The 202,157-nt window shown below is 59.9% G+C and carries 194 protein-coding genes, 1 tRNA gene and 1 other RNA gene; 124 read left to right on the top strand and 72 right to left on the bottom strand.

Translation table 11 applies throughout. The annotated features are described in order from the left end of the window. Positions 1 to 337: 337 nt before the first annotated feature. The gene (gene ugpQ / locus M3P88_RS09245; protein ID WP_249615756.1) at positions 338 to 1,114 is read left to right on the top strand and encodes a glycerophosphodiester phosphodiesterase; all 777 of its coding nucleotides are present in this window, start codon (positions 338 to 340) and stop codon (positions 1,112 to 1,114) included. A 17-nt stretch (positions 1,115 to 1,131) separates the two neighbouring features. Here ugpQ and mnmE read toward each other — a convergent pair whose 3' ends face one another. From mnmE to rpmH, 5 genes are all read right to left on the bottom strand, one after another. Then, entirely contained in the window at positions 1,132 to 2,478 is a 1,347-nt protein-coding gene (mnmE, locus tag M3P88_RS09240; protein WP_502798953.1) for a tRNA uridine-5-carboxymethylaminomethyl(34) synthesis GTPase MnmE, read from the bottom strand. Positions 2,479 to 2,644: 166 nt separating this feature from the next. Next, complete coding sequence (gene yidC, locus M3P88_RS09235; protein ID WP_249615754.1) at positions 2,645 to 4,288, bottom strand: membrane protein insertase YidC; 1,644 nt, start codon at positions 4,286 to 4,288, stop codon at positions 2,645 to 2,647. Positions 4,289 to 4,308: 20 nt separating this feature from the next. Continuing rightward, positions 4,309 to 4,518: a membrane protein insertion efficiency factor YidD gene (yidD, locus tag M3P88_RS09230; protein WP_249615753.1), complete on the bottom strand. Its 210-nt coding sequence runs from the start codon at positions 4,516 to 4,518 to the stop codon at positions 4,309 to 4,311. Continuing rightward, complete coding sequence (rnpA, locus tag M3P88_RS09225) at positions 4,494 to 4,856, bottom strand: ribonuclease P protein component (RefSeq protein WP_249615752.1); 363 nt, start codon at positions 4,854 to 4,856, stop codon at positions 4,494 to 4,496. The genes yidD and rnpA overlap by 25 nt, the downstream gene beginning before the upstream one ends. A gap of 4 nt (positions 4,857 to 4,860) precedes the next feature. Beyond that, complete coding sequence (gene rpmH, locus M3P88_RS09220) at positions 4,861 to 4,995, bottom strand: 50S ribosomal protein L34 (protein WP_124735580.1); 135 nt, start codon at positions 4,993 to 4,995, stop codon at positions 4,861 to 4,863. 307 nt (positions 4,996 to 5,302) lie between these two features. On the opposite strand from rpmH, the gene dnaA reads away from it, so the two are divergent. The 3 genes from dnaA (at position 5,303) to gyrB (ending at position 10,371) form a co-directional block, all read left to right on the top strand. Further along, positions 5,303 to 6,694, top strand: a complete 1,392-nt coding sequence (gene dnaA, locus M3P88_RS09215) for a chromosomal replication initiator protein DnaA (RefSeq protein WP_124735579.1) — start codon at positions 5,303 to 5,305, stop codon at positions 6,692 to 6,694. A 43-nt stretch (positions 6,695 to 6,737) separates the two neighbouring features. Continuing rightward, a complete protein-coding gene (gene dnaN / locus M3P88_RS09210; protein ID WP_249615751.1) occupies positions 6,738 to 7,844 on the top strand; it encodes a DNA polymerase III subunit beta in 1,107 nt (368 codons plus the stop codon). Between the two features lie 136 nt (positions 7,845 to 7,980). Beyond that, complete coding sequence (gyrB, locus tag M3P88_RS09205; protein WP_249615750.1) at positions 7,981 to 10,371, top strand: DNA topoisomerase (ATP-hydrolyzing) subunit B; 2,391 nt, start codon at positions 7,981 to 7,983, stop codon at positions 10,369 to 10,371. 115 nt (positions 10,372 to 10,486) lie between these two features. Here gyrB and M3P88_RS09200 read toward each other — a convergent pair whose 3' ends face one another. Together M3P88_RS09200 and M3P88_RS09195 are read right to left on the bottom strand one after the other, a co-directional pair. Continuing rightward, entirely contained in the window at positions 10,487 to 10,663 is a 177-nt protein-coding gene (locus tag M3P88_RS09200) for a hypothetical protein (protein ID WP_249615749.1), read from the bottom strand. A gap of 456 nt (positions 10,664 to 11,119) precedes the next feature. Then, complete coding sequence (locus M3P88_RS09195) at positions 11,120 to 14,281, bottom strand: DEAD/DEAH box helicase (protein ID WP_249615748.1); 3,162 nt, start codon at positions 14,279 to 14,281, stop codon at positions 11,120 to 11,122. Positions 14,282 to 14,443: 162 nt separating this feature from the next. Here M3P88_RS09195 and M3P88_RS09190 point away from each other — a divergent pair, with 162 nt between their 5' ends. Together M3P88_RS09190 and M3P88_RS09185 are read left to right on the top strand one after the other, a co-directional pair. Next, positions 14,444 to 15,010 (top strand): putative antibiotic biosynthesis monooxygenase, encoded by a 567-nt coding sequence (locus M3P88_RS09190; RefSeq protein ID WP_249615747.1) that lies wholly within the window; start codon positions 14,444 to 14,446, stop codon positions 15,008 to 15,010. Positions 15,011 to 15,241: 231 nt separating this feature from the next. Further along, positions 15,242 to 15,637, top strand: coding sequence for a DUF2721 domain-containing protein (locus tag M3P88_RS09185; RefSeq protein WP_249615746.1), 396 nt, complete (start codon positions 15,242 to 15,244; stop codon positions 15,635 to 15,637). An 8-nt stretch (positions 15,638 to 15,645) separates the two neighbouring features. Here M3P88_RS09185 and M3P88_RS09180 read toward each other — a convergent pair whose 3' ends face one another. Further along, positions 15,646 to 16,410, bottom strand: a complete 765-nt coding sequence (locus tag M3P88_RS09180; protein ID WP_249615745.1) for a TSUP family transporter — start codon at positions 16,408 to 16,410, stop codon at positions 15,646 to 15,648. A gap of 186 nt (positions 16,411 to 16,596) precedes the next feature. On the opposite strand from M3P88_RS09180, the gene M3P88_RS09175 reads away from it, so the two are divergent. The 9 genes from M3P88_RS09175 to M3P88_RS09135 all read left to right on the top strand — a co-directional run bounded on the left by M3P88_RS09175 (position 16,597) and on the right by M3P88_RS09135 (position 27,160). Beyond that, positions 16,597 to 17,295 (top strand): oligogalacturonate-specific porin KdgM family protein, encoded by a 699-nt coding sequence (locus M3P88_RS09175; RefSeq protein ID WP_249615744.1) that lies wholly within the window; start codon positions 16,597 to 16,599, stop codon positions 17,293 to 17,295. 218 nt (positions 17,296 to 17,513) lie between these two features. Continuing rightward, positions 17,514 to 19,250: an L-arabinonate dehydratase gene (gene araD, locus M3P88_RS09170; protein ID WP_249615743.1), complete on the top strand. Its 1,737-nt coding sequence runs from the start codon at positions 17,514 to 17,516 to the stop codon at positions 19,248 to 19,250. Between the two features lie 14 nt (positions 19,251 to 19,264). After that, positions 19,265 to 20,086 (top strand): HpcH/HpaI aldolase family protein, encoded by an 822-nt coding sequence (locus M3P88_RS09165; protein ID WP_249615742.1) that lies wholly within the window; start codon positions 19,265 to 19,267, stop codon positions 20,084 to 20,086. 4 nt (positions 20,087 to 20,090) lie between these two features. Continuing rightward, positions 20,091 to 20,993: an aldose 1-epimerase gene (locus tag M3P88_RS09160; RefSeq protein ID WP_249615741.1), complete on the top strand. Its 903-nt coding sequence runs from the start codon at positions 20,091 to 20,093 to the stop codon at positions 20,991 to 20,993. Then, positions 20,990 to 21,868, top strand: coding sequence for an SMP-30/gluconolactonase/LRE family protein (locus tag M3P88_RS09155; RefSeq protein WP_249615740.1), 879 nt, complete (start codon positions 20,990 to 20,992; stop codon positions 21,866 to 21,868). The genes M3P88_RS09160 and M3P88_RS09155 overlap by 4 nt, the downstream gene beginning before the upstream one ends. Positions 21,869 to 21,926: 58 nt before the next feature. After that, positions 21,927 to 22,790, top strand: coding sequence for an NAD(P)-dependent oxidoreductase (locus M3P88_RS09150; RefSeq protein ID WP_249615739.1), 864 nt, complete (start codon positions 21,927 to 21,929; stop codon positions 22,788 to 22,790). 46 nt (positions 22,791 to 22,836) lie between these two features. Then, entirely contained in the window at positions 22,837 to 24,852 is a 2,016-nt protein-coding gene (locus M3P88_RS09145; protein WP_249615738.1) for an alpha-glucosidase, read from the top strand. Between the two features lie 308 nt (positions 24,853 to 25,160). Then, the gene (locus tag M3P88_RS09140; protein ID WP_249615737.1) at positions 25,161 to 25,946 is read left to right on the top strand and encodes an SDR family NAD(P)-dependent oxidoreductase; all 786 of its coding nucleotides are present in this window, start codon (positions 25,161 to 25,163) and stop codon (positions 25,944 to 25,946) included. Positions 25,947 to 26,155: 209 nt separating this feature from the next. Further along, positions 26,156 to 27,160, top strand: a complete 1,005-nt coding sequence (locus tag M3P88_RS09135) for a LacI family DNA-binding transcriptional regulator (RefSeq protein ID WP_249615736.1) — start codon at positions 26,156 to 26,158, stop codon at positions 27,158 to 27,160. Positions 27,161 to 27,191: 31 nt separating this feature from the next. Here M3P88_RS09135 and M3P88_RS09130 read toward each other — a convergent pair whose 3' ends face one another. Continuing rightward, positions 27,192 to 27,743 carry a GNAT family N-acetyltransferase gene (locus tag M3P88_RS09130; protein ID WP_249615735.1) on the bottom strand — a complete coding sequence of 184 codons (552 nt, stop codon included), beginning with the start codon at positions 27,741 to 27,743 and terminating at the stop codon, positions 27,192 to 27,194. A 110-nt stretch (positions 27,744 to 27,853) separates the two neighbouring features. Beyond that, positions 27,854 to 29,275 (bottom strand): glycoside-pentoside-hexuronide (GPH):cation symporter, encoded by a 1,422-nt coding sequence (locus M3P88_RS09125; RefSeq protein WP_249615734.1) that lies wholly within the window; start codon positions 29,273 to 29,275, stop codon positions 27,854 to 27,856. Between the two features lie 463 nt (positions 29,276 to 29,738). Between M3P88_RS09125 and M3P88_RS09120 the strand changes: the two genes are divergently transcribed. Together M3P88_RS09120 and M3P88_RS09115 are read left to right on the top strand one after the other, a co-directional pair. Further along, a complete protein-coding gene (locus M3P88_RS09120) occupies positions 29,739 to 31,478 on the top strand; it encodes a solute:sodium symporter family transporter (RefSeq protein ID WP_249615733.1) in 1,740 nt (579 codons plus the stop codon). Between the two features lie 29 nt (positions 31,479 to 31,507). Continuing rightward, positions 31,508 to 32,320 carry an MIP/aquaporin family protein gene (locus tag M3P88_RS09115; protein WP_249615732.1) on the top strand — a complete coding sequence of 271 codons (813 nt, stop codon included), beginning with the start codon at positions 31,508 to 31,510 and terminating at the stop codon, positions 32,318 to 32,320. A 43-nt stretch (positions 32,321 to 32,363) separates the two neighbouring features. Here the strand turns inward: M3P88_RS09115 and M3P88_RS09110 are convergent, their stop codons facing one another. Continuing rightward, entirely contained in the window at positions 32,364 to 32,948 is a 585-nt protein-coding gene (locus M3P88_RS09110; protein WP_249615731.1) for a phosphatase PAP2 family protein, read from the bottom strand. A gap of 121 nt (positions 32,949 to 33,069) precedes the next feature. Here M3P88_RS09110 and M3P88_RS09105 point away from each other — a divergent pair, with 121 nt between their 5' ends. From M3P88_RS09105 to M3P88_RS09090, 4 genes are all read left to right on the top strand, one after another. Further along, a complete protein-coding gene (locus M3P88_RS09105; protein ID WP_249615730.1) occupies positions 33,070 to 33,489 on the top strand; it encodes a hypothetical protein in 420 nt (139 codons plus the stop codon). An 85-nt stretch (positions 33,490 to 33,574) separates the two neighbouring features. Next, on the top strand, positions 33,575 to 34,687 hold the full coding sequence (locus M3P88_RS09100; RefSeq protein ID WP_249615729.1) for an NADH:flavin oxidoreductase/NADH oxidase: 1,113 nt from the start codon (positions 33,575 to 33,577) through the stop codon (positions 34,685 to 34,687). 18 nt (positions 34,688 to 34,705) lie between these two features. After that, complete coding sequence (locus M3P88_RS09095) at positions 34,706 to 35,335, top strand: YbhB/YbcL family Raf kinase inhibitor-like protein (RefSeq protein WP_249615728.1); 630 nt, start codon at positions 34,706 to 34,708, stop codon at positions 35,333 to 35,335. Positions 35,336 to 35,353: 18 nt separating this feature from the next. Further along, positions 35,354 to 36,253: an NAD(P)-dependent oxidoreductase gene (locus M3P88_RS09090; RefSeq protein ID WP_249615727.1), complete on the top strand. Its 900-nt coding sequence runs from the start codon at positions 35,354 to 35,356 to the stop codon at positions 36,251 to 36,253. Here the strand turns inward: M3P88_RS09090 and M3P88_RS09085 are convergent. Beyond that, complete coding sequence (locus M3P88_RS09085) at positions 36,231 to 36,698, bottom strand: GNAT family N-acetyltransferase (protein WP_249615726.1); 468 nt, start codon at positions 36,696 to 36,698, stop codon at positions 36,231 to 36,233. The genes M3P88_RS09090 and M3P88_RS09085 overlap by 23 nt on opposite strands. A gap of 123 nt (positions 36,699 to 36,821) precedes the next feature. Further along, positions 36,822 to 38,210 (bottom strand): aminopeptidase P family protein, encoded by a 1,389-nt coding sequence (locus M3P88_RS09080; protein WP_249615725.1) that lies wholly within the window; start codon positions 38,208 to 38,210, stop codon positions 36,822 to 36,824. 267 nt (positions 38,211 to 38,477) lie between these two features. Here M3P88_RS09080 and M3P88_RS09075 point away from each other — a divergent pair, with 267 nt between their 5' ends. Continuing rightward, a complete protein-coding gene (locus M3P88_RS09075; RefSeq protein ID WP_249615724.1) occupies positions 38,478 to 39,023 on the top strand; it encodes a DUF2059 domain-containing protein in 546 nt (181 codons plus the stop codon). A 60-nt stretch (positions 39,024 to 39,083) separates the two neighbouring features. On the opposite strand, the gene hutC is transcribed toward M3P88_RS09075, so the two are convergent. Then, positions 39,084 to 39,812 carry a histidine utilization transcriptional repressor HutC gene (gene hutC, locus M3P88_RS09070; RefSeq protein ID WP_249615723.1) on the bottom strand — a complete coding sequence of 243 codons (729 nt, stop codon included), beginning with the start codon at positions 39,810 to 39,812 and terminating at the stop codon, positions 39,084 to 39,086. Positions 39,813 to 39,946: 134 nt separating this feature from the next. Between hutC and M3P88_RS09065 the strand changes: the two genes are divergently transcribed. Both M3P88_RS09065 and M3P88_RS09060 read left to right on the top strand, forming a co-directional pair. Beyond that, the gene (locus M3P88_RS09065) at positions 39,947 to 40,384 is read left to right on the top strand and encodes an Mpo1 family 2-hydroxy fatty acid dioxygenase (protein WP_249615722.1); all 438 of its coding nucleotides are present in this window, start codon (positions 39,947 to 39,949) and stop codon (positions 40,382 to 40,384) included. A gap of 90 nt (positions 40,385 to 40,474) precedes the next feature. Beyond that, the gene (locus tag M3P88_RS09060; protein ID WP_249615721.1) at positions 40,475 to 41,017 is read left to right on the top strand and encodes a hypothetical protein; all 543 of its coding nucleotides are present in this window, start codon (positions 40,475 to 40,477) and stop codon (positions 41,015 to 41,017) included. A gap of 3 nt (positions 41,018 to 41,020) precedes the next feature. Here the strand turns inward: M3P88_RS09060 and M3P88_RS09055 are convergent, their stop codons facing one another. After that, positions 41,021 to 41,746, bottom strand: a complete 726-nt coding sequence (locus M3P88_RS09055; protein ID WP_249615720.1) for a 16S rRNA (uracil(1498)-N(3))-methyltransferase — start codon at positions 41,744 to 41,746, stop codon at positions 41,021 to 41,023. A 121-nt stretch (positions 41,747 to 41,867) separates the two neighbouring features. Here M3P88_RS09055 and M3P88_RS09050 point away from each other — a divergent pair, with 121 nt between their 5' ends. Next, positions 41,868 to 42,659, top strand: coding sequence for an inositol monophosphatase family protein (locus tag M3P88_RS09050; protein ID WP_249615719.1), 792 nt, complete (start codon positions 41,868 to 41,870; stop codon positions 42,657 to 42,659). Between the two features lies 1 nt (position 42,660). Here M3P88_RS09050 and rarD read toward each other — a convergent pair whose 3' ends face one another. Next, positions 42,661 to 43,563: an EamA family transporter RarD gene (gene rarD, locus M3P88_RS09045; protein WP_249615718.1), complete on the bottom strand. Its 903-nt coding sequence runs from the start codon at positions 43,561 to 43,563 to the stop codon at positions 42,661 to 42,663. Between the two features lie 254 nt (positions 43,564 to 43,817). Here rarD and M3P88_RS09040 point away from each other — a divergent pair, with 254 nt between their 5' ends. Continuing rightward, positions 43,818 to 47,303, top strand: coding sequence for an indolepyruvate ferredoxin oxidoreductase family protein (locus tag M3P88_RS09040; RefSeq protein ID WP_249615717.1), 3,486 nt, complete (start codon positions 43,818 to 43,820; stop codon positions 47,301 to 47,303). Between the two features lie 114 nt (positions 47,304 to 47,417). Here the strand turns inward: M3P88_RS09040 and pyrI are convergent, their stop codons facing one another. The 3 genes from pyrI to M3P88_RS09025 all read right to left on the bottom strand — a co-directional run bounded on the left by pyrI (position 47,418) and on the right by M3P88_RS09025 (position 51,284). Further along, complete coding sequence (gene pyrI / locus M3P88_RS09035; RefSeq protein ID WP_124735546.1) at positions 47,418 to 47,876, bottom strand: aspartate carbamoyltransferase regulatory subunit; 459 nt, start codon at positions 47,874 to 47,876, stop codon at positions 47,418 to 47,420. A gap of 28 nt (positions 47,877 to 47,904) precedes the next feature. Continuing rightward, on the bottom strand, positions 47,905 to 48,825 hold the full coding sequence (gene pyrB / locus M3P88_RS09030; protein ID WP_249615716.1) for an aspartate carbamoyltransferase: 921 nt from the start codon (positions 48,823 to 48,825) through the stop codon (positions 47,905 to 47,907). A gap of 635 nt (positions 48,826 to 49,460) precedes the next feature. Continuing rightward, the gene (locus M3P88_RS09025; RefSeq protein ID WP_249615715.1) at positions 49,461 to 51,284 is read right to left on the bottom strand and encodes a phosphoenolpyruvate carboxykinase (GTP); all 1,824 of its coding nucleotides are present in this window, start codon (positions 51,282 to 51,284) and stop codon (positions 49,461 to 49,463) included. Between the two features lie 463 nt (positions 51,285 to 51,747). Here M3P88_RS09025 and M3P88_RS09020 point away from each other — a divergent pair, with 463 nt between their 5' ends. Next, a complete protein-coding gene (locus M3P88_RS09020; RefSeq protein WP_249615714.1) occupies positions 51,748 to 52,149 on the top strand; it encodes a helix-turn-helix domain-containing protein in 402 nt (133 codons plus the stop codon). Between the two features lie 48 nt (positions 52,150 to 52,197). Continuing rightward, positions 52,198 to 52,704, top strand: coding sequence for an FUSC family protein (locus tag M3P88_RS09015; RefSeq protein ID WP_249615713.1), 507 nt, complete (start codon positions 52,198 to 52,200; stop codon positions 52,702 to 52,704). A 6-nt stretch (positions 52,705 to 52,710) separates the two neighbouring features. Here the strand turns inward: M3P88_RS09015 and M3P88_RS09010 are convergent, their stop codons facing one another. Next, positions 52,711 to 52,902 (bottom strand): Lar family restriction alleviation protein, encoded by a 192-nt coding sequence (locus M3P88_RS09010; protein WP_249615712.1) that lies wholly within the window; start codon positions 52,900 to 52,902, stop codon positions 52,711 to 52,713. Positions 52,903 to 52,964: 62 nt separating this feature from the next. Further along, positions 52,965 to 53,609, bottom strand: coding sequence for a LysE/ArgO family amino acid transporter (locus M3P88_RS09005; protein ID WP_249615711.1), 645 nt, complete (start codon positions 53,607 to 53,609; stop codon positions 52,965 to 52,967). A 138-nt stretch (positions 53,610 to 53,747) separates the two neighbouring features. On the opposite strand from M3P88_RS09005, the gene M3P88_RS09000 reads away from it, so the two are divergent. The 3 genes from M3P88_RS09000 (at position 53,748) to M3P88_RS08990 (ending at position 59,756) form a co-directional block, all read left to right on the top strand. Then, a complete protein-coding gene (locus M3P88_RS09000; protein WP_249615710.1) occupies positions 53,748 to 57,917 on the top strand; it encodes a DEAD/DEAH box helicase in 4,170 nt (1,389 codons plus the stop codon). Positions 57,918 to 58,006: 89 nt separating this feature from the next. Continuing rightward, the gene (locus tag M3P88_RS08995; protein WP_249615709.1) at positions 58,007 to 58,459 is read left to right on the top strand and encodes a YaiI/YqxD family protein; all 453 of its coding nucleotides are present in this window, start codon (positions 58,007 to 58,009) and stop codon (positions 58,457 to 58,459) included. Between the two features lie 82 nt (positions 58,460 to 58,541). Next, positions 58,542 to 59,756: an HD-GYP domain-containing protein gene (locus M3P88_RS08990; protein WP_249615708.1), complete on the top strand. Its 1,215-nt coding sequence runs from the start codon at positions 58,542 to 58,544 to the stop codon at positions 59,754 to 59,756. A 4-nt stretch (positions 59,757 to 59,760) separates the two neighbouring features. Here the strand turns inward: M3P88_RS08990 and M3P88_RS08985 are convergent, their stop codons facing one another. From M3P88_RS08985 to M3P88_RS08965, 5 genes are all read right to left on the bottom strand, one after another. Continuing rightward, the gene (locus M3P88_RS08985) at positions 59,761 to 60,099 is read right to left on the bottom strand and encodes a nucleotide pyrophosphohydrolase (RefSeq protein ID WP_249615707.1); all 339 of its coding nucleotides are present in this window, start codon (positions 60,097 to 60,099) and stop codon (positions 59,761 to 59,763) included. A 12-nt stretch (positions 60,100 to 60,111) separates the two neighbouring features. After that, positions 60,112 to 60,438: a VF530 family protein gene (locus tag M3P88_RS08980; RefSeq protein WP_249615706.1), complete on the bottom strand. Its 327-nt coding sequence runs from the start codon at positions 60,436 to 60,438 to the stop codon at positions 60,112 to 60,114. A 99-nt stretch (positions 60,439 to 60,537) separates the two neighbouring features. Further along, a tRNA-Leu gene (locus M3P88_RS08975) sits at positions 60,538 to 60,622 on the bottom strand. A 95-nt stretch (positions 60,623 to 60,717) separates the two neighbouring features. Continuing rightward, a complete protein-coding gene (locus M3P88_RS08970; protein ID WP_249615705.1) occupies positions 60,718 to 61,107 on the bottom strand; it encodes a YkgJ family cysteine cluster protein in 390 nt (129 codons plus the stop codon). 44 nt (positions 61,108 to 61,151) lie between these two features. Next, positions 61,152 to 63,125 (bottom strand): peptidase U32 family protein, encoded by a 1,974-nt coding sequence (locus M3P88_RS08965; protein ID WP_249615704.1) that lies wholly within the window; start codon positions 63,123 to 63,125, stop codon positions 61,152 to 61,154. 210 nt (positions 63,126 to 63,335) lie between these two features. On the opposite strand from M3P88_RS08965, the gene M3P88_RS08960 reads away from it, so the two are divergent. The 5 genes from M3P88_RS08960 (at position 63,336) to waaA (ending at position 68,544) form a co-directional block, all read left to right on the top strand. Further along, entirely contained in the window at positions 63,336 to 63,995 is a 660-nt protein-coding gene (locus tag M3P88_RS08960; protein ID WP_249615703.1) for a protein-L-isoaspartate O-methyltransferase family protein, read from the top strand. Then, a complete protein-coding gene (locus tag M3P88_RS08955; protein WP_249615702.1) occupies positions 63,995 to 64,321 on the top strand; it encodes a rhodanese-like domain-containing protein in 327 nt (108 codons plus the stop codon). The genes M3P88_RS08960 and M3P88_RS08955 overlap by 1 nt, the downstream gene beginning before the upstream one ends. 71 nt (positions 64,322 to 64,392) lie before the next feature. Continuing rightward, the gene (gene ung, locus M3P88_RS08950; protein ID WP_349629051.1) at positions 64,393 to 65,091 is read left to right on the top strand and encodes a uracil-DNA glycosylase; all 699 of its coding nucleotides are present in this window, start codon (positions 64,393 to 64,395) and stop codon (positions 65,089 to 65,091) included. 1,234 nt (positions 65,092 to 66,325) lie between these two features. Beyond that, on the top strand, positions 66,326 to 67,285 hold the full coding sequence (waaC, locus tag M3P88_RS08945; RefSeq protein ID WP_249615700.1) for a lipopolysaccharide heptosyltransferase I: 960 nt from the start codon (positions 66,326 to 66,328) through the stop codon (positions 67,283 to 67,285). Beyond that, positions 67,282 to 68,544 carry a lipid IV(A) 3-deoxy-D-manno-octulosonic acid transferase gene (gene waaA, locus M3P88_RS08940; protein WP_249615699.1) on the top strand — a complete coding sequence of 421 codons (1,263 nt, stop codon included), beginning with the start codon at positions 67,282 to 67,284 and terminating at the stop codon, positions 68,542 to 68,544. Before waaC ends, waaA begins: the two co-directional genes overlap by 4 nt. Here waaA and thiD read toward each other — a convergent pair. Beyond that, a complete protein-coding gene (gene thiD / locus M3P88_RS08935) occupies positions 68,541 to 69,383 on the bottom strand; it encodes a bifunctional hydroxymethylpyrimidine kinase/phosphomethylpyrimidine kinase (RefSeq protein WP_249615698.1) in 843 nt (280 codons plus the stop codon). The two genes, waaA and thiD, sit on opposite strands and share 4 nt — an antisense overlap. Before the next feature lie 68 nt (positions 69,384 to 69,451). On the opposite strand from thiD, the gene M3P88_RS08930 reads away from it, so the two are divergent. The 10 genes from M3P88_RS08930 (at position 69,452) to M3P88_RS08885 (ending at position 77,628) form a co-directional block, all read left to right on the top strand. Beyond that, positions 69,452 to 69,616, top strand: a complete 165-nt coding sequence (locus M3P88_RS08930) for a rubredoxin (protein WP_124735525.1) — start codon at positions 69,452 to 69,454, stop codon at positions 69,614 to 69,616. 30 nt (positions 69,617 to 69,646) lie between these two features. After that, the gene (locus M3P88_RS08925; RefSeq protein ID WP_249615697.1) at positions 69,647 to 70,468 is read left to right on the top strand and encodes a M48 family metallopeptidase; all 822 of its coding nucleotides are present in this window, start codon (positions 69,647 to 69,649) and stop codon (positions 70,466 to 70,468) included. 18 nt (positions 70,469 to 70,486) lie between these two features. After that, positions 70,487 to 70,939 carry a CopD family protein gene (locus M3P88_RS08920; RefSeq protein WP_502798952.1) on the top strand — a complete coding sequence of 151 codons (453 nt, stop codon included), beginning with the start codon at positions 70,487 to 70,489 and terminating at the stop codon, positions 70,937 to 70,939. Position 70,940: 1 nt separating this feature from the next. Continuing rightward, positions 70,941 to 71,411: a CYTH domain-containing protein gene (locus M3P88_RS08915; RefSeq protein WP_249615695.1), complete on the top strand. Its 471-nt coding sequence runs from the start codon at positions 70,941 to 70,943 to the stop codon at positions 71,409 to 71,411. A 47-nt stretch (positions 71,412 to 71,458) separates the two neighbouring features. Then, entirely contained in the window at positions 71,459 to 72,736 is a 1,278-nt protein-coding gene (hemL, locus tag M3P88_RS08910) for a glutamate-1-semialdehyde 2,1-aminomutase (protein ID WP_249615694.1), read from the top strand. Between the two features lie 115 nt (positions 72,737 to 72,851). Beyond that, positions 72,852 to 73,532, top strand: a complete 681-nt coding sequence (locus M3P88_RS08905; RefSeq protein ID WP_249615693.1) for an energy transducer TonB — start codon at positions 72,852 to 72,854, stop codon at positions 73,530 to 73,532. Next, positions 73,529 to 74,206, top strand: a complete 678-nt coding sequence (locus M3P88_RS08900) for a MotA/TolQ/ExbB proton channel family protein (protein ID WP_249615692.1) — start codon at positions 73,529 to 73,531, stop codon at positions 74,204 to 74,206. Before M3P88_RS08905 ends, M3P88_RS08900 begins: the two co-directional genes overlap by 4 nt. Then, positions 74,193 to 74,603, top strand: a complete 411-nt coding sequence (locus M3P88_RS08895) for an ExbD/TolR family protein (RefSeq protein WP_249615691.1) — start codon at positions 74,193 to 74,195, stop codon at positions 74,601 to 74,603. The genes M3P88_RS08900 and M3P88_RS08895 overlap by 14 nt, the downstream gene beginning before the upstream one ends. A 96-nt stretch (positions 74,604 to 74,699) precedes the next feature. After that, a complete protein-coding gene (locus tag M3P88_RS08890; protein WP_249615690.1) occupies positions 74,700 to 76,877 on the top strand; it encodes a TonB-dependent receptor in 2,178 nt (725 codons plus the stop codon). A 70-nt stretch (positions 76,878 to 76,947) separates the two neighbouring features. Further along, the gene (locus M3P88_RS08885; RefSeq protein WP_249615689.1) at positions 76,948 to 77,628 is read left to right on the top strand and encodes a Fe2+-dependent dioxygenase; all 681 of its coding nucleotides are present in this window, start codon (positions 76,948 to 76,950) and stop codon (positions 77,626 to 77,628) included. Between the two features lie 63 nt (positions 77,629 to 77,691). Here M3P88_RS08885 and M3P88_RS08880 read toward each other — a convergent pair whose 3' ends face one another. Genes M3P88_RS08880 through lptM form a run of 3 tightly spaced genes read right to left on the bottom strand, consistent with a single transcriptional unit; the run spans position 77,692 to position 79,525 of the window. Beyond that, complete coding sequence (locus tag M3P88_RS08880; protein WP_249615688.1) at positions 77,692 to 78,168, bottom strand: GNAT family N-acetyltransferase; 477 nt, start codon at positions 78,166 to 78,168, stop codon at positions 77,692 to 77,694. Further along, positions 78,165 to 79,415 carry a diaminopimelate decarboxylase gene (gene lysA / locus M3P88_RS08875; protein WP_502798951.1) on the bottom strand — a complete coding sequence of 417 codons (1,251 nt, stop codon included), beginning with the start codon at positions 79,413 to 79,415 and terminating at the stop codon, positions 78,165 to 78,167. The genes M3P88_RS08880 and lysA overlap by 4 nt, the downstream gene beginning before the upstream one ends. Then, on the bottom strand, positions 79,412 to 79,525 hold the full coding sequence (gene lptM / locus M3P88_RS08870) for an LPS translocon maturation chaperone LptM (protein WP_249615687.1): 114 nt from the start codon (positions 79,523 to 79,525) through the stop codon (positions 79,412 to 79,414). The genes lysA and lptM overlap by 4 nt, the downstream gene beginning before the upstream one ends. A 99-nt stretch (positions 79,526 to 79,624) precedes the next feature. On the opposite strand from lptM, the gene cyaY reads away from it, so the two are divergent. The 9 genes from cyaY to M3P88_RS08825 all read left to right on the top strand — a co-directional run bounded on the left by cyaY (position 79,625) and on the right by M3P88_RS08825 (position 86,637). Beyond that, on the top strand, positions 79,625 to 79,945 hold the full coding sequence (cyaY, locus tag M3P88_RS08865) for an iron donor protein CyaY (protein ID WP_249615686.1): 321 nt from the start codon (positions 79,625 to 79,627) through the stop codon (positions 79,943 to 79,945). After that, positions 79,945 to 80,355, top strand: coding sequence for a YqaA family protein (locus tag M3P88_RS08860; protein WP_349629049.1), 411 nt, complete (start codon positions 79,945 to 79,947; stop codon positions 80,353 to 80,355). The genes cyaY and M3P88_RS08860 overlap by 1 nt, the downstream gene beginning before the upstream one ends. A gap of 150 nt (positions 80,356 to 80,505) precedes the next feature. Continuing rightward, a complete protein-coding gene (gene rsmA / locus M3P88_RS08855; protein WP_249615685.1) occupies positions 80,506 to 81,276 on the top strand; it encodes a 16S rRNA (adenine(1518)-N(6)/adenine(1519)-N(6))-dimethyltransferase RsmA in 771 nt (256 codons plus the stop codon). Positions 81,277 to 81,528: 252 nt separating this feature from the next. After that, positions 81,529 to 82,257, top strand: coding sequence for an amino acid ABC transporter ATP-binding protein (locus M3P88_RS08850; RefSeq protein WP_124735509.1), 729 nt, complete (start codon positions 81,529 to 81,531; stop codon positions 82,255 to 82,257). A gap of 82 nt (positions 82,258 to 82,339) precedes the next feature. Further along, entirely contained in the window at positions 82,340 to 83,245 is a 906-nt protein-coding gene (locus M3P88_RS08845) for a glutamate/aspartate ABC transporter substrate-binding protein (protein ID WP_249615684.1), read from the top strand. A gap of 275 nt (positions 83,246 to 83,520) precedes the next feature. Further along, positions 83,521 to 84,423 carry a glutamate/aspartate ABC transporter substrate-binding protein gene (locus M3P88_RS08840; protein WP_249615683.1) on the top strand — a complete coding sequence of 301 codons (903 nt, stop codon included), beginning with the start codon at positions 83,521 to 83,523 and terminating at the stop codon, positions 84,421 to 84,423. Between the two features lie 68 nt (positions 84,424 to 84,491). Next, positions 84,492 to 85,238: an amino acid ABC transporter permease gene (locus M3P88_RS08835; protein ID WP_249615682.1), complete on the top strand. Its 747-nt coding sequence runs from the start codon at positions 84,492 to 84,494 to the stop codon at positions 85,236 to 85,238. Then, positions 85,238 to 85,903 carry an amino acid ABC transporter permease gene (locus M3P88_RS08830; protein ID WP_124735505.1) on the top strand — a complete coding sequence of 222 codons (666 nt, stop codon included), beginning with the start codon at positions 85,238 to 85,240 and terminating at the stop codon, positions 85,901 to 85,903. Before M3P88_RS08835 ends, M3P88_RS08830 begins: the two co-directional genes overlap by 1 nt. A 5-nt stretch (positions 85,904 to 85,908) precedes the next feature. Continuing rightward, positions 85,909 to 86,637, top strand: coding sequence for an amino acid ABC transporter ATP-binding protein (locus M3P88_RS08825; protein WP_249615763.1), 729 nt, complete (start codon positions 85,909 to 85,911; stop codon positions 86,635 to 86,637). A gap of 339 nt (positions 86,638 to 86,976) precedes the next feature. Here the strand turns inward: M3P88_RS08825 and M3P88_RS08820 are convergent, their stop codons facing one another. Continuing rightward, positions 86,977 to 87,579, bottom strand: a complete 603-nt coding sequence (locus tag M3P88_RS08820) for a LysE family translocator (RefSeq protein WP_249615681.1) — start codon at positions 87,577 to 87,579, stop codon at positions 86,977 to 86,979. A 159-nt stretch (positions 87,580 to 87,738) separates the two neighbouring features. Here M3P88_RS08820 and M3P88_RS08815 point away from each other — a divergent pair, with 159 nt between their 5' ends. Next, positions 87,739 to 89,229, top strand: a complete 1,491-nt coding sequence (locus M3P88_RS08815; protein ID WP_249615680.1) for an aminotransferase-like domain-containing protein — start codon at positions 87,739 to 87,741, stop codon at positions 89,227 to 89,229. Here the strand turns inward: M3P88_RS08815 and thpR are convergent. From thpR to M3P88_RS08800, 3 genes are read right to left on the bottom strand one after another with little or no spacing between them, the layout of a single operon-like run. Next, complete coding sequence (gene thpR, locus M3P88_RS08810) at positions 89,167 to 89,727, bottom strand: RNA 2',3'-cyclic phosphodiesterase (protein ID WP_249615679.1); 561 nt, start codon at positions 89,725 to 89,727, stop codon at positions 89,167 to 89,169. The two genes, M3P88_RS08815 and thpR, sit on opposite strands and share 63 nt — an antisense overlap. An 8-nt stretch (positions 89,728 to 89,735) precedes the next feature. Next, entirely contained in the window at positions 89,736 to 90,872 is a 1,137-nt protein-coding gene (locus M3P88_RS08805; RefSeq protein WP_249615678.1) for a PilT/PilU family type 4a pilus ATPase, read from the bottom strand. 17 nt (positions 90,873 to 90,889) lie between these two features. Continuing rightward, complete coding sequence (locus tag M3P88_RS08800) at positions 90,890 to 91,927, bottom strand: type IV pilus twitching motility protein PilT (protein WP_249615677.1); 1,038 nt, start codon at positions 91,925 to 91,927, stop codon at positions 90,890 to 90,892. A gap of 152 nt (positions 91,928 to 92,079) precedes the next feature. On the opposite strand from M3P88_RS08800, the gene M3P88_RS08795 reads away from it, so the two are divergent. The 6 genes from M3P88_RS08795 (at position 92,080) to aroG (ending at position 96,483) form a co-directional block, all read left to right on the top strand. Next, a complete protein-coding gene (locus M3P88_RS08795) occupies positions 92,080 to 92,808 on the top strand; it encodes a YggS family pyridoxal phosphate-dependent enzyme (protein ID WP_249615676.1) in 729 nt (242 codons plus the stop codon). Beyond that, complete coding sequence (gene proC / locus M3P88_RS08790; RefSeq protein ID WP_249615675.1) at positions 92,805 to 93,611, top strand: pyrroline-5-carboxylate reductase; 807 nt, start codon at positions 92,805 to 92,807, stop codon at positions 93,609 to 93,611. The genes M3P88_RS08795 and proC overlap by 4 nt, the downstream gene beginning before the upstream one ends. A gap of 1 nt (position 93,612) precedes the next feature. After that, positions 93,613 to 94,194, top strand: coding sequence for a YggT family protein (locus M3P88_RS08785; RefSeq protein ID WP_249615674.1), 582 nt, complete (start codon positions 93,613 to 93,615; stop codon positions 94,192 to 94,194). A gap of 58 nt (positions 94,195 to 94,252) precedes the next feature. Beyond that, positions 94,253 to 94,558 (top strand): c-type cytochrome, encoded by a 306-nt coding sequence (locus tag M3P88_RS08780; protein ID WP_249615673.1) that lies wholly within the window; start codon positions 94,253 to 94,255, stop codon positions 94,556 to 94,558. 184 nt (positions 94,559 to 94,742) lie between these two features. Further along, positions 94,743 to 95,153: an RNA polymerase-binding protein DksA gene (gene dksA / locus M3P88_RS08775; RefSeq protein ID WP_124735495.1), complete on the top strand. Its 411-nt coding sequence runs from the start codon at positions 94,743 to 94,745 to the stop codon at positions 95,151 to 95,153. 253 nt (positions 95,154 to 95,406) lie between these two features. Beyond that, complete coding sequence (aroG, locus tag M3P88_RS08770) at positions 95,407 to 96,483, top strand: 3-deoxy-7-phosphoheptulonate synthase AroG (RefSeq protein WP_249615672.1); 1,077 nt, start codon at positions 95,407 to 95,409, stop codon at positions 96,481 to 96,483. Between the two features lie 68 nt (positions 96,484 to 96,551). Here the strand turns inward: aroG and M3P88_RS08765 are convergent, their stop codons facing one another. The 4 genes from M3P88_RS08765 to M3P88_RS08755 all read right to left on the bottom strand — a co-directional run bounded on the left by M3P88_RS08765 (position 96,552) and on the right by M3P88_RS08755 (position 99,545). Then, the gene (locus M3P88_RS08765) at positions 96,552 to 97,343 is read right to left on the bottom strand and encodes a TIGR00266 family protein (RefSeq protein WP_249615671.1); all 792 of its coding nucleotides are present in this window, start codon (positions 97,341 to 97,343) and stop codon (positions 96,552 to 96,554) included. After that, positions 97,340 to 97,471: a hypothetical protein gene (locus M3P88_RS15930; protein ID WP_283773155.1), complete on the bottom strand. Its 132-nt coding sequence runs from the start codon at positions 97,469 to 97,471 to the stop codon at positions 97,340 to 97,342. The genes M3P88_RS08765 and M3P88_RS15930 overlap by 4 nt, the downstream gene beginning before the upstream one ends. Before the next feature lie 67 nt (positions 97,472 to 97,538). Then, on the bottom strand, positions 97,539 to 97,919 hold the full coding sequence (locus tag M3P88_RS08760) for a DoxX family protein (protein ID WP_249615670.1): 381 nt from the start codon (positions 97,917 to 97,919) through the stop codon (positions 97,539 to 97,541). Between the two features lie 57 nt (positions 97,920 to 97,976). Beyond that, entirely contained in the window at positions 97,977 to 99,545 is a 1,569-nt protein-coding gene (locus M3P88_RS08755) for a 2Fe-2S iron-sulfur cluster-binding protein (RefSeq protein ID WP_249615669.1), read from the bottom strand. Between the two features lie 144 nt (positions 99,546 to 99,689). On the opposite strand from M3P88_RS08755, the gene M3P88_RS08750 reads away from it, so the two are divergent. Together M3P88_RS08750 and M3P88_RS08745 are read left to right on the top strand one after the other, a co-directional pair. Next, positions 99,690 to 100,094, top strand: coding sequence for a DUF1924 domain-containing protein (locus M3P88_RS08750; protein WP_249615668.1), 405 nt, complete (start codon positions 99,690 to 99,692; stop codon positions 100,092 to 100,094). Between the two features lie 10 nt (positions 100,095 to 100,104). Further along, the gene (locus M3P88_RS08745) at positions 100,105 to 100,614 is read left to right on the top strand and encodes a diheme cytochrome c (protein WP_249615667.1); all 510 of its coding nucleotides are present in this window, start codon (positions 100,105 to 100,107) and stop codon (positions 100,612 to 100,614) included. 72 nt (positions 100,615 to 100,686) lie between these two features. On the opposite strand, the gene fba is transcribed toward M3P88_RS08745, so the two are convergent. From fba to tkt, 6 genes are all read right to left on the bottom strand, one after another. After that, positions 100,687 to 101,751 carry a class II fructose-bisphosphate aldolase gene (gene fba / locus M3P88_RS08740; protein WP_249615666.1) on the bottom strand — a complete coding sequence of 355 codons (1,065 nt, stop codon included), beginning with the start codon at positions 101,749 to 101,751 and terminating at the stop codon, positions 100,687 to 100,689. A gap of 89 nt (positions 101,752 to 101,840) precedes the next feature. Then, positions 101,841 to 102,464 carry a LysE family translocator gene (locus M3P88_RS08735; protein ID WP_249615665.1) on the bottom strand — a complete coding sequence of 208 codons (624 nt, stop codon included), beginning with the start codon at positions 102,462 to 102,464 and terminating at the stop codon, positions 101,841 to 101,843. A 409-nt stretch (positions 102,465 to 102,873) separates the two neighbouring features. Continuing rightward, positions 102,874 to 104,046, bottom strand: coding sequence for a phosphoglycerate kinase (locus M3P88_RS08730; protein ID WP_249615664.1), 1,173 nt, complete (start codon positions 104,044 to 104,046; stop codon positions 102,874 to 102,876). A gap of 165 nt (positions 104,047 to 104,211) precedes the next feature. Further along, positions 104,212 to 104,613, bottom strand: a complete 402-nt coding sequence (locus M3P88_RS08725; RefSeq protein WP_502798950.1) for a GFA family protein — start codon at positions 104,611 to 104,613, stop codon at positions 104,212 to 104,214. 234 nt (positions 104,614 to 104,847) lie between these two features. Continuing rightward, positions 104,848 to 105,858: a type I glyceraldehyde-3-phosphate dehydrogenase gene (gap, locus tag M3P88_RS08720; RefSeq protein WP_249615663.1), complete on the bottom strand. Its 1,011-nt coding sequence runs from the start codon at positions 105,856 to 105,858 to the stop codon at positions 104,848 to 104,850. A gap of 73 nt (positions 105,859 to 105,931) precedes the next feature. Further along, positions 105,932 to 107,920, bottom strand: a complete 1,989-nt coding sequence (gene tkt, locus M3P88_RS08715) for a transketolase (RefSeq protein ID WP_249615662.1) — start codon at positions 107,918 to 107,920, stop codon at positions 105,932 to 105,934. A 185-nt stretch (positions 107,921 to 108,105) separates the two neighbouring features. Between tkt and M3P88_RS08710 the strand changes: the two genes are divergently transcribed. After that, positions 108,106 to 108,846: a BPSS1780 family membrane protein gene (locus M3P88_RS08710; RefSeq protein ID WP_249615661.1), complete on the top strand. Its 741-nt coding sequence runs from the start codon at positions 108,106 to 108,108 to the stop codon at positions 108,844 to 108,846. A gap of 89 nt (positions 108,847 to 108,935) precedes the next feature. Then, positions 108,936 to 109,400: an REP-associated tyrosine transposase gene (locus M3P88_RS08705; protein WP_249615660.1), complete on the top strand. Its 465-nt coding sequence runs from the start codon at positions 108,936 to 108,938 to the stop codon at positions 109,398 to 109,400. A 74-nt stretch (positions 109,401 to 109,474) separates the two neighbouring features. Here the strand turns inward: M3P88_RS08705 and M3P88_RS08700 are convergent, their stop codons facing one another. After that, the gene (locus tag M3P88_RS08700; RefSeq protein ID WP_249615659.1) at positions 109,475 to 109,933 is read right to left on the bottom strand and encodes a GNAT family N-acetyltransferase; all 459 of its coding nucleotides are present in this window, start codon (positions 109,931 to 109,933) and stop codon (positions 109,475 to 109,477) included. Between the two features lie 71 nt (positions 109,934 to 110,004). Between M3P88_RS08700 and parC the strand changes: the two genes are divergently transcribed. Beyond that, the gene (parC, locus tag M3P88_RS08695; RefSeq protein ID WP_249615658.1) at positions 110,005 to 112,356 is read left to right on the top strand and encodes a DNA topoisomerase IV subunit A; all 2,352 of its coding nucleotides are present in this window, start codon (positions 110,005 to 110,007) and stop codon (positions 112,354 to 112,356) included. 186 nt (positions 112,357 to 112,542) lie between these two features. Here the strand turns inward: parC and M3P88_RS08690 are convergent, their stop codons facing one another. After that, on the bottom strand, positions 112,543 to 113,484 hold the full coding sequence (locus tag M3P88_RS08690; protein WP_249615657.1) for a LysR substrate-binding domain-containing protein: 942 nt from the start codon (positions 113,482 to 113,484) through the stop codon (positions 112,543 to 112,545). Between the two features lie 124 nt (positions 113,485 to 113,608). Between M3P88_RS08690 and M3P88_RS08685 the strand changes: the two genes are divergently transcribed. The 5 genes from M3P88_RS08685 to M3P88_RS08665 are packed head-to-tail and all read left to right on the top strand — an operon-like array spanning position 113,609 to position 117,875. After that, entirely contained in the window at positions 113,609 to 114,376 is a 768-nt protein-coding gene (locus M3P88_RS08685; protein ID WP_249615656.1) for an ABC transporter permease, read from the top strand. Continuing rightward, positions 114,373 to 115,401, top strand: coding sequence for an ABC transporter ATP-binding protein (locus M3P88_RS08680; protein WP_249615655.1), 1,029 nt, complete (start codon positions 114,373 to 114,375; stop codon positions 115,399 to 115,401). The genes M3P88_RS08685 and M3P88_RS08680 overlap by 4 nt, the downstream gene beginning before the upstream one ends. A 29-nt stretch (positions 115,402 to 115,430) precedes the next feature. Then, positions 115,431 to 116,507, top strand: coding sequence for an extracellular solute-binding protein (locus tag M3P88_RS08675; RefSeq protein ID WP_249615654.1), 1,077 nt, complete (start codon positions 115,431 to 115,433; stop codon positions 116,505 to 116,507). 11 nt (positions 116,508 to 116,518) lie between these two features. Beyond that, positions 116,519 to 117,334, top strand: coding sequence for an ABC transporter permease (locus tag M3P88_RS08670; RefSeq protein WP_249615653.1), 816 nt, complete (start codon positions 116,519 to 116,521; stop codon positions 117,332 to 117,334). Further along, complete coding sequence (locus M3P88_RS08665; RefSeq protein WP_249615652.1) at positions 117,318 to 117,875, top strand: TIGR00725 family protein; 558 nt, start codon at positions 117,318 to 117,320, stop codon at positions 117,873 to 117,875. The genes M3P88_RS08670 and M3P88_RS08665 overlap by 17 nt, the downstream gene beginning before the upstream one ends. Positions 117,876 to 117,953: 78 nt before the next feature. Here M3P88_RS08665 and M3P88_RS08660 read toward each other — a convergent pair whose 3' ends face one another. From M3P88_RS08660 to pdxH, 3 genes are all read right to left on the bottom strand, one after another. Then, positions 117,954 to 118,268 (bottom strand): YkgJ family cysteine cluster protein, encoded by a 315-nt coding sequence (locus M3P88_RS08660; RefSeq protein ID WP_249615651.1) that lies wholly within the window; start codon positions 118,266 to 118,268, stop codon positions 117,954 to 117,956. Between the two features lie 2 nt (positions 118,269 to 118,270). Beyond that, positions 118,271 to 118,756, bottom strand: coding sequence for a YehS family protein (locus tag M3P88_RS08655; RefSeq protein WP_249615650.1), 486 nt, complete (start codon positions 118,754 to 118,756; stop codon positions 118,271 to 118,273). A gap of 129 nt (positions 118,757 to 118,885) precedes the next feature. Further along, positions 118,886 to 119,527, bottom strand: coding sequence for a pyridoxamine 5'-phosphate oxidase (pdxH, locus tag M3P88_RS08650; RefSeq protein WP_249615649.1), 642 nt, complete (start codon positions 119,525 to 119,527; stop codon positions 118,886 to 118,888). Between the two features lie 163 nt (positions 119,528 to 119,690). Between pdxH and hemA the strand changes: the two genes are divergently transcribed. From hemA to M3P88_RS08635, 3 genes are all read left to right on the top strand, one after another. Then, positions 119,691 to 120,950: a glutamyl-tRNA reductase gene (gene hemA / locus M3P88_RS08645; RefSeq protein ID WP_249615648.1), complete on the top strand. Its 1,260-nt coding sequence runs from the start codon at positions 119,691 to 119,693 to the stop codon at positions 120,948 to 120,950. Next, positions 120,950 to 122,026 (top strand): peptide chain release factor 1, encoded by a 1,077-nt coding sequence (gene prfA, locus M3P88_RS08640; protein WP_124734985.1) that lies wholly within the window; start codon positions 120,950 to 120,952, stop codon positions 122,024 to 122,026. Before hemA ends, prfA begins: the two co-directional genes overlap by 1 nt. 137 nt (positions 122,027 to 122,163) lie before the next feature. Then, positions 122,164 to 122,355 carry a YgaP family membrane protein gene (locus M3P88_RS08635; RefSeq protein WP_249615647.1) on the top strand — a complete coding sequence of 64 codons (192 nt, stop codon included), beginning with the start codon at positions 122,164 to 122,166 and terminating at the stop codon, positions 122,353 to 122,355. A gap of 41 nt (positions 122,356 to 122,396) precedes the next feature. Here the strand turns inward: M3P88_RS08635 and M3P88_RS08630 are convergent, their stop codons facing one another. Together M3P88_RS08630 and M3P88_RS08625 are read right to left on the bottom strand one after the other, a co-directional pair. Continuing rightward, positions 122,397 to 123,710, bottom strand: a complete 1,314-nt coding sequence (locus M3P88_RS08630; RefSeq protein WP_249615646.1) for an ATP-binding protein — start codon at positions 123,708 to 123,710, stop codon at positions 122,397 to 122,399. Next, positions 123,707 to 124,432, bottom strand: a complete 726-nt coding sequence (locus M3P88_RS08625) for a response regulator (protein ID WP_249615645.1) — start codon at positions 124,430 to 124,432, stop codon at positions 123,707 to 123,709. Before M3P88_RS08625 ends, M3P88_RS08630 begins: the two co-directional genes overlap by 4 nt. Positions 124,433 to 124,599: 167 nt before the next feature. On the opposite strand from M3P88_RS08625, the gene M3P88_RS08620 reads away from it, so the two are divergent. Genes M3P88_RS08620 through M3P88_RS08610 form a run of 3 tightly spaced genes read left to right on the top strand, consistent with a single transcriptional unit; the run spans position 124,600 to position 126,019 of the window. Further along, positions 124,600 to 125,169, top strand: coding sequence for a hypothetical protein (locus M3P88_RS08620; protein WP_249615644.1), 570 nt, complete (start codon positions 124,600 to 124,602; stop codon positions 125,167 to 125,169). A gap of 52 nt (positions 125,170 to 125,221) precedes the next feature. After that, entirely contained in the window at positions 125,222 to 125,557 is a 336-nt protein-coding gene (locus M3P88_RS08615) for a hypothetical protein (RefSeq protein WP_249615643.1), read from the top strand. 36 nt (positions 125,558 to 125,593) lie between these two features. Next, positions 125,594 to 126,019 carry a hypothetical protein gene (locus M3P88_RS08610; RefSeq protein WP_249615642.1) on the top strand — a complete coding sequence of 142 codons (426 nt, stop codon included), beginning with the start codon at positions 125,594 to 125,596 and terminating at the stop codon, positions 126,017 to 126,019. Positions 126,020 to 126,034: 15 nt separating this feature from the next. Here the strand turns inward: M3P88_RS08610 and M3P88_RS08605 are convergent, their stop codons facing one another. Then, on the bottom strand, positions 126,035 to 127,468 hold the full coding sequence (locus M3P88_RS08605; RefSeq protein WP_249615641.1) for a DUF2252 domain-containing protein: 1,434 nt from the start codon (positions 127,466 to 127,468) through the stop codon (positions 126,035 to 126,037). Positions 127,469 to 128,119: 651 nt separating this feature from the next. Here M3P88_RS08605 and M3P88_RS08600 point away from each other — a divergent pair. From M3P88_RS08600 to M3P88_RS08585, 4 genes are all read left to right on the top strand, one after another. Then, positions 128,120 to 128,425 (top strand): GIY-YIG nuclease family protein, encoded by a 306-nt coding sequence (locus M3P88_RS08600; protein ID WP_249615640.1) that lies wholly within the window; start codon positions 128,120 to 128,122, stop codon positions 128,423 to 128,425. A gap of 15 nt (positions 128,426 to 128,440) precedes the next feature. Beyond that, positions 128,441 to 129,091, top strand: coding sequence for an MBL fold metallo-hydrolase (locus M3P88_RS08595; protein ID WP_283773154.1), 651 nt, complete (start codon positions 128,441 to 128,443; stop codon positions 129,089 to 129,091). Then, positions 129,091 to 129,408, top strand: coding sequence for an MGMT family protein (locus tag M3P88_RS08590; RefSeq protein WP_249615639.1), 318 nt, complete (start codon positions 129,091 to 129,093; stop codon positions 129,406 to 129,408). Before M3P88_RS08595 ends, M3P88_RS08590 begins: the two co-directional genes overlap by 1 nt. 115 nt (positions 129,409 to 129,523) lie before the next feature. After that, the gene (locus tag M3P88_RS08585; RefSeq protein ID WP_249615638.1) at positions 129,524 to 130,318 is read left to right on the top strand and encodes an outer membrane protein OmpK; all 795 of its coding nucleotides are present in this window, start codon (positions 129,524 to 129,526) and stop codon (positions 130,316 to 130,318) included. An 86-nt stretch (positions 130,319 to 130,404) separates the two neighbouring features. Here the strand turns inward: M3P88_RS08585 and yihA are convergent, their stop codons facing one another. After that, positions 130,405 to 131,034, bottom strand: a complete 630-nt coding sequence (gene yihA, locus M3P88_RS08580; RefSeq protein WP_249615637.1) for a ribosome biogenesis GTP-binding protein YihA/YsxC — start codon at positions 131,032 to 131,034, stop codon at positions 130,405 to 130,407. A 90-nt stretch (positions 131,035 to 131,124) separates the two neighbouring features. On the opposite strand from yihA, the gene M3P88_RS08575 reads away from it, so the two are divergent. The 3 genes from M3P88_RS08575 (at position 131,125) to ccsB (ending at position 134,980) form a co-directional block, all read left to right on the top strand. Beyond that, the gene (locus M3P88_RS08575) at positions 131,125 to 131,739 is read left to right on the top strand and encodes a c-type cytochrome (RefSeq protein WP_249615636.1); all 615 of its coding nucleotides are present in this window, start codon (positions 131,125 to 131,127) and stop codon (positions 131,737 to 131,739) included. A 134-nt stretch (positions 131,740 to 131,873) separates the two neighbouring features. Next, positions 131,874 to 133,838, top strand: a complete 1,965-nt coding sequence (locus M3P88_RS08570; protein ID WP_249615635.1) for a cytochrome c biogenesis protein ResB — start codon at positions 131,874 to 131,876, stop codon at positions 133,836 to 133,838. Continuing rightward, the gene (gene ccsB, locus M3P88_RS08565) at positions 133,835 to 134,980 is read left to right on the top strand and encodes a c-type cytochrome biogenesis protein CcsB (RefSeq protein WP_249615634.1); all 1,146 of its coding nucleotides are present in this window, start codon (positions 133,835 to 133,837) and stop codon (positions 134,978 to 134,980) included. The genes M3P88_RS08570 and ccsB overlap by 4 nt, the downstream gene beginning before the upstream one ends. A 169-nt stretch (positions 134,981 to 135,149) precedes the next feature. Here ccsB and M3P88_RS08560 read toward each other — a convergent pair whose 3' ends face one another. Both M3P88_RS08560 and M3P88_RS08555 read right to left on the bottom strand, forming a co-directional pair. Continuing rightward, positions 135,150 to 135,500 (bottom strand): hypothetical protein, encoded by a 351-nt coding sequence (locus tag M3P88_RS08560; RefSeq protein ID WP_249615633.1) that lies wholly within the window; start codon positions 135,498 to 135,500, stop codon positions 135,150 to 135,152. Between the two features lie 87 nt (positions 135,501 to 135,587). Continuing rightward, positions 135,588 to 136,961 carry a glutamine synthetase family protein gene (locus tag M3P88_RS08555; protein ID WP_249615632.1) on the bottom strand — a complete coding sequence of 458 codons (1,374 nt, stop codon included), beginning with the start codon at positions 136,959 to 136,961 and terminating at the stop codon, positions 135,588 to 135,590. A gap of 149 nt (positions 136,962 to 137,110) precedes the next feature. Between M3P88_RS08555 and M3P88_RS08550 the strand changes: the two genes are divergently transcribed. Both M3P88_RS08550 and M3P88_RS08545 read left to right on the top strand, forming a co-directional pair. Beyond that, positions 137,111 to 137,434, top strand: coding sequence for a rhodanese-like domain-containing protein (locus M3P88_RS08550; protein ID WP_249615631.1), 324 nt, complete (start codon positions 137,111 to 137,113; stop codon positions 137,432 to 137,434). Positions 137,435 to 137,669: 235 nt separating this feature from the next. Further along, complete coding sequence (locus M3P88_RS08545) at positions 137,670 to 140,009, top strand: putative bifunctional diguanylate cyclase/phosphodiesterase (protein WP_249615630.1); 2,340 nt, start codon at positions 137,670 to 137,672, stop codon at positions 140,007 to 140,009. A 22-nt stretch (positions 140,010 to 140,031) separates the two neighbouring features. Here M3P88_RS08545 and M3P88_RS08540 read toward each other — a convergent pair whose 3' ends face one another. The 3 genes from M3P88_RS08540 to M3P88_RS08530 form a co-directional block, all read right to left on the bottom strand. Further along, entirely contained in the window at positions 140,032 to 141,294 is a 1,263-nt protein-coding gene (locus M3P88_RS08540) for a glutamate-5-semialdehyde dehydrogenase (protein WP_249615629.1), read from the bottom strand. A gap of 65 nt (positions 141,295 to 141,359) precedes the next feature. Further along, complete coding sequence (locus tag M3P88_RS08535; RefSeq protein ID WP_249615628.1) at positions 141,360 to 142,988, bottom strand: mechanosensitive ion channel family protein; 1,629 nt, start codon at positions 142,986 to 142,988, stop codon at positions 141,360 to 141,362. A gap of 55 nt (positions 142,989 to 143,043) precedes the next feature. After that, positions 143,044 to 144,354, bottom strand: a complete 1,311-nt coding sequence (locus M3P88_RS08530; RefSeq protein WP_249615627.1) for a DUF3422 family protein — start codon at positions 144,352 to 144,354, stop codon at positions 143,044 to 143,046. A gap of 223 nt (positions 144,355 to 144,577) precedes the next feature. On the opposite strand from M3P88_RS08530, the gene M3P88_RS08525 reads away from it, so the two are divergent. From M3P88_RS08525 to M3P88_RS08510, 4 genes are all read left to right on the top strand, one after another. Then, positions 144,578 to 145,582 (top strand): sulfate ABC transporter substrate-binding protein, encoded by a 1,005-nt coding sequence (locus M3P88_RS08525; RefSeq protein ID WP_249615626.1) that lies wholly within the window; start codon positions 144,578 to 144,580, stop codon positions 145,580 to 145,582. A 112-nt stretch (positions 145,583 to 145,694) separates the two neighbouring features. Continuing rightward, positions 145,695 to 146,531 carry a sulfate ABC transporter permease subunit CysT gene (gene cysT / locus M3P88_RS08520; protein WP_249615625.1) on the top strand — a complete coding sequence of 279 codons (837 nt, stop codon included), beginning with the start codon at positions 145,695 to 145,697 and terminating at the stop codon, positions 146,529 to 146,531. 8 nt (positions 146,532 to 146,539) lie between these two features. Then, positions 146,540 to 147,415: a sulfate ABC transporter permease subunit CysW gene (gene cysW, locus M3P88_RS08515; RefSeq protein WP_502798949.1), complete on the top strand. Its 876-nt coding sequence runs from the start codon at positions 146,540 to 146,542 to the stop codon at positions 147,413 to 147,415. An 86-nt stretch (positions 147,416 to 147,501) separates the two neighbouring features. Then, positions 147,502 to 148,569 (top strand): sulfate/molybdate ABC transporter ATP-binding protein, encoded by a 1,068-nt coding sequence (locus tag M3P88_RS08510; protein WP_249615624.1) that lies wholly within the window; start codon positions 147,502 to 147,504, stop codon positions 148,567 to 148,569. 79 nt (positions 148,570 to 148,648) lie between these two features. Here the strand turns inward: M3P88_RS08510 and M3P88_RS08505 are convergent, their stop codons facing one another. Further along, positions 148,649 to 150,292, bottom strand: coding sequence for a methyl-accepting chemotaxis protein (locus M3P88_RS08505; RefSeq protein ID WP_249615623.1), 1,644 nt, complete (start codon positions 150,290 to 150,292; stop codon positions 148,649 to 148,651). A gap of 138 nt (positions 150,293 to 150,430) precedes the next feature. Beyond that, positions 150,431 to 150,868: a DciA family protein gene (locus tag M3P88_RS08500; protein ID WP_249615622.1), complete on the bottom strand. Its 438-nt coding sequence runs from the start codon at positions 150,866 to 150,868 to the stop codon at positions 150,431 to 150,433. Between the two features lie 232 nt (positions 150,869 to 151,100). Here M3P88_RS08500 and secA point away from each other — a divergent pair, with 232 nt between their 5' ends. The 8 genes from secA (at position 151,101) to M3P88_RS08455 (ending at position 161,256) form a co-directional block, all read left to right on the top strand. After that, positions 151,101 to 153,815, top strand: coding sequence for a preprotein translocase subunit SecA (gene secA / locus M3P88_RS08495; RefSeq protein WP_249615621.1), 2,715 nt, complete (start codon positions 151,101 to 151,103; stop codon positions 153,813 to 153,815). A gap of 118 nt (positions 153,816 to 153,933) precedes the next feature. After that, positions 153,934 to 155,286 (top strand): bacteriohemerythrin, encoded by a 1,353-nt coding sequence (locus M3P88_RS08490; RefSeq protein WP_249615620.1) that lies wholly within the window; start codon positions 153,934 to 153,936, stop codon positions 155,284 to 155,286. Between the two features lie 91 nt (positions 155,287 to 155,377). Continuing rightward, positions 155,378 to 155,974 carry a Maf family protein gene (locus M3P88_RS08485; protein ID WP_249615619.1) on the top strand — a complete coding sequence of 199 codons (597 nt, stop codon included), beginning with the start codon at positions 155,378 to 155,380 and terminating at the stop codon, positions 155,972 to 155,974. An 11-nt stretch (positions 155,975 to 155,985) separates the two neighbouring features. After that, positions 155,986 to 157,482, top strand: coding sequence for a ribonuclease G (gene rng / locus M3P88_RS08480; RefSeq protein WP_249615618.1), 1,497 nt, complete (start codon positions 155,986 to 155,988; stop codon positions 157,480 to 157,482). A 38-nt stretch (positions 157,483 to 157,520) separates the two neighbouring features. After that, complete coding sequence (gene cysE / locus M3P88_RS08475; protein ID WP_249615617.1) at positions 157,521 to 158,303, top strand: serine O-acetyltransferase; 783 nt, start codon at positions 157,521 to 157,523, stop codon at positions 158,301 to 158,303. A gap of 2 nt (positions 158,304 to 158,305) precedes the next feature. Then, on the top strand, positions 158,306 to 159,088 hold the full coding sequence (locus tag M3P88_RS08470) for a DUF3658 domain-containing protein (RefSeq protein WP_249615759.1): 783 nt from the start codon (positions 158,306 to 158,308) through the stop codon (positions 159,086 to 159,088). Positions 159,089 to 159,164: 76 nt separating this feature from the next. Then, complete coding sequence (locus M3P88_RS16080) at positions 159,165 to 159,572, top strand: DUF2061 domain-containing protein (RefSeq protein ID WP_502798948.1); 408 nt, start codon at positions 159,165 to 159,167, stop codon at positions 159,570 to 159,572. Positions 159,573 to 160,020: 448 nt separating this feature from the next. Further along, positions 160,021 to 161,256: an L-lactate MFS transporter gene (locus M3P88_RS08455; RefSeq protein ID WP_249615616.1), complete on the top strand. Its 1,236-nt coding sequence runs from the start codon at positions 160,021 to 160,023 to the stop codon at positions 161,254 to 161,256. Between the two features lie 74 nt (positions 161,257 to 161,330). Here the strand turns inward: M3P88_RS08455 and M3P88_RS08450 are convergent, their stop codons facing one another. After that, positions 161,331 to 161,882, bottom strand: coding sequence for a YaeQ family protein (locus M3P88_RS08450; RefSeq protein WP_249615615.1), 552 nt, complete (start codon positions 161,880 to 161,882; stop codon positions 161,331 to 161,333). An 89-nt stretch (positions 161,883 to 161,971) separates the two neighbouring features. Continuing rightward, positions 161,972 to 164,680: a phosphoenolpyruvate carboxylase gene (ppc, locus tag M3P88_RS08445; RefSeq protein ID WP_249615614.1), complete on the bottom strand. Its 2,709-nt coding sequence runs from the start codon at positions 164,678 to 164,680 to the stop codon at positions 161,972 to 161,974. Positions 164,681 to 164,927: 247 nt separating this feature from the next. Here ppc and hemC point away from each other — a divergent pair, with 247 nt between their 5' ends. Next, on the top strand, positions 164,928 to 165,854 hold the full coding sequence (gene hemC, locus M3P88_RS08440; RefSeq protein ID WP_249615613.1) for a hydroxymethylbilane synthase: 927 nt from the start codon (positions 164,928 to 164,930) through the stop codon (positions 165,852 to 165,854). Between the two features lie 2 nt (positions 165,855 to 165,856). Continuing rightward, on the top strand, positions 165,857 to 166,579 hold the full coding sequence (locus tag M3P88_RS08435) for a uroporphyrinogen-III synthase (protein WP_249615612.1): 723 nt from the start codon (positions 165,857 to 165,859) through the stop codon (positions 166,577 to 166,579). Here the strand turns inward: M3P88_RS08435 and M3P88_RS08430 are convergent. Beyond that, positions 166,576 to 167,376 (bottom strand): LysR family transcriptional regulator, encoded by an 801-nt coding sequence (locus tag M3P88_RS08430; RefSeq protein WP_249615611.1) that lies wholly within the window; start codon positions 167,374 to 167,376, stop codon positions 166,576 to 166,578. The two genes, M3P88_RS08435 and M3P88_RS08430, sit on opposite strands and share 4 nt — an antisense overlap. A gap of 113 nt (positions 167,377 to 167,489) precedes the next feature. Between M3P88_RS08430 and M3P88_RS08425 the strand changes: the two genes are divergently transcribed. Both M3P88_RS08425 and M3P88_RS08420 read left to right on the top strand, forming a co-directional pair. Beyond that, positions 167,490 to 168,212, top strand: coding sequence for an SDR family oxidoreductase (locus M3P88_RS08425; protein WP_249615610.1), 723 nt, complete (start codon positions 167,490 to 167,492; stop codon positions 168,210 to 168,212). A 195-nt stretch (positions 168,213 to 168,407) separates the two neighbouring features. Continuing rightward, positions 168,408 to 168,794 (top strand): VOC family protein, encoded by a 387-nt coding sequence (locus M3P88_RS08420; RefSeq protein WP_249615609.1) that lies wholly within the window; start codon positions 168,408 to 168,410, stop codon positions 168,792 to 168,794. Between the two features lie 109 nt (positions 168,795 to 168,903). On the opposite strand, the gene M3P88_RS08415 is transcribed toward M3P88_RS08420, so the two are convergent. From M3P88_RS08415 to M3P88_RS08385, 7 genes are all read right to left on the bottom strand, one after another. Next, positions 168,904 to 169,677 (bottom strand): lytic transglycosylase domain-containing protein, encoded by a 774-nt coding sequence (locus M3P88_RS08415; protein ID WP_249615608.1) that lies wholly within the window; start codon positions 169,675 to 169,677, stop codon positions 168,904 to 168,906. Positions 169,678 to 169,769: 92 nt separating this feature from the next. Continuing rightward, a complete protein-coding gene (rlmH, locus tag M3P88_RS08410; protein ID WP_249615607.1) occupies positions 169,770 to 170,240 on the bottom strand; it encodes a 23S rRNA (pseudouridine(1915)-N(3))-methyltransferase RlmH in 471 nt (156 codons plus the stop codon). 69 nt (positions 170,241 to 170,309) lie between these two features. Then, positions 170,310 to 170,681: a ribosome silencing factor gene (gene rsfS, locus M3P88_RS08405; protein ID WP_249615606.1), complete on the bottom strand. Its 372-nt coding sequence runs from the start codon at positions 170,679 to 170,681 to the stop codon at positions 170,310 to 170,312. Between the two features lie 98 nt (positions 170,682 to 170,779). Then, positions 170,780 to 171,421, bottom strand: a complete 642-nt coding sequence (nadD, locus tag M3P88_RS08400; RefSeq protein WP_249615605.1) for a nicotinate-nucleotide adenylyltransferase — start codon at positions 171,419 to 171,421, stop codon at positions 170,780 to 170,782. Next, positions 171,418 to 171,996, bottom strand: a complete 579-nt coding sequence (locus M3P88_RS08395) for a beta-class carbonic anhydrase (protein WP_249615604.1) — start codon at positions 171,994 to 171,996, stop codon at positions 171,418 to 171,420. Before M3P88_RS08395 ends, nadD begins: the two co-directional genes overlap by 4 nt. Before the next feature lie 92 nt (positions 171,997 to 172,088). After that, positions 172,089 to 173,081, bottom strand: a complete 993-nt coding sequence (locus tag M3P88_RS08390) for a DUF2804 domain-containing protein (RefSeq protein ID WP_249615603.1) — start codon at positions 173,079 to 173,081, stop codon at positions 172,089 to 172,091. Positions 173,082 to 173,135: 54 nt separating this feature from the next. Continuing rightward, entirely contained in the window at positions 173,136 to 173,996 is an 861-nt protein-coding gene (locus M3P88_RS08385) for an MBL fold metallo-hydrolase (RefSeq protein WP_249615602.1), read from the bottom strand. A 97-nt stretch (positions 173,997 to 174,093) separates the two neighbouring features. Here M3P88_RS08385 and M3P88_RS08380 point away from each other — a divergent pair, with 97 nt between their 5' ends. From M3P88_RS08380 to M3P88_RS08285, 20 genes are all read left to right on the top strand, one after another. Next, a complete protein-coding gene (locus M3P88_RS08380) occupies positions 174,094 to 174,414 on the top strand; it encodes an ArsR/SmtB family transcription factor (protein ID WP_249615601.1) in 321 nt (106 codons plus the stop codon). 48 nt (positions 174,415 to 174,462) lie between these two features. After that, positions 174,463 to 174,894 carry a YeeE/YedE family protein gene (locus M3P88_RS08375; protein ID WP_249615600.1) on the top strand — a complete coding sequence of 144 codons (432 nt, stop codon included), beginning with the start codon at positions 174,463 to 174,465 and terminating at the stop codon, positions 174,892 to 174,894. Positions 174,895 to 174,901: 7 nt separating this feature from the next. Continuing rightward, complete coding sequence (locus M3P88_RS08370) at positions 174,902 to 175,327, top strand: DUF6691 family protein (RefSeq protein ID WP_249615599.1); 426 nt, start codon at positions 174,902 to 174,904, stop codon at positions 175,325 to 175,327. A 25-nt stretch (positions 175,328 to 175,352) separates the two neighbouring features. Next, positions 175,353 to 177,044, top strand: coding sequence for a SulP family inorganic anion transporter (locus M3P88_RS08365; RefSeq protein ID WP_249615598.1), 1,692 nt, complete (start codon positions 175,353 to 175,355; stop codon positions 177,042 to 177,044). Between the two features lie 100 nt (positions 177,045 to 177,144). Beyond that, on the top strand, positions 177,145 to 178,542 hold the full coding sequence (locus tag M3P88_RS08360; protein ID WP_249615597.1) for a M48 family metalloprotease: 1,398 nt from the start codon (positions 177,145 to 177,147) through the stop codon (positions 178,540 to 178,542). Between the two features lie 277 nt (positions 178,543 to 178,819). Then, entirely contained in the window at positions 178,820 to 181,483 is a 2,664-nt protein-coding gene (gene aceE / locus M3P88_RS08355) for a pyruvate dehydrogenase (acetyl-transferring), homodimeric type (RefSeq protein ID WP_249615596.1), read from the top strand. Between the two features lie 132 nt (positions 181,484 to 181,615). Next, positions 181,616 to 183,268: a dihydrolipoyllysine-residue acetyltransferase gene (gene aceF, locus M3P88_RS08350; protein ID WP_249615595.1), complete on the top strand. Its 1,653-nt coding sequence runs from the start codon at positions 181,616 to 181,618 to the stop codon at positions 183,266 to 183,268. Between the two features lie 8 nt (positions 183,269 to 183,276). Beyond that, positions 183,277 to 185,031, top strand: coding sequence for a dihydrolipoyl dehydrogenase (gene lpdA, locus M3P88_RS08345; RefSeq protein ID WP_249615594.1), 1,755 nt, complete (start codon positions 183,277 to 183,279; stop codon positions 185,029 to 185,031). 87 nt (positions 185,032 to 185,118) lie between these two features. Further along, positions 185,119 to 186,849, top strand: a complete 1,731-nt coding sequence (locus M3P88_RS08340) for an autotransporter assembly complex protein TamA (protein WP_249615593.1) — start codon at positions 185,119 to 185,121, stop codon at positions 186,847 to 186,849. A 49-nt stretch (positions 186,850 to 186,898) separates the two neighbouring features. Further along, positions 186,899 to 190,669 (top strand): translocation/assembly module TamB domain-containing protein, encoded by a 3,771-nt coding sequence (locus tag M3P88_RS16000; RefSeq protein ID WP_249615592.1) that lies wholly within the window; start codon positions 186,899 to 186,901, stop codon positions 190,667 to 190,669. Positions 190,670 to 190,782: 113 nt separating this feature from the next. Continuing rightward, positions 190,783 to 191,234: RNase P RNA component class A (rnpB, locus tag M3P88_RS08330), an RNA gene on the top strand. A 169-nt stretch (positions 191,235 to 191,403) separates the two neighbouring features. After that, positions 191,404 to 192,432 (top strand): tRNA dihydrouridine synthase DusB, encoded by a 1,029-nt coding sequence (gene dusB, locus M3P88_RS08325; RefSeq protein WP_249615757.1) that lies wholly within the window; start codon positions 191,404 to 191,406, stop codon positions 192,430 to 192,432. 18 nt (positions 192,433 to 192,450) lie between these two features. Beyond that, positions 192,451 to 192,687, top strand: coding sequence for a helix-turn-helix domain-containing protein (locus M3P88_RS08320; RefSeq protein WP_124735051.1), 237 nt, complete (start codon positions 192,451 to 192,453; stop codon positions 192,685 to 192,687). A 76-nt stretch (positions 192,688 to 192,763) separates the two neighbouring features. Then, complete coding sequence (gene purH / locus M3P88_RS08315) at positions 192,764 to 194,341, top strand: bifunctional phosphoribosylaminoimidazolecarboxamide formyltransferase/IMP cyclohydrolase (protein ID WP_249615591.1); 1,578 nt, start codon at positions 192,764 to 192,766, stop codon at positions 194,339 to 194,341. A gap of 111 nt (positions 194,342 to 194,452) precedes the next feature. Continuing rightward, the gene (gene pagP, locus M3P88_RS08310) at positions 194,453 to 195,001 is read left to right on the top strand and encodes a lipid IV(A) palmitoyltransferase PagP (protein ID WP_249615590.1); all 549 of its coding nucleotides are present in this window, start codon (positions 194,453 to 194,455) and stop codon (positions 194,999 to 195,001) included. 88 nt (positions 195,002 to 195,089) lie between these two features. Beyond that, positions 195,090 to 196,361 (top strand): phosphoribosylamine--glycine ligase, encoded by a 1,272-nt coding sequence (gene purD, locus M3P88_RS08305; protein ID WP_249615589.1) that lies wholly within the window; start codon positions 195,090 to 195,092, stop codon positions 196,359 to 196,361. Between the two features lie 143 nt (positions 196,362 to 196,504). After that, entirely contained in the window at positions 196,505 to 197,068 is a 564-nt protein-coding gene (gene tsaC, locus M3P88_RS08300; RefSeq protein WP_249615588.1) for an L-threonylcarbamoyladenylate synthase type 1 TsaC, read from the top strand. A gap of 16 nt (positions 197,069 to 197,084) precedes the next feature. Beyond that, positions 197,085 to 197,753, top strand: coding sequence for a protein TolQ (gene tolQ, locus M3P88_RS08295; protein ID WP_249615587.1), 669 nt, complete (start codon positions 197,085 to 197,087; stop codon positions 197,751 to 197,753). Positions 197,754 to 197,985: 232 nt separating this feature from the next. Then, positions 197,986 to 198,849 carry a drug/metabolite exporter YedA gene (gene yedA, locus M3P88_RS08290; RefSeq protein ID WP_249615586.1) on the top strand — a complete coding sequence of 288 codons (864 nt, stop codon included), beginning with the start codon at positions 197,986 to 197,988 and terminating at the stop codon, positions 198,847 to 198,849. Between the two features lie 129 nt (positions 198,850 to 198,978). Next, positions 198,979 to 199,632 carry an MOSC domain-containing protein gene (locus M3P88_RS08285; protein ID WP_249615585.1) on the top strand — a complete coding sequence of 218 codons (654 nt, stop codon included), beginning with the start codon at positions 198,979 to 198,981 and terminating at the stop codon, positions 199,630 to 199,632. On the opposite strand, the gene ampD is transcribed toward M3P88_RS08285, so the two are convergent. Continuing rightward, positions 199,629 to 200,201 carry a 1,6-anhydro-N-acetylmuramyl-L-alanine amidase AmpD gene (gene ampD, locus M3P88_RS08280; RefSeq protein ID WP_249615584.1) on the bottom strand — a complete coding sequence of 191 codons (573 nt, stop codon included), beginning with the start codon at positions 200,199 to 200,201 and terminating at the stop codon, positions 199,629 to 199,631. The genes M3P88_RS08285 and ampD overlap by 4 nt on opposite strands. 157 nt (positions 200,202 to 200,358) lie before the next feature. On the opposite strand from ampD, the gene M3P88_RS08275 reads away from it, so the two are divergent. Beyond that, entirely contained in the window at positions 200,359 to 200,880 is a 522-nt protein-coding gene (locus tag M3P88_RS08275; protein WP_249615583.1) for a hemerythrin domain-containing protein, read from the top strand. Between the two features lie 141 nt (positions 200,881 to 201,021). On the opposite strand, the gene tal is transcribed toward M3P88_RS08275, so the two are convergent. Continuing rightward, positions 201,022 to 202,083, bottom strand: coding sequence for a transaldolase (tal, locus tag M3P88_RS08270; RefSeq protein ID WP_249615582.1), 1,062 nt, complete (start codon positions 202,081 to 202,083; stop codon positions 201,022 to 201,024). Positions 202,084 to 202,157 lie beyond the last annotated feature (74 nt).

The following is a 202,157-nucleotide window of genomic DNA, read 5'->3' as shown; positions in this document are numbered from 1 at the left end:
TTTCCCTGATGGTTTAAAAATAATCGAATCTTTGCATCCGGCCGAGGCACATTCGAACGGACGTTTGAAATTTATTTAATACACGTATGTTGCCATTGCGCAATACTTTTATATTATTGCGACAAATTTACCCTCAAAGGGCGATCCCGCCTATCAGGATGCCAAAGAGTAGAGAAGCCTATCCTGACAGGCTGTGATCAAGATCAGCTAAGCTGATCCTTGGCATGCGGTTTTTTATGCCTGATTGTGGATATTGCGTTGCACAAATAACACAGTTTGACCAGCCACAGGCTTTCAAGACAGTAGGGCTGACCCTGCTACCCGCTGGAGGTGCTTCATGCATTTGTTCGAACACGCCCCCATTCAGGCATGGCCCAGACTGTTCGCCCACCGCCTGGGCGGCGCCTTGGCACCGGAAAACACGCTGGCCGGGCTGGAAATAAGCCGCCAATTGGGCATCACCGCCGTCGAGTGCGACGTCAAACTGTCGGCAGACGGCATCCCCCTGCTATTTCACGACGAGCATCTCGAGCGCACGAGTAATGGCCAAGGCTTGTTTGCACAACAAGACCATGTGGCACTGGCGCAACTGGATGCCGGCGCATGGTTTCACCCCGCCTTTGCCCACGAGCGCATACCCACGCTGGCGGCGCTGGCAGAACAGGCACGGCACCACGGCATACGGGTCAATCTAGAAATCAAGCCCTGCCCCGGACGGGAGCAGGAGACGGGGCGTATTGTCGCACAGCAGGCTAGCCTGCTGTGGCAAGGCGAGCACCTACTACCGATGCTGTCTTCATTTTCACTCGCGGCGCTGCTGGCAGCAAAAGCGGCAGCCCCCGATCTGCCGCGTGCCTTGCTGATAGAAAACTGGCCGGATGACTGGCCACAGCAGGTGCAGGCCTGTGCGGCCTGCGCGCTCAATGCCAATGAGCGGGATCTGAGCCAGGAGCGCGTACTCGCGGTTCGGCATGCCGGGCTGGCGTTGATGGCCTGGACCGTCAACCAGCCAGCGCGTGCCGCCGAACTCTATGGCTGGGGCACCGATATGCTGTGCAGCGACCGACCGGAGCGTTTGCAGGCGATCGCGGCGGCGACCCCTGCCCTACGCTAAGCCACCACGACGCCGGCTTATTTACCGATGCAAAAGCGGCTAAAGATCACGCCCAAGAGGTCGTCCGGGGTGAATTCGCCGGTAATCTCGGACAGCGCGTTCTGCGCCAGGCGCAGTTCTTCGGCGAAGATCTCCACCTGCTGCCACTCGCTGGTCGCCACCGCCAGATGCTCGCCGGCACGGCGGATCGCATCCAGATGGCGCGCCCGCGCCAGATAGACACTCTCGCCCTCGCCCTTGTAGCCGATCAGCTCCAATAGCTTGCCCTTAAGCAGATCGACCCCGTCATGGGTCGCGGCCGACAGGTAGACCAGCGGATGGCCGTCTTCCTCGTCGACGCGCGCGTCTTCGCCGGCCAGATCGATCTTGTTGAACACGAACACCCGCGGCAAGCGCGCCGGCAGGCGCGCAAGTATGGCCTCTACATTCGGGGTAATGCCCTCGCGCCCGTCCACCAGCACCAGCGCCACATCGGCACGCTCGACCGCCGCCCAGGTGCGCTCGATGCCGATTTTTTCTACCACATCATCGGTGTCGCGCAGACCGGCGGTATCGATCACATGCACCGGCACGTCGTCGATGATGATCTCCTCGCGCACGGTGTCGCGTGTGGTGCCGGCAATATCGGTCACGATGGCGACATCGTCGCCGGCCAAGGCATTCATCAGGCTGGACTTGCCGACGTTCGGCTCGCCCACCAGCACCACATGCATGCCTTCACGCAGGATGGCGCCCTGGCGCGCGGTGGCCTGCACGCGGGATAGCTGGCTGCGGATGGACGCCAGCTTGCCGGTCGCGTCGGCGGCCTTGAGAAAATCGATGTCTTCTTCGGGGAAATCCAGCGTTGCTTCGACCAGCATGCGCAGGGTAATCAGGTCTTCGACCATGGCGTGAATCTCGCCGGAGAACGCCCCCTTGAGCGATTTGAGCGCACCGCGCGCGGCCGTTTCCGAGGCGGCATCGATCAGGTCGACCACGCTCTCGGCCTGCGCCAGATCCATCTTGTCGTTGAGGAAGGCGCGGCGGGTGAATTCGCCCGGCTCGGCCAGACGCGCCCCCAGCGCCACACAGCGCGACAGCAGCATCTTCAGCACCACCGGCCCGCCATGGCCCTGCAACTCAATCACATCTTCGCCGGTAAAGCTGTGCGGCCCCGGAAAGTACAGCAGCAAGCCATTGTCGATGGCGCTGCCATCGGCGGCGAAAAAGTCGGTATAGGTGGCGGTGCGGGGCTTGGGCGTTTTACCGCCGGAAATCGCCAGTGCAAACGGCAGCAGTTCGCGACCGGAAATACGGATCACGCCGATGCCGCCGCGACCGGGGGCAGTGGCAATGGCAGCGATGGTGGTGGGGGCGTAGCTCAAGTTCATAGTGTGCAATCCGGTTTGCCGGCAGCACTGCCGGCCTGAAACATATCGGGACTTAAGGCGTTTTATCAGGCAAAGCCGCGTAACGCTACACGGCCTTGCCTGATAAAAACCAAAAAGCCCGGCCTTGCGGCCGGGCTCTTACCTTCAAGGCGCTGCCGTCTTAGGACTGCAGCGAAGCCTTGCGGGCGTTTTCAATCTGGCGGTTGATATAGTACTGCTGCGACATCGACAGTACGTTGTTCACCACCCAGTACAGCACCAGACCTGCCGGGAAGAAGAAGAACATCACCGAGAAAGCAACCGGCATGATCTTCATCATCTTCGCCTGTACCGGATCGGTCGGCGGCGGGTTCAGGAAAGTCTGCACAAACATGGTGATCGCCATGATGGCCGGCAGAACATAGTAAGGGTCCGGCTTGGCCAGGTCATGAATCCACAGAATCCACGGTGCCTGACGCAGCTCAACCGAAGCCAGCAGCGCCCAATACAGACCGATGAACACAGGAATCTGGATCAGGATGGGCAGACAGCCGCCCAGCGGGTTGATCTTTTCCTTCTTGTACATCTCCATCACCGCCTGCTGGAACTTCATGCGGTCATCGCCATACTGCGCCTTCATGGTTTCCAGACGCGGCGCCAGCGCCTTCATCTTGGCCATCGAGCGGTAGGACGCGGCAGTCAGCGGGTAGAACACGGCCTTGACCAGTACGGTCAAGAGCACGATCGCCCAGCCCCAGTTGCCGACAAAGCCATGGATCTTGGCCAGCAGCCAGAACAGCGGCGAAGCGAAGATATACACCCAGCCGTAGTCCTTGACGTAGTTCATGCCGTCAGCCAGCTTGGTGATGGTCGCGTAGTCTTCCGGACCAACATACAGCGGTACGGTAACCGACTCGGTCGCGCCATTGGCCAGCACCGGCAGGTTCACCATCACACCGGCCGAATACAGGCCGTTGCCCAGCTTCTTGATGTCGTAGCTGCAGTCTTCAGCCTTGGCGCAGACACTGTTGCCGTCCAGCGGCTTGGTGATCCAGGCGGAGAAGAAGTAGTGCTGCACCATCGACACCCAGCCGTCGGCGGTGTTCTTGACGTGTTCGCCCTTGCCCTTGTCCAGATCGTCGAAGGTGACTTTCTGGAACTTGCCTTCGCTGGAGTACATCGCAGGACCGGTAAAGGTATGCGCGAAGTAGCTCTCGCCTTCCGGTGCCTTGTTGTCACGCAGCAGACGGTAGTAGGCCGACAGAGGCAGCGGCTTGCCGCTGGCGTTGGTCACGTCGTAACGCACGCCGATTTCGTAAGAGCCCTTGCTGAAGGTGTAAACCTTGACCACCTTCACGCCGTTCACTTCCGGCGCGGTCAGCTTGACTTCAACCTTGTCGCCGTCAAGGCTGTACGCGGTCTTTTCAGCCGTGAACAGGGTCTTGTGCGTAGGCAGCTGAGGGTCTGCTGCAGACAAGAGGCCGGTCTGCGCGACATATACGCGGCCGCCCTTGTCGGTCAGCAGGTCGAAATCCTTGCTCGGGTCGGAAGTCTGACCGTGCTGGGTCAGATCCAGCGCGCGCAAGTCGCCGCCCATGGTGTCGATTTCGGCACGCATCACGTCGGTATTGACCACGATGCGCTGGCCGCTCTCGAGCTTGGCCGAGTCGGCCGGCTGCGGGGCAGAAGGGGTATCGGACCCGGTCCGGGTTGCCGTCACAGTCGAAGCTGCTTTGGGCACCGGCTTGGGCGCAAAGAATTCCTGCCAGCCCAGCAAGATTGCCAGCGACAGGGTAATGAAAATGATCAGTCTCTTGGAGTCCATCTCTCTTTTATCCGGAAAGTTCAGGGAACCGGGTCATAGCCGCTACCGCCCCATGGGTGACAACGCGCAATCCGCCTTGCCGCTAGCCAACCACCTTTGCGCGCGCCATGTTTCTGCACCGCCTCGATTGCGTAACACGAACAGGTCGGCAGATACCGGCACCGCGGAGCAATCCACGGACTGATAACGACCTGATAGAAGCGGATCAGGAGGACGAGGGCGCGCGACATCGCTGCAGTTTAACAAAGAGTGAGGCCAAAGCCTCGACTGCTTCATGACGATTGTTACGGACGAAGGCTAAACGCGCACGCACCACGTAGTCATTGCTGCCGAGTTCGTGCTGGTGCAGGCGGAACCATTCGCGTACCGAACGTTTGATGTAGTTGCGACGATTGGCGCGTTTGGCGGTCTTTTTGCCGACGACGAGACCGACTCGTGCGTGGCCAAGATCATTGGGACGGACGTAGACCTGGAAGAAGGGATTGCTGCGCACCTGGCGCAAACTAAAAACGGATGAAAAATCATCCGTTTTTAACAGCCGGTGCACTCGGCGAAAGCGGAAGCTCAAGGCCTTATACAGACAGACGCTTGCGGCCCTTGGCGCGACGTGCGGCCAGAACGGCACGACCACCACGGGTCTTGTTGCGTACGAGGAAGCCGTGGGTACGCTTGCGGCGGGTATTGGATGGCTGGTAAGTGCGTTTCATGATGGGGTTTCCTGTTTCGAAACGGAAATAAACGCGTGATTAAACCGAGAAACACTGCAACAGTCAACCACTTATTTTTGACCTTCCTGTGGATAACTTTTACAAAAACCATTAGAATGTACAAACTTAAGGCACTGAACCTGCTGCTCAAGTTTTGGACTTGACCCAAAGACAAGCGGGTCAGCATGCAGAGCAGTGCCATCACCCGAATGCCTGTGCCCGCCTTTTCATGGCGAGCGTTTCTTACGCAACCTGCTGCCGTCCCCGTTTTAACGCGATGGCCGCAGGTTTTGCTTGTTAGTGAGTAATGACCGAACTGGATCAAATTTGGCCGGCGTGCCTGGCGCGCCTCGAGGCCGAACTGTCTTCACAGCAGTTCAACACCTGGATCAAGCCCCTCTCTGCCGAAACCGGCGAAGAGAGCTTGGTGCTGCTCGCCCCCAACCGTTTCATCCTGCAATTCATCAAGGACAGGTTTCTTGGTCGCATCGAGGAACTGGTGGGCGAGCTGTCGGGGCTCACCAACGTGGAACTGCGCGTAGGCGGCAATATGCGCCCGGTGGCGCCGCCCTCCATGGTCAGCAATACCCCGCGCCCGGCACCGGCAGCCCCCAGCACGCCGACCGTGGCCGAGCAGGCCAAGCAGGCGGCGGTCAAGGCCATCGGCAGCCACGAAAGCACACGCCTGAATCCCGGCTTTACCTTCGACAGCCTGGTAACCGGTAAGGGCAACCAGCTGGCGCGCGCGGCAGCCTTGCAGATTGCCGAAAATCCGGGCGACCCGGCCTACAACCCGCTGTTCGTCTATGGCGGTGTCGGTCTGGGTAAGACCCACTTGATTCAGGCCATCGGCAACCATGTGTTCCAGAAAAACCCGCAGGCACGCGTGCGCTACATCCACGCCGAACGCTATGTGGCGGACATTATGCGCGCCTACCAGCACAAGGCCTTCGACGAGTTCAAGCGCTACTACCACTCGCTCGACCTGCTGCTGATCGACGATATCCAGTTTTTCGCCGGCAAGAACCGCACCCAGGAAGAATTCTTCTACGCCTTCAACGCGCTGATCGAGGGCGGCAAGCAGGTGATCATGACCTGCGACTCCTACCCCAAGCAGATCGAAGGCATGGAAGAGCGCCTGATCTCGCGCTTCTCCTGGGGGCTGACGGTTGAAATCCAGCCGCCGGAGCTGGAAATGCGCGTCGCCATCCTGATGAAGAAGGCCGAAGTCGACAATATCAAGCTCGACAACAACGTCGCCTTCTTTATCGCGCAGAACGTGCGCTCCAATGTGCGCGAACTCGAAGGCGCGCTCAAGCGCGTGGTGGCCTACGCCCGCTTCACCAACCAGAGCATCTCGATGGAGCTGGTGAAAGAGGCGCTGAAAGACATTCTGGCCGCCGGCAACCGCCAGGTGACGGTGGACGCGATCCAGAAGACCGTGGCCGAGTACTACAAGATCAAGCTGTCGGATATGCACAGCAAGAAGCGCTCGCGCGATATTGCCCGTCCGCGCCAGGTGGCGATGACGCTGGCCAAAGAGCTGACCCAGCTCTCGCTGCCCAATATCGGCGATGCCTTTGGCGGACGCGACCACACCACGGTGCTGCACGCCTGCAAGACCATTAATGAAATGCGCACCTCAGACCCGGACATCGCCCACGATTACGATGCCCTGCTATCGATGTTGCGCAATTGAACCCTAATCCAACCCCACCTGTTTTGAATCGGGAGCCCTGAGCATGCTGATTTTGCAAGCCGAACGCGATGCCCTGCTGAAGCCGCTTCTGGCCGTGACCGGGATTGTCGAGCGTCGTCATACCCTGCCCATCCTGTCCAATGTGCTGATCGAGAAAAAGGCCGGCGTCGTGAGCTTTCTCGCGACCGACCTGGAAATCCAGATCACCACCGCCAGCCCGGACAGCTTACCCGGCGAAGACTTCCGCCTGACGACCTCGGCCAAAAAGCTGCAGGACATCCTGCGGGCCATCCCCGACTCCACCGTCACGCTGGACTCGCAGGACGGCGGCCGTCTGGTGCTCAAGGCAGGCAAAAGCCGCTTCAACCTGCAGACCCTGCCGGCCGACGATTTTCCGTTTGTCGCCCCCAACGGCGCGGCCGAATCGACCTTCAGCCTGCCGCAGCGCGACCTTAAGCGCCTGCTGTCGCAAGTCCAGTTCGCCATGGCGGTGCAGGACATCCGTTACTACCTGAACGGCCTGTTGCTGCAGACCGAGGGCGACCAGGTGCGCCTGGTGTCCACCGACGGCCACCGCCTGGCTTTTGCCGCGGCGAGCCACGACGGCGACCTGCCCAAGACCGAAGTCATCCTGCCGCGCAAGACCATACTCGAGCTGTACAAGCTGCTGCAGGACAGCGACGAGCTGATCCAGATCGAGCTGCTGAACAATCAGGTGCGCTTCAGCTTCGGCAGCACCGTAATCATCAGCAAAGTGGTCGACGGCAAGTTCCCCGATTACAACCGGGTGATTCCGCTGGATAACGACCGCCTGTTCCTGATCGAACGCCTGACCTTCCTGCATGCGCTGCAGCGTGCCGCCATTCTCGCCAACGAGAAATTCCGCGGCGTGCGTCTGGTGCTCAAGAATGGCGCCATGTCCATTCTGTGTACCAATAGCGAGCAGGAAGAAGCCGAAGAAGAACTGGAAATCGCCTACGACGGCGGTGAGCTGGAAATCGGCTTCAACATCAACTATCTGCTGGATGTGCTGACCAACCTGCCGGCCGATACGCTGCAACTGGCCTTCGGTGACGCCGGCCGCTCGGCGCTGTTTACCATTCCAGGCAACAGCAACTTCAAATACATCGTGATGCCGATGCGGATCTGATCGCAGCAGGGTCCGGGATCGGTGATCCGGGATCCGCTGCCAGAGCTGGCGGCCAAGGTGCCGCCCCCGGTGGCACATAGCGGGCACCCGACCCCGGGGCCCGACTCCCGAACAGATAGAATCGAGTAACAAACAGATGAGCGAACAGGAATACGGCGCAGACAGTATCAAGGTCCTGAAAGGGCTGGACGCGGTGCGCAAGCGCCCCGGCATGTATATCGGCGACACCCAGGACGGCTCCGGCCTGCACCATATGGTGTTCGAAGTTCTGGATAACGCCATCGACGAAGCACTGGCCGGCCACGCCGACACCGTGCGCGTCATCATCCACCCCGACAACTCGATCTCGGTGGAAGACAACGGCCGCGGCATCCCGACCGACATCCACCCGGAAGAAGGCCGCTCCGCCGCAGAAGTCATCATGACCATCCTGCACGCCGGCGGCAAATTCGACAGCAACAGCTACAAGATCTCCGGCGGCCTGCACGGCGTGGGCGTATCGGTGGTCAATGCCCTGTCCGACTGGCTCAAGCTCAAGATCTGGCGCGACGGTAAAGTCCACGAAATGGAATTTCGCCATGGCGACGCCGTCGAGCCGTTGACCGTCACCGGCCACAGCAACCACCGTGGTACCGAAGTGCACTTCATGGCTTCGCCGGAAATCTTCGGCAAGATCGAATTCCACTTCGACATTCTGGCCAAGCGCATCCGCGAACTGTCCTTCCTGAACGACGGCGTCGCGATCACCCTGATCGACAAGCGCAGCGGCAAGGAAGAAAACTTCGCCTTCTCCGGCGGCGTGGCCGGCTTCGTGCAGTATATGAACCGCAACAAGGCGGCCATGCATGCCAAGCCCTTCTTCGCCACCGGCGAAAAGGACGGCATGAGCGTGGATGTGGCGATGCAGTGGAACGACTCCTATCAGGAATCGGTACAGTGCTTCACCAACAACATCCCGCAGCGCGACGGTGGCTCCCACCTCACCGCCCTGCGCCAGATGATGACGCGTACGCTGAACCAGTACATCGAAGAACACGAAGTCGCCAAAAAGGCCAAGGTCGATACCACCGGCGACGATATGCGCGAAGGCCTGACCTGCGTGCTGTCGTGCAAGCTGCCCGACCCGAAATTCTCCAGCCAGACCAAAGACAAGCTGGTCTCCAGCGAAATCGGCCCGGTGATCAATGAAGTGGTCGGCGAAGCGCTGCGCAACTTCCTGCAGGAAAACCCGGCCGACGCCAAGATCATCTGCGGCAAGATCGTCGACGCCGCCCGTGCCCGTGACGCCGCGCGCAAGGCGCGTGAAATCACCCGCCGCAAAGGCGTGCTGGACGGCCTCGGTCTGCCGGGCAAACTGGCCGACTGTCAGGAAAAGAACCCGGCCCTGTCCGAACTGTACCTGGTCGAGGGTGACTCCGCCGGCGGCTCCGCCAAGCAAGGCCGCGACCGCAAATTCCAGGCCATCCTGCCGCTCAAGGGCAAGATCCTCAACGTCGAGCGCGCGCGCTTCGACAAGATGCTGGCCAGTCAGGAAGTCGCCACGCTAATCACCGCGCTGGGTTGCGGCATCGGCAAGGACGAGTACAACCCGGACAAGCTGCGCTACCACCGCATCATCATCATGACCGACGCCGACGTCGATGGTGCGCACATCCGTACCCTGCTGCTGACCTTCTTCTATCGCCAGACGCCTGAGTTGGTGGAGCGCGGCCATATCTACATCGCCCAGCCGCCACTGTTCAAGGCCAAGCACGGCAAGCAGGAGCGCTACCTCAAGGACGAATACGAACTTGACCAGTACCTGCTGCAACTGGCGCTGGACAAGGCCGAGCTGATCCCGAGCGCCGGCGCCGAGCCGCTGACGGCCGAAGCCATGGGCATCGTCGCCCGCCAGTTCCTGCTGGCCCGCGCCGTGATCGAGCGCGAAAGCCGCGTCATCGACCATCTGGTGCTGGAAGCCATGCTCAAGACCGGCCCGCTGGGGCTGGAAAACGAGCACGAAGCCCTCGCCTCGCTGGCCGCACTGCAGGCCCTGCTGCCGGTCGAAGAGATCGAGCTCGAGCTGCTGCGCGACGAAAAGAACGACGGCTACCTGATCAAGGTGATCCGCAAGCTGCACGGCAATGTGATGGTGACCGTACTCGACCAGAACTTCCTCGAGTCGGCCGACTACGCCGAGCTGAAGAAGACGGCCGAAATGCTGGGCGGCCTGATCGGCGAAGGCGCCGCCATGCGCCGCGGCGAAACCCTGCGTCCGGTCCTAAGCTACGGAGAAGCACTGGACTGGCTGCTGGGCGAAGCGCGCAAGGGCATGGCGATCCAGCGCTATAAGGGGCTGGGCGAAATGAACCCGGGCCAGCTGTGGGAAACCACCATGGACCCAAGCGTGCGCCGTCTGCTCAAAGTCCGCATCGAAGACGCCATGGGCGCCGACGATGTGTTCACCACGCTGATGGGCGACAACGTCGAACCACGCCGCGCCTTCATCGAAAGCAATGCACTGATCGCGCGCAATATCGATATCTGATCGTGTAGGGTGGGTTAGGCCAGAGGCCGTAACCCACCACCGAGCACCTGTCAGACAGACCAAGGCCAGCCGGCAACGGCTGGCTTTTTTGCATCTACACCCTGTCGGACGGGTTTCAGTGATCCGTATTTTGCGGAGTCCGCTGCGCGGAGGTATTGGGATGCTGCTTCCGCGCGGCGGGCAGGGCCATTTCTTTTGTCTCGCCAAAAGAAATGGCCGAAAGAACAGGCGACCCGAAGCCGCTTTGAAACCCCGCACCAAAGCCGCCCGCCAAGGCGCCGCCAAACTCCATGCGTGCGAATCTTTGATTCGCCCAGCGGGGTATTCGCTACCGTCGAACCGCTCAAACAAAGGGCGGCTTAAAACCTTGACGGCCGCCTTCGTCGCGGCTCGCGGCTACGGGCTCGGGTCAACTTCCCATTTAGCCAGCCAACCTGTGGCGTTTTGTGCACGCTATTTATGCGTCAGCCACCCCTCCCCATTAGGCTCGCGCCGGTGTAAAAGGCACTGGCGAGGTCTTAAGCTGGCCCTTGTTTGAGCGATTCGACGGTAGCGAATCGCGAGTTGGCCAGCGCCTCGCCAGTGCCTTTTGCGCCGGGGTTTCGCGAGACTTCGGGGGCGCCGGGGATGCAAGGGGCCGGGCGCGTCCGGCCCCTGCCCGCATGCCGCGCGGAAGCGGCAAATGAAAAGCATCCGCGCAGCGGACACAAAACCCGAAGCCCATCTGTGCCAACTCGCAACGGGGGCATTACACATCACGGCTTTCGTTAAAAGCACGGAACAGGGCTGCCGGCAATGGTGTTTGCAAGCGCCATGTGATGTTCATCGGCTTGCTACCCGACCATTCTTCCAGCGTCACCGCGCCGCAAGCACGATACGGGCTTTGCTTGTTTTCCCGCACAAAGAGCTGGAAAGCCCAACCATTCGTCGCCTCGCCAATACTTTCCAGATAGCGCCGGCCTCCCGGCGTATCGGGGCCGGCACTGTTCTGCGTCTGCCAGTGAAAGCGTTGCGGACTGATTGCATAGTCGTGGTAAGCAATGGCGTCGTGATAGCCCGCACTCTTGTCCAGCGTTACAAACAAGAGCTCTTTCTTGATCGTCTTCAGACGCAACACCCCTTCGGCAAAAAATGGCCGCCTTACTTCATCCCAATGCCCGCAGGCTGTCAGAATTTCACGACTGCCATAGCTGGCATGCAGGCATAGTGGCGTGTCCTCCAGCCCGGGTACCGGCTGAAACAGCAGATTGCTTCTGGCTTGCAGTAATGCCGCCAGTTCACTCAGCTCCTGCCTCGCCGCGCCATCCAGCCGTTCAAGAAAATCCTTACCCGAGCCGACTCTTGAACCTTGGCCGTCGACTTGATAGGCCAGCATCTGCAAGCGCAAACGCTGCTCAGCGGAAGCGGCATCTTCAATGCTCACCAAATTCGCCATCAATTCAAGCTGACGTGGATCGTCTACATGCAGCAGGTCGGCAAAACGCCTACCAAAGTAGTCTTCCTCGCTGCCAGCTGGCTCAGACAACAGGCTGGCGGCGCGCTTGAGGCAAGTCCAGCCACTGCGCCCTTTGGCATCACGATACACATCGTCCAGTTCCAACACTTGATCGTGCAGGAAGGCCGCTAACGTCAGCATTTGCCCACGATTGAGCGCGGCATAAGCCGCCAACTCCCGGCTCAGTTGTGGCCAGCGCTGGTTGATCAACGTTTTGAGGTTGCGTAGCACCTGCTCACGCGTTTTTTTCTGCAACTGGATATGGCAGCCGGACGGTAGGCGGTCAAAACCCTGCTCTGTCCCAGCCTGCAATTCGCGCCGGTTCAGCCCGGTGAGGCTGCCCAGCAGTCGGTCGAAGCGAAATTCAGCGCGATGCTGGCCGACAAAGTCGAGGATCAGACAGCTTTCCTTACCCTCAAACAAGCGCAGTCCACGGCCTATCTGCTGCTGAAACAGTACCGGGCTTTGTGTCGGGCGTAACAGCAACAAGGTGTCGACCATCGGTAGATCGACGCCTTCGTTGTACAGATCGACAGTGACGATGGCGACAATTTTTCCGGCCGCCAACTGGCGTGGTGCCGCCTGACGATCCTCTTTACTGCTCTCCGAACTAACGCACACGGCTGGCAGCCCAGCCCGATTCAGCATCTCGGTCATAAAGCGGGCGTGAGCAATAGATACGCAGAACACCAGCGCCTTGCTCTGCGCCGGATCAGCACATAGTCGCCGCCACTCGCGCAACACCAGATGCGCACGTGCGCTATTGGCATCCAGCAGTTGGCTTAACTGCTCGCGCTCACCCGCCTTGCCCCAGCTGATCTGGCTCAGATCAGTATCGTCGTCGCAGGCGTAATACTCGAACGGGGATAGCAGCTGTAAATCCAGCGCATGCCACAACCTGAGTTCGGCAGCCGGACTACCATCGGGCCGCTGATCGAAGTAGCCGTCAATTGGTGAGCCATCGCTACGCTCCGGTGTCGCAGTCAGCCCCAGCAGGACGGCAGGCTTGACTGCAGTGGCAAAGCGATCGAACTGTGCCGCAGCCAGATGATGGCACTCATCGATGATGACCATATGCCAGTAATCGGCACCGAAACGGGCAAGTAAATCGCGACGATCCAATGTCTGGATGCTGGCAAACAGATGATCGTAACTGCCCGGCTGCGCATCCGCGTTCAAGACCTCGCCAAAGCCGTTATCGCCCAAGACGGCCCTAAAGCTGTGCATGGCCTGCTGCAGAATCTCGATACGGTGCGCAACAAACAGCAGGCGAGGTCGGCCACCGAGTTCACGGCATAGGCGGCGATAGTCGAAGGCGGCAATCATGGTCTTACCGGTGCCTGTCGCCGCCACCAACAAATTGCGTATCCGGCCATGTGAACGCTCGCTGGCCAACGCCTCCAGCATTTCCTGTTGATAACTCTTGGGCTGCAGATCAAAAAACGGCAGCACATTGCTGTCGCTCGCACTCGGCAAGCCCTTCTGCTCGCGCAAAGCGCGATCAAGTGCCGCCCGCTGCCCCTCCTCATCCGGGTGGTAACGCTGAAATTCAGTGTCTTCCCACAGGGTCTCAAAGTGAGCCCGAGCGCGGCCAAACAGGGCGCGCTGACCGCGCTCAGTAAACTTGACCGTCCACTCCAAGCCCCCCATCAGCGCAGCACCCGACAGATTGGCACTCCCCACATAGGCCGAACCAAAACCCGTTTTACGCTCGAAAATCCATGCCTTGGCATGCAGACGAGTGCGCCGGCCATCTAGCGACACCCTAACCTCGCAACCGGGCAGGCGCGCCAATTGGTCTAGCGCCGCGGCATCGGTCGCACCGATATAAGTGGTGGTCAACACCCGGATACGGGTACGCGCCACACCATCTGCCCCCAGCGCGGTGATGTGCTCCAACACGTCGGCCAGCTTGCGCACACCCGAAACAGTGATGAAACTCACCAAAATATCCACTCGGTCACACGAAGCCAGTTCACGCCTAAGTTCGGTCAGTAGCGACGGACTCGCCTTGCCGGCGGTAAACAGCCACGGCATCGCCAAGCCCGTCTGTGGCAACTCAGGCTCATGTGGCCGATGAAACAAACCGCGCAGCACTTGCGGCGGCGAAGCCAAAGCCTCTACTTGGCTGGCAGCCTTGCTGTCTATGGCATGCAAGCGGGTGCGCAAATCGTGTAGCAAGCCATTGATCAAAGCCAGTTGGGCAGGAGGGCGGCCTGCGTGCTCTTGCTCCGGCTTTAACGTCTGCAGAATGCCGGCCAGCTCCCGCCCCAGCATTTCGGCCAAACGCTCATGGCTATCGACCTCCTCCAAGCCGACCAGCAAAGGATGAACGGCTCCCCCATCCTCCAGACTGCGCGCCTGCGATTCGGTCAATAGTGTGTCGTACAGGCCTTCCGGCATATGGCGGGGCATAGCAACTCCAGCAAGTCAGGTAGATGCCAGGATACCAGGCCAAAGCCGCCACGATCTTGCGCATGGCATCTTTCTTGCTCGTAATTCATTGCCCCCACACCCGGGGGTAGCTTCGTCGGCCACCATCCCGGCCGCACGGATGTGATACGCAAGGAGATCCCCATGCATAGCGAACCCCTGACCTTTCTGGTATCGCGCCGCATCGCCCCCGCCCACCAGCAGGACTTCACCCGCTGGATGCTGGCCGGTGAAGCGCTGGCGGGCGGCTTTGACGGCTTTCTCGGCGCCGGCCTGTTTGCCCCGCCACCGGGCGAAGAGACCTGGCAGATCGTATTCCGCTTTGCCGATGCTCCCAGTCTGGATAACTGGATGCATGCACCGGAACGTAATGCCTGGCTGGCGGCCGGCACCCATCTGGTGCAGCAAAGCGATGCGCGCTGTGCCAGCGGGCTGGATGGCTGGTTCGTTTCGCCGCCACCGCGCTGGAAGCAGGCGGTGGCGGTATGGCTGGCGTTTTTTCCGGTGTCGCTGCTGGTGAATGCCGTGCTGGGCGACTGGCTGGCCAGTCTGGTGCTGCCGCTGCGGGTGCTGCTGTCTACCCTGCTGCTGACCCCGCTGATGGTGTGTGTGGTCATTCCGTGGGTGACCCGGCTACTGGCGGGCTGGCTGCAACCCGCCTCTCCCGCACACTCGGGGCGATGCGCGGGCCTGTCGCAAAAGGCGGGGTAGCTACGGTATATAGGGGGAGGGAACCGGGTTTACCTGCCGGCAGGGGCACTGCCAAAGCGATCAAGTGCAGGCAAACGCAGGGGATGAGGCAGAGCCATCAAAAGTACCACGGCATATGGCTCGGCGGCCCGCCCCCTTTCCCCTGACTGATCGTAGCGCTACAATTCCATTCTTTCCCATGCTGTCTGCGCTACATTCTGGCTGCCGGCAAACCTCAAGCCCCCCAAAATAATGATGGAATTAGCCACACCGGGCCTCCTGTTCCCGGCCTTGTGCATGCTGCTGATTGCCTATACCAACCGCTTTCTGGCACTGGCCGGCATCATTCGTAACCTGTGCAAAGAATATCAGAGCGCCCGGGACCGCAAGATCATCCTGCAGATCAGCAGCCTGCGCCGCCGGCTGCGCCTGACGCAATACATGCAGCTTTGCTGCATGGCCGCCCTGCTGGGCTGCGTACTGGCCCTGTTCAGCATCCTGATGCGGAGGCCGCACTATGCCTACTACAGCTTCAGCACCAGCATCAGCCTGATGCTGGCCTCGCTTTTGCTGTCGCTCTACGAGCTGAAGCTTTCCTCCGATGCGCTGAATATCCTGCTGGCCGATTTACTGGAGCGAAAAGCCTGATTGCAGGCTTACGCCAGCATGGCCAGCCCGCTCCCCAGCAAGAGCAAGGCCACCAGCCGCCGCAGCCCCGGCCCTTTGCTGGCCGCACCCCGATGCAGGCCAAGCCGGCTTGCCCCCCAATAAACCGGCAACAGAAACAGGGTCGGCAGCAGCAAGCCGGGGTTAAAAACGCCACTTGGCACCGAAACCAGCAACCGTAGCAGGCCGCAACAGGCAAAGACCAACATCAGCGTGTCGCGCACGCGCACCGCAGGCAAGCCCAGTTGATAGAACAGCAGCACCAGCGGCGGGCCGGCCGCCGCAAACAGCCCGCCCATCAAGCCGGATAACGCGCCGCAAGCCAGCTTGACCCCGCGCTTGCCGGCCCATGCCGCCAGTGGCGGCGGCCACAATATGGTCAGGCTGGATAACACCACCACCAGCCCCAGCAATTTGCCCAGCCAGTAGATGGCATCGCCGGACAATTCGCCCAGCAGCCACAAGCCCAGCGGCACCATGGGCAAAGCCGGCAGCACGCCCCATGCAAATAAGCGCCAGTCCGGCGCCAGCCGGCCACGCCCAAGCAGCAGCAGCGCGCCGGCCAACGTGAGGCTATTCACCAGTTGCGCGGCATCGGCAATGCCCAATAGCCCCAACTGGGTCGACAAGGCGAGCAGCACCAGACCGAATGCAAAACCCGTCAATGACTGCAAATAGGCTGCTAGGGCAACAATGGCAGCCAGCAAGGCGCCCTGCATCACGCTTGCCCATGGCCAGACCAGTAAACCGCTCATTCTTCCCGCCCTCCGTTGTTCAAATAAAGATCCAATCCGCTACCGTTTTTTGATCCAGATCAGCAAACCTGCCGTTTACACCGGCAATGTGGCATGCAGCATTTGCAGCGCTACTATAAAACTTCAATAATAGCGCTATTATTTTTTAAGCCACCCATCCTGACATACCGACAAAAGGACTGCAGCATGAATAAGACCCTCATCGCCACCTTACTGGCCATCGCTTGTGGTAGCGCCGGCGCCGCCGAACTCGACCTGCGCACCGGCTACGATACCGGGATGGACAAGTGGTTTTCGCGCGCGCTGATCGGTCATCAGTGGGACTCCGGCATCGGCGGCTGGATGGAGCTGACGGCAAACCAGAGCTCCGGCTCTGACGAAGGCTACGACAGCTTCACCGCCGGCGACAACGAAGCAGCGGTTTATTACAACTACAAGCTGAACGACCAGCTGTCGCTGGTGCCCGGCGTGGCGCATGTCTGGAACAAAGAAGGTTCGGAAACCCGTCCTTATGTGGAACTGCGCTGGAAGCTGAGCGAAACGCTATCGATCAACCCGCGCTACCGCTACCAGCAAGGCCACATCGACACCAATAGCGCGAACGAAAAGGTCAAGGCGCATAACTACTCGATCTGGGCAACCTGGAAGGCCAACGACCACGTCCACTTCTCGCTCAACCCGGAATACACCAAGCGCGTGTCCGGCCCCGACTTCAACCAGTTTGCCGGCGACGACATGTTCGAGCTGGGTCTGCAGACCCGTTTCGTTAGCGTCAGCAAAGACTTCACCCCGTATTTCGATATCCGCTACGTCGACAAGGGCGACAAGAATGGCCAGGAAGTGAACCGTACCTGGGTACGTGTCGGCGTGAAGATTCCGCTGTAAGCCATGGCTAAAGCCTGAAGCACTGAAAGTGCATGACAGGGGTAGCAGGTGACCTGCTGCCCCTTGTTATGCCCGCCGGCAAGCGCGGCCGGCCGCAGCTGGCAGTGCGGTTTAGCACAGACGGTAACACTTGCGTCGCCATATTCGTAGCGCTATTATCGAGCCATCCAAAAAATATATCGCAACGCTGCGAAAGCAGATACCGAGGAATCCATAGCATGTCGGAAAAGAAAGCCCTGAGCGAACTGCGCAGCCAACGCTGGTATGCGCCCAACAGCATTCGTGCCTTTGCCCACCGCCAGCGTACCCAGCAAATGGGCATGCGCCGCGACGAGTTCATGAACAAGCCGGTCATCGGCATCATCAACACCTGGAGCGATATGTCTCCTTGCCACTCGCACCTGCGCGAGCGGGCCGAAGCGGTGAAGCGCGCGGTATGGGCGGCAGGCGGCTATCCGGTCGAACTGCCGGCGCTGTCGGTAGGCGAGGTGCTGGTCAAGCCGACCACCATGCTGTATCGCAACTTCCTGGCGATGGAAACCGAAGAATTGCTGCGTTCGCATCCGATTGATGGTGCCGTACTGCTGGGCGGTTGCGACAAGTCGACCCCCGCGATGCTGATGGGCGCCATCAGCATGGACATTCCGATGCTGTTCTGCCCGGCCGGCCCGATGTCGAACGGCAAATGGCGTGGTACCACCACCGGTGCCGGTACGCATACCAAGAAGTACTGGGACGAGCTGCGTCTGGGCAATATCACCCAACACGACTGGGTCGATCTCGAAGGCGCGATGACACGCTCGATCGGCACCTGCAACACCATGGGCACCGCCTCGACCATGACTTCGATCGCCGATGCGATCGGTTTCATGCTGCCGGGCGCATCCAGTATTCCGGCTGCCGATAGCCGTCACCCGCAAATGGCTTCCGCCTGCGGTACCCGCATCGTCGAAATGGTGTGGGAAGACCTCAAGCCGTCCAAGTGGCTGACCCGTGAACACTTCCTGAACGGCGTCGCGGTCTATATGGCACTGGGCGGTTCGACCAATGCCGCCATCCACCTGATTGCCATGGCGCGCCGCGCCGGTGTAGCACTGACGCTGGACGATATGGCCGAAATGGCGACCAAGGTGCCGGTGCTGGCCAACCTGTTCCCGTCCGGCGACAAGCTGATGGAAGACTTCTTCTTCGCCGGCGGCCTGCTGGCGCAGATGAAGAAAATCGAACAGTTTTTGCATACCGACTGTGCCGGCGTTTCCGGCAAGCCGCTCAAGGCATTGCTGGCAGACGCTAGCTGCTACGACGACGAGACCATCCGCGGCCTCGACAATCCGGTTGTAGCACTGGAAAAAGGCGCCACGCTGGCGGTACTGCGCGGCAACCTCGCGCCGCGTGGTGCTGTGATGAAGTCTTCGGCAGCCAACCCGAAGTTCCGCAAGCACACAGGCCCGGCGCTAGTCTTTGATAGCCATCAGGAGCTGTCCAACCGCATCGACGACCCGAATCTGGATGTCACCGAGGACACCGTGGTGATCCTGCGCAATGCAGGCCCGGTCGGCGCACCAGGCATGCCGGAATGGGGCAACCTGCCTATTCCGAAGAAGCTGCTGGAAAAAGGCGTACGCGACATGGTGCGCATGACCGATGCCCGCATGAGCGGCACCCACTACGGCAGCTGCATCCTGCACGTGACCCCGGAAGCCGCCATCGGCGGCCCGCTGGCCCTGGTGCGCACCGGTGACCTGATCGAACTGGATATCGCTGCAGGCAAGCTGAACATGATCGTCGACGACGAAGAGCTGGAACGCCGCCGCAACGAATTCAAGCCGGTTCACCACCAGTACGCCCGCTCCTTTGCCGCGCTGTACCAGCAACATGTGACCCAAGCCGACGAAGGCTGCGACTTCGATTTCCTGCAGTCGCCATCCGCCGTGCGCGAACCCGACATTTTCTAATTCTGGAGCTTACGATGAACTTTCCGCACAACGCATTTAAAGAATGGATGCAGGCACGCCGCAAGCCGGTTCCGCTGGGCACCTGGATGATGACCCACAGCGCACAGGTATCCGAAGCCATGGGCTTTGCCGGCTTCGACTTCCTGGTACTCGACATGGAACACGTACCGGTCGATTCGGCCGATGCCGTCACCATCATGCGCGCCCTGGAAGGCACGCCAACCAAGGGTGGCCAGATCGTGGTACGCCTGCCATGGAATGACCCGATCATCGTCAAGCGCCTGCTCGACGGCGGTGCAACCACGCTGATGTTCCCGTTCATCCAGAACGCGGAAGAAGCCAAGAGCGCCATCGCCTCGACCCGCTACCCGCAAAACGGCAATGGCGGCACCCGTGGCTGCGCCGCCGTACACCGTGCCAGCCGCTACGGTGCCATCAGCGATTACCTGCTGCGCGCCAACGACAGCGTGTGCAGCATCGTGCAGATCGAAACGCCGGAAGCCATGGCCAACATTCCTTCCATCGCAGCGGTTGAGGGCGTGGATGCCGTCTTTATCGGCCCGGGCGACCTGTCGGCCAATATGGGCTATCTGGGCAATATCGCCAACGACGATGTACGTCATGCGCTCAAGGCCGGTGTAGACGCAGTACACGCCGCAGGCAAGCCATGCGGCATCGTGCTGGGCAATCCGGAAATGGTGCGTTGGGCGATCGAACTGGGCTACGACTTTGTTGCCATCGGTTCCGACATGAGCATGTTGCTGGCCCGAGCCAAAGAGCAGATCGCTGCCGTACGCGGCGAAAAGCAGCAACAAGCTGCCGGCGGCGTGTACTAATCCCATGACAGCCGCGCTGACCTACCTCAAAAATGGCGACCTTGAAGTCTGCTTGTGCCCGTCGCTTGGCGGCGGACTGGCGGGTTTCAGCGCGGCCGGCATCCCGCTGCTGCGTGAATGGAATGGCGAGGCCAGCGTACGCCGCATGGCCAGCTATCCACTGGTGCCCTACTCCAACCGTATCGCCAACGGCCGTTTCGACTTTGACGGCCAGACCCGGTCGCTGCGCCTGAATTTCGGCGACCACCCCCATCCACTGCATGGCTTGGGCTGGCAGCGCGAATGGAAGCTGGAACAGACCTCGGAAGCGTCCGCCGTCATGACGCTGGCGCACCGTCCCGAACAGGATGGCGCCGCAGACTGGCCTTGGGCGTTTGATGCGACACAGACTTTTGTCCTGACCGGCACGAGCCTGACCGTGACGCTGGCCTACCACAACCTTGCCGACAGCGTGGTACCGGTCGGGCTGGGCTGGCATCCCTACTTTCCGCGCACGCTGAACGGGCAGGATGCCACGCTGGAATTCTGTGCCGATAGTGTATGGATGATGGACGAAACGGCCCTGCCTTCGGCGATGGAATCCATCCCGGAAAAATGGAACTACCGGCAAGCCCGTCCTCTGGGACGGCCTGCTCTGGATAACTGCTTCGCCATGTGGCACGGCGAAGCCCGCATTGCCTGGTCCGGCAGCGGCATGGCTATCCGCATGAGCGCCAGCGAAGAGCTGGGACATCTGGTGGTGTTCACCCCGGCCGCACCGGCAGACTTTTTCGCGGTTGAGCCGGTCAGCCATGCCAACAATGCCATCAATCTGAGCACGCCCACCATCCATGGCATGAAGGAAGTCGCCGCAGGCGCGACGCTCGAAGTCACCATGCGTTTGGCTATAGAAAGAAATACAGCATGAATTATCAGGTTGAATCCGTACTCCATGCACAAGCCCATCTGGGCGAGTGCGCCATCTGGTCCGAGCGCGAACAGGCGTTCTACTGGGTGGACATCCTCGCACCGGCACTTAACCGCTTCGATCCGGCCACCGGCGAGAACCGGGTTTATCCGATGCCGGCGCATATCGGTTGCTTCGGCCTGCGCGAAAACGGCGGTTTTATCGTGGCGCTGCGCAACGGCATTTTCCTGACCGATGCCGAGGGCCATATCGAAAAGCAGGTGGGCGACAACCCGACCGACCATGACAAGAGCCGCTTTAACGACGGTCACGTCGACCTGCATGGCAACTTCTGGGCCGGCACCATCTGGGAGCCGCGCGACCACAAGGGCGGCAAGCTGGTACGCGTGAAACCGAGCGGCGAATGCGAAGTGATGGCCGGCGATGTACTGGTCTCCAATGGTCTGGGCTTCAGCCCGGACGGCAAGTGGATGTTCCACACCGATACGCCTAACCATGTGCTGTACCGCTACCCGGTCGATGCCGACGGCAATATCGGCGAGCGCGAAGTCTTGCGCGAATTCGAGCGCGGCAACGGCGGCCGTCCCGATGGCGCGGCTTTCGACAGCGAAGGCTACTACTGGACTGCGATGTTCGACGGCGGCCGCGTACTGCGCATCCACCCGGAAACCGGCGAGACGGTAGACGAAATCAAGCTGCCGGTGCGCTGGCCAACCATGGTTGCTTTCGGCGGCCCCGATCTCAAGACGCTTTACATCACCTCCAGCCGTGAAAACCGCAGCGCGGAAGAACTGGCCGAATACCCGCTGTCCGGCAATGTCTTTGCCGTGCGCGTGAATGTTGCCGGCCGGCCCGAGCCGCTGTACCGCGGCTGATGGATTTAGGTGGCGCCAAGGTGCCACCGCAGAGAATTTAATTTAGAGGAGCAAACAAATGAAAATAGGTTTTATTGGTCTGGGACTGATGGGCGAGGCGATGAGCCTTAATCTGGTGAAAAAATCCGGCCACCCGGTGTCCGTATTCGACCTTGATCCGGCCAAAGTAGCCGTCCTGACCGCTGCCGGCGCGACCGCTGCAGCCTCCATCCGCGAAGTGGGCGAAAGCTGCGACGTGGTGATCTCGATGGTGCCTAAATCGGAACACGTGCAGGCGGTCTACCGCGAACTGCTGCCGGTTGCCCGCGCAGGCCAGATCCTGATCGACATGTCGACTATCGATGTAGCGGTGTCGGTCGAGCTTTCCGAGCAGGCGGCCAAAACCGGCGCCATCATGCTGGACGCACCGGTGGTCAAGAGCGTACCGGCGGCCAAGGATGGCACGCTGGGCATCTATGTAGGTGGTGATAAAGCCGCTTTCGAGCAGGTTCAGGCCATCCTCGCCTGCATGGGCTGCAACATCATCCATCTGGGCACCAACGGCCGTGGTCTGGTGATGAAGCTGGCACACAATGTACTGGTTGCCGAGATCCAGAACGGCGTCAATGAAATGCTGACCGTTGCCCACGAGTTCGACATTTCCACCGCCGACTTCGCCACCGCCGTGTCCTACGGCGGCGCCAGCAACTTCTACCTGACCAGCAAGCTGAACGCGCTCAAGGCCGAGGATTACACCACCGCCTTCTCGCTGGAAAACATGGGCAAGGACATCGACTGCATGGTGCGCATGGCCGAGCCTAAAGGCCTCAAGCTGCCGGGCGTGCTCAACTGCCAGAGCGTCTACAACTTCGCCATTGAAAACAGCATGGGTCGCGAAGATTTCTGCGCATCCATCAAGGCAGTCAAGCTGCGCGCACACTGATTCCCATTCGGGCTGCCTGGCGGCCCTTTTCATTTAAGGTTTGAAAATGCAACTGATCACCATTGATGGCGGCTTTGAAATCCGCCACAACGACGCGCTGCTGTTTAGCCACACTGCAGCGGCTCCGGCCTTCTTTGTTGGCGCAGGCCAGGAAAAGATGGAAATCTACCGCGGCAACTTCGAGATCGAAGATTACCTCGAGTCGCGTATCGCCCTGACCTTTGCCCGTATCGAAGGCCAGCAGATCCATCTGTCCGCCGCCGAAGGCCAGCCGGTCCTGCTGACCGCGACCCTGCATATCGATGGCGATGATTTCAAATTCGTCTTCGAAGCGCACGATGCTGAACTGAACCGCTGCTGGATCCGCCTGCCAGCCGAGAAGAAGGAAAACATCTGGGGCTGCGGCGAACAGATGTCCTACTTCGACCTGCGCGGCCGCCACTTCCCGCTGTGGACCTCCGAGCCGGGTGTTGGCCGTGACAAGAGCACCGAAATCACCTTCAAAGCCGATGTAATGGGCAAGGCTGGTGGCGACTACTATCACACCAACTACCCGCAGCCGACTTTTGTATCGTCGCGCAAGTACTCGGCACACATCGAAACCACGGCCTATGCCGATTTCGATTTCCGCCATGACGCCTTCCATGAGCTGCAGGTTTGGGCCATCCCGGCCGAGCTGCAAATCAAGACCGGCGCACGCTACCTTGATCTGATTGAAAAGCTGTCCGCCCAGTTCGGCCGCCAGCCTAAGCTGCCTGAGTGGGTTTACAACGGTGCCATCCTCGGCCTTAAAGGTGGCGAAGTGAACACCTTCAGCCGCATGGAAAATGCACTGAACCACGGCATCAAGGTATCCGGCGTATGGAGCGAAGACTGGTGCGGTCTGCGCGTCACCTCGTTCGGCGCCCGCCTGTTCTGGGACTGGGACTGGAAGCATCATCAGGACCGTTACCCTAACCTGCCGGCCAAGATCAAGGAGCTGAACGATCGCGGTATCGAATTCCTCGGCTATGTGAACCCTTACCTGTGCAACGACGGCCAGCTGTTCCCGGTTGCCAAGGAAAAAGGCTATCTGGCTCTGGACAAAGACGGCAACGTCGCCCTGGTTGACTTCGGCGAATTCGACTGCGGTATCGTCGACTTCACCAACCCGGATGCTTCCAAGTGGTTCCAGGATGTCGTGCTGCGTGAAAACATGCTCGATATGGGCATCAAGGGCTGGATGGCCGACTTCGGCGAATACCTGCCGACCGAGAACGTCTACCTGTCGAATGGTGTCGATGCCAAGCTGATGCATAACGCCTGGCCAACCCTGTGGGCCAAGTGTAACGCCGAAGCCGTTGAAGCCAACGGCCAGACCGGTGATGCGCTGTTCTTCATGCGCGCCGGCTACACCGGTGTCCAGCGTTACTGCCCGCTGTTGTGGGCCGGTGACCAGAGCGTGGACTGGAGCCGTCATGATGGTCTGGTGACCGTTATCTCCGGCGCTCTGTCCTCCGGCATGCTGGGTAACGCCTACCACCATAGCGATATCGGCGGTTACACCTCGCTGTTCGACAACCGTCGCAGCAAGGAACTGTTTGACCGCTGGGTAGAAATGGCGGCATTCACGCCAGTGATGCGTACCCACGAAGGCAACCGTCCGGGCGAGAACTTCCAGTTCGACCAGGATGGCGCGACGCTGGCACACTTTGCCCGCATGACCCGCATCTATACCCACTTGGCTCCCTACCTGAAGTCGCTGGTGGAAGAAGCTTCGAGCAAGGGTTATCCGGTTCAGCGCGCCATGATGCTGCACTTCGAGCACGACCCGGAAACCTACACCAACCAGGAACAGTACCTGTACGGTGCGGATCTGCTGGTGGCTCCAGTACACAAGCAAGGCGCGACCGAGTGGACGACCTACCTGCCGGCAGGTACCGACTGGGTGCACGTCTGGAGCGGTCAGAAGATCACCGGTGGCCAGAAAATCACGCTGCCGGCTCCGGTTGGCCAGCCGCCTGTGTTCTACCGTGCCGATAGCACCTGGCAAGAACTGTTTGCCGGGATTGCACAGCAGTAAGCGGTCCGCCACCAATATCGGGAGCATCCTGCCGGGTGCTTCCGATACACTTCCCCCCCCTCCGTACTGGGGGGTTATTTTTTGCTGCAGGCCATTTCCAGCGCTTGCAACTTGCCGCTGCCGGCTGCGCTTTACTATCACATACCGTGCGTTTAACCGCCGTGATCACCCGTCACAATAGCGCTGCGAAAATATTTCTGACTATTATCACTATTAACGGCATAAATGTTGATAAGCTTCATTCGTAGCGCTATTATGATTGCGATCAATCACATGTTGCGGAAGGATGCTTCCGCCGGGAGACTTACATGAAAACCTACGAAACGGCCCTGTACTCTTCGCTCAAGGACAAAGTAATCTTTATCTCGGGTGCAGCTTCCGGCATTGGTGCTGCCTACGTCGAGGCGTTCCTGCAGCAAGGTGCTAAAGTCGCCTTCATCGACTTCGACCGCGAGACGGCCGAACAGCTGGTGGCCTCGCTCAATACCGAAAATGTTTACTTCCAGTTCTGCGATGTACGCGATATCGAACTGCTGCGCACCTGCATCAAGAATGTAGAGGCCAAATGGGGGCGCATCGATGCACTGTTCAATAATGCCGCGCGTGATGACCGCCACGACATGATGGACGTCACCCCGGAATACTGGGACGAACGCTTCAATACCAACCTGCGTCACCAGTTCTTCGCTGCGCAGGCCGTGGTACCGATCATGGAAAAGAATGGCGGCGGCGTCATCATCAATATGGGCTCCATCTCCTGGATGCGCGGCCGTCCGGGCATGGTGTGCTACACCACCCCTAAAGCTGCCATCAACGGCATGACCCGTACCATGGCGCGCGAGCTGGGCGTGAAGGGCATCCGCGTGAACTCGCTGGTACCGGGCGCCATCCGCACCGCACGTCAGGATGCGATGTGGGCCGGCAATCCAGAAGGCTTCGAACAGGCCAACCAGCTGTTCATCGACCAGCAGATGCTGAAGTTCCGTCTTGATGCGTCCGACTGCGCGCGCATGGCGCTGTTCCTCGCCTCCGACGAGAGCCGTGGCTGCACCGGCCAGAATTTCGTAGTCGATGCCGGCCTGATGCATCAATAAGACCGCATCCGGTACCTGACCGGTACTGCTCACCCCATGCAATGGCGCGCTAGTCGCGCCATTGCCCTGTCTGCGGCTAGCGGCGCATGCACACGAAAGCTTAAGCGGTATAATGCGGCACTATTATCAGTAATACATAAATGAAGACTGTGGATAACGCTCAAGATAAGCCACGCCAACGCAACCGGCGTGGCACCCAACGTACGACCATGCTGGATGTGGCCAAACAGGCTAATGTCTCTCCTAGTACCGTGTCTCTCTATCTGCGCAAGCCCGATGCGGTATCGGAAAAGCTGCGGGAGAAGGTCAGGCAGGTCATCGAAGGGCTGCACTACGTCCCCAACCGTATGGCGGGCAGCCTGGCTGCGGCCAAGAGCCGTACCATCGCGGTCATCATTCCGACGATTTCCAACAGCTTTTTCGCACGCTCGGTCGAGGCCATGCAGGAAGTGGCGGAAAAGGCCGGCTACAACCTGCTGCTCGGCAATTCCGACTTCAACCCCGAACGCGAGGAAGAGCTGGTCAGGGCCTTCCTCGAATGGTCCCCGGCCGCGGTGGTGCTGACCGGTTGCCACCAGAACGAACGCACCATCGGCATGCTCAAGGCCGCCGGCATCCCGGTCGGGCAGATGTGGGAACTGGGCACGCCGCATCTGGGGCTGCAAGTCGGTTTCGACCACACGGCCCTTGGCCAGAGCGCCCTCGAACATCTGTACGAGGGTGGCTGCAAGCATGTCATCTACCTGGGGGTGCGCCTGGACTGCGACCACCGTGCCCGCGTGCGCGCGGACGCTTATGTCGAAGCGGTCAAGGCCACCGGCCTGCACGCGCCCCTGGTCATCAATATTCCGCCGACCACCGAGCACCTGGTGCAGGGCGCAGGTACGGCGATCGCCAGCGCCTTGGCGGCCAACAAGTCGATCGACGGCGTGATCTGCTCCAACGACTGGCTGGCGCTGGGCGTCCTGTTCGAGGCGCAACGCCGCGGCATCCGCGTGCCGGAGCGCCTGTCGGTCATCGGCTACGGCGACCTAGACTTCGCGGAATGCAGCAACCCGCCGCTGACCACCATCCGCCCGCACCGCTGGCAGATCGGCAGCCAGCTGATGCAGGGACTGATCGAGCGCTGCGAGGCGACTCAGGACGAGTGGCCGGACCACGCCGTCGACGTCGGCTTCGACCTGATCCCGCGCGGCACCAGCCGTCTGTTCTGATCATCCGCCGCCCATGGGTGGCGGATAGGTTTCAGGCTGCAGCGCGTGCCAAATCCGCACGTAACACAGGCAGATCGCGCCACTCCACCCGTAGCAAAGTCAATACACTGCCATCTCCATAGCGGTGTACGCCTTCAGCTTTTTCATGCCCGCCTTTTGCCCGGTAGAACCCCCGTGCCGGCTGATTGTCCTCCACCACAGTCAAGGCCAGCGTCCGGGCACCGGTCTTGCCGTGCAGGGCATCCAGCAGGCGTACCAGCAGGGCCTGTCCCAGACCCTGCCCTTGCCAACCCGGCAGCACATGCAGGTTGTCGAGAAAGGCCTCGCCATCAGCATCCGGGACGCGGTCTGCCTCGCTCAGTGCGATCGGCCGGTCGCCACACATGGCAAGCTCGATCCGTTTCTTACCCGTCCGCAATGCATGCTCCCAGTACTGGATTCTTTCCGTCTGCGCGGCCGGGCTATCCAGCCACTGCTTGCAAAGCAAATGGCCATAACAATGGCGCCAGCTGGCCAAGTGCATTTCGGCCAATGTCCGGGCGTCAGCCAGTACCGCCTCTCTGAATTTGATATTGTCCATCATGCGTCTCCATAAAAAAGCCCTGCCAGATCTGAATGGCAGGGCCGGGGTTACTTAGCTATCCCGCAGGATAGTCAAGGTTGGCGCATCGGACACGCCAGCCTGTCAGATCATCAGGCCTTTGCCGCGCGGCGCGATGCCAGATCGGCAATGATCTTCTTGTAGAAGGTCTCGTTCAGGGTGAAGAAGAAACCAATCACCAGCGCAGTAATAATTGCCAATGCTGCCGGATATACAAAGATCAGGCCGGTAATACCCGCCTTGGCCTCGGCACTTTGCTCGACGTTAGGCATGTAACCCACCATGGCCAGCGCGAAACCCGGAATAAAGCCGGCAATCGCCTGCGAGCACTTACGGAAGAAGGTCATGCCGCAGTACACCAGGCCTTCGGTACGTACATTGGTTTTCCACTCGCCGTATTCAACGCAATCAGATACAAACGCCCAGTTCAGGCTGTTCACGAACGCAGAGCCGAAGAAGGCCAGCGAAGTGAACACCACATAGCTCATCACGCTACCGCCAAAGAACAGGTTAAAGATGTCACCGGCAGCCCACAGAGCCAGACCAGTCAGGTAAACCGCCTTCTTGCCGAAGCGGCGAACCATTGCCGGCACCATCAGTACACCGATGTAGATACAGCCCATGGAGACGAAGGACATGTAGGACACCATGGAGACATCGCCCAGCACGTACTGTGCATAGAACACCTGTACCGACAGCTTGACGTTGAATGCAGACAGCGTCAGCAGGTTGGCGATGGCCAGCACCAGCAGCGGCTTGTTCTGCATGACGGCACGAATGCCTTCCCGGGTATGGCTCTTGCCCGCAACCGGCTTAGGTGGCTCGACCAGATGGTTTTCTTTGACATTGGCGTAGCAGTAGATCGCAGCCAGACAGCCGATACCGGTATAAATCATCGCGGCCACGATATAGCCGGTCGCCTGGGTATCAAACATCAGCACGATGGGCATAAAGCCGACAGTGCACAGCAGCAGACCGGTGTTGGCTCCACCCTGACGCCAGGCGGCCAGTTCGGCACGGTCCTGCGAGTTGGTCGTCATCGCCGGCACCATGGCACCGTAAGTGGCATTACCCAGACTGAAGAACAGGCCAAATCCCATAAAGCAGGCAATGAACAGTACCGTCTTGGCCGTGACGCCCAGTGCCTCGAAGTTCCAGAACAACAGACAGTTCAGGACAAAGAGCGGAATAGTCGTCCACAACAGGAACGGGCGGAACTTGCCGCGTGGCCCAAACTTATGGCGTGCATCAAGCAGCATGCCGGTACCCAGATCGGTAAAGCCGGTAAAGACTTTGGCGACCAGGAAAATTACGCCGGCCCATGCTGCCGGTACGCCGGCGACATCGGTCAGGAACTTAAGCAGATAAAGCGTGGTGATATCCAGAATAAAGTTGTATCCGAAGTCACCAACACCGTAGGCAAATTTTTCTTTGCCCGGCAGGCGCTGTTCGCCTGTTGCCTGCGCTGCAGGGGCTGTCACGCTGTTATCCAGCGTTGCTGCATGGGTGGTCATGCTGTTCTCCATAAGGTGGCTCGGCATAAGTATTTGCCTCGCACGCCTGATTGGTATTGTTGAGAGTATCTATGCGGTTTGATTACAGCGTGGTCACCTTTATTGCCGGCCACGCTTTTGACGAGCAAATCGTAGCGTTACGATTAATGGCAGACAAGTAGCAATAGGTATTTTATTGATCAAGATCAGGAAAATCCGTAAAGTCAGACTTGCTTATAAACACATGTAAGACATCACGCAAATAGATAAATAATGCTAATTATCAGTGCCTTATATGCATAAACAACAAAAACAAGTAACCCATTCATGGTAAAAGCCGGGAATTTTTTCACTAACTTCGGAATTACTTGATAAAAAACAAGCGAACGCGCGTTTTTTTTATATTCGATCGACAGCCTAAAGACCCATCTATATCATTGCGCTACGAATTCTACTGGATAGATTGATTTTTACGGGGATCCGTATGACAGAATCCATATTTGCCTTGGCAACCTTTCTACTGTTTACGCTTGGCGTGGCCTGGATATCCTCGCGCCTGACGTCCCGCGCCCACGATAGCGGAGCAGCCGGCTACTTTATGGCAGGCCGCGGCTTGACCGGCTGGTTTATCTGCGGCTCGATGCTGCTGACCAACCTGTCGGCCGAACAACTGGTCGGCCTGAACGGCCAGTCCTATGCTGACAACCTCAGTTCGATGGCGTGGGAAAGTACGGCTGCGCTCGCCACCATCATGCTGGCCATGTTCTTTCTTCCCCGTTACCTGAAGGGCGGCTTCACCACCCTGCCCGAGTATCTGGAAACCCGCTACGACGTCACCACCCGGCGCATCGTCAGTGCGATGTTCATCATCGGCTACACGCTGGTGGCCAACCCGGTTGCCCTGTATCTGGGCGCGCTGTCACTGGATGAAGTGTTCGGTATCCATACCGCGCTTGGCCTTGGCCACGAAGCCATGATCTGGATTTTGGTATGGGTCATGGGTGGTGTAGGTGCGGCTTATGCCGTGCTGGGCGGACTGCGCGCAGTAGCGATTTCAGACACCATCAATGGCGTCGTACTGCTGCTGGCCAGCCTGTCAGTGCCGGTTCTTGGCCTGATCGCGCTGGGGGACGGCTCTCTGGCCGCCGGTATCGATCATCTGGTCATCAACCAGCCGGAAAAGCTCAATGCCGTCGGTGATGAAAACAGCCGTATTCCGTTTGGCACCCTGTTCACCGGCATGATCTTTGCCAACCTGTTTTACTGGTGTACCAACCAGGCAACGATCCAGCGTACGCTGGCCGCAAAAAACCTTGCCGAGGGCCAGAAGGGTGTATTGCTGACCGGCTTCGTCAAGATTCTGGTACCGCTGGTCATGCTGGTGCCCGGCGTGATCGCCTTCCACCTGATTGGCGACCAACTGGATAAACCCGATCTTGCTTATCCGGCACTGATCAAGCTGGTGATGCCGTGGTGGCTGCTCGGCTTCTTTGTCGCAGCTTTCTTCGGTACGGTGATCAGCCACTTCAACTCCATCGTCAACAGTACCGCGACGCTGTTCGCCATGGACTGGCACCGCGCCTTCCGCCCGCAAGCGAGCGACGCCGAACTGGTTCGTGTCGGCAAATGGGTCGGCACCGGCTTTGCGCTGATCTCGATGGTGATTGCCCCCTTGATGCTGTATGCACCGGATGGCATTTACCTGCTGATCCGCCGCGTCACCGGCTTCTACAACATCCCGATTATCGCTATCGTGCTGGCCGGTTTCTTCCTGCCGCGCGTTCCAGGATGGAGTGCCCGTCTGGTGCTGGTACTGCATGTCCTGCTGTACGGCATCCTGGTCATCGGCTTCGATATCGACAAGCGTATCGGCATCAACTTCGTCCACATCATGGGCATGATGTTCGCCCTGCACGCAGTCATTCTCGCTTGCTGTGGCTGGTTCTGGCCGCGCAATGGCCGCGCAGGCACCATCGACTTCCGTCTGGCCGATGGCGAGCAACTGCCGCTACACCTGCGACCATGGCGCTATGCCCGCCTAACTAGCGTGCTGCTGGTCTGCCTGCTGATCTCGATGTACCTGACGTTCTCGCCACTGGGCTTTGCCACTGTCGGCGGGCCCGGCCTGCCATACGGCATGCTGATGGCTACGCTCTGGCTGCTGTTCCTAGCCTATGCCGTACGGCATCTGCGCCGCTTGGCACCGACAATAGAGACGGCTTGATCGTGCAGCAACATTCGATGAAAGAAACGATGCCAACAGCAGATAGCCTACCGCGACCCGCAGCAGGGCCCAGCCTGGCGGGTGCCTGCCTGGCCGAATTCATCGGCACGGCACTGCTGATTCTGTTTGGTGTGGGCGCCGTTGCCGGTATGCAGCTATCGGGGGCCAATTTCGGCCAGTGGGAAATCTCGCTCACCTGGGGACTGGGGGTCGCGCTGGCGGTCTATGTCGTTGCCGGCGTATCGGGTGCGCACCTAAATCCGGCGGTCACGCTGGCGCTCGCCGCGTGGGCCGGCTTCGAACGCCGGCGGGCCCTGCCCTATATCGTCGCGCAGTGTGCGGGAGCCTTCTGCGCAGCCGCCCTTGTAATGGCACTCTATGCGCCATTACTGGCCGACTGGGAAAGTACGCACGGGATTATCCGCGGCACACCGCAAAGCGTGGCCAGTGCCGCCATCTTCACCACCTTTGCCCATGCCAGCCTAGGCAATGTGCAAGCCCTGCTGGTTGAGGCCGTCATTACCGCGATCCTGATGACGGGCATTCTGGCACTCACCGACCCGCGTAACGGTCCATCGCGCGGCTTCGCCGGCGCCTTGCTGATTGGTCTGCTGGTTGCGGTCATTGGTGCCTCGTTCGGCCCGCTGACCGGCTTTGCGATGAATCCGGCACGCGACTTGGGTCCGCGGCTATTCATTGCGCTCTCGGGCTGGGATGCCGTCGCTTTTAATGGTGGACGTGCCAGCGATTACTGGTGGGTGCCGGTACTTGGCCCGCTACTGGGCGCACAGATCGGTGCCCTGCTCTACCTGAAGCTGATCTCGCCACACCTGCCACGCTAATCCTGCATTACACCCTATTTGGTCGTGAGCCCAAAGGCCGGTGCTACCAGCTTGCAGGCGCACGACCGGACAGATACAGCGCCAGCTGGGTGATGAAGTCCTGCGAGGGCGCGCGCAGGCCGAGCAGTGCTCCGGCGGCCACCAGCAGGCAGGCGGCGATAATCAGGCCCATCTGCTGTGGCCGGCCGGCCTTACCCTGCATGCGCAAAAACAGGATGGCGACCCACAAGCCCAGCGCACAGCCGCTGATTACCTCCGACGGGGAATGCGCCCCGACCACGACGCGCGAAACGGCTACCGCCAGCGCCGCACCCATCCCAAGCAGCACGCCGGCGCGGCCAAGGCCGGATCGACAGCCCTCCAGCAGCAGATAACCCAGCACCGGCAAAATGGAAGCCGACATAAAGGCGTGGCCACTCAAACCGGTAAAACGGATGGCCGCAATGCCGATGCCCCAGCCGATAAAAGCCAGCTTGCTGGACAACACCAGCAGGCTGCCGGCACCCAGCAATAGCCACCAGGCGAGGAACTGGCTCCATGCCCGGCGCAGAGCCAGCCACAGGCCGATGGCGAGGGCGGCGGGAATCATTACGGCAGAGTCGCCGAAGTTGGTCAGGATATGCCACATGCGCTCATGGTGGGACAGTCTGCGGCAATAGGCAAACCCCCGAGTGCGGGCGGGGTTTCCTGAGCAGGGCCGCCATCGACTACAATCGCGCCCTATCATCTTATTCAGTGAGGGCCATACCATGGCCGGCAAAAAGAAAAGCGCCACCCAACCCGATGCAGCCATGCAGGCCGCGACACTCAAGCGCTTCGAGCGCGCACAAGCCGCCTGCCATGCCGTGATCTCGGCCTTTGACGGCTTCGAGACCGCCGGCGGCTTCGAGGCGGAGGCACGCGAACCCGCCTACAAATATGCCCAGATGTGTCGTGTTTACGCCAAGAAGCTACGCAACAGCAAAGTGCTGAGCAGCGCCGATTTCGATATTGCCGTCGGCCTGTGTACCGCGGCGCGGCGCGCGCTGCACCTGCTTGACGCCGAGCTGGCGTTTGCCGGCCTGCCACAGGCCGAGGCGCTGCAAGCCATGGCGCCGCTGGCCTATGGCGTACTGGACGACAACTTCAAGCTGGGCGGCCCCAATAGCAAACGGCCACGCCCGTTCTGACACGATCGCGCCAGTGAAGTCTGGCGTCAGCGTCTAGACTGGTACTCATTGCCCGCAAAGTGGGCCCGCTGCAAACGGAGCCGGAATGAGTACCCTGTTTACGCCCATGCTGCTGGATGCGCTGACGCTGGCCAACCGCATCATTGTCGCGCCGATGTGCCAATACTCGGCCGAGGCGGGCGAGGCCAATGACTGGCATTTGATGCATCTGGGCCAGCTGGCCATGTCGGGCGCCGGCCTGCTGTTAAGCGAAGCGGTCGCCGTCACCCCCGAGGGGCGCATTTCACCGCATGATCTGGGCCTGTATTCGGACAAGACCGAGCAGGCGCTGGGGCGCGTTATCCGCGCCATCCGCCTTTATTCCGCCATGCCCTTAGGCCTTCAGCTGGCACACGCCGGGCGCAAGGCCTCGACCGCGCGGCCATGGGATGGCGGCCACCACTTGCCACCGGAGCATGGCGGCTGGACCATATTGGCGCCTTCACCCGTGCCCTATCAGGACAGTGATCCCTGCCCGCAGGCACTGGACAGCGCCGGCCTGCAGCGCCTGCTGCAGGCTTTTGCCGATGCCGCCGCCCGCGCCGCCCGCCTTGGCGTGGATATGCTGGAATTACACGCCGCCCATGGTTATCTGCTGCACCAGTTTCTCTCTCCGCTAGCCAATTTTCGTACTGATGCCTATGGCGGCTCGCTGGAAAACCGCATGCGTTTTCCCTTGCAGGTCTTCGAGGCGGTCCGCGCGACCTTCCCGCCGGGCAAGCCGGTCGGCGTGCGCATCTCGGCGACCGACTGGGTAGAAGGCGGCTGGGATGTGGCACAAAGCACCGTTTTCAGCCAAGAACTCAAACGCCTTGGCTGCGCCTATATCCACGCATCGTCTGCCGGGCTGTCGCCACGTCAGCAGATTCCGGTCACGCCCGGCTATCAGGTCGGCTTTGCCGCACAGATCCGCGCAGCCTGCCACTTGCCCACCATTGCCGTCGGGCTGATTACCGAGGCGGAACAGGCCGAAACCATTGTCGCCAGCGGTCAGGCCGATATGGTGGCTCTGGCGCGCGCCATGCTGTACGACCCGCGCTGGCCATGGCATGCCGCCGCCGCACTGGGCGCGCATGTCGACGCGCCACCGCAATACTGGCGCTCGCAACCGCACGCCTACAAAACCCTGTTCAACGAACCACCGGTGCCGCAAGGCTGAATTCTCAAGGAGACCTTTATGCAACTCTTTAGCGACAGTTTTCAGGATGGTGCCCGTATTCCCGGCCGCTACGCCTTTGCCGTACCGGCAAACAGTGGCCATATCGCCCTGTCCGACAACCTCAACCCCCATCTGCACTGGCAGGGCGAGCCGGTCGGCACGCGCTCGTTTGCGCTAGTGTGCCATGACCCGGATGTACCCAGTGTCGGCACCGACGTCAATGTAGAGGGGCGCACCATCACAGCCGATCTGCCGCGTACCGATTTTTTCCACTGGCTGCTGCTGGATATCCCGGCCACCACCCACGACATTGCCGAAGGCAGCCATAGCAGCGGCGTGACCGTGGGCGGCAAGGCGGGGCCGGATGCGCCGGGCGGCATGCGTCACGGCATCAACGACTATACCGGCTGGAATGCCGGCGACCCGGACATGGCCGGCGACTACTACGGCTACGATGGCCCGTGCCCGCCGTGGAACGATGCCCGGCTGCACCACTATGTGTTTACCCTGCATGCGCTCGACACCCCGAGCCTGGGTTTGGGCGAGCGTGCAGATGGCGCGGCGGTGCGGGCGGCCATCGCCCGCCACACGCTGGCCAGCGCCAGCCTGACCGGCAGTTACAGCCTGAACCCGGCACTGGCCGGCTGAAAACAAGGGAACGGGATCATGAGCAGAATCGCATTTCTCGGTCTGGGCGGCATGGGCTCGCGCATGGCCGGACGGCTGGCGATGGCGGGTTACCCGCTGACGGTATGGGACCGGTCAGATGAACAGCGCCGCCTGCTGGCCCACCATGGCGCCCATATGGCCGAAACGCCGCGCGCAGCGGTCAAGGATGCCGATGTGGTGATGACCATGCTCAGCGACGACACGGCCTCGCGTGCCGTGTGGCTGGATGCCCAAACCGGCGCACTGGCGGCCCTGGGCGACGATGTACTGGCGATAGAGTCCGGCACGCTGTCATCCGCGTGGATACACGAATTGTCACAGGCGCTGGGCAGTAGCAACTTTCTGGACGCCCCCGTTTCCGGCTCGCGCAGCCAGGCCGAGACCGGTCAGCTGGTATATCTGGTCGGCGGTCAGGAAAGCGCCTTTCGCCGCGCCCGTCCCATTCTCAAAACCATGGGCAGCGTGGTGCATCATGTCGGCGGTAACGGTCAGGGCGCACAGTTGAAACTGGCGCTCAATGCGCTGCTGGGTACGCAAATGACCGCCATGGCCGAGATTCTCGGCTTTCTGGCCAAGGCCGGCGTCGACCCGGACCGGGCGCTGGACATCATCAGCTCCACCCCCATCGCCAGCCCGGCAGTCTGCGCCAGCGCCCGGCTGATGCTGGCACGCAACTTCGCGCCACAGCTATCGCTGGACTTGCTCGAAAAGGATTTCCGCTATCTGCTGGAGGCAGCCGGCGCACTGGAGGCCGAGCTGCCCACCAGTCAGGCCGTCCATCAGGTACTGGCCATTGCTCAGGCCCGTGGCTTCGGCCGCGACAATATCAGCGCGCTGGTGCGCCTGTTCGATTGGCCGCAGGCAAATTCGTCGCTCAATCCGTCCGGGACAGCTTGAGCGCATAGCGCCCGAATACCTGGTCGCGCACATAGCCCAGCTTGCCATACAGCGCCTGTGCCGCCAGATTGTCGTGCGCGGTTTCCAGCAGCATGCTGTCGGCGCCCTGCTCGGCAGCCAGAACATGCGCGGCCTGCATCAAGGCTTGCGCAATGCCGTGGCCGCGCGCCTCCGGCTCGACAAACAGATCGGATAATAGCCAGCTTGGCGCCAGCGCCAGCGAGTCAAACCCCGGATACATCAACACCAGCCCCAGCCCTTCGCCCTCTTCGTCCTCGGCCAGCAAGACCCTGGCCGAGCCATCCGCTAGCCGCGCCGCCAGATAGGCCCAGCTGTCTGCCGTGCGCGGCTCCAGGCCGTAAAACACCCGGTAGGCGGTAAACAGCGGCAGGATGGCATCGATATCCTGCGATTCGGCCAGACGGATTCTGACATCCCGACTCATGATAACGCCCTCGGTGTGCGGATGCTGACAAGCTAGAAGCAAGCCGCGCCAAGTGCAAGCGGGCCGGGCGGCCGGCGCAAAAAAACCGCCCGCAGGCGGCTTTCATGCAACAGTGCGTCCGGCTTAAGCGGCCATCACCGCTTCGACTTCGGCCACGGTCTTGGGGATATGCTCGCCCAGAATGCGGCTGCCATCGGCCGTAATCAACACATTGTCTTCCAGACGGATGCCGCCGAAATCGCGGTATTCCAGGAAGCGGGCGTAGTTGATCAGGCCGGCGTGGCGGCCTTCGGCCTGCCAGGCTTCGATCAGTGCCGGGATAAAGTAGATGCCGGGCTCGACGGTCAGCACCATGCCGGCCTTAAGCGATTTGGCCAGACGCAGATAACCCAGGCCAAACAGCGGGCTACGCGCCAGCCCTTCGCCGTAGCCGACCAGGTCTTCGCCCAGTGCTTCCATATCGTGCACATCCAGCCCGATCTGGTGACCCAGACCATGCGGGAAGGCAATGGCGTAAGCCCCCGACTCGACGATTTCCGCCGCGTCGCCATGGAAAAAGCCCAGTGCCGTCATTTTTTCGACCATCACGCGTGCCGCCAGCTTGTGCATATCGAGGTAGCGCACGCCCGGACGCAGGGCAGCGATCGCGCTTTCCTGCATTTCCAGCACGATTTCGTAAATGGCACGCTGGCTGTCGCTAAAGCGCCCGCCCACCGGAATGGTGCGGGTAATATCGCTGGCGTAGCCGCCGGCCGAGGTGCAACCGGTATCATTCAATGCCAGATCGCCGGCTTGCAGCTGACCCTTGTAGTGCTCGTTATGCAGCACTTCGCCGCGACGCGAGAAAATGGACGGATAGGCCAGACGCAGATCCTGGCTGCGCATAATGCCTTCCATGGCGCCGACCGCTTGGTACTCGAAGGCGCCGGGGCGCGCCGCGCGCATGGCCGCGATATGCATCTCGCGCGTTACCGCCAGCGCCGCTTCCATTTCGGCGATTTCGACATCCTGCTTGATTTCACGCAGGGCAACGACGGCATGGGTCAGCGCCACGGAAAAGCCGGGCTTGATGGCATCGCTGCTGCAGTTGAGCAGGCGTGCCAGCTCCAGCACCGTTTCGCCACGGTAAGGCTGCAAATAGTGCACCGGACGGCCGGCGGCCTGCGCCGCCTGTATCGCCGTTGCCAGCTGGGCATAAGGTCGGGTCAGGCCGACGCCGACATCGGCCGCACGCGCGCTCAGCGCCGGCAAGGGGCCGGTCCACACAATGTCCGCCACTTCGGGCTCGTCGCCATACAATGCGACCTCCCCCTGATCCAGATCAAGCACGCCGGCCAGGCCCTGCATATCCAGGCCGAAGAAATAGCGGAAGCTGCCGTCCTGCACAAAGTGGTAGGGGTTATGCGCGTAATTCATCGGCGCATCGACATTGCCCAGCAATACCACCAGACCGGACAGACCGGCATCCGCCAGCCGGGCACGACGGGCGCTATAGATTTCTGCTGCAAACATAGTGTGTGTCCTTGCGTGTAAGTGCAGCCTTGAGCTGTGGTGTTTTGTATACAATCGACTAACTTAACATAGCGTAGCCGGCCTGTACCAGACGGGGTGGCGACTAATTGCTCCCAAGTTTTAGCAGTGCCGCCTATTGAATACAGGCAATACACCACAATAGCTGCTTCAATAGAAAAGTAAGCATTTGCACAGCCTTTGACCAAAAGCACAGCAAATGCCAAACTGCTTTCCCTGTGCACCTGGCTTAATTGAAAAGGAAACCTCATGTTCGCTCAACGCCGCATCGCCGGTCTGCTGTCCGCCCTGCTTCTGGCTGTACCCATGATGGTTCAGGCCGCGCCTGCAGCCGATACGGCCGCGGTCAAGGAACTGATCAGCGCAACCCGCATCAACGGCATGCTGCCTATGCTGGCGCAGCGCGCTGCCACCAGCGCCGGCCCGCTGCTGCAAAAATATCTGGTCGACAACAAGATCGAGCTGACCGCCGAACAGCAGAAAAAAGCACAAGATGGCCTGAAAGCCTATGGCGATAGCCAGATGAAACTGGTGAAGGACTACTTCGACTCCAGTGCCACCAAGCAGCAATTCGAACAGGCACTGGTAAACAGCTACGGCTCGGCCTTTACCACCGCCGAGATCAAGCAGATTACCGCCTTCGTCAAGACGCCTGCCGGCCAGAAATGGCTGCAGTCCAATGGTGCAGTCATTGACCGTGCCGCTGCCGATGTCATGCAGTCCGCACAAAAAGCGCTGCTACCGAAAATGGAAGCCGCAGCAGCTAGCTACGGCAAGAGCATCAGCGGCAAGTAAGCCGCCGACTGCATGAAAAAAGGCCACACCGCTTGCGGATGTGGCCTTTTTTTGTAGCGTCTAGCTATCCAGCAATACACGCGAGTGCAGGCTGTAACGGTGCCCGGGATGCCACAGCCGGGTAAAGCTCACCAGATTTTTGTGCGAGTGGCTGTGACGCTGCACCAGTAAGCAGGGCTCGTTGGCATTAAGCGCCAACAAGCTCTGCTCCCGCACACCCGGCATCACGGCAGAAATGGCATGCTCGATTTCGGTCAGGCTCGCGCTACGCCGCAAATAACTGTTCGGCGTCTCGCGGGTGAAATCCTGCGCCAGATAATCCGGCACCCAGTGCGGATGTACAAAACGCTCCTCCAGCTGCACCGCCAATCCGTCCTCGCGATGCACGATCAGCGAATAGTACAGATCCATTCCGGGCTCGACTTCGAGGTATTGCGCCGTCTCCTGATCCGCGGCCAGCGCACACAGACTGACCACATCCGCCACATAATGATGACCGCGGGTATGAATTTCCTGCCGGATATTGTTGACGTCCAGTAACGGTGCGGCCACCTTGTTTTCCGCTACATAAGTCCCGTCGCCGGCAAAACGCAATAACACGCCTTCATCGCTCAGTTCGCGCAAAGCCTTGTTCACCGTCATGCGCGACACAGCAAAATCCCTTGCCAGATCAAGCTCGGACGGGATTTTGCAGCCAGGCAGATACAGCTGGCGATGGATGCCATCCAGGATATGCTCCTTGATGCACTGGAAACGGGGCTTGGCGGTCTGGTTCACTGCAGTGTCCATAGTAGGGTTTTCTTATTCTAACGATGGACGATGCAATGCCCTATTGCCAATAGCTGCAGGTTTGTTCCATATCAAACGCCTTGCCTGCCTTGGGCGGCAAACGCTATTGTATTTGAATAAAAAGGAGATATGGCATGACTTTGACCCAATGGCTGGACGACTATGGCGCTAGCCACCGCCATCCGACCAATATCGCCATCCACAAGCTATGCGTACCCGCCATCGTGTTTGCCGTGTTCGGGCTGGCCTCATCCATTCCCGCAGCGATCAATCCGGCCTATATCTTGCTGGCACTGGGTCTGCTGTTTTATCTGCGGCTATCCTGGCGCATGGCACTGGCGATGGGGCTGATGTGCGGTAGCATGCTGGGGCTACTGGCCTGGCTGCCCAGACTGGGCATTCCGGTCTTGCCGCTGTCGCTGCTGGTATTTGTACTGGCCTGGATAGGCCAGTTTATCGGCCACAAGATAGAAGGCAAAAAACCTTCCTTTTTCAAGGATGTGCAATTTTTACTGATAGGCCCGGCCTGGACGCTGGCGCATCTGTTCCGGGCCCTGCAGCTGAAGTTTTAAGCCGTCTTGCCATATAGCACACGCCAGACGCAATCACCTTGCGGGCTGACGTATAATGGCGGCGCTACTTATCACAGGCAACGTCATCGCATGTCCGGACCTATCGCACGCTATTTACCTATCCGCTTCAACAATGGCAACTCGATCAGCCGTTTTGCCAAGCATTGTCCGCAGTGCCAGCAACTGGTTGCGGCAGACAATATGGCAGGTGAGGCTGTCATGGTTCAAGACCGCCTGTTTATCGTCGCACTGGCGCGCTGCCCTGGCTGCCATACCGAGTTCAAGGTGAGTTGTGTCGTCACCGACGACAAGCGCGTGCATAAGGCCTTGCTGCCGCAATGGCTGCTGCTGCTCTGGCTGCGTCAGGCGGCACCGGCCAAACTGCCGGAAAAAGATGCCCAGGACTGGGAGCTGGAACTACCGGCAACACAAGGCGTATCGCTGCCGGCAGGCATAGAGCCGATACCATCGGCAGAAATCGTCGGCCGCTACGAAGACGCGCCCATCCCGGCCACCTTGCAATGCGGCACACGCCGCTTCGTATTCGACCGCATCCAGCCCGGCGCCAGCCATGCCCAGCTTAGCGACAAGGAACTGCTGTTTTCGGGCAATCTGGTTTACCGCGAAGTCTGAACCTCAGCAGTAATCTCCCCAGCGTGTCTGCACGGCGGCGACCGCCGCCAGTGCCGCGGTTTCCGTACGCAGCACGCGCGGCCCCAGACGCAAAGGCGTCCAGCCGGATGCCAATGCCGCCTGTTCTTCCTGCCCGGAAAACCCGCCCTCGGGCCCGGCCATCAGCCATAATTTTTGCGGTGCCTGCGCGAGGTCAGCCAGCTTGCGCTCGCCTAGCGGCGACAGAATCAGGCGGGCATCGGCTTCGGGTGGGTGCGCCAGCCATTCTTTCAGTGTCAGGATGGGACGGACTTCAGGGATAGTATTGCGGCCGCACTGCTCGCACGCCGACACGACAATTTCCTGCCAGCGTTCAATACGCTTTTGCGCACGTTCCCCCGACAGGCGGACGATGGAGCGTTCGGTGGATAGCGGCTGGAATACGCTAACCCCCATTTCCACCCCCTTTTGCAGGGTAAACTCCATTTTGTCGCCGGCCGATATGGCTTGCGCCAAGCCCAGCCATACCGGGCTTTCACAGGCAGTGGGCAGATGGGCACCGATGATGCAGCGCGCCTCGCGTTTGCCCAGCGTCAGCAATATTGCCGGATATTCGCCACCCTGGCCGTTGAACAAGGTAAGGCTGTCTCCTGCCTGCAGCCGCAAAACCTGGATATGGCGCACCACTTCCTCCGGCAATGAAAATTCCTGATCGGATAAAAGTGGCGTGTCTACGTAAAACCTTGGCATTATTTGGGTCGTCCCGAGATAAGCAGGCGAAACGGATATTTTATCCGCACCGCAATATAATGAGTTCGCTATTATAGCGTTCGGCCGGTGTTTGACCGGCATCCAGCAAAAGGCCGCCAGTATGCATGTTGTCGATCAGGTGATCAGTGCCGTGCGCGAAGTCGCACAAACCGAAGTCATGCCGCGCTTCCTGTATGTGGGAGCCAGCCGCAAGGATGACGGCACGCTGTTTACCGAGGCCGACCTTGCCTGCCAGCAGGCGCTGTCCCGCCTGCTGCCACAGATCCTGCCCTACCCGGTACTGGGCGAAGAAATGAGTCCGGCGGAACAGGATGCCTTGTGGCAGGACAACCAGGAAGGCTTGTGGGTGGTCGACCCGATAGACGGCACCACCAACTTCGTCAACGGCCTGCCGTATTTTGCCGTGTCGGTGGCGCTGATGCGCCATGGTAAAAGCGAAATCGGCGTGATCTACAACCCGGTGGCTGACGAGATGTTCTATGCGCGCCACAAACTGGGCGCCTATCTTAACGGCAGCCGCCTGCCGCTGAAACAGACCAGCAAACCCATCAGTGACGCCATCGCCAGCATAGACATCAAATATCTGCGTTCAGTGCGTCTGGCCTCGCGCATACACAGCGTGGCGCCCTGCGCCAGCCAGCGCAATATGGGCTCCAGCACGCTGGACTGGTGCTATCTGGCCAGCGGCCGTTACGACATCTATCTGCATGGCGGCCAGCGGCTATGGGACTACGCGGCCGGCGCCCTCATTCTGCAGGAGGCCGGTGGCTGCATCGCCACACTGGACGATGACGACTACTGGCAGGGCCCGCTCTGGACACGCTCGGCCATCGCCGCCATCAACCCGGCCCTGTTTACCCAGTGGCTGGGCTGGGTGCGCAGCAACCGCTGATTCAAGTGCGGCGCGTACGCAGTGCGCCGAACAGGCTGACGCCGGAATACAGCAGCAAAGCGCTCCAGATCAGGCCGTAACCAATCAGACGCGTACCGGAGAAAGGCTCGTGATACAGCCAGACTCCCAGCAAAAACTGTATGGTCGGCGACAGGTATTGCAGCAAGCCCAGCATGGTCATCGGCAAGCGCCGCGCGCCGGCGCCAAACAAGAGCAGCGGGATGGTGGTGACGATACCGGCCCCAATCAGCAAGAGATTGATCCCACTTGCGGCGTGGCCGAATACCCCTTCTCCTTGCGCTTCAAACCACAGTAAAGCGCCCAAGGCCAATGGAAACAGCAGCCAGGTTTCCAGCGCCAATCCTTCCAGCGACGGCAGGTGAGCGGTCTTGCGCAACAAGCCATAAATACCAAAAGACACCGCCAGTACCAGCGCGATCCATGGCAGCGTGCCCACACTAAACGTCAGCCAGGCGACGCCCAGCGCCGACAACGCGACCGCAATACTCTGCAGCCGCGTCAGCCTTTCCCCCAGCACCAGCCATCCAAGCAGCACATTGACCAGCGGATTGATGAAGTATCCGAGGCTGGCCTCGATCACCCGGTTATGCGTCACCGCCCAGATATACACCAGCCAGTTGCACGACAACATGGTGGCCGAAACCGCCAGCAAAGCCATACGCCGCTTGTCGCGCAGCGATTCGGCCAGCCAGCCCCATTGCCCGCGCACCGCCAGAATCAGGGTCAGCAACAAGGCCGACCAGACGATGCGATGCGCCAGAATTTGCAAGGCCGGCACTTCGTGCAGCGGTTTCCAGTACAGGGGAAACAAGCCCCAGCACAGATAGGCGCCGGTAGCAAAAACCAGTCCCTGACGGGTACTGGCAGAAGAAGGGGTGGTCATGGCAGACAGTCGGGTTTCAGCAGGAGTCAACACATTAACACATATGGGTATCGGCTAAATCGGTGGCGGCCAATTTTGCTGCACTGGCGTACAGGCCACAAAGCCCGGCGATAAACGTCAAGCCTTTTGCCCTTTATTCACGGCTTATCTATCTTGCTGATGGATGGCAATGCAGACGCTACAACTAAAGCACGACCCACAAGGTCAGCTGCGCCGCCCACTGCGCCACAAGCGCCCATCGTCAAGGAGCATCCATGTCCATCCGCCAGACTTCACTGGAAGACAAATACACCATCCTCAATGGCCAGGTGCTGATGAACGGCATTCAGGCGCTGGTGCGCCTGCCTATGATGCAGCAGCTGCACGACCGTCAGGCCGGCCTGAATACCGCCGGCTATGTCACCGGTTACCGCGGCTCGCCGCTGGGCAATGTCGATCTTGCCATGCAGGCGGCGGCCAGCCATTTGCAGGCACATCAGGTGGTGTTTCACGCCGGCTTGAACGAAGACCTGGCCGCAACAGCAGTATGGGGCACCCAGCAGCTGGGGCTGTTCGAGGGCGCCAAAGTCGATGGTGTCTACGCGCTGTGGTATGGCAAGGGGCCCGGCGTTGACCGCTCCGGCGATGTGCTCAAACATGGCAATGTGGCCGGCAGCAGCGCACAGGGCGGTGTACTGCTGGTGTGTGGGGATGACCACGCCGCCAAATCGTCCACCTTTCCGCACCAGTCCGATCATATTCTCGCGGCCAGCATGATTCCGGTACTCAGCCCCTCCGGCGTGCAGGAAGTGCTCGATTTCGGCCTGCATGGCTGGGCCATGAGCCGTTATTGCGGTTGCTGGGTGGCACTCAAGGCCATCACCGACACCATAGAGAGCAGCGCCATCGTCGATGTCTCCCCCGAGCGTTTTCAAGCGGTCATTCCCGACGACTTCCCGCTGCCCGAGGGTGGCCTCAATATCCGCTGGCCCGACCCGCCACTGCTACAGGAAAAGCGCGTGCTGCATGAGCGCCTGTATGCGGCACTGGCTTATGCGCGCGCCAACCACCTGAACCACATCACGCTGGACTCGCCCAATGCACGGCTGGGCATCATCACCACCGGCAAGAGCTATCTCGATGTGATGCAGGCGCTGGACGATCTGGGCATAGACGAGAGCCTCGCCGCCGCGATCGGCCTGCGCATTTTCAAGGTCGGCATGGTGTGGCCGCTGGAGCCGGAAGGGGTACGCCACTTTGCCGAAGGGCTGGACGAGATTCTGGTGGTTGAAGAGAAGCGCCAGATTATCGAATACCAGCTGAAAGAGCAGCTATATAACTGGCGCGAGGATGTACGCCCGCGCGTGGTGGGCAAGTTTGCAGAGAAAGGCGAATGGGCCCTGCCCCATGGCGACTGGCTGCTGCCTGCCGCCGGCGAGCTGACACCCGCCATGATTGCACGCGCCATCGCCAGCCGCCTCGCCAATATCGTGGATAGCCCGCTGATCCACCAGCGCCTGCAGTTTTACCGCGAAAAAGAAGCCCAGCTGGTCAGGCCGCGCGCGAGCCTGGCACGCGTGCCGCACTATTGCTCGGGCTGCCCGCACAATACCAGCACCAAGGTGCCGGATGGCAGCCGTGCACTGGGCGGCATCGGCTGCCACTATATGGCGACCTGGATAGAGCCGCATACCAAGACCTTCAGCCAGATGGGCGGCGAAGGCGTGGCCTGGCTGGGGCAAGCCCCCTTTACCAGCACTGCGCATGTCTTTGCCAATATGGGCGACGGCACTTATTTTCACAGCGGGCTGATGGCGATACGCGCGGCCGTCGCCGGCAGCGTCAATATCACCTACAAGATTCTGTATAACGATGCCGTAGCCATGACGGGTGGCCAGCATGTGGACGGCAAACTGGATGTACCCCTGATAACGCGCCAACTGGCGGCCGAAGGCGTGGCGCGCATCGTAATCACCAGCGATGAGCCGGAAAAGTATCATGCGGCGCATGGCCTGATCGATACGCTGGCGCCCGGCGTAGAGGTCTTCCACCGCAGCGAGATCGAACGCCTGCAGCTTGAACTGCGCGCCACAAGCGGCGTCACCATCCTGATCCATGACCAGACCTGTGCCGCGGAAAAACGCCGGCGCCGCAAGCGCGGCCTCTACCCCGATCCGGCACGGCGTGTGTTTATCAACCAGCAGGTATGCGAGGGCTGCGGCGACTGTGGCGAAAAATCCGGCTGCCTGTCGGTCATGCCCATCGAAACCCCGCTGGGACGAAAACGGATTATCGACCAGTCCAGCTGCAATAAGGACTACAGCTGTCTGGAAGGCTTCTGTCCCAGCTTTGTCACCATCGAAGGCGGCCGCCTGAAAAAGCCTGAAGCCAAACAATTCGATATCAGCCGTTTACCGGCACTGCCCGAGCCCGTACTGCCGGCGCTGGACACCCCCTACGGTATCGTGATTACCGGCATAGGCGGCACCGGTGTCGTCACCATCGGTCAGGTTCTGGGCATGGCCGCTTATCTGGATGGTAAGGGCATTACCGTGCTGGATATGGCCGGGCTGGCACAAAAAGGCGGCTCGGTCTGGTCGCATGTGCGCATCGCCCGCTCGCAAGCGGCATTGCACGCCGTACGCATCGCCGCCGGCGATGCCAATCTGGTATTGGGTTGCGATCTGGTCGTCAGTGCCGCAGAAGAAACCCTGGCCAAAATGCGTGCCGGTTTCAGCTACGCCGTCATCAATAGCAACGAGACACAAACCAGTGCCTTTCTGACCCACCCCGATCAGTCCTTCCCGGCTCGGGCCATGAAAGATGCCATCGTCGAATCCGTCGGCACCGGCCGCTATTTCGAGATCAATGCCACCGGCCACGCCACCCGGCTCTTGGGCGATGCCATCGCCAGCAATATGTTCATGCTGGGTTATGCCTGGCAACAGGGTCTGGTGCCCTTGAGTGCAGCAGCCATTCTGGAAGCCATCCGTATGAATGGAGCAGCCATCGAATTCAACCAGCAGGCTTTCCAGTGGGGGCGCCATGCCGCCCATCAGCCGGCCGTACTGGACAAGATGCTGAACCCGGGCAGTGTGGTAGCCTTTGTTTCACGTGAAACCGTGGCACATGTCGTGCAGCAACGCAGCGCCTTGCTCACCGCCTACCAGAATGCGGCACTGGCCACACGCTACCGCGCGCTGACCGAGCAGGTGCAACAGGCTGAAACGCGTGCCAATCCGGCCAGTACGCGCCTGGCGCTGGCCGTTGCCCACAGCTACGCCAGACTATTGGCCTACAAGGACGAATACGAGGTGGCACGACTGTATAGCGATGGCGCTTTTATGGCACAGCTTGCCGCCAGCTTCGAAGGCGACTACCGGCTGGTCTTTCAGCTGGCGCCATCCTGGCTAAGCGGAAAGAATCATAACAAGCGTGCCTTCGGCCCCTGGATGCTGACGGCGATGAAATGGTTGGCCAAGCTGAAATTTTTGCGCCATACCGCTTTTGACCCGTTTGGCTGGCAAGCAGACCGGAAACTCGAGCGCCTGCTGATTGCACGCTTCGAGCAGCAGATCAAGATCCTGCTGCCTTTATTGAATGCCAACAATCTGGAACAAGCCTGCGAACTGGTACGCAGTTTCGATGCCATTCGCGGCTTCGGTCATATCAAGCAACGCAACTATCAGATCGCCGACGCCAAAATCACGGCGCTACAGGCGGATCTGCTGGCACAAAAACGCCCGCGCCAGGCCGCCTGACTCAAGCGGCGAAAACATAAAGACGCCACGGTAAACCGTGGCGTCTTCTGTATTTTGACGCACCGTCAAACGCGGTGCTTTATGTCATGCTTCCCTCTATGCCCTTCGTACGACTTAGCGCACTTCGGCAACAATATCCTTACTGAACACCTTTTCGCAATACTTGCAGCGCATCTTTGTGTCATTTTTATGTTCTTTGACATAAAAAAAGCTACTCACCGGCTCATTATGAGAAATGCAATTCGAGTTCGGGCAGGCAAAAATACCTTCAATCGTTTCCGGCAATACCAGCTTGTGCTTTCTGACCACATCGAAGTTTTCGATCACATTGACCGTTGCCTGTGGTGCAAACAAAGCCAGCTCGTTGGCCTGCTCTGCGGTCAGCGCCACATTCTCGACCTTGATGATGTCCTTGTTGCCCATGTGACGGCTGATCAGGTTCAGGCCAACGGTGACCCGCTCGCCGGTATCGGCCAGGCGGAACAGACGCAGGATTTTCAGGCCCTGTCCGGCAGGCAGGTGGTCGATTACGGTGCCTTCTTTCAGGGCTTCTACGGTGCGCGTGTATTGCATGGTGAATTCTTCCTTGTATCCGGTTTTATCAGACAGTTTCGTTCAGCACGAGGGACAGCAGCGCCTGGCGCGCATACACCCCGTTCTTGGCCTGCTGGAAGTAATAGGCATGGGGCGTGGCATCTACATCGACTGCAATCTCGTCTACGCGCGGCAGCGGATGCAGGATTTTCATATTGTCACGCGCATGCTTCAGCATCTCGGCCTTGAGAATGAACTGGCCCTGGATCTTCTTGAACTCGGCCTCGTCAAAACGCTCGCGCTGCACACGGGTCATATAAAGCACATCGATTTCCGGAATAACCTCTTCCAGGCTGCTGACCAGGGTGTACTTGATGCCCTTTTCGTCCAGCTCTTCGCAAATGTAGTCCGGCATGGCCAGAGCTTCCGGTGCCACAAAATAGAAGCTGGCATTGAACAGCGATAGTGCCTGGGTCAGCGAGTGCACGGTACGGCCATACTTGAGGTCACCAACAAAAGCGACAGTCAGGTTTTCCAGCGTGCCTTGGGTTTCATAGATGGAGAACAGGTCAAGCAGGGTCTGGGTCGGATGCTGGTTGGAACCATCGCCACCATTGATGATGGGCACCGGGGAAAATTCGCTGGCCAGACGGGCTGCGCCTTCCTTCGGGTGGCGCATCACGACTGCATCGCTATAGTCGCCAATAATCTTCAGCGAGTCGGCCAGGGTTTCACCCTTCTTGGCCGAGGTATTGCCACCATCGGCAAAGCCGATAATGTTGCCGCCCAGACGCTGGACTGCCGTTTCAAACGACAAGCGGGTACGGGTGGAGGGCTCGAAAAAGCAGCTGGCAATCAGTTTGCCTTGCAAGAGATCATTACGCGGCTCGCGCTTAAGCCGGCCTGCGGTTTCCACGACAAGCTCCAGCTCCTGACGGGTAAAGTCTGGAATAGAGATAATGTGTTTGCGGTAGAGCGTATTTGTCATGGTATGGCTCCTATTCCTGTCGTTTTAATGTTATTAGATGAAAAAAAAGCCCCTGAATAATCAGGAGCTTTTCTTTAAAAACCAATATGTCTGCTCGGGCAACAGTGGCGCGACAAAGAAAACAGCAACAGCGCGGTTGACCGCGTTGATTTGCTGAATAATTGCCTGCTGATATTCCACTTTTTCATGCCTCCGAACAAACCGCGCAATTCTAATCGTAGTTGTCGAAATGAAGAAGCCCCATGTCGCACTAACGACACAACAAGGCTCAAAAACAACAAATCAATATGATTTTTGGCACAAAAATGCAAATAGATTGATCAGTCAAAGTTCTTGATTGGGAAAATCGCCGCAAACCGCAACTTTCACCCAAACGCCACAGATAGCCTTGCCAGAAAAATGCAAGAGAAAACCAAAGGCACAAAAGTTTGTGTGCCGGGAAGCAAACAGACCTCTCGCAAGCCAGCACCAAAAGCCGTTTAATCGATCCAGACCTGATGCCAACATGGAAAAGTACCGCATCATCATCGGCGACTACAGATACAACAGCCGAATGCCCAATAAAACAGCCCGGCAAGTCTAGCCTGCCGGGCTACTGGATTCAGACGAAGATCACATCCAACCCCGATAGTCAGTCAGCCCTCGAGAATGGCGCTCAAACGGACACGCTGCTCGGCCAGACTGGCTGGCAAGCGGTCAGCCAGCTTGGCCAGCCAGTCGCCATGCGCCAAAACTTCCTTGCGCCAGGCCTCGGTATCCAGCTTCATCAGATCGGTAAACTGCTCGCGACTGACTTCATCCAGCCCGCTCCAATCCAGATCGTCATAGCTTGGCATCCAGCCCAGTACGCTTTTCTCGGCCTTGGCGACGCCTTGCACCCGACCAACAATCCACTCTAGCACCCGCATGTTTTCACCGAAGCCCGGCCACAGGAAGCGGCCGTTTTCATCCACGCGGAACCAGTTCACGCAGAAAATAGCCGGTGCCTGCTCCAGTTTGCTCCCCACCGTCAGCCAATGGTTGAAGTAATCCCCCATGTGATAACCGCAGAAAGGCAGCATGGCAAAAGGATCGCGCCGGGTCTGCCCTTGTGCTCCCATGGCGGCAGCGGTGGTTTCCGAGCCCATGGTTGCCGCCATATACACCCCCTCGTTCCAGCCGGCCGCTTCAAACACCAGCGGAACGGTAGACGAGCGGCGGCCACCGAAGATAAAGGCCGAGATAGGCACACCTGCGGCATCATTCCATGCCGGATCCAGCGAAGGACACTGGGTGGCGGAAACGGTAAAACGCGAATTAGGGTGAGCCGCCTTGCGTCCGGTCGCCTTGGCGATTTCCGGCGTCCAATCCTGACCCTGCCAATCGGTCAGATGCGCCGGCACATCCTTACTCATACCTTCCCACCATACATCCCCATCATCGGTCAGCGCGACGTTGGTGAAAATCACATTCTGCTGCAGCATGGCCATGGCGTTAGGGTTGGATTTGACCGAGGTGCCCGGCGCCACGCCAAAGTAACCATTTTCCGGATTGATGGCATATAGCTTGCCGTCGCTGCCCGGCTTGATCCATGCGATATCGTCCCCTACCGTGGTGACTTTCCAACCCTGATAAGCCGCCGGTGGAATCAGCATGGCAAAGTTGGTTTTACCGCAGGCGCTAGGGAATGCAGCGGCCACATAAGACTTTTCACCCTTGGGGCTTTCCACCCCCAGGATCAGCATATGCTCGGCCAGCCAGCCCTGATCGCGGCCCATGGTGGAGGCAATGCGCAGCGCAAAGCACTTCTTGCCCAAAAGGGCATTGCCGCCATAACCCGAGCCATAGGACCAGATCTCGCGCGTCTCGGGGAAATGGACAATGTATTTGGTATCAGGATTGCAAGGCCAAGGCTTGTCGGCCTCTCCTGCGGCCAGAGGTGCGCCGACGGTATGAATGCAGGGCACATAGTCGCCGTTTTCACCGAGCACGTCGTACACCGCACGTCCCATGCGCGTCATGATGCGCATCGAGGCGACGACATAAGGCGAATCGGTCAGCTCGATGCCGACATGTGCAATCGGCGAGCCCAGCGGCCCCATGCTGAATGGAATCACATACAAGGTGCGGCCACGCATACAACCGGCAAACAGGCCTTGCAGTGTGCCGCGCATTTCATCCGGATCCATCCAGTTATTATTCGGACCTGCATCTGCCTTATTTTCAGCACAGACATAGGTACGATCCTCCACGCGCGCTACGTCAGACGGGTCAGAAAAAGCGGCATAGCTATTAGGCCGCTTTTCCGGGTTGAGGCGCGTCAGCGTACCAGCCGCGACCATCTGCTCCAGCAGCAAGACATTTTCCTGTTCGGAACCATCTACCCAGTGGATGGCATCCGGCTGGGTCAGCTCGGCCACTTTAGCAACCCAGGCCAGCAGACCGGTATGTTTGATGTAGTCGGGAGCGATAGATTGCATGCTGCGCCTCGTTTTTATATAAAATGAGTATGAAATTTGAGTTGCTGATTTTCACAGATTTACAGGGCAGCGTCTCGACAATCTCTGCTTTCAAGACATTTTCAAGCCAAACGATTGTTTTTTTGCCGACACTCTTCGCCGCTAGCCAGTCTGTTACCCGACTTGCTGGCAGCAAACCGGTGATGGCTAGCCTTGCAATAGTGATGTATTTATTTAGCCGTGTATGAATAAAAAATCAATCACACACAACAATACAAAAGGCAATCATGTGTGATTTTTGGTCGCCCGTAAATCATACATAAATCAATACAGCCACACCTAATTGTTTTAATACACAATATGGCAGCATGTGTTTTATGGGCTGTATTTATAAATTCACACATAAAAACACACACAGATATGCGTTGTAGTACTGTATGAAAAAGTGTATGATTTTATTTCAATGCAAAAGAATGGAGCTCAGATGACTGTTTTGCCTGCTTTTGAAAGCCCGGACTTTCCGCTCGCACTCAAGACCCTGCGCAAAGCACTTCATCTGTCGCGTACGGCTCTGGCAGACAAGATAGGTATGTCTACGGCAGCCATCCAGCGCTATGAGGCCACCGATAGCAGTCATATCAAACCCAGCGCGCAAGCCTATGAAAAGCTGTGTCAGGAGCTGGCCAAGCTGCAAAGTGCAGCCAAACCTGTCCCGGTTGCGCGAACATCGCCCTCGGCACCGCCTGCCCCCCCCCCGCCCCCTGCGGTTATTTCGCCGACTGCCCAGCCCGCCTTGCCCGATATTCTGCTGACCGAAGCCAGCCTGGAGCAATTGATTGCCCGCGCCAAAATGCTGGGGGCTAAAAAAGTCACCATCGAATTCTGAGGCGACCGTCTACACTCTTAAGCATATTGATGATGTTTAGGAATAGCTGTGAGCATCAAATTTGGCAAATTGGATTTTATTGCCGCCATACGCATCATGCTGTTGCTTATACTGACCGGCGCTTGCGGCTATGTGCTGGGCGGAAAGATACCCGGTGCTTCAGCCGAGATAGGCCGTTTATGGGCAGTCATTTCCGGCATTGTGGTCTTGCAGGCAAGCAGTGACGAGACCATCAAGGCCGCCAGCAAGCGGGTATTGGGTACGCTGATTGGTGCGACCGTAGGCTGGCTTTATCTGACTCTGCTGCCCAATAACTGGGCAGCCGGTTTTATCTGCGTATTTCTGACAATATTGCTCAGTCAGCTGCTGGGCGTACCGGACAATGGCCGTCTGGGCTGCGTCACCGTCTTGGTGGTTCTGGTCGTTTCAGCCCTTCATCCCGGACTGCCCCCGCTGGTCAATGCCAGCCTGCGCTTTTTCGAAGCGGCGATAGGTTCCGGCATCGCCTTATTGCTAGCTTGGCTATGGCCACATCCGGATATGGTCAAACCCTGATAGCCTTCAGCGCTTGTTGTTCCAGTTATGAATCGCTTCTTTCTTATTGTCTGCCTGCGCGCCGATGCCGGTGCAGTTGCCTTGCCCGATATACTCCATACACTGCACCCAGAAACGGTGCGAACCGGCCTTGACCAGTTCGGCGCGCGAACCGCATTTACTGCAGGGCTTGATAACTGTACTGTTGGCTTCTGTCATGGCGATCTCTTTTCGGTTATGTAGATCAGGATCATAGCGTATGGATCATGCCTGATCCGCTGTCATTTCAAGCCGAAGTTAAGCAATAGGGAAATGGCTGTTGCAAACATCACCAGTGCGATCACCCCATCCAAAATGCGCCAGCTGGCTGGCTTGGCAAAATAAGGCGCCAGGCGTCCGGCCAGAAATCCTACCGTAGAGAACCACAAGATGGAGGCGAGCAATGCACCGCCGATAAAGGACAGTCGTCCGGCCTCGCCATAAGCGGCAGACAAGCCGCCAATCAACACCACGGTATCCAGCCACACATAGGGGTTGAGCAGTGTCAGCAATAAAACGCTGCGAATAGCACCGCGCCGCTCATGCACGATATCGCCCTCCAGCGTGGAAGCCTGTGGCGATAAAGACGAGCGCAAAGCGCGCAACCCAAGCCAGGCAATAAACCCGGCACCCAGCCAGCTAACAAGGGTGATAAATCCCGGAATAGCGGCCAGCAAGGTGCCAATGCCCAACACACCCAGGCTGATCAGCAGCACATCGCAGACAATGCAAATCGCGACGATAGGCAGGATATGACGACGGGCAATACCCTGACGGATTACATAGGCGTTTTGCGGGCCAATGCCGACAATTTGCCCGGCAGCCAAGGCAAATGCAGACAGGAAGACATTGATGTTAAACATAAACAGCCATACAAAATAAACCATAAGCATACATCGTAATCATACAAATAAAGCAATATTCGCCTCGCTCTCCATCTGCCATCTCCTGATTGAAGCGCATCTTTGCAGCATGCTCTGCGCTAGAATCTCTGCTTCCGCCACGATCCAACCCACTACCAAACTATGCCGACTCCGTCCGAAGCGCTTGCCTTGCTACCGCAGAACGCCCGTACTGTTTTGCGCGCGCTGGCCCTGTATTGGCAGCCCTGTACCCGCACTACTTTGAACAAGCTTCTGGCCAGTCTTGATTGGAATGATGACGAGAGCCGGCGTTTCAAGATGAATACGCTGCAGGAAATGCTCGCGCTATTGCGGGAGCAAGGCTGGGTAGAGGAGCTGCCGAATCGCGCGGGTTACTGGCAAATGACTGTCGAGGCCATCAATGCAGCTTACCTCGACATGCTGGACAGCGCGCCAAGCCGCAATTTGCAACAGGCACTGCTGGATGTACACGAGCTAGGACAACACAGCTTGCGGATGTGGCGGCCTTATTTCTCCAGCCCGGAAATGGCCGTCAGCGTGCTGCGACTGGAACTCTATAGCGGCCACAGCCCGCAACGCATGCTCAGCTTCGAATCCTGGTGCCGCACCATCGACGATTGGGAGGCGCTGCTGCAATCGGCGGGGCTGGATGACTTCGATCCCGTTCTGTTTAAGCGCCTGCACCCGCAGATGCAGGCGCATCTGGCCACGGTCGCGCTATTGCGCCTGCAGCTGGGATGGGATGAGCGCTATGGCGAAATGCCACAGCTGGCACAGGCGTTACTGGATCAGGGCCATCATGCCGGCCCGCTACCCCAGGCACTGATCGAATACGCCATTTTGTCCGGCCAGCCACAGCAGGTAGAGGCCATCATCAAGCAAGTCGACCTGGTACAAAGCGCCAGCCAGAACACATGGCCGGGCTACATCGCCTGCGCCCGTGCGGCCGTGGCCGCCACGCGCGGGCAATGGGCCAGCGCCCAACAGGGCTTCGAGCAGGGTCTGGCTCTGTTGCGAAAAGCCAGCGGCCGGCGCAAACAGCTGATACACGACACCATCGCCTGGCTCTATCCGCTATCCCTGATGGCACAGCAAACACCAGCCCAGCTGGAACTGGCACGCAAGTTCTGTGCTGCCGAAGCCGGCAGCAAAAATCCGGGAAACGACAGCCACTGGGGGGTACTGTGCAACGCCATCCGCATCCGTTTGGGCGAGTTGCCGCCTGCAGCCGTCTCCTTCAGCCTGCACAGCTCGCAATATTCCTATCACGACGTCGATTTCTGGCGGCTGCTGGTGCGCGTCTGGTTGCTGGAGCCGGGCAAGACGCTCTCTTTGACCGACGCCGAAAAAGAAGCCATTGCACTGCTACATGCTTTGCTCAAGAGCTGCGGCCTTAGCTGGATGGTGGAACAGCTGGATGCCGCGCGCGCCCATGGCCATGGACAATCCATTGCCTGTCCGTTTTTTGCCGGACAGCGCAATGAAAGTTGGCGCATCACACTGGCCGCACTGACGGCGCTGGGCAATAGCAGCGCCAGCGCCACTACCGACACCAGCACGCGCCTGATCTGGCAGATTGAGCTTGGCACCCATGGCGAAGTGCGCGCCATCATGCCGCTTGAACAAAAACAGGGCGTACGCGGCTGGGGCAAGCCCAAGGCGGCACCGTTATCGCGGCTGGCCAAGGACGAAAAGCTGCCGCCAGAAGACCTGCGCATCGTCCGCGCCATCCGCAAGGCCTACGGCAATACCCTGTATCTGGATCTGGCCAGCGCCATCGTCGCCCTGGTCGGCCATCCCATGGTCGAGCTCGCGGATGCGCCCGGGCAAAACATTGAGCTGGTTGAAGCCATGCCGCAACTGGAAATCATCGAGCTAAACGGTGAGCTCAAGGTCAAGGTCACACCCGCCATGCGCCCGCTGCCACCGACACCAAATCTCTACCTGACTGCCGCGCAGGAAAAAGAGCAGGAGGCGCTCAGACTGGTTAGCGTACTGCGCGATTCACCAACCCGCGCGCGCCTGATCCGCTTTACCCCCGAACAACAGCGTGCCGCACAACTGGTCGGGACCGGGCTGAGCCTGCCGGCTCAGGCACGCGAGGAATTGCAACAAGCACTGACCGGTCTGGCCGGTCATTTCCAGGTTGAAGGCAACCAGATTGATGCAGCACGCGAAACCGTTGCCGATGCGCGCCTGCGCGCCGAACTCTCGCCCAAGGATGAGGGTCTGGTGCTGCGCCTGGTCGCGGCGCCACTGGGTGAAGCCGGGCCACGGCTGATACCGGGCCACGGACGCTCCCAGCTGATTGCCCGTCTGGGCGGCGAGGCGCTCAGTGCCAGCCGCGACCTGACAACCGAAGCCAAGCATCGGGATGCAGTACTGGCCGCCGCCGATATGCTGGACCCGCTACCGCGAAAAGCACCACAGGAATGGGAGATCACCGCACCAGACGACGCGCTGGCACTATTGGCCATATTGCCGCAGCTGCCACAAATCGCCGGCATAGACTGGCCGCGCGGCAAGGCGATACGCGTGGCCACCCTGCATCCGGCAGCACTCAAGATCAGCGTCAGCAGCGGACACGATTGGCTGGCACTGCAAGGTGAAGCCCGCATAGACGAGCAACTGGTCCTGTCGCTCTCGACCCTGCTTGAGTTTGCCAAAACAGAAAACCGCTTTGTCGCACTGGGCGAGGGCCAGTATCTGACGCTGACACAGGAATTGCGCACGCGGCTGGCTGAAATCGCCACCGTTGCCGACATTCACAAGGGCGAAGCGCGCGTACCACAACTGGCCATGCAATGGCTGGATCATGCACTGGACGGGCTGGATATCACTACGGACCCGGCCTTCCGTGAACGCTTGCAGCGCCTGAATGCCGCCAGCGACAGCCAGCCGGCCTTGCCCGGCGGCTTGCAGGCCGAGCTGCGCGACTACCAGCATGACGGCTATCAATGGATGATGCGTCTGGCCGCAGCCGGTTTCGGTGCCTGCCTGGCCGACGATATGGGCCTGGGCAAGACGCTACAGGCACTGGCCGTCTTGCTGGCGCGCGCCAAAGACGGCCCGGCGCTGGTGGTCGCTCCCACTTCGCTAACCGGCAACTGGCAAGCGGAAGCACGGCGTTTTGCGCCGGCACTCAATGTCAGCGTGTATAGCGAGGGCGACGACATCGGCCGCAGCGATATGATAGAAAAAGCCCAAGCCGGCGATGTGCTGCTGGTGTCATACACCCTGCTATTGCAGGCCAGTGCGACTTTTGCGGCAAAGTCATGGCACACACTGGTAGTCGATGAGGCGCAAGCCATCAAGAATGCGCAAGCCAAGCGCAGCCAGGCCGTATTCGAACTTAAGGCCGATTTCAGGCTGGCGCTGTCCGGCACGCCGATCGAAAATCGTCTGTCCGAATTGTGGGCCATTATGCGCTACGGCAACCCGGGGTTGCTTGGCAGCAGCAAGCGCTTTGGCGAGCGCTTTGCCAATCCGATCGAGCGGGAAAACGACCGCACAGCCCAGCGTACGCTGCGCCGCCTGATTGCGCCCTTTATCCTGCGCCGTACCAAGCAACAGGTGCTAGACGAATTGCCACCACGCACCGAGCTGATTCTGACGGTTAAACCCGATGCGGCCGAACTGGCCCATTACGAAACCCTGCGCCGCCAGGCCTTGCAGCAGGCCGAACAAAGCATGAGCGAGGGTCATAGTGCGCAGGCACGCATGAATATGCTGGCACAACTGACCAAGCTGCGCCGCGCCGCGTGCGACCCGCGCCTGGTCAATCCGCAACTGGGCCTGACCGGAGCCAAGGTACAGGCCTTTGCCCAACTGGCCGAAGAACTGCTTGCCAACCGCCACAAGGTGCTGGTGTTCAGCCAGTTTGTCGATTTTCTGGCTCTGCTGCGCGAGCCGCTGGACAGCGCCGGCATTGCCTACCAGTATCTGGACGGCTCGACTCCGGTTGCCGAACGCAACCGCCGCGTAGCGGCATTTCAGGCCGGCGAAGGCGAGCTATTCCTGATCAGCCTCAAGGCCGGCGGTTTCGGCCTTAACCTGACTGCCGCCGACTATGTCATTATCGCCGACCCGTGGTGGAACCCGGCTGCCGAAGACCAGGCCATGGGCCGCGCCCACCGTATGGGCCAGCAACGGCCGGTAACCGTCTATCGTCTGGTCAATGAAGACACGCTGGAACAAAGCATCATCGCCATGCATCACGACAAACGCGCACTGGCTGACGGCATACTGGAAGACGGTGGGGGCGCCATCGTTCCGTCCAGTGAAGATCTGCTGGCATTGATACGCGGCTAACGCCCTCCCACCATCACATCACCCGCTGCCTGCCGCGGCGGGTATAAGGAAAACCAAACTCATGAACTTATCCACGCTGCGGAGCCCCCATGCCGATCTGGGTTGATGCCGACGCCTGCCCCAAGGTCATTCGCGAAGTCTTGTGCCGAGCCGCCGAACGCACCGCCATGCAAACGACTTTTGTCGCCAACCAGCTGTTAAGCGTGCCTTCTTCGCCACACATCCGCGCCCTGCAGGTTCCCAAGGGCTTCGATGTCGCCGACAACGAAATCGTACGCAGGGTAAACAGCGGCGACTTGGTGATTACCGGTGATATTCCACTGGCGGCCGAGGTCCTGGCCAAGGGTGCGGCCGCACTGAACTGGCGCGGCGAGCCGTTCTCCACGGAAACCATCGCGGCGCAACTGACCATGCGCGACTTTATGGAAACACTGCGCGCCAGCGGCATCCAGAGCGGTGGCCCTGCTACACTCAGTCAAGCCGACCGGCAGGCTTTTGCCCGCCAGCTTGATCGCTGGCTTGCCCGGCAACGGATGCAATAAATATATTCACACAGACAAACAATGCCAAACAACTTGCTGATTGCATTAAAATTACGAGTCACTCCTCTGTATTCTGCACAATATGATCAAGTGTATTAACGTAGCCGACCTTAGAGTGGGCATGTACATCCATGACCTTAATTGCGACTGGATGTCACACCCTTTCTTAAGCAAACGCTTTCTGGTGCGCAGATCGGACGCAATCGAAAAAATTGCCGCCAGCGGCATCCATGAGGTGTATATCGACACCAGCAAGGGGCTGGATGTCAACCACGCTCCGACCGTGCATGAAGTCAAACGGCAACTGGAAAACGAAATCATTGCCTTTGCCAACAGTACACCAGCGTTGCCGCGCAAGGTGGAAGCGCATAGCGAACTGTTCCAGGCCAGGCAGATCAATGAGCAAGCCAACCAAATTGTCTTCGACATCATGCAGGATGTACGTTTGGGGCAGCAGGTCGAGCTGGAGAAAATGGAGCCTGCCGTGACGCGGATGACGCAATCCATCCTGCGCAATAACGGCGCGCTGCTATCGCTGTGCCGCATCAAGAACAAGGACGATTACACCTTCCGCCATTCGGTCAGTGTGGGTGCGCTGATGATCAGCTTCTGCAACGCGATGGGGATGGACAGCCAAACCATACACTTGGCCGGCATAGGCGGCATGCTGCACGATATCGGCAAAATGAAAATTCCGGACAGCATCCTCAACAAACCGGGAAAGCTGACCGAAGACGAGTTCGGCATCATTAAATGCCATGTCGTCGAAAGCAAACAAATCCTGCAAGCGACCGACGGTATTTCCAGTCAGTCCATCGAAGTCGCCGCCCAGCATCACGAACGGCATGACGGCAGCGGCTACCCGGCCGGCCTCAAGGGAGACGAGATTTCTCAACTGGGCCAGATGGCGGCCATTGTCGATGTCTACGATGCGCTGACCTCAGAGCGCTGCTACCACAACGCCATGCCACCAACCGATGCACTGCGGAAAATTTACGAGTGGTCGAAATTCCACTTCAACCCTCAGCTCGTGCAGGCATTTATGCGCTGTATCGGCATTTATCCGGTCGGTACGCTGGTCATGCTGGAAAGTGGCCGCTTGGGGGTTGTTATCGAACAGAACGATAACAGTCTGGCCGCGCCCAAGGTTAAGGTTTTCTTCAGCAGCAAGAGCAATACCCATATCCGGCCGGAAATCGTCGATCTGTCGCGCAGTCTGGGCATGGGAGGCGGCGATAGAATCGTACGCCACGAGTCCCCAAGCAAATGGCGGCTGGACCCCTTGCGCTTCCTGTAAAGCCTCAAGGTGCCGGATATTTTTCCGCATTCTTGCGCAGCTTGTCGGCTAACGCATGCTCAAGATCGACACCGCTTACTTGCGCCAGCCGTACCAGATACAACAACACATCGGCGATTTCCTCGCCCAAGTGCTCGAACTCGGCCGGATCATCCGCAATGGCAGCGGCTTCGGCGTCGGTTTTCCACTGGAAGATTTCAGCCAGTTCTCCAACTTCCCCGGTCAGCGCCAACACCAGATTTTTCGGCGTATGAAAGCGCTGCCAATCCCGCGCATCGGCAAAATGCTGCAGAGCTTGCAGCAAGCCCGCCGCATCCAGCAATTTATCCTGACTCATTGCCATGGTCGCTCCGCTTCAGGATTTGCGGGAAAACAGACGTGGGCGCGTATCCGTCGAATCCGCAGCCGCAGGCGTTGCCGCTTGCGCGGCCTTGGGTGCGCGCGGTGCAGCCGCTCTGGCCTGCCTGGCCTTCATATTGGCAAACAGCGACTCAACCTTGGCACGCGCCCATGGCGTACGCCGCAGAAAAATCAGGCTGGTCTTGACGCTGGGCTGAAAGGTAAAACAGCGAATCTTGATGCGCTGCCCGAGATCTTCCCAGCCATAATGCGCAACCAGTTCGTTCAGCATCGCTTCCAGCGTGATGCCATGCATGGGGTTATCAGGTTGGGGCGAGGTCATAGCAGGCTTTCAGAGAGGAAACGAAAATTCAGCATAGGCGCTTGCCCAGCCATAAAACAAAAAGCGCCGTCAGGCGCTTTTTTGCTACATAAATTCGGATGGTGCCCCGGGCCGGGGTCGAACCGGCACAGCCGAAGCCGAGGGATTTTAAGTCCCTTGTGTCTACCAATTTCACCACCGGGGCCAGACTGCAGCAGATGCAGTCAGGTTGCAGACTTTACCACATTTTCATTCTGAATTTCAGCCCCTGATTAAGGGAAGTTCTGCTTTTATCTGTGATCAGCCACCAAAAGTCGTTTTTTTGGTATAGGCACAAAAGCCTGGCCTAGGACCGACCTGCGGATGTTTACGGCAGGTATTGGGCCGCACATCATAAATCGTGCACAAACGCGTTTTCTGATCCAGATAGCTGCAATCACCATTGGCACGGCGCGACAAGGTAAACAGGCTGTTCTTGAAGTTGAAATGCTCGATCAGCTTCTGCTTTTGCAGACGCTTGGCAATATCCTTGATCGGCTCTTCCAGCTCGAACTCATCAGCCAGCCCCATCCGAATCAAATCAGGCAAGCGCACCTCGACCGGCATGGAGCAACAGCTACTGACGCAGCTATCGCACAATCCCTGTTTGTACTTGATCCAGGTATCGGTCCGGTTTACATCAGCACACACTTTGTTTTCCTGTCATATCATGATCGTGTTTCACGTGAAACACCTTACTGCGGACGCTGGCGATAAAAAGTCAGCGGCATGGTAACCGGCACATCGGATGGCGGCGGCGTTTTCAGTACATGCTTCTTCATCGTACCCATCACATGCATCTCGCACGGACGGCAATCGAAGACCAGGGTATAGGTCTCGTTTCCCGACTTGAGCGTCATCGGATCGGCACGCACCTGCCCCATCACCCCTTTCACCCCCTTGGCCTGCTTGGGGCACAGATTGAAGCTGTAACGCAGGCAGTGCTTGGTGATCATCAGGCTGACCTCACCCTCTTGCTGATGCGCCTCATAAGCCATGTCCATGACTTCAACCCCATGCTTGCGGTAAAACTGCCACGCCAGCGGGTTGTAGACATTGGCCAGATAGCTGAGCGTTGTTTCTGGGTAAGCAACCGGAGGCTCGACGGCTGCTTTGCGCAGCTGGCGCGGCCAGGCGGCAATGCGTGCAGCCTCCAGTTTGGCGATCGCCTCACGGCGCAAGGCATTAATGGTGGCGCTCGGCACGAACCATGGCTGGCGTAATTTCAGCTCGATATCGTGCGCACAGAACATGGTATTGCCGAGCTTGCCCAGATTGTCGCGCAAGCCCGACTCTGCACGCGCAGCATCCTTGGCCGGCTCCAGAGCCATGTCGGCAGCAACTTCCACCTGAACACCGTCACTATCCGTCAGCGATAACAACAAACCCTTGTCGTTATCGCTCAGCGTGAGCCATACCCCGACTTTGCGCTCGGCCGATTTTTTCAGCAGCGCCAGCTCCCAGGCATGATCACGATTGCGACAGATATCCGTCCCCGGCCTCAAGCCCTTAAGCAGGGAAACATCATGTGGCTCGACCCGCCAGAGTTCACCTTCGTCACCACGCCCGATCTTTTTCACGGTATTGGCGTGAAAGCCGACCACTTCGCGCTTCTGCATGAAATTCAGGCCGTCACCGTTGTGCAGTTCTTCCTTCGCCTCCAGTTCAAACCAGTCCTGCCCCACCTTGGTGACGACACCCAAGCCCAGACCGACAAACTTGGGTGAATCGAAAGCACCGATATCAACCTTGCGCCCGGTGGCGAAATAATCAGTCGCACCGCGATGGAAGGTTTTGTCCGGATCCGGCGCAAAGAAGATCTCGCTGTCGCCGCTGGATGCACGCGCCAGTTCAGGCCGGCGTTCGATGATTTCGTCGAGCAGCAAGCGGTAATGCGCGGTGATGTTTTTGACGTAGGACACATCCTTGTAGCGCCCTTCTATCTTGAACGAACGCACACCCGCATCAACCAGCGCCTCCAGATTGGCACTCTGGTTATTGTCTTTCATCGATAGCAGATGCTTGTCGAATGCCACGACCCTACCCTGATCATCGGTCAGGGTGTAAGGCAGGCGGCAGGACTGCGAGCAATCACCACGATTGGCGCTGCGGCCGTTATCGGCATGGCTGATGTAGCATTGCCCGGAAAAGGCCACGCATAAGGCACCATGAATAAAATACTCGATGGCCGCCCCGCCACCTACTGCAGCAGAAATCTGCCGTATTTGCGGAATGGTCAGCTCGCGTGCCAACACCAGCTGTGAAAACCCGCTATCGGACAGAAAGCGGGCTTTTTCCACGCCGCGGATATCGCATTGGGTCGAGGCATGCAACTGGATAGGCGGCAAGTCCATCTCCAGAATACCCATATCCTGCACAATCAGCGCATCGACGCCGGCATCGTATAACTGGAGGATCAGCGCGCGGGCAGGCTCTAACTCGGCCTCATGCAAAATGGTATTGAGCGTAACAAAAATGCGTGCATGGTAACGATGGGCAAACTGCACCAGCTCGGCGATGTCAGCCACACTATTGCCGGCATTATGTCTTGCCCCAAAGCTGGGTCCACCGATATACACCGCGTCCGCGCCATGCAAAATGGCCTCGCGACCTATTTCAGCGGTTTTGGCAGGCGACAGAAGCTCCAGCTGGTGCGATAGCAGACTCATTAAACATCCTTGGGGCAAAAATAATTGGGCACAAACAGGCAAGGGGCGGAAGTATAGCGGAATCAGACACTTGGATAAACAAGCATACCCGGTTTCTGTCCGCTGAAACGTCAGGGATACAGGATCAGGCTTGAATCAAGGCTGCTGTAAAGAACAAGTAAATATGCGATACTTTGGCGTTATTATTATGAAGCAGGCATGAGGCTGAGCATGGATTTCGAAAAAGCACGATTCAATATGATTGAGCAGCAGATCCGCCCGTGGAATGTACTCGACACCGATATCCTGGATCTGATGTTTCACGTGAAACGCGAAGATTTTGTCAGTGAAGCGCTACGTACCCTCGCTTTTACCGACAATGAACTACCGCTGCCCAATGGCAGCCTGATGCTGCAGCCCAAAATCGAAGCACGTATGCTGCAAGACCTGAACGTGCAGCCGACAGACAAGGCACTGGAAATCGGTACCGGCTCCGGCTATGTCACGGCACTGCTGGCCAGTCTGGCCAGCCATGTGTACAGCGTGGAAATCGATGCCTCGCAGCGTGAACGTGCAGCAGAAAACCTCAAACAAGTGCGTTTGCAAAACATCACCCTACTTGAAGGCAATGGTGTGTCCGGCTTGCCGGCCCATGCACCTTATGATGTTATTTTCGTAGGTGGGTCGCTGCCCGTGGTTCCTGATGCACTCAAGCAGCAACTGGCCATCGGTGGACGCATGATGATTGTTACCGGCGATCTGCCTGTTATGCGTGCCCTGTTGATCAAACGCATCAGCGAGCAGGATTTCAGCAGCGAAGAAATGTTCGATACTTGCGTCGCTCGCCTTGAGCACGCAGAAGCCGTCGAACCGGAACGCTTCGTTTTCTGATGGCACGCGAAATCCGTGCCGGCGAACTGGCAGCCTGGCTGACAGACGATCAACGTCCCCAGCCCTTGCTGCTTGATGTGCGCGAACCATGGGAAGTCGAGATTGCCCATATTGCCGGCTCTCGCACGATTCCTATGCACCTTGTTCCGCTACGTATGAGCGAATTGCCGGACGACACACCCATCGTCACGATCTGCCATCATGGAGTACGCAGTTTTCAGGTCGCGCTTTATCTGGAAAATGCCGGGTTCGAAGATGTGCAAAGTCTGGCAGGCGGTGTCGAAGCATGGGCATCTGCCATTGATCCAGCCATGGCACACTACTGAATAACAAGCAAAAGCCGTATTTGACAGCAAATCGGGCCGCCTTGAGCGGCCCTTTTTCTATGGTACCCCTCATGTCTGAACTGAATTATCTCGATACTGCCCTCTCACGGGTTCATCCCGCATGGCTTGCCACTTTCAAGCAAGCCGATATCGCACAACAGTTGCAGCAAATTGATCAAGCGCTGACACAACGCGCTCAGACGGGAGAAATCATCTATCCGCCACGTGATGCCATTTTTGCCGCATTAAGCAAAGCACCAGACAAAATACGGGTCGTGATCCTGGGGCAGGATCCCTATCACGGCGACGGAGAAGCCATGGGCCTTAGCTTTTCCGTACCGGATGGCGTCCGCATTCCACCCAGCCTGCGTAATATCTATAAGGAAATCGCGACTGACCTTGAGCTGAGCCTGCCTGCATCCGGCAATCTGTCAGCTTGGGCAGACCAGGGCGTCTTGCTACTGAACAGTGTGTTGACGGTGGCGGCCAATCAGGCGGGCAGCCATGGAAAACTGGGTTGGCAATATGTTTGCGATGCCCTGCTCGATACGCTCAACCGGGAAAATCCGGGCTGCGTATTTTTGTTATGGGGCAATTGGGCACAAAGCAAGGCAAAGCGAATCGATAGTCGACGCCATGCCATTTTTTGTGCGGCCCATCCTTCCCCTCTGGCTGCCTATCGCGGTTTTTTTGGTTGCCGTCATTTTTCGCAAGCCAATGCCTGGTTACAGGCACACGGTTATGCGGCTATCGACTGGTCGGCAAAATAGCCCTTACCCTAGCGCTTGCCATGTGCAAGCTCACTTTACTTTGCATCTTTACGATGCGCTAAAGCCGGTATTTCTTTGATCCGGCTCTAAACGGATTGCCTGCCAGACATCTGCTTGGCTTTGGCAGGCACAGCAAGCGCCTTGTACACGCTTTTCGCTGCGACTGCTTCACATCCCCCGCTTAAAAGCCGTTGCGTCCTTACAAACGCCTTTAACGGCTCATCATTCTGAGTTCAAGTCGGCTATCGCCATCACAAATTCCGTCCATATCCTGCCTTGATGTGGATAAGTTCAGAAATCCACTCCGTCAATGCAGAGAACAAGTGTGATGCTGTAGATGAATCTGCCATTCCACACTGTTTCTACAGTCTCCCTCTTATCTAGCGGAAAAAACCGGATTTTTACCTGCTGATTTGCCTGCAATCAGTGAATTCGCAAGCCTGTCATCCGGATATGCATCTCACCAACCTTACTGCCGATAAGATCAAAACACTATTTTGCATGGTGTGCGTTATCAGATAACGGACACAGAAATAGCATAGTGGGTTGTTTTTAAACGAATTATCTTGTTGTTCAGCGCATTTGCTGTGGGTAACAATGCTTCGATAGGTGAAACCTATTGCCAATGGTCTATTCCCGTTTCACCCAGTTATCTCGAGATCTGGTTTTACCAAATGGGTTTTCTGCAGACAGGTTTTAAAAACCTTTTTTCTTGTTACGCTTTTTTTGTGGCTTAGGTTTTTCTAGTTCTTGTTTTATTTATATAAAAATTGATGAAGCTTGATGAAGAGGGTCCTTGTCTGTTGATAAGTGTGTTTTATCCTTTAAATTCAATCGTCTAAGTAAGTTGTAATCTTGTTCACCTCTGTGGTTTTTAGTCGGGACGGCTTGTGGGTAACTTCGGAAGCTTAGTTGCTAAGCCGCTTATCCACATGCTGTACGCGCTTGTCGGTGTTTGTACTTGTATACGTTTTTTTGCCAACTCATCATTGCTTCACTAAGTTCTCTTATTAAAACTGATGATACTGATGAAGGCGGCTGATTTTGTGGGTAAGCGCTAAAAATCCAATGAAATCAGGGCTTAGATCTGTGGATTAGCTATGGATAGTTTGGGTTGCCTAGGGTCTGACAGCTTGTGGATAGTTTCTTCGAAAGTTTTCCACAAGGACTTATGCACATTCCGTTTGCCTTGTTTAGCTTGGTTAACGACAGCCTCCCTCGTACAATGCGCGGCATGATAAACGTGCTGATTGTGCGTACTTCGTCGATGGGCGACCTTATCCACACCTGGCCGGCCATTACCGAACTGCTTGCGCACTACCCCAACCTGCGGCTGTCCTGGATGGCCGAAGAAAATTTTTGCGATATTGCCGGTCTGCATCCGGGAATCTCTGATGTGATTCCCATTGCCTGGCGTCGCTGGCGTCGATCCTTGTTATCTCCTGCCACCTGGTCCGAGATCGGGGCTTTGCGTGCCCGGCTGCGCGCTACGCATTGGGACTGTGTACTGGATAGCCAGGGTCTGGTGAAAAGCGCCATTCCGGCCCGTTTGGCCGGAGGAACGCTGGTAGGCTACGACAGGCAAAGCATTCGTGAGCCTTTGGCCAGCCTGCTGTACGACAAGAAAATGGCCGTGAGCCGTAAATTGTCAGCGATAGAACGCAACCGGCAGTTATTTGGCCGTGCATTCGGTTATCAGATCGATGGCGCTCCATGCTTTGGTATAGGTAAGGGGGAGCGCCCCAACTGGCTGCTTGTGGATAACTATGCCGTGCTTTTGCACGCGACCAGTCGCGAGTCCAAGGAATGGCCTGAAAGCAGCTGGGTGGAACTGGGAGCCTGGCTGAATACACAGGGTATACAGAGCATTCTGCCGTGGGGTAATGAGCGCGAGCGGGTACGCGCCCTGCGTCTGGCCGGGGCGATTGATGGCGCTGTCGCGGCACCGCGCCTGCGCTTGCGCGAGGCTGCGGGCTTGTTAGGGCATGCCCGAGCGGTGATTGGTGTCGATACCGGACTGACTCATCTGGCCAATGCGCTCGATGTGCCCCTGGCGGCGATTTATACCGATACCGATCCGGCTTTGACTGGTGTTGTGGAAACGCCTTATGCCCGTAATCTGGGGCATGCCGGTGTTTGCCCTACGCCGCACGAAGTTCAGACCGTACTGCAGGCGATATGGAGCGGCGCATGAGCTGGCGCAAGCCCTATTCCTGGTTGTGGATAGGCATCGCGCCCTTGATCCGGCGCTATCTGCGGCGCCGTGGCCGGCGCTCTCCTGCTTATCTGCAGCATTGGGATGAACGCTTTGCCGAAAACCTGCAGCCTGCGCACCTAAGTCCCATCTGGATACATGCGGTGTCGGTTGGAGAGACGCGTGCGGCATTGCCGCTGGTGCAGGCATTGCGCCGCACGTGGCCTGACGTGCCCCTGCTGTTGACCCAGATGACGCCTACCGGCCGTGCCACCGCACAGGAGCTCTATCCCGATGCCGAGGTGCGCTATCTGCCTTACGACACGGAGGATGGGATACAGCGGTTTCTGGATGCCTATCAACCCAGATTCGGCATCCTGATGGAAACCGAGATCTGGCCCAATCTGATTGCGGGTTGTCAGCAGCGCAACATTCCCTTGTTTCTGGCGAATGCCCGGCTGTCGGAAAAATCGCTCAAGGGTTATTTGCGCGTCGCCGGGCTGATTCGTCCGGCGCTGGCTGCGCTGTCCGGTATTGCCGCGCAAACGCCGGAAGATGCATCCCGCCTGACCCAATTGGGCGCACAGACTGTCCGTGTATGCGGCAATACCAAGTTTGATTTTACGCCGCCGCCAGACAAGCTGGCCTTGGGGGAAACCTTCCGCCAGTGGATAGGTGGGCGGCAGGTGCTGGTGTGCGGCAGTACGCGCGAGGGCGAAGAGGCACTGATTCTGGCTGCCTGGGCTGAACGTACGCCGGACAATACCTTGCTGGTGCTTGTTCCGCGTCACCCCGAGCGTTTTGACGAGGTCTATGCTGCCGCACAGGCCTTGGGTCTGGATGTGCAAAGGCGTAGCGAAAACGCAGTCGTGGCATCCGGCACACAGGTCTGGCTGGGGGATTCGATGGGCGAGTTGTTTGCCTATTACGCACTGGCAGATCTGGCTTTTGTCGGCGGCAGTTTGTTGCCGCTAGGCGGACAAAACCTGATTGAACCGGCCAGTCTGGGCGTGCCGGTCCTGTTCGGGCCATCCATGTTTAATTTTGCCGAAGCAAGCCGGCAGGCACTGGCGTGTGGTGCCGCCTTGCAAGTGGCGGATGCGGATGAGTTGCTGGCAGCAGTCGCGGCCTTACTGGGCGATGGCACGCGATGTGAGGCGATGCAGGCCGCGGCGCTGGCATTTACTCAGGCACACCAAGGTGCCAGCGAGCGCATTGTCGAGTATATCCGGGCACAGAGTCCGGCTTTGCGCTCCTAGCGCTCGCCGGTTTCCCCTTCTTCCGTTTCGCCACTGGCCCAGAACAGGCGATCGGGAATCATCAGGCCCATGCCGGGGCGAAAAGCATAGCGCAAGGCTTGCCAGGTATATTCCTGCGCTTCGCGTACTGCCTGGGGCAATTTGGCGCCCCCGGCAACCATGCCGGTAATGGCAGCGGCCAGTGTGCTGCCAGCGCCGTGATAGCTGCCGGGCAGCCGTTGCCAGCGGTCGCGGCGAATCTCCCCTTCTTGGCCGTACAGCACATTACAGATATCGCTGGTGCTGTCATGGGTGCCGCTAAGCAGGACATATTCACAGCCTAGTGCCGCCAGACGGCGGGCGCATTCTTCCGCGTCCGGGTCCTCGTCATCATCGGTGTCATTGATGGCCAAGCGTCTGGCCTCGTGCAGATTGGGCGTGATCAGCATGGCTTGCGGGATCAGCATCTCGCGCAGCGCATCGATCAGGTTCTGGTTGGCGTATTCATCGGTCGTGCCGCTTAACACCGGGTCGAGTATCAGCGGGATATCCGGGTAATCGGAAACCAGCTCGGTAATGACCGCAATGTTTTCTACGCTGCCGGTCATGCCAACGCAAAAAGCCGCCACCGGCATGTCTTCCAGCAGCATGCGTGCCTGATCGGCCAGCCATTCCGGCTCCATAATCAGCGCACTCTCCATGGAGCAGCTATCGCGCACGGTAACTGCCGTGATGACGGACAGCGGGTGGCAGCCCAGGCTGGCAAGCGTAAGCATGCTGGCCTGAATGCCGGCTCCGCCGGACGGATCGGAACCGGAAAGCGTCATGACGATAGGGGGAATTGGGCGCGGGGTATCCAAGGTATTACCTCATTTGCATGGCTGGACTTACAATAGCCATTTTAACTGAATATCGTGGGGATAGAATCATGCAAACTTGGATGTGTCTGATCTGCGGCTTTATGTATGACGAAGAAGCCGGTCGTCCGGAAGACGGTATTGCACCGGGCACCCGCTGGCAGGATGTGCCGATGAACTGGACTTGCCCGGACTGTGGTGCGCGCAAGGATGATTTTGAGATGGTAGAGATCTGAGTTTCTGCTTGTCGCAGGATGGGAGTAGATATGGGGCTAAGAAAGTCGTTCGCCAAAACTGCGGTGCTGGCCGTAGCGGCCAGCTTGTTGCTGGGAGCATGCCAGAGTACGACCATGGGAGGCGCGGTCGGTGCCCAGCGCAAGCAGTTGCTGCTGGTGTCCTCCGCCGAGGTCAATGCCGGCTCGGCACAGGCCTACCAGCAAAGCTTGCTCAAGGCTAAAAACAGCCAGGCGCTCAATAGCAATAAGGCCTACACCCGCCGGGTCAAGGATATTTCCGCCCGGCTGATTCGTCAGGTGGCGGTCTATCGGCCGGATGCGGCGCGATGGAACTGGGAGGTCAATGTCTTTACCAGCCCGGAAGTGAATGCGTACTGTATGCCTGGCGGCAAAATTGGTGTCTACAGCGGCATTATCGAACAGTTGCAACTGAACGACGACGAGCTGGCCGCCATTATCGGCCATGAGATTGCCCATGCCCTGCGTGAACACAGCCGTGAAAAAATATCGCAAGATGTGGCGCAGCGTCAGGGGTTGGCATTGGTGGGCGCGCTGGCCGGATTGAGTCAGGGGCAGATGGATATGGCCAATATGGCCGGCCAGTATGCGCTGACGTTACCCTTTTCGCGCGGCATGGAAACCGAAGCCGATGTGATGGGGCTGGAACTGATGGCGCGCGCCGGCTACCGGCCCGATGCGGCCGTGAGCGTATGGCGTAAAATGGCCAAACTGGGTGGCGGCGGACCGGAGTTCATGTCGACCCATCCATCCCATTCGACGCGCATTGCCGACTTGTCGGCACATATTCCGCAAGTCATGCCTTTGTACGAGGCTGCGCAGCGTAAACGCTGAGTCTGTTTCACGTGAAACATGCGGGCGATCAAAGCCCGCAAACGGAGCGCACTTTTGGCTTATCTCTATCTCAAGGCTTTTCACATCATCTTTGTGATGTCCTGGTTTGCCGGCCTGTTTTACCTGCCGCGCCTGTTTGTCAATCTGGCGATGGCGGATGAAGGCGCCGAGTACGACCGTTTATTGTTGATGGCGCGCAAGCTGTACCGCTTTATGGCGCCATTGGCCTTGCTGGCGCTGACTTTAGGCATTTGGCTATGGATGGGATTCGGCTTTTCTGGTGGCTGGCTGCATGCCAAGCTGGCGCTGGTGACCGGTCTGATCGGCTATCACCTGTATTGCGGCAAGCTGTACCGTGATTTTGCCGCGCACCGGAATCGTCACAGCCATGTCTGGTACCGCTTCTTCAATGAAGTTCCGGTGCTGGTGTTGGTGGCGATCGTGCTGCTGGTCGTGGTCAAGCCGTTCTGATATGGCCTGCGAAATCGAGCGCCGTTTTTTGCTGTCCGGCGAGGACTGGCGTGCCGCAGGTACAGGCTTATGCTTGCGCCAGGGCTTTGTCTCGCTGGACGCGCATCATTCGGTGCGGGTGCGTATTGCCGGCGAGCAGGCATGGCTGACCATCAAGGGTGAGGGCATGGCGATAAGCCGCCCCGAGTTTGAATATGCGATACCGCTGGCTGACGCCGAAGCCATGCTGGCCGGCTTGTGCCGTTACCGGGTCGATAAACTGCGTACCCGCGTGCGCTACGCCGGCAAAGACTGGGTCATCGATGAGTTTTTCGGCGACAATGCCGGCTTGGTCCTGGCTGAAATCGAGCTGGCGAGCGAACAGGAAGCCTTTGTGCGCCCACCATGGTTGGGAGCCGAAGTGACGAGCGATGCCCGCTTCAGTTATGCCTACCTAAGCCAGACCCCCTATTCCCGCTGGACGACGGCCTGATGCCGGTGTCCGGCCCGATTTTTTCCCTATCCATCAGGAGCGACCTTATGTCCCGCAACCTTGAACTGTTTGAACGTGGCAAGAAATCCATCCCCGGTGGCGTGAATTCGCCGGTACGTGCTTTCGGCTCGGTGGGAGGGACGCCGCGTTTTGTGAAAAAGGCGAACGGCCCCTATTTCTGGGATGCCGACGACAAGCAGTACATCGACTACATCGGCTCCTGGGGTCCGGCTATTTTGGGTCATGCCCATCCCGAAGTGGTCGCGGCGGTGCAAAAGGCGGCAGAAGGCGGCTTGTCGTTTGGTGCGCCGACCGAAGTTGAAATCGATATCGCCGAAGAAATCTGCAAGCTGGTGCCGTCGATCGAGCAGGTGCGCTTGGTGTCTTCTGGCACCGAAGCCACCATGAGCGCCATCCGTCTGGCGCGTGGCTTTACCAAGCGCGACGCCATCATCAAGTTTGAAGGCTGCTATCACGGCCACTCCGACAGCCTGCTGGTCAAGGCCGGTTCCGGCCTGCTGACCTTCGGCAACCCAAGCTCGGGCGGTGTGCCGGCCGACTTCACCCGCCATACGCTGGTGCTGGAGTACAACAATGTCGAGCAGTTGCAACGCACGTTCGACGAAATCGGCCACACCATCGCCTGCGTGATTCTGGAGCCGATTGCCGGCAATATGAATTTGATCAAGCCGAGCGAGGCTTTCGTCAAGGCGCTGCGCGCGCTGACCGAGCAGCACGGCGCGGTGCTGATTTACGATGAAGTAATGACCGGCTTCCGCGTTGCTCTGGGTTGCGCGCAGAGCCTGCACGGCATCAAGCCCGACCTGACCACATTGGGAAAGGTGGTGGGCGGCGGCATGCCGCTGGCGGCATTTGGTGGCCGTGCCGACATCATGGCCTGCATCGCTCCGCTGGGTAACGTCTATCAGGCCGGCACCTTGTCCGGTAATCCGGTTGCGGTTGCCGCCGGTCTGACTACGCTCAAGCTGATCCAGCAGCCGGATTTCCATGCCACATTAAGCCGGCGTACGGCGCGTCTGGTCGAGGGTATTGTGGCTGCCGCACGCGAGCTGGGCGTGACGCTATGCGGCGACAGCGTGGGCGGCATGTTCGGCCTTTACTTCTGTGAACAGATTCCGTCGACCTTTGCCGAGGTGACCGCTTCCGATCGCGAGCGCTTCAACCGCTTCTTCCATGCCATGCTGGCCGAGGGCGTGTATCTGGCACCATCAGCCTACGAGGCCGGTTTTGTCTCCATCGCCCACAGCAATGAAATCATCGAGCAGAGCATCGCCGCCGCGCGCCGCGCGCTGGCTACACTGTAACGCTTGTCTTTCCCACGAAACGGCAGCCGGATGGCTGCCGTTTTTTTTGCAAAATACACCTGGCCGCGAAAAAAACATGTTCTAAATGATAATGATTTGCATTATCATGTCCGGCATGAAAAGAAACCCATTTGCCATTGCCACTCTTGCTGCCGTCACGCTGCTGCACGGCGTCGTGCTGTATGCCGGCAACCAAGCCGCATTGCAGCCGCCACAGCCGCTGCCTATGGTGGCGATGCAGATGGCCACTATCCCGGCGAGTAGCGACGCTGCCGCGCCCACGTCAGCGCCTGCGGCTACCCCAGTGCGCATGTCGCCCTCTCCTGCACGCCTGGCATCGAAGGCCGCCACACGCCCAGTGCGCCAGCCCCTTGTGCCCGTTCCCGTTCGTCAGTCACAAGGCGAGGCGGTGTCTGACAAGGCCGCCACGCGCGTTAGCACGACCGCAGCAGCCGAGGGCAACAGCGATACGGCCGCTACCGCTTACGACGGACAAGCCAGCCTGACCCTGCCGCAATATCGCGGCGACTATCTGCATAACCCCAAACCTGCCTATCCACCGCTCTCGCTCGAGCTCGGCGAGCAGGGCACGGCGGAGTTCAGGGTGGAAGTCAGCGCAGCGGGCGAGGCCGTATCCGTAGCGCTCGCCAAAAGCAGCGGTTATCCGCGACTGGATCGCGCGGCACGCGAAGCCGTCCAGCGCTGGCGTTTCCTCCCCGCCCGTCGTGGTACAGAGGCGGTTGCCCATAGCTTTGTTGTCCCCGTCAATTTTTCACTCAAGTCTGCCCAATCATGAATCTGATGCTTGTTTTTCAGCAGGGCGATGCCGTCCTGACCGCCGTCTTCTTATGCCTGATCGTCATGTCCATCCTGACCTGGACGCTGATCGTGCTGCGCTCGCTGCAACTGTGGCGTACGCGCCGTGCCAATGCCCGGGTCGAAAAAGCCGTATGGGCGGCCAGTGACTGGAGTGCGGCGCTGAATACGATTGCCGACAGCCCTGCCCCTTTGGCGCAGCTCGCCCGCGAAGGGGTGGAGGCGGCCAGCCACTACCGCGTGCATGCCGGCCAGTCGCTGGGGCAGGCATGCGGCCTGGACGAATACCTGACCCGCGCCTTGCGCCGTGGTCTGATGCGCGAGGCGGCCAGGCTGGAGTCCGGCATGACGCTATTGGCTTCGGTCGGCTCAACCGCACCTTTTGTCGGCCTGTTCGGTACGGTATGGGGGATTTATCACGCGCTGGTCGGTATCGGCGCCAGTGGTCAGGCCGGTATCGATGTGGTGGCCGGGCCGATAGGCGAAGCGCTGGTCGCGACGGCTGCCGGTCTTGCCGCTGCGATTCCGGCGGTGCTGGCTTACAACGCGTTTACCCGGCTACAGCGGGTCCAGTCGCAGCAGATGGATCACTTCGCCCATGACCTGCATGCACAGTTGCTGACCAGCGGAGGACGCAGCGATGGCGTTCGGTAATTTCAGCGAGGAGAGCGGCGCGCCGATGGCCGAAATCAATATGACGCCGCTGGTCGATGTGATGCTGGTGCTGCTGGTGGTATTTATTGTGACCGCACCACTACTCAGCAACGCGGTACGGGTCGATTTGCCCCGCGCTGCAGCTGCCGCCCATCAGGACAAGCCGGAGCAGATACGACTGGCCATCGATGCGGCAGGCGCATTGTGGTGGAACGATGCGCCACTGAGCGAGGCTGCGTTTGCGGCACGGCTGCAAGCGGCGGTGGCTTCTCACCCCGATGTTGAACTGCATGTGCGTGCCGACAAGGCCGTGCGTTACGAATTGGTCGCCAAAGCGCTGGCCAGCGCGCAGCAGGCCGGCGTCAGCCGTATCGGCTTTATCACCCAGCAACCCTGAGTTTCCTGTCTGACGATGGATCCCGCGCCCGGGGAGGGGTGCGTGCGTCTTGCGACAATATGGTTTTACCTGCAACCCACTGATAATAAGAGAGAAATGATGAAGCAAGATTTGAAGCGTAACGGTTTGGCCGGCCAGCGTGGCGCAACCCTGGCCGCCGGCATGCTGGCCGCGGCCTTGTGCCCTGCTCTGGCTCAGGCGGCAGAGCAGGCGCAGCGTCTGGATGCGGTGCAAGTTGTCGGCGAACAGGCGGTACGCGGCACGCTGGCCACCGGTGCATCCAGCATAGGCAAGATGCAGCAGGCGCTGCGCGACATTCCACAGTCGGTCACCGTGATTAACCAGCAGCTGATCGAAGATCAGGGGGCGGACACGCTTAAAGATGCCTTGAAGAATGTTTCGGGGCTGACTTTCGCCGCCGGTGAAGGCGGCCGTACCGGCGACCAGATTGTGATGCGCGGCTTTGCCACCACCACCGATCTGTTCGTGGATGGCGCGCGCGATATCGGCCAGTACACGCGCGACCTGTTCAACACCGAAAAAGTGGAAGTGCTCAAAGGGCCAAGCTCGATGCTGTTCGGTCGCGGTTCGACCGGCGGCGTGATCAATCTGTCCAGCAAGCAGCCTTATGCCGGCAACCAGCAGCAGGGCGAGCTGGTCATTGGTACCGACAACAAGCTGCGTGCTACGGCCGACATCAACTACGCCGAAAACGACAATATGGCCGTACGGCTGAACGTCATGGCGGAGAAAAAGAACAATGGCCGCACCGTGCACGACGACGAGCGCTACGGCTTTGCGCCGTCAATCGCTATCGGTCTGGATGGCCCGACTTCGCTCACGCTGTCTTATCTGCACCTGACCGAGCACAACAATACCGACTACGGTGTGCCGTTTGACCCGAATACGCTTGAGCCGCTCGATGTGCCGTATAAGCGCTACTACGGCCTGTCCGGGCTTGACTACGAGGATACCAAGACCGATCTGGCCACCGCCGTGCTTGAACACCGCTTCAGCGACAAGAGCAAGGTCAAAAACCAGCTGCGCTATGCGCGTTATGAACGCGATGCCGCGCCGACCGCGCCACGCTTGTCCGGCGTTAAGCCGGGGATGCCAGTGACCGACAGCAGTGTGATGGCGCGTTCGCTTAAGCAGCGCAATGGCGTGGATGAAACCTGGTCGAACCAGACCGACTTCACCACCGATCTTGAGTTTGGCGGCCTGCGCCACCAGTTGCTGGCCGGGCTGGAGCTGACGCGCGAGCGTTCGTATACCGACCGTCACGACAATCTGACGGGCACCAGCCAGCCGTCGACCAGCGTCGGCGCGCCTAATCCAGCAGACACGCCGAATCTCAAATGGGGCAAGACCAGCCACCGCGACTATGTCGCCGACGGCGCTGCGCTTTACGGGCAGGATTTCATCACGCTGGCGCCCCAGTGGAAGGCGCTTGTCGGCGCGCGTTTTGATCATCTACGCGGCGACTATCGTACGCAAAACTTCAATAAGGACAGCGGTGCACTCAATGCTAAAACCTCCTATGACGCCAGCCGCAGCGACAATGTATGGAGCTGGCGAACCGGCCTGATCTGGCAGCCGACGGCCGTGCAGTCTTACTACGCCAGCTACGGCACCTCGTTCAATCCATCGGGCGAAACCTATGCGCTGGACAAGGCGAGCGAGAAGGTCGGGCCGGAGAAGAACCGCAATATGGAGCTGGGTGCCAAGCTGGACCTGCTGGAAGGTGATTTGCTGCTGCGCGGTGCACTGTTCCGCATCGAGAAAACCAACGAGCGCAATACCGATCCGCTGATTCCGGATGTGGTGACGCTATCGGGCAAGCGCCATACTGACGGTGCCGAACTGGAAGTTGCCGGTCGCCTGAACGAGCGCTGGGAGGTGTTTGCCGGGGCGACTTATCTGGAAGCCAGCATCGACAAGGCCGGTTCGCATCTGGGCACCGAAGGCAAGCGCCCGCGCAATACGCCCAACTTTACCGCCAACCTGTGGACCAGCTACCGCATCACGCCGGAAATTACCGCCGGTGGCGGCGCCAACTGGGTCGGCAAGCGCTATGCGACCGAGGCCAACACCAATGTATTGCCGGAGTATCTGGTCGTCAGTGCGATGCTTGCTTACGAAACACGCCACTACAAGGCGCAGCTCAACATCAATAACCTGCTGAATGAAAAGCACTACGAAGGTCTGTACGGCGGCCATGCGACCTATGGTGCCCAACGTGGTGCAGAGCTGACGCTGGGCATGAAATTCTGACCCTTCACTCCTTGCCGCCGGCCGAAGCATTTTTCTTCGAGCCCGGCGGGTTTTTTTTACGGAAGCTAACATGCTGCTGCATATCCCCGACGTCCTGACTCCTGAAGAACTCGCACACGGCCGTGCCCTGCTCGCCCGCGCGCCTTGGGCCGATGGCCGTATCACCGCCGGCACCCAGTCGGCACAAGCCAAGCGCAATTTGCAGTTGCCGCAGGAGACGGCCGAAGCGCGCGAGTTGCAGGTCATGGTCGAGGCGGCGCTGGCGCGCAATGCGCAGTTCTTTTCCGCGGCCTTGCCCAAGCAGGTATTTCCCCCCTTGTTTAACTGCTATCAGGGCGGAATGGACTTCGGCAATCATGTGGATAATGCCGTACGCACCGATCCGTTCAGCGGCGCCTGGGTACGTACCGATGTGTCGTGTACGCTGTTTTTTACCGGGCCGGACGAATACGATGGCGGCGAGCTGGTGGTTGAAGATTGCTACGGCAGTCACAGCATCAAGCTGCCGGCCGGCGACATGATTCTTTACCCGTCGACCAGCCTGCATCGGGTTGAGCCGGTGACGCGCGGCGCGCGTATTGCTTCGTTTTTCTGGACCCAGAGCATGGTGCGCGACGACGCCAAACGCACGCTGTTATTCGATATGGACCGCGCCATCAGCAGCTTGCGCACGCGTCTGGGGGATGGCGAAGAAACGGTGATGCTTACCGCGAACTATCACAATCTGCTAAGGATGTGGAGCGAGCTCTGACGCCTTGCATAAACAGCAACGGCAGCCCACAGGCTGCCGTGATGGCGTGCTTCATCTTGGTGTTTACAGCGGCTTTTCCATCAACTGGTAGGCCTGGCCGCATAAGCCGGACAGGGTAAATCCTTCTGCGCCATACAGCGTCTGTCCGATGGCATTGTCCGGGCGCACTTCCAGTACGATTTTACACAGCTTGCGCTTGCGCGCTTCTGCTTCGACCGTCTGTAGTAGCCGTCGTCCCAAGCCTTGGCCGCGCGCGCTGGCTAAAACCGACAGATCGTGCAGATTGCAGTTGGGCGCGGCATAAAAGCTGGAGAAACCGGTAATGCACAGCGCGTGCCCGACCGGCTCGCCGGCTTGTTCGGCGACAAAGGCAAACAGCCCGGGATGCGCGGCGAGCGCATCGGCCAGATGGGTGCGCGCATAGTCCGACAATCCTTCCCCGCCACCCATGGGGTCATGGGCATAGGCATCGGTCAGGCGTACCAGCAAGTCGCGCTCGGCCGCATCGCTCAGATCCATCGGGCGAATGGTGATGGTCATTGCAGCAGCGCCTTTTCGTTGGCCAGCAACTCGTCCAGCGTTTCGCGGCGGCGAATCAGGCGGGTTTCCTTGCCGGATACCAAAACTTCGGCGGCACGGGTACGGGTGTTGTAATTGCTGGACATGGTCGAGCCATAGGCACCGGCCGACATCACGGCCAAGAGATCGCCCTCTTTCACTGCCAGTTCGCGGTTCTTGCCGAGAAAATCGCTGGATTCGCAGATCGGGCCGACCACATCGCACAGCAGCGGGCTGAGATTGGCATGTTGTTCGACCGGCAAAATACCGTGGTAGGCCGAATACAGCGAAGGGCGCAGCAGATCGTTCATCGCGGCATCCACCACGGCAAAATTCTTGCTCTCACCCAGCTTCAGGTATTCAACCTGCGTCAGCAGAACGCCGGCGTTGCCCACCAGCGAGCGCCCCGGCTCCATTACCAGCTTGAGTGCGCGCCCGGCCAGGCGCTGTTCGATCTGGGCGGCGTAAGCCGCCAGATCCGGCGGGGTTTCATCGCTATAGCGTATGCCCAGGCCGCCACCGATATCGACGTGTTGCAGCGTGATACCGGCCTCATCCAGACGGTCGATCAGTGCCAGCAGGCGGTCGAGTGCCTCGACCAGAGGGCTGGCATCAGTCAGTTGCGAGCCGATATGGCAGTCAATGCCGGTCACTTGCAGATTGGGCAAGGCCGCCGCTTCGCGGTAGACATCAAAGGCCATATCGAAGGCGATGCCGAACTTATTGTCTTTGAGACCGGTGGAAATATACGGGTGGGTCATGGCGTCGACGTTGGGGTTGACGCGCAAGCTGACCGGCGCCTTCAGGCCCAGCTTGCCGGCAACTTCGTTCAGGCGCAGCAGTTCGTTGACCGATTCGATATTGAAGCAGTGGATGCCGGCCTCCAGCGCCATTTTCATCTCGGCAGCGGTCTTGCCTACGCCGGAGAAGACAATCTTGTCGGCGCGGGCGCCGGCCGCCAGTACGCGCGCCAGTTCGCCACCGGACACAATGTCGAAGCCTGCACCCAGCCGGGCAAACAATTGCAGGATGGACAGATTGGAGTTGGCCTTGATCGCATAGCAGATCAGCGGATCCAGTGCGGCAAATGCGTTCTGGTAGGCAGTAAAGGCCTTGGTCAGTGCTTCTGCCGAGTAGACAAAGCAAGGCGTACCGAATTCGCGGGCAATATCGGCCAGCGCCAGGTCTTCGACCTGCAATTGATCATGGTGGTAGTGAAAAGCGTTCACGATTTTTCCTGAGTTTTGGCGGGAGCGTCTTTGGGCAGATACAGCGGGCCTTTAAAGCCGCAGGCGCTGATAAGTAGGGATAAAGCCAGCAAGGTGATCACGGTTCGCATATCGAAGTGCCCGATGTGGCAAAATCGTCATACTAACAAAGGGCGACGCGGTCGCCCAATAGCCTGGTGCTGTCCGGGTGCAACTGTGGATAAAAAGACATGAACGAAAGTGAATTTCTCAAGCTGACCGACCGCCTGTTTAGCCGGATTGATGAGGCACTGGAGCAGGCCGGGCTGGATGTAGACAGCGTATTGAACGGCAATGTGCTGGAAATCGAGTTCGAGGATGGCGGCAAAATTGTGGTTAACCGCCATAGCGCCAATCAGGAGGTGTGGATTGCGGCCAAGAGCGGTGGCTACCACTTTGCCCTGCAAGCCGACGGGCGCTGGATTGCGGCGCGTGACGGCGCCGAATTCTTTAGCACCCTGTCGCAGGCCGTACGCGCGGCCAGCGGCGAAGATTTCGAGCTGTCGGCCTGATGGATGCAGTCTGGCTGGGCTTGGGTGGCTTGGCGCTATCGGCCTTTTTGTCGGCGACGGTCTTGCCGGGCAACTCCGAGCTTGCGCTGGGTGCTTTTCTTTACCAGTGGCCATCGTGGTGGTTGGCTGCCCTGCTGCTGGCGACGCTGGCCAATTCGCTAGGCAGTGCCAGCAGCTTGTATCTGGGGCGTTTGGCGCCGAGAAAAGAGCTGACCGGCCGGGCGCTAAGTGCTTTGCAGCGTTTTGGCCCGGCGGCGCTTTTGCTGTCCTGGGTGCCGGTGCTGGGGGACGCGCTGCCTTTGGCTGCCGGCTGGCTGCGCTTGCCGGTTTTGCCTTGCCTTGTCTGGATCGTTTTGGGTAAATGCTTGCGTTACGCCATGCTGGTGCTAGCTATCAAGGCATGGTTGTAACAGAAATATGCTGTCGCTGCCTTGCCGTATCTCCGTGCGGATGCTGTGCGCAGGCATCGTTCTGCAATAAAAACGCCCATCTATGCCATGGAAATTAGCATCCGGCTTGTCGGGCAGTTTACAATCGGTCATCCGAGAATCCGTAAGCCTATGAGCCAACATATCCCCCGTAAACGCTTCGGTCAGAATTTCCTGCAGGATGCGCAGGTGATCGAAAGTATCGTAAATGCCGTCGGCGCCAAGCCGGACGACATCGTTGTCGAGATCGGCCCCGGCCTGGGGGCGCTGACCCGTCCCCTGCTGGACCGGGTCAAACACCTGCATGTGGTGGAAATCGACCGCGACATCATCAGCAAGCTGAAAACCGCTTTCCCGCCCGAGCGCCTGACCATACATGAAGGCGACGCGCTGGCATTTGATTTTTCCTCGCTGGGTGAGCGCATCAAGCTGGTCGGCAACCTGCCCTACAATATTTCCACGCCGCTGCTATTTCATTTGTCCGCCTTCCCCGAGCGGGTGGTCGACATGCAGTTCATGCTGCAAAAAGAAGTGGTCGAGCGCATGGTGGCCGAGCCGTCTACCGCCGATTATGGCCGGCTGTCGGTCATGCTGCAGTACCATTTCGATATGGATTTGGTGTTGATGGTGCCGCCAGGTGCATTCTGGCCGCCACCCAAGGTCGATTCGGCCGTGGTGCGCATGATTCCGGTGCCGGGCCGTTGTGGCGTAGTCAAAGACGAGGCGCTGTTTGCCGATATCGTGTCCAAGGCTTTTGCCCAGCGTCGCAAGACCCTGCGTAATAACCTTAAAGGCGTATTGGATCTGGCCGGCTTCGAGGCATTGGGCATAGACCCGGGCCTGCGGGCTGAAAATCTGGCGGTGGAACAGTATGTAGCCATTGCCAACTATCTGTTGGCCTGATCCGGACAGATAAAACCGGCCATTTTATGCGGCCGTACATGACAAGATCGCGAAAACGCGGCATATTGTATGCAAATTACAAAGTAGCTTGCTGATCGCGCCATGCCTCGGGCTCTTCGGGGCATGGCGACCAGTGACAGACCTAGGGGCGGCCTGTTCAATCGGGCGTATCTATCCGATCCGTGCGTGATCCGGTCTGTGGGTGGAGGTGTCAGCAGCCGGGAAAAATCACTAACGGTGAAGGCGTGCGCCATGATCAAGCTTATCAATGTTCATAAGTGGTTCAAGGACCTGCATGTTCTCAATGGCGTTAATCTAAACGTCAATCAGGGCGAGGTCGTGGTGGTATGCGGACCTTCCGGTTCGGGAAAATCCACGCTGATTCGCACCATCAATCAGCTGGAGACCATCAGCGAAGGCGAAATCTGGGTCGATGGCAAGTCGGTGACCGACCCCAAGACCGATCTTAATTTGCTGCGTGCCGAAGTCGGTTTCGTATTCCAGCACTTCAATCTTTATCCTCATTTGTCGGTACTCGACAACATCACGCTCTCCCCCATCCGCGTCAAAAAAATGGACAAGGCAGCCGCCGACAAGCTGGCGGTTGAACTGCTGGAGCGCGTGGGACTGGCACACAAAAAAGACGCCTTTCCTGCCCAGTTATCCGGTGGTCAGCAGCAGCGTGTGGCGATTGCCCGCGGCTTGGCCATGCAGCCCAAGGTGATGTTGTTTGACGAACCGACATCGGCGCTGGACCCGGAAATGGTCGGTGAGGTCTTGCAGGTGATGCGTGATCTGGCCAAGTCCGGCATGACCATGATGTGCGTGACCCATGAGATGGGTTTTGCGCGCGACGTGGCCGATTATGTCGTGTTTGTTGATCAAGGCCAGATTGTCGAGCAGGCAACGCCGGAAGCGTTTTTTGGTAATCCCCAGCATGAACGCGCCAAGCAATTCCTCGGGCAGTTACGCGCCCACTAAATAAAAAAATTTAATGGCAGGCCGGACACGGAGACCCCGGTCTGGCCTGCCTGTTTTGCAAACCTGTAGAAGGAGAAACTTCATGTCATTGCAAGCTCGCCTTGTTGCGACCGCCGTTGCGGCCGCTTTTGTCGCTACCCCGGCATTGGCTGCCGAACTCACCGGTACCCTGAAAAAAATCAAGGATTCCGGCGTTGTTGTCTTGGGTCACCGTGACGCTTCTATTCCCTTCTCCTATCTGGCTGGCGGCGCAACACCGGTCGGCTACTCGCACGACCTGCAAATGAAGGTGGTGGAGAAGCTGAAAAAAGACCTGAACATGCCGAACCTGCAGGTGAAGTACAACCTGGTGACCTCGCAGACGCGTATTCCGCTGGTTCAGAATGGCACCGTGGATCTCGAGTGCGGTTCGACTACCAATAATATCGAGCGCCAGCGTCAGGTCGACTTTTCGGTCGGTATCTTTGAAATCGGCACCCGCTTGCTGACGGCCAAGACGACCGGCATCAAGGACTTTGCCGACCTCAAGGGCAAGAACGTCGTGACTACGGCCGGCACCACCTCGGAGCGCCAGCTCAAGGCGATGAATGCAGCCAAGAGCCTGGGCATGAACATCATCTCGGCTAAGGATCATGGCGAATCCTTCCTGATGCTGGAGTCCGGTCGCGCCGCTGCCTTTATGATGGATGATGCCCTGCTGTTCGGCGAAATGGCCAAGGCCAAAAACCCGGCCAATTGGGTTGTGGTTGGTACACCGCAATCGTACGAGGTGTACGGCTGCATGGTGCGCAAAGGCGATGCGCCATTCAAGAAGGTGGTCGATGATGCGATCAAGGCAACCTACGCTTCCGGCGAGATCAACAAGATCTATGGCAAGTGGTTCCTGCAACCTATCCCACCAAAAAACCTGAACCTGAACTTCCCGATGTCGGGTGCCATCAAGGCCTTGATCAAGCGCCCTACCGATCGCGCGGTTGATCAGCTGTAATCAGGATGTTCGGCAGGCTGGAACAAGCCTCTATGAGGGGCTTGTTCAATTAGTTTGAGGTAAATCAACGGTTGTCTTTTCTGTTTTGATAGAAACTAGGCAAATGAGATATTCATTTAGAGTTTCCTAATATGCGGGACTCGATGCAATATCCAGGAGAACGGTATTTCAGGCATCTCCCCCCATGCTGCTTGGCGGGGTGAGAAAGATGCCGAAGTGCTGCTTATAGACGGTACGCCGTCGATCGCATCCATTCCTATCTGGAGAAATAGAATATGCCTCATACCTTGCGTTTATTGCCTCTTGCCCTGGCTTGCACCCTGCTTTCCTCCTCGGCCATGGCCGCCGAGCCGACTGGAACCCTGAAGAAAATCAAGGATTCCGGCACCATCGTGCTTGGCCACCGGGATTCGGCGATTCCTTTTGCCTATCTGGCTGGCGGCAAGCAGCCGGTCGGTTATTCGCTCGATCTTGCCCAGCATGTAGTTGATGCGGTGAAAAAAGAGCTGAATATGCCGAACCTGAAGGTGCGCTACAACATGGTGACTGGCCAGACGCGCATTCCCTTGCTGCAGAATGGGACCGTTGATATCGAGTGCGGTGCTACGACCAATAATGTCGAGCGTCAGCGCCAGGTCGATTTCTCGGTCGGCATCTTTGAGATCGGTACCCGCTTGCTGGTGAAGAAAGATTCCGGCATCAAGGACTTTGCCGATCTGAAGGGCAAGAACGTAGTGGTTTCTGCCGGAACGACGGGCGAGCGTTTGATGCGGATCATGAATGCCAACCAGAAGCTCGGCATGAATATCGTGGCGGCCAAGGATAATGGCGAGTCGTTCCTGATGCTGGAGTCCGGTCGGGTTGTGGCTTTCATGACCGACGATGCCATGCTCTACGGCGAGCGAGCCAAGGCGCGTAACCCGGCAGAGTGGGTGGTGGTGGGCAAGCCGCAGTCGAGTGAGATTTACGGCTGCATGATGCGCAAGGGTGATGCGCCATTCAAGGCGTTGGTGGACAAGGCTATCGTGAATACTTACAAGTCGGGGCAGATCAATGCGATCTACGACAAGTGGTTCATGCGGCCGATTCCGCCAAAGAATCTGAACCTTGGTTTCCCAATGTCGCCGGAACTTAAGGCATTGATTGCCAAGCCTTCGGATAAGCCGGCGGCAAGCTGATTCCTGTCGTACAAGCAATGCGGTAATACAAGGGGGGCAGCAGCCCCCTTTATTTAATGGAGTCGTTCATGAATTACAACTGGGACTGGAACATCTTCTTCAAGTCCACCGGAATCGGTAACGAGATCTACCTCGACTGGTATATCACGGGTCTGGGCTGGACGCTGGCCTTGGCGCTGGCGGCATGGCTGGTTGCGCTGTTGCTGGGTGGACTGTTGGGTGTGATGCGCACCTTGCCCAATAAGTGGTTGTCCGGCATCGCCACTTGCTATGTCGAGCTCTTCCGTAATGTACCGCTCCTGGTTCAATTGTTCGTCTGGTATTTCGTCGTACCGGACTATTTGCCAGAGTCGATACAGATTTGGTTTAAACAGGATCTGAATCCGGCGGTCTCCGCTTATATCTCGGTGGTGATTTGTCTGGGGCTGTTTACTGCGGCGCGCGTGTGCGAGCAGGTACGCACCGGTATTCAGGCTCTGCCCAAGGGGCAAAGCAATGCAGCTCAGGCAGTAGGCTTTACCGTGGCGCAGAGCTACCGTTATGTGCTGCTGCCGCAAGCTTTCCGCGTGGTGATTCCGCCGTTGACCTCAGAGTTTTTGAACGTGTTTAAAAACTCGTCGGTAGCCTCGCTGATCGGCCTGATGGAGATCTTGGCGCAAGCCAAGCAGACGGCTGAATTTTCGGCCAATATCTTCGAGGCGTTTACGCTGGCGACGCTGATCTACTTCACGCTGAATATGAGCATCATGAAAGTGATGAGCATCGTCGAGAAGCGTGTACGTATTCCTGGCCTGATGGTTGAGGGGGGCAAATAATGGACTTTTCCCAGATTATCCCTGCCCTGCCCGACTTGATGGACGGCATGTGGCTGACGCTGAAACTGATGGTGATGGCGGTAGTGGGCGGGGTTGTGCTCGGTACGGTGCTGGCGCTGCTGCGCCTGTCCAGCAACCCGGTGCTGTCGGGGCTGGCCAAGGCCTACGTCAATATTTTCCGCTCGGTGCCTTTGCTGCTGGTTATCATCTGGTTCTATCTCGCGGTGCCGATGCTGCTGAACTGGATAACCGGCGAGTTTGTCGCCGTCGGTGCCTTCACCTCGTGCCTGGTGGCCTTCATGATGTTTGAAGCAGCCTACTATTGCGAGATCGTGCGTGCCGGTATCCAGTCCATTGCCAAAGGCCAGGTCAATGCCGCTTATGCGCTGGGTATGACTTATGGTCAGGCCATGCGTCTGGTGGTTCTGCCGCAGGCCTTCCGCAAGATGATGCCCTTGCTGTTGCAGCAGTCCATCATTCTGTTTCAGGATACCTCGCTGGTGTACGCTGTCGGCCTGATGGATTTCCTCAGCAGTGCCCGTTCGCGGGGTGATATTCTCGGTCTGCCGCACGAGTTCCTGCTGTTTGCCGGTCTGATCTATTTCGTGGTGAGCTTTGCTGCTTCGCGCGGCGTCAAACATTTGCAAAAGAGGTTGGCTGTATGAGTTCGATGATTTCCATCAATAACGTCAACAAGTGGTATGGCGATTTTCAGGTGCTGACCGATTGCAGCACCAGCGTAAGCAAAGGTGAAGTGGTGGTGGTATGCGGCCCGTCCGGTTCGGGCAAATCCACGCTGATCAAGTGCGTGAATGCACTGGAGCCGTTTCAGAAGGGCGAGATTATCGTTGACGGCATTTCGGTAGGCGATCCCAAGACCAATTTGCCCAAGCTGCGTAGCCGCGTTGGCATGGTCTTCCAGCACTTTGAATTGTTCCCGCATCTGACCATTGTGGAAAACCTGGCCATTGCCCAGACCAAGGTCTTGGGACGCTCGAAAGAGGAAGCCGAGGTCAAGGGAATCAAGTTGCTGGAGCGTGTTGGCTTGAAAGCGCATGCACACAAGCATCCTGGCCAGTTGTCCGGCGGCCAGCAGCAGCGTGTTGCCATTGCCCGTGCCTTGGCGATGGATCCGATCTGCATGCTGTTTGACGAGCCAACCTCGGCACTCGACCCCGAGATGATCAATGAAGTGCTGGACGTGATGACCGAGCTGGCAAAAGAAGGCATGACCATGATGTGCGTGACCCACGAGATGGGCTTTGCCCGCCGCGTGGCAGATCGCGTGATCTTTATGGATCGTGGCCATATCGTTGAGGATTGCAGCAAGGATGACTTCTTCGGTACGCCGCGTTCCGAGCGTGCCCAGCAGTTCCTGTCCAAGATTCTGCAGCACTAAGTCTGCCGGTATCCGCAGCAAAACGGCCTGTGCATTGCACAGGCCGTTTTTCTATCTGCAACTTATCCACAAGCTGATCCGCTGTTTACGAAATGGATAGAAGTGGGCTGCAATTTTGGCGCTGTCTTTTTAGGGGCGATTTTTAGACATGTTATCCACAGGCCGGCTTGTCGCGGTCGCTATTCCTGGTTTGAGCTTCTGCCTTTAGCCTGCATTTTGCTAAGGGTTATGATGCTTTCCAAATGGATAATCGTTTTTTCTGGTCATGTGTAACAAAAATACGTTTAGCGTAAATTTACAAATAATCAATAGCGTAAATTTATTACATTAAAGCCAGAATCAAAGCAACTCATCCCATAGCATCCAGATGGCAGTGGTTGCCATCAACATGGCCATGCTGAGGTTGAACAGGCGCAGCCGCTGTGGCTGTTGCAGGTGGTGGCGCAAGCGATCGCCCCCCAGCGCCCACACCGCGATACAGGGCAGGTTCACCAATGCGGTCAGCAGGGACAGAGCCAGCGCGGCAGCAATGGCGCTTTCTTGCTGTGGCATAAACAGAATGGCCGCATTGATGACCATGACCCAGGCTTTGGGGTTAATCCACTGAAAGAGCGCAGCCTCGGTAAAGCCCAGTGGTTGGCTGGCGATGTGGCTGCTGCCCGGTGCCGCGCTATGCGCCAGCTTCCAGGAAAGATACAGCAGATAAGTACAGCCAAGCATGGCCAGCAGGCCTCTGATATTCCCTAGCCAGACCAGAATATGGCCCAGCAAGACCGCAGTAACAAAAAGCTGGAATGCACAGCCCAGGCTGATACCCAGCATATGGGGCAAGGTGCGGCGAAAGCCGAAATTCACGCCTGAGCTGGCCAGCATAATGTTGTTGGGGCCCGGCGTAATCGACATCACGGACATGTAGCTGGTGAAGGCAAGGATTTCTAGCATGACTGTCTTTCTGGGGCATGGGTGACAGATCCATGCTAAGGCGCATATATGTTTGGTAACAGTCGCAGGAATTGGCGATTGTTGTGGTGACAGTTGCAGTATATTGAACACTGTCACCTGACATTTTTCATGCAGCTGTCCCCTTGCCGGATGATCCTTATGCACCAGAATATCCCCCTATACCGCTTGCTCGCCGACGATCTGGAGGCAGCGATAGTCCGCGGCACCTTGCCTAGTGGCGCACGCCTGCCCTCGGTACGGCAGTGTGCCGCACAGCGTGCACTCAGTTTCAATACCGTCACGGCGGCTTACCGCCTGCTGGAGGACAGGGGGCTGATCGAGGCGCGGCCACAATCCGGCTATTACGTTAAAAGCAGCTTGCCCACACCAGAGTCTCCATTACGGGACGAGCCGGGAGACGTACTGATTCAGGCGGCGGAAACGCGGGATCTGGTGGCCGTCGTGTTGCAAAGCCAGCAGCGCGCCGACTATGCCGATCTTGCACTGGCCTGCCCGCGCGGGGCGATATTTTATCCGGGGGATAAACTGGCGCGTCTGGCCGCAGGCATTCTACGCAAGCAACCTTCCCTGATTGCAAGTTATGCCCTGCCGCCGGGATCGGCGCGCTTGCGTGGCCAGATTGCCCGTCGGGGCATGCTGCTGGGTATGCGTTTACGTCCGGAAGACATCATCCTGACCCATGGTGCGATGGAAGCCCTGCAGCTGGCTCTGCGTGCGGTGACGCGTCCGGGCGATACCGTTGGCGTCGAGTCGCCGACTTATTTCAATCTGTACCCGCTTTTGGCCAGTTTGGGGCTGAAGGCGCTGGAAATCCCGACCGACCCGCAGCATGGCTTGTCGCTGGATGTGCTGGAGTTATTGCTGGCGGAAAAGCGGCTGTCTGCCGTGGTGGCCATGCCGACAGTACACAACCCTTTGGGTTGCACGATGTCTTTGGCTAACAAGGCTAGACTGGCGCAATTGATGAGCCGCTATCAGACGCCTTTGATCGAAGATGCGCTTTATGCCGAGTTGCAGTTCGGCAGCACGCTGTCGCCTACCGTCAAATCATTTGATTGCGATGGTTGGGTTATGGTGTGCGCCAGTTATACCAAGACTCTGGCACCGGATTTTCGCATCGGCTGGATGGAGGCGGGCCGTTTTGGCGAGCAAGTGCGCCAGCTGAAATTTACTTCCAGCATTGCCGAGCCCGCTTTGCTGGCGGAAACCGTAGGCCGGTTTCTCGAGAGCGGAGGCTATGACCATCATTTGCGCGTGTTGCGCCGCCTGTATAGCCGGCAGATTGACACCGTCCGCGGCCTGGTCGCGCGCTGGTTTCCTGCCGGTACGCGAGCGACCCGGCCAGCGGGTGGTTTCCTGCTCTGGCTGGAGTTTCCGGAGCGCGTGGACACGTTGCTGCTGTTTCATGCCGCCCTGGCCGAGCGCATCACCATTATGCCCGGCATGCTGTATTCGGCGGGAGCCCGTTACCGTCATTGCCTGCGTCTGTCGTGCTGCCACGAGCTGGACGAGCGCTTTATGGCGGCCTTGCGCCGCCTTGGCGAACTGGCTAGCCGCCAGTGCCGCTCAGCTGCCGTCGTGGACGGGGCCCAATTGCCAGCGCCGCAACTCCTGATAGAGCGGGCCTGAGCGGGTCAGACGGGAAACCACCAGCGACAGGTGGTCGATTTTAAGCAGGGCAAAGCTGTCGGGTGCTGCCGGTGCGCGCGCTGCGGGTGTCGCCTTGCGTAGCAGGGTGACGTGCGGGCGGAAGCGGCGTTCTTCGTAGGGCAAGCCTTGTGTCTTGAGGGCGCTGTTCAGCGCACAGGCGAGCTCCCGGATGCGTGCCGGCGTACGTGTGGGGGCGGCGCAGCCGATACCGCTGGGCCAGACCGCCAGTTTGTCGAGCTTGATCCGGCAAGGTTCGGCCTGGGCTGCGATCTGCCGGCCGATGGCCTCGACGATCGCCAGCTGGCTATGGCTCACTTCACCGACAAAAGCCAGCGTCAGGTGATGCTGGCGTGGCGGCGTTTGCCGGCCGCCATATTCATGATGCAGATGTTCGACTTGCTCATCCAGCCAGCGGGCACAAGGCGCGTCCGGCCAGACGGCAAAAAACAGGCGGTAGGTAGCGGAATCGGTAGGCATGCTGCCGATTATACGATATCGAGGTGATCCAGCCCCGCCAGCGGGTCGTGATTCTTGGCGCCTTCGCTATATAGCTTGATTTTCAGGCGCAGGTCATTGACCGAGTCGGCATTTTTCAGTGCCTCTTCGTAGCTGATTTTCCCTGCTTCAAACAGGTCAAACAGCGATTGGTCAAAAGTCTGCATGCCCTGTTCTCGCGAGCGGCTCATCGCTTCCTTGATGCTGCTGACGTCACCCTTGAAGATCATGTCGGCTATCAGCGGGCTGTTCAGCAGTATCTCGACAGCGGCTACCCTGCCCTTGCCTGATTTATGCGGTATCAGGCGTTGCGACACGATGGCCTTCATATTCAGCGACAGATCCATCAACACTTGCTGGTGACGCTCTTCCGGGAAGAAGTTGAGGATACGGTCCAAGGCCTGGTTGGCATTGTTGGCGTGTAAGGTTGCCAGACACAGATGGCCTGTTTCGGCGAATTGCAGGCCATAGCCCATGGTTTCGCGGTCGCGGATTTCGCCCATCAGAATCACGTCCGGTGCCTGGCGCAGGGTGTTTTTCAGTGCAACTTCCCAGCTTTCGGTATCGACGCCGACTTCACGCTGGGTCACGATGGATTTTTTGTGCGGATGCACATACTCGACCGGATCTTCGATGGTGATGATGTGGTCGGCATTATTGCTGTTACGCCAGTCGACCAGCGCCGCCAGCGAGGTCGATTTGCCCGAACCGGTGCCGCCGACAAAAATAATCAGCCCGCGCTTGATCATGGAGATATCACGCAGCACGAGTGGCAGATCCAGCTGGTCAAAGGTTGGAATTTCGGTATTGATTTTCCTGAGCACCATGCTGGTCTGGCCTTGCTGGATAAAGGCACTGACGCGAAAACGGCCTATGCCCGGCGGGCTGATGGCAAAGTTGGCTTCCTGTGTCGCTTCGAATTCCTCGGTCTGGCGGTCATTCATCACCGAGCGCACCAGTTCGCGCGTGTGCTGTGCGGATAGTGGCTGTGGTGCAACCGGCGTAATTTTGCCGTCTACCTTAAGCGCAGGCGGGAAGTCGGCGGTAATGAAGATATCGGATGCATTGCGGGCGATGGCATGCGACAGCAACTCGTGGATAAATTTGGATGCCTGATCTTTTTGCATAGTGGGCGCTTTCTGGTTCAGAACAGATCTTTTTGCGAGGCTTTGGTACGGGCTTCTGCGGATGTCACCAGATTGCGTCGCACCAGATCTTGCAGGCACTGATCCAGTGTCTGCATGCCGTATTGCTGGCCGGTCTGTATCATCGAATTAATCTGCGCGATCTTGTTTTCGCGTATCAGGTTGCGGATGGCCGGGGTGCCGAGCATGATTTCGTGCGCGGCGACGCGCCCGCCTCCATCCTTGGTCTTGAGCAGGCTTTGCGAGATAACCGCACGGATGGATTCGGACAGCATGGAGCGCACCATATCTTTTTCCGCCCCGGGGAAGACGTCAACGATACGGTCTATGGTCTTGGCCGCGCTGCTGGTGTGCAGGGTGCCGAAAACCAAATGGCCGGTCTCGGCGGCGGTCAGCGCCAGGCGTATGGTGTCCAGATCGCGCAATTCGCCGACCAGAATCACATCCGGGTCTTCGCGCAGCGCAGACTTGAGCGCATTGGCAAAGCTGTGGGTTTGTGCGCCCAGTTCACGCTGGTTGATCAGGCTCTTTTTGCTTTCATGCACGAATTCGATCGGGTCTTCCACCGTCAGAATGTGCGAATAGTGGTTTTCGTTGACGTAGTCGACCATGGCGGCCAGCGTTGTCGACTTACCCGAGCCGGTCGGACCGGTGACCAGCACGATCCCGCGTGGAAACTCGGAGATCTCCTTGAAAATCTTGGGGGCGTTCAAATCATCCAGCGACAGGATTTTGGAAGGAATGACGCGGAATACTGCCGCCATGCCGCGGTTTTGCTGGAAGGCATTGACACGGAAGCGCGCGACGCCGGGCATATCGAAGGAAAAGTCACACTCGAAATGCTCTTCGAATGCCTTGCGCTGATGGTCGTTCATGATGTCGTATACCATGTCATGAACTTCGTGTTGTTCCAGCGCCGGCAGGTTGATGCGGCGAATATCGCCATGCACCCGTATCATGGGCGACAGGCCGGCAGACAGGTGCAGGTCGGATGCCTTGTTCTTGACGGTGAATGCGAGCAGCTCGGAAATTTGCATTTATAATCCCCAATAATTTTTTAGTCGGGCTGTACTTGCTGCCCGCATGGCTGGATATCCACAGATTGTAAGGGCTGAGTCCCGGCTTGGATATTACGGCATGCATTGCATGGGGCATGGGTGCGGTTTTACGTGAACAAACGGGACACACCATGAGCCAGACCATTGCCACGGCCTTGTCTGCCGTGCATCAACGTATTGTTTTGGCTGCCGGCGAGGCCGGGCGGCCACCAGAGGCCATTACGCTACTGGCTGTCAGCAAGACTTTTCCGGCCTCTGCCTTGCGCGAAGCCTATGCCGCCGGCCAGCGCGCCTTTGGTGAAAACTATGTGCAGGAGCTGTCGGCCAAGGCGGCCGAGCTGGCCGATCTTGCCATCGACTGGCATTTCATCGGCCCTTTGCAGTCGAACAAGACGCGGGCTGTGGCCGAAAGCGCACACTGGGTGCATTCGGTCGAGCGCCTGAAAATAGCCGAAAGGCTGTCTGCCCAGCGCCCAGCGCAGCAGCCGGCACTCAATGTCTTGTTGCAAGTGAATGTTTCCGGCGAAGCCAGCAAAAGCGGCTGCACGCCGGAGGAACTGCCGGCGCTGGCACAGGCCGTCGCGGCGCTGCCCGGTCTGCGCTTGCGCGGGCTGATGTGCATTCCCGAGCCGACAGCAGATGCAGCCTTGCTGCGCAGCCGCTTTGCCTTGCTGCGCACACTGCTTGCAACATTGAAGTCCCAGGGACTGGCGCTGGACACCTTGTCCATGGGCATGTCGTCCGATCTTGAGGCTGCCATTCAAGAAGGCAGTACGCTGGTTCGGGTCGGATCGGCCATTTTCGGCGGACGCCATATCAACATTGACGCCGGTATTCCGGCACAAGGGAGAGCAGTATGAAGATCACCTTTATTGGTGGCGGCAATATGGCCACCGCCATTATTGCCGGCTTGGTCAAGCAGCCGGGGCACGCAATCCGCGTGGTCGAGCCGGATAGTGCCAAGCGCCAGATCCTGAGCGCCCAGTATGGGGTGGAGGCACTGGCCGGCTTGCCGGACAGTTTCGCCAGCGACGATGTGGTGCTGCTGGCAGTCAAGCCGCAAAGCCTGAAAGAGGTCTGCCTGACCTTGGCGCCGCGTCTGGGCGGGGCCTTGGTCATTTCCATCGCTGCCGGGGTCGGGGTCGAGGCTTTGTCGCGCTGGTTGTCGGGCAGTGCCCGCATCGTGCGGGTGATGCCGAATACGCCGGCCATGGTGGGCAAGGGCGTGTCTGGCTTGTATGCCGGCGATAGGGTTGGCACAGACGATAGAGCGGCGGCCGAGGCAATTATGCGTGCGGTGGGCGGTGTGGTCTGGCTGCAGGCCGAGGCGGGCATTGACGATATCACCTGCATTTCCGGCAGCGGCCCGGCCTATGTGTTCTATTTCATCGAAAGCATGATAGAGGCGGCGATGGAAACCGGCTTTGACGAAGCCCAGGCGCGCAGCCTGGTCTTGGCCACTTTTGACGGTGCGGTCGAACTGGCGCGCCAGAGCAGTGTGCCGGTGGCGACCCTGCGCCAGAATGTCATGTCCAAGGGGGGCACCACCGAGCGCGCCATTGCGCGCTTCGAGGCCGATGGCGTGAAGGCGGCCATCAAGGCCGGCGCGGTGGACTGCCGTGTGCGTTCGGTCGAATTGGGCCATGAGCTGAGCAAGGACTGAGATGCTGATCAATACCCTGCAATTCCTGATCCGTACCGTTGCCGACCTGTTTGTGCTGGTGTTGCTGCTGCGCTTTTACCTGCAGGTGGTGCGCATGCCGTTTACCCACCCGCTGGCGCAGTTTGTGATGGCGGCGACCAATTTTGCCGTACTGCCGCTGCGCCGACTGCTACCTAGTGTGCGCGGCTACGATACGGCAACCATGTTCATCGCCTGGCTGGTCGGCCTGGTTTCGATTAGTGCCGTACTTCTGCTGGGCCCGATGCCGTTTAATTTTGCCGCACCGCAGACCTGGTTGGGCCTGGCTTTGCTGTCTGTATTGACGCTATTTACCCAATCTGTATATTTGTTAATGGGTGCCGTGCTGGTACAGGCCATTATGAGCTGGGTGAATCCGTATAATCCGCTGGCGCCGATGCTGTCTGCGCTGACCCGACCCTTTTTGCAGCCCTTCTCGTGGGCGCGGATCGGCGGGGCGGATTTGTCGCCCCTGTTGTTGCTCTTGGTACTGCAGGTGATCTTGATGTTGCCGATTCGCTTTCTGGAGCAGACTTTCCTCCAGCAATTGCAACTGGCGTTCTAATGCGGCAAGGCATGCCCGGCGTTGTTTCGGGCATGCCGGCTAATGATAAGGATAATGTATGCGCAAGCCTCTATTGCTGGCGGTATTGTTGAGCGTGACGGCGATGCCGGCCATGGCCAACTTGCAACTGGCGCAAAAAAACAATTGTACCGCCTGCCACGCCGTCGACAGGAAGCTGGTCGGCCCGTCTTATAAGGATGTTGCGGCCCGCTATGCCGGTGACAAAGGTGCCGAAGCCAAGATGGCGGCCAAGATCAAGGCCGGTGGCTCCGGTGTATGGGGACCGGTACCGATGCCGCCTAATCCGCAGATTTCCGACGCCGACGTCAAAGCATTGGCCAAATGGGTCTTAAGCCAGAAGTAAATACTACAGACAAATTTCTCGGGGCAGGGGCAGAACAGCTTGTCCCCGCCCTGAGACAGAACTATAAATGCGTGCAGATTCCGACCCCTTATTGGCAGGCTAGGCCAGTAAATGTTGCCTTTTGGCCATGCCGTCGGTAATCTTCCACGCCTGTCTGCCCACTCTCTAGCTGGAAGAACCCATTATGGCCAAACTGACCGAACAGGAAATCCTCAACTGGGATGGCGAAGATTACATGAACGCCGACCAGCTCGAGTTTTTCAAAGAGCTGCTGCTGCAAATGCAGCAGGAACTGGTGAACAACGCCAACGCCACGGCCAATCACCTGCAAGAGCAGGAATCGACGCCGGATCCAGCCGATCGTGCCACGCTGGAAGAAGAGTATGCGCTCGAGCTGCGTACCCGCGACCGTGAACGCAAGCTGCTGCAGAAGATCCAGGCATCCTTGCGCCAGATCGAAGACGGCTCCTATGGCTATTGCGAAGATACCGGTGAAATCATTGGTCTGCGCCGCCTGATGGCGCGTCCGACGGCAACCTTGTCGGTCGAGGCGCAAGAGCGTCGCGAACGCATGAAGCGCCAGTACGCAGACTAAAACCAGCAATAGCAGGTGCTGTACGAGGCCGGGACACTTGATTATGTGTCTTGGCCTTTTTGCTTTTTTGCGCAGATTATTCTGTATACAGGCCAAAAACAAACACAAAACGGGGCATGTTTTTAAGTTTTTAAATGCTTTTGAGCATTTAAATTGCCAAGCAATAAAATGACATTTGCGATAAGGGCTTGGCGTGTCGCTGCGGTACGGGTATTGTTCTTGCAACAAATCAAGAACAAAAGGAAGTGCCACCATGCAACGACAAACCGACGACGTCAGAATCCGCCAGATCAAGGAACTGCTGCCTCCGATCGCGCATCTGTATGAATTGCCGCTGACCGAGCCGGCCTCCGAAGTCATCTACCACACCCGGCGCGAGATCAGCGCCCTGCTGCGCGGCGAAGACGACCGCCTGCTGGTGGTGATCGGCCCCTGCTCCATCCACGATACCCAAGCCGCCAAAGAGTACGCCAGCCGCTTGCTGGCGCTGCGCGAGGCGTATAGCCGCGATCTGGTCGTGGTGATGCGGGTCTACTTTGAAAAGCCGCGCACCACGGTGGGCTGGAAAGGGCTGATCAACGACCCGCGCATGGACGAGTCCTTCGATATCAACGCCGGTTTGCGCATTGCACGCCGCCTGCTGCTGGAGCTGAACCAGATGGGGATGCCGGCGGCAACCGAATTCCTCGACATGATTACCCCGCAGTATTTCGCCGACCTGATCAGCTGGGGCGCCATCGGTGCGCGCACCACCGAAAGTCAGGTGCACCGCGAACTGGCATCCGGCCTGTCGTGCCCGGTCGGCTTCAAGAACGGCACCGACGGTAATCTGCGTATCGCCATCGACGCCATTCGCGCCGCCAGTGCGCCGCATCACTTCCTGTCGGTCACCAAGGCCGGCCACTCTGCCATTGTTGAAACCGGCGGCAACCCGGATTGCCATGTGATTTTGCGTGGCGGCAAGGAGCCCAACTACTCGGCCGAGCATGTGAATGCGGCCGCTGCCGAGCTGGCCGGTGTGGGCCTGGCGCAGAAACTGATGGTGGACTTCAGCCACGCCAACAGCCGCAAGGACTATCGCCGCCAGATGGAAGTGGCGCAGGATGTGGCCGGGCAGATGGCTGCCGGCAACAGCCATATTTACGGCGTGATGGTCGAAAGCCATCTGGAGGCCGGCCGTCAGGATCTCAAGCCCGGCTGCGAGCTGAAATACGGCCAGAGCATTACCGATGCCTGCATAGGCTGGAGCGACACCGAAAACCTGCTGAAGATGCTGGCCGAAGCAGTACAGGCGCGGCGCAGCAAGCTGGGTGTAGCATCCGGCAAGTAAGCTGTTGCGCTGAGATGACATCGCCCGCTGTTGCGGGCGATGTGCTTTTGGGCGCCTCAAGGCAAGGACTAGTCCTTGCCCAAGATGCCGCCGAAGCCGCCCAGCAGGCTGCCTTGTTCGTTGCTGCTGCCACCGGCCTTGGGGGCGGAGGAGATAATGCGGTCGGCCATGCGCGATAGCGGCAGGCTTTGCAGCCACACCATGCCCGGGCCGGTCATGCGGGCAAAGAACAGCCCTTCGCCGCCGAACAGCGCGCTTTTCACCTTGCCCACATATTCGATATCGAAGCTGATCGTAGGCTGATAGGCCACCACACAGCCGGTGTCGACGCGCAGCGTCTCGCCCGGTGCCAGCCGGCGCTGGGTCAGTGTGCCGCCGGCGTGCAGGAAGGCGTAACCGTCGCCCTCCAGCTTCTGCATGATGAAGCCCTCGCCGCCGAACAGGCCGGCACCCAGCCGCTTTTGCAGTGCGATGCCGAGGCTGACCCCCTTGGCCGCGCACAAAAAGCTGTCTTTTTGCGCAATCAGCGTGCCGCCCAGCTCCAGCAGGTGGATGGGGACAATCTTGCCCGGATAGCTGGCGGAGAATGCCATTTTGCGCTTGCTATGGCCTTCATTGACAAACACCGTGGTAAAGACCGATTCGCCGGTCAGCAGGCGCTTGCCCGCGCCCATCAGCTTGCCCATCAGGCCGGACTGGCCAGCCGAGCCATCACCGAACACGGTGTCCATCGCGATGCCGTCTTCCATGTAGTACATCGCGCCGGCTTCGCCCACGGCGGCCTCGCCCGGGTCCAGCTCGACCTCGACATACTGCATGCTCTCGCCGAAGATCTCGAAATCGATGACATCCATGCTCATTGCTCATCCTCCTTGCGTTTGCCGTGGCCGGCGAACATCACCCACAAATGAAAAGCCATGCCGGCCAGCGGCACCAGTGCCAGCAAAATCACGAAGAACCACTCGAATGGGGTCAACAGCTCGCTCATGCTTATGCCTGTAAAGTGCGGTAAAACATGATGCTACCTGCCGCCGTGCCTATTTGTCATGCCTGTTTTAATAGTGCTGCTTGCGGGCATCCAGCGCGGGTGCCAGTGCGCCGGCCTGAGCCAGCAGCAGCAGACCACCGGCAGTGGACAGGTCGCCGATAAACAAAATCCATTGCGTCTCGTTGCTGAAATCATGGTGGAAAATCAGCGCAGCCATAATGGAAAACAGCGCCAGCAGCGGAGCAAACCAGCGCACTTTCCAGCCCAGAAGAATGGCCATGCCGCCACCGACTTCGAGCAGGATGACCAGCGGCAACAGCGAGGTTGGCACATGAAAGGCCTGCATATAGGCCGCCGTGCCATCGTAGTTGATGATCTTGCCCAAGCCGGCAAGAATGAAAAACTGGGCCAGTAAAATGCGGGCGGCCAGATTGAGCAAGGTATTCATGGTAGAGCCTCCCAGCGTTGGTGGACTGCTCTACCGGTTTAGCAGTATTGCCTTTGTTTAGAGGCGGATCTTCAATGTACTGCTGTCAGCCTCGGCTTGGCAGGCCAGTGCCCAGCCTTCGGCCAGCTCGGCATCGGACAGTACCAGGTTGTCGTGCAGCTTCACCTTGCCCTCGGTCACCTTGCACTTGCAGGCACCGCAAGCGCCGGCTCGGCAGCCGCTGGGTGGCTTGAGCCCGGCGCGTTCCATGCTGTCCAGTAGCCGTTCGCCCACTCCGGTTTCGAGCCGATGTTCGCGCCCGCCTGTTTCCACATGCAAGGTGGTGCCGGACGCCTTGCCCTTGGTGCTGCCGGTTGTGGTTTGGCCGAAGCGCTCGACATGGATGCGCGATGCCTCCATGCCCAGATCATGCAGCGCGCACTCGGCCGCCTGCATAAAGGGCGCGGGGCCGCAGATAAAGGCCTCGGCTTGTTGCCAGCCTTTGGCCAGATTCGCCAGTGTGCTTGTATTCAGATAGCCATCACGCCCATCCAGATGAAGATGGAGCGATAAGCGCTGCGGATAGGCCTGCTGCAGGTGGGCAAGCTCGGATGCAAAGATGACCGAGTCTGCATCGCGGTTGGCGTAGATCAGCCGGATACGGGCACGGCCTGCGGCCAGCGCCTCATTCAGGATGGAGAACACCGGCGTGATGCCGCTGCCGGCGGCGATCAGCAGCAGGTCGCATCCCGCATGCTCCACCACAAAGCGGCCAGCCGGCGGCATCACCTCCAGCATGTCGCCGGTTTTCAGTTCGCTATTGAGCCAGCCCGAGACCACGCCGCCCGCTACGCGCTTGACGGTAATGCGCGGTTGCGTGGCATCCGGTGCGCTGGAGAAGGAATAGCAGCGCCACAGCGTGCCTTGTGGCGTGGGGGCGGCCAGTGTCAGAAACTGGCCGGCGCGGTAGCTAAAGCGCGCACGCAGGGTATCGGGCAGATCGAAGCGGATGCTGACCGTGTCGGCCGTTTCGCGCCGGATGTCGGCCACGCGCAGCGTCAGCGTGTTTCCATCAGCAGCCCCGCCGCCCGACGGGCCGGCGGGTGGCTGCGCGGTGGGTCCTGCGGGCGGGGTCGGCTTGCCGCCGAACATGGCCCAGGCCTGGCGGCGGCGGTAGAGCAGCAGCCAGCCCAGGTGCAGGCCTACCAGCGTGAGCGTGGCGTTGGCCAGCCATTCATGCACCTCGTCGGCGTCCTTGAGCAGGCCGCCTGCGTCATCGTAGTCGCCGTCATCGTCGGCCTGTGCCGCCGGGATCACGGTGGAGAGCCCCTCGGACAGGGCCGCGCGATTGTCTATCATCGTCACGCCGATGATCAGGGTGGAGACAAAGCCCAGTACCAGGCCCAGCGTCAGCACCTTGCCGGCAAGTGCGCGGCCCGGTTTTTTCCACTGGCTGGCGGAGGGGAGCAGCGCGGGGAAGCCGCGGGCACGGACGATGGCCAGCAGCAGGCGAGCTGCCAGCAGCACGATCAGGCCGTAGCCCAGCCAGACATGGGCAAGTTCGGCGTCGTCGCCGGTGAGATAGGCCGCGCCAAAGGCGATGGCCAATAGCCAGTGATAGAGGCGGAAGCGCGAGAAGGGGTTCATGGCGGGATCCTGCGGTCGTTTGAATGCCATCAGTCTATTTGGCGAGGCTTAACCTAGCATTAAGCGTGATACTGTTTGCATTCTTAATGGGTGCTTAAGCTTGGCTGTGTATTCTCAATGCATTGAACGCAAGGGAGAAAATCGATGAAATATCCGCTGATCGCGCTGGCCTGCCTGCTGGCAGGTGCGGCGCAAGCCGAAACCCCCGCCGGTCTGCTCAAGAGTTACGAGCAGCAGGCGCGCCAGGAAAACCCCAAGTTTGCCGGCTTTTCCGCCGGGCGCGGCAAGGCGCTGTACTACAGCCAGTCGCAGGCCAGCGGCAAGAGCATGAGCTGCACCACCTGTCACAGCGCCGACCCGAAAAAGGCCGGCAAGACCCCGGCTTTCCGCAAGATCGAGCCGCTGGCGCCGTCGGCGCAGGCCGACCGCTTCACCGATATGAAAAAGGTGGAGAAGTGGTTCCGCCGCAACTGCGACGACGTGTTCAAGCGCGAATGCACGACGCAGGAAAAAGGTGATTTTGTCAGCTGGATCATCACGGTCAAATAAGGGGATGTCCATGAAAGCCAGAGCCTGTAGTCTTGCCCTGCTCCTGATGGCGCTGGGCGCCGGTTTTGCCGTGGCGGGTGACGATGGCGAGAAAAAGTATAAGCGTCCCAAACAGCTTTCCGTGCCCTTGTCCGCGCCCAAGGTGTGGAGCGCCGAATGCGGCAGTTGCCATATCGCCTATCCGCCGGGGCTATTGCCGCCGGCCGCGTGGAAGCGGCAGATGGACACGCTGAACAAGCACTATGGCAGCAACGCGACGCTGGATGCGGCCGACGAGCAGGCGATCCGCGATTTCCTGGCCGCCACCTCGACCGTCAACCGCCTGCCGCTGGAGCCTTCGCCCAAGGCCGGCGAGCCGCCGCGCATCTCGACGACCGCATGGTTTATCCGCAAGCACGATGAAGTCAGGGCGGATGTGTGGCGGCGAAAATCAGTGGGCAGCGCAGCCAACTGTGTCGCCTGCCATGCCGGTGCGGAAAAGGGCGATTTCGACGACGACCGCGTGCAGATCCCGAAATAGGCGCTGGCCTTGCCATAAAAAACGCCGCGCCCTTCTAGGGGCGCGGCGTTTTGCTGTGTGGATGCAGCCGATTTATTTCACGATCTGCGCCAGCTGACCCTTGGCATAGCGTTCGGCCATGGTGTCGAGGTTGAGCGCCTTGATCTTGCTGGCCTGACCACAGGCACCAAAGGCTTCATAGCGGGCGATGCAGATATCGCGCATGGCGTTGGTCGAGGCGATCAGGAATTTGCGCGGATCGAATTCGGACGGATGCTCGGCCAGGAAGCGGCGCACGGCACCGGTGGACGCCAGACGCAGGTCGGTATCGATATTCACCTTGCGCACGCCGTACTTGATGCCTTCGACAATTTCTTCTACCGGTACGCCGTAGGTTTCCGGCATTTCGCCGCCGAATTCATTGATGATCTTCAGCCACTCCTGCGGCACGCTGGACGAGCCGTGCATCACCAGGTGGGTGTTCGGGATGCGGGCGTGGATTTCCTTGATGCGGTCGATGCGCAGCACGTCGCCGGTCGGCTTTTTGGTGAACTTGTACGCGCCGTGGCTGGTGCCGATGGCGATCGCCAGCGCATCCACGCCGGTGTCCTTGACGAACTGGGCGGCTTCTTCCGGGTCGGTCAACAGCTGGCTATGATCGAGCACGCCTTCGGCGCCGACGCCATCTTCTTCACCGGCCATACCGGTTTCCAGAGAGCCCAGACAGCCGATTTCACCTTCCACCGACACGCCGCAGGCGTGAGCGAAGTTGACTACGGTGCGGGTCACATCGGCGTTATAGGCATAGTCGGCCGGGGTCTTGCCGTCGCTCTTGAGCGAGCCGTCCATCATTACCGAGGAGAAGCCCAGCTGGATCGAGCGCTGGCATACGTCCGGGCTGGTGCCGTGATCCTGGTGCATCACCACCGGGATATGCGGGAATTCTTCGATGGCCGCCAGAATCATATGGCGCAGGAAAGGCGCGCCCGCGTATTTGCGCGCACCGGCCGAAGCCTGCACGATTACCGGTGCGTCGCACTTGTCGGCCGCTTCCATAATCGCGCGCATCTGCTCGAGGTTATTGACGTTGAACGCCGGCAGGCCATAGGAAAATTCTGCCGCATGGTCCAGCAGCTGTCGCATCGAAACGAGTGCCATCTCTATCTCCGTGTGTTGCGGCAGCGGCCTGATGGCCGCTGCCAATCCGATTCTTCAATATTGGCCGCCCGTGGGCCGCCCGTTCTGCATCAGTGCCGCGAGACCGCGGTCAGCGCGACGCCCGCCAGGCCAAAAGCACCACCGGCTGCGCGGTTCATCCATTTCAGCCGCTTGGGGCTGTCCAGCCACACCCGGAGCCGCGCACCGCCGCCGGCATAGGCAAACTGCCAGCTGGTCTCGATCACATAAAAAGTCGCCGCGAGTATCGCCAGTTGCGGGCCTTGCGGCAAGCGCGAATCCATAAACTGCGGGAACAGTGCGGCAAAAAATACAAAGGCCTTGGGGTTGCTCATCGCCACCAGAAAGCCGGTGGAAAAACGCTGCCATGCCGCACCGTGCGGCACGGCGTCGTCGCTGCTAAGCGGCTGTGGCGGCGCGCGCCAGGTCTTGATCCCCAGATAGATCAGATAGGCGGCACCGCTGTATTTCACCACGGCAAATGCCGTTTCCGATGCGGCTAAGAGTGCCCCGAGGCCCGCGGCCGAGCCGGCCATGATCAGCCCCAGCGCCGACAATAAACCCAGCAGCGTCGGCAGCGTATGGCGTACGCCGTAGCGTATGCCGTGGTTCAGCGCCAGCAGCATATTCGGCCCCGGCGTGGCCGAGACGAAAAACACCGTTACTACATAGAGTAGCCAGGTTTCCAGGGGCATTTTTACGCCTAATGTATTGGTTAATGCGTAAGTTTATGCGATACGCGCGAACAAGGCCATGCGGCCCTCACCCCCGGCCCCTCTCCCGCAAGCGGGCGAGGGGAGATGGCTGCCGCAAAACAGCCTACCAATATCCTTCTCCCGCAGCGGGAGAAGGTGGCGCGTTAGCGCCGGATGAGGGTTGGGCGCGCTCGGGCAGTATCCACTCCGCCAGCTCCGCATTCGCTCACAGCCGAGCCTACCCAATCCTTCTCCCGCCAGCGGGAGAAGGTGGCGCGCTAGCGCCGATTGAGGCTAGGCATGTCCGGGCAGCCTCCGCCCCGCCAGCCTCAGCATCCGTCCGTCGCAGAACCTACCCAATCCTTCTCCCGCCCGCGGGAGAAGGTGGCGCGTTAGCGCCGGATGAGGGTCAGGCGCGTTCGGCCAGGATCGCGACTGCCGGCAGCTCTTTGCCTTCGAGGAACTCGAGGAAGGCGCCGCCGCCGGTCGAGATGTAGCTGATCTTGTCGGTGACACCGAACTTGGCGATCGCCGACAGTGTGTCGCCGCCACCGGCGATGGAGAAGGCCTTGGAGTCGGCAATCGCCTCGGCCAGCGTGCGCGTGCCGTGGCTGAACTGCTCGAACTCAAACACGCCGACCGGGCCGTTCCATACCACGGTGCCGGCCTTGGCCACGATCTCGGCCAGCTCTTTGGCCGAATCCGGGCCGATGTCGAGGATCATGTCGTCGCGGGTGACATCGGCCACGTTTTTCAGCGTGTCTTCGGCGTTCTCGGAGAATTCCGGCGCGCACACCACATCGCTTGGCAGCGGCACTTCGCCGCCATGGGCGCGGATTTTTTCGATTACTTTTTTCGCTTCGCCGACCAGATCGGCCTCGGCCAGACTCTTGCCGATATTCTTGCCTTCGGCCAGCAAGAAGGTGTTGGCGATGCCGCCGCCGACGATCAGCTGGTCGACCTTGTCGGCCAGCGATTCGAGAATGGTCAGCTTGGTCGATACCTTGGAGCCGGCCACAATCGCCACCAGCGGACGTGCCGGTGCTTGCAGTGCCTTGCCCAGCGCCAACAGCTCTGCGGTCAGCAGCACGCCGGCGCAGGCGACCGGCGCGAACCTGGCGACCGCATGAGTGGAGGCTTCGGCGCGGTGCGCGGTGCCGAAGGCATCGTTGACGAACACATCGCACAGGCTGGCATAAGCCTTGCCCAGTTCCTCGTTATTCTTCTTTTCGCCCTTGTTCAGGCGCACATTCTCCAGCATCACCACGTCGCCAGGCGTAAGTTCGATGCCCGCCTGCCAGTCAGCCACGACTTTTACGTCCTGCGCCAACAGTTCGGACAGGCGCTTGGCGACCGGGGAGAGGCTGTCTTCCGGCTTGGGCTCACCCTCGGTTGGACGGCCGAGGTGGGTCATCAGAATCACGCTGGCACCGGCTTTCAGACAGTGCAGGATGGAGGGCAGGGAAGCACGGATACGGGTGTCGTCGCCGATGATGCCGTTCTTCACCGGCACGTTCATATCGACGCGGATCAGCACGCGTTGCCCGGCGAGATTCTGTTCAGTCAGCTTCTTGAATTGCATGTGCGCTCCGATAAGGGGAATGGGGAGTCGGAAATGGGGAACAGGTTTTTGGCAAAACCGTTTCCTGATGGCCGCTCGTATTCCAGTTTTTGTTGTTAGGGTGAGTTAGCTGCCCGTGGCAGCGTAATTCACCACCATGCCAGCGTGGACTAGTTGCGTGCTAGGTCAGTTGCCTCGGTTAGGCTGCCATTCTGGGTATGTTGGAATACCTTCATATTTAAGCCATGGGACATCATGAGATATCCAAATGTGGGCTTGAGGAGCTACGCCAGGATCTTCATCAAGCGTTGCTACGCGCACAATTACGTGAGACTGCTTAGGTCTTTCAGCTATTAAATGTGATCCACATGTAGAGCAGAAGTGGCGGAACTTACCCGGTGAAGATTCGAAGGTAGAGAGCTTATCTTGACCTTTTAGCCAGCGGAAATTTGTGCGTAATACGCCGGCACTTGAGCAGGCTAAAGCAGCATGTGCTTTTCTGCATGTCTGGCAGTGACAATGACCTATAGGCATGTCGAGAGAGTCAATTTCGTAGCCAACTGCACCGCATAAACAACTACCTTTCATATCTAACCCTTTCAAATCAATGGCGATTTTAAAAATATATGGATAGGGCTGTATATGGCGTAAGTGGTAGCTTAGGCTGTAGGCCTAAACCTCCAAATGCTTACCCACACAATCATATGTGTTGGGTTTAGGCTCACTTCGTTCCATGTGGTGATAGCTAATCACCACGAGATAACATGTACAAGAGCGGGTTAGCCGCCGTTTGGCGGCTAACCCACCCTACCGCTCAGCCGCTCAGCAGTTGAACATCGCCTTGCCGGTGCGCAGCATCTGCTGGCAGAAGCCCCACTCGTTGTCGTACCAGGCCAGTACTTTAACCATATTGCCGCCGGTGACCTTGGTCAGGGTGGCGTCGAAGGTCGAGGCTTCGGTGCTGTGGTTGAAGTCGCCGGAGACCAGCGGCAGGGTGTTGTAGCCCAGCACACCTTTCATCTTGCCGTCGGCCATTTCCTTGACGATGGCGTTCACTTCGTCGACCGTGGTGTCGCGGCCGGCTTCGAAGGTCAGGTCAACCAGCGATACATTGATGGTTGGCACGCGTACGGCGAAACCATCGAGCTTGCCCTTCAGCTCCGGCAGGACCAGGCCGACGGCCTTGGCGGCGCCGGTCTTGGTCGGGATCATGTTCTGGGTGGCGGAACGGGCGCGGCGCAGGTCCTTGTGGCGCACGTCGGTCAGCACCTGGTCGTTGGTGAAGGCGTGGATGGTGGTCATCAGGCCTTTTTTCAGGCCGATGGTGTCGTTCAGCGCCTTGGCCACCGGAGCCAGGCAGTTGGTGGTGCAGCTGGCATTGGACACCACGGTCATGTCGGCACGCAGCACGTCGTGGTTGACGCCGAACACCACGGTGGCGTCCACGTCGTCACCGCCCGGGGCGGAGATCAGTACTTTTTTGGCGCCGGCATCGATATGAGCCTGGCACTTTTCCTTGGAGGTGAAGGCGCCGGTGCATTCCAGCACCAGATCGACGTTCAGTTCTTTCCATGGCAGTTCGGCCGGATTGCGGGTGGAGAAGAACGGGATCACGTCGCCGTCAACGATCAGGTTGCTGCCTTCATGTGAAACCGGGGTGGCGAAGCGGCCGTGTACGGTGTCGTACGAGGTCAGGTGGGCATTGGTCGCCAGGTCGCCGGAGGCGTTGACGGCGACGATCTCGAAGTCGCCACGCAGATTGTATTCGTAGATGGAACGCAGGGCCTGACGGCCGATACGGCCGTAACCGTTGATTGCAACGCGGATGGTCATTGAGTTTCTCTCCGAGAATAGGGGGGAAGCGGAATGCAAAAAAACGGCCACCCCTGACGGGGTGGCCGGTCTGTTAGCCGATGACGGCGCGGGTCTTGGCGACCACATTGTCGACGGTGAAGCCGAATTCCTTGAACAGCTGCGGCGCCGGCGCCGACTCGCCAAAGGTGTCGATACCGACCACATCGCCTTCGAGGCCGACGTATTTGCGCCAGAAGTCGGAGACACCGGCTTCGATGGCTACGCGCGGCACGCCGGCCAGCAAGACGCTGGCCTGATAGGCCTTGTCCTGACGGTCGAACACATTGGTCGACGGCATGGACACCACACGCACCGCCACGCCTTCGGCTGCCAGTACATCGGCGGCCTTCAGTGCCAGTTCGACTTCGGAGCCGGTGGCAATCAGGATGGCTTGAGGTGCAGCGGCATCGCGCAACACATAGCCGCCGCGTGCGACGTCGGCGATCTGCTGGGCGTCGCGCGGCACGAATGGCAGGTTCTGGCGGCTGAGGATCAGGTTGCTCGGGCGCTTGGCCTGTTCGATCGCGCTGGCCCACGCCACGGCGGTTTCCAGCGTATCGCACGGACGCCAGGTATCCATGTTAGGGATGTAGCGCAGCGTCGCAGTCTGCTCCACCGGCTGGTGGGTCGGGCCGTCTTCGCCCAGGCCGATCGAGTCGTGGGTGAACACCCAGATCGGGTTGATCTTCATCAGCGCCGCCATACGCAGCGCATTGCGCGCGTATTCACTGAACATCAGGAAGGTGCCGCCATACGGACGGATGCCGCCGTGCAGCGCCATGCCGTTCATGATGGCGGACATGCCGAATTCGCGCACGCCGTAGCTGATGTAGTTGCCGTTGCCTTCTGCATCTATCCATTCCGAACCGGACCAGTTGGTCAGGTTGGAGCCGGTCAGATCGGCCGAGCCGCCGACAAACTCGGGGAACAGTGGCGAGAATGCCTCGATGGCAATCTGGCTGGCCTTGCGGGTGGCGACGGTCTGGGCGGCTTCATTGATGCGCGCCAAGGCGGCGGCCTTGTGCTCGGCCCAGCGTGCCGGCAGCTCGCCTGCCATGCGGCGGGTAAATTCGGCCGCCAGCTCGGGATAGGCGCGGCGGTATTCGGCAAAGCGTTCGTTCCAGGAGGCTTCGCGCTTGGCGCCGGCTTCGCGGGCATCCCATGCGCTGTAAATCTCGGCCGGAATCTCGAACGGCGCATGCGGCCACTTGAGGTTTTCGCGTGCGGCGGCGATTTCGGCGGCACCCAGCGGCGCGCCGTGTACATCGTGGCCGCCTTGCTTGTTGGGTGCACCAAAACCGATGGTGGTCTTGCAGCAGATCAGGGTCGGGCGCGCGCCTTCTTTCTTGGCGGTATCGATGGCGGTTTGCAGCTCGACTGCATCATGGCCGTCCACGCCGCGGATCACTTGCCAGCCGTAGGCTTCGAAGCGGGCCGGGGTGTCGTCGGTAAACCAGCCTTCCACATCGCCGTCGATGGAGATGCCGTTATCGTCCCAAAACGCGATCAGCTTGCCCAGGCCCCAGGTGCCGGCCAGGCTGCAAGCTTCGTGGCTGATGCCTTCCATCAGGCAGCCGTCGCCGAGGAAGGTCCAGGTGTGGTGGTCTACGATGGTGTGGCCATCGCGGTTGAATTCGGCCGCCAGCATCTTCTCGGCCAGCGCCATGCCTACCGCGTTGGTGATGCCCTGACCCAGCGGGCCGGTAGTGGTTTCCACGCCCGGTGCGTAGCCGTATTCCGGATGGCCCGGGGTCTTGCTGTGCAACTGGCGGAAGTTTTTCAGGTCGTCGATGGACAGCTCATAGCCGGCAAGATGCAGCAGGCTGTAAATCAGCATCGAGCCGTGGCCATTGGACAGCACAAAGCGGTCACGGTCGGCCCAGTCCGGGTTGGCCGGGTTGTGGCTCAGATGATCGCGCCACAGCACTTCGGCGATGTCGGCCATGCCCATAGGGGCACCGGGGTGACCGGATTTGGCCTTCTCGACTGCGTCCATAGCCAGAAAGCGGATCGCGTTGGCGAGCTCGGTACGGGAGACCATGCGAAAAACCTCGAGAGAGTTAGCAAGACGGCGATGGACGGGGTATCCGCCCATCAGAAAGTGGCGAAATTATCGCTGTTATGTCGCATTGCGGCAACCAGCCACGGCGACAGACATTGACGAAAGCATCTTTTCTGCCGACTCTTTAAGCAATATCAGAAAATTTTTGCCGGAGAATTCAAGCCATGTCCGATTTTGAAATGACGCCTGCGCCGGTTGCGCGCCCATCCGGCCCGCGCCAGTTGCCTGCCGGCCAAGGCTGGCAGTGGATTGTTGCCGCCTTTCGTCTGGTGCGCGAACAGCCGGTGACCTGGATACTGCTGGCGCTGGTGTATCTGGTGATCCATATCGGCATCAGCATGATCCCGATGATAGGCGGGCTATTGCCCTTGCTGTTGTCGCCCATTTTTGCCGGCGGCTTTATTTTGGCGGCGAAAAAAGCCGAAGCCGGCGGCGAGCTGGAGCTGTCCGATCTGTTTGCTGGTTTTCGCGACCAGCCCAAGCCGCTGCTGGGGGTCGCGCTGGTCTATCTGGCGCTGTGCATGGTGGCGGTGGTGGTGATGGTCGCCCTGGCCCTGCTATTGGGCAGCATGGGTTTGATGGTGATGCCGGCCGAGGGTGAAACGCCGGACACGGGCGCCATGCTGATGATGCTGCTGGTGTTCGGTGTGCCGATGTTTATTGTCAGCATGGCTTACTGGTTTGCGCCGGCGCTGGTGGTGATGCAGGATCTGGCCCCGATTGCCGCCTGCCGCGCCAGCCTCAAGGCCGGCCTAAGCAACTGGAAGGCGCTGCTGATTTGCGGCCTGATGCTGGCCGTGATGCTGTTTCTGGCCATGCTGCCCTTCTTGCTCGGCCTGCTGTTATGGTTTCCGGTGATGTATGTCACCAGCTACACCAGCTGGAAGGCGGTGTTTGGCGACTGATGCGGCCGTTGTCGCCCGCTGTGCGGGCTCCTACAGAGATACCCGGTAGGAGCCCGCGCAGCGGGCGATTGTTCGTCAGGGAATGAACCATGTATTTGCATTCTCCCCATGGTCACGCCTTGCGCAAGGGGCGTGTGTCACTGCCCGGGCAGGTCTATCTGCTGACGAGTGTTACCGGTGAGCGCCTGCCTGTATTTGCCGATTTTTACTGTGCCCGCTTGCTGGTGCGCACGCTGCAGCAGGCCGATCAGCTCGGACGCTCGCAGACGCTGGCTTTTGTCGTGATGCCGGATCATCTGCACTGGCTGCTGCAACTGGGCTCGTGCTCGCTGGCGCTGTTGATGAACCAGCTCAAGGCGCAATCGGCGTGTGCAATCAATGCGTACTGCCGGAGCAAGGGACGGGCGGTGTGGCAAAAGGGGTTTCATGATCACGCATTGCGCCATGAGGAGGATCTGGCTGCGGTGGCACGTTATATCGTTGCCAATCCGCTGCGTGCGGGGCTGGTGCAGCGGATTGGAGATTACCCGCATTGGGATGCAGAGTGGTTGTAATGGATGGTTTCGCCCGCGGTGCGGGCTCCTACAACCATACCTTGGTAGGAGCCCGTGCAGCGGGCGATTTTCGTTCAGCCGCGGCGCATGGTGACATGCAGGATGCCGCCATCGTCGTAGGGCTCGCTTACGGCGTGAAAGCCGAACGCGGCGTAGAAACCCAGCTTGTCGGCCTGAGCCGACAGCATGATGGCGCTGTCCGGCCAGTGTATCTGACACTGGCGCACCGCTTCCGCCATCAGCGTCTTGCCCAGACCCGTACCGCGCAGGGCCGGCTCCAGTACCACGCGGCCGATGGCGCTGGCGCCTTCGTATTTGTCGCCGGGGGCGATCAGGCGGGCATAGGCGGCCAGCCGGCCTTGCCCGTCGTAGGCGCACAGGTGCAGGCAATCCGGGTCGACGCCGTCGATATCGCCATAGATGGAGTCTTGTTCCACCACAAATACCCGGTCGCGCAAGGCTAGCGCCGCGTAGAGGGTGTGGATGGAAAAGCCGTCAAAACCGTGGCAGTGCCACGTCAGTGAAGTTGCCATAGTACAATCTCCCCCAAGTATTAATCTCACCAACATATCATGGCCGCCCTTGAGGCGGAACTGCCTGCCAGATGAACGACGAATCCGATCTGTTTGCCCCTGTCCCGGACGATGCCCAGCCGCCTGTCCCGCCCGCTCCCGTGGTGGAGACGGAAGAGGAGGGCGATGGCTGGATTGCGCTGGACCATTATGCCGAGCGCGCCTATCTCGAATACGCGATGAGCGTGGTCAAAGGGCGTGCGCTGCCGGAAGTGGCCGATGGCCAGAAGCCGGTACAGCGCCGCATTCTGTACGCCATGCGCGATATGGGGCTGGTGGCCGGTGCCAAACCGGTGAAGTCGGCGCGCGTGGTCGGCGAAATTCTGGGTAAATACCACCCGCACGGCGACAGCCCGGCCTATGAGGCCATGGTGCGCATGGCGCAGGACTTTACCCTGCGCTACCCGCTGGTCGATGGCCAGGGCAACTTCGGTTCGCGCGATGGCGACGGCGCGGCGGCAATGCGTTACACCGAGGCGCGCCTGACGCCGATTTCCGAGCTGCTGCTGTCCGAGATCGATATGGGCACCGTCGACTTTGTGCCCAATTACGACGGCGCCTTCGACGAGCCGGCCCTGCTGCCGGCACGTCTGCCCATGGTGCTGCTTAATGGCGCCTCCGGCATCGCGGTGGGGATGGCGACCGAGATCCCGCCGCACAATCTGACCGAAGTGGCACGCGCCGCACTGGCGCTGTTGGCCAAGCCGGAACTGACTACCGCCGAGCTGATGGCCTATGTGCCGGGGCCGGACTTCCCCGGTGGCGGCCAGATTATTACGCCACAAGCCGACATTCTCGCCGCCTACGAGGGCGGGCGCGGTTCGGTGCGCGTGCGTGCCAAGTGGGAAATCGAGCGGCTGGCGCGCGGCCAGTGGCGCGTGATCGTGACCGAACTGCCGCCGGGCTCCAGTGCGCAGAAGGTGCTGGCCGAGATCGAAGAAGCGACCAACCCCAAGGTCAAATCGGGCAAGAAGACGTTGTCGCTGGACCAGCAGAATCTCAAGAGCCTGATGCTGTCCATGCTGGACCGCGTGCGCGACGAGTCCGACAGTGCCTGCCCGGTGCGGCTGGTGTTCGAGCCTAAATCCAGCCGGCAAAATCCGGACGAATTCATCAATACCTTGCTGGTGCAGACCAGTCTGGAAGGCAATGTATCGATGAATATGGTGATGATAGGGCTGGATGGCCGCCCCGGACAGAAGGGGCTGAAAGCCATCCTGTCCGAGTGGCTGGACTTCCGCCATAGCACCGTCACCCGCCGCCTGAACTACCGTCTGGACAAGGTTGGCCAGCGCATCCACATCCTGGAAGGGCGCATGATCGCCTTTATCCATATCGATGAAGTGATACGCGTGATCCGCGAGGCGGACGAGCCCAAGCCTGACCTGATGCGGGCCTTTGGCCTGTCCGAGTTGCAGGCCGACGATATTCTCGAGATCCGTCTGCGCCAGCTGGCCCGCCTCGAAGGCTTCAAGCTGGAAAAGGAACTGGCCGAGCTGCGCGAAGAGCGCGATGCGCTGCGCCACCTGCTGGCCGATCCGGAAGCCTTCCGCGCCCTGCTGTCCGACGAGATCCGCAAGGATGCCGCCAAATACGGCGATGCCCGCCGCTCCGAAATCAAGGCCGCCGAGCGCGCGGTGCTGAACCAGACCGTCGCCGACGAGCCGGTGACGCTGATCCTGTCGCAAAAGGGCTGGCTGCGCGCGCGCGTCGGCCACCATGTCGACCTGTCGGCCTTGTCGTTCAAGGATGGCGACAGCCTGGCTTGCGTGGTGGAAACGCGCACGGTGTGGCCGGTGGTGGTGCTGGACAGCAAGGGGCGCGCCTACACCATAGATGCGTCGGTGGTGCCGACCGGGCGCGGCGATGGGGCACCGGTCACTTCGCTGCTCGATATGCAGGATGGTGCCAAACTGGCGCAATTGCTGGCGGCACCGGACGATGCGCGCTTTGTGGTCGCAAGCTCGGCGGGTTACGGTTTTGTGGCCAAGGTGTCGGATATGGTCGGGCGGGTCAAGGCCGGCAAGGCTTTCCTGACGCTGGATGCCGACGATACGGTGCTGACACCGGTTCGGGTGCATGCGCCACTGGATGGCTGCAAGCTGGTTGCCGCCAGCAGCCATGGCCGTTTGCTGGCCTTCCCGGCAAGCGAGCTGAAAGAGCTGGCCAAGGGTCGCGGCCTGATGCTGATGGCGCTGGAAGAGGGCGATGCACTGACCGCCGTGGGCTTGGTGGCCGGCGAGAAAGCCTTGCTGGCGACCACTTCGGTGCGCGGCAAGGTGGCCGACGAAAAGCTGAGTCTGGGCGAGTTTGAAGGCAAGCGCGGCCGCAAGGGCAAAGCCATGCCCAAGCGCTGGCAGGTGAGCGCGATCAGCGATCTGTAAGGCAGTGGCGGGATCGGGGACTCGGGATCGGGGAGTAGGGAGTAGGGAGTAGGGAGTAGGGAGTAGGGAGTAGGGAGTAGGGAGTAGGGAGTGTGGCCGTTGCTTATCACCGCATCAAGCGCCACGATTCCCCGCTCCCCGCTCCCCGCTCCCCGCTCCCCGCTCCCCACTCCCCACTCCCCGATTTTATTCAAACTCCGGAATCACACTTTGCTGCTCGGGTAAGCCCGGGCCGCCGATCTGGTGCCCCAGTTCGAGTATCCAGTTGCGGAAGGCAAGAAAGACGGGCGACTCGAGTAGTTCTTCGCGGTAGCACAGATAGTGGCCCTGATCGAGCACTTCGGCACTGTCGAACGGCTCGATGATGCGGCCACTGGCGATTTCGCCCTCGACCAGACAGCGTGGCACCAGCGCATAGCCCATGCCGGTCTCGACGGCACTGATGAGCGAGCTGTAATGCTCGAAGCGCGCACTGCTGCGCAAGGGCTGTACCGCCAAGCCGCGGGTATTGCACCATTGCGCCCAGATATCGGGTTCGCCCTGATGGATCAGAATGCGCGCCTGCGCCAGATCCGCGGCCGAGCGCGGCAGGGCTGCCGCATGCGCCTGCTGTGCCGAGGCCACCAGAATAAAGTGGCGGCCGGCGATATTGTCGGCGACTACGCCCGGCCAGTGGCCGTTGCCGTAGCGGATGGCGATATCGACGTCGTGCGGCTGCACCTGGCGGCCGGACAGATGCTGATGGAAGGCCAGCGTCACTTGCGGGTAGGCACTGCTGAAGTCCGGCAGGCGCGGAATCAGCCACTTGGTCATAAAGGTCGGCACACAGGAGACGGATAGCGTGCCACGGCCATGCTGGCTGCTGGTCAGATCGTGGGTTGCGCTTTCCAGCATGCGCAGTGCCGGCTGGATGCGCTGCAGATAGTGGCGGCCGGTATGGGTGAGCACGAAGGCGCGACCGACACGGGCCAGCAGCTCGACACCGAGGAACATTTCCAGCCCGGAAAGCTGCCGGCTGACCGCGCTGGGAGTGACGCACAGCTCATCGGCCGCCTGCGTCACCGACAGGTGACGGGCTACGGCTTCGAATGCCAGCAGTTCGTGAATACTGGGACAGGCTCGTTTCATTGCGCTCCATCATCATCTTTGCGTCAATCGCAAGCATGGGATGCCGTTTAATCATTCGGATGTAAACAGTCGCTAATATAATACCGGCTTTGCTGACTATTCGCAGGCTTCTCCAAGGCGACCCATGTTTATCCGGCTGGTTTCCCTGAGCTATATGCTCTACCTCGTTCTGCCCATCGCGCTGATTCTGGTCGGCTCATTTGGCGAGACCTGGGTGAATGCGTTATTGCCCGAAGGCTCGACCACGCAGTGGTATCTGGAGCTGTGGGAAGACCGCAGTTTTATCCGCGCCTTTATCACCAGCCTGATTGTCGGGGCCGCATCGTGTGCGATCAACACGCTGCTATGTGTGCCCCTGGCCTATTCGCTGGTGCATGGCGCCCGGCAGAAAAACCGCTTCGCGACCCGCCTGCTGACCTTGCTGCCGGTGGCCGTGCCGACCATTACCCTGGGCTTTGGCTACATCCTGGTATTCAACACCGATGCCATGCCATGGTTGGGCAGTACGCCCTTGCTGATTGCTGCTCATGTGGTGCTGACTCTGCCGTATCTGACGCAGGCGCTGGTGACCGACCTGCGCCACCAGCGCCTCGACCGGCTGGAAGAAGCGGCTGCCACATTGGGCGCGCGTCCGATTCAGCGCTTTTTCGGCATCATCGTGCCCAATCTGCGTGCCAGCTTGCTATCGGGTCTGGTGATGGTGGCGGCGCTGTCCATTGGTGAATTCCAGCTGTCCAATCTGATTGTCGGTTTCCAGAACCGGACTTATCCGGTCGTGCTGCTGCAGGCTTTTTATGGCGCCACCGGCTTTGCCTGTGCTGCGACTGTGATCCTGCTGCTGCTGGCTACCGTGGCTTCCCTGACCTCTACTCTGGCATCGAAAAAAGCATGAGCCTCTCATTCGAACAAGTCGGTTTCCAATACCGCGGCACGTCTATCGGCGTGCACGATGTGTCGCTGTCGCTTGCCAGCGGCGAACTGGTCGCCCTGATCGGCCCGTCCGGCTCGGGCAAAACCACCTTGCTGCGCCTGACGGCCGGCCTGATTAGCGGTCATAGCGGCCGCATCGTACTGGGTGGGCGCGACCTGTCCAATATGCCGGTGCACGAGCGCCATATCGGCATGATGTTTCAGCACTACGCGCTGTTTCCGCATCTGACGGTGCTGGACAATGTCGGTTACGGCCTGAAGATGGCCGGTGTCGAGGCCGGCGCACGGCGTAAAAAGGCGCAGGAAATGCTGGATCTGGTGGGCTTGGGCTCGCTTGCCGGGCGTCGTCCGGCACAGCTGTCCGGCGGCCAGCAGCAGCGCGTGGCGCTGGCCCGGGCACTGGCTTACAGTCCGCAGGCGCTGTTGCTGGACGAGCCTTTGTCGGCACTGGATGCGTCGATTCGTGGCCAGTTGCGCGACCAGATCCGCCAGTTGCAGCAGCAGTTCGGCGCGACCACCTTGCTGGTCACCCACGATCAGGAAGAGGCGCTGGCCATGGCCGACCGTATCGCCCTGCTTGATCAGGGCCGTGTGCTGCAATACGGCACGCCGACCGAGCTGTATGAAAACCCGCTGAACGAAACCGTGGCCCGCTTTGTCGGTTTGTCGACCATCTGCACGGCAACCGTCTGCGGCGAGGGCGAGATCGATACCGGCTATGCCCGTTTGCGTTGTGATACCGGTGCGCGTGCGCCGGGCGAGCAGGTCAAACTGCTGGCTCGTCCCGAGCATGTCGAGGCCGATCCGCCAATGCAGGCACTCAACCGCATGGAAGGCCGCGTCACGCTCAACCGCTATCTCGGTTCATTCAACCGTTACGATTTTATGCCGCACGGTGCGCAACTGCCGTGGCTGGGCGAGGCGCGCAGCGCCCCGGCTGACGCCATTGCCGTAGCCCCCGAACATATCCGCCTGCTGGCGGCCTGAACCCATCCCAAGTCCCGGAGAGAAGTTTCATGTCCTTGTTGAACCGTCGCCATCTTCTGGCCGCATCGCTTGCTGCCTTGTTTGCCCTGCCTGCACAGGCATTTACCGGTCCCGAGCTGTATTCGGGTGAAAAGGCGCTGTATCAGGCCGCCAGCAAAGAAGGCATTGTGGTGTCGTTCGACACCGGCCCGGAATGGGCGAACTGGAAGTCGCTGTTCAAGGAATTTAAGCAGCGCTATCCGGAAGTCGAGCTGACCTATAACGACCTGGGCTCGGCCGCCACCGTGGTGGCGCTGGACAAGACCCGTCGCCGTCCGCAAGCCGATACCGCCTATTACTTTGCCCAGTCGGCTGTCGATGCGGTGGCCAAGGATGTGGTCGCGCCATTCAAGCCGGTGAACTTTGACAAGGTTAGTCCGGTGATGCGCGAAGCCTCCGGCAAGTGGTTCGGCGTGCATTCGCTCAACGTCGCTTTCCTGGTCAACAAAAAGCTGGTGAAGAACGTGCCGCAAGGCTGGGCTGACCTCTTGAAGCCGGAATACAAGAACAGCGTGGTTTACCTCGACCCGCGCTCGACCGGTCAGGGCCAGGTTGCGGTGCTGGCTGCGGCCTTCGGCAATGGCGGTTCGATGGACAAGCCACTGGCCGGTACCGACTATATGGGCCGCCTGCACAAGGCCGGCAATGTGCTGCGCGTGGAAGGCACCACGCCTTACGCCAAGTTCCTCAAAGGCGAGATCCCGATCTGGATCGGCTACGAGAATGATGGCCTCAAGGCCAAGTATATGGACGGCATGAAGGACAGCATTGCCGTGGTGATTCCGAAAGAGGGTAGCGCCGCCGCGCCTTACGGCATGAGCCTGGTGAAGAACGCACCTAACCCGAACGCGGGCAAGCTGTGGCTGAACTTCGTGATGAGCAGCAAGGGTCAGGCTCTGTTTGCCGAAGGTTTTGTGCGCCCGGCCGTGGCCGGTGTGGCTCTGCCCGCTGCGGTGCAGGCCAAGATGCCGGCCGCGCCACAGGTGCAGCCGGTTGATGTGATCCGCGCGCAAAAGCATAAGGCGGCGATTGACGCGGCCTGGACGCGCGCCGCCCTGTCCAAGTAAGGAAACGCATCATGATGCAGCGGTTCGGCGCGTGGCCCGCGCTTAGCTTTATCGGCCTGTTTTTCGTGTTGCCGCTTCTGGCACTGGTCCCCGAGGCGGTGTCGGAAAATGGCGCGGCCTTCGCCCGCATGCTGGCCGACCCGCTGTTCTGGCCTGCGCTGACCAACTCGGTGCTGCTGGGACTGTCGGCTGGCGTGCTCTCCACGCTGGTTGGCGTGGCCGTTGCCTGGCAGCTGGCGCAGGCCTCGCCTTTCTGGCGTGACAAGCTGATGGCGTTGCTGGGGCTGCCGCTGGCGTTCTCCGGCATGGTGATTGCCTACGGCTTCATTCTCGCCTTCGGCCGGGCCGGCTTTGTGACCCAGATTTTGGGTTACTTCGGTGCCGATACTGCCGAGATCGGCGGCTGGGTGTATACGGTCGGCGGGTTGACCTTCGCCTATGCCTACTACCTGATCCCGCGTGTTGCGCTGACGCTGTACCCAGTGTTTGCCAACCTCGATCTGCGCCCGATTGAGGCCGCCCGTACCTTGGGCGCGACGCCGCGTCGTGCTTTTCTCGATGTGGTGGTGCCCGAGGTCGGTCCGTCGGTGCTGGGCTCGTGTGCCGTAGTCAGTGCGCTGGCCATGGGTACTTATGGCACGGCACTGGCGCTGGTCGGCACCCAGGTCAATATTCTGCCGTTGCTGCTGTACGCCAAAATCGGCGATGGCGGCGCGGACTTCCCTGTTACCTCTGCCTTGTCCATCATCCTGCTTGCCTTGTGCTCGCTGGTGCTGGGTCTGGGCGATCACTTCAGTCAACGCCGTGAACATGCAACATTCGAATAAAGTCGCCACCGCCCTCGCTTCCCTTGCCGTGCGACAAAAGGGGCGCGGGCGTTTGGCCCAGCCGGTTGCCATCGTCGGCCCGCGCGAGGCATCGGCCGAGCAGGAAGCTACCGCCTACCGCCTGGCACATGCGCTGGCCAGTGCCGGTGTCCCGCTGGTGTGCGGCGGCAAGATAGGCGTGATGCAGGCGGCAGCGCGTGCGGCCAGTGACGTCGGTGGTACCTGCATCGGCTTGCTGCCGGAAGAAGATGCCGCCTATGGCAACCCCTATCTGACCGTGGCCTTGCCAACGGGCATTGGCCTGTCGCGCAATATGCTGGTGGCGCGTGCCGGCGCCTGTCTGGTTGCCGTTGGCGGCGGCCTGGGCACCCTGTCTGAAATTGCGATGGCGCTGCAGTGGAAAAAGCCGGTATTTGCCATCCGTGATGCACCGGATGTACCCGGCATGCAGGTGTTTGAAGATGAAGATGCCTTGCTTGAGGCGGTCACCGCCTGGCTGGCCGACTTCCTGCCCGAAGGCTGCCACGATCTGGGCGGTTAAAACATTGGCGCGTTCAGTTGTGATCAAAGCCACCCGATATTACGGGTGGCTTTTTATTGGTGCTGCGCGGGTCGCGAGTTAGCCGCTGACCATCAGGATGGGGATCAGCTTGCGCTGGATCAGGCAGTCGTAATCGCCTTCCCTGTATTCGCGGCACACCCATGGGCGCTGGGTGTAGATGGTGCACAGCATGGTGTGGCGGTCTAGCGCCGCGCACCAGCCGTCGTCCAGCCGGCGCAGCGTTTCCGCCCCCCAGTCGTCTTCCACGATATAACGCGCCGGTACCGCGTCATCGCCAGCCATCAGAATCACTTCCAGCTGGCAGCAGCAGGCCTTGCAGCTGCTGCAGCTGATGGCGGCATCTATCGTGTCCGAGGCGCCTGGGTCGGCCATGTTCAGGCCGTGTCCTTGGCGTCGGGGCGCAGCTTGAGCGTCAGCCCGCGCAGCAAGTTGCGCAGGAACTGGTCGCCGCATTCGCGGTAGTGCTTGTGGTCCGGCTTGCGAAACAGTGCGCCCAGCTCGGCGCTGCTGACGGTGAGTCCGGCACGCAGGATCAGCGCCTGAATGTCTTCCTGCTTCAGCTCGAACGCAATGCGCAGCTTTTTCAGAATCAGGTTGTTGGACATGCGCTGCGGTGCGGCGGGGGCGGCACCGGCGGCCGGTTCGCGCGCGCCGCGCTGCAGCGTGATGACGCCGTCGAGAAAGGCCGACAGTACGCGATCGTTGCACGGCTTGAAGCCTTCGTCGTCATCGCGCTTGAGCAGGGCCGGGATATCCAGATCGGCCGGATCGAGGCCGCCTTGCTGGATCAGCTTGGGTAGCTGGTTGTCGCGCAGGTCGAGAATAAAGCGCACGCTGCGCAGGATGTCGTTATTAAGCATGAGGGTCTTTGTCTGGTAAGGGGGATACAGGGGGAGTGGGGAGTAGGGAGTGGGGCGCCATCGTGGTGACTCTCGGTTCCCGGTTTCCGGTTCCCTGTTCACCACTCCTACCCCCTTCCCCGTCGCTTTTTAGGGTGCCAGCCGCACTTTGTGCCAGCCGGCATCGCTGTTCAGTGTGTATTGTACGCGGTCATGCAAGCGGCTCGGGCGGCCTTGCCAGAATTCGATGCGATCGGCCACCACCGCATAACCGCCCCAGTGTGCGGGGCGCGGTACGCCCAGCGGAAATTTGACGCCAAACATGGCGGCGCGCTTAACCAGTTCGGCCTTGGACGGGATTTCGCTGCTCTGCTCGGAAGCCCATGCCCCCAAGCGGCTGGTATAGGGCCGGCTGGCAAAATAGGCATCGGACACTTCGGGCGCGACCCGCGCCACTTTGCCCTCGATGCGCACCTGCCTCTCCAGCTCGGGCCAGAAAAAAGTCAGGGCGATCCACGGGCAGCCATCCAGCTGGCGACCTTTGCGGCTCAGGTAGTTGGTGTAGAACAGGAACTGGCCATCTTCGACCCCCTTAAGCAGCACGATGCGGCTGCTGGGGCGTCTGTCCGGGCCGACGCTGGCGACATGCATGGCGGTCGGTTCCGGTACTTCGGCATTGATGGCTTCTTGCAGCCAAAGCTGGAACTGGGCGACGGGGTCGCTCAGGCAGTCTTCCGGCGACAGTTCTTTTTTGGCGTAATCCTGACGGATATCGGCGAGATTGAGCGACATGGAGGTCTCCTTTGCCCGCTATGATAGCGCGACTGCCGGTGCTCCGGCTTTGGCGTAGCGTGCTGTTTTGATGGGCAAGATCGTGCAGACGGCATGCAGCAAGTCGTCCGGAACGGCGGCATTTACGTTAAAATGCCGCTTTTATCCTGCGGCACACCGCTTCATGCACCTCGTCGCCTTCGGCCTTAACCATTTATCTGCCCCTGTTGCCATCCGTGAAAAGCTCGCTTTTCCGGCCGAGGTGCTGCCTGCGGCATTGACCGGTCTGGTCGACTCGCAGGCGGCCAAAGAGGTGGCGATTGTGTCGACGTGCAACCGCACCGAGATCTACTGCAATAGCCAGGATCCGTCGGCGGCATTGCACTGGCTGGCACGTTATCACGATGTGTCGCTGGATGCGCTGCAACCCTATCTCTACCAGCTGGATGCGCCGGCCGCAGCCCGCCATGCCTTTCGCGTGGCGTCGGGGCTGGACTCGATGGTGCTGGGCGAGACGCAGATCCTGGGCCAGCTCAAGGATGCGGTGCGGGCGGCGGAAAGTAGCGGCACGCTGGGCATTTTGCTCAATACCCTGTTCCAGAAAAGCTTTGCCGTCGCCAAGGAAGTACGCAGCCAGACCGGCGTGGGCGCAAGTTCGGTGTCGATGGCCGCCGCTGCGGTGCGGCTGGCGGAGCAGATTTTCCCGACGGTGGGCGAGCTCAAGGTGCTGTTTATCGGTGCCGGCGAGATGATTGAGCTGGTGGCGACCCACTTTGCGGCGCGCAATCCGCGCCAGATCACCATTGCCAACCGTACGCTTGCCCGTGGCCATGCGCTGGCCGAGCGCCTGCCGGGCAACACCCATGCGGTGACGCTGGCCGAATTGCCCGAACTGCTGGCGCAATACGATGTGGTGGTGAGTTCGACCGCCAGCCAGCTGCCGATTATCGGCAAGGGCCTGGTCGAGCGCGCGGTCAAGGCGCGGCGTCATCGTCCCATCTTTATGCTGGACTTGGCGGTGCCGCGTGATATCGAGGCCGAGGTGGCCGAGCTGGACGATGTATTTCTGTATTCGGTGGACGATATCGCCGACATTGTCGAAGTCGGGCGCGAGGCGCGGCAGCAGGCCGCAGGCCAAGCCGAGACCATTATCGGCGCACGCGTGGCCGAATTTGCCGACTGGCTGCGTCAGCGCGAGCGTGTGCCGCTGATCCGCAGCCTGCGCGACCATGCCGAGCAGCAGCGGCAGCAGGCGCTCAAGGTGGCGCTGAAACAGCTTGCGCGCGGCACGGAGCCTGAGGCGGTGCTGGAGCTGTTGTCGCAGCAGCTGACCAATAAACTGATGCACCCGCCGACCCGGGCCCTGTCCGGCGGCAAGGGGGCTGATCCTGACGCGCTGGCCGATGCGGTGGTGCGTCTTTACCGTTTACATCCGGAGTCGTAATGAAACCGTCGATTGCCGCCAAACTGACGCAGTTGGCTGAACGACTTGAAGAAGTCACCCATTTGCTGGCCAGCGAACACGCGACCCGCGATATGGATGCGTTCAGGAAACTGACGCGCGAGCATGCCGATCTGACCCCGGTGGTGGAGACCTTTGCCGCCTACCAGCAGTGCGAGCAGGATATGGTCGATGCCGGCGAAATGCTGTCTGATCCGGACATGAAGGAATTCGCCCAGGCCGAGATCGAAGAAGGCAAGGCGCGCATTGCCGCGCTGGATACCGAACTGCAAAAGCTGCTGCTGCCCAAAGACCCGAACGACGACAAGAATATCTTTCTGGAAATTCGTGCCGGCACCGGCGGTGACGAGGCGGCGCTGTTTGCCGGCGATTTGCTGCGCATGTATACCCGCTACGCCGAGCGTAACCGCTGGCAGGTGGAGGTGGTATCGGCATCCGAATCCGATCTGGGCGGCTACCGCGAGGTGATTGTGCGCCTGATCGGCCAGGGCGCGTTTTCACGGCTGAAATTCGAGTCTGGCGCCCACCGCGTGCAGCGCGTGCCGGCGACCGAAACGCAAGGCCGCATCCATACTTCGGCCTGTACCGTGGCGGTGATGCCGGAAGCGGACGAGATTGCCGAAGTGGTGCTTAACCCGGCCGATTTGCGCATCGATACCTACCGCGCTTCCGGCGCTGGTGGCCAGCACATCAACAAGACCGACTCGGCGGTGCGTATTACCCACCTGCCCACCGGCATTGTGGCCGAGTGTCAGGATGGCCGCTCGCAGCACGCCAACAAGGCTTCCGCCATGCAGGTGCTGGCGGCGCGCATCTACGATATCCAGTTGCGCGAGCAGCAGCAAAAAGAAGCGGCCGAGCGCAAGAGTCTGGTCGGCTCCGGTGACCGTTCCGAGCGCATCCGCACCTACAACTATCCACAGGGTCGCATCACCGATCACCGCATCAATCTGACGCTGTACAAGCTGGACCAGATTATGGATGGCGACCTGACCGATCTGACCAATGGCCTGCTGGCCGAACATCAGGCCGAATTGCTGGCCGCGCTGTCGGACTAAGCGTAAACGGATAGACGGGCCGCCTGTGGGCGGCCTTGTTGCATCTTGGCTTGATCTGCTGTTTTGCGTTCAATATATTGAAATTAAATATATTAAACAATATAATGAATAGGCAAACCTGCAGCAAGGAGAACAAGATGCAAAAGAATATTGGTGGTACCGAGCGGGTGATCCGCGTGCTTGTTGGTCTGGCGATTACCAGCCTCGCTTTTGTCGGCCCGGCCAGCCCGTGGGCTTTTCTGGGTCTGGTGCCGGTCGCGACCGGCCTGATAGGCTGGTGCCCGCCGTATGCGATGTTCGGGATCAATACCTGCAAGAAAAAAGCCTGAGCCTATTCAGGGAAAAACGCCGGCATCAAGCCGGCGTTTTGCTATTTGCCGGCTTCGAGCGGCAGCCGGATGCGTATGCTGAAGCCGCCATCGGCCTCATCGATAAAATCGAGCCGGCCATGGTGCTGGCTGACAATGCGGGTGACGATGGCGAGGCCGAGTCCGCTGCCGCCATCGGTGCCGCGATGCGAGGCCAGCCGCTCGAACGGTGCCAGCGCGGCCTCGCGCAGCTCAGGGGCAATGCCGGCGCCGTGGTCGGTGACGGTCAGCTGTGCCGTGTGATGATCCCGGACAAGACGCACGGCAAACGGCGGCAGGCCATAGCGGCGGGCATTTTCCAGCAAATTGGACAGCAGCCGCTCCAGTGCCAGTGCGTCGCCATTGATTTCCAGCCCGTCTTCTATCTCAAGCGCGATCTCCATGCCGTTGCGGCCAAAGCGCGCCACTACGCTATCGACCAGCTCGCCCAGCGCGGTCGGGGTCAGCGGCCGGGTTTCGCCGGCACGGGCGAAGTCGGAGAACTGGCTGATGATGCGCGACAGCTCGTCGATATCGTCCAGCATATCGCGCTGGTCGGCTCCCGCTTCCTGCATTTCCAGCATCAGTTTAAGCCGGGTCAGCGGTGTCCTGAGATCATGTGACAGGCCGGCCAGCATCAGCCGGCGCTCGCGCGCGGTCTCGTCCAGGCTGTGGCTCATCTGGTTGAAATGCTCGGCCAGAGCGCGGATCTCGCGCGCCCCGCGCTCTGGCAGCGGCAGCGGCGTACGACCGCGCCCGAGCTCGCGTACGGCAGCAGACAGACGCGACAATGGCCGGCTGGTCTGCCAGGCAAAGCCGACCGCGAGCAAAGTAGCCAACAAGGAGGCCAGCAGCGAAGCTAGCCACAGCGAACCCAAAGGCCGTTCGCTATAGCGCCCCAGCGGCATCACCAGCCAGTAGCGCTGATCCAGTATATGAACGGCTAACCACATTTCCCGCCGCCCGTCGTGACGGCGCAGGCGGATGCTGGTTTTTTCGCCCAGTGTCGCCGACAGGCGTTGCGCCAGCGCCTCGGTCATGGCGCTGGGCTGGGGTCTGAAGTTCAGCCCCCGGTCTGCATCAGCCGGCAGGAGTTGCGGGAAGTCCGGACGGTTGGTGTTTTGCAGATAGCTGTCGCGTTCGGCCACCGTTCTGCCGTCCAGCGCGTCTTCGGCACTGGCCAGCGTATCCAGCACCTCGTTGTACAGCTGCTCACTGATCAGGCGGTGGCGTTCGGCCGAGGCCAGCCACAGGGTGATGCCCTGGGTAATCAGCACGGCGCTGACCACCAGCAGGATCAGGCGCGCACGCAGCGATAGCGAAGGCAGGTGTCTCATTCGCCACTGCTGCCATCCGGCACGAACACATAGCCGTAACCCCACACCGTCTGGATATGGCGTGTTTTGCTGTCCTTGCGTTCCAGCGCCTTTCTCAGGCGCGAGATATGGACATCGATGCTGCGGTCCAGCGATTCGCCATTGCCCTTGCCCAGTGCCATTTCCATGAGCTGCTCGCGTGTCAGCGGGCGGCGCGGGTGGCGTGCCAGCACCGCCAGTACGGCATATTCGGCGCTGGTCAGGGCGATGCTTTTGCCGTCACATAGTAGTTCGCGCTGTCCCAGATTCAGGGTGAATTCGCCGAAAGCGAGTTTTTCTTCTGCGCTATGGCTGGCATTGAGTGCTGGAGTGGCATGGTGGCGGCGCAGCACCGACTGGATGCGGGCGGTCAGCTCGCGCGGATTGAATGGCTTGGCCAGATAATCATCCGCGCCCATTTCCAGCCCCAGAATGCGGTCTATGTCTTCGCCGCGCGCGGTCAGCATAATCACCGGAATATTTTCACCCGATGCCCGCAGGCGGCGTACAACCGCCAGCCCGTCATCGCCGGGCATCATCACGTCGAGCACAATCAGGTCGGGACGATTGCGTGCCAGCTTGCGTTCGAGTTCGCGCGCATCCGGCAAGGTGTCGGCGCTAAAGCCTTGCTGGGTCAGAAAGCGCGACAGCAAGTCGCGCAGTTTGGCGTCGTCATCGACGACCAGAATCTTGGCGTTTTCCATGGCGTAAGCTTAACGCGTTCACCCGCGGCGGTCAGCCATGGCGTGTGCAAGTGTTAAGCACAGGCCATGCCTTCACACTCCTTAACATTCGCGGCCCTCCCGGGCACATTTGCGCAATACCCGCGCCTTACACTGCAAGCCTCGATACTGAAACGGAGTACCCCATCATGAAAAAAACCTTTTCTGTCAGCCTGCTGGTGCTGAGTCTGCTGGCCGGCAGTGCCTTTGCCGTTGAAACCAGCCAGGCTGTCAAGCCGAAAGAGGGCTGCAAGAATAGTGCCCTGCGTGCAGACATTCTGTCTGGTGCCTTAACCGATGCCGAGCTCAAAACCCTGCAAGCCGACCGCGCCGCCATGCGCGCACGTCACCAGGCTTTGAAGCAAGCAGGCCAGCCATTGAGCGAAGCGGCACGCACCGAACTTGGCCAGATGCGTCAACAGTTCAAGGCCAAGGCTGCAGCGCTGGCGGCCAATGCCGAGCGCAGTCCTGCGCGCAGTGAAATGCCCGCTAACTGGTGTGTAGCTAAAGGCAAGGGCGGCAAGGGGCGCATGTCCATGCCTGCCAACTTGACGCCGGCCCAGCAACAAGCCTGGCAGCAGGACAGGGCTGCGATGCGCAGCAAGATGCAGGCTGCGCGTGCAGATGGCGTAGTGGATGAGAAGGAACGCGCCGAATTGCAGGCCATGCGCGCAGCGATGCAGAGCAAATATCATTCGACTGTCGTGGTTAAACCGTAAGATGTATGCTCGGGCGGTGACACCATGCCGTGCCGGGCGCTAGAATTCGTCTATGAAATCCATCCTTATCCTGCTGCTGGCCTGCTGTTTGACCCTGCCGGCCTATGCCGGCCCTCCCCGGAACAAGGACAAGGGGGCTGAGGTGCAGGGCTCGCACCGCCTGCGTGAACTACGTTTGCGCCAGGCGCTGAAGAACGGTGATATCAGCCCGCAGGAGGCTAACCAATTGCGACAGGCGCGCAAGGCGCAGCACAAAGAGCGGCAGAACGAGCGGCAGAACGAGCGGCGTCAGGGCATGGAAAAGCGGGAAAAGTGGCAGAAGGGTTCGCAACAAGAATTCTGGCGTGAACAGCGCCGGCAGTCGCAGCGTGGTGCTGACGACGATTGATGGCGAATGCCATGTATTTCATACAAAGGGAACGCGATGCACCGCATTTGGCTGATCTTGCTTCTGTTGCTGTCTGCGCCATTGATGGCCGGCGTGGCAGATTGCAGCCAGAGTCAGGTGCCCAAGCGTTGCGAGGTGTTGCGCGCCGGGCAGGCAACTTGTCAGGATGTCGCTCCAGCGCAGCTTAAGGCTTGCCTGGAAGATTTTACGCCGGACACCAGTTGCCGTCGTCAGCGTGATGTCGCGCGCTGCGAAGCACTCCGTAGCGCACAAAGTGCATGCAATACCTTGTTCGGCGCGGCGCGGCGCTTATGCGTGCAGCAGCAGCTGCCGCTGGCCGATTGCGCGCAGGCCAAGGACGCGGCGCGCTGCCAGCGTTTGGCCGAAGCCGAGGCGGCCTGCGCAGGCCTGTTTGGCGCCGAACAACGCCAATGCGTTGCCCGGCGTTTTGCACAGCCCTAGCAGGATGCTTCTGCCTTAGCTGCGTGGAGGCTTGCTGCCGAACGGGCCGATATCGACCGAAGGGTCGACCGGCAGGCGACCGTTGTCGATGGCACGGCGAAACGCGTCGTAATCCGATTCGACCTGATCGGCGTACAGCATCGAATATTGCGCCATCGAGTCGGCAAATTTCCCCGAATTCCCCATATATCCGGCAATCATCGCCGCCTGTCCGCTGGATTTGGCATGGGCGCGCGCCAGCGTCCAGGCACAGGCCTGGGCATAGGCCCTGAGCGTTTCGGCATCGAAGGTCTCCAGTTGAACCGAGGCCTTCATGTCGCGTAGCTGGCGCACATAGAAATCGCGTCCGGCAGGGCCGGTCGTCCAGCCCAGAAACAGATCGCTGGCAGCCTGCATGGTGCGCTGGCCAAACACCACGCGCTTGCCCTGATGGCCATGCACGCACGGCTGGGTAAAGCGTTCCAGTACCGATGGCCGCGCTTCTTTCAGCTGCAGGAACAGCGGCTGGTCGTAATCATCCTGCAGCAGAATCACCATGCAGCGGGTGCCGACGCTGCCGACGCCGACCACCTTGAACGCCATATCGACAATACGGAAGCGCTTGACCAGCTGGGCACGGTCTTCCTTCAGCGTGCTCAGGTACTTTTCCATCATCGGCGCCACCATGGTCAGGCTGTCCGGTGCAGCCAGCCATTGATCCCCATCCGGCAGCAGGGTATCCGCCTCGTGCATATGGAATAGCGTGGGCGGCGTATCCTTGAGCCGCAGTGTCGCGCCGTCATCGGCCGTGATCTTGGGCAGCAGGCGCAAATGGGTACGGTTGCGCGCCCGTTCGCCTATCTTTTCCAGATGACGGCGCAAATGGTCGGAAGGCGCACTGTTATAGAGCAGCTCGTGCGAGACCTTGCTATACCAGACATCCATCTGGCTCATGCGCGAATAATCATGCATGCGCCGGCGATAAGTGCCGCTGGCCGCCTCGACGATGCCGCGTGCAGTCAGATCGCTGATGCCCATGGTGCGGGCGGCCAGTACCAGACTGACGGTCAGCCGTTTGAGGTCCCATTCCCACGGCCCCTGATGGGTTTCATCGAAGTCGCAGATATCAAACAGCAGATTGCGTTCGGGCGAGGCGAAAAAGCCGTAGTTCATCAGGTGCGCATCGCCACAGGCTTGTACGTCTATGCCCGAGTGCCCTTGGCTCGCCAGATCGGCAGCCTGCACCAGTGCAAGGCCACGGAAAAAGGAAAAGGGCGATGCCGCCATGCGGGCATAGCGTAGCGGCACCAGCGCCGGTACGCGCCCGGCACTGGTCGCTTCGACAAGCGCTACCGGATCGCGTTCGCTGGCAAGCGAGCACAATGCCTGGCTGGTACGGGAGCAGAGCTGGCGGCGTGCCTGACCTGCGGCAAAAAGCTCTTCGAAACGTGGGTGCTGTCTGGATGGCATGATGCGGCTCGGACGATGGACTATTGTTGATTTTACGCGGCCTGAGCGTCGTGTGTGTGCTCAAGTGCATGCTTCGGGCCGCGTATGGGTGATCGGTGGTGATGGCTAGCCGTAAAAATCGGTGCCGTTATGACCTTGGCGGGAGGGCGTGGCCGATTCGGTCATGGCTCATTTTTATCCCTGCCTGCCGTGTCCTGATCAAGATATCCACATGTATACCACATGCAGCTTGAGTGGCGGAATGGCCATGAAAAACCGCATCCAAAGGCTGGGAGCGACGTAGGTGTGAGGTCAAGCTAGCAATCCTTATGGACTTATTGACATATTAAACTTATGCAATAAGTTTTATTGTTCGCAATTACAGGTTGTTCCTTATCAAAATACAACAAAATTTTCGTTTTATTTTCATGGGTTTGCTGGTGTTGGCGGCCGTCATGCCTTCCTGCTGTATCCGCCTGTTTTGCACAGTCCATGCCCCGCTTATCCACAAAGTTAGTCACAGGCTTGGGCGGCATGTCGTGGCGGTCGTGGGCGTGCGCTTTTTGTGGAATAGGGAAGACCGCACTTGTTGTTTTCTGTTTGACTGCGCGTAGCCGTGCTTGCCGCTTTACTGCACTATCTGGCCTTTTCCAGTCAGGCAGGAGGCTTGCCGTGTGTTGGTTTCTCTATGTACTCGAATGCCGTGGCGGCAGCCTGTATACCGGCATCAGCCGCAATGTAGCACAGCGTTTTGCCGCGCATCAGGCGGGTAAGGGCGCACGCTATACCCGCATGCATCCTCCCGAACGGGTGGTGCTGAGTATGGTGTTTGACGATAAACCGGCCGCCTTGCGTGCCGAGTATGCGCTCAAGGCTATGAGTAGCGTGGCCAAGCGCGCCTTTGTGCTGGAATATGGGATGCGGCAAGAGGCTTCTCCTCTTGACCTTGGCGTGCCAGAATCGGCGGATTCTGACTGAAACCGGTACCCGAGCATGGCGCTGCAATTCGAAGTAATTCCCGTGACCCCGTTCGAACAAAATGCCACCTTGTTGTGGTGTGATGTGACTTTGCGTGCGGCCGTGGTCGATGCCGGCGGCGATCTGCCGCGCATCCGTGCGCGCATTGCCGCACATGGCCTGACGCTGGATAAATTGCTGCTGACCCATGGCCACATCGACCATGCCGGTGCCGCGGCCGAACTGGCGGCAGAAACAGGCATCCAGATTGAAGGCCCGCATCAGGCCGAGTCGTTCTGGCTGGATCAATTGCCGCAGCAGGGCAAAATGTTCGGCTTTGCCGCCAGTGCGCCACTGACGCCGGATCGTTGGCTGGCCGAGGGCGATACGGTCAGCGTGGGCAATGAAACACTGGAGGTGATTCATTGTCCGGGTCATACCCCGGGCCATGTGGTGTTTTATAGCGCTGGTGCCGGCCTGCTGATCGCGGGTGATGTGCTGTTTGCCGGTTCCATCGGCCGTACCGACTTCCCCATGGGCAATCACCAGCAATTGATCTCGGCTATCCGCGACAAGCTGTTCCAGTTGCCCGACGACACGGTGGTGTTGCCCGGTCATGGCCCGCTGACCACGCTGGGTGAGGAAAAGCGCCACAACCCTTTTGTGGCTGATCCGCGCTTCGGTTGATGTCGCCAGAATTCGCGCGCCAGGTCTTGGCCGTGGTGCATGCCATCCCGGAAGGGCGGGTATGTACTTATGGCCGTGTGGCGGAGTTGGCCGGTTTTCCGCGCCATGCCCGCCATGTGGGCAAGTTGCTATCCGGCTCGGACGAGGTGCCATGGCAAAGAGTGGTCGCGGCCGGTGGGCGGATAGCTCGCGCCGGCACCGAGGCGGCCGACTGGCAACGGCTGCTGCTTGAGCATGAGGGTGTTGTGTTCGGGGAGAGCGGGCGTATTGATCTGCTGTGTTATGGCTGGCCGAAGATTGATGCCATAGGGGTTTAAATGCATTTATTTACTGCCAAATTGCAATAATTTGGCAGTTTTCGAATCTGCCATTATTCTGCGCGCCTCATGCCTTTAAAGCGGCATGTTTTATTTCTCGCTCTCAGGATTTTCAATGTCTATTCGCTCGCTTATCGCGCTTGGCTGCGCACTGGCCGCACCGGCTGCCCTCGCTTCCAACGACTGGTCGTTCAAGAATGTCAGTGTGAACTGGCTGGATTGGTCCAATGGCACCGAAGACCGTACCAATGCAGGCGCATTTGGTGGCAAGAAGGACTTTGCCTACCTCGAGCTGGAAGGCGGATTTGGCGGCAGCTGGGGCGAGGCTTACGGCTTCTTTGATATCGAGAATCCGGGCATGGGTTCGACCGAGACCGATAGCCGTGATCAGCGCCGTTATGCCGCCAAGGCGGTAGCCCGCTTCAATCTGGGCGAAGTGTCCGGCATGCCGGTGCAGCTGTATACCCATCTGTACGATACCCGTGACCACCACAATTTCTTTGATCAGAACCGTGTACTGGGTCTGGGTACCAGCTGGAGTAACGGCAACTTCTGGATCAAGCCTTTCATCGGCGCACACCAGGAACTGAAGTCGGGTGTCGGCGCACACTTTAACGGCTGGATGGCTGGTTATGTGGCGGGCTACAGCTTTACCGCTTTCGGTCAGTCGTTTATGGCGACGCAGTGGCATGAAACCGAATTTGCGCGTAAGGACCGTTTCCTGGCCATGGGTAATCCGGATGGTGGTGTGACCCAAGGCAAGAAAACCGGCCAGAATGGCGCCGTTGGCCTGTGGTGGAATGTGAACAAGGCGCTGACCACCGGCGTACAGTACCGCTACGCCGATGATAAACTGGGTTCCGCCACCCAGCAGAACGCCATGATCTACTCGGTGAAGTACAACTTCTGATGTTTGCTGCAGCAACATAAGAAAAGCCCCGTTGAGTCGGGGCTGTGCATCACACAACAGGCCGGCCTTGCCGGCCTGTTGTCGTATCAGATCGCGCTGTCGTCTGCCGCGCCATCCATGTCCTGATCCACTTGGGCAAACCACTTCTCTACAACCTGCTCTACCGTCTCGCAACCGGATTTTTTCAGGCTGGAAAACAGCTGGATGCTGATCTGCGGATAAGCCGACAGCTTTTCCTTCACCTCTTTCAGTGCCTTGGCCTGTTCCTGGCGCGACAGCTTGTCGGCTTTGGACAGCATGATATGCACCGGACGGTTGGTCTCGATAAAGAAGTGCAGCATCTTCCAGTCCAGCTCCTTCAGCGGATGGCGGATATCCATGATCTGGATCAGGCCGACCAAGCTTTCGCGGGTTTGCAGGTAGCGGCCAAGCAATTGCACCCAGTGCGCGCGTACCGCTTCGGGTACCTGGGCAAAACCATAACCCGGCAAATCGACCAGATAGCGCTCGCTGCCCAGATCGAAAAAGTTGATGTGCTGGGTGCGCCCCGGGGTCTTGGAGACATAGGCCAGACGGGTACGATTGGTCAGCGTATTGATGGCACTGGACTTGCCCGCGTTCGACCGCCCGACAAAAGCCACCTCGGCACGCGTGGGCGGCAAGTCCTTCAGATGGTTGACAGTGGTATAAAAACTGGCGTTTTGGAAGATAGGCATAGTAGTAATGGACAAGTCAGTTGTTATAGAATAGCACGTTTGAAAATGCCTCTTTTATCGATATTCACGCATTCTCCCTAAGGAGCGACCATGAAACGTAAGATGCTGTTGGCGCTATCGGCTGCTTTGCTGGCCGGTGGTTCCCTGGCCGCAGCACCGACGCTGCAGGCGGATCCGGCCAAGGCCAAAGTTATCGTCGAGCAGGTTTGTGCTGCTTGCCACGGTGTGGATGGCAATAGTGTTGCCGCGATCAACCCGACGTTGGCCGGGCAGAGCCAGCAGTATCTGCATGCCCAACTCGTCGCCTTTAAGTCGGGCAAGCGGCAGAACCCGACCATGCTGGGTATGGCCTCGACCCTGTCCGAACAGGACATGGTGAACGTAGCCGCCTACTTTAGCCAGCAAAAGGTCAAGCCGCGCGACGCTTCGGACAAGACCCAGCTGGAACTGGGCAAGCAGCTTTATCGTAGCGGCAATGCCGCAACCAAGCTGCCGGCCTGTATGTCCTGTCATGGCCCGGCCGGTGCCGGCCTGCCGGAAAAGTATCCGCGCCTGGGCAGCCAGCATGCGAGTTACATCGTCAAGCAGCTGCAGGATTATAAGGGCGCCACCGTCCGCAACAACGTCATCATGACTGATATTGCGGCACGTATGAGTGATGCCGAGATGAAAGCGGTCGCCGAATATATTTCGGGTCTGCGTTAAGCGCAACTTTTGCCTGAGTCCACACTCATAGGGAGGGTGCCCGTTTCGGGCCCCTCTTTTTGTTTTATGCCGATATGAAAATAAAAAATCGCAATTCGCAGTGGTTATACCGAATTTATGAGCTTGTCAGTTCGATGCGCTTTGCCATCGGCCTGCTCACCATTCTGGCGATCGCCTCGATTATCGGGACGGTACTCAAGCAGAATGAGCCTTATACCAACTATGCCTTCGAGTTCGGCCAGTTCTGGTTTTTGCTGTTTGAAAAGCTGGGGCTGTACGATGTCTACCATTCGGGCTGGTTCCTGACCATCTTGGCCTTTCTGGTGCTGTCGACCTCGCTGTGTATCGTGCGCAACGGGCCGGGCTTCCTTAAGGAAATGAAGGCGTATCGGGAAAAAGCCTCCGATACCTCGTTAAGCCTGATGTCGCATAGTGTCGAGCTGGAGGGCGAGGTGGAGCCCGAGGCGGTGCGCGAACGGCTGCAGGCGCAGGGTTTCAGCGTCAAGGAGCATCAGCGCGAGGATGGCAGCCACGTATTGGCGGCCAAGAAAGGTGCCGCGAATAAGCTGGGTTATTTCTTTGCCCATATCGCCATGGTCGTGATCTGCATCGGCGGCCTGATGGATGGCAACCTGCCGCTTAAGCTGGGCGAGATGAGCGGGCGTGTGGTGCCGGAAACGCGCAATGTGCCGCAAAGCCAGATTCCGGAACAAAGCCGCCTTTCTGCCAGCAACCTGTCTTATCGCGGCAATGTCACCATCGCCGAGAACCGCAGTGCCGACGTGGTCTTCCTGAACGCAGGCAAGGGTTATCTGGTACAGGAGCTGCCGTTTGCCGTGACGCTCAAGCAGTTTCATGTCGATTACTACAGCAACGGCATGCCCAAGCTGTTTGCCAGCGATATTGTGGTGACTGATAAGGCGACCGGCAAGGAGACCAAGGCTACGGTCAAGGTCAACCATCCGCTGGTGGTCGATGGTGTCGCCATCTATCAGGCAAGCTTTGGTGATGGCGGCTCGCCGCTGGAGCTGGATGCGTGGAATCTGGCGCAGCCGCAACTGGCACCGGTTGCGATCAAGGGCGTGTCGCAGGCGGCGCAGCCTTTGCGTGCCAACGGACAGGAATACACGCTGGAGTTTGGCGACCTCAAGGTTTACAACGTCGAGAACATGGCCAAAACCGGCATGGAGGGCGACAAGACCTTGGCGCAGCGCATGAATGATGCGCGCTCGGTGAAGCATGAGAAGGCGTTGCAGAATGTGGGCCCATCCATCACCTATAAGCTGCGCGACGGTCAGGGGCAGGCGCACGAATACCATCAATATATGGCACCCATTATGCAGGAGGGTGCCAGCTACCAGATCTCGGGTGTGCGTCGTCAGGTGTCCGAGCCTTTCCAGTATCTGCGTCTGCCGCTGGATGACGAGTTGTCACTCAAGCGTTTTATGCGTTTGAATGCCGCGCTGGCTACGCCGGCACTGTATGACGAGGTCGCGCGCCGTACGGCTGACAAGGCCATGCAGGGCGGGGCCATCAGCCCGGAGATGCGTGCTCAGTTTGAGAATAGCGTGAAGTGGGTACTGGCACGCTTTGCCGAGGGTGGCTTCCCCGCACTGGAAAACTTCTTGGATGAGCGCGTACCGCAGGACAAGCGTCAGGCCGTGGCACAAACCTATGTGAAGATTCTGCAGGGCACGGTGGGTGACTTGATGGCGGTGGCGGATAGCCGCGCCGGCGTGACGCCGCTTGCTGCACAGCAGAACAGCTACCGCTTCTTGCTCGACAGTCTGGTCGCCAGCTCGGCGTTGCATGACTATGGTGCGCCGGTCTATCTGCAACTGGTCGGCTTTGATCAGGTACAAGCGTCCGGTCTGCAACTGACGCGCTCGCCGGGCAAGAATCTGGTGTATCTGGGTTCCTTGCTACTGGTGATCGGCATCATCCTGATGTTCTATGTGCGTGAAATCCGGGTGTGGCTGGTGTTCCGCCCGGGCCGCTTGCGTCTTGCCATGACATCCAATCGCCACAACCGTGATCTCGACCGCGATTTTGATCGCGAGCGCGACGCACTTGAAACGCTAATCCGGGAGCAACCATGAGTTCCACTTACCGTCTTGCCGCACAGCCAAGCTTCTGGCGCAGCCTGGACTTGCGCGACTGGGTTTATGCCCTGTTTGTGCTGGTCGTCTGTGCCGGTGCTTTTTACCAGTACGACCATTTTATGGACGTGTACGAAGAGGCCATTCTGGCCGGTTCTGCCTTGAGCTTGGTGGCGCTGGGCTGGTTCTGGAAGCCGTGGCGCTGGTACTTTCCGCTCTCCGGGGTGACGTCGCTATTGGCGATACAGGTGTACGAGCATGATCTGGCGCGCGCACAGAGTGCCTTCCTGCTGAAGTACATCCTGTCCAGCCAGTCGTCCATTATGTGGATGTGTACGCTGTTTGTACTGGCTACCGGCGTGTACTGGGCAGGCCTGCTGACGCGCTCGGCCACGCTGCAAAGAATGGGTAGCGGCCTGACCTGGGCTGCTTGCGTGATGGGGCTGGCCGGTCTGGGTACGCGCTGGTACGAGAGTTATCTGATCGGTGCGGATGTCGGCCATATCCCGGTGTCCAATCTGTATGAAGTATTCGTGCTGTTCTGTCTGGTGACCGCACTGATGTACCTTTATTACGAGGCCAAGTTTGCCGCCCGCCAGATGGGCGCTTTTGTGCTGCTGATTATCAGCGCGGCGGTAGCCTTTATTGTCTGGTATGCCTTCGACCGGCAGGCGCATGAAATCCAGCCATTGATTCCCGCGCTGCAGTCGTGGTGGATGAAAATCCATGTGCCGGCCAACTTTGTCGGCTATGGCGCTTTTGCCATTGCTGCCATGCTGGGCGCAGCCGAGCTGATGGTGATGCGCGGCTGGCTGGCGGGCAAGCTGCCGCCGATGGAGGTGATGGATGAGGTGATGTACAAGGTGATCGCGGTCGGCTTCCTGTTCTTTACCATCGCGACGGTACTGGGGGCGATGTGGGCCGCCGATGCCTGGGGTGGTTACTGGAGCTGGGACCCGAAAGAGACTTGGGCGCTGATTGTGTGGCTGAACTACGCCGCCTGGCTGCATATGCGTCTGGTTAAAGGATGGCGCGGCGCGCCTCTGGCATGGTGGGCGGTCGTCGGCCTGTTTATCACCACCTTCGCCTTTATCGGCGTGAATATGTTCTTGTCCGGTCTGCATTCCTACGGCGGCTTGTAAGGCGGATAAAAACAGTAAAGGGCTCCGCTATCGGTTGATGGCGGAGCCCTTTGTTATGGCGCTGTCCCGGCCCAAGGCGGTGTTTACGGCATGCGATACGCGCGGTTTATGCGCCAGCCACGCATCCCCATCAGGCTGATGTCAGTGTCTTTTGCGCTGGGCATGTCGCTCAGTTTGCCGCGCAGCGGCGGATCAGCCTGATCCATTGCCGTGACAGTTTGGGGCCGCGCTCGAACAGGCGCACCAGCCCCGGCTCCATCACCACTTCGAAGCCCGAGCGCCCGGTGGCCGGATTGGTCAGGCGCAGGCTATAACGCTCGGCTGTTTCTTGCGTACTGTCTATGTAATCCAAGGGGATTTTCCAGCCCTTGATACCGCTTTCCAGGCATTGGGCAACTTTGAACGGTGCGCTTAGGGTCAATAGTTCAAGCGATGGCGTCGAGCGGGCAGCCCATGCCGGCGCCGCCCAGAGCAGGGCGGCCGCCAGCATGAGGCTAGGGGGGCAGGGTAAACGGGACATGGCGTTTGGCTTGGCGTGAACATCAAAGCGCCATCGTCCTGCGTTTACCGGTCTATTTCAATAGCAAATGATTTCTAAATTGCATAATCAGGCCAGCGTCGCCAGATAGCGCCGCTCCCATGGCGTAATTTCGCCATGAAAACTGCTCAGTTCCAGCTCCTTGACCGCCACATAGGCGCGGGCAAACTCGCCGCCAAACAGGGCTTGCGCCGTCGGTTGTGCCGCCATGACCTCCAGCGCACCATCCAGCGTACGTGGCAAGCTGGCCTTGTCCTCGCCGAGAAAGACATTGCCGGTCACGGCCTCATCGGGCACCAGTTTCTGCTCTATCCCCAATAGCCCGGCCCCCAGACTGGCTGCCAGCGTGAGATAGGGGTTGGCGTCGCAGCCGGGCAGGCGGTTTTCCACGCGCCTGGCTTCCGGGCCACTGCGCGGTACGCGCAAGCCGACCGAGCGGTTGTCTATGCCCCAGCTCAGGTTGACGGGTGCTGCCAGACCCTTGACGAAGCGGCGGTAGGAATTGGGGCTGGGGCAAAATAGCGGCATCAGATGCGGCAGGTAGTGCTGCATGCCGGCAATGTAGTGGAAGAAACGTGCGCTCTCGCTGCCGTCAGTCTGGCTGAAGGCATTATGACCGGCCTGGTCGACCAGACTTTGGTGGATATGCATCGAGCTGCCCGGCTGGCCGGCCAGCGGCTTGGCCATGCACACCACATTCAGTCCGTGCTGGTTGCCGATTTCCTTGAGCGCGGTCTTGAACAAAAAGGTCTGGTCAGCCAGCTGCAGGGCCGGGCCATGCTGGAGATTGATCTCGAACTGGCTGGGCCCCATTTCGTGCACCCAAGTATCGGTCTTGATGCCCAGCATCTCGCAGGCGCGGTAAACGTCGTCGAAGAAGGCTTCCAGATCGTTGAGCGTGGAAAAACTGAACGAGTCAAAACCAGTCTCGCGCCGTCCGCTGCGCAAGGGTGGCATCTGGAACGGGACGCTGGCATCCGGGCTGGCGGCAAAGATGTAAAACTCCAGTTCGGGCGCAACAATGGGGGTGAGCCCCAGTGCCGTGTAGCGCGCCAGCACTTGCTTGAGCGCCGAGCGTGGCGCCAGCGGCGTCAGCGTGCCATCCAGATCCACGCAGTCGCAAATGATGAGTGCGCGCGGTGTGCGTGCCCACGGCACCAGACGCATCGTGCTCAGGTCCGGCACCAGCGCTACATCGGGATCCTGCTCGCCATAAAAACGGTAGTCGGGAAAGTCGCCGGTACAGCTCTGGATGGGGACTGCGCGCGCAATGCGCAGATCTTGGCCGCGGATAAAGGCGGCGGCAGGCAGGGTCTTGCCACGGGCGAAGCCGCTGATATCGGCGAAGCACATTTCGACATCGCGGACCTTGTTCTTTTCCAGCCAGTCGGCCAGAGGTTTCATCTGCCCGGTGTCGTGCGTGGCTGCTGTGTGTTGGTTCATGGTTTTCCTCGGTTTCCGTTGCAAGCAGGGAATCCCGTCTGTCTGCCCCCGTGGCTGGGGGCGTGGCGTCTATTGCGCCTTGATGGCAGTGATTATGCCATGGGCAATAGTTTGCGGCATAATCAGCGGCTCACCCTGAGGATTAAATCATGAAACGCTTTGCTCCCTTGCTGGCTGCTGCCGGTCTGTTTCTGTCCTGCGCATTCGCCAGCGCCGCACCCCTGTTGATTGATGTGCGTACGCCGGCCGAGTTTGCCGAGGGACATGTCGAGGGCGCGGTTAATCTGCCGCTGGATACGATCACCAGCAGCATTGCCGGCGTGGCACCGGATAAGCAGACGCCGATCGGCTTGTATTGCCGCAGCGGGCGTCGCTCGGCCGACGCGGGCCAGAAGCTGCAGGCCATGGGCTACACCCAGGTACGCAATCTGGGTAGTCTTGATGACGCTCGCAAGTCGGCCTCTGGAATCTGATATGATAGTTGGCACGATCAAAATGATGTTTTAGGCCGCATAATGATGTGCGCGGCGGGAAATATGTCTTAGAACCTGTTCACGATCTGCTGCGCATCGGCGATACGGCGTTAAAAACAGCTTCGAAATGCTCATGTACCACCTGTACATTCCGCTTTCTCAGCCGTTTTCGCCTCGTCTCGCCCTCGCTCGCGAGAGCGTGAACACGCTCTTATAGGGTTGTTGCCGCTTTTATATGAATTCTTCGTCTGCTGACCTGTCCCCTTTTGCTGAAAGCGATCTTGCCGTCTGGGTGACCGATGCCCAGGGGCATTGTCGTTATGCCAATCATGCGGCCTGCCAGTTAAGCCGGTACCGGCAAGGGTGTGTGGCTGATATTCCGCCTGAGCAGGCGTCAGCCTTGCAGCAAATGACGGTGCCGCTACCGGATGGCGGACAGCTGCTGCTCGCATACGATAACCGGCAGCAACAGCAACAGCAACAGCAGCTGCAGCAAGCGTTATTGCATGGCGATGCCAAATACCAGCAAATCTTCAATCATGTTGCGGTTGGCGTTTTGCACTTCGACGTAAATGGGATCTCCACGGACTGTAATGACAGCCTTGTCCAGCATCTCAAGCTGGCACGCACCCGGTTGATCGGACTCAATTTGTTGCAACTGGGTGGTGGGGAATTGCGTGCTGCCGTTCAGTCGGTGCTGGACGGCAAGCGTAGTCTCTATGAGGGGCATTACACGATCGAGCATAGCGGCCAGATATTGGCACTGCGCGCCAAGCTGATTCCCATCATCGTGTCCGGCGTGGTGAGCGGAGGGATTGCGCTGGTTGAAAATATGGATGCGCAGCGGCTGGCGGAGGGGGAACATCGCGTTTCGCGCCAGCGTGCTCGCTTGCTGCGCGATCAAACTGCGCTGGGCATGATCGAATGGGATGCCGATTTCCGGGTACGGGACTGGAATCCGGCAGCCGAGCAGATATTTGGCTATTCACGCGAGCAGGCGCTGGGCCAGCATGCGCATTTTATTCTTGCCAAGCAGCAGCGCGAGCTGATTCATACCTCGGTACTGGAGGCGCTGCTACAGCAACGTGGGGGTTCGCGTAGCCAGAATGCCAATCAGACTCGCGATGGCTGCATTATCGAGTGCGAGTGGTTTAATACGACTTTGGTTGATGAGTCGGGGCGCACGCTGGGTGTCACTTCGCTGATACAGGATGTCACGGAAAGCAAACGCGCAGAGCAGCAATTATTGCATCTGGCGCGACATGATCAGCTCACCGGCTTGCTGAACCGCGCCGCTTTGGCCGGGCAGGTGCAAGAGGCGATTGAACAGGCCCAGCCGGATGGCTCGCCTCTGGCTCTGGTCTTTATCGATCTGGATGGTTTCAAACATATCAACGATAGCTTGGGTCACCGGGCTGGAGATAGCCTGCTATGCCAGCAGGCGCGGCGCTTGTCCATGCTGGTACGCCGCGGCGACAGCGTGGCACGCCTAGGGGGGGACGAGTTTATGCTGCTGTTGCCGCAATGCGATGCGGCGGCGGCAGCGGAGCTGGTGCAGCGCTTAAGCGGGCAACTGGCACAACCCTGCATGGTCGAGGGGGGTGAAATTAGCGTGACTTCATCCATGGGTATTGCGCTCTATCCGCAAGATGGCACGGATTTCGATACCTTGTTGCGCTGTGCCGATATGGCGATGTACCGTGCCAAACGCGATGGCCGCAATACCTGGCGCGGCTTCCAGCCGGATATGCTGGCTCAGGTGCAACGCCGTTTGCGGCTGGAAAACGCCTTGCGCCGTGCGCTGGAAAACAATGAGCTGATGCTGTATTACCAGCCACAGCTGGAAATAGGCAGCGGCCGTCTGGTCGGGCTGGAGGCTTTGCTGCGTTGGCAGCATCCGGAGCTGGGCTGGATTTCGCCGGCTGAATTTATTCCGGTGGCGGAAGAGTGCGGCATGATCATCCCGATTGGCGAGTGGGTCTTGTGCGAGGCGCTGTCCCAGTTACAGCACTGGCAGCAAGCGAGTCATCCGCTGGTCAGGGTTGCCGTTAATTTGTCGGCGGGGCAGTTCCAGCAGGCAAATTTTGCGCAGCGGGTACAGCAGCTGCTGGAAACCTATGCCGTGCCGGCGCGCTTGCTGGAGTTGGAGCTAACCGAGAGCGTGGCCATGTGCCAGCCGGCGCTGGCGGTGAGCATTATGGATGCGCTGAATGTGTTGGGGGTCAAGGTTTCCATTGATGATTTTGGCACCGGTTATTCTTCGCTCAGTTATTTACGCCGCTTGCCGCTGGATACCCTGAAAATAGACCGCTCTTTTGTGGCCGATATTGTCGAGGATAAGGAAGACCGGGCCATTATTCAGGCCATTATCAGTCTGGCGCAGACGCTTGGGCTGAAAACGCTGGCAGAGGGCGTCGAGACTGAGGCGCAACTGAAGTGGCTGCAGCAATATGGTTGCGACAAGGTGCAGGGTGATTATTTCAGCCGCCCACTGCCGGCGGCTGAAATTCCGGACTGGTTGCGCCGCTCTGCTGCCGCTGTGGATGCGGCAGCAACCGAGGGCTATTGCATTTGATGCATGTCTGCAGCGGATGGTTTTAGCGCCGGATCTGGCCGTCTCCCAATACCACCCACTTCTGGCTGGTCAGGCCTTCCAGGCCGACCGGGCCGCGGGCGTGGATCTTGTCGGTCGAGATACCGATTTCAGCGCCTAAGCCATATTCGAAGCCATCGGCAAAACGGGTGCTGGCGTTGACCATGACTGAGCTGGAGTCCACTTCGCGCAGGAAGCGGCGCGCGCGGCCGTAGTCTTCGGTCAGAATGGCATCGGTGTGGTGGCTGCCGTAGTGGTTGATATGGCTGATGGCGCTATCCAGACCATCCACCACGCGAATGGCGATAATTGCGGCCGCATACTCGGTAAACCAGTCGTCCTCGCTCGCCGTGCCCACCTTGTCGGCCCCGACAATGGCGCGTGTGGCGGCATCGCCACGCATTTCTACGCCTTTGGACGCATAGATGGCACAGATCTGCGGCAGGAATTCGCCGGCGACCGCCGCATGTACCAGCAGTGTCTCCATGGTATTGCAGGTGCCGTAGCGGTGGGTCTTGGCGTTGTCGCACACCGTCAGCGCTTTGGCCAGATCCGCCTTGTCATCTACATAGCTATGGCAGTTGCCATCCAAATGCTTGATCACCGGGACGCGCGCCTCGGCGCTGATGCGCGCGATCAGCCCTTTGCCACCACGCGGTACGATCACATCCACATACTCGGGCATGGTAATGAGCGCACCGACGGCAGCGCGGTCGGTGGTTTTCAGCACTTGTACCGCGGTTTCAGGCAGGCCGGCGGCGGCGAGGCCTTCGTGCACGCAGGCGGCGATAGCCTGGTTGCTGTGGAAGGCTTCCGAGCCACCGCGCAGGATGGTGGCGTTGCCGGATTTCAAGCACAGGCCGGCGGCGTCGGCCGTCACATTCGGCCGCGCCTCGTAGATGATGCCGACCACGCCCAGCGGTACGCGCATCTTGCCTAGCTGGATGCCGGACGGGCGGTAGCAGAAATCGTCCATCTCGCCGACCGGATCGGGCAGGCTGGCGATCTGGCGCAGGCCTTCGGCCATGGATGCAATGGTGCCCGCATTCAGCGTCAGGCGGTCGACCATGGCCGGTGCCAAGCCATCGGCGATGGCCTGCTCGACATCGCGACGGTTGGCGGCCAGCAATTTTTCGCTATCGCGTTCGATGGCTGCGGCCATCGCTTCCAGTGCGGCATTTTTCTGCAGGGTGTCGGCGCGGGCAATTTCGCGGCTGGCCTGACGAGCGGCCTGGCCGACGTTCTGCATGTATTCCTGAATGTCCATGTTCTGCTGTTCCGCTAGGTAATATGGTCAAAGATTACCCCAGCTTGCAGAGTCGCCGCCAGTCTCTAGCTGGCCGATGGCGGCTGAGCGCTGCTGCCGGCGGAGGGTGCCGGTGCGGCATACCAGTTTTCCTTGCTGACCAGCACCGCCCCTTCGGGCTGGTTCTCAAAGTTGGGCGACATGATTTGCACGCCGAATTCGTTGAATACATCCAGAATCTGGCTGTGCAGTGCGGTTTTGACTGCGGGCGGCTTGGCATCCAGCGGCATGCGCGCTTCCAGCTCGTATTCGATGTAAAAATCCTGCAGATTCAGCTGGCGCACAATGGGTGCTTCGCTCTGGTTTAGCCCTGCGGTGCGCCGTGCCGCCAGTTCCAGCATGGCGTGGACCTGACGCCATGGCGTGTCGTAGCCGATGGTGATTTTGGTGGTCAGCGGCAGGCCGCGCTCGCCGGCCTGGCGGGTGTAATTGATGACTTTGCCACCGACCACGACCGAGTTGGGCAGGGTGACTTCATTGCCGTGGCGGGTGATGATCTTGGTCGACAAGGCTCCCAGTTCGCTGACAAAACCATCCACATCGCCCACCTGTACCAGATCGCCCGGTTTGAGCGCGCGCGAGTAGACCAGCACCAGCCCGCTCATGGCATGGGTCATGATGCCGGTCGAGCCCAGCGTCACCATCAGGCCGAAAAACACGCTGATGCCCTTGAAAGCATCGGAGTTGGAGCCGGGCAGATAGGGGTAGGCGGCCGTCAGGGCAAACAGCCACAGCGCCAGCGAAGTCAGGCGGCGGGTGGCGCCGACGGTTTCCTGATACAGGCCGGGCAGGCTTAGACGCTGGTTTTCTACCGCATTAAACAGTAAGCCCAGTCCGCGTATCGCCAGCCGGGTCAGCAGGAAAATCACCGTGACCTTGACCAGCCCGGGCACGGCGCTTAAGACGCTGTCGGCGATATTGGCCAGCAGGTCGAATAGCGACTGCCCCATTTGCTGGCCCCAGGGCCGGGTATAGGGGAAACGGGTCAGCACAAAACTCAGCCACAAGTGCACGAGCAGCAGCACGCCAACCAAGGCCGACAGATCGAGCAGGCGCTGTTCCAGCGTACGCAAAACGCCTTCAAAGTCCTGTTTGTCCTTCAGCCAGCGCCGCGCGCGTAGCGGACGCTTGAGCACGCGCTCGACCGCGCGCTGATGCAGGCGTTTAAGTCCCCATAGCGCGGTTGCCAGCGCCAGTGTTGCCGCCAGCGACAGCGCGGCGGCGCGCGCAATCTGCTCCGGCGAGCTTTGTTCGAGATAAGTCAGGCGCAGTGTATTCAGCCGCTGCTCGACTTGCTGGGCGGTAGATAAGAGATTAAGCCCGTCGGAAGGGTCGAGATCCGCCTCGATGATGGAGAACAGCGGTTTGCCGTGAATGATGAAGCGCAGTCCCGCTACACCATTGGCCGTAAACGGCGTGCTGAGCACCGGGCGTTGCAGATCGGCCGCATTGAGCGCGGTGATGCGCTGGTGTGCGCGTTCGGCTCTTTGTGCCGGGCTGACCTCGCCGAAATCGGCGCGAAAGGTAAACAGTGTCTGGTTGGCAATGGTCAGCGTCGCCGGCGTGGGGGCGGGGTCTGCCACGGCGGGCCAAGCGATGGCCGGCAGCAGTGTAAGAATCAGGCTGAGCAGTAATAACAGGCGGCGCATGGGCATGGTGTGCTCCCTTGATATGCATTAAACATGGCATATCGACCGCATATTTTCCGGCCTAACTGTGACCCAGTGCCCGTTTGGCCCGGTGTACTCCCCACCAGACCCCCAGTGCGACCAGTGGAATCGACAGCCCGGTGAGCAGTTCGGCATTGAGGTGCACGCCGGCGGCTTTCACCGCCTTGGTCGCATAGCCTATCAGGCCGACTGCGTAATAGGTGAGCACACCGACCGATAAACCTTCGACCGTCTGTTGCAGGCGCAGCTGCAATTCGGCGCGCTTGTCCATGCTGGCCAGCAGGGCCTTGTTCTGCTCTTCGTTCATCACCTCGACCCGGGTGCGCAGCAAGGCGGTTGCGCGTTGCAAACGGGCGGTCAGCCTGTCCTGACGCCGGCTGATAGTCAGGCAGGTATCCATGGCCGGCTCCAGACGGTGTGCCATAAATTCGCGGAACGGTTGCAAGCCGGGCAAGCGGCTTTCGCGCAACTCGCCTATGCGCCGCTCGACCAGCTGGTAATAGGCATGTGCCGCCGAAAAGCGGTACTGGCTTTGTGCAATCAGGTTTTCGGTCGCCGCCGAGAGCTGGCTGAGTTCGCCCAGCATGGTGGCGTCGTCGCTGTCGGGCTGGCTCATGCGTTCGGTAATGGCGCGCAAGGCAAGCCCCAGTTCGTCCAGCGTCTGCATTTGCGCCTTGGCCATCGGCAGCGCCAACAGCGCCAGCATGCGGTAAGCCTCGATTTCAAACAGCCTTTGCAGCATGCGTCCGCTTTGGCGCGGCCCCATCGCACGGTCTATCACCACCAGCCGCGAAAAACCGCCGGCCAGACGCGAGTCGGGATGCAGGCGCAAGTCGGTATAGGCCACCCCATTCCCGTCGCCGATTTCGGCACCGATCAGGCCATGACCATCGAACCAGCGCCCGGCGATGGCGCGCGGAGAGTCCGGCATCGCGGCACAGGCCGGCAAGAGCAGGGCATGAATGCCGACTAGCGCCAGCCCCGGCACGCTCTCAAGCCAGGCTTGGGGAATGGCATCCAGCGCGGTCGCCTCGAAATCCTGCGCGCCCTGACCGTATTGCACAAAGGTGTAGCGGGCAAACTCGGTATGCAGCGACCAGCGCAGCAGCAGGTCATTTTGTTCGGCGCGGTAATGGGCTTGGTGACGGGTAGGCGGGGGAAAGCCCAGCCGGCTGGTCAGTTGCTCCAGTGCTTCTTGCTGGCCGCCACTGTCGCGGTCAAAAAACAGCGTCAGTGTTGACAGCCGTGCCGGTGCCAGAATGGCCGCGGGCGGCCGGGCATGCGCTTCGTCATTCAGTGTCTGGCGTAGCGGGTGCGCAGGAATCTGGTCGGGCCGGTACTGGGCGTTCAAGAGGGTTTCCTTTGTGGATGGCAGATAGATGAAGACAGCTAGTCATATTGCATCGCAGGCCCGCACGCTGGCAAGCCAAGCCGGTTGCGCGATGCACGGCAGGATGCGGCATAAGGCAGGATGGTTTATGTTTTTTAGGAATAAAAGTATTTCACAACAGTCTTTCTGGAAATAAGGCTATCTGGGTATCCTGCTTGCAATCCGCACCGCCAAGGAAAACCCGATGAAACGTCTTGCCCTGAAAACGCTGACCGCCCTGTTGTTGTCGTCCGCCAGCATCCCGGCCTTTGCCGACGTGACTTTGCTCAACGTCTCTTACGACGTGATGCGCGACTTCTACAAGGACTACAACCCGGCTTTCCAGAAATACTGGAAAGCCAAGAATGGCGAGACGGTGACGCTGCAGCAGTCGCATGGCGGTTCGAGCAAGCAGGCGATGAGCGTGGTCAATGGCCTGCAAGCCGATGTGATCACCATGAATCAGGCACCAGACATCAATATTCTGGCCGAACGCGGCGCGCTGGTGCCCAAGGATTGGGCCAAACGTTTGGCTAATAACAGCGTGCCGTTTACTTCGGCGACGGTGATTCTGGTGCGCAAGGGCAACCCTAAAGCCATCCGCGACTGGAAAGATCTGGCTCGCCCGGGGGTGCAGGCCATTATTGCCAACCCCAAGACCTCGGGTAACGGCCGTTATGCTTATCTCGGCGCCTATGGCTGGGCCTTGAAGCAGCCCGGCGGCAATGACGCATCGGCCAAGGGCTTTGTCGGCAAGGTGTTTGGCAATGTACCGGTACTGGACACCGGCGGTCGTGCCGCTACCACCACCTTTATGCAGCGCCAGATCGGCGACGCGCTGGTGACCTTCGAGAACGAGGCGGAAATGATTGCGCGCGAATTCGGTCGCGGCAGTTTCGAGATTGTGTATCCAACCCTGACCGTGGCGGCCGAGAATCCGGTGGCGGTGGTGGACAAGGTGGTGGACAAGAAGGGCACGCGCAAGCAGGCCGAGGAATACCTCAAGTATCTGTGGAGTAACGAAGGCCAGACGCTGGCCGCACAGAACTATCTGCGTCCGCAAAACCCGCAGGTGCTGGCCAAGTTTGCCGGCCAGTTCCCACCGGTCAGAACCTTTACCGTGGACAAGGTATTCGGCGGCTGGGATGGCGTGATGAAGACCCACTTTGCCGACGGCGGTGTATTTGACCAGATTTATACCAAAAAATAAGGCTTAAGAATGGGATTAGGGACTAGGGATCAGGGATCAGGGACTCGGGAATGGGGCGCAGATCCCGGATCCCGGATCCCCAGTCCATGATGCCGGACACTGGATTTCGAATATGACTTTTCTTGCCAAACGTTACAGCGTCCTGCCCGGCTTTGGCCTGTCTCTAGGGTATGCCATCTTCTGGCTGGGGCTGATTGTGCTGCTGCCTTTAACGGCGCTGATCCTGACCTCGTCCCAGCTGGGCTTGCCCCTGTTCTGGGAGACGGTGAGTGCGCCGCGCGTGGTGGCCTCTTTGCAGCTGTCGTTCGGCACGGCGGCACTGGCGGCCTTAATCAATTGCGTGATGGGCTTCTTGGTCGCATGGGTGCTGGTGCGCTACCGCTTTCCCGGTAAGCGCTTTGTCGATGCCCTGGTCGACTTGCCCTTTGCCTTGCCGACGGCGGTGGCCGGCATCGCGCTGACCACCATTTATGCACCCAATGGCTGGCTGGGCCAGTATCTCGAACCGTGGGGCCTGAAAGTGGCGTTTACGCCGACCGGCATCGTGATTGCGCTGATTTTCGTCAGCCTGCCCTTTGTGGTGCGCACGGTGCAGCCGGTGCTGGAGGATCTGGAGGGCGAGCTGGAAGAGGCCGCCACCTGTCTGGGGGCCGGGCGTTGGCAGATTTTCCGGCGCGTGATTTTTCCTGCGGTGTTGCCAGCGCTGATGACCGGTACGGCCATGGCTTTTGCCCGGGCGACCGGCGAATTCGGCTCGGTGATCTTTATCGCCGGCAATATCCCGCTGGTGTCGGAAATTGCGCCGCTGATCATTATTTCCAAGCTGGAACAGTTCGATTTTCTTGGCGCAACCGCGGTCGCAGTAGTGATGCTGATGCTGTCCTTTAGCGTGCTGTTTGCGATCAATCTGCTGCAGTGGTGGACCAGTCGCCGCCACGGCATGAAGTGAGGTGAGTGATGGCGATGCAACACACGCTAACGACCGAGCGCGCCTGGGTGCGTTATGCCCTGACTACGCTGGCCCTGCTGTTTTTGCTGGTATTCCTCCTAGTGCCGCTGGTGTCGGTATTCTGGGAGGCGCTGGCCAAGGGCTGGGATCTGTATGCCGATGCCTTGGTCGAGTATGAGGCCTGGCAAGCGATCAAGCTGACGCTGATTGCTGCTGCCATTGCCGTGCCTTTGAACCTCGTGTTCGGCGTGGCGGCGGCATGGGCGATTGCCCGCTTCGAGTTTCGCGGCAAGAGCCTGCTGACCACGCTGATCGATCTGCCTTTTTCGGTGTCGCCGGTAGTGGCCGGCTTGATGTACATCCTGCTGTTCGGCAGCCATGGCTGGCTGGGCGGCTGGTTGTCCGAGCACAATATCCAGATCATTTTTGCCATTCCCGGCATTGTGTTGGCGACGGTGTTTGTGACCTTCCCCTTTGTGGCCCGCGAGCTGATTCCGCTGATGCAGGCGCAGGGGCAGGATGAGGAGCAGGCGGCCATCGTCTTGGGTGCATCGGGTTTTGCCGCGTTCTGGCATGTCACCCTGCCCAATATCAAGTGGGGTTTGTTGTATGGCGTGATCCTGACCAATGCCCGCGCCATGGGCGAGTTTGGCGCGGTGAGTGTGGTGTCCGGCCATATCCGTGGCGAGACCAATACCATCCCGCTGCATGTAGAGATTCTGTACAACGAATACAACTTTGTCGGTGCTTTTGCCTGCGCTTCCATCCTCGCCCTGCTGGCGTTGGTGACGCTGGCGGTCAAGACGCTGGTCGAGTGGCGCATGGAGCGCCAGCACGAAGCCTCGCTGGTCAGGACACAGCAGGCACGGGAAGCATTGGTGTAGTAGAGATGTAGGGAGTAGGGAATGGTGAGTAGGGAGTCACTCCCCACTCGCCATTCCCTACTCCCCCCCAAAATAAGGGACATAGTATGAGCATCGAAATCCGCAATATTGAAAAACGTTTCGGCAATTTTACTGCGCTGGATAAGGTCAGCCTTAAAGTCGAGTCGGGCGAGTTGTTGGCGCTACTGGGGCCGTCCGGTTGCGGCAAGACCACCTTGCTGCGCATTATTGCCGGGCTGGAAAAGCCCGATGCCGGCCAGGTCTTGTTTAGCGGTGCCGATAGCACGCATACCCATGTGGCCGAGCGTCAGGTCGGTTTCGTGTTCCAGCACTATGCGCTGTTCCGCCATATGACCGTATTCGACAATGTGGCTTTCGGCCTCTCGGTGCGGCCGCGCAAGCTGCGTCCTTCGCGCGAGGAAATCCGCGAACGGGTGATGAAATTGCTGAAAATGGTGCAGCTGGACTGGCTGGCGGATGCCTACCCGGCCCAGCTCTCCGGTGGCCAGCGCCAGCGTATCGCGCTGGCGCGCTCGCTGGCGGTCGAGCCTAGCGTCTTGCTGCTGGACGAGCCATTTGGCGCGCTGGATGCCAAGGTGCGCAAGGATTTGCGCCGCTGGTTGCGCGATCTGCATCATGAAATGCATATCACCAGCGTGTTTGTGACCCACGATCAGGAAGAAGCACTGGAGGTGTCGGACCGGGTAGTGGTGATGGATCACGGCCATATCGAGCAGATCGGCCGGCCGGACGATATTTATGAAAACCCGGCCACGCCTTTTGTGACCCGTTTTCTGGGCGACGTGAACCTGTTCCATGGCCGCGTCGATGGCGGCCACTTCACCCATGGCGATTTTGCCCATGCACTGGAAGCCGGCACGGTCGGTGGCGATCAGGCGGTGGCCTATGTCCGCCCGCATGATCTGGACATCAGCCGTGTGGCACAGGGTGCGCTGGCCGCCGGCAGCGTCGAGCATATCCATGCTGTCGGCCCGCTGGTACGTATCGAGGTGGTGCCGGACAGCGGCGAGGCGATCGAAGTGGCGTTGACCAAGGAGCGATACCGCGAACTGGGACTGATGCTGGGCGACAAGGTGTTTGTTGCGCCGAAGAAACTGTCGGTGTTTGTCGGCGCACAGGATTACGCGATCTGATCCTGGCCGGGCGCGGGCAGTAAAAAGGGCATCCCGGTGGGGACGCCCTTTTTTGTTTCAGCGTGCTGCCGGCTTGGCCTTATTGCAGGCGGAAAGCGCTGACATCCTGATTGAGCGCCTGAGACGAGTTGGCAATCTGAACCGCATTTTCGCTAATGTTTTGCATGGCGGCCGTGGTTTCCTCGCTCATTTGCGCCACTTGTTCCATATTGCGCGCAATCTCGCCGCTGACCGTGCGCTGCTCGTCTACCGAACTGGCGATGCCCTCCACATCGGCATTGGCCTGTTGCAGGATGCGGTCGTTTTGCTGGAACAGTTCGGCTACGCGGGCAGTGCATACGCGGCTGGTGTCCAGCGTGTTGACGCCTTGCTGCACGACGTCGGCCAGCGAGGCTGATTTTTCCCCCAGTTTGGCATTGAAGTGGTCGATTTCGGCGGCAGACTTGGCAGATTTTTCCGCCAGCTTGCGTACTTCATCGGCGACCACGGCGAAGCCGCGACCGGCTTCACCGGCGCGTGCCGCTTCGATGGCGGCATTCAGCGCCAACAGATTGGTCTGGTCGGCAATGTCGCGTACTTCCTGCGTCATCTTGCTAATGGCTTGGGTATTCTCGATAAAGTCCTGCGCCGAACTGGAGAGTTGGCCGATGACTTCCTGCATCGCGCCCATATCCTTTTCCAGCAGATGCATTTCGCCCAGCCCTTGCCGGCTGATGTTCAGGTTCTGCTGCGCTTTCTGGCGCAAGTCGCCGGCTGCATCCGCCACACTGGCAATGCTGACCGTCAGTTGCTCGACGGCGCTGGCGCTGGCGCTGGCCGCTTCCGATTGCTTGTTGCTGGCGATATGGACTTGTCCGGCGGCACTGGCCAGCTCTTCCACCATGCCGACTGCCGCATGGGTGCTGGTGCTGACTTGTTGCAGCGTGTGCGACAGGCGGGAGACGCTGCCATTGAGTGCGCCCAGCATATGGCCGATTTCATCATTGCGGCGGATGGGCGCGGTGCGGCTCAGATCGCCTTGTGCCAAGGCATCGGCCAGCGCGACCGCATCCGCGACCGGGCGGGTGATCGAGCGTGCCAGTACCATGCCGAGTATCAGGCTGGCCAGAATGGCCAGCCCGCTGCTGAGCGCGATAATCAGGATCGCATTATCGATATCGGCGAGTGCATCGCCGGTGTCTTCGCGGGTGGAGGCCATTTCCAGCTCGGCCAGCTCATGCAGCGCCTTTTGCCAGTCGCGGTTGATGGGGGCCATATCGAGCTTGACGATGGCCTCGGCTTCGGCGTAATGCCCCTCATTCGCCGCTTGCAGCAATTTTTGCGTGTATTGCTGGATCTGTTGCTGATATTGCCGGATGCGTTTTCCCAGCACGCGCTCCTGCTCCAGCGTCTCCGGATGATTCAGCATGGTCTCCAGTTTTTGTTCTTGCTGGGCATAAGCTTGTTGCACTTGCAGCAACTGCTCTTGTAGTGCCTGGGTCTCTGGGCCGGCCGGTGTGGACAGCAAGGTACGCAGGATGACGCGCTGCTCCAGCTGGTTTACCTGCATATTGGTGGCAAGGTTGAGGTTGACCTGATTGATTTCGCTGATGCTCAGCAGCTCATTGCGGACTTTGGACAGGCCAAGATAGGTACTGAAACCGGCGGCCACCATTAGCAGCGTAATCAGGGCAAAGCTGGCGTAGAGACGGGTCGATATTTTAAGGTTGGCGAGCAGCTTCATGAATGGGACTCTATATTATTTAAAGCGACTGGATGCATTTTATATGAGTGCATATTAAGACCTATGCGCATGGAGAGGGTTTGCGCCAAGTCAATAAGCGGAGGTTTGGCCGGAAAGGGAAGAAAGACAGGAGGGCGTTTAGCCGGCGTTACGCGCTTTTTGGTGTCTGGCTAACTGTGCCAGCGCTTGTGCCAGGCCCTGATGTGGCAGGCTTTGCGCCGCCTGTTCGAGGGCAGCAATACCTTGTTCGCCGATATGCAGCGCTTTGGGCTGGACGATGGTGCGGTATTGCGGCTCGATGCGCACCCGGGCGCGCTGGGCGATATAGCCCTGGCGTGCCAGCGTGGGCAGCAAGCTGGTGGCCAGCATGCGCAGGCGCGCGCCAACCATGCCATTGTCGGCAAATAGCACCAGCTCTTCTTCGCGGATGCGCACGGCGCGGCATTGACCCGCCAGCTCCGCCGGCAGCAGCTTCTGAAACGCGGCATCCAGCGCAAGCAAAGCGCCGGCCTCGGCGGTGAGCCGGGACAGGGCGTTATTTTGGCGGGCAAAATCCTGAAAGCGTTGGCTGCTCATACGGCGCAATGGATGATGTAAGGTGGGAAGGCTGCATTCTACTTGATCGCGCTGGTGTTTGTGGCATAGGGTCGCTGTGATCTTTGGCGCTCAGGTGTATTCCTTATGTGTCATTTTTATATTGATCCGGCCAAGACTTGATACATCGCAACCATGCCCCCATAACCCTTAGCTACGCATGTGCTAAACTCGACTGCATTTTTCCGGCCCGCTAGGCCCTGTGGATCACTCAATGATTTCGACGCTACTCAAGAAAGTTTTCGGCAGCCGTAATGACCGGCTGATCAAGCAGTATCGTCAGGAAGCAATGCGCATCAATGCCCTGGAAGAGGGAATGCGCGCGCTGTCTGACGATGCACTGGCGGGCAAAACCGCAGAATTCAGGCAGCGCCTGACTCAGGGCGAGACGCTGGACAAGCTCCTGCCCGAGGCATTTGCCGTGTGTCGCGAAGCCAGCCGCCGCGTGCTGGGCATGCGCCACTTCGACGTGCAGCTGATTGGCGGCATGGTGCTGCATGACGGCAATATCGCCGAGATGCGCACCGGTGAAGGCAAGACCCTGGTCGCGACCTTGCCGGTGTATCTGAATGCATTGACCGGCAACGGCGTACATGTGATCACGGTCAACGACTATCTGGCCAGCCGCGACGCAGCCATTATGGCCAAGCTGTACAACTTCCTCGGCATGAGCGTCGGGGTCAACCTTAGCCAGATGGCGCATGATGCCAAGCAGGCGGCTTACGCCTCGGACATCACCTACGGCACCAATAACGAATTCGGCTTCGACTACCTGCGCGACAATATGGTGTTTGCCACCAGCGAAAAAGTGCAGAAAAAACTGGCTTTTGCCGTCGTCGACGAGGTGGACTCCATCCTGATCGACGAGGCGCGTACGCCGCTGATTATCTCCGGCCCGGCCGAAGACAATATCGAAATGTATCGCCGCATGAATGCGGTGCCGCCCATGCTCAAGCGTCAGGAAGTGGAAGACGGCGAGGGCGACTACTGGGTGGACGAGAAGGCGCATTCGGTCATGCTGTCCGAAGCCGGCCATGTGCATTGCGAGGAAATCCTCGAGCAACTGGGCCTGCTGAAAGAGGGCGACAGCCTGTACTCGGCAGCCAATATCACGCTGATGCACCACCTGATGGCGGCGCTCAAGGGTTTTGCCCTGTTCCACAAGGATCAGCATTATGTGGTGCAGGATGGCGAAGTCGTCATCGTTGACGAGTTTACCGGCCGTCTGATGCCGGGCCGCCGCTGGAGCGAGGGCCTGCATCAGGCTGTCGAAGCCAAGGAAGGGGTCGAGGTCAACCGCGAAAACCAGACGCTGGCCTCGATTACTTTCCAGAACTACTTCCGCCTGTACAGCAAGCTGTCGGGCATGACCGGTACTGCCGACACCGAAGCCTATGAATTCCAGAGCATTTACGGTCTGGAAACGGTGGTCATTCCGACCAACAAGCCCATGGTGCGCAAGGATACGCAGGACAAGGTTTATCGCACCAATAAGGAAAAGTACGACGCGATCATCGCCGACATTCAGGATTGCGTGAAGCGCGGTCAGCCGGCACTGGTGGGCACCACCAGCATCGAAAACTCCGAGTTGATCGACACGCTGCTGACCAAGGCGGGCATTGCGCACAATGTGCTCAATGCCAAGGAGCATGCGCGCGAGGCCGATATCATCGTGCAGGCCGGTCGTGCCGGCATTATTACCGTGGCGACCAATATGGCCGGTCGCGGTACCGATATCGTGCTGGGCGGCAACCCCGAGCCGGAAATCAAGGCGATCGAGGCCGATGAGCGCCTGAGCAGCGATGAGAAAACGGCAAAAATCGCGGCGATCCGTGCCGAATGGCAGGTGCGCCACGACGCGGTACTGGCGGCCGGCGGTCTGCATATCATCGGGACCGAGCGCCATGAGTCGCGCCGTATCGACAACCAGTTGCGCGGCCGTTCCGGCCGTCAGGGTGATGCCGGCTCCAGCCGCTTCTATCTGAGCCTGGAAGACCCGCTGCTGCGCATCTTCGCCTCCGAGCGTGTTGGCGCCATTATGGAAAAGCTCAAGATGCCGGAAGGCGAAGCCATCGAGCATCCATGGGTGTCGCGCTCCATTGAAAACGCGCAGCGCAAGGTGGAAGGTCGCAACTTCGATATCCGCAAGCAGTTGCTGGAGTACGACGATGTTGCCAACGACCAGCGCAAGGTGATTTACGGCCAGCGCAATGAAATTCTGGAAGACGAAGATGTCTCCGCCATCGTCACCCATATGCGCGAAGGTGTGATTGCCGATCTGGTGGACCTGTATCTGCCGCCGGAATCGATGGAAGAGCAGTGGGACATCCCGGGTCTGGAAACCGCGCTGGAAGGCGAGTACCAGCTGCAGGCGCCGATTGCACAGTGGTTGCAGGCCGAGCCGGCATTGGATATTCCGCAGATTCGCGAGCGCGTGCTCAAGCTGGCCGAAGAAACCTATCTGGCCAAGGTCGAGCTGGCCGGTGACGGAGTAATGCGCCAGTTCGAGCGCTCTTTGGTGCTGCAGATGCTGGATAACCACTGGCGCGAGCATTTGGCGGCCATGGATCACCTGCGTCAGGGCATTCATCTGCGCGGTTACGCGCAGAAGAACCCCAAGCAAGAGTACAAGCGCGAGGCATTCGAGCTGTTCGCCGATATGCTGGAACGCATCAAGAAGAGTGTCGTTGGCGTGCTGATGACGGTACAGGTCAATGGCGCAGCCGATGCCGAAGCGATCGCCCCGCACGAAGTGGCCGGCATGTCGCTGACCCATAGCGAGCCGGGTTCGGCACTGGGTGAGGCCGGGGGTGAGAATCCGTACGCCCCCGAAGTGCTGGCGGCGCAGGGCATACGTATCGGGCGCAATGATCCTTGCCCATGCGGCTCCGGCCACAAGTACAAGCAGTGTCATGGCAAGCTGGCTTAAGCTGGCTTAGCACTCACAAGACCCGGCAGCGCCGGGTCTTTTTCTATCCGGCATACACGGTCATAAGGCCGGAAGCTTTGGTGTATGATAGACATAACATTCTATCTTAATTGGAACGATGAAAAATTCATGCCAAGACCTTGCTGACGATTGGTCTGCGGCTTTACCGCATAGCAGTGCGACCGTTGCGATCCGGGGCGAAGATGGGCGCTATCTGTCTTCGACACCGACCTTTTCCCGCCTGCTGGGACGCGATACGGTACAGGGGCTGACGGATCAGGATTGTTTCCCTTTAGAGGTGGCCAAACACTTGTCCATTCTCAATCACCGGGTCAGGCAGGAAGGGCAGTCCGCCTGCGAGTTTGAGCCGTCCTCCCGTCTGATGCTGGTCGAGTTTCCCCTGTCGGATGACAGCCGTCGCCATGCCGTACTCAGTGGCGTCGTGGTGGTCGAGGAGCCGCGCGCGGCACAGGACTTGCGCCAGGCCTTGCAGAATGCCGAGTCAAATAACCGCGAGTTGCAGCAGAATCTTGCCGATCTGGAGAGCATTGCCGCCACCGACCGTTTAACCGGTACCCGTAACCGCCATTTTCTTGAACGCCATATCCCTAACGAGATTGCCCGTGCCGAGCAGCAAGGGGGGCCGCTCTCGGTGCTGATGATCGATGTGGATCATTTCAAGAGCATTAATGATGCGCATGGCCATGCCTGTGGCGACGAGGTGCTATGCGAGCTGGCCGAGCGGCTACGCGGTGCACTGCGGGCCAGTGATGTGCTGGTGCGCTGGGGGGGCGAGGAGTTTCTGGTGCTGTGTCCGGACACGCCACAAGCGGCGGCCGCCCGTCTGGCCGAGCGCTTGCGTCTTGCCGTCGCGACCTTGCTGTTTTCCCGCAGCCTGCAAGTCACGATCAGCCTGGGGCTCGCGGCCAGACAGGCCGGCGAGTCTTGGCAACCCTGGTTTGAGCGTGCTGACGCAGCCTTGTATCGCGCCAAAGCAGGCGGCCGCAACCGGGTGGAGCAGGCCAGTTTTGACGAGAAAGAGAGCGATGCTTTTTCCAGCGTCGGGTTTTTGCAACTGAGCTGGCGCAGGGCTTATGAAAGCGGGCATGACGGCATCGATGCCGAGCATCAGACACTATTTGCCATCAGCAATCAGTTGCTGGATGCGGTCTTGCAGATGCGCTCGCGCGAATCGATAGCCGAACTGATTGCCCGGTTATTGGCCGATGTCAGCCAGCACTTCCAGCATGAAGAAGCTGTCATGCACGCAGCCGGCTATCCGCAGGCAGAACAGCATGCCGCCATACACGCGGGCTTGCTGGCGCAGGCATATGCGCTGTGCAGCCGTTTCGAGCAGGGCGAAGCCAGCATAGGCGAGCTATTCCAGTTTCTGGCGCACGAGGTGATTGCCCGCCATATGCTGCGCGAAGACCGGCTTTTCTTCCCTTATCTGAACGGCGCGCACGCTTAGGCATTCAAGGCCGACTGAAGATGAAGTGCGGGGGCAGGGCTGCTTCTGGTAACCTAGATGCCAATAAAATTTATTTCTCGGCATGATGACTATGACTACCAGCGATACGCATATCTACCTTGCGTCGGGCAGCCCGCGCCGGCGTGAACTGTTGCAGCAACTGGGCGTGGCTTTTGAACGCATCCATGCCGACATCGACGAGTCGGTTTTACCGGGTGAAGAGGCCATTGCCTATACCGAACGCCTGGCGGCAGCCAAGGCGGCGGCCGGTTGGGCGGTAGTGCAAAGCTGTGGTCTGCCTTCGCGCCCGCTGCTGTCGGCCGATACCACGGTGGTGCAGGATGGCGAGATTTTCGGCAAGCCGGTAGATGCCGCCGACGCTGCGCGCATGTTGCGCGCCTTCTCCGGACGCAGCCACCAGGTGGTGACCAGTGTGGCCATTCGTCAGGATGACACGCTGAGCGTGGCGACTTGTGTCACCGAGGTAAGCTTTCGCCCGCTGAGCGATGCCGATATCGAACGCTATATCGCCAGTGGCGAGCCGTTCGACAAGGCCGGCGCTTACGGCATTCAGGGGCATGCGGCGGTATTCGTGTCCCGCATCGATGGCAGCTTTACCGGTGTCATGGGTCTGCCCCTGTTCGAAACGGCGGCCTTGCTGGCTGAATTCGGCTTCACTTTTCCTTGAGGTCGGTTGCCATGCTGCATCAGTCCATTACTTTGCCGCGCGATATCGTACGGCCGCAGGAACAGATTCTCGTCAATATTACGCCGCAGGAAACGCGGGTGGCCGTACTGGAAGACTCGGTGGTGCAGGAGCTGCATATCGAGCGCGCAGCCAGCCGCGGCATCGTCGGCAATATCTATCTGGGTCAGGTCAAACGTGTCTTGCCCGGCATGCAAAGCGCCTTTATCGAAATCGGACTGGAGCGCGCCGCCTTCCTGCATATCGCCGATGTGCTTGAGCAGCGCCAGCATCCGGCCGAGCCGCAACGCATCGAGAAGATGCTGTTTGAAGGGCAGACGGTGTTGGTGCAGGTGATCAAGGACCCGATCAATACCAAGGGTGCCCGCCTGTCCACGCAGATTTCGCTGGCCGGGCGCTTTCTGGTGCACCTGCCGCAGGACGAGCATATCGGCATCTCGCAGAAAATCGAGAGCGAGGCCGAACGCCACAGTCTGAAGGCGCGCATGGAGAACCTGGTGCCCGCCGGCTCGCCGCACGGTTATATCGTGCGTACCAGTGCCGAGGGCGCGAGCAACGCAGAGCTGGCGGCCGATATCGAATATCTGTCCAAGCTGTGGGCCGATATCCGCCACAAGTCGCAAAATCTGCCGGCACAGAGCTGCCTGTATGAGGACTTGCCGCTGGCGGTACGGGTGCTGAGGGATATGGTCAGCGACCAGACCAGCAAGATTATTGTCGATTCGACCGAAAACTATGAGCGCATGGTCGAGTTTGCCGAGCAGTATGTGCAGTCGGCGGTAGACAAGATCGAGCGCTATAGCGGCAACCGTCCGCTGTTCGAGCTGCATGGTATCGAGGCCGAAATCGAGCGCGCCCTGGCGCGCCGGGTCAACCTCAAGTTTGGCGGTTATCTGATTGTCGACCAGACCGAGGCGATGACCACCATAGACCTGAATACCGGCGGCTTCGTCGGCACGCGCAATTTTGACGAAACCATCTTCAAGACCAATATGGAGGCAACCCACGCCATTGCGCGCCAGCTGCGGCTGCGCAATATGGGGGGCATCATCATTGTCGATTTCATCGATATGGATAGTGACGAGCATAAGCAGGCGGTGCTGTCCGAGCTGGCCAAGGCCATGGCGCGTGACCGTACCCGCGTGACGCTGAATGGTTTTACCAGTCTTGGACTGGTCGAGATTACCCGCAAGCGCACGCGCGAGAGTCTGTCGCACATCTTGTGCGAGCCGTGCCCGACTTGTCAGGGGCGTGGCCAGATCAAGACGGCACAGACGGTATGTTATGAAATCCAGCGTGAAATCGTGCGCGAGGCGCGCAAGTTCGATGCCAAGGGTTTCCGTATTCTGGGCTCGCAGCCGGTGATCGATATGTTCCTCGACGAAGAGTCGCAGAGCCTGGCCATGTTGATCGATTTTATCGGCAAGCCGGTGTCGCTGTCGGTGGAAAGCACGTATACGCAGGAACAATTCGACGTCGTGCTGATGTAAGCCGCAATAGTCTTGTGGTGACGTAAAAAGGTTAGTTTATGAATGATGTACAGGTTGACGCCTTGTGGCGCGCCATTCTGGATGAAACGGCACTGGCTGCGCGCGACGAGCCGCTGCTGGCCAGTTTTCTGCATATGACGGTATTGCGCCATGCCTCGCTGGAAGATGTTCTGGCTTTTCATTTGTCGAGCAAGCTGGCCAGTCCGGTGATGGATGCGCGGGCGCTGATGGAGCTGTTTCACGAGGCACTGCGGGCCGACAGCAGTATCAGCCAGGCCATGCGCGCGGATATCACGGCCTGTTTCGAGCGCGATCCGGCTTGTGACAGCTATTCGACCCCCTTGCTCTACTTCAAGGGTTTTCACGCCATCCAGAGCCAGCGCGTCACGCACTGGTTATGGCAGCAGGGGCGCAAGACCATGGCCTATTTCCTGCAGAACCGCATTTCCGAAGTGCTGGGTGCCGATATTCATCCTGCGGCCCGCATCGGTCATGGCGTGATGCTGGATCACGGCACCGGCGTGGTGGTCGGTGAAACTGCGGTGATCGGCAACAATGTCTCGATGCTGCATGGTGTCACATTGGGGGGCTCGGGCAAGGAGCGTGGCGACCGCCACCCCAAAATTGGCAACGGCGTGATGATAGGTGCCGGTGCAGCCATTCTGGGCAATATCCATGTCGGCGAGTGCGCCAAGGTTGGTGCCGGCAGTGTGGTGCTGGAAGACGTGGCGGCTCACACCACGGTGGCCGGCGTGCCGGCGCGGGTCGTGGCGCAGGCGACGGTCGGCATGCCGTCGCTGGATATGGACCAGAAGGTTTGAACATGTTGCATGTGGTGGCGGGTAGTTATGCGGCAGATTGTCTGCAGGCTTTGCTTGCCGACGGGCAGCTGGCGGGCACGGTGCTGGACTGGCCGGATGAGCTGAGTAATGGCCCGCTGGCCGACGCCGATCAGATCGATCCGCAGCTGCGCACCGCGCACTGGCAGCGCCTGTTGCGCGCCTATCAGCCGCCGCAGCCGGACTGGGACGAAGCCTGGCAGCGTCAGCGTGCCGGCGCATGCCGAAGCTTGCTGCAAGCGTGGGAGCAGACCATGCCCTTGACCTTGTGGCTGGGAAACCACGCCGGCGACGCGCTGCTACTACGCATGCTGGCGGCCCAGTGTCCGGAGCACAGTGCATTATGGGTGATCGACATTAGCCGGCATCTGGACACCCCGCGTCCGGGTTTGTGGGCGGTCGGCATGTATTCGGCGGCAGAATTAGCGCCCTTGGCCGGTCAGGCCCGCCTGCTGTCACGGGCCGAGCGCCAGACGCTGGCAGCAGAGTGGGCATACTGGCAGGGGGCCGGAGACTGCGTGCGTGAAGTGCAGGCGGGCAGCTTGCACCGCCGTGCGCTGTCTTGCTACGACAAGGTACTGCTGGATGGGCTGGCGGCACATGGCAGCGTCAGTGCTGCGCGTCTGGTGGGCGAGAGTATGGGGCGGATAGACCATACCTTCGTCAGCGATATTTTCTTGTTCTGGCGCGTGCTGACCTTGGCCGAGGCCGGTGCCTTGCGCCTGCTGAACCGGGCCGGGCAACCTTTGCTGCTGGCCGCTATCTAGACGGTAGCGACAATCTATTTCCCTTTGTTAATGCGAATAACTATCATCTTCTGTATTCACTCAGCGGATGACTGCCATGACCAAAACCCTGACGTTTGCCGTCTGCCACTTTAGCGTGGCCTTTGCCGTCAGCTATGCGCTGACCGGCAGTCTGGCGATTTCCGGTGCCATGGCCTTGGCCGAGCCGCTGGCCAATACGGTGACCTATCATTTTCATGACAAGATCTGGGACAAGGTCATGGCACGCGCGCCGGTGCGTCATTTGGCGCTGGTTAAAACAGCGACGTTTGCCGCCTGCCATTTCGTGCTTGCCTTTACCCTGGCATGGTTGCTGACCGGCAGTATTGCCCTGGCCGGTTTGCTGGCGCTGGTTGAGCCATTGGTGAATACGGTAGCCTACTTTGTGCATGAGCAAGTCTGGCAGCTGGTACGCGCTGCCAAGCCGGCACCGGTCAAGCCGTCGCCACCGCTTCCTCTTTGCTAAATTATTCTCAAGGCCGCGCAGCGGCCTTTTTTATTGCCGGCACGTAGAGTCTGTACTCTTCTATTGCCGGCTATTTTCTTGATTGCCCCGTATTAAAGTGGGTTTTCAGGCCTTTTTGTACAAATTCCCCGTTTTTACAAAGCCATAGCGATACATTTATCTTAATTTTTTCATGATTTATGAAAAGAGGCGTAAAGCGATGGCATGTCGTGCCCTTGCTGTAAAAACAAAGGTTTCCATGGGTTTTATGCCGTGCTTTCCCGTTAATGACATTGGGAAAACATCTTAGAAAACAGTAATATTACTTTGCACAAACGTATAGGTGGCATTAGAATCCGCCGTTCCAAAATATCAGCTATGGCTGATGACCGGTTGCCGCGCCCCGCGTCGCCCATACGCCTCTTGCTTTGCGTGGTACCGGTGTAACCTATCCATCTAAGAGATTTTTATGAGCAAAATGAATAAGGCCGTCAGCGTTCTTATCGCCGGCACCTGTATCAACCTCACCATCGGCGTGCTGTATGCGTGGAGTGTGATCAAGAAGGGTCTGGTCGCTGACTGGGGTTGGAGCAACACCGAAGCGTCGATGCCGTATAACGTCGCCATCGTGGTATGGGCGATTGCCCTGCTGGCTGCCGGCGTGATGCAGGACCGTATCGGGCCGAAAAAAGTCATCACGCTGGGCGTGGTGCTGGTCGGTCTGGGCATGATTCTGTCCAGCTTCGTGCCGCAAGACTCGGTGATCGGTCTGACCATCGCCTTCGGCGGTATCGTCGGCACCGGTATCGGCTTTGCCTACGCTTGCGTGACGCCTGCCGCGATGAAGTGGTTCCATTCGTCCAAAAAGGGCATGGTTTCCGGTATCACCGTCGGTGGTTTTGGTCTGGCTGCCGTTTATCTGGCACCGCTGTGCACCCATTTGATCGAAGCCTACGGCATTTCCAAGTCGTTCATGATTCTGGGCTCTGCCGTGCTGCTGATCGCGCTGCCGCTGACCCGTCTGATCTCCAACCCGCCTGAAGGTTATACCCCTGCCGCACCGGCACTGGCAGACGGCGCGGTTGCACCTAAGGTGTCCGAGCACAACCTGACCTGGCGCGAGATGATCAAGACCCGTCAGTTCTACTTCCTGTGGATCATGTTCGTGTTCTCGTCCTCCGCTGGCGTGATGATCATCGGTAACCTGGCATCGATCGCGACCGACCAGGCAGGCATTCTGAACCCGGCTTACCTGGTATCCATCCTGGCGATTGCTAACGCATCCGGCCGTGTGGGTGGCGGCATGCTGTCCGACAAGATCGGCCGTACCAATACCATGCTGCTGGCCTTTGCCGTTCAGGCTGCCAATATGCTGGCTTTTGCCACCTATCAGGATGCATCCATGATTCTGGTCGGTACCGTGGTAGCCGGTCTGGCTTATGGTTCGCTGATGTCGGTGTTCCCGTCGACCACGGCTGACTTCTACGGCTTGAAGAACTACGGCGCCAACTACGGCGTGCTGTACACCGCCTGGGGTGTGTCCGGCTTTGTCGGCCCGCTGCTGGCCGGCCTCGCCGTCGACATGACCGGCACCTACAGTGCCGCGTACATGATCTCGGCAGCCCTGCTGGGTGTGGCCATTGTTCTGGGCTTTATGACCAAGCCGGTTAAGGTTGCACCGGCGGTTGAAGCCAAAGCAGCTTAAAGCTTGCTTTAAACGATAAAAAAGGCCGACCCCAAAGGGTCGGCCTTTTTTGCGTCTGCCGTGGCTTAATCGTATCAGCTGCGGCTGGCGGGCTTTAGTACATGGCCTTCGACCAGTACATTATGCGTGCCATTGGACAGCCACATCTGGCCGTCCTGTATGGTGGCGGACAACTGCATGCTGCGCTCGGCCATGGCGGCAAGTTCGGTCAGCGTGTCCGGTGCGATTGCAACCACGGTCAGGTTGTCGAAGCGGCCGGCCTTGCTTTCCAGCTGCGGCCACCAGATTTCAGCCGAGCGTGCGCCATAGCAATAAATCCAGACCGCATCGGCGCGGCCGCAGGCCTTGCGCACGCGCTTCTCGTCCGGCTCGCCCAACTCCAGCCATAGTTCGATCTCGTCCGAGTAGTTCTTCTGCCAGATATCCGGCTCATCGTCGGCACTGATACCCTTGGTAAAGCTCAGCATTTCACTGGCGTGCAGTGCGAATACCGCAATACGCAGCATCATGCGTTCCAGCGTTTCCGATGGATGGCAGGCGAGGGTCAGGTTGTGGCTGGCATAGTAGCCGCGATCCATGTCGGAGACATCGATATCGGCCTTGTAGATGGTGGACTTGAGGGCCATGGGTACGGCTTTCGGGCAAAGGGGCGAGTTTACCTGTTTCCATTTCCCTTTGCCCTGCTGTTGCCGCGCCCATGGCGGCGGCGAAGTAGTTAGCCGCTATTGCGCAAACCGGCGGCGACGCCGTTGATGGTCAGATGAATGGCCGCCAGTGCTTCCTCGTCATCCGGGTTCTCGCGCAGGCGGCGCAGCAATTCGACCTGCAGCGCGCCCATCGCATCCAGATACGGCAGACGGGTGTCCAGGCTGCGCGCCAGCGTCGGGTTGTGCTGCAACAGACGCTGGTTACCGGTGATGGTGTAAAGCGCATCTACACAGCGCTGCCATTCGCTAGAGATGGTGGCAAACAGCGAGGCCGACAGCGTCTTGTCGCTGACCAGACCGGCATAACGCTGTGCCAGCTCCAGGTCGACCTTGGCCAGTACCTGCTCCATGTTTTCCAGTGCCATCCGCAGGAAGGGCGAGCTCTGGTATAGCGCTTGCAGCTGGCTGATGCCGCTGTCGCCATGGCGCTCGATAAAGGCGGCAACGGCCGAACCGACGCCATACCAGCCCGGCAGCATCACCCGCGACTGCGACCAGGAGAACACCCATGGAATGGCGCGCAGATCCTGAATGGAAGTCAGGCTCTTGCGCGAGGCCGGGCGGCTGCCGATATTGAGCTTGGCAATCGCGCGTACCGGGGTGGCTTCTAGGAAATACTGCATAAAGCCCGGTGTTTCCACCAGCGCACGGTAGGCGGCATAGGCGTGATCCGACAGCTCGGACAGGATGCTGCTGTCGGCTTCATGGCTGTGGCTGCCGGCCAGCGTGGCTTCCAGCGTGGCGGCGACCAGGGCCTCGAGATTGCGTACTGCCAGATCCGGATCGGAGAATTTGGAGGTGATGACCTCGCCCTGCTCGGTGATGCGGATGTGGCCGGCGACCGACCCTGCCGGTTGTGCCATGATGGCCTCGTAGCTGGGGCCGCCACCGCGCCCGACCGAGCCGCCGCGGCCATGAAACAGCTGCAGCTTGACCCCGGCGGCGGCGAAGACCTTCACCAATCGCGATTCGGCCTGATACAGCTCCCACTGGCTGGTCAGATAGCCGCCATCCTTATTGCTGTCCGAGTAACCCAGCATCACCTCTTGCAGCATGCCGCGGCTCACCAGCAGCTGGCGATACCATGGCAAGTCGAATAGTGCCTGCATGATGGCGGCACCGGCGCGCAAGTCGCCTATGGTTTCGAATAGCGGCACGATGTTGACGCTGCCCACCGGCTGGCCATCGACAATGCGCAGCAGGCCGGTTTCCTTCATCAGCAGGGCCAGTGCCAGTAAATCGCTGACGGCGGCGCAGTTGGAGATGATGCACTGGGTAATGGCGCCATCGCCCAGCGCCGCCTTGATGCGTGCCGCTTCGCGGAAGATGGCCAGCTCTTTTTGCGCCTCGGCACCATAGGCGAGATAGGGGCTATACAGCGGGCGCGGCGTTGCCAGCTCGCGGCGCAGAACGCGCACCCGGGCGGCCTCGTCCAGCGCCAGATACTCTTCCAGCCCGGCATGCGAGAACAGCTCGGCCACGACCGATGCATGGATGCCGGCATGCTGGCGCAGGTCCAGCGGCATCAGGTAAAAGCCGAATACATCCAGCGCACGCTTCAGGCGCAGCAGGCGCCCGCCGGCCAGAATGGCGCTGCCATTGGCGGCGAGTGAAGCGGCGATCTGTTCCAGATCATCGATCACGGCCTGGGCATGGGCATAGGGTTCGCCTGCGCTCCAGCGTCCGCGTTTGCTGACGCCCAGCGCCGCAGCCGTAGCCGACAGGCGCGCTTCGATATGAGCCAGCGCGAGACGGTATGGCTCTTCGGCGCGACTGGTTTCGGTGTCCGGCGACAGGGCGGCCAGCGCCGCGACCTCGTCGCTGACTTTAACCAGCCGGCTGGACAGCGACAGTTCGCGGTACAGGCCGGACAGCTCGTAGAAATAGTGGGTAAAGGCGGTTTCGGCCTGACGGGTGCTGGCATAACGCAAGACTTTGGCATCGACATTGGGGTTGCCGTCGCGGTCGCCGCCTATCCAGCTGCCTATGCGCAAGAAAGAAGGCAGCTTGGGGCGCTCGCCCCAATGTTGCTGAATACCGCGCCCGAGCATGTCGTAGATGCGCGGCAGGGCAGTAAAGAAGGACAGCGGGTGATAGGCGACACCGTTTTCGATTTCATCGGCAACCGATAGCTTGAAATGGCGGATTTCCGAGGTCTGCCACAGGGTCAGGATCACGCGGCGCAAGCGCAGTTCGAGATCGATCTCGTCATCCGGTGTGACGTCAGGGTAGTGCAGACAGGCAAGGAAACGGCGCACGGCACGATGACCATCCAGCACGCTCTGGCGTTGTACTTCGGTCGGGTGGGCAGTCAATACCGCCGTTACATTGGCATCGGCCAGCATGCCGGTCAGCCGTCCCAGGCTGACGCCTTCTTGTTGCAGGTGCGACAGCGCGCGTGCCAGGCTGCCTTGCTGCGGTGCCGAGCCGGCCTGGCGGTGGGCACGGCGGCGGCGGGTGTGATGCAGGTCTTCGGCAATATTGAATAGCTGGGCATACAGGCCGCAAGCCCGCACCAAGGCCGTGGTCGCTTGCGGCGACAAGCGCTCCAGCATGGCCAGTGTACGGTTGTCATGGCTATGGTGAGCCAGCGGGATGGCCTGCATTTCGTGATAAACCTCGTCACCGGCCTGCTCGCGCAGTACCTCGCCCAATAGCCGGTCCAGTCGTGCCAGATCGGCCTTGAGCGGAAGGTCCTTGTCTTGTTCTTGTGTCATCGCGTGTCTACCCGTTTTGATGAAGTGCGTGTGTGCCGGCATGCGCGTGCCGGCCTAGTCTTGCCTGATCTTGCCGCAAGCATGGGGTATTTGACCAGTGCCGGTTGCAAGCTTGCCGTATTGAAATGCTCATTATGTGGACGGTGTGCCGGGCTTGCCACAAGGGGGGCGGCGGGCTTTGTCCGGGCAGGCGAAGCCGTGGCTCATGTTAGAATCGGCGCAGACTTATTCCATTCAGGAGCGCGTGATGAAAAAAATCGTGATTGCCAGCCGCGAGAGTCGTCTGGCCATGTGGCAGGCCGAACATATCAAAGCCCGCCTGGAGAGTTTGTATCCCGCGCTGGAAGTTGAAATTCTGGGCATGACCACGCGTGGCGACCAGATTCTCGATAAAACCCTGTCCAAGATTGGCGGCAAGGGGCTGTTCGTCAAGGAGCTGGAAGTCGCGATGCTGGAAGGGCGTGCCGATCTGGCCGTGCACTCGATGAAAGATGTGCCCATGGCACTGCCCGAAGGCTTTGCCCTGCCGGTGATCTGCGAGCGTGAAGACCCGCGCGATGCTTTCGTTTCCAATGCTTATGCCAATCTGTCCGAGTTGCCGCAGGGTGCGGTGGTCGGCACGGCCAGCTTGCGCCGCGAGTCGCAGATTCGCGCCCAGTTTCCGCATCTGGTGATCAAGCCCTTGCGCGGCAATGTGCAGACGCGGCTGGCCAAGCTCGATGGCGGCGAGTTTGACGCCATCATTCTTGCCGCTGCCGGCCTTAAGCGTCTGGGCCTCGGTGAGCGCATACGTGGCGAGTTGTCGCCGTCGGAAAGCCTGCCTTCCCCGGGTCAGGGTGCGTTGGGCATCGAGATTCGCGCCGGGCGCGAGGATCTCAAGGCGCTGCTGGCACCACTGAATGATGCCGATACCCACGACTGTGTGCTGGCCGAGCGCGCCTTGTCGCGCCAGTTGGGCGGCAGCTGCCAGATTCCGCTGGGTGGTTTTGCCACGCTGAGCGACGGGGTGATTACCTTGGGCGGTTTTGTCGCCTATCCGGATGGCTCGCTGATGCTGACTGCCAGCGCCAGTGCGCCGCGCCAGTACGCGGATGCGTTGGGGCGGGCGGTGGCCAAGAAGCTGTTGCAAGACGGCGCCGCCGATGTGATCAGCGCCGTCCTGGCCGATAGCTGAACATGAGGCCGGTGCTGCTCACCCGCCCGGCGGCGCAATGTGCGCCACTGGCGGCAAAGTGTGCCGCTGCCGGCTTTCGTACCCGTGTGTTTGCGCCGCTTGAACTGGTGGCGGATACGGACGCGTTGGCGCAGCTACCGGCTTTGGCCGCTGCGGCCGACTGGCTGATTCCGGTGAGCCCCGGTGCTATCGATATCATGTGGCCGGTACTGGCCGGGCATTTGCCCGAGACCGTGCAGCTGGCCTGTGTCGGCAAGGGCAGTGCCGCGCATCTGGCGGCGCTTGCCGGGCGTGCGGTGTTGCACCCCGAGGCCGGCAGCGACAGCGAAGCGCTGCTGGCGCTGCCGCCATTGTTTGCTTTGAGTGGGCAAACGGTCTTGATCGTGCGCGGGGAAACCGGACGCGCACTGCTGGCTGATACGCTGGCGGCGCGCGGCGCAACGATTCTTCTATGCGAGGCGTACCGGCGCGTAGCGTGCGATCCGGGCTGGGATAAGCTGCCTGCCGATATGGCGCAGGCGACGCTGCTGGTGACTTCCTCCGATATTGCCCGTGCACTGTTTGCCTCAGTACCGGCAGCGCGGCGCGACTGGCTGCTGCGCCAGCAGTTCGTCACGCTGCACCCGCGTATTAGCGAGGTATTGCAATCGCTGGGGGCAAGCAAGATTGTGACGGCCGCTAACGCCAGCGACGACGCGCTGTTAGCCGCGCTGGCAGCGTGTTAAGCCAGTTGCCGGATCAAGGCGGCAAGCGCCGGTTTGTGTAGCGCATCCGGCACATAACACAGGCCGATGCGGCGCCGGTAAGGCGCGACTGCCAGTTGGGCTACATCTAGTTTGTCTGCTAGCGAGGCGGGCAGCCAGGCGATGCCGGCCCCGCTTGCCACCAGTTGCGCCGCCAGTCGCAGTGAGCTGGCCCGCATGGGCTGTAGCGGGGCATAGGCGCCAAGCAGGGCCAGCAGCCGCTGCTGTGAGTCATGCGCCGGGCACATCACCCATGTTTCCTGTTTCAGCATCTGCGGCATCACGTCCTGGCCGCTGAGTTCATGCCCCGGCGGCAGCGCCAGCACGAAATTTTCCTCCGCCAAGGGCAGAAATAATTCGTCTTCGCAGCGCAGCGTCTCGCAGGCGAGGCGGACATCGCCACTGCACCCTTCTTCCAGCGTCAGCACGATGCCTGCTGTTTTCAGCGCCGCACGCAGCACTTTATCGATCTGGCTATCGCCCAGATCGGCTGCTATCCCCACCGTCAGCTCCTGCCCTGTTTCGCCCTGTTTGAAACTGGCGCTCAGTGCCTCGGTGTCGGCAATCAGCTTTTTGGCCTGCGCAAACAGGCGGCGCGCAGCATCGGAGGCCTCGACGCCGCGCGGCAGGCGTTTGAATAGCAGGGTTCCCAGTTCGGTTTCAAGCTGATGCAGTGTGGCGGAGAGCGTGGGCTGGGTGACGGCCAGGCGCTTGGCGGCCTGGGTGATATTGCGCTCTTCAAAAACGGCGACAAAGGCGCGCAGTTGGCGGATATCCATAGAAATGTCCGATGGCAGCAAAGGATAAAAACGATTTTTCGTCGTGGCGACAGGCGGCTATAGTGGATGGCATTCGGCGTTGCCATTAACGCTTTCTATTTCAGGAGTATCGCATGAACAAACCCTTGATTGTGATTACCGGCGCCAGCTCCGGCTTTGGTGCCGCCTGTGCCCGTCTGTTTTCAGCGCGCGGCTATCCCTTGCTGCTGCTGGCGCGTCGTATCGAGCGACTGACGGCGTTGGGTTTGCCCAATGTCTTGTGCCGTGAAGTCGATGTTACCGACCGCGATGCACTCGCGGCGGCAGTGCAAGAAGCCGAGGCGCAATTCGGCCCGGCCGACCTGATCGTCAACAATGCAGGTCAGATGCTGCTGGGCAAACTGTCCGAGCAGGATCCATCCGAGTGGGAGCGCATGCTGGACGTGAACGTCAAGGGTGTACTCAATGGCATCCATGCAGTGCTGCCGGGCATGCTCGCGCGCCGCCACGGCACCATCATCAATATCAGCTCGATTGCCGGGCGCAAGACCTTCCCCAACCATGCGGCCTATTGCGGCACCAAGTTCGCCGTGCACGCCATTTCGGAAAACCTGCGCGAAGAAGTGGCGCTACAGGACGTGCGCGTCATCACGATCGCACCGGGCGCGGCCGAGACCGAGTTGCTGTCCCACACTAGCAGCCAGGATATCAAGGACGGTTACGAAGCCTGGAAAGAACAGATGGGCGGCGTGATCTCGGCTGAAGATATCGCAGAGGCGGTGCGTTACGCCTACGAGCAGCCGCAAAATTTGTGCATACGTGAAATCGTGCTGGCAGCGACGCGGCAGGAGCCGTAAGGCGGGGGCGGGCAAACAAAAACGGGCGGATTTTTCCGCCCGTTTTTGTATTGAGTGCAGATAGGCATGGTGGGCCGTTAGCGTCGTGCTTGAATTGGCGCAGAAGAGATTGTGGGCATAAGCTGTATTGTTCAGCTTGGCAGCCTGATACTCATCAGGTGATGCGGGCAGGGCGGTGTTGAGAAAGGACTTCTCATGTTGTGCGACGCGTCTCTTACGACAATGTTGCCCGTCAAGGATATGAACCGTGCCCGGGGTTTCTACGAAGGCTGCTTGGGGTTGAAGCCCGGCGGTTTACGTCCTGACGGAAAGTTTATTTACATGGTGGGCGGCAGTACGCTCGCCTTATTTCCCAAGCCGGAAGGGACTAAGGCTGAGCATACCGCGATCAGCTTTTGCGTGGCGGATATTGCCGCCAGTATCAATGAGTTGAAGCGCGCCGGAGTCGTTTTTGAAGACTACGACTTCCCTGAGTTGAAAACTGTGAATCACGTCTGTGTGCTTGGCGCGGAGAAGGTTGCTTGGTTCAAGGATACCGAGGGTAATTATCTCTGCATTCACGAAGACATTTCCCAGCCATAGCACGCTTATGTTTTGGCATGCCTCGTTTAGACCGCTCCAGATTTTCACATTTGCTCGATAAAAACGGGTGGAGGAATCCACCCGTTTTTATCGGTCAGCCATCGCCAGCTTACAAGGGTTCGAGGACGGCGTTCACCCGCTTGCCGCGGCTGTAGTCGATATGGCTGACGGCCGCTTGTAGTGGCGACTTGCCGCTGCGTGCTTCATAGGTGGCCAGTACGCGCGAGACGTAGTTGCGTGTTTCGGGGTAGGGCGGGATGGTGTTCTTGTATTTCTGCACCGCGCCTTCGCCGGCATTGTAGGCGGCGATGACCAGCGGCAGATCGTGGTTGAACAGCCCCAGCAAAAATTTCAGATAGCGTGCGCCGGCGCGGATATTGGCGTCGGGCTGGTTAAGGTTGGCAATGCCGAAGCGCTCGCCGGTTTCCGGGATCACCTGCATCAGGCCGATGGCGCCCTTGGGCGACAGGGCTTGCGCATCATAGCCCGACTCCACGCTGACAATGGAGTGCAGCAACTGGGCATCGAGTTTCATCTCGCGCGCGACCTTGTTAATCATCTTGTTATAAGGCGCGCTGACGCTGGCCTTGACCAGGCGCGGCTGGGCAGCGGGCAGACCGGCAAGCGGCGTGCGTGCGGCGGCCGTGTCGCGGCTAAGGGTGGAGCCTAAGCCAGGGCGGGTGGCATCGGCCAGCGCATCGTATTTGCGAACGGCCAGCTCGGCTGGCGGACTCTTCTGGAAAAGTTGGTAGCGTTCATCCAGCTTTTTGGGGGCGAGGTGAACCTGTCCTGCGCTGTCTACATAGCCATACAGATCCGCATGGGCGGCGGAGGCTAGCGTAAACGACGCAGCTATCAAGGAGCAGAGGATAAATCGGTTCATTGATAACATCTCGTGATAAGACCTTGATTAGCATAGCAAATATGCGCAATGTCTACAGGGATATTATCGTTCTTGCACCACAATAAAATTATTTATTCGCGATGGTAGGGGTGGTTGTTGAGGATGGAATAGGCGCGATAGAGCTGCTCGGCCAGCATGACGCGTACCATGCCGTGCGGCAGGGTCATGGCCGACAGTTGCAGCAGGACATCGGCTTTTTGTTTCAGTTCGGCCGACAATCCATCGGCTCCGCCGATGATGATGGTGATGTCGTCGCCACCGGCCATCCAGTCCTTCATGGCACCGGCCAGCTGCACCGAAGTCCAGTTTTTGCCGCGCTCGTCCAGTACGATCAGCTTGGTGCGCGGGGCAATCGCGGCGATCAGGCGCTCGTGCTCGGCCGCAATGCCTTTTTCGGTCGTCACACCGCCGCCGCGTTTTTCCGGCTTGATTTCCTTGAGCTCGAAGCTGATGTCGCGGCCGAAGCGCTTGGCGTAGTCGCCAAAGGCTTCATCGACCCAGCGCGGCATCTTGGTGCCGACGGCGAGTAGGGTAATTTTCATGGGGAATTGGAGAGAGGGGAGTGGTGAACGGGGAGTTGGAAGTAGTTTCCCGCTCCCCGTGCACAATTTTTAGGCTGCCGACCAGGGCTTGCCGCCGACCGGGGTAAACGATGGCTTCTGGCCGCCCCACAGGGCTTCCAGGTCATAGTAGTCGCGCACGGCAGGCAACATCACATGGATGACGACGTCGCCGGCATCGACCAGCACCCACTCGCCGCTTTCGTGGCCTTCGGTACCGACCAGATCCACGCCGGCTTCTTTCAGCGCTACGGCTACGCTATTGGCCAAAGCCTTGACCTGGCGGTTGGAGTCACCGGTGCAGACGATCAGATGCTGAAACAGCGAGGTCAGTTCGCTGGTATCCAGCGTTACGATGTTCTTGCCCTTGACGTCTTCCAGAGCGGTCACGGCCAGTTTTACGATTTCTTGAATATTGTCCATATTTCCTTGATTCCAATGATGGGCACATGGACGCGTACGGACGGGTCAGAGGTGCCGCGAAAAGAGCGCGAGCCGCAGGTTGCGGCCTGTATGTCACGCTAGGTGTTCCGGTAGAGCTGCTGCGCCCGGATATAGTCCAGTATGGCAGCGGGAACGAGGCCGGACACATCGGCGCCGGCAGCAAGCCGGGCGCGGATGTCCGTCGCCGAAACGTCGACCGGAGCCAACGTCAGGGCGCGGATTGTACCGGAAGGCGTTCGTTTTGAAAAATCAGACACTTGGCGCGCTTGCCATTGCGCGCGGATGGCGGGTGCCAGATGTGCGGGATCAAAGCCCGGACGCAGGGCGACGGCGAGGTTGGCCAGCGTAAATATGTCCTGCCAGCGGTGCCAGCTGGCAAGCCTGGCCAGCGAGTCGCCGCCTATCAGGCACCACAGCTCATCCTGCGGCGCGAGCTCGCTGCGCAGCTCCTCCAGCGTCTCGACGGTATAGGCATTTTTGCCACGGCGTATTTCCCTGTCGTCGGCAATCAGCCCCGGCTCGCCGGCAATGGCCAGGCGCACCATGTCCAGCCTTTGGCTGGCGCTGGCGTGCGGACCATGGTCGCGATGGTAGGGTAGTCCGGCCGGCACCAGCCTGACTTCATCCAGCTTTAATTCATCGCGCAGCGCGCAAGCCAGGCGCAGATGGGCGCAGTGAAAGGGATCGAAGGTGCCGCCATACAGGCCGATACGCCTCATGGAAGATCTGGCGTGTCGGCGTAGCCGTCCACGATGACGGTCAGTGCGCCGGTCGCCGGGCTGATGACCAGCCCATGCACCGGAATATCGCGCGGCATCAGCGGGTGGTGGCGTACCGTGTCCACCGTGTGGCGCACGCTGTCTTCGACATTGTCGAAGCCCTTGAGCCAGCCATCCAGATTGATGCCGGCAGCGCGCAAGGTGCTGAGGGTATCCGGGCTGACGCCGCGCTCGACGGCATTCTCCAGCACCTGCTTGGGGTCGATGGCATTCATGCCGCAATCGTGGTGGGCGACCACGCAGATTTCTTCCGCCCTTAGCTGATAAACGGCGATCAGCAGGCTGCGCATCACCGAACCCCATGGATGGGTAACCAGAGCGCCGGCGTTCTTAATCAGTTTGGCATCGCCGTTTTTCAGCCCCATGGCCTTGGGCAGCAGTTCGACCAGGCGGGCATCCATGCAGGCCAGCACCGCCAGATTCTTGTCGGGGAACTTGTCGGTGCGAAATTTTTCGTATTCGCGGCTAGTGACGAACTCGTGGTTGTGTTCGAGCAGGGCGTGCAACACGCGCATTCGTTTCTCTCCCGGCCTCGGTGGAATAGAGGCTCTATTTGCGGCGCATCCTACCATCAAGCATGCCGGCAAGGTAGCTGCTGCATGCGGCCTTACCAGTGCGAGGCATGGTCTTCGGTGACGCCGGTCAGCGCGTTGACGATATGGCGCGCCCCGCTGGCCGGATCCAGCAATACCCCGCTGAACGTGCCGATAGGCTGCACATAGCGGCTGGCGGCAATCAACAGATTCTTGTTTTCGCTGCGCATGCCTTCCGGGGTGAAACGCAAATCGACCAGACCATCGTCGCTGTGGATATGCCACGGCGCCATCGGGTCGGCCGGGAGGTAATCAAAGCGCACCTTGCCGACGCGCAGCAGTTTGCCGTGCAGCCAGATGGCGTTTTCGGCATCGCCCATATAGCCGTCCTGCAGATTGAAGCCCAGCTCATGGTTGTGTGCACTGGCCCAGCGCCATGCGGTATGGCGGGCGAGCAGGCCATTGGAGGCATCCAGGCTGGCGATGGCGCCATCGAGTGAGTAGCGGCTACCGTTGGTGTCGGCATAGCCGCTGACCGCCAGACCGCCGCTCTTATGGGTCGAGTGCGCCAGATGGTTGGCCGGGGCAATGGCACACAGGGTCGGAACGTCGGGGTTTAGCGTGATATGGGCGGCCATGCGTAGCGCCGGGGTGCGCACCTCCAGCAACATGCGCCCGGCCTCGCGGGTGAAGACCAGCTTGCCGCCGCCGGCGCAAAAACGGGCATGGCCGAAGGCGCGGTCTTCTATCTTGGCCGACAGGCCGGGCAGGCCATCGGCCGAGAAGCTGGCCGTGACCTTGCGCTGCTGGCGGTCGAACAGATAGGCAAAAGCGGTGCTGCACCAGCCCAGATCGACCACGGCGACGCCGATAAAGTAGTTGTCGTGGGCAAAAGCGGCATACTGCCAGCGTTTATGGTGCAGCTTGCGGGTCAGGCGGTGCCAGGGGGACAGCGTCAAAGGCTGCCAGCTGAGGGCATCAACCGTGCCCTGATACATGCCGAAGGCGGGAATCCCGCGCTCGTGAACCAAACGGGACGGCGCGGGCAAAAACGGTGAGGGGTCCATCTATCTGGGGCGCGGATTTGATCCGTCGCCCGGTAGTCGAAGATGCGTGCCAGTTTACAGCAGATTAAGCGGGATTTTCAGGTAGGCGACGCCATTTGTATCTTTGGGCGGCATTTCGCCGGCGCGGATATTGATCTGTACCGAGGGCAGAATCAGCACCGGCATGGCCAGGCCGGCATCGCGCTGCTGGCGCATGGCGATGAATTCATGTTCGCCGACCCGTTCATTCAGATGGATATTGCGCGCGCGCTGCTCGCCCACCGTGCTTTCCCATTGCGCCGTGCGCCCCTCGGGCGGGTAGTCGTGACACATAAAGAGGCGGGTGTCGTCCGGCAGGCTTAATAGGCGCTGCACCGAGTGGTAAAGTGCGGCCGCATCGCCACCGGGAAAGTCGCAGCGGGCACTGCCTACATCCGGCATAAACAGCGTGTCGCCGACAAAGACGGCATCGCCGATGTGATAGGCCATATCGGCCGGGGTATGGCCCGGCACATACAGTGCGCGCGCCGTTAAGTTACCGATGTTAAATGCCTCGTCGGCGGCAAACAGATGGTCAAACTGGCGTCCGTCACAGGCAAAGCCGGGCTCCAGATTGAAGATACGGCTGAAGCTGGCCTGCACCTTGCCTATCCGGTCGCCGATGGCGGTCTTGCCGCCTAGCTGTTGTTTGAGCCAGGCCGCCGCGGACAGGTGATCGGCATGGGCATGAGTTTCCAGTATCCAGTCTACGGTCAGTTGTTGTTCCCGGATAAAGTCCACCAGCTGCTGGGCCGAGCTGGTGCGGGTACGGCCCGATTTGGGATCGTAGTCGAGCACCGGGTCGATAATGGCCGCGTGTCCGCCCGCCTGGTCGTAAACCACATAGCTGATGGTCCAGGTCGCAGGGTCGAAGAAGGCTTGTACAGGGGTTTTCATCTGGCGGCGCTCCCATTATCTGGTGGTGATGGTTAAACTATATTGAAAAACAATATATTTGTAAATATAATAAAGACTGTGTGTCAGAGGGAAGATCATGGATATGAATTTGCTGCGGGAAAACGCGACCCGCGCGGCCGGCTTGCTGAAGAGCCTGGCCAATGAAGACCGGCTGCTGCTGCTGTGCCAGCTGGTCGATGGCGAGAAGTCGGTTTCCGAGCTGGAGCGCTTGACCGGTATCCGCCAGCCGACCTTGTCGCAGCAACTGGGTGTGTTGCGCAATGAAGGATTGGTGTCGACGCGGCGCGAGGGTAAGTGGATTTATTACAGTGTGGCCAGCCAAGAGGCGATGGCGATCTTGTCGTCGCTGCATGACATATTCTGCCCGCCAGAGGCGGTGGCAGGCGAGAGCGCATGAAATAGCACAAGAAGAATTCATGTTTAGCATTCACAAGGGGAAATCATCATGAGTATTGCCTGGGATGTATTTACGCCGGCAGCGGCACTGGGCGGCGGTGTATTGATAGGGCTGGCCGCCAGTGCTTTTGTCCTGCTGTTGGGGCGGATTGCCGGTATTAGCGGCATGTTGGGTGGTGTGCTGGAGCGCGCCGCCGACTGGCCTTTGCGCCTGGCCTTTGTGCTGGGCTTGCTGGCGGCACCCATGATCTATGCGCTGTTGGCCGGTGCCATGCCGCTGCCGGTTATCGAAGCATCGACGCCGACCCTGCTGCTGGCCGGGTTGCTGGTCGGTGTCGGCACCCGCTTCGCTTCCGGTTGCACCAGCGGTCATGGCGTCTGCGGGCTGTCGCGCCTGTCGCCGCGCTCGCTGGTTGCCACCTTGTGCTTTATGGGCGCCGGTTTTGCCACCGTCTACATCGTGCGTCATCTTCTGGGCTGAATACATCATGAAACCCGTCAAACTGTTTACTGCTTTTGCCATCGGCCTACTGTTCGGTATCGGCCTGATCGTGTCCGGCATGTCCAACCCGGCCAAGGTGTTGGGCTTTCTCGATCTGGCCGGCGCCTGGGACCCGAGTCTGGCGCTGGTCATGGCCGGAGCCATCGGGGTGGGCTTTTTCGCATTTCGCGTGGCCGGCGGGCGCAGCCAGTCGCTGCTGGGAGACAAGATGCAGTTGCCGACCAGCCGCGAGATCACGCCACGGCTGGTGCTGGGTAGCGTGCTGTTCGGTGTGGGCTGGGGTCTGGCCGGCATCTGCCCGGGGCCGGGTCTGGTGCTGGCCGGCGCCTTGATTCCGCAGGGCTTGCTGTTTGTCGGTGCGATGCTGGCCGGCATGCTGCTGTATCGCGTGCTCGACCCTTTGCTGCCCTGACGCGATGCGTTCTCTCGCCCGGTTTTTGCCCCCCTGGCTTGGCCACTACCAGCGCAACTGGCTGACCGGCGACATCAGCGCCGGCGTCGTGGTGACGCTATTGCTGGTGCCGCAGGCATTGGCTTATGCCATGGTGGCCGGCTTGCCACCGCAAACCGGGCTGTATGCCAGTCTGGCACCCTTGCTGATTTATGCGCTGCTCGGGCGCTCCCATGCCCAGTCGGTGGGGCCGATGGCGGTCACTTCCTTATTGGTGGCGGCGACCTTAAGCAAGCTGGCGCCGCAAGGCGGTGCCGAGTATGCGGTGCTCGCCGTCTGGTTGGCGCTCTTGTCCGGGCTGATGTTGCTGGCGCTGGGCTTGTTGCGTCTGGGTCTGGTGGCCGATTTCCTGTCGCAGCCGGTGTTGTCCGGCTTTGTGTCGGCCTCGGCCTTGATGATTGTGTTGTCGCAGCTGGGGCCTTTGCTGGGTAGCAAAGGCGGCGGCGCGACTTTGCCGGCGCTGTTGGCCAATTTATGGGCGCAGCGCCTGTCCTTTCATGCGGCCGCCTGCTTGCTGGGTGGCAGTGCCTTGCTGTGGCTGCTGTGGTCGCGGCGCGCGCTTGCCGCCGTGTTGTGCAAAGCGGGTCTGACGCCGGGTGCGGCGCAACTGGCGGTACGCGCCGCACCGGTGCTGGTGTTGCTGGCCGGGATGTTGACCGCCGCCCATTGGGGCGCCGCCAGCGGTTTGCGCCTGGTGGGCGAGGTACCGTCTGGTCTGCCGCCTTTGGGTCTGGCCTGGCTGCCATGGTCGCGCTTGCCGGATCTGGTGTTGCCGGCCTTTTTCATTGCGCTGGTCAATATGGTGCAAAGCCTGTCTGTGGCGCAGATTCTGGCGCTGCCCCGGCGTGAAAGCATAGCGCCTGACCGTGAGTTGATCGCGCTTGGCGCGTGCAATATCGGCGCGGCGCTGTCCGGCGGTTTTCCGGTCACCGGCGGTTTGACGCGCTCGGTGGTCAATGCCGATGCCGGGGCCCAGACCCAGTTGTCGTCGCTGATCAGCGCGCTATTGATGACGCTGATTGTGCTGTTTGCTACCCAGGCCCTGTTTTTTTTGCCGCTGACCGTATTGTCCGCCACCATCGTGGCCTCGGTGCTGGCCATGATCGATTTTTCGCTCTTGCGCCGTGCCTGGGCCTGCAACCGGGCCGATGCGCTGGCCTTTATCGCCACCTTTGCCGCCGTGCTGTTATTGGGGGTCGATAGCGGCATCATCATCGGCCTGCTGATTTCGCTGGGCAGCTGGGTCGCCAAGAGCGGCCAGCCGCATATTGCCAAGCTCGGGCGCTTGTCCGGTAGCGAGCATTTTCGCAATGTGCGCCATTTCAGCGTGGAAACCTTGCCGGCGACGGTATTTTTGCGCGTGGACGAGAGTCTGTATTTCGGTAATGCGCGCCATGTCGAGGCTGCACTGCTGGCCATGGCGGCGCCTGACACCCGGCGCGTGGTGCTGGTGATGAGCGGCGTCAACCGCATCGACTTGTCCGCCTTGCTGATGCTGGAGCGGCTGGATGAGGCGCTGGCCGCGCGCAGCGTGGTCCTGTGGCTCAGCGATATCAAGCGTCCGGTGTCCATGGTGATGGACAAGGCTGCCTTGAGTCCGCGCTTTGACGGGCGGATTTTTCTCAGTGCGAGCCAAGCCTGGCAGTCGCTTGCGCCACAGCGGGATTACCAGATCTGAACGCGAGCCATTAGGCGTGCTCATGCCCCGCGTGCAACTTTTCCCTTTGCGCAGCTATCATAGCCGGATGATGAAAAAGACTCTGCTGTGCTCAACCCTCATGTTTGCCATTGCTTTTACGCCAGCACTGGCGGCACCGCTACCTGATCTTGGCAGTGTCGGGGAGGAGGCTTTGTCGCAGGCAGACGAGGCGAGGATAGGGCGCGAGATTCTGAGCCAGATCCGCGATGCGGGGGATGTGGTGCAGGATGCCGAAGTGAATGCCTATCTTGCCCGTCTGGGTAAGCGCATCACCTCGGCGGCCGCGACCGGCAACGACTTTACCTTTTTTGCCGTAGACGACAATTCCATCAACGCCTTTGCCATGCCCGGCGGTGTGATCGGTGTGCATACCGGCCTGCTGCTGGCAGCGCAAAGCGAGGGCGAGCTGGCATCGGTGCTGTCGCACGAGGTGGCGCATGTGACCCAGCGCCATCTGGCGCGTATGCGTGAAACCTCGACCCATAGCCAGCTATGGATACTGGCGGCGGTGCTGGCCGGCGTGCTGGCTTCGCGTTCGGGCAACTCGGATGCAACCTTCGGTGCGCTGAATGCCGGCATGGGCATGGCCGCACAAACCCAGCTGGCCTATAGCCGCGATTTCGAGCGCGAGGCTGACCGCATCGGCATGCATTACCTGACCGATGCGGGCTTCGATGCGCGCACCATGCCGGCCTTTTTCGAGCGCCTGCAGCAGGGCAACCGTTACAACGACAATAAGGCGTTGTCTTTTCTGCGTACTCACCCGGTCACTAGCGAGCGCATCAGCGAAGGACAGGATCGCGCCCAGAGTCAGCCGGTACGCATGAAGCCGGACAGTACCGATTTTCTGCTGGTGCGCGAGAAACTGCGCCTGAATACGCTCAGCCCGGCAGAGGCCGTGTCTTATTACCAGCGCGCGCTGGCTGAGCGGCGGTTTCTGAACGAAGGCGCGCAGCATTATGGCCTGGCGCGCGCCTATCTGGCGCAGCGCAACTTTGCGGGCGCACAGCAAGCGGCCAGTGACGCGGTGCGCTTATTGCCGGCCGACGCGATGCTGTACACGCTGCAGGCCGAGATTGCCATGAATGCAGGCCAGACGCAGCAGGCGCTGGTGTACTACCGCCAGGGCTTGGCGGCATTTCCCGCCAGTCGCGCCCTGCTGCTGGGCGAAGTGCAGGCGCTGACCGTCAGTGGCCAGCAAGGCGTGGCACTGCGCCAGGTGCAGGCTTTGCTGGCGCGCCAGCCGGCCGATGCCGAGCTGCACCGTCTGGCGGCGCGTCTTTATGGAGAAAATGATGTGCTCAGTTATCATGCCGAGCTGGGGCATGCGTTCTATTTCGAACAAATGTTTGAATCTGCACTGGTGCAATACCGGCTGGCCAGTGCGGCCAAGGGCGATAATTTCTATCTGCGTTCCAGCGTTGAAGCGCGTATGCGCGAGATAGAAAAGGTGCTCAAGGCGCGGCCTGCCAAGTAAAAATGTAAAATTCACGCATAAAAACAAGATGCTGCATTGCCGCATGTTGTTTTTTATGCGGATGTTGAAGCTTTAGCTCGTTTTGCCTATTCCATAGTTGACCCTGTAGCCATTACACTCACCCCCATTGCTAGAATTGTTCGAATACAAACACATAAAAGTGCGAATACGCTCACTGTTTGGGGTCTGAACGACTAAGCATGCTTGACCCCATCGTTTCGAATGAACAGGATTTGCGCCACAAGCGCAGGCTGCGACCAATAAGTAAGGAGACAAAATGGCTACACGCTTCCCGGATGATATCGACCCGCTGGAAACCCGCGAATGGACCGAGGCACTGGCTTCGGTGCTGGAAAATGAAGGCGCCGAACGCGCCCAGTTTCTGCTGGAAAATCTGGTTGAACAGACCCGCCGTAGCGGCGCGCATCTGCCATTTGATGCCACCACCGCTTACCTGAATACCATCCCTGCCGGGCGCGAGAAGAAGTCGCCGGGCAACCACGAGCTGGAACACCGCATCCGCTCCATCTGCCGCTGGAACGCGATGGCCATGGTGCTGCGCGCCGGCAAGAAAGATCTGGAGCTGGGCGGTCATATCGCCAGCTACCAGTCGTCGGCCACCTTGTACGATGTCGGCTTCAACCACTTCTGGCGTGCGCCCAACGAAGAGCAGGAAGGCGATCTGATCTACTTCCAGGGCCATATTGCGCCGGGAGTGTACTCGCGCGCCTTCCTCGAAGGCCGTCTGACCGAGACGCAGCTGGATAACTTCCGCCAGGAAGTCGACGGCAACGGCCTGTCGTCCTACCCGCACCCCTGGCTGATGCCGGACTTCTGGCAGTTCCCGACCGTGTCCATGGGCTTGGGCCCGTTGATGGCGATTTATCAGGCACGCTTCCTGAAGTATCTGGAAAGCCGTGGTCTGGCCCGCACGCCGGGTCGCAAGGTATGGTGCTTCTGCGGCGACGGCGAGATGGACGAGCCGGAAAGCCTGGGCGCCATCGCACTGGCGGCGCGCGAAGGCCTGGACAACCTGGTGTTCGTGATCAACTGCAACCTGCAGCGTCTGGACGGTCCGGTCCGCGGCAACGGCAAAATCATTCAGGAACTGGAAGGCGACTTCCGCGGTGCCGGCTGGAATGTGATCAAGCTGATCTGGGGTAGCCGCTGGGATCCGCTGTTGGCCATGGACAGCAAGGGCCTGCTGAAGAAGCGCATGGAAGAGTGCGTGGATGGCGACTATCAGACCTTCAAGTCGAAAGACGGCGCCTATGTGCGCGAACATTTCTTCGGCAAGTATCCCGAGCTGCTGGAAATGGTCGCCAATATGTCGGACGACGAGATCTGGAACCTGAACCGTGGCGGCCACGACCCGCACAAGGTCTATGCCGCTTACCACGAAGCCACGACCAATGCGCAGGGTCTGCCGACCGTCATCCTGGCCAAGACCATCAAGGGTTACGGCATGGGCGCATCCGGCGAAGGCCAGAATATTGCGCACGGCGCCAAGAAAATGGCGCTGGACAGCCTGCGTAAATTCCGCGACCGCTTCGGTATTCCGGTGTCGGATGCCGATCTGGAAAGCGTGCCTTACTACAAGCCGGCCGAAGACAGCCCGGAAATGGCGTATATGCGCGAACGCCGCGCCGCTTTTGGCGGCAGCCTGCCTGCCCGTCTGCCGGTAAAAGCGCCGATGGCGGTGCCGGGTCTGCATGTATTCGATGCCATGCTCAAGGATTCGGGCGAGCGCGAGTTCTCCACCACCATGGCCTTCGTGCGCATGATAGGCAATCTGCTGAAAGACAAGTCTATCGGTAAACAGATCGTGCCTATCGTGCCGGACGAATCGCGCACTTTCGGTATGGAAGGCATGTTCCGCCAGTACGGCATCTGGTCGACTCAGGGTCAGAACTATGTGCCGCAGGACGCCGACCAGCTGATGTTCTACAAGGAATCCAAAGACGGCCAGATGCTGCAAGAAGGCATTAACGAGCCGGGCGCGATGTCCTCGTGGATTGCGGCAGCGACCAGCTACGCCAACCACGGCATCCCGATGATTCCGTTCTACATCTACTACTCGATGTTCGGTTTCCAGCGTATCGGCGATCTGGCCTGGGCTGCGGGTGATATGCGTGCGCGCGGCTTTATGCTGGGCGGCACGGCAGGGCGCACCACGCTGAACGGCGAAGGCCTGCAGCATGAAGATGGTCACAGCCATATCCAGGCCGGCCTGATTCCGAACTGCGTCTCCTATGATCCGACTTTCGCCTACGAGCTGGCGGTCATTCTGCAGGACGGTTTGCAGCGCATGTATGCCGAGCAGGAAGACGTGTTCTATTACATCACCCTGATGAACGAGAACTACGCCCATCCGGCCATGCCGGCCGGTGCCGAAGCCGGCATCCTCAAGGGCATGTACCAGTTGTCCGATGGCGGCGAGTCCGACATCAAGGTGCAGCTGATGGGCTCGGGCACCATCTTGCGCGAAGTGATGGCCGCTGCCGACCTGCTGCGCAGCGACTTTGGCGTTGCCAGCGATATCTGGAGCGTGACCTCGTTCAACGAACTGGCCCGCGACGGCCGCGCCGCCGCCCGCCATGCGCTCTTGCATCCGGAAGAAGCGCTGCAGGCAAGCTATGTCGAGGCGCAGCTGTCCGGCAAGCAAGGCCCGTTTATCGCCGCGACCGACTATATCCGCGCCTACGCCGAGCAGATCCGCGAATTTGTGCCGGGGCGTTATCTGGTGCTGGGTACCGATGGCTTTGGCCGCTCGGACAGCCGTGCCCGCTTGCGCGACTTCTTCGAAGTCGACCGCTATCACGTGGTCGTGGCCGCACTGTCGGCACTGGCACGCGACGGCAAGATCCCCGCGTCCCGCGTCAGCGAAGCGATTGCGCGCTACGGCATCAATGTAGACCGCTTGCCTAGCTGGAAGGTTTAAGCCAAGGCAGGTGGAACCCGGGACTCGTACTGCCGGTGTTAGGGCGCTGATGGCGACCGATGGCAGGCCGGCGATTCCCGGGTTCCGGTTCCCGGATCCCGAACAGGGGCCAAGCCCGGATAAGGAAAAATAATGAGCCAAATAATCGAACTGAAAGTCCCCGATATCGGCGGACATGCAAATGTGGATGTGATCGAAGTCTTCATCAAGGCGGGTGACACCGTCGCGGTGGATGATTCGCTGATCACGCTGGAAACCGACAAAGCCACCATGGAAGTGCCGGCCGAAGTCGCCGGTGTGGTGAAAGAAGTGCGCGCCATCAATGGCGGCAAGATCTCCGAAGGCGATGTGATCGCGCTGATCGAAGTTGCTGGCACGGCGGCGGTTGCGCCCAAGGCCGAAGCTGCCGCCGTGGCACCGGTTGCCGTTGCCTCTCCCGTTGCCGCCGCGCCTGCTGCACCGGCCGCGCCTGCGGTGAGCGCTACGGTTGAAGTGTGCGTGCCGGATATCGGTGGCGCCAGCGACGTTGACGTGATCGAAGTGGCGGTCAAGGCCGGTGACGAGATCAAGGTGGACGACAGCCTGATTACGCTGGAAACCGACAAGGCCACCATGGAAGTGCCATCGACCGTGGCCGGCCGTGTGCTGGAGGTCAAGATCAAGGTCGGCGACAAGGTGTCGCAAGGTCATCTGATTTTGCTGGTTGAATCGGCACAAGCGGCCGTAGCCGCGCCGGTGGCGGCCGCTGCGGTTGCTGCGGTTGCTGCGCCGGCGCCGGTAGCAGCACCTGCACCGGTAGCTGCCGCTGCGCCTGTCGCCCCGCTGGTGGCTGCCGCACCGGCTGCCATTAACGAAGTTTCGTTCTCCAAAGCCCATGCCGGCCCGTCGGTGCGCAAGCTGGCGCGCGAACTGGGGGTGGATCTGGGCCGCGTCAAGGGCTCGGGCCGCAAGGGCCGCATTACCGACGAAGACGTTAAGGCCTTCGTCAAGGGCGTACTGAGCAATCCGGCGGCGCTGGCGCCTGCCGCTGCGCCGGCTAGCCTGGGTGGCGGTCTGGATCTGCTGCCATGGCCTAAGGTCGATTTTGCCAAGTTTGGCGCAGTCGAACTGAAACCGCTTTCCCGCATCAAGAAGCTGTCCGGCGCCAATCTGGCGCGCAACTGGGTGATGATTCCGCATGTTACCCAGTTTGACGAAGCCGACATCACCGAGATGGAAGCCTTCCGCAAGGGCATGGGCGAAGAGCTCAAGGCCGAAGGCGTCAAGCTGACGCCGCTTGCCTTCCTGATCAAGGCGGCGGTAGCGGCGCTGAAAAAGTATCCGGAATTCAATGCCAGCCTCGACGGCGACAATCTGGTGCTCAAGCAGTACTTCCATATCGGTTTTGCTGCCGACACGCCAAATGGCCTGGTGGTACCGGTGATCAAGGATGCCGACCAGAAGAGCCTGCTGCAGATCGCTCAGGAAAGCGGAGCGCTGGCCAAGAAGGCGCGCGACGGCAAGTTGTTGCCAACCGACATGCAAGGCGGCTGCTTCAGCATCTCCAGTCTGGGCGGCATCGGCGGTACGGCCTTTACGCCTATCATCAATGCGCCGGAAGTCGCCATCCTTGGCGTGTCCAAGTCCGAGATCAAGCCTAAGTGGAACGGCAAGGAGTTCGCGCCGCGGCTGATGCTGCCTTTGAGCCTGTCCTACGACCACCGCGTGATTGATGGTGCCTCCGCTGCACGCTTTACCGCGTATATGGCGCAGGTGCTGGCCGATATCCGCCGCCTGATGCTGTAAGGAAGACCATGAGCCAAATGATAGAACTGAAAGTCCCCGATATTGGCGGGCATGGCGGCGTTGACGTCATCGAAGTCTTTATCAAGGAGGGCGACCGCATCGCCGTCGACGATAGCCTGATCACCCTGGAAACCGATAAGGCAACCATGGATGTGCCCGCCGAAAAGGCCGGTGTGGTCAAGGATGTGCTGATCAAGGTCGGCAGCAAGGTGTCCGAGGGCGATGTGATTGCACTGATCGAAGCCGCCGACGCCAGCGAGCCCGTGGCTGCAGCGCCGGCCAGTGCGCCGCTTGCGGCACCACAGGCTACCCCTCATGGCGCTGGCGCCGATATCGAATGCGATATGCTGGTGTTGGGTGGCGGGCCGGGCGGGTATTCCGCCGCTTTCCGCGCTGCCGATCTGGGCATGAAGGTGGTGATCGTCGAGCGTTACGCGACCTTGGGTGGCGTATGCCTGAACGTGGGCTGCATCCCGTCCAAGGCACTGCTGCATGTTGCCGCGGTGATCGAGGAAGCCAGCCACTTCTCCGACACCGGCGTGGCCTTTGGCGCGCCGCAGGTCGATTTGTCGGCACTCAGGAAGCACAAGGAAAAGGTGGTCGGCAAGCTGACCGGCGGTCTGGCGGTGATGGCCAAGATGCGCAATGTGCAGCTGGTGCGCGGTAACGGCCGCTTTATCGATCCTTTCCATATGGAAGTCGAGCTGACTGCCGGCGAGGGCAAGGCCGAGACTGGCGACAAGACCGTCATCAAGTTCAAGCAGGCGATTATTGCCGCCGGTAGTCAGGCGGTGAAACTGCCGTTTCTGCCGGAAGACCCGCGCATTGTCGACTCGACCGGTGCGCTGGAATTGCGCCAGGTGCCGGGGCGCATGCTGGTGGTGGGTGGCGGCATTATCGGTCTGGAAATGGCGACCGTGTACTCGTCGCTGGGCGCGCGCATCGACGTGGTCGAAATGGCCGACGGCCTGATGGCCGGTGCCGACAAGGATCTGGTTCGCGTGTGGGAAAAGCGCAATGCCCACCGCTTCGACAAGATCATGCTGAAAACCCGCACCGTCGGCGTGACCTGCCGTCCGGACGGGGTCATGGTGAAGTTCGAGGGCGAACAGGCACCCGCCGAGGAGCAGAAGTACGATCTGGTGCTGGTAGCGGTTGGCCGCAGCCCGAACGGCAAGAAAATCGGCGCGGAAAACGCCGGCATTCAGGTGAGCGAGCGCGGCTTTATCGAAGTCGACAAGCAGCAGCACACCAATGTGCCGCACATCTTCGCCATCGGCGACATCGTCGGCCAGCCTATGCTGGCGCATAAGGGCGTGCATGAAGGCCATGTGGCGGCGGAAGTGGCGAATGGCCAAAAGACCTATTTCGATGCACGGGTGATTCCGTCGGTTGCCTATACCGAGCCGGAAGTGGCTTGGGTTGGTCTGACCGAGCTGGAAGCCAAGGCCAAGGGAATCAAGGTTGGCGTCGGCAAGTTCCCGTGGTCGGCGTCCGGTCGTGCCATCGCCAACGGCTGCGATTACGGCTTCACCAAGCTGATCTTCGACGAAGCCACCCATCAGGTAGTGGGTGGTGCGATTGTCGGCCCTAACGCCGGCGATATGATAGGCGAGGTGGCACTGGCCATCGAGATGGGGTGTGATCCGGCCGATATCGGCAAGACCATCCACCCGCACCCGACACTGGGCGAGTCCATCGGTATGGCGGCCGAAGCGTTTGAAGGCCATTGCACCGATTTGCCGCCGGTGAAGAAGCGCTAGCAAATGGGAGTGGGGAGTAGGGAGTAAGCTCCCCACTCCCCACTCCCCACTCCCCGCTTTTCACGCGAGTCCTATATCATAAGGCCTATGCGCCGCATCCTGATCCCACTTCTCTTTTCCTGCCTGTGCACGCCTGCCTGGGCAAGCCTGACCTATAAGGTCGACATCGCCGCGCCCGAGCAACTTAAAACCCTGCTGGCCGACAATCTGGAGCTGGTGACCCTCGCGTCCGATCCCGATATGGACGAGGCGACGCTGGCCGCCTTGCTGGAGGAAACGCCGGTTGCGGCCAAACGGCTGCTCGAAACCATGGGTTACTTCAATGCTGCGGTCAGTGTGTCGCGGCCTGCGGCCGATGTGGTCGATGTCAAAGTGAGCCCCGGTGCGCCTGCGCGCATCCATCGCCTGCACATCGACTTTAGCGGTGCGGCACAAGGCTCGCCGGAGCTGGCTGAGGTCAGGGCCGAGCTGAAGGAAGACTGGCCTTTGCCGGAAGGGGCGGTGTTTACCCAGGACGAATGGGATGCCGGCAAAAAGCTGGCGGTACGTTTGTTGTCGTTACGTGCTTATCCGCTGGCCAAGCTGGCCGCTTCCCGTGCCGAGGTCAATCCGCAAACCGACGAGGTGAGCCTGAGCCTGAGCGTGGACAGCGGGCCGCGGGTGGAATTCGGCAAGATCCGTATCGAGGGTTTGCAGCGTTACCCCGAAAGCATGGTCAGGGGGCAGGCCGATTTTATGCCCGGTGCGGTGTATAGCCTGGAGAAACTGACCGCATTTCAAAGCTCGCTGGAGGAGGATGTGCATTTCTCCTCGGCGCTGGTGATTCCGCTGACCGGTGAAATCAAGGACGGCGAGTTGCCTATCCTGGTGCAGGTGGTGGAAGTGCCGCGGCAGAAGGGTGAAATCGGCCTGACTTGGGATAGCGAAGAGGGTTTTGGTACCCGCTTGGGGTACGAGCATTACAATATTTTCCGTCGCGGCTACACCGGCTCGGTGTTGCTGGACTGGAAGCAGAACGAAAGCGCGCTGAATTTCGGCCTGGCCTTGCCGCGTACGCGCGACGGCTACTCGCACTCGGGTAATATCGCGCTGAAAAAAAGCGAGGTGCAGAATGTCGAGCGCGACACCGTAGAGGGCGGTGTCTGGCGGCTCAGGCAGCGCGGCAATATCGAGGCACGTATCGGCGTCGAATATGTGCTGGATCGTGAAACGCTGGGCGGGGTTGAAGACCGCAATAATCAGGCCGTATTCGCGACCATAGGCTGGACCCAGCGCAAGCTGGACGATGTGATGGACCCGCGCAACGGTTATCTGCTGGATGGCCGCCTGTCGTCTACCTTGGGGCGTGCCCTGTCCGAAACCGCTTTTGTTCGCGGTCGTGCACGCGGTGCCGTGTACTGGACGCCGGGCTTTGTGCCCGGTACCTGGCTTGTGCGCGCCGATGTGGGCGAGGTGTGGGCGCAGCAAACCGACAAAGTGCCGTCATCCCTGCTATTTCGTGCCGGCGGCGTCAATAGCGTACGCGGTTTCGAATACGAGAGCCTGGGCGTTGCCGGCCCCAATGGTTCGGTGTTGGGCGGGCGGGTCATGGCGACCGGCTCGCTGGAATATCTGTTTACCGTGGCACCGCACTGGCGTTTGGGTCTGTTCCACGATATGGGTGATGCCGCCGACAGCTGGAAGAGTTTCGAGCTGGCACGCAGCTTCGGCTTCGGTGTGCGCTGGCTAAGCCCGGTGGCACCGATTGCCTTTGATCTGGCGCGGGGCGATACCGACCGCAAATGGCGCTGGACCATGAGTCTGGGTCTGCCTTTCTGAACGAATACCGATGATACCGAATACCGAGCCGCCTCCACAGGATGCCCCTGTGCCTGAACCTTCCGCTGCGCGCCCGCATTGGGGCCGGCGCATTTTGCTTGCCTTGCTGCTGGTGCTGTTTGTCCTTGTCGGCGCGGCGGCCTGGTTAAGCGGCAGCGAGGCCGGTTTTGCCCGGCTGTGGCAGCTGGCGGCACAGGCAAGCCAGGGCGCGCTATCGGTTGCCAAGGTGGAGGGCACGTTGTGGCGCGGCTTCCAGTTGCAAGGCGTGCGCTGGCAGACGCCGCTTAAGCGCATCGAGCTATCCCGTATCGCCCTGGATTGGCAGCCGGGTGCACTCTTGCAGCGCAAGCTGATCATTAACCGGCTTGAGTTAGGCAGTGTGCTGCTGGACGACCGCACCCCTGGCTCGGGCGAGCCATTAAGTGCCCCTGCATCGCTGGCCTTGCCGCTGGAGATCGAGGTCAGCCATGTGTCCTTGTACAGCCTGAGCCTGCAGCCGCAGGCGCTCGTGTTCCGGAGTCTGGCAGGCTCCTACCGTTATCTGGATGGCCATCATGCGCTGGCGCTGGAGTCGCTGCATTCGCCCTGGGGCAGTGCGGCCGGTTCGCTGGCGCTGGCGGCGGATGCGCCTTTTGCACTGGGCGGGCGGGTGGAGCTGGGGGGCGAGCTGGATGGGCGCAAGGTGCAGGCCTATGCCAATCTGGGCGGCTCCTTGCTGGCGCCTACGCTTGCGCTCAAGGGCGAGACAACCGGGGTGGTGGCCGAGGTGGACGGGCAGTTCGCACCCTTTGCCCCGGTGATTTACCGCAAGATCAAAACCCTGTCGATACGGCTGGGTAATATCAATCCGGCCGTGCTGTTTCCCGGCGCACCACAGGCGCAGTTGTCGATGGCGCTGGAAGCGCAGCCTGCCGGCGACGAGGCACTGTCCGGCGGTTTATCGCTGATTAATGCCGCGCCGGGCCCGGTGTCGGCGCAGCGCTTGCCGCTATCGCTGGCGGTAGCGACTTTCCGTGTCAATCAGGATGAGCTGACGCTGTCGGATGCCTTTGCCAATGTGGCCGATGGCCGGGTCGGCATCGCCGGCGTTTTTACCCCGAAAAATTTCGACCTCAAGCTGGTGCTGGAGCGCTTGTCGCTGCGTGCCATTTCGGCGGCGGCTCCGGCGCAAACCGTATCGGGCAAGGTTGCGCTGGGTGGCGAAAAAATGCGCCCCTTGCTGACGCTGGATTTAAGCGCCGACCAACTGCGGCTGAATGGCGAGTTGGCCTGGTTGCGCGGTAAGGCCGAAGCGCTGGATATCCGCCGCCTGCGTGCGAGCACCGGCAACGGGGTGATGGATGTCAGCGGCCGCCTGAGTCTGGATGAGGCACAGCGCCTGAACTTGAGCGGAACGCTCAAGGCTTTTAATCCGGGCGCGCTGAGCAAGGATCTGCCGCAGGGCAGTGTCAATGCCACGCTTAAAGTCGATGCCAGGCTCGCCGGTGCGCCGCAAGGCGATGTCAGCCTGATGCTGACCCCCAGTCAGCTCTCGGGTGCCCCGCTTAGCGGTCGCGCCGAGGCGCACTGGCAGGCCGACCGCTTAAGCCGGCTGAATGCTGCTTTGCTATTGGGCGGCAACCGGCTGCAGGCGAGCGGTGCTTATGGCAAGCCGGGCGACAAGCTGCAACTGGTGTTGCAAGCCGACAATCTGGCGCTGCTGGGCCCCGCTTTTGCCGGGCGTGCCAATGCGCGTATTTTGCTGGCCGGTACCCCGGCGCAGCCCTTGTTCAGCGCCAAGCTGGATGCGAACGCCTTGCGCCTGCCGGGAGACTTGAGTATTGCCAGCCTGAATGCAGAGGGCGAGCTGGCGGCCAGCGGTGCCAGTCCGTTCAAGCTGGATGCCAGACTCGCCGGTCTGCGTGCCGGCGCGCTGGAGGTCGAGCAACTGGCGCTGGCCGGCGAGGGGGTCCGTAGCCGCCATCGGGTCAGCCTGGATGGCAAGTTGCAACTGCAGGGCAAGCCCTTTGTCTTGTCGACCGAACTGGATGGCGGCCTGTCCGGTGCCAGTGTCTGGCAGGGTACGCTGGCGCGGCTGAGCATCAGCGGCGAGCCGGCGCTGCAATTGCTGCAACCGCTGAGCCTGAGTGTGGCGGCCGATGCGGTGAGTCTGGGCGCCGGGCGCTGGCGGGCATTGGACACCGATTGGACACTGCAAAAGACCGCCTGGTCACGCGCCGGCGGCATCGAAACGGCTGGCAGCGTGCGCGGCATCCAGCTGGCGGCGCTGTCGCCCTGGTTTAGCCTGCCGCTGCAAGAAAACCTGCTGTTGGGCGGCGATTGGGCGCTGCGCATGGCCGGTGGCGTAGCGCAAGGGCAGCTGAATCTGCAGCGTGAAGCGGGCGATGTGCTGTTGCCGGCCAAGTCCGGCCATCAGGCGCTGGGGCTAAGCAATGCACGCTTGCAGGCGCAATTTGATGGGGCGGGCTTGAGTTGGCGCATGCAGCTGGCCAGCGCACTGGCCAGCCTGAACGGACAGGGCCGCATCCAGACGCTGGGCGGGCGCTATTCGGCGGCCTCTCCAGTTAGCGCCAGCGTGCAGGGCGATGTACCGGCCTTGTCTGCCTTTCAGGGCTGGCTGGCGCTGGGGCAGACCCTGAGCGGGCGGGCAACGGCCGATCTGGCGATCAGCGGCACATTGGGTGCGCCGCAGTTCTCCGGCCCTATTCAGGGGAGTGCGCTCGCCTTTAGCGACCGCCTGAACGGCATCGCCCTGAAAGACGGCACGCTGGCTGCGCGCTTTGCCGGGCGCGAGTTATGGCTGGAACGGCTGACTTTCGACAATAACGATAGCCTGAGCGCGACAGGGAAACTGGCGCTGGTCGAGGGCAAGCCCGCTGCGCAACTGGTGTTCAAAATGGATAAATTCCGTGCCATTTCCCGCCCCGGACAAAGGGTGCTGCTATCGGGCCTAGTGAATCTGAACCTGGATGACAAGGCGGTCACGCTGGATGGAGCCATCAAGATCGATCGTGCGCGACTGGAAATGCCCAAGTTCGGCGCGCCGGCCTTGGGAAAGGATGTGGTCGTAATCGGGCGGGTGCAGCCACAAGCCGGTGCCGCCAGCTTGCCGTTTGCCATGAATCTCAAGCTGGATCTGGGGGATAACTTCCGCTTTAGCGGTGCCGGGTTGACTACCCGGCTGGAAGGCCAGCTGCAGTTGCAAGCCAAGCCGGATGAGGCGCTGGCTGTGTATGGCCAGGTGAATGCGGTGGATGGCCGCTTCAAGGCGTATGGCCAGGATCTGGATATCAGCAAGGGCGTGATCTCCTTTAGTGGTCCTGTTGATAACCCGGGATTGGCGATACGCGCACAGCGCCGGATGTCGCCGGTCGGGGCGGGGGTTGAAGTCAGTGGTTCGGTGCTCTACCCCAAGGTGCAACTGGTGGCGGATGAGCCGATGTCGGAGAAGGAAAAACTGGCATGGCTGATTCTGGGGCGTTCGGCTAGCGGTGGCGGTCAGGACGATAATGCGCTGGCAGCTTCGGCCGGCGGCTTTCTGGCCGGTGCCATCAATGACAAGTTGGGGCTGTTCGACGATATCGGCCTGACTTCGCGTGGCGAAAAAACGCTGGCCAACGGCACGGTCAACCCGGCCGAGCAGGTGGTGACACTGGGGCGGCAGTTGTCGCAGTCGCTGTATCTGGGTTACGAGTACGGCATTACCAGCGCCACCCAGGCGGTCAAAGTGGTGTACCAGCTGAGCAAGGGCTGGTCAGCGCAGATCAAGGCCGGCACCACGATTGACGTCGAGAGCCGTTATACGGTGAGGTTTGATTGAGGGGGAGCAGGGAGTGGGGAGTGGGGAGTGGGGAGTGGGCGTGGCGGGTTTTTACTCCCCATTCCCTAATCCCTACTCCCGTATTCCTCTGCAGGTGTTACAATCCGCCCCGGAAAGTCGACCAGACAGTCGCCGCGTGTTAAGTCACGGGGAGGAAAGTCCGGGCTCCATAGGGCAGGATGCCGGTTAACGACCGGGCGCCGTGAGGCGACGGAAAGTGGAACAGAGAGCAGAACCGCCGATGGCCGGGCAGTTCACCGCAAGGTGCGCTGCCACCGCGACAGGCCAGGATACGCATCCCTCAGGGTGTACGTCCTGCACCAGCGCTGGCTTGCCAGCACGCTGTCGCACGGCACAGGTAAGGGTGAAAAGGTGCGGTAAGAGCGCACCGCGTTGGTGGCAACATTCAACGGCAGGCTAAACCCCATCCGGAGCAAGACCAAATAGGGGTACATTGGCGTGGCCCGCGCTGTACCCGGGTAGGTTGCTTGAGCCTGTCGGTAACGGCAGGTCTAGAGGAATGACTGTTCAACGACAGAACCCGGCTTATCGGTCGACTTTCCACCTCATCCGGCTAGTCTCGTCTGCCAGACGATGATAGCCATAGACCAAGCACCTTGTCTTTGCCGCTTTTCGCCGCACGGATAGTGCAAAAAACAGGCAATCGCCTCTCCCCCGTCCCGGCAAAAAGCATTACAATGGCGACCCTTCGCCGCCTTGACGTTACCACCTGCATGCAAATCGGACCTTACCTGCTGAAAAACCAGCTGATTGTCGCGCCTATGGCCGGCGTGACCGACAGGCCGTTTCGCATGCTGTGCAAGGCCATGGGCGCGGGGATGGCGGTGTCCGAGATGATCACCTCCAATAAGACGCTGTGGCACAAGGCCAAGACTTTGCGCCGCGCCGACCATAGCGGCGAGGTCGAGCCGATTTCGGTGCAGATTGCCGGTGCCGATCCGGCCGAAATGGCCGAAGCGGCGCGCATGAATGTGGATCAGGGCGCGCAGATTATCGACATCAATATGGGCTGCCCGGCCAAGAAGGTCTGCAATGTCGCCGCCGGCTCCGCGCTGATGCGCGACGAAGCGCTGGTGGCGCGCATACTCGAAGCGGTCGTGGGTGCGGTCGATGTGCCGGTGACGCTGAAAATCCGTACCGGCTGGAGCCGCGAGCACAAGAATGCGCTGGCCATCGCGCGTCTGGCCGAGCAGTCCGGCATTGCCGCGCTGGCCGTGCACGGGCGTACCCGTGAAGACTTGTATCACGGCGAGGCCGAGTACGAGACCATCGCCGCGGTCAAGCAGGCGCTGAGTATTCCGGTGATTGCCAATGGCGACATCGACAGCCCGGAAAAAGCGCGTTTCGTGCTGGATGTGACCGGTGCCGACGCGATCATGATAGGGCGTGCCGCACAGGGCCGGCCGTGGATCTTCCGCGAGATCCAGCATTATCTGGATAGCGGCGCGCATTTGCCGCCGCCGCGCGTGGCGGAAATCCGTGCGGTCTTGCTGGCGCATCTGGACGAGTTGTATGCGTTTTACGGCGAATACTCCGGCTGCCGCATCGCGCGCAAGCATATTGCCTGGTACACCAGGGCGCTCTCTGGCGGTAATGCATTCCGCCAGGCCATGTACCAGCTGGAAAACACCGAGGATCAGCGCCTGGCCGTGGCCGACTATTTTGACCGGCTGTGCGAAGCTTCCGAGCGCCTGCAGTATATAGACGAACCTAGCAGCCGCCCTGCGCGTGCTCCCGAATAACCCAACACAGCCGATACCATGCAGAATCACGAACACATTTCCCATTCCGTCAAACTGGCGATGGAGCAGTATTTCCGCGATCTGGACGGCGAGACGCCGACCGCGGTATACGACATGGTATTGGCTTGCGTGGAAAAGCCGCTGATCGAGGTGGTGCTGGTGCATACCCAGGGCAACCAGACGCGGGCAGCCGAGTTACTGGGGCTGAACCGCAATACCTTGCGCAAGAAGATGAAGGCTTACAGTCTGATTTAACAGATCAACCGGCAACCCCGTCAGGGCTTGCCGGTTTTTTATGGTGTGGCAGTAGACTCAAAGGGAATAGAAGCAGATGACCAAGATAGCACGCGCGTTGATCAGTGTTTCCGATAAAACCGGCGTTCTCGAATTTGCCCGTGCATTGGCGGCACAAGGCGTGGAAATCCTGTCCACCGGCGGTACGGCCAAATTGCTGGCCGACAACCAGGTGCCGGTGATCGAGGTATCGGACTACACCGGCTTTCCGGAAATGCTGGATGGTCGCGTCAAGACCCTGCATCCCAAGGTGCACGGCGGTATTCTCGGCCGGCGTGATCTGCCCGAGCATGTAGCCAAGATGGCCGAATTCGATATCGGCAATATCGACCTTGTCTGCGTCAATCTGTACCCGTTTGCCGCCACCATCGCTAAGGAAGGCTGCACCATCGAGGACGCCATCGAGAATATCGATATCGGCGGCCCGACCATGGTGCGCTCCGCCGCCAAGAACTGGGCGCATGTGGCCATCGTGACCGATGCGGCCGACTACGCGGCGCTGGCAGAAGAAATGGCGGCGAATGCCGGCAAGCTGGCGAAGAAGACCCGTTTCGAGCTGGCTAAAAAAGCGTTTACCCATACCGCCGCCTACGATGGCGCCATCTCCAACTACCTGACCAGCCTGGCGCCGGAAGCCATTAGCGGCACGCCGGATCGCGTCGCCTTCCCGGATCGCCTGAACGCACAGTGGATCAAGGTGCAAGATATGCGCTACGGCGAGAACCCGCATCAGGCCGCCGCCTTCTACCGCGACCTCGAGCCGGCTGCCGGTTCCATTGCCAATTACCGCCAGCTGCAGGGCAAGGAGCTGTCCTACAACAATATCGCCGACAGCGATGCGGCCTGGGAGGCGGTCAAGACCTTTGACGCACCGGCCTGCGTGATCGTCAAGCACGCCAACCCGTGCGGCGTAGCCATCGCCGCCGATACGCTTTCCGCCTACCGCCTGGCTTTTGCCACCGACACCACCAGCGCTTTTGGCGGCATCATCGCCTTTAACCGTCCGGTCGATGCCGAAACGGTGGAAGCGGTCACCGGCCAGTTCCTCGAAGTGCTGATCGCGCCGGCCTTTACCGACGAAGCCAAGGCGATCATCGCCGCCAAGAAGAACGTGCGCGTGCTGGAAATTCCGCTTGAAGCCGGCGCCAACCATTACGAACTCAAGCGCGTGGGTGGCGGTGTACTGGTGCAGACGCCGGATATCCGCAATGTCGGTCTGGACGAGTTGCGCGTGGTCACCAAGCGCGCACCAAGCGAGCAGGAAATGAAAGATCTGCTGTTTGCATGGCGCGTGGCCAAGTATGTGAAGTCCAACGCCATCGTGTTCTGCGCGGGAGGCCAGACCGCAGGCATTGGCGCCGGCCAGATGAGCCGCGTCGACTCGACCCGCATTGCCGCACGCAAGGCGGCTGACGCCGGTTTGTCCTTGCAGCATGCCGTAGCATCTTCCGATGCCTTCTTCCCGTTCCGCGACGGCATCGACGTCATCGCCGAGCAGGGCATCAAGGCCATCATCCAGCCGGGCGGCTCGATGCGCGACGAAGAAGTATTCGCCGCTGCCGACGAGCACGGCATCGCGATGGTACTGACCGGCGTGCGCCACTTCCGCCACTAAGTTTTATCGCCGTGGCAACAGGGCTCGCCTTGTTGCCTGTTTTTTTACCTTGCTTAATTTTGCCGGGATAGCCATGGCGGCCTTAGCCGCCATTTTGTTGTGGATTTTGTTTTGAAGAAAAAATGGATAAGCGTCGCCGGCATGTTGCTGGCGACCCAGGCATTCGCTGCCGATTGTGGCGAGTCTTCGGGCTGGCTGGATAAAAGCTGCCGCCGTGTGGTGCAAGTCTGGGATGAAGGGCGCACCGATATTTATATACCGGGTTATGCTCACCATCTGCGCAGCATGTACAGCCGGGAAAAGATTGATTCGTTCAACGAGCATGCCTGGGGCTTCGGTATGGGCAAAAGTATTGTTGACGAGGATGGCGACTGGCATGGCTTGTATGCCATGGCTTTTCTGGATTCGCACAATGATGTCGAGCCGATTGCCGGTTATGCCTATCAGAAAATGCTGCCATTAAGCGATAACTGGCAGGTAGGCGGGGGCTTTACCGCCTTTCTGACTTCACGCTCCGATACCTTGAAGAATTTTCCGGTCCCCGGGGCGCTGCCGCTTGTCTCTTTGCAATACCGCAAGGCGGCTCTGATGATGTCGTATATGCCGGGCGGCAAAGGCAACGGCAATATCCTGTTCTTCTTCACCCGTTTCCAGTATTGAGATCAGGCGACCTCGGCCTGAGCATGGCATGGCCTGCTGATGCGGGTCATGCATGCTATTCGGACTCCCTCGCATAAGGATGTTAAAGATGAACGTTCTGGTTATCGGCTCCGGCGGGCGCGAACACGCGCTGGCCTGGCGTATTGCGCAATCGCCGCGTGCAGCCAAAGTCTTTGTGGCACCGGGTAATGCCGGCACCGCGCTGGATGCGCGCCTCTTCAATGTGGCCATCAACGATATTGCCGAACTGGTCGCTTTTGCCAAGGCAGAAAACATCGCGCTGACCGTGGTCGGCCCCGAGGCGCCGCTGGCGGCCGGCGTGGTCGACGCTTTTCGCGCAGCCGGGCTGCGCATCTTCGGGCCGACGCAGTATTGCGCGCAGCTGGAGAGTTCGAAAGACTTTGCCAAGGCCTTTATGCAGCGCCATGGCATTCCGACTGCCGGCTACCAGACTTTCACCGACGCCGCCGAGGCACGCGCCTATGTCACACAGCGCGGTGCGCCTATCGTGATCAAGGCCGACGGCCTGGCCGCCGGCAAGGGCGTGGTGGTGGCGATGACGCTGGAAGAAGCACATGCCGCCATCGACGACATGCTGTTGGGCAACAAGATGGGCTCGGCCGGCGCGCGCGTGGTGATCGAGGATTTCCTCGAGGGCGAAGAGGCCAGCTTTATCGTGATGGTTGACGGCGAGCATGTGCTGGCCATGGCCACCAGCCAGGATCACAAGCGCCTGCTGGATGGCGACCAGGGCCCGAACACCGGCGGCATGGGCGCCTACAGCCCGGCGCCGGTGGTGACGCCCGAGGTGCATGAGCGCGCGATGCGCGAGATCATTCTGCCAACGGTAGCCGGCATGAAAAAGGATGGCCACGCCTATACCGGCTTTCTCTATGCCGGGCTGATGATAGACAAGGCCGGCCAGCCGTTTACCATCGAGTTCAATTGCCGCTTCGGCGACCCGGAAACCCAGCCCATCATGGCGCGCATGCAGTCGGACTTCACCGAACTGCTGGACGCCGGCATCGATGGCAAGCTGGATCAGGTGCAAGCGCAGTGGGACAGCCGCGTGGCCTTGGGCGTGGTGCTGGCTGCCGCCGGTTACCCGGATGCGCCGCAAAAGGGGGCGGTGATTCGCGGCATCCCGGCTGCGAACGCTGACGGCATGGTGTTCCACGCCGGTACGTCGCAGAACGCCGAGGGGGATGCGGTGGTGTCGGGTGGGCGTGTGCTGTGTGCAGTGGGCTTGGGCGACACTGTGGCCGATGCGCAGGCGCATGCTTATGCGGTTGCCGACCAGATCGCGTTTGACGGTTGCCAGTTGCGCCGCGACATCGGCTATCGCGCCATCGGGCGCTAAAGCCGTCACCGGCTTGGCGCTTTTTTTCCCGTTGCCGGAAGAGGAGGCGCCAAGTTTTTGTGGCCGGCTTTTACCATTTCCTGCTCCCCGCTTGTCAGCTATCCCCGTTACAATGTCGTCTTCATCAATTGGGCGATTTCATCTTGCAGATCAGAAAGTTTCCCGCCGCCAGCTTGCTGGCTCAGGCGCGTGCGGCTTACCGTGCGGGCGGGGTGATTGCCTACGCGACCGAATCCTGTTTCGGTCTGGGATGCGACCCGCTCAATGCGCGCGCCTTGCGCCGGGTGATTGCACTTAAGGGCCGGCCCAATCACAAGGGTCTGATCGTCGTGGCGGCGAGCCTGGAACAGTTGGCGCCCTTGATTCGCCCGCTCTCCGCTGCCGAGCGTGCAACCGTGATGCGATACTGGCCCGGGCCGTATACCTTTTTGATTCCGGCCTCGCCTAGGGTCTTGCCGCTCTTGCGCGGCCGGCACCAGAAAATTGCCGTGCGGGTCACCGCCCACCGTGAAACCGCCAGCTTGTGCCACGCCTTGGGGCCTTTGGTGTCGACCTCGGCCAATCTTGCCGGGCAAAAGTCGTTGCGTACTGCGGCGGCTTGCCAGCGCACCTTCGGCGACGTGGTGCTGACCCTGCCCGGGCGTGTAGGCCAGCGGCGCAAGCCTTCTACCATCATCGATCTCGAAAGCGGCCGCGTGCTGCGTTAAGCCTCAAGGAACTACCATGCAGGAATTTTCCGTCGTCAGTCTCATTCTCCACGCCAGCCTGGTGGTCCAGCTGGTTATGGCCGGCCTGGTGCTGACCTCGGTGCTGTCGTGGGCGCTGATCTTCAACAAGATCGTCACCCTGCGCAGCGCCAAGCGCGATACCGAAACCTTCGAGCGCGCCTTCTGGAGCGGAACCGACCTGAACCGCCTGTATGAGGACGCCACGCGCAAGCACGAGCGCGGCAGTATGGAGAATATTTTCCAGGCCGGTTTTGCCGAATTTTTGAAGTTGCGCGGCCGCCCCGGCACCGAGCTGTCCGACATCATGGATGGCAGCCGCCGCGCGATGCGCGCGACTGCCCAGCGCGAGCTGGATATGCTGGAAAGCCATAATGCCTTTCTGGCGACCGTCGGCTCGGTCAGCCCCTATGTAGGCCTGTTCGGCACCGTCTGGGGCATCATGCATGCCTTTATCGGCTTGGGTAATGCCGGTCAGGCGACGCTGGCCACGGTGGCGCCGGGCATTGCCGAGGCGCTGATTGCCACCGCCATCGGCCTGTTTGCCGCGATTCCTGCGGTGGTGGCCTACAACCGCTTCGCCACCGATGTCGACCGTCTGGCCACGCGCTTTGACACCTATATGGAAGAGTTTTCCAACATCCTGCAGCGACTGGCGACGCGCTGATTGAAGATGCGGGGTACGGGAGCGGGGAGTAGGGAATGGGGAGTAGGGAGTAGGGAGTAGGGAGTAGGGAGTCACGGCGTCTGCTCCCCGTGCATTACCTCTACCCGCCATCCCTTACCGCATGCGCCGCTCCCGGCTCCCGATTCCCGGTTCCCCGCTCCCCACTCCCCACTCCCCACTCCCCACTCCCCACTCCCCACTCCCCACTCCCCATTCACAAAGGTCCCACCCCATGCCCTCCAAGCGTTTGCTGCTCGCCCTGTCTTTTTTCTGCCTGTATGTCATCTGGGGTTCGACCTATTTCGCCATCCGCATCGGGGTCGAATATTGGCCGCCGTTTATGATGGCCGGCCTGCGCTTTCTGACGGCCGGCCTGATTCTGATGACGGTGTTGCTGCTGACCCGGCAATGGGTATTGCCTGCGCCTGCCGAGCTTAAGGGGGCGGCGATTCTTGGCGTACTGATGCCGGGTGTCGGCAATGGCCTGGTTACGCTGGCGGAAAAGGATGTATCCAGTGGCGTGGCCGCGCTGGTGGTCGCGACGGTGCCGCTGTTTGCCACCTTGTTTGCACAAGGCTTCGGCCAGAAGGCAAGAAAGTTGGAGTGGGCAGGGATTGCGCTGGGTTTTGCCGGCATGGTGTTTTTGAATCTGGGCGCCAACCTGCGCGCCAGCCCCGAAGGCGCCATTTTGTTGTTGCTGGCTTCGGCCGGCTGGGCATTGGGTTCGGCCTGGAGCCGCCACCTCAAACAGCCCTCTGGCATCGCCGGCAGTGCGTGGATGATGGTTTTCGGCGGTCTGTCTTTGCTACTGGCCAGTGCCATCAAGGGCGAGGCGCTGAGCGCCATGCCGCCACTGGAAGGCTGGCTGGCCATTAGCTATCTGGTGCTGTTCGGCTCGATTATTGCCTATAGCGCCTACCTTTATCTGCTGAAAAATGTGTCGGCGGCGGCGGCGACCAGCTATGCCTATGTCAACCCGATTATTGCGGTGCTGTTGGGTGTGGCCTTTCTGGGCGAGCACGTCGGCGTACACGAGATGGTGGCAATGGCGATCATCGTCACCGCCGTGCTGCTGATTAGCTGGAAGAAGGGGTAATGGCTTGGCTGCCATGTAGCAGCCCCTGTTGTTGCAGAGCGGCAAGTCGCCGCTACCTTTGGTGCCGCTGAAGTTTCGCGTGTGTTTGGCAGTCGCCATGATCGCAGGCTGTAGAGTGCAGAAAGGAAAATGATGCCGATCAAACTATTGGGCCTGTTCGCCGGTCGTGCGGCACCGCTGGGCGGTGGCAGTCGTGCCTCGGCCATCGTCAAGCTTGCGGTGCCGGCACTGACGCTGACCGCGAGCGGGCCGCTTGAAGACGAGCAGGCGGATCTGCGTGTGCATGGCGGCATCGACAAGGCGGTGCACTGTTTTCCGGTTGAGCACTACTCGCAACTGGCGGCCGCATTTCCGCATGCGCCGGCGGCGTGGGGGGCGGGCTTTCTTGGCGAGAACCTCGCGCTGGCCGGGCTGAGCGAGGCGCAGCTCAGACTGGGCGACCGCCTGCTGGTCGGCCATGCCGTGCTGGAAGTCAGCCAGCCGCGTAGCCCGTGCTGGAAAATAGACGCGCGTGCGGGCGAGGAGGGTGTCGCCGCCTATATCGACCGTCACCATCTGACCGGCTGGTATTGTCGGGTACTTGAAGACGCGCGCATTGACCGCGCCAGTGAAGTTCGTTTGCAGGTGATGGATCCGGCTGCGCCGACCCTGCTTGAATTATTGCAGACGATGGCCGAGCACCGGCCAGACCCTGCCCGCTTGCGTGCACTGGCAGTGGCGGCGCTGCCTGCCGCATGGCGCGACAAGTTGCATCGCCGCGCCGACTGGCTGGCCGGGCTCTAGCCGTTGGCCGAGCCTTGCCATAGCGGCAAATCGCCGGCGACCTTGTCCCAGTCAAAATACGGCCCCGGGTCGGTTTTGCGTCCCGGTGCGATATATTCATGCCCGGTGATGGCCAGCAGTGGCAATACCTGTTTTAGCTGTGCGATCAGCTGCTTGAGCGTGTCGTACTGCGCATCACAAAACGGCTCGAAGTCCGAGCCTTCCATCTCCACCCCGAGTGAAAAATCGTTGCAGCGTTCGCGCCCGCAGTAGTTCGATACCCCGGCGTGCCAGGCGCGCCGGGTAATCGGTACAAACTGCAAGAGCTCGCCGTCGCGGCGGATAAAGAAATGCGCCGACACCCGCAAGTGGGCGATGGTGGCGTAGTAAGGGTGTTCGGCCGGATCCAGCGTGTTGGTGAATAGCCGCTCGACGCCATCGCCGCCGTATTCATTCGGCGGCAGGCTGATATTGTGGATCACCAGCAATTCGGGCCGGGTGCCGGCGCTGTAGTCATCGCAATTGGGCGAGGGTAGGTGGCGGGCAAGTCTGAGCCAGCCTGCCGGGTCAAAGTCAGGGTTTGCGGGCAAGGTTGTCGGATGCAGGGTCATCGCTTGGCCATAATGAACGGCTGAAGCCGGCTAATTTAGCGGAAAAAGGCGCAAATTGCTTGAGTATGGTCATGGTTGGCGTGATGTATGCACCGGATACTATGATCCGATCCCATTTATATTGCTGGAGCCGCTTATGTTGTCACTCAACGCATTGGGCCAGAATGGTCCGTCTTTTGATCAGCCGCTGGAGATGCTGGAAGCCTGTCACGACAAGATCCGCAGTTTTTGCGAGCAGCTGGAAAAGCTGCCGTCTTATGTGGCCGAGCATGGGGTGAATGCGGCGGTGGTGAATACGGTGGATGCGGTGGTGCGCTATTTCGATGTGGCCGGGCCACAGCATCATCAGGATGAAGAAGACGAACTGTTTCCGCTGTTGTGGCAAAAAGTGCCCACCGCCTTGCCGCGGCTGGAGCAGTTGCAGGCCGAGCATGGCTACCTGATTTCGCGCTGGGAGGCGATACGCGACGATTTGCTGGCGCTGCGCAATGGCGATGCTGCCGCCGTCAGCCGTATCGATGTGGTCGATTTTGTTCGCCTGTACCGCGAGCATGCCATGATTGAAGAGGCCTGGCTGTTTCCACTGGCCGCTGCCAGCCTGAACGAAGAGGAAATGCGTATCGCTGGCCAGCATATGGCCGCGCGCAGGCAGGAGTAGAAGTGGGGAGTAGGGAGTAGGGAGTAGGGAGTAGGGAGTAGGGAGTAGGGAGTAGGGAGTAGGGAGTAGGGAGTAGGGGGGGGACTCACTACTCCCCACTCCCCACTCCCCACTCCCCACTCCCCACTCCCTATTTCATTTTTACGCCGTCAGTTGCAGCAGCGCATCAAACGCGTCGTCGAACAATTTGAGGCCGTCGGCCTGCAGCTTTTCACCGGCCGCATCGATATCGACACCGGCTGCCTGCACATCGCTCAAGACCTTAAAGGCTTCATCCATGCCGGTGGCCAAGGTGGCAGCGGCGACGCCGTGGTCGCGGAAGGCGGCCAGAGTGGCATCCGGCGTGGTGTTGATGGTTTCGTCACCGATCAGGCTCTCGACATAGATCACATCGGAGTAGGCCTTGTTCTTGGTGCCGGTCGATGCCCACAGCAGGTATTGCGGGCGGGCGCCGGCGGCTTTGAGCGCGGCAAATTCCTCGCCATGGAAGCGCTCGTGGTAGCGGGCGTACGCCGCTTTGGACAGGGCAACCGCCGCCTTGCCTTGCAGCGTTGGCGGCAGTTGCGCATCCAGCAGCGAGTCAACGCGCGACAGGAAGAAGCTGGCCACCGCCTTGATATGCGCCAGCGGCTTGCCGTCGGCGTGGCGTGCCTTAAGGCCGGCCATATAGGCGTCCCACACCGCATCCACTTGCGGCAGCGAGAACAGCAGGGTGATATTGACGTTGACGCCTTCGCGCGTCAGCACTTCAAAAGCGCGTATGCCTTCGGGCGTCGCCGGAATCTTGATCATGGCGTTGGCGCGCTTCACTTCAGCCCACAGGCGGCGCGCAGCGGCGAGGGTGCCGGCTTCGTCGCGTGCCAGTTGTGGCGACACTTCCAGGCTGACATAGCCGTCGGCACCGTCGGTTTTGGCGTAGAGCGGCGCGAGCAGATCGCAGGCGGCCTGAATATCGGGTACCACCAGCGCTTCGTAACGCGCTTCTGCGCTCAAGGCCGCATCGGCCTTGAGGCGCGCCAAGTCATCCTGATAGCGCGCATCGGAGGCGATGGCTTTATAGAAAATGGCCGGGTTAGAGGTCACGCCGGCAATGCCGTCGTCGGCGAGCAGGCGGGCCAGCTCGCCGGAGGCGATCAGTTCACGGGACAGATTGTCCAGCCAGATGCGCTGGCCGAACGGGATAATGGCGCGTACACGGTTCATGCTTGGGATCTTTTCGTCGGTTATGTCGGGCTATGCTAGCCGCGCCCCGCATGAGTGCCAAGCCTTGTCCGCCA

It is taken from the genome of Craterilacuibacter sp. RT1T (assembly GCF_023502145.1).
Taxonomy (GTDB): domain Bacteria; phylum Pseudomonadota; class Gammaproteobacteria; order Burkholderiales; family Chromobacteriaceae; genus Craterilacuibacter.
Note: the sequence above shows the minus strand (reverse complement) of the source record. Positions and strands in the feature narration are given on the sequence as shown.

Excerpts from the sequence above, each read along its gene's own strand:
- M3P88_RS09165 (WP_249615742.1), top strand. The coding sequence starts at position 19,265 with ATGAACTTTCCGCACAACGCATTTAAAGAATGGATGCAGGCACGCCGC.
- hemC (WP_249615613.1), top strand. The coding sequence starts at position 164,928 with ATGAAAAAAATCGTGATTGCCAGCCGCGAGAGTCGTCTGGCCATGTGG.
- M3P88_RS09155 (WP_249615740.1), top strand. The coding sequence starts at position 20,990 with ATGAATTATCAGGTTGAATCCGTACTCCATGCACAAGCCCATCTGGGC.
- dusB (WP_249615757.1), top strand. The coding sequence starts at position 191,404 with ATGCAAATCGGACCTTACCTGCTGAAAAACCAGCTGATTGTCGCGCCT.
- yihA (WP_249615637.1), bottom strand. The coding sequence starts at position 131,034 with ATGCCTATCTTCCAAAACGCCAGTTTTTATACCACTGTCAACCATCTG.
- waaA (WP_249615699.1), top strand. The coding sequence starts at position 67,282 with ATGAGCTGGCGCAAGCCCTATTCCTGGTTGTGGATAGGCATCGCGCCC.
- M3P88_RS08990 (WP_249615708.1), top strand. The coding sequence starts at position 58,542 with ATGATCAAGTGTATTAACGTAGCCGACCTTAGAGTGGGCATGTACATC.
- araD (WP_249615743.1), top strand. The coding sequence starts at position 17,514 with ATGTCGGAAAAGAAAGCCCTGAGCGAACTGCGCAGCCAACGCTGGTAT.
- M3P88_RS08390 (WP_249615603.1), bottom strand. The coding sequence starts at position 173,081 with ATGGACCCCTCACCGTTTTTGCCCGCGCCGTCCCGTTTGGTTCACGAG.
- M3P88_RS09025 (WP_249615715.1), bottom strand. The coding sequence starts at position 51,284 with ATGCAATCTATCGCTCCCGACTACATCAAACATACCGGTCTGCTGGCC.
- M3P88_RS08680 (WP_249615655.1), top strand. The coding sequence starts at position 114,373 with ATGAGCCTCTCATTCGAACAAGTCGGTTTCCAATACCGCGGCACGTCT.
- M3P88_RS08835 (WP_249615682.1), top strand. The coding sequence starts at position 84,492 with ATGAATTACAACTGGGACTGGAACATCTTCTTCAAGTCCACCGGAATC.
- M3P88_RS09160 (WP_249615741.1), top strand. The coding sequence starts at position 20,091 with ATGACAGCCGCGCTGACCTACCTCAAAAATGGCGACCTTGAAGTCTGC.
- M3P88_RS09090 (WP_249615727.1), top strand. The coding sequence starts at position 35,354 with ATGAGCAGAATCGCATTTCTCGGTCTGGGCGGCATGGGCTCGCGCATG.
- M3P88_RS08635 (WP_249615647.1), top strand. The coding sequence starts at position 122,164 with ATGCAAAAGAATATTGGTGGTACCGAGCGGGTGATCCGCGTGCTTGTT.
- purH (WP_249615591.1), top strand. The coding sequence starts at position 192,764 with ATGACCAAGATAGCACGCGCGTTGATCAGTGTTTCCGATAAAACCGGC.
- M3P88_RS16080 (WP_502798948.1), top strand. The coding sequence starts at position 159,165 with ATGACCAAAACCCTGACGTTTGCCGTCTGCCACTTTAGCGTGGCCTTT.
- M3P88_RS09190 (WP_249615747.1), top strand. The coding sequence starts at position 14,444 with ATGCATAGCGAACCCCTGACCTTTCTGGTATCGCGCCGCATCGCCCCC.
- rpmH (WP_124735580.1), bottom strand. The coding sequence starts at position 4,995 with ATGAAACGCACTTACCAGCCATCCAATACCCGCCGCAAGCGTACCCAC.
- M3P88_RS08905 (WP_249615693.1), top strand. The coding sequence starts at position 72,852 with ATGAAAAGAAACCCATTTGCCATTGCCACTCTTGCTGCCGTCACGCTG.
- rlmH (WP_249615607.1), bottom strand. The coding sequence starts at position 170,240 with ATGAAAATTACCCTACTCGCCGTCGGCACCAAGATGCCGCGCTGGGTC.
- M3P88_RS08625 (WP_249615645.1), bottom strand. The coding sequence starts at position 124,432 with ATGGAAAACGCCAAGATTCTGGTCGTCGATGACGACGCCAAACTGCGC.
- M3P88_RS08820 (WP_249615681.1), bottom strand. The coding sequence starts at position 87,579 with ATGCTAGAAATCCTTGCCTTCACCAGCTACATGTCCGTGATGTCGATT.
- M3P88_RS08455 (WP_249615616.1), top strand. The coding sequence starts at position 160,021 with ATGAGCAAAATGAATAAGGCCGTCAGCGTTCTTATCGCCGGCACCTGT.
- M3P88_RS08420 (WP_249615609.1), top strand. The coding sequence starts at position 168,408 with ATGTTGTGCGACGCGTCTCTTACGACAATGTTGCCCGTCAAGGATATG.
- M3P88_RS09150 (WP_249615739.1), top strand. The coding sequence starts at position 21,927 with ATGAAAATAGGTTTTATTGGTCTGGGACTGATGGGCGAGGCGATGAGC.
- M3P88_RS08665 (WP_249615652.1), top strand. The coding sequence starts at position 117,318 with ATGCAACATTCGAATAAAGTCGCCACCGCCCTCGCTTCCCTTGCCGTG.
- M3P88_RS08845 (WP_249615684.1), top strand. The coding sequence starts at position 82,340 with ATGTCATTGCAAGCTCGCCTTGTTGCGACCGCCGTTGCGGCCGCTTTT.
- M3P88_RS08725 (WP_502798950.1), bottom strand. The coding sequence starts at position 104,613 with ATGAAAGGTAGTTGTTTATGCGGTGCAGTTGGCTACGAAATTGACTCT.
- M3P88_RS08675 (WP_249615654.1), top strand. The coding sequence starts at position 115,431 with ATGTCCTTGTTGAACCGTCGCCATCTTCTGGCCGCATCGCTTGCTGCC.
- M3P88_RS09000 (WP_249615710.1), top strand. The coding sequence starts at position 53,748 with ATGCCGACTCCGTCCGAAGCGCTTGCCTTGCTACCGCAGAACGCCCGT.
- M3P88_RS08360 (WP_249615597.1), top strand. The coding sequence starts at position 177,145 with ATGTTTGCCATTGCTTTTACGCCAGCACTGGCGGCACCGCTACCTGAT.
- M3P88_RS09005 (WP_249615711.1), bottom strand. The coding sequence starts at position 53,609 with ATGGTTTATTTTGTATGGCTGTTTATGTTTAACATCAATGTCTTCCTG.
- M3P88_RS08535 (WP_249615628.1), bottom strand. The coding sequence starts at position 142,988 with ATGCCCATGCGCCGCCTGTTATTACTGCTCAGCCTGATTCTTACACTG.
- M3P88_RS08955 (WP_249615702.1), top strand. The coding sequence starts at position 63,995 with ATGGCACGCGAAATCCGTGCCGGCGAACTGGCAGCCTGGCTGACAGAC.
- M3P88_RS08965 (WP_249615704.1), bottom strand. The coding sequence starts at position 63,125 with ATGAGTCTGCTATCGCACCAGCTGGAGCTTCTGTCGCCTGCCAAAACC.
- rsfS (WP_249615606.1), bottom strand. The coding sequence starts at position 170,681 with ATGGACAATATTCAAGAAATCGTAAAACTGGCCGTGACCGCTCTGGAA.
- cysW (WP_502798949.1), top strand. The coding sequence starts at position 146,540 with ATGGCGATGCAACACACGCTAACGACCGAGCGCGCCTGGGTGCGTTAT.
- M3P88_RS08700 (WP_249615659.1), bottom strand. The coding sequence starts at position 109,933 with ATGGCAACTTCACTGACGTGGCACTGCCACGGTTTTGACGGCTTTTCC.
- gap (WP_249615663.1), bottom strand. The coding sequence starts at position 105,858 with ATGACCATCCGCGTTGCAATCAACGGTTACGGCCGTATCGGCCGTCAG.
- M3P88_RS09145 (WP_249615738.1), top strand. The coding sequence starts at position 22,837 with ATGCAACTGATCACCATTGATGGCGGCTTTGAAATCCGCCACAACGAC.
- cysT (WP_249615625.1), top strand. The coding sequence starts at position 145,695 with ATGACTTTTCTTGCCAAACGTTACAGCGTCCTGCCCGGCTTTGGCCTG.
- ccsB (WP_249615634.1), top strand. The coding sequence starts at position 133,835 with ATGAGTTCCACTTACCGTCTTGCCGCACAGCCAAGCTTCTGGCGCAGC.
- M3P88_RS09050 (WP_249615719.1), top strand. The coding sequence starts at position 41,868 with ATGCATGTTGTCGATCAGGTGATCAGTGCCGTGCGCGAAGTCGCACAA.
- M3P88_RS08915 (WP_249615695.1), top strand. The coding sequence starts at position 70,941 with ATGGCCTGCGAAATCGAGCGCCGTTTTTTGCTGTCCGGCGAGGACTGG.
- M3P88_RS08800 (WP_249615677.1), bottom strand. The coding sequence starts at position 91,927 with ATGCAAATTTCCGAGCTGCTCGCATTCACCGTCAAGAACAAGGCATCC.
- lpdA (WP_249615594.1), top strand. The coding sequence starts at position 183,277 with ATGAGCCAAATGATAGAACTGAAAGTCCCCGATATTGGCGGGCATGGC.
- M3P88_RS08980 (WP_249615706.1), bottom strand. The coding sequence starts at position 60,438 with ATGACCTCGCCCCAACCTGATAACCCCATGCATGGCATCACGCTGGAA.
- M3P88_RS09060 (WP_249615721.1), top strand. The coding sequence starts at position 40,475 with ATGTCCGGACCTATCGCACGCTATTTACCTATCCGCTTCAACAATGGC.
- M3P88_RS08885 (WP_249615689.1), top strand. The coding sequence starts at position 76,948 with ATGCTGCTGCATATCCCCGACGTCCTGACTCCTGAAGAACTCGCACAC.
- M3P88_RS08890 (WP_249615690.1), top strand. The coding sequence starts at position 74,700 with ATGATGAAGCAAGATTTGAAGCGTAACGGTTTGGCCGGCCAGCGTGGC.
- M3P88_RS09175 (WP_249615744.1), top strand. The coding sequence starts at position 16,597 with ATGAATAAGACCCTCATCGCCACCTTACTGGCCATCGCTTGTGGTAGC.
- M3P88_RS09135 (WP_249615736.1), top strand. The coding sequence starts at position 26,156 with ATGCTGGATGTGGCCAAACAGGCTAATGTCTCTCCTAGTACCGTGTCT.
- M3P88_RS08795 (WP_249615676.1), top strand. The coding sequence starts at position 92,080 with ATGAGCCAGACCATTGCCACGGCCTTGTCTGCCGTGCATCAACGTATT.
- M3P88_RS08525 (WP_249615626.1), top strand. The coding sequence starts at position 144,578 with ATGAAACGTCTTGCCCTGAAAACGCTGACCGCCCTGTTGTTGTCGTCC.
- M3P88_RS08925 (WP_249615697.1), top strand. The coding sequence starts at position 69,647 with ATGGGGCTAAGAAAGTCGTTCGCCAAAACTGCGGTGCTGGCCGTAGCG.
- M3P88_RS09180 (WP_249615745.1), bottom strand. The coding sequence starts at position 16,410 with ATGAGCGGTTTACTGGTCTGGCCATGGGCAAGCGTGATGCAGGGCGCC.
- thpR (WP_249615679.1), bottom strand. The coding sequence starts at position 89,727 with ATGCCTACCGATTCCGCTACCTACCGCCTGTTTTTTGCCGTCTGGCCG.
- M3P88_RS08385 (WP_249615602.1), bottom strand. The coding sequence starts at position 173,996 with ATGAAAACCCCTGTACAAGCCTTCTTCGACCCTGCGACCTGGACCATC.
- M3P88_RS08590 (WP_249615639.1), top strand. The coding sequence starts at position 129,091 with ATGTCGCCAGAATTCGCGCGCCAGGTCTTGGCCGTGGTGCATGCCATC.
- M3P88_RS08605 (WP_249615641.1), bottom strand. The coding sequence starts at position 127,468 with ATGCCATCCAGACAGCACCCACGTTTCGAAGAGCTTTTTGCCGCAGGT.
- gyrB (WP_249615750.1), top strand. The coding sequence starts at position 7,981 with ATGAGCGAACAGGAATACGGCGCAGACAGTATCAAGGTCCTGAAAGGG.
- M3P88_RS08850 (WP_124735509.1), top strand. The coding sequence starts at position 81,529 with ATGATCAAGCTTATCAATGTTCATAAGTGGTTCAAGGACCTGCATGTT.
- M3P88_RS08490 (WP_249615620.1), top strand. The coding sequence starts at position 153,934 with ATGAAAAATTCATGCCAAGACCTTGCTGACGATTGGTCTGCGGCTTTA.
- M3P88_RS08570 (WP_249615635.1), top strand. The coding sequence starts at position 131,874 with ATGCGCTTTGCCATCGGCCTGCTCACCATTCTGGCGATCGCCTCGATT.
- M3P88_RS08750 (WP_249615668.1), top strand. The coding sequence starts at position 99,690 with ATGAAATATCCGCTGATCGCGCTGGCCTGCCTGCTGGCAGGTGCGGCG.
- M3P88_RS08780 (WP_249615673.1), top strand. The coding sequence starts at position 94,253 with ATGCGCAAGCCTCTATTGCTGGCGGTATTGTTGAGCGTGACGGCGATG.
- M3P88_RS08500 (WP_249615622.1), bottom strand. The coding sequence starts at position 150,868 with ATGAGCAGCCAACGCTTTCAGGATTTTGCCCGCCAAAATAACGCCCTG.
- M3P88_RS08560 (WP_249615633.1), bottom strand. The coding sequence starts at position 135,500 with ATGTCCCGTTTACCCTGCCCCCCTAGCCTCATGCTGGCGGCCGCCCTG.
- aceF (WP_249615595.1), top strand. The coding sequence starts at position 181,616 with ATGAGCCAAATAATCGAACTGAAAGTCCCCGATATCGGCGGACATGCA.
- M3P88_RS08930 (WP_124735525.1), top strand. The coding sequence starts at position 69,452 with ATGCAAACTTGGATGTGTCTGATCTGCGGCTTTATGTATGACGAAGAA.
- proC (WP_249615675.1), top strand. The coding sequence starts at position 92,805 with ATGAAGATCACCTTTATTGGTGGCGGCAATATGGCCACCGCCATTATT.
- M3P88_RS08785 (WP_249615674.1), top strand. The coding sequence starts at position 93,613 with ATGCTGATCAATACCCTGCAATTCCTGATCCGTACCGTTGCCGACCTG.
- ugpQ (WP_249615756.1), top strand. The coding sequence starts at position 338 with ATGCATTTGTTCGAACACGCCCCCATTCAGGCATGGCCCAGACTGTTC.
- M3P88_RS09055 (WP_249615720.1), bottom strand. The coding sequence starts at position 41,746 with ATGCCAAGGTTTTACGTAGACACGCCACTTTTATCCGATCAGGAATTT.
- M3P88_RS09185 (WP_249615746.1), top strand. The coding sequence starts at position 15,242 with ATGATGGAATTAGCCACACCGGGCCTCCTGTTCCCGGCCTTGTGCATG.
- M3P88_RS08815 (WP_249615680.1), top strand. The coding sequence starts at position 87,739 with ATGCACCAGAATATCCCCCTATACCGCTTGCTCGCCGACGATCTGGAG.
- M3P88_RS08450 (WP_249615615.1), bottom strand. The coding sequence starts at position 161,882 with ATGGCCCTCAAGTCCACCATCTACAAGGCCGATATCGATGTCTCCGAC.
- M3P88_RS08685 (WP_249615656.1), top strand. The coding sequence starts at position 113,609 with ATGTTTATCCGGCTGGTTTCCCTGAGCTATATGCTCTACCTCGTTCTG.
- M3P88_RS09085 (WP_249615726.1), bottom strand. The coding sequence starts at position 36,698 with ATGAGTCGGGATGTCAGAATCCGTCTGGCCGAATCGCAGGATATCGAT.
- M3P88_RS09105 (WP_249615730.1), top strand. The coding sequence starts at position 33,070 with ATGGCCGGCAAAAAGAAAAGCGCCACCCAACCCGATGCAGCCATGCAG.
- yedA (WP_249615586.1), top strand. The coding sequence starts at position 197,986 with ATGCCCTCCAAGCGTTTGCTGCTCGCCCTGTCTTTTTTCTGCCTGTAT.
- M3P88_RS08370 (WP_249615599.1), top strand. The coding sequence starts at position 174,902 with ATGAAACCCGTCAAACTGTTTACTGCTTTTGCCATCGGCCTACTGTTC.
- M3P88_RS08765 (WP_249615671.1), bottom strand. The coding sequence starts at position 97,343 with ATGAGCATGGATGTCATCGATTTCGAGATCTTCGGCGAGAGCATGCAG.
- M3P88_RS09120 (WP_249615733.1), top strand. The coding sequence starts at position 29,739 with ATGACAGAATCCATATTTGCCTTGGCAACCTTTCTACTGTTTACGCTT.
- lptM (WP_249615687.1), bottom strand. The coding sequence starts at position 79,525 with ATGCGAACCGTGATCACCTTGCTGGCTTTATCCCTACTTATCAGCGCC.
- M3P88_RS09080 (WP_249615725.1), bottom strand. The coding sequence starts at position 38,210 with ATGTTTGCAGCAGAAATCTATAGCGCCCGTCGTGCCCGGCTGGCGGAT.
- hutC (WP_249615723.1), bottom strand. The coding sequence starts at position 39,812 with ATGGACACTGCAGTGAACCAGACCGCCAAGCCCCGTTTCCAGTGCATC.
- M3P88_RS15930 (WP_283773155.1), bottom strand. The coding sequence starts at position 97,471 with ATGAGCGAGCTGTTGACCCCATTCGAGTGGTTCTTCGTGATTTTGCTG.
- dksA (WP_124735495.1), top strand. The coding sequence starts at position 94,743 with ATGGCCAAACTGACCGAACAGGAAATCCTCAACTGGGATGGCGAAGAT.
- M3P88_RS08860 (WP_349629049.1), top strand. The coding sequence starts at position 79,945 with ATGGATGCAGTCTGGCTGGGCTTGGGTGGCTTGGCGCTATCGGCCTTT.
- hemA (WP_249615648.1), top strand. The coding sequence starts at position 119,691 with ATGCACCTCGTCGCCTTCGGCCTTAACCATTTATCTGCCCCTGTTGCC.
- M3P88_RS09075 (WP_249615724.1), top strand. The coding sequence starts at position 38,478 with ATGTTCGCTCAACGCCGCATCGCCGGTCTGCTGTCCGCCCTGCTTCTG.
- purD (WP_249615589.1), top strand. The coding sequence starts at position 195,090 with ATGAACGTTCTGGTTATCGGCTCCGGCGGGCGCGAACACGCGCTGGCC.
- M3P88_RS08840 (WP_249615683.1), top strand. The coding sequence starts at position 83,521 with ATGCCTCATACCTTGCGTTTATTGCCTCTTGCCCTGGCTTGCACCCTG.
- M3P88_RS08485 (WP_249615619.1), top strand. The coding sequence starts at position 155,378 with ATGACTACCAGCGATACGCATATCTACCTTGCGTCGGGCAGCCCGCGC.
- M3P88_RS08375 (WP_249615600.1), top strand. The coding sequence starts at position 174,463 with ATGAGTATTGCCTGGGATGTATTTACGCCGGCAGCGGCACTGGGCGGC.
- secA (WP_249615621.1), top strand. The coding sequence starts at position 151,101 with ATGATTTCGACGCTACTCAAGAAAGTTTTCGGCAGCCGTAATGACCGG.
- M3P88_RS08545 (WP_249615630.1), top strand. The coding sequence starts at position 137,670 with ATGAATTCTTCGTCTGCTGACCTGTCCCCTTTTGCTGAAAGCGATCTT.
- M3P88_RS08595 (WP_283773154.1), top strand. The coding sequence starts at position 128,441 with ATGGCGCTGCAATTCGAAGTAATTCCCGTGACCCCGTTCGAACAAAAT.
- aroG (WP_249615672.1), top strand. The coding sequence starts at position 95,407 with ATGCAACGACAAACCGACGACGTCAGAATCCGCCAGATCAAGGAACTG.
- M3P88_RS09010 (WP_249615712.1), bottom strand. The coding sequence starts at position 52,902 with ATGACAGAAGCCAACAGTACAGTTATCAAGCCCTGCAGTAAATGCGGT.
- M3P88_RS09065 (WP_249615722.1), top strand. The coding sequence starts at position 39,947 with ATGACTTTGACCCAATGGCTGGACGACTATGGCGCTAGCCACCGCCAT.
- M3P88_RS08425 (WP_249615610.1), top strand. The coding sequence starts at position 167,490 with ATGAACAAACCCTTGATTGTGATTACCGGCGCCAGCTCCGGCTTTGGT.
- M3P88_RS09195 (WP_249615748.1), bottom strand. The coding sequence starts at position 14,281 with ATGCCCCGCCATATGCCGGAAGGCCTGTACGACACACTATTGACCGAA.
- ung (WP_349629051.1), top strand. The coding sequence starts at position 64,393 with ATGTCTGAACTGAATTATCTCGATACTGCCCTCTCACGGGTTCATCCC.
- aceE (WP_249615596.1), top strand. The coding sequence starts at position 178,820 with ATGGCTACACGCTTCCCGGATGATATCGACCCGCTGGAAACCCGCGAA.
- M3P88_RS09110 (WP_249615731.1), bottom strand. The coding sequence starts at position 32,948 with ATGTGGCATATCCTGACCAACTTCGGCGACTCTGCCGTAATGATTCCC.
- M3P88_RS08960 (WP_249615703.1), top strand. The coding sequence starts at position 63,336 with ATGGATTTCGAAAAAGCACGATTCAATATGATTGAGCAGCAGATCCGC.
- ppc (WP_249615614.1), bottom strand. The coding sequence starts at position 164,680 with ATGACACAAGAACAAGACAAGGACCTTCCGCTCAAGGCCGATCTGGCA.
- M3P88_RS08745 (WP_249615667.1), top strand. The coding sequence starts at position 100,105 with ATGAAAGCCAGAGCCTGTAGTCTTGCCCTGCTCCTGATGGCGCTGGGC.
- M3P88_RS09095 (WP_249615728.1), top strand. The coding sequence starts at position 34,706 with ATGCAACTCTTTAGCGACAGTTTTCAGGATGGTGCCCGTATTCCCGGC.
- M3P88_RS08340 (WP_249615593.1), top strand. The coding sequence starts at position 185,119 with ATGCGCCGCATCCTGATCCCACTTCTCTTTTCCTGCCTGTGCACGCCT.
- yidD (WP_249615753.1), bottom strand. The coding sequence starts at position 4,518 with ATGTCGCGCGCCCTCGTCCTCCTGATCCGCTTCTATCAGGTCGTTATC.
- M3P88_RS08540 (WP_249615629.1), bottom strand. The coding sequence starts at position 141,294 with ATGGACATTCAGGAATACATGCAGAACGTCGGCCAGGCCGCTCGTCAG.
- tal (WP_249615582.1), bottom strand. The coding sequence starts at position 202,083 with ATGAACCGTGTACGCGCCATTATCCCGTTCGGCCAGCGCATCTGGCTG.
- fba (WP_249615666.1), bottom strand. The coding sequence starts at position 101,751 with ATGGCACTCGTTTCGATGCGACAGCTGCTGGACCATGCGGCAGAATTT.
- M3P88_RS08415 (WP_249615608.1), bottom strand. The coding sequence starts at position 169,677 with ATGAACCGATTTATCCTCTGCTCCTTGATAGCTGCGTCGTTTACGCTA.
- M3P88_RS09020 (WP_249615714.1), top strand. The coding sequence starts at position 51,748 with ATGACTGTTTTGCCTGCTTTTGAAAGCCCGGACTTTCCGCTCGCACTC.
- M3P88_RS08575 (WP_249615636.1), top strand. The coding sequence starts at position 131,125 with ATGAAACGTAAGATGCTGTTGGCGCTATCGGCTGCTTTGCTGGCCGGT.
- M3P88_RS08630 (WP_249615646.1), bottom strand. The coding sequence starts at position 123,710 with ATGAGACACCTGCCTTCGCTATCGCTGCGTGCGCGCCTGATCCTGCTG.
- nadD (WP_249615605.1), bottom strand. The coding sequence starts at position 171,421 with ATGAGGCGTATCGGCCTGTATGGCGGCACCTTCGATCCCTTTCACTGC.
- cyaY (WP_249615686.1), top strand. The coding sequence starts at position 79,625 with ATGAACGAAAGTGAATTTCTCAAGCTGACCGACCGCCTGTTTAGCCGG.
- rng (WP_249615618.1), top strand. The coding sequence starts at position 155,986 with ATGCTGCATCAGTCCATTACTTTGCCGCGCGATATCGTACGGCCGCAG.
- M3P88_RS08670 (WP_249615653.1), top strand. The coding sequence starts at position 116,519 with ATGATGCAGCGGTTCGGCGCGTGGCCCGCGCTTAGCTTTATCGGCCTG.
- M3P88_RS08555 (WP_249615632.1), bottom strand. The coding sequence starts at position 136,961 with ATGAACCAACACACAGCAGCCACGCACGACACCGGGCAGATGAAACCT.
- cysE (WP_249615617.1), top strand. The coding sequence starts at position 157,521 with ATGAATGATGTACAGGTTGACGCCTTGTGGCGCGCCATTCTGGATGAA.
- M3P88_RS08705 (WP_249615660.1), top strand. The coding sequence starts at position 108,936 with ATGTATTTGCATTCTCCCCATGGTCACGCCTTGCGCAAGGGGCGTGTG.
- M3P88_RS09040 (WP_249615717.1), top strand. The coding sequence starts at position 43,818 with ATGTCCATCCGCCAGACTTCACTGGAAGACAAATACACCATCCTCAAT.
- M3P88_RS08880 (WP_249615688.1), bottom strand. The coding sequence starts at position 78,168 with ATGACCATCACCATTCGCCCGATGGATCTGAGCGATGCGGCCGAGCGC.
- M3P88_RS08830 (WP_124735505.1), top strand. The coding sequence starts at position 85,238 with ATGGACTTTTCCCAGATTATCCCTGCCCTGCCCGACTTGATGGACGGC.
- M3P88_RS08320 (WP_124735051.1), top strand. The coding sequence starts at position 192,451 with ATGCAGAATCACGAACACATTTCCCATTCCGTCAAACTGGCGATGGAG.
- M3P88_RS08995 (WP_249615709.1), top strand. The coding sequence starts at position 58,007 with ATGCCGATCTGGGTTGATGCCGACGCCTGCCCCAAGGTCATTCGCGAA.
- yidC (WP_249615754.1), bottom strand. The coding sequence starts at position 4,288 with ATGGACTCCAAGAGACTGATCATTTTCATTACCCTGTCGCTGGCAATC.
- M3P88_RS09200 (WP_249615749.1), bottom strand. The coding sequence starts at position 10,663 with ATGGAGTTTGGCGGCGCCTTGGCGGGCGGCTTTGGTGCGGGGTTTCAA.
- M3P88_RS08920 (WP_502798952.1), top strand. The coding sequence starts at position 70,487 with ATGCGGGCGATCAAAGCCCGCAAACGGAGCGCACTTTTGGCTTATCTC.
- M3P88_RS09140 (WP_249615737.1), top strand. The coding sequence starts at position 25,161 with ATGAAAACCTACGAAACGGCCCTGTACTCTTCGCTCAAGGACAAAGTA.
- M3P88_RS08470 (WP_249615759.1), top strand. The coding sequence starts at position 158,306 with ATGTTGCATGTGGTGGCGGGTAGTTATGCGGCAGATTGTCTGCAGGCT.
- tkt (WP_249615662.1), bottom strand. The coding sequence starts at position 107,920 with ATGGTCTCCCGTACCGAGCTCGCCAACGCGATCCGCTTTCTGGCTATG.
- rsmA (WP_249615685.1), top strand. The coding sequence starts at position 80,506 with ATGAGCCAACATATCCCCCGTAAACGCTTCGGTCAGAATTTCCTGCAG.
- tolQ (WP_249615587.1), top strand. The coding sequence starts at position 197,085 with ATGCAGGAATTTTCCGTCGTCAGTCTCATTCTCCACGCCAGCCTGGTG.
- M3P88_RS08900 (WP_249615692.1), top strand. The coding sequence starts at position 73,529 with ATGAATCTGATGCTTGTTTTTCAGCAGGGCGATGCCGTCCTGACCGCC.
- pyrB (WP_249615716.1), bottom strand. The coding sequence starts at position 48,825 with ATGACAAATACGCTCTACCGCAAACACATTATCTCTATTCCAGACTTT.
- M3P88_RS09130 (WP_249615735.1), bottom strand. The coding sequence starts at position 27,743 with ATGATGGACAATATCAAATTCAGAGAGGCGGTACTGGCTGACGCCCGG.
- M3P88_RS08550 (WP_249615631.1), top strand. The coding sequence starts at position 137,111 with ATGAAACGCTTTGCTCCCTTGCTGGCTGCTGCCGGTCTGTTTCTGTCC.
- rarD (WP_249615718.1), bottom strand. The coding sequence starts at position 43,563 with ATGACCACCCCTTCTTCTGCCAGTACCCGTCAGGGACTGGTTTTTGCT.
- dnaN (WP_249615751.1), top strand. The coding sequence starts at position 6,738 with ATGCTGATTTTGCAAGCCGAACGCGATGCCCTGCTGAAGCCGCTTCTG.
- M3P88_RS08505 (WP_249615623.1), bottom strand. The coding sequence starts at position 150,292 with ATGAAGCTGCTCGCCAACCTTAAAATATCGACCCGTCTCTACGCCAGC.
- pyrI (WP_124735546.1), bottom strand. The coding sequence starts at position 47,876 with ATGCAATACACGCGCACCGTAGAAGCCCTGAAAGAAGGCACCGTAATC.
- pdxH (WP_249615649.1), bottom strand. The coding sequence starts at position 119,527 with ATGTCGCTCAATCTCGCCGATATCCGTCAGGATTACGCCAAAAAAGAA.
- waaC (WP_249615700.1), top strand. The coding sequence starts at position 66,326 with ATGATAAACGTGCTGATTGTGCGTACTTCGTCGATGGGCGACCTTATC.
- M3P88_RS08805 (WP_249615678.1), bottom strand. The coding sequence starts at position 90,872 with ATGCAAAAAGATCAGGCATCCAAATTTATCCACGAGTTGCTGTCGCAT.
- M3P88_RS08620 (WP_249615644.1), top strand. The coding sequence starts at position 124,600 with ATGAAAAAAACCTTTTCTGTCAGCCTGCTGGTGCTGAGTCTGCTGGCC.
- M3P88_RS08985 (WP_249615707.1), bottom strand. The coding sequence starts at position 60,099 with ATGGCAATGAGTCAGGATAAATTGCTGGATGCGGCGGGCTTGCTGCAA.
- M3P88_RS08610 (WP_249615642.1), top strand. The coding sequence starts at position 125,594 with ATGCACCGCATTTGGCTGATCTTGCTTCTGTTGCTGTCTGCGCCATTG.
- M3P88_RS08510 (WP_249615624.1), top strand. The coding sequence starts at position 147,502 with ATGAGCATCGAAATCCGCAATATTGAAAAACGTTTCGGCAATTTTACT.
- M3P88_RS08735 (WP_249615665.1), bottom strand. The coding sequence starts at position 102,464 with ATGCCCCTGGAAACCTGGCTACTCTATGTAGTAACGGTGTTTTTCGTC.
- parC (WP_249615658.1), top strand. The coding sequence starts at position 110,005 with ATGAACGACGAATCCGATCTGTTTGCCCCTGTCCCGGACGATGCCCAG.
- M3P88_RS08380 (WP_249615601.1), top strand. The coding sequence starts at position 174,094 with ATGGATATGAATTTGCTGCGGGAAAACGCGACCCGCGCGGCCGGCTTG.
- M3P88_RS08435 (WP_249615612.1), top strand. The coding sequence starts at position 165,857 with ATGAGGCCGGTGCTGCTCACCCGCCCGGCGGCGCAATGTGCGCCACTG.
- dnaA (WP_124735579.1), top strand. The coding sequence starts at position 5,303 with ATGACCGAACTGGATCAAATTTGGCCGGCGTGCCTGGCGCGCCTCGAG.
- M3P88_RS08710 (WP_249615661.1), top strand. The coding sequence starts at position 108,106 with ATGTCCGATTTTGAAATGACGCCTGCGCCGGTTGCGCGCCCATCCGGC.
- M3P88_RS08615 (WP_249615643.1), top strand. The coding sequence starts at position 125,222 with ATGAAATCCATCCTTATCCTGCTGCTGGCCTGCTGTTTGACCCTGCCG.
- M3P88_RS08690 (WP_249615657.1), bottom strand. The coding sequence starts at position 113,484 with ATGAAACGAGCCTGTCCCAGTATTCACGAACTGCTGGCATTCGAAGCC.
- M3P88_RS08585 (WP_249615638.1), top strand. The coding sequence starts at position 129,524 with ATGTCTATTCGCTCGCTTATCGCGCTTGGCTGCGCACTGGCCGCACCG.
- M3P88_RS08660 (WP_249615651.1), bottom strand. The coding sequence starts at position 118,268 with ATGGCCGACCCAGGCGCCTCGGACACGATAGATGCCGCCATCAGCTGC.
- M3P88_RS08730 (WP_249615664.1), bottom strand. The coding sequence starts at position 104,046 with ATGCAATTCAAGAAGCTGACTGAACAGAATCTCGCCGGGCAACGCGTG.
- hemL (WP_249615694.1), top strand. The coding sequence starts at position 71,459 with ATGTCCCGCAACCTTGAACTGTTTGAACGTGGCAAGAAATCCATCCCC.
- M3P88_RS08275 (WP_249615583.1), top strand. The coding sequence starts at position 200,359 with ATGTTGTCACTCAACGCATTGGGCCAGAATGGTCCGTCTTTTGATCAG.
- M3P88_RS08655 (WP_249615650.1), bottom strand. The coding sequence starts at position 118,756 with ATGCTTAATAACGACATCCTGCGCAGCGTGCGCTTTATTCTCGACCTG.
- M3P88_RS08760 (WP_249615670.1), bottom strand. The coding sequence starts at position 97,919 with ATGAATACCTTGCTCAATCTGGCCGCCCGCATTTTACTGGCCCAGTTT.
- M3P88_RS09100 (WP_249615729.1), top strand. The coding sequence starts at position 33,575 with ATGAGTACCCTGTTTACGCCCATGCTGCTGGATGCGCTGACGCTGGCC.
- M3P88_RS08755 (WP_249615669.1), bottom strand. The coding sequence starts at position 99,545 with ATGAACCCCTTCTCGCGCTTCCGCCTCTATCACTGGCTATTGGCCATC.
- M3P88_RS09125 (WP_249615734.1), bottom strand. The coding sequence starts at position 29,275 with ATGACCACCCATGCAGCAACGCTGGATAACAGCGTGACAGCCCCTGCA.
- M3P88_RS08825 (WP_249615763.1), top strand. The coding sequence starts at position 85,909 with ATGATTTCCATCAATAACGTCAACAAGTGGTATGGCGATTTTCAGGTG.
- M3P88_RS08285 (WP_249615585.1), top strand. The coding sequence starts at position 198,979 with ATGATGCCGATCAAACTATTGGGCCTGTTCGCCGGTCGTGCGGCACCG.
- M3P88_RS08430 (WP_249615611.1), bottom strand. The coding sequence starts at position 167,376 with ATGGATATCCGCCAACTGCGCGCCTTTGTCGCCGTTTTTGAAGAGCGC.
- M3P88_RS09115 (WP_249615732.1), top strand. The coding sequence starts at position 31,508 with ATGCCAACAGCAGATAGCCTACCGCGACCCGCAGCAGGGCCCAGCCTG.
- prfA (WP_124734985.1), top strand. The coding sequence starts at position 120,950 with ATGAAACCGTCGATTGCCGCCAAACTGACGCAGTTGGCTGAACGACTT.
- M3P88_RS08395 (WP_249615604.1), bottom strand. The coding sequence starts at position 171,996 with ATGCGCGTGTTGCACGCCCTGCTCGAACACAACCACGAGTTCGTCACT.
- M3P88_RS08895 (WP_249615691.1), top strand. The coding sequence starts at position 74,193 with ATGGCGTTCGGTAATTTCAGCGAGGAGAGCGGCGCGCCGATGGCCGAA.